Annotated in this window: 224 protein-coding genes, 19 pseudogenes and 1 riboswitch (2 of these 244 only partly in view); of the genes and pseudogenes, 151 read left to right on the plus strand and 92 right to left on the minus strand. The window is 61.3% G+C overall.

Annotation, left to right across the window (positions count from 1 at the left end; all coding sequences use genetic code 11):
* Both M0639_RS31270 and M0639_RS31275 read left to right on the plus strand, forming a co-directional pair.
* A protein-coding gene (locus M0639_RS31270; protein WP_064075106.1) for a BPTD_3080 family restriction endonuclease crosses the window boundary here: on the plus strand, window positions 1-2,497 show its 3' portion. Its footprint begins 617 nt before the window's first position; 2,497 of the gene's 3,114 nt are visible here — the last part of the coding sequence; its start codon lies off the left edge, out of view; its stop codon occupies window positions 2,495-2,497.
* 16 nt (window positions 2,498-2,513) lie between these two features.
* The gene (locus M0639_RS31275; RefSeq protein WP_064075107.1) at window positions 2,514-5,249 is read left to right on the plus strand and encodes a site-specific DNA-methyltransferase; all 2,736 of its coding nucleotides are present in this window, start codon (window positions 2,514-2,516) and stop codon (window positions 5,247-5,249) included.
* A gap of 305 nt (window positions 5,250-5,554) precedes the next feature.
* Here the strand turns inward: M0639_RS31275 and M0639_RS31280 are convergent, their stop codons facing one another.
* Window positions 5,555-5,839: a hypothetical protein gene (locus M0639_RS31280; RefSeq protein ID WP_064075108.1), complete on the minus strand. Its 285-nt coding sequence runs from the start codon at window positions 5,837-5,839 to the stop codon at window positions 5,555-5,557.
* 520 nt (window positions 5,840-6,359) lie between these two features.
* Between M0639_RS31280 and M0639_RS31285 the strand changes: the two genes are divergently transcribed.
* Both M0639_RS31285 and M0639_RS31290 read left to right on the plus strand, forming a co-directional pair.
* Complete coding sequence (locus tag M0639_RS31285; protein ID WP_054802206.1) at window positions 6,360-6,599, plus strand: transposase; 240 nt, start codon at window positions 6,360-6,362, stop codon at window positions 6,597-6,599.
* Window positions 6,568-7,823 (plus strand): IS3 family transposase gene (locus tag M0639_RS31290; protein WP_156525072.1). Its coding sequence is split into 2 segments (ribosomal slippage): window positions 6,568-6,841 and window positions 6,841-7,823, totalling 1,257 coding nucleotides; the frame shifts between segments, so codons are not numbered across the junction. The genes M0639_RS31285 and M0639_RS31290 overlap by 32 nt, the downstream gene beginning before the upstream one ends.
* Window positions 7,824-7,861: 38 nt before the next feature.
* On the opposite strand, the gene M0639_RS31295 is transcribed toward M0639_RS31290, so the two are convergent.
* Window positions 7,862-8,089, minus strand: coding sequence for a hypothetical protein (locus tag M0639_RS31295; RefSeq protein WP_197486204.1), 228 nt, complete (start codon window positions 8,087-8,089; stop codon window positions 7,862-7,864).
* 486 nt (window positions 8,090-8,575) lie between these two features.
* Here M0639_RS31295 and M0639_RS31300 point away from each other — a divergent pair, with 486 nt between their 5' ends.
* Window positions 8,576-8,809 (plus strand): hypothetical protein, encoded by a 234-nt coding sequence (locus M0639_RS31300; RefSeq protein WP_064075111.1) that lies wholly within the window; start codon window positions 8,576-8,578, stop codon window positions 8,807-8,809.
* Window positions 8,810-9,042: 233 nt separating this feature from the next.
* Here M0639_RS31300 and istB (M0639_RS31305) read toward each other — a convergent pair whose 3' ends face one another.
* The 4 genes from istB (M0639_RS31305) to M0639_RS31320 all read right to left on the minus strand — a co-directional run bounded on the left by istB (M0639_RS31305) (window position 9,043) and on the right by M0639_RS31320 (window position 12,893).
* Window positions 9,043-9,837 carry an IS21-like element helper ATPase IstB gene (gene istB / locus M0639_RS31305; protein ID WP_183591811.1) on the minus strand — a complete coding sequence of 265 codons (795 nt, stop codon included), beginning with the start codon at window positions 9,835-9,837 and terminating at the stop codon, window positions 9,043-9,045.
* Window positions 9,834-11,378: an IS21 family transposase gene (gene istA / locus M0639_RS31310; RefSeq protein ID WP_064075337.1), complete on the minus strand. Its 1,545-nt coding sequence runs from the start codon at window positions 11,376-11,378 to the stop codon at window positions 9,834-9,836. The genes istB (M0639_RS31305) and istA (M0639_RS31310) overlap by 4 nt, the downstream gene beginning before the upstream one ends.
* Window positions 11,379-11,989: 611 nt before the next feature.
* Window positions 11,990-12,298 carry a hypothetical protein gene (locus M0639_RS31315; RefSeq protein WP_064075812.1) on the minus strand — a complete coding sequence of 103 codons (309 nt, stop codon included), beginning with the start codon at window positions 12,296-12,298 and terminating at the stop codon, window positions 11,990-11,992.
* A complete protein-coding gene (locus M0639_RS31320; protein WP_156525129.1) occupies window positions 12,270-12,893 on the minus strand; it encodes an SMI1/KNR4 family protein in 624 nt (207 codons plus the stop codon). Before M0639_RS31320 ends, M0639_RS31315 begins: the two co-directional genes overlap by 29 nt.
* A 708-nt stretch (window positions 12,894-13,601) precedes the next feature.
* On the opposite strand from M0639_RS31320, the gene M0639_RS31325 reads away from it, so the two are divergent.
* The gene (locus M0639_RS31325) at window positions 13,602-14,198 is read left to right on the plus strand and encodes a recombinase family protein (RefSeq protein ID WP_064075814.1); all 597 of its coding nucleotides are present in this window, start codon (window positions 13,602-13,604) and stop codon (window positions 14,196-14,198) included.
* A gap of 376 nt (window positions 14,199-14,574) precedes the next feature.
* On the opposite strand, the gene M0639_RS35010 is transcribed toward M0639_RS31325, so the two are convergent.
* The 3 genes from M0639_RS35010 to M0639_RS31335 form a co-directional block, all read right to left on the minus strand.
* A complete protein-coding gene (locus tag M0639_RS35010) occupies window positions 14,575-14,706 on the minus strand; it encodes a hypothetical protein (RefSeq protein WP_256066028.1) in 132 nt (43 codons plus the stop codon).
* A 179-nt stretch (window positions 14,707-14,885) separates the two neighbouring features.
* Window positions 14,886-15,515 carry a hypothetical protein gene (locus M0639_RS31330; RefSeq protein ID WP_231915226.1) on the minus strand — a complete coding sequence of 210 codons (630 nt, stop codon included), beginning with the start codon at window positions 15,513-15,515 and terminating at the stop codon, window positions 14,886-14,888.
* 699 nt (window positions 15,516-16,214) lie between these two features.
* Window positions 16,215-16,676 (minus strand): hypothetical protein, encoded by a 462-nt coding sequence (locus M0639_RS31335; RefSeq protein ID WP_064075815.1) that lies wholly within the window; start codon window positions 16,674-16,676, stop codon window positions 16,215-16,217.
* Window positions 16,677-17,177: 501 nt separating this feature from the next.
* On the opposite strand from M0639_RS31335, the gene M0639_RS31340 reads away from it, so the two are divergent.
* A complete protein-coding gene (locus M0639_RS31340; RefSeq protein ID WP_064075816.1) occupies window positions 17,178-17,423 on the plus strand; it encodes a hypothetical protein in 246 nt (81 codons plus the stop codon).
* Window positions 17,424-18,240: 817 nt separating this feature from the next.
* Here the strand turns inward: M0639_RS31340 and M0639_RS31345 are convergent.
* The gene (locus M0639_RS31345) at window positions 18,241-20,097 is read right to left on the minus strand and encodes a cutinase family protein (RefSeq protein ID WP_064075817.1); all 1,857 of its coding nucleotides are present in this window, start codon (window positions 20,095-20,097) and stop codon (window positions 18,241-18,243) included.
* A gap of 912 nt (window positions 20,098-21,009) precedes the next feature.
* On the opposite strand from M0639_RS31345, the gene M0639_RS31350 reads away from it, so the two are divergent.
* The 9 genes from M0639_RS31350 to M0639_RS31390 all read left to right on the plus strand — a co-directional run bounded on the left by M0639_RS31350 (window position 21,010) and on the right by M0639_RS31390 (window position 30,829).
* Window positions 21,010-21,372 carry a hypothetical protein gene (locus tag M0639_RS31350; RefSeq protein ID WP_141695856.1) on the plus strand — a complete coding sequence of 121 codons (363 nt, stop codon included), beginning with the start codon at window positions 21,010-21,012 and terminating at the stop codon, window positions 21,370-21,372.
* 301 nt (window positions 21,373-21,673) lie between these two features.
* Complete coding sequence (locus tag M0639_RS31355; RefSeq protein WP_064075818.1) at window positions 21,674-22,333, plus strand: hypothetical protein; 660 nt, start codon at window positions 21,674-21,676, stop codon at window positions 22,331-22,333.
* Window positions 22,334-22,633: 300 nt separating this feature from the next.
* Entirely contained in the window at window positions 22,634-23,236 is a 603-nt protein-coding gene (locus M0639_RS31360) for a helix-turn-helix transcriptional regulator (protein ID WP_231915227.1), read from the plus strand.
* The gene (locus M0639_RS31365) at window positions 23,233-24,435 is read left to right on the plus strand and encodes a sensor histidine kinase (RefSeq protein ID WP_064075820.1); all 1,203 of its coding nucleotides are present in this window, start codon (window positions 23,233-23,235) and stop codon (window positions 24,433-24,435) included. The genes M0639_RS31360 and M0639_RS31365 overlap by 4 nt, the downstream gene beginning before the upstream one ends.
* Window positions 24,432-25,583 carry a hypothetical protein gene (locus tag M0639_RS31370; RefSeq protein ID WP_064075822.1) on the plus strand — a complete coding sequence of 384 codons (1,152 nt, stop codon included), beginning with the start codon at window positions 24,432-24,434 and terminating at the stop codon, window positions 25,581-25,583. Before M0639_RS31365 ends, M0639_RS31370 begins: the two co-directional genes overlap by 4 nt.
* Window positions 25,584-25,897: 314 nt before the next feature.
* A complete protein-coding gene (locus M0639_RS31375; RefSeq protein WP_042927240.1) occupies window positions 25,898-27,202 on the plus strand; it encodes an IS256-like element ISRer3 family transposase in 1,305 nt (434 codons plus the stop codon).
* 824 nt (window positions 27,203-28,026) lie between these two features.
* A complete protein-coding gene (locus tag M0639_RS31380; RefSeq protein ID WP_064075475.1) occupies window positions 28,027-28,347 on the plus strand; it encodes a hypothetical protein in 321 nt (106 codons plus the stop codon).
* A gap of 289 nt (window positions 28,348-28,636) precedes the next feature.
* Entirely contained in the window at window positions 28,637-29,521 is an 885-nt protein-coding gene (locus M0639_RS31385; RefSeq protein WP_156525094.1) for a hypothetical protein, read from the plus strand.
* A gap of 216 nt (window positions 29,522-29,737) precedes the next feature.
* The gene (locus tag M0639_RS31390) at window positions 29,738-30,829 is read left to right on the plus strand and encodes a hypothetical protein (RefSeq protein ID WP_064075473.1); all 1,092 of its coding nucleotides are present in this window, start codon (window positions 29,738-29,740) and stop codon (window positions 30,827-30,829) included.
* A gap of 298 nt (window positions 30,830-31,127) precedes the next feature.
* On the opposite strand, the gene M0639_RS31395 is transcribed toward M0639_RS31390, so the two are convergent.
* From M0639_RS31395 to M0639_RS31415, 7 genes are all read right to left on the minus strand, one after another.
* A complete protein-coding gene (locus M0639_RS31395; protein ID WP_156525093.1) occupies window positions 31,128-31,502 on the minus strand; it encodes a hypothetical protein in 375 nt (124 codons plus the stop codon).
* Between the two features lie 55 nt (window positions 31,503-31,557).
* Window positions 31,558-32,229: a TetR/AcrR family transcriptional regulator gene (locus tag M0639_RS31400; RefSeq protein ID WP_064075471.1), complete on the minus strand. Its 672-nt coding sequence runs from the start codon at window positions 32,227-32,229 to the stop codon at window positions 31,558-31,560.
* Complete coding sequence (locus M0639_RS31405; RefSeq protein ID WP_231915202.1) at window positions 32,144-32,875, minus strand: TetR/AcrR family transcriptional regulator; 732 nt, start codon at window positions 32,873-32,875, stop codon at window positions 32,144-32,146. The genes M0639_RS31400 and M0639_RS31405 overlap by 86 nt, the downstream gene beginning before the upstream one ends.
* Window positions 32,876-32,955: 80 nt before the next feature.
* A complete protein-coding gene (locus M0639_RS35260) occupies window positions 32,956-33,153 on the minus strand; it encodes a hypothetical protein (protein ID WP_428481021.1) in 198 nt (65 codons plus the stop codon).
* An 11-nt stretch (window positions 33,154-33,164) separates the two neighbouring features.
* Complete coding sequence (locus tag M0639_RS35265; protein ID WP_428481022.1) at window positions 33,165-33,818, minus strand: hypothetical protein; 654 nt, start codon at window positions 33,816-33,818, stop codon at window positions 33,165-33,167.
* Between the two features lie 66 nt (window positions 33,819-33,884).
* Window positions 33,885-34,055 (minus strand): hypothetical protein, encoded by a 171-nt coding sequence (locus tag M0639_RS35270; protein ID WP_428481023.1) that lies wholly within the window; start codon window positions 34,053-34,055, stop codon window positions 33,885-33,887.
* Window positions 34,056-34,496: 441 nt separating this feature from the next.
* Window positions 34,497-35,444, minus strand: coding sequence for a LysR family transcriptional regulator (locus tag M0639_RS31415; RefSeq protein ID WP_064075469.1), 948 nt, complete (start codon window positions 35,442-35,444; stop codon window positions 34,497-34,499).
* A 125-nt stretch (window positions 35,445-35,569) separates the two neighbouring features.
* On the opposite strand from M0639_RS31415, the gene M0639_RS31420 reads away from it, so the two are divergent.
* The 10 genes and pseudogenes from M0639_RS31420 to M0639_RS31470 all read left to right on the plus strand — a co-directional run bounded on the left by M0639_RS31420 (window position 35,570) and on the right by M0639_RS31470 (window position 46,322).
* Window positions 35,570-36,562, plus strand: a complete 993-nt coding sequence (locus tag M0639_RS31420; RefSeq protein ID WP_064075468.1) for a putative oxygenase MesX — start codon at window positions 35,570-35,572, stop codon at window positions 36,560-36,562.
* Between the two features lie 20 nt (window positions 36,563-36,582).
* Window positions 36,583-37,620: a methionine synthase gene (locus tag M0639_RS31425; RefSeq protein ID WP_064075476.1), complete on the plus strand. Its 1,038-nt coding sequence runs from the start codon at window positions 36,583-36,585 to the stop codon at window positions 37,618-37,620.
* A 1,097-nt stretch (window positions 37,621-38,717) separates the two neighbouring features.
* Window positions 38,718-39,121, plus strand: a pseudogene (locus M0639_RS31430) (IS6 family transposase); the annotation flags it as partial.
* A 292-nt stretch (window positions 39,122-39,413) separates the two neighbouring features.
* Window positions 39,414-40,052 (plus strand): hypothetical protein, encoded by a 639-nt coding sequence (locus tag M0639_RS31435; protein WP_064075466.1) that lies wholly within the window; start codon window positions 39,414-39,416, stop codon window positions 40,050-40,052.
* A 303-nt stretch (window positions 40,053-40,355) separates the two neighbouring features.
* A complete protein-coding gene (locus tag M0639_RS31440; RefSeq protein ID WP_030537927.1) occupies window positions 40,356-40,589 on the plus strand; it encodes a hypothetical protein in 234 nt (77 codons plus the stop codon).
* Window positions 40,590-41,234: 645 nt separating this feature from the next.
* Window positions 41,235-41,669, plus strand: coding sequence for an ATP-binding protein (locus tag M0639_RS31445; RefSeq protein WP_156525092.1), 435 nt, complete (start codon window positions 41,235-41,237; stop codon window positions 41,667-41,669).
* Between the two features lie 229 nt (window positions 41,670-41,898).
* Window positions 41,899-42,144, plus strand: a complete 246-nt coding sequence (locus M0639_RS31450) for a hypothetical protein (RefSeq protein WP_021343300.1) — start codon at window positions 41,899-41,901, stop codon at window positions 42,142-42,144.
* A gap of 727 nt (window positions 42,145-42,871) precedes the next feature.
* Window positions 42,872-43,312: a hypothetical protein gene (locus M0639_RS31455; RefSeq protein WP_064075465.1), complete on the plus strand. Its 441-nt coding sequence runs from the start codon at window positions 42,872-42,874 to the stop codon at window positions 43,310-43,312.
* A 1,090-nt stretch (window positions 43,313-44,402) separates the two neighbouring features.
* A complete protein-coding gene (locus M0639_RS31465; RefSeq protein WP_156525091.1) occupies window positions 44,403-44,906 on the plus strand; it encodes a hypothetical protein in 504 nt (167 codons plus the stop codon).
* Between the two features lie 1,020 nt (window positions 44,907-45,926).
* Window positions 45,927-46,322, plus strand: a complete 396-nt coding sequence (locus tag M0639_RS31470; protein ID WP_064075464.1) for a helix-turn-helix domain-containing protein — start codon at window positions 45,927-45,929, stop codon at window positions 46,320-46,322.
* A gap of 197 nt (window positions 46,323-46,519) precedes the next feature.
* Here M0639_RS31470 and M0639_RS31475 read toward each other — a convergent pair whose 3' ends face one another.
* The 5 genes from M0639_RS31475 to M0639_RS31495 form a co-directional block, all read right to left on the minus strand.
* On the minus strand, window positions 46,520-46,876 hold the full coding sequence (locus M0639_RS31475) for a type II toxin-antitoxin system PemK/MazF family toxin (protein WP_007728191.1): 357 nt from the start codon (window positions 46,874-46,876) through the stop codon (window positions 46,520-46,522).
* On the minus strand, window positions 46,873-47,085 hold the full coding sequence (locus tag M0639_RS31480) for a ribbon-helix-helix domain-containing protein (RefSeq protein ID WP_054801468.1): 213 nt from the start codon (window positions 47,083-47,085) through the stop codon (window positions 46,873-46,875). Before M0639_RS31480 ends, M0639_RS31475 begins: the two co-directional genes overlap by 4 nt.
* Window positions 47,086-47,491: 406 nt before the next feature.
* Window positions 47,492-47,740: a hypothetical protein gene (locus M0639_RS31485; protein ID WP_064075463.1), complete on the minus strand. Its 249-nt coding sequence runs from the start codon at window positions 47,738-47,740 to the stop codon at window positions 47,492-47,494.
* 452 nt (window positions 47,741-48,192) lie between these two features.
* Window positions 48,193-48,597, minus strand: coding sequence for a VOC family protein (locus tag M0639_RS31490; RefSeq protein ID WP_021343310.1), 405 nt, complete (start codon window positions 48,595-48,597; stop codon window positions 48,193-48,195).
* 41 nt (window positions 48,598-48,638) lie between these two features.
* Window positions 48,639-49,235: an ATP-dependent DNA ligase gene (locus M0639_RS31495; protein ID WP_082893307.1), complete on the minus strand. Its 597-nt coding sequence runs from the start codon at window positions 49,233-49,235 to the stop codon at window positions 48,639-48,641.
* 306 nt (window positions 49,236-49,541) lie between these two features.
* Between M0639_RS31495 and M0639_RS31500 the strand changes: the two genes are divergently transcribed.
* The 6 genes and pseudogenes from M0639_RS31500 to M0639_RS31525 all read left to right on the plus strand — a co-directional run bounded on the left by M0639_RS31500 (window position 49,542) and on the right by M0639_RS31525 (window position 53,421).
* Window positions 49,542-49,787 carry a hypothetical protein gene (locus M0639_RS31500; protein WP_248671243.1) on the plus strand — a complete coding sequence of 82 codons (246 nt, stop codon included), beginning with the start codon at window positions 49,542-49,544 and terminating at the stop codon, window positions 49,785-49,787.
* 13 nt (window positions 49,788-49,800) lie between these two features.
* The gene (locus tag M0639_RS31505) at window positions 49,801-50,181 is read left to right on the plus strand and encodes a hypothetical protein (protein WP_248671244.1); all 381 of its coding nucleotides are present in this window, start codon (window positions 49,801-49,803) and stop codon (window positions 50,179-50,181) included.
* A gap of 48 nt (window positions 50,182-50,229) precedes the next feature.
* Window positions 50,230-50,577: pseudogene (locus M0639_RS31510) on the plus strand (SRPBCC family protein); the annotation flags it as partial.
* A gap of 28 nt (window positions 50,578-50,605) precedes the next feature.
* Window positions 50,606-50,788, plus strand: a complete 183-nt coding sequence (locus M0639_RS31515; protein ID WP_156525090.1) for a hypothetical protein — start codon at window positions 50,606-50,608, stop codon at window positions 50,786-50,788.
* 654 nt (window positions 50,789-51,442) lie between these two features.
* Window positions 51,443-52,390 (plus strand): phospholipase D family protein, encoded by a 948-nt coding sequence (locus M0639_RS31520; protein ID WP_064075461.1) that lies wholly within the window; start codon window positions 51,443-51,445, stop codon window positions 52,388-52,390.
* A gap of 773 nt (window positions 52,391-53,163) precedes the next feature.
* Window positions 53,164-53,421, plus strand: a complete 258-nt coding sequence (locus M0639_RS31525) for a hypothetical protein (protein ID WP_007733695.1) — start codon at window positions 53,164-53,166, stop codon at window positions 53,419-53,421.
* A gap of 1,043 nt (window positions 53,422-54,464) precedes the next feature.
* On the opposite strand, the gene M0639_RS35015 is transcribed toward M0639_RS31525, so the two are convergent.
* Window positions 54,465-54,599 (minus strand): hypothetical protein, encoded by a 135-nt coding sequence (locus M0639_RS35015; RefSeq protein WP_256670376.1) that lies wholly within the window; start codon window positions 54,597-54,599, stop codon window positions 54,465-54,467.
* 2,177 nt (window positions 54,600-56,776) lie between these two features.
* Between M0639_RS35015 and istA (M0639_RS31530) the strand changes: the two genes are divergently transcribed.
* The 10 genes from istA (M0639_RS31530) (at window position 56,777) to M0639_RS31575 (ending at window position 67,429) form a co-directional block, all read left to right on the plus strand.
* Window positions 56,777-58,321 carry an IS21 family transposase gene (gene istA / locus M0639_RS31530; protein WP_064075337.1) on the plus strand — a complete coding sequence of 515 codons (1,545 nt, stop codon included), beginning with the start codon at window positions 56,777-56,779 and terminating at the stop codon, window positions 58,319-58,321.
* On the plus strand, window positions 58,318-59,112 hold the full coding sequence (gene istB / locus M0639_RS31535) for an IS21-like element helper ATPase IstB (protein WP_183591811.1): 795 nt from the start codon (window positions 58,318-58,320) through the stop codon (window positions 59,110-59,112). The genes istA (M0639_RS31530) and istB (M0639_RS31535) overlap by 4 nt, the downstream gene beginning before the upstream one ends.
* A 1,246-nt stretch (window positions 59,113-60,358) precedes the next feature.
* Entirely contained in the window at window positions 60,359-61,141 is a 783-nt protein-coding gene (locus M0639_RS31540) for a ParA family protein (protein ID WP_007733691.1), read from the plus strand.
* Window positions 61,142-61,299: 158 nt separating this feature from the next.
* Window positions 61,300-61,452 carry a hypothetical protein gene (locus M0639_RS31545; RefSeq protein ID WP_007733689.1) on the plus strand — a complete coding sequence of 51 codons (153 nt, stop codon included), beginning with the start codon at window positions 61,300-61,302 and terminating at the stop codon, window positions 61,450-61,452.
* Between the two features lie 623 nt (window positions 61,453-62,075).
* Entirely contained in the window at window positions 62,076-63,050 is a 975-nt protein-coding gene (locus tag M0639_RS31550) for a DUF2637 domain-containing protein (RefSeq protein ID WP_064073729.1), read from the plus strand.
* Between the two features lie 109 nt (window positions 63,051-63,159).
* Window positions 63,160-63,786 carry a TetR/AcrR family transcriptional regulator gene (locus M0639_RS31555; RefSeq protein ID WP_248671245.1) on the plus strand — a complete coding sequence of 209 codons (627 nt, stop codon included), beginning with the start codon at window positions 63,160-63,162 and terminating at the stop codon, window positions 63,784-63,786.
* A 431-nt stretch (window positions 63,787-64,217) separates the two neighbouring features.
* On the plus strand, window positions 64,218-64,454 hold the full coding sequence (locus M0639_RS31560; RefSeq protein ID WP_064073730.1) for a YlcI/YnfO family protein: 237 nt from the start codon (window positions 64,218-64,220) through the stop codon (window positions 64,452-64,454).
* On the plus strand, window positions 64,454-64,753 hold the full coding sequence (locus tag M0639_RS31565; RefSeq protein ID WP_007733685.1) for a type II toxin-antitoxin system PemK/MazF family toxin: 300 nt from the start codon (window positions 64,454-64,456) through the stop codon (window positions 64,751-64,753). Before M0639_RS31560 ends, M0639_RS31565 begins: the two co-directional genes overlap by 1 nt.
* 28 nt (window positions 64,754-64,781) lie before the next feature.
* A complete protein-coding gene (locus tag M0639_RS31570; RefSeq protein ID WP_064073731.1) occupies window positions 64,782-66,632 on the plus strand; it encodes a hypothetical protein in 1,851 nt (616 codons plus the stop codon).
* A complete protein-coding gene (locus tag M0639_RS31575; RefSeq protein WP_064073732.1) occupies window positions 66,632-67,429 on the plus strand; it encodes a hypothetical protein in 798 nt (265 codons plus the stop codon). The genes M0639_RS31570 and M0639_RS31575 overlap by 1 nt, the downstream gene beginning before the upstream one ends.
* A gap of 133 nt (window positions 67,430-67,562) precedes the next feature.
* On the opposite strand, the pseudogene M0639_RS31580 reads toward M0639_RS31575, so the two are convergent.
* Window positions 67,563-68,676 (minus strand): annotated as a pseudogene (locus M0639_RS31580) (PDDEXK nuclease domain-containing protein).
* 220 nt (window positions 68,677-68,896) lie between these two features.
* Between M0639_RS31580 and M0639_RS31585 the strand changes: the two are divergent.
* From M0639_RS31585 to M0639_RS31620, 8 genes are all read left to right on the plus strand, one after another.
* A complete protein-coding gene (locus M0639_RS31585; protein WP_064073733.1) occupies window positions 68,897-70,888 on the plus strand; it encodes a cutinase family protein in 1,992 nt (663 codons plus the stop codon).
* A 295-nt stretch (window positions 70,889-71,183) separates the two neighbouring features.
* Window positions 71,184-71,705: a 2Fe-2S iron-sulfur cluster-binding protein gene (locus M0639_RS31590; RefSeq protein ID WP_197486145.1), complete on the plus strand. Its 522-nt coding sequence runs from the start codon at window positions 71,184-71,186 to the stop codon at window positions 71,703-71,705.
* Window positions 71,702-72,694: an FAD binding domain-containing protein gene (locus tag M0639_RS31595; protein WP_082893107.1), complete on the plus strand. Its 993-nt coding sequence runs from the start codon at window positions 71,702-71,704 to the stop codon at window positions 72,692-72,694. Before M0639_RS31590 ends, M0639_RS31595 begins: the two co-directional genes overlap by 4 nt.
* Window positions 72,694-74,814, plus strand: a complete 2,121-nt coding sequence (locus M0639_RS31600) for a xanthine dehydrogenase family protein molybdopterin-binding subunit (RefSeq protein WP_064073735.1) — start codon at window positions 72,694-72,696, stop codon at window positions 74,812-74,814. Before M0639_RS31595 ends, M0639_RS31600 begins: the two co-directional genes overlap by 1 nt.
* A gap of 78 nt (window positions 74,815-74,892) precedes the next feature.
* Entirely contained in the window at window positions 74,893-75,906 is a 1,014-nt protein-coding gene (locus M0639_RS31605) for an FUSC family protein (protein WP_064073736.1), read from the plus strand.
* A 51-nt stretch (window positions 75,907-75,957) separates the two neighbouring features.
* Window positions 75,958-77,466, plus strand: a complete 1,509-nt coding sequence (locus M0639_RS31610) for a YhjD/YihY/BrkB family envelope integrity protein (RefSeq protein ID WP_064073737.1) — start codon at window positions 75,958-75,960, stop codon at window positions 77,464-77,466.
* On the plus strand, window positions 77,463-77,708 hold the full coding sequence (locus M0639_RS31615; protein WP_054801532.1) for a hypothetical protein: 246 nt from the start codon (window positions 77,463-77,465) through the stop codon (window positions 77,706-77,708). Before M0639_RS31610 ends, M0639_RS31615 begins: the two co-directional genes overlap by 4 nt.
* A 174-nt stretch (window positions 77,709-77,882) precedes the next feature.
* Entirely contained in the window at window positions 77,883-78,176 is a 294-nt protein-coding gene (locus tag M0639_RS31620) for a low affinity iron permease family protein (RefSeq protein ID WP_345894830.1), read from the plus strand.
* A 508-nt stretch (window positions 78,177-78,684) separates the two neighbouring features.
* On the opposite strand, the gene M0639_RS31625 is transcribed toward M0639_RS31620, so the two are convergent.
* On the minus strand, window positions 78,685-79,215 hold the full coding sequence (locus M0639_RS31625; protein WP_064073739.1) for a CinA family protein: 531 nt from the start codon (window positions 79,213-79,215) through the stop codon (window positions 78,685-78,687).
* Window positions 79,216-79,275: 60 nt separating this feature from the next.
* Entirely contained in the window at window positions 79,276-80,373 is a 1,098-nt protein-coding gene (locus M0639_RS31630) for a HemK2/MTQ2 family protein methyltransferase (protein ID WP_064233719.1), read from the minus strand.
* Between the two features lie 384 nt (window positions 80,374-80,757).
* Between M0639_RS31630 and nadE the strand changes: the two genes are divergently transcribed.
* The 8 genes from nadE (at window position 80,758) to M0639_RS31670 (ending at window position 88,204) form a co-directional block, all read left to right on the plus strand.
* Entirely contained in the window at window positions 80,758-81,582 is an 825-nt protein-coding gene (gene nadE, locus M0639_RS31635; protein WP_064073742.1) for an ammonia-dependent NAD(+) synthetase, read from the plus strand.
* Between the two features lie 718 nt (window positions 81,583-82,300).
* A complete protein-coding gene (locus tag M0639_RS31640; protein ID WP_064073743.1) occupies window positions 82,301-82,621 on the plus strand; it encodes a hypothetical protein in 321 nt (106 codons plus the stop codon).
* Window positions 82,622-83,097: 476 nt separating this feature from the next.
* A complete protein-coding gene (locus M0639_RS31645) occupies window positions 83,098-84,150 on the plus strand; it encodes a glycosyltransferase family protein (protein ID WP_064073744.1) in 1,053 nt (350 codons plus the stop codon).
* Window positions 84,147-85,280: a glycosyltransferase family 4 protein gene (locus tag M0639_RS31650; RefSeq protein ID WP_064073745.1), complete on the plus strand. Its 1,134-nt coding sequence runs from the start codon at window positions 84,147-84,149 to the stop codon at window positions 85,278-85,280. Before M0639_RS31645 ends, M0639_RS31650 begins: the two co-directional genes overlap by 4 nt.
* Window positions 85,277-86,284 carry a glycosyltransferase gene (locus M0639_RS31655; protein ID WP_064073746.1) on the plus strand — a complete coding sequence of 336 codons (1,008 nt, stop codon included), beginning with the start codon at window positions 85,277-85,279 and terminating at the stop codon, window positions 86,282-86,284. The genes M0639_RS31650 and M0639_RS31655 overlap by 4 nt, the downstream gene beginning before the upstream one ends.
* A gap of 13 nt (window positions 86,285-86,297) precedes the next feature.
* Window positions 86,298-87,152 carry a glycosyltransferase family 2 protein gene (locus M0639_RS31660; RefSeq protein ID WP_231914988.1) on the plus strand — a complete coding sequence of 285 codons (855 nt, stop codon included), beginning with the start codon at window positions 86,298-86,300 and terminating at the stop codon, window positions 87,150-87,152.
* A 53-nt stretch (window positions 87,153-87,205) separates the two neighbouring features.
* Window positions 87,206-87,394, plus strand: a complete 189-nt coding sequence (locus tag M0639_RS31665; RefSeq protein ID WP_064073748.1) for a hypothetical protein — start codon at window positions 87,206-87,208, stop codon at window positions 87,392-87,394.
* A gap of 306 nt (window positions 87,395-87,700) precedes the next feature.
* Entirely contained in the window at window positions 87,701-88,204 is a 504-nt protein-coding gene (locus M0639_RS31670; RefSeq protein WP_231914989.1) for a TspO/MBR family protein, read from the plus strand.
* Between the two features lie 450 nt (window positions 88,205-88,654).
* On the opposite strand, the gene M0639_RS31675 is transcribed toward M0639_RS31670, so the two are convergent.
* The 3 genes from M0639_RS31675 to M0639_RS31685 form a co-directional block, all read right to left on the minus strand.
* Entirely contained in the window at window positions 88,655-90,133 is a 1,479-nt protein-coding gene (locus tag M0639_RS31675; protein WP_064073751.1) for an FAD-dependent oxidoreductase, read from the minus strand.
* Window positions 90,134-90,203: 70 nt separating this feature from the next.
* Window positions 90,204-90,677 (minus strand): DUF4383 domain-containing protein, encoded by a 474-nt coding sequence (locus M0639_RS31680; protein WP_064073752.1) that lies wholly within the window; start codon window positions 90,675-90,677, stop codon window positions 90,204-90,206.
* A gap of 103 nt (window positions 90,678-90,780) precedes the next feature.
* The gene (locus M0639_RS31685; protein ID WP_331712713.1) at window positions 90,781-91,590 is read right to left on the minus strand and encodes a CinA family protein; all 810 of its coding nucleotides are present in this window, start codon (window positions 91,588-91,590) and stop codon (window positions 90,781-90,783) included.
* Between the two features lie 311 nt (window positions 91,591-91,901).
* Between M0639_RS31685 and M0639_RS31690 the strand changes: the two genes are divergently transcribed.
* The 3 genes from M0639_RS31690 (at window position 91,902) to M0639_RS31700 (ending at window position 93,034) form a co-directional block, all read left to right on the plus strand.
* Window positions 91,902-92,414: a GAF domain-containing protein gene (locus M0639_RS31690; RefSeq protein WP_064233723.1), complete on the plus strand. Its 513-nt coding sequence runs from the start codon at window positions 91,902-91,904 to the stop codon at window positions 92,412-92,414.
* Window positions 92,415-92,476: 62 nt separating this feature from the next.
* Window positions 92,477-92,668 carry an ANTAR domain-containing protein gene (locus M0639_RS31695; RefSeq protein WP_064073755.1) on the plus strand — a complete coding sequence of 64 codons (192 nt, stop codon included), beginning with the start codon at window positions 92,477-92,479 and terminating at the stop codon, window positions 92,666-92,668.
* Between the two features lie 39 nt (window positions 92,669-92,707).
* Entirely contained in the window at window positions 92,708-93,034 is a 327-nt protein-coding gene (locus M0639_RS31700; RefSeq protein WP_054802362.1) for a hypothetical protein, read from the plus strand.
* A 101-nt stretch (window positions 93,035-93,135) separates the two neighbouring features.
* On the opposite strand, the gene M0639_RS31705 is transcribed toward M0639_RS31700, so the two are convergent.
* Entirely contained in the window at window positions 93,136-93,957 is an 822-nt protein-coding gene (locus M0639_RS31705; protein WP_082893109.1) for a SigB/SigF/SigG family RNA polymerase sigma factor, read from the minus strand.
* The gene (locus M0639_RS31710) at window positions 93,954-94,382 is read right to left on the minus strand and encodes an ATP-binding protein (RefSeq protein WP_152688384.1); all 429 of its coding nucleotides are present in this window, start codon (window positions 94,380-94,382) and stop codon (window positions 93,954-93,956) included. Before M0639_RS31710 ends, M0639_RS31705 begins: the two co-directional genes overlap by 4 nt.
* A 583-nt stretch (window positions 94,383-94,965) precedes the next feature.
* Between M0639_RS31710 and M0639_RS31715 the strand changes: the two genes are divergently transcribed.
* The 8 genes from M0639_RS31715 to M0639_RS31755 all read left to right on the plus strand — a co-directional run bounded on the left by M0639_RS31715 (window position 94,966) and on the right by M0639_RS31755 (window position 99,147).
* Window positions 94,966-95,244, plus strand: coding sequence for a hypothetical protein (locus M0639_RS31715; RefSeq protein ID WP_231914991.1), 279 nt, complete (start codon window positions 94,966-94,968; stop codon window positions 95,242-95,244).
* A gap of 60 nt (window positions 95,245-95,304) precedes the next feature.
* Complete coding sequence (locus M0639_RS31720) at window positions 95,305-95,496, plus strand: hypothetical protein (protein WP_231914992.1); 192 nt, start codon at window positions 95,305-95,307, stop codon at window positions 95,494-95,496.
* Window positions 95,497-95,861: 365 nt separating this feature from the next.
* Window positions 95,862-96,050: a hypothetical protein gene (locus tag M0639_RS31725; protein WP_064073748.1), complete on the plus strand. Its 189-nt coding sequence runs from the start codon at window positions 95,862-95,864 to the stop codon at window positions 96,048-96,050.
* A gap of 46 nt (window positions 96,051-96,096) precedes the next feature.
* Window positions 96,097-96,684: a type 1 glutamine amidotransferase domain-containing protein gene (locus M0639_RS31730; RefSeq protein ID WP_064073756.1), complete on the plus strand. Its 588-nt coding sequence runs from the start codon at window positions 96,097-96,099 to the stop codon at window positions 96,682-96,684.
* 14 nt (window positions 96,685-96,698) lie between these two features.
* Window positions 96,699-96,926 carry a DUF6480 family protein gene (locus M0639_RS31735; RefSeq protein ID WP_064073757.1) on the plus strand — a complete coding sequence of 76 codons (228 nt, stop codon included), beginning with the start codon at window positions 96,699-96,701 and terminating at the stop codon, window positions 96,924-96,926.
* Between the two features lie 550 nt (window positions 96,927-97,476).
* On the plus strand, window positions 97,477-97,617 hold the full coding sequence (locus M0639_RS31745; protein ID WP_231914995.1) for a DUF6131 family protein: 141 nt from the start codon (window positions 97,477-97,479) through the stop codon (window positions 97,615-97,617).
* A gap of 189 nt (window positions 97,618-97,806) precedes the next feature.
* A complete protein-coding gene (locus M0639_RS31750) occupies window positions 97,807-98,436 on the plus strand; it encodes a hypothetical protein (protein WP_064073758.1) in 630 nt (209 codons plus the stop codon).
* A 336-nt stretch (window positions 98,437-98,772) separates the two neighbouring features.
* Window positions 98,773-99,147 (plus strand): hypothetical protein, encoded by a 375-nt coding sequence (locus M0639_RS31755; RefSeq protein ID WP_054802388.1) that lies wholly within the window; start codon window positions 98,773-98,775, stop codon window positions 99,145-99,147.
* Here the strand turns inward: M0639_RS31755 and M0639_RS31760 are convergent.
* On the minus strand, window positions 99,126-99,425 hold the full coding sequence (locus tag M0639_RS31760) for a MerR family transcriptional regulator (protein WP_064073791.1): 300 nt from the start codon (window positions 99,423-99,425) through the stop codon (window positions 99,126-99,128). The two genes, M0639_RS31755 and M0639_RS31760, sit on opposite strands and share 22 nt — an antisense overlap.
* 782 nt (window positions 99,426-100,207) lie before the next feature.
* Between M0639_RS31760 and M0639_RS31765 the strand changes: the two genes are divergently transcribed.
* Window positions 100,208-100,999 (plus strand): SigB/SigF/SigG family RNA polymerase sigma factor, encoded by a 792-nt coding sequence (locus M0639_RS31765; RefSeq protein ID WP_054802395.1) that lies wholly within the window; start codon window positions 100,208-100,210, stop codon window positions 100,997-100,999.
* A gap of 139 nt (window positions 101,000-101,138) precedes the next feature.
* On the opposite strand, the gene M0639_RS31770 is transcribed toward M0639_RS31765, so the two are convergent.
* Window positions 101,139-101,570: an ATP-binding protein gene (locus M0639_RS31770; RefSeq protein ID WP_064073759.1), complete on the minus strand. Its 432-nt coding sequence runs from the start codon at window positions 101,568-101,570 to the stop codon at window positions 101,139-101,141.
* Window positions 101,571-101,704: 134 nt separating this feature from the next.
* A complete protein-coding gene (locus M0639_RS35275; protein WP_353505273.1) occupies window positions 101,705-101,887 on the minus strand; it encodes an ANTAR domain-containing protein in 183 nt (60 codons plus the stop codon).
* Between M0639_RS35275 and M0639_RS31775 the strand changes: the two genes are divergently transcribed.
* From M0639_RS31775 to M0639_RS35280, 3 genes and pseudogenes are all read left to right on the plus strand, one after another.
* Window positions 101,835-102,146 (plus strand): hypothetical protein, encoded by a 312-nt coding sequence (locus tag M0639_RS31775; RefSeq protein WP_231914993.1) that lies wholly within the window; start codon window positions 101,835-101,837, stop codon window positions 102,144-102,146. The two genes, M0639_RS35275 and M0639_RS31775, sit on opposite strands and share 53 nt — an antisense overlap.
* 654 nt (window positions 102,147-102,800) lie before the next feature.
* The gene (locus M0639_RS31780; RefSeq protein WP_064073792.1) at window positions 102,801-103,235 is read left to right on the plus strand and encodes a low affinity iron permease family protein; all 435 of its coding nucleotides are present in this window, start codon (window positions 102,801-102,803) and stop codon (window positions 103,233-103,235) included.
* A 3-nt stretch (window positions 103,236-103,238) separates the two neighbouring features.
* Window positions 103,239-103,736: pseudogene (locus tag M0639_RS35280) on the plus strand (LysE family translocator); the annotation flags it as partial.
* A gap of 165 nt (window positions 103,737-103,901) precedes the next feature.
* Here M0639_RS35280 and M0639_RS31785 read toward each other — a convergent pair.
* Genes M0639_RS31785 through M0639_RS31795 form a run of 3 tightly spaced genes read right to left on the minus strand, consistent with a single transcriptional unit; the run spans window position 103,902 to window position 105,992 of the window.
* Window positions 103,902-104,633, minus strand: coding sequence for an IS6 family transposase (locus M0639_RS31785; RefSeq protein ID WP_156525000.1), 732 nt, complete (start codon window positions 104,631-104,633; stop codon window positions 103,902-103,904).
* A gap of 7 nt (window positions 104,634-104,640) precedes the next feature.
* Complete coding sequence (locus tag M0639_RS31790; RefSeq protein WP_064073760.1) at window positions 104,641-104,895, minus strand: hypothetical protein; 255 nt, start codon at window positions 104,893-104,895, stop codon at window positions 104,641-104,643.
* Window positions 104,892-105,992, minus strand: a complete 1,101-nt coding sequence (locus M0639_RS31795; protein ID WP_156525001.1) for a hypothetical protein — start codon at window positions 105,990-105,992, stop codon at window positions 104,892-104,894. The genes M0639_RS31790 and M0639_RS31795 overlap by 4 nt, the downstream gene beginning before the upstream one ends.
* Before the next feature lie 331 nt (window positions 105,993-106,323).
* On the opposite strand from M0639_RS31795, the gene M0639_RS31800 reads away from it, so the two are divergent.
* Window positions 106,324-107,442, plus strand: coding sequence for a hypothetical protein (locus M0639_RS31800; RefSeq protein WP_156525002.1), 1,119 nt, complete (start codon window positions 106,324-106,326; stop codon window positions 107,440-107,442).
* A 289-nt stretch (window positions 107,443-107,731) separates the two neighbouring features.
* Here the strand turns inward: M0639_RS31800 and M0639_RS35020 are convergent.
* Window positions 107,732-108,040: pseudogene (locus M0639_RS35020) on the minus strand (recombinase family protein); the annotation flags it as partial.
* Window positions 108,041-108,676: 636 nt separating this feature from the next.
* Window positions 108,677-108,880, minus strand: coding sequence for a hypothetical protein (locus M0639_RS31810; protein WP_231915127.1), 204 nt, complete (start codon window positions 108,878-108,880; stop codon window positions 108,677-108,679).
* 1,155 nt (window positions 108,881-110,035) lie between these two features.
* On the opposite strand from M0639_RS31810, the gene M0639_RS31815 reads away from it, so the two are divergent.
* Window positions 110,036-110,962, plus strand: a complete 927-nt coding sequence (locus M0639_RS31815; protein ID WP_082654909.1) for a phytanoyl-CoA dioxygenase family protein — start codon at window positions 110,036-110,038, stop codon at window positions 110,960-110,962.
* A gap of 153 nt (window positions 110,963-111,115) precedes the next feature.
* Here the strand turns inward: M0639_RS31815 and M0639_RS31820 are convergent, their stop codons facing one another.
* The 5 genes from M0639_RS31820 to ehuB all read right to left on the minus strand — a co-directional run bounded on the left by M0639_RS31820 (window position 111,116) and on the right by ehuB (window position 115,054).
* Window positions 111,116-111,607, minus strand: a complete 492-nt coding sequence (locus M0639_RS31820) for a hypothetical protein (protein WP_141695798.1) — start codon at window positions 111,605-111,607, stop codon at window positions 111,116-111,118.
* A gap of 447 nt (window positions 111,608-112,054) precedes the next feature.
* The gene (ehuA, locus tag M0639_RS31825; RefSeq protein ID WP_064073765.1) at window positions 112,055-112,843 is read right to left on the minus strand and encodes an ectoine/hydroxyectoine ABC transporter ATP-binding protein EhuA; all 789 of its coding nucleotides are present in this window, start codon (window positions 112,841-112,843) and stop codon (window positions 112,055-112,057) included.
* Complete coding sequence (gene ehuD / locus M0639_RS31830) at window positions 112,833-113,477, minus strand: ectoine/hydroxyectoine ABC transporter permease subunit EhuD (RefSeq protein WP_064073766.1); 645 nt, start codon at window positions 113,475-113,477, stop codon at window positions 112,833-112,835. Before ehuD ends, ehuA begins: the two co-directional genes overlap by 11 nt.
* Window positions 113,474-114,205, minus strand: a complete 732-nt coding sequence (gene ehuC, locus M0639_RS31835) for an ectoine/hydroxyectoine ABC transporter permease subunit EhuC (protein ID WP_064073767.1) — start codon at window positions 114,203-114,205, stop codon at window positions 113,474-113,476. The genes ehuD and ehuC overlap by 4 nt, the downstream gene beginning before the upstream one ends.
* A gap of 18 nt (window positions 114,206-114,223) precedes the next feature.
* Window positions 114,224-115,054, minus strand: coding sequence for an ectoine/hydroxyectoine ABC transporter substrate-binding protein EhuB (gene ehuB / locus M0639_RS31840; protein WP_428481025.1), 831 nt, complete (start codon window positions 115,052-115,054; stop codon window positions 114,224-114,226).
* 494 nt (window positions 115,055-115,548) lie between these two features.
* Between ehuB and M0639_RS31845 the strand changes: the two genes are divergently transcribed.
* Window positions 115,549-116,001 carry a hypothetical protein gene (locus M0639_RS31845; RefSeq protein ID WP_064073769.1) on the plus strand — a complete coding sequence of 151 codons (453 nt, stop codon included), beginning with the start codon at window positions 115,549-115,551 and terminating at the stop codon, window positions 115,999-116,001.
* Window positions 115,976-116,365: an integration host factor, actinobacterial type gene (gene mihF / locus M0639_RS31850; RefSeq protein WP_064073770.1), complete on the plus strand. Its 390-nt coding sequence runs from the start codon at window positions 115,976-115,978 to the stop codon at window positions 116,363-116,365. Before M0639_RS31845 ends, mihF begins: the two co-directional genes overlap by 26 nt.
* A 37-nt stretch (window positions 116,366-116,402) precedes the next feature.
* Here mihF and nhaA read toward each other — a convergent pair whose 3' ends face one another.
* The gene (gene nhaA, locus M0639_RS31855; RefSeq protein ID WP_064073771.1) at window positions 116,403-117,725 is read right to left on the minus strand and encodes a Na+/H+ antiporter NhaA; all 1,323 of its coding nucleotides are present in this window, start codon (window positions 117,723-117,725) and stop codon (window positions 116,403-116,405) included.
* 61 nt (window positions 117,726-117,786) lie between these two features.
* Window positions 117,787-119,664, minus strand: coding sequence for a BCCT family transporter (locus M0639_RS31860; RefSeq protein ID WP_197486146.1), 1,878 nt, complete (start codon window positions 119,662-119,664; stop codon window positions 117,787-117,789).
* 626 nt (window positions 119,665-120,290) lie between these two features.
* Between M0639_RS31860 and lpqV the strand changes: the two genes are divergently transcribed.
* From lpqV to M0639_RS31875, 4 genes are all read left to right on the plus strand, one after another.
* A complete protein-coding gene (lpqV, locus tag M0639_RS31865) occupies window positions 120,291-120,788 on the plus strand; it encodes a lipoprotein LpqV (protein ID WP_064073772.1) in 498 nt (165 codons plus the stop codon).
* A 515-nt stretch (window positions 120,789-121,303) separates the two neighbouring features.
* Window positions 121,304-121,429, plus strand: a complete 126-nt coding sequence (locus tag M0639_RS35025) for a hypothetical protein (RefSeq protein ID WP_269454952.1) — start codon at window positions 121,304-121,306, stop codon at window positions 121,427-121,429.
* A gap of 774 nt (window positions 121,430-122,203) precedes the next feature.
* Window positions 122,204-123,130: an ABC transporter ATP-binding protein gene (locus M0639_RS31870; RefSeq protein ID WP_064073773.1), complete on the plus strand. Its 927-nt coding sequence runs from the start codon at window positions 122,204-122,206 to the stop codon at window positions 123,128-123,130.
* Window positions 123,120-123,908 carry an ABC transporter permease subunit gene (locus M0639_RS31875; RefSeq protein ID WP_064073774.1) on the plus strand — a complete coding sequence of 263 codons (789 nt, stop codon included), beginning with the start codon at window positions 123,120-123,122 and terminating at the stop codon, window positions 123,906-123,908. Before M0639_RS31870 ends, M0639_RS31875 begins: the two co-directional genes overlap by 11 nt.
* A 400-nt stretch (window positions 123,909-124,308) precedes the next feature.
* Here M0639_RS31875 and M0639_RS35125 read toward each other — a convergent pair whose 3' ends face one another.
* Together M0639_RS35125 and M0639_RS31885 are read right to left on the minus strand one after the other, a co-directional pair.
* Entirely contained in the window at window positions 124,309-124,449 is a 141-nt protein-coding gene (locus M0639_RS35125) for an LGFP repeat-containing protein (RefSeq protein ID WP_345894831.1), read from the minus strand.
* Between the two features lie 53 nt (window positions 124,450-124,502).
* A pseudogene (locus tag M0639_RS31885) lies at window positions 124,503-124,904 on the minus strand (LGFP repeat-containing protein); the annotation flags it as partial.
* 188 nt (window positions 124,905-125,092) lie between these two features.
* On the opposite strand from M0639_RS31885, the gene M0639_RS31890 reads away from it, so the two are divergent.
* On the plus strand, window positions 125,093-125,476 hold the full coding sequence (locus M0639_RS31890) for a LapA family protein (RefSeq protein ID WP_231915126.1): 384 nt from the start codon (window positions 125,093-125,095) through the stop codon (window positions 125,474-125,476).
* 94 nt (window positions 125,477-125,570) lie between these two features.
* Here the strand turns inward: M0639_RS31890 and M0639_RS31895 are convergent, their stop codons facing one another.
* The 4 genes and pseudogenes from M0639_RS31895 to M0639_RS31910 all read right to left on the minus strand — a co-directional run.
* Window positions 125,571-126,851, minus strand: coding sequence for an IS256 family transposase (locus M0639_RS31895; RefSeq protein ID WP_064073797.1), 1,281 nt, complete (start codon window positions 126,849-126,851; stop codon window positions 125,571-125,573).
* Between the two features lie 123 nt (window positions 126,852-126,974).
* Entirely contained in the window at window positions 126,975-127,286 is a 312-nt protein-coding gene (locus M0639_RS31900; RefSeq protein WP_064073775.1) for a hypothetical protein, read from the minus strand.
* Window positions 127,287-127,400: 114 nt separating this feature from the next.
* A complete protein-coding gene (locus tag M0639_RS31905; protein ID WP_064073776.1) occupies window positions 127,401-127,907 on the minus strand; it encodes an alpha/beta fold hydrolase in 507 nt (168 codons plus the stop codon).
* Window positions 127,908-128,126: 219 nt separating this feature from the next.
* A pseudogene (locus tag M0639_RS31910) lies at window positions 128,127-128,673 on the minus strand (UPF0182 family protein); the annotation flags it as partial.
* A gap of 215 nt (window positions 128,674-128,888) precedes the next feature.
* Here M0639_RS31910 and M0639_RS31915 point away from each other — a divergent pair.
* Both M0639_RS31915 and M0639_RS31920 read left to right on the plus strand, forming a co-directional pair.
* A complete protein-coding gene (locus tag M0639_RS31915; protein WP_152687986.1) occupies window positions 128,889-129,083 on the plus strand; it encodes a hypothetical protein in 195 nt (64 codons plus the stop codon).
* A gap of 217 nt (window positions 129,084-129,300) precedes the next feature.
* A complete protein-coding gene (locus M0639_RS31920) occupies window positions 129,301-129,714 on the plus strand; it encodes a VOC family protein (RefSeq protein ID WP_064073779.1) in 414 nt (137 codons plus the stop codon).
* A 38-nt stretch (window positions 129,715-129,752) separates the two neighbouring features.
* Here the strand turns inward: M0639_RS31920 and M0639_RS31925 are convergent, their stop codons facing one another.
* The 9 genes from M0639_RS31925 to fdxA form a co-directional block, all read right to left on the minus strand.
* Window positions 129,753-129,950: a hypothetical protein gene (locus M0639_RS31925; protein WP_082893113.1), complete on the minus strand. Its 198-nt coding sequence runs from the start codon at window positions 129,948-129,950 to the stop codon at window positions 129,753-129,755.
* Between the two features lie 11 nt (window positions 129,951-129,961).
* Window positions 129,962-131,155: a globin domain-containing protein gene (locus M0639_RS31930; protein ID WP_064073780.1), complete on the minus strand. Its 1,194-nt coding sequence runs from the start codon at window positions 131,153-131,155 to the stop codon at window positions 129,962-129,964.
* Window positions 131,156-131,187: 32 nt separating this feature from the next.
* Complete coding sequence (locus M0639_RS31935; protein WP_064073781.1) at window positions 131,188-131,637, minus strand: RrF2 family transcriptional regulator; 450 nt, start codon at window positions 131,635-131,637, stop codon at window positions 131,188-131,190.
* 174 nt (window positions 131,638-131,811) lie between these two features.
* Window positions 131,812-132,048: a hypothetical protein gene (locus tag M0639_RS31940; RefSeq protein WP_054801252.1), complete on the minus strand. Its 237-nt coding sequence runs from the start codon at window positions 132,046-132,048 to the stop codon at window positions 131,812-131,814.
* A gap of 875 nt (window positions 132,049-132,923) precedes the next feature.
* Entirely contained in the window at window positions 132,924-134,714 is a 1,791-nt protein-coding gene (locus M0639_RS31945; RefSeq protein ID WP_082893114.1) for a molybdopterin-dependent oxidoreductase, read from the minus strand.
* A gap of 120 nt (window positions 134,715-134,834) precedes the next feature.
* Window positions 134,835-135,245 (minus strand): DUF952 domain-containing protein, encoded by a 411-nt coding sequence (locus M0639_RS31950; RefSeq protein ID WP_064073782.1) that lies wholly within the window; start codon window positions 135,243-135,245, stop codon window positions 134,835-134,837.
* A 30-nt stretch (window positions 135,246-135,275) separates the two neighbouring features.
* Window positions 135,276-135,722 (minus strand): hypothetical protein, encoded by a 447-nt coding sequence (locus M0639_RS31955; RefSeq protein WP_054801243.1) that lies wholly within the window; start codon window positions 135,720-135,722, stop codon window positions 135,276-135,278.
* Window positions 135,719-137,464, minus strand: a complete 1,746-nt coding sequence (ctaD, locus tag M0639_RS31960; RefSeq protein WP_064073783.1) for an aa3-type cytochrome oxidase subunit I — start codon at window positions 137,462-137,464, stop codon at window positions 135,719-135,721. Before ctaD ends, M0639_RS31955 begins: the two co-directional genes overlap by 4 nt.
* Before the next feature lie 9 nt (window positions 137,465-137,473).
* Window positions 137,474-137,848, minus strand: a complete 375-nt coding sequence (gene fdxA / locus M0639_RS31965) for a ferredoxin (RefSeq protein ID WP_064073784.1) — start codon at window positions 137,846-137,848, stop codon at window positions 137,474-137,476.
* A gap of 60 nt (window positions 137,849-137,908) precedes the next feature.
* On the opposite strand from fdxA, the gene M0639_RS31970 reads away from it, so the two are divergent.
* The 5 genes and pseudogenes from M0639_RS31970 (at window position 137,909) to M0639_RS31990 (ending at window position 140,773) form a co-directional block, all read left to right on the plus strand.
* Entirely contained in the window at window positions 137,909-138,604 is a 696-nt protein-coding gene (locus tag M0639_RS31970) for a helix-turn-helix transcriptional regulator (protein WP_064073785.1), read from the plus strand.
* Between the two features lie 177 nt (window positions 138,605-138,781).
* A complete protein-coding gene (locus M0639_RS31975; protein WP_064073799.1) occupies window positions 138,782-139,471 on the plus strand; it encodes a hypothetical protein in 690 nt (229 codons plus the stop codon).
* Between the two features lie 113 nt (window positions 139,472-139,584).
* A pseudogene (locus M0639_RS31980) lies at window positions 139,585-139,925 on the plus strand (cupin domain-containing protein).
* 334 nt (window positions 139,926-140,259) lie between these two features.
* A pseudogene (locus M0639_RS31985) lies at window positions 140,260-140,463 on the plus strand (vitamin B12 dependent-methionine synthase activation domain-containing protein); the annotation flags it as partial.
* Window positions 140,456-140,773, plus strand: coding sequence for an MGMT family protein (locus M0639_RS31990; RefSeq protein ID WP_064073787.1), 318 nt, complete (start codon window positions 140,456-140,458; stop codon window positions 140,771-140,773). The pseudogene M0639_RS31985 and the gene M0639_RS31990, both read left to right, overlap by 8 nt.
* A 398-nt stretch (window positions 140,774-141,171) precedes the next feature.
* Here M0639_RS31990 and M0639_RS31995 read toward each other — a convergent pair.
* From M0639_RS31995 to M0639_RS32020, 6 genes and pseudogenes are all read right to left on the minus strand, one after another.
* Window positions 141,172-141,758: pseudogene (locus tag M0639_RS31995) on the minus strand (uracil-DNA glycosylase family protein).
* Window positions 141,759-141,897: 139 nt separating this feature from the next.
* Window positions 141,898-142,560: a carbonic anhydrase gene (locus M0639_RS32000; protein ID WP_064073788.1), complete on the minus strand. Its 663-nt coding sequence runs from the start codon at window positions 142,558-142,560 to the stop codon at window positions 141,898-141,900.
* A 349-nt stretch (window positions 142,561-142,909) separates the two neighbouring features.
* Window positions 142,910-143,449 (minus strand): DUF488 domain-containing protein, encoded by a 540-nt coding sequence (locus M0639_RS32005; protein WP_054801246.1) that lies wholly within the window; start codon window positions 143,447-143,449, stop codon window positions 142,910-142,912.
* A gap of 404 nt (window positions 143,450-143,853) precedes the next feature.
* A complete protein-coding gene (locus M0639_RS32010) occupies window positions 143,854-143,991 on the minus strand; it encodes a hypothetical protein (protein ID WP_248671247.1) in 138 nt (45 codons plus the stop codon).
* A gap of 949 nt (window positions 143,992-144,940) precedes the next feature.
* Complete coding sequence (locus tag M0639_RS32015; RefSeq protein ID WP_021344386.1) at window positions 144,941-145,276, minus strand: hypothetical protein; 336 nt, start codon at window positions 145,274-145,276, stop codon at window positions 144,941-144,943.
* Window positions 145,277-145,635: 359 nt separating this feature from the next.
* Window positions 145,636-145,881 (minus strand): hypothetical protein, encoded by a 246-nt coding sequence (locus tag M0639_RS32020; protein WP_021344385.1) that lies wholly within the window; start codon window positions 145,879-145,881, stop codon window positions 145,636-145,638.
* A gap of 320 nt (window positions 145,882-146,201) precedes the next feature.
* Between M0639_RS32020 and M0639_RS32025 the strand changes: the two genes are divergently transcribed.
* The 5 genes from M0639_RS32025 (at window position 146,202) to M0639_RS35290 (ending at window position 149,727) form a co-directional block, all read left to right on the plus strand.
* Window positions 146,202-146,696 (plus strand): LysR family transcriptional regulator, encoded by a 495-nt coding sequence (locus tag M0639_RS32025; RefSeq protein ID WP_021344384.1) that lies wholly within the window; start codon window positions 146,202-146,204, stop codon window positions 146,694-146,696.
* A 13-nt stretch (window positions 146,697-146,709) separates the two neighbouring features.
* A complete protein-coding gene (locus M0639_RS35285) occupies window positions 146,710-146,922 on the plus strand; it encodes a LysR family transcriptional regulator substrate-binding protein (RefSeq protein ID WP_064073789.1) in 213 nt (70 codons plus the stop codon).
* Between the two features lie 115 nt (window positions 146,923-147,037).
* Window positions 147,038-148,579, plus strand: coding sequence for an IS21-like element IS1415 family transposase (gene istA, locus M0639_RS32030; RefSeq protein WP_030538069.1), 1,542 nt, complete (start codon window positions 147,038-147,040; stop codon window positions 148,577-148,579).
* On the plus strand, window positions 148,579-149,370 hold the full coding sequence (istB, locus tag M0639_RS32035; protein WP_003944771.1) for an IS21-like element IS1415 family helper ATPase IstB: 792 nt from the start codon (window positions 148,579-148,581) through the stop codon (window positions 149,368-149,370). The genes istA (M0639_RS32030) and istB (M0639_RS32035) overlap by 1 nt, the downstream gene beginning before the upstream one ends.
* Window positions 149,371-149,541: 171 nt before the next feature.
* Entirely contained in the window at window positions 149,542-149,727 is a 186-nt protein-coding gene (locus M0639_RS35290; RefSeq protein WP_248671252.1) for a hypothetical protein, read from the plus strand.
* A 467-nt stretch (window positions 149,728-150,194) separates the two neighbouring features.
* Here the strand turns inward: M0639_RS35290 and M0639_RS32045 are convergent, their stop codons facing one another.
* The 3 genes from M0639_RS32045 to M0639_RS32055 form a co-directional block, all read right to left on the minus strand.
* On the minus strand, window positions 150,195-151,127 hold the full coding sequence (locus M0639_RS32045) for a DoxX family protein (protein WP_003944048.1): 933 nt from the start codon (window positions 151,125-151,127) through the stop codon (window positions 150,195-150,197).
* Between the two features lie 248 nt (window positions 151,128-151,375).
* Complete coding sequence (locus M0639_RS32050) at window positions 151,376-151,531, minus strand: DUF6131 family protein (protein ID WP_087503832.1); 156 nt, start codon at window positions 151,529-151,531, stop codon at window positions 151,376-151,378.
* 819 nt (window positions 151,532-152,350) lie between these two features.
* A complete protein-coding gene (locus M0639_RS32055) occupies window positions 152,351-152,548 on the minus strand; it encodes a hypothetical protein (RefSeq protein WP_156525054.1) in 198 nt (65 codons plus the stop codon).
* A gap of 197 nt (window positions 152,549-152,745) precedes the next feature.
* On the opposite strand from M0639_RS32055, the gene M0639_RS32060 reads away from it, so the two are divergent.
* From M0639_RS32060 to M0639_RS32075, 4 genes are all read left to right on the plus strand, one after another.
* Window positions 152,746-153,648 carry an IclR family transcriptional regulator gene (locus tag M0639_RS32060; protein ID WP_064074831.1) on the plus strand — a complete coding sequence of 301 codons (903 nt, stop codon included), beginning with the start codon at window positions 152,746-152,748 and terminating at the stop codon, window positions 153,646-153,648.
* A 126-nt stretch (window positions 153,649-153,774) separates the two neighbouring features.
* On the plus strand, window positions 153,775-154,029 hold the full coding sequence (locus tag M0639_RS32065) for a hypothetical protein (protein WP_064074832.1): 255 nt from the start codon (window positions 153,775-153,777) through the stop codon (window positions 154,027-154,029).
* Window positions 154,030-154,416: 387 nt separating this feature from the next.
* Complete coding sequence (locus M0639_RS32070; RefSeq protein ID WP_054801491.1) at window positions 154,417-154,818, plus strand: transcriptional regulator; 402 nt, start codon at window positions 154,417-154,419, stop codon at window positions 154,816-154,818.
* 1,483 nt (window positions 154,819-156,301) lie between these two features.
* Window positions 156,302-157,282: a GGDEF domain-containing protein gene (locus M0639_RS32075; protein WP_064074833.1), complete on the plus strand. Its 981-nt coding sequence runs from the start codon at window positions 156,302-156,304 to the stop codon at window positions 157,280-157,282.
* On the opposite strand, the gene M0639_RS32080 is transcribed toward M0639_RS32075, so the two are convergent.
* Window positions 157,279-158,037, minus strand: coding sequence for a hypothetical protein (locus M0639_RS32080; RefSeq protein ID WP_064074834.1), 759 nt, complete (start codon window positions 158,035-158,037; stop codon window positions 157,279-157,281). The genes M0639_RS32075 and M0639_RS32080 overlap by 4 nt on opposite strands.
* Window positions 158,038-158,311: 274 nt before the next feature.
* On the opposite strand from M0639_RS32080, the gene M0639_RS32085 reads away from it, so the two are divergent.
* The 6 genes from M0639_RS32085 (at window position 158,312) to M0639_RS32110 (ending at window position 163,471) form a co-directional block, all read left to right on the plus strand.
* Window positions 158,312-160,450, plus strand: coding sequence for an Rv1355c family protein (locus M0639_RS32085; protein WP_064074877.1), 2,139 nt, complete (start codon window positions 158,312-158,314; stop codon window positions 160,448-160,450).
* A 1,262-nt stretch (window positions 160,451-161,712) separates the two neighbouring features.
* Window positions 161,713-161,889, plus strand: coding sequence for a hypothetical protein (locus M0639_RS32090; RefSeq protein ID WP_156525055.1), 177 nt, complete (start codon window positions 161,713-161,715; stop codon window positions 161,887-161,889).
* A 253-nt stretch (window positions 161,890-162,142) separates the two neighbouring features.
* A complete protein-coding gene (locus tag M0639_RS32095; protein ID WP_064074835.1) occupies window positions 162,143-162,427 on the plus strand; it encodes a hypothetical protein in 285 nt (94 codons plus the stop codon).
* Between the two features lie 197 nt (window positions 162,428-162,624).
* A complete protein-coding gene (locus M0639_RS32100; protein ID WP_156525056.1) occupies window positions 162,625-162,783 on the plus strand; it encodes a hypothetical protein in 159 nt (52 codons plus the stop codon).
* Between the two features lie 173 nt (window positions 162,784-162,956).
* Window positions 162,957-163,199 carry a WhiB family transcriptional regulator gene (locus tag M0639_RS32105; protein ID WP_231915184.1) on the plus strand — a complete coding sequence of 81 codons (243 nt, stop codon included), beginning with the start codon at window positions 162,957-162,959 and terminating at the stop codon, window positions 163,197-163,199.
* Window positions 163,196-163,471, plus strand: coding sequence for a hypothetical protein (locus tag M0639_RS32110; protein WP_064074837.1), 276 nt, complete (start codon window positions 163,196-163,198; stop codon window positions 163,469-163,471). Before M0639_RS32105 ends, M0639_RS32110 begins: the two co-directional genes overlap by 4 nt.
* Window positions 163,472-164,481: 1,010 nt before the next feature.
* On the opposite strand, the gene M0639_RS35130 is transcribed toward M0639_RS32110, so the two are convergent.
* A complete protein-coding gene (locus M0639_RS35130; RefSeq protein ID WP_331712742.1) occupies window positions 164,482-164,559 on the minus strand; it encodes a hypothetical protein in 78 nt (25 codons plus the stop codon).
* A 572-nt stretch (window positions 164,560-165,131) separates the two neighbouring features.
* On the opposite strand from M0639_RS35130, the gene M0639_RS32120 reads away from it, so the two are divergent.
* From M0639_RS32120 to M0639_RS32170, 12 genes and pseudogenes are all read left to right on the plus strand, one after another.
* Window positions 165,132-166,508, plus strand: a complete 1,377-nt coding sequence (locus M0639_RS32120) for an MBL fold metallo-hydrolase (RefSeq protein ID WP_064074838.1) — start codon at window positions 165,132-165,134, stop codon at window positions 166,506-166,508.
* A gap of 288 nt (window positions 166,509-166,796) precedes the next feature.
* Window positions 166,797-168,950 carry an MMPL family transporter gene (locus tag M0639_RS32125; protein ID WP_082893234.1) on the plus strand — a complete coding sequence of 718 codons (2,154 nt, stop codon included), beginning with the start codon at window positions 166,797-166,799 and terminating at the stop codon, window positions 168,948-168,950.
* A 114-nt stretch (window positions 168,951-169,064) separates the two neighbouring features.
* The gene (locus M0639_RS32130) at window positions 169,065-169,334 is read left to right on the plus strand and encodes a metal-sensitive transcriptional regulator (RefSeq protein ID WP_064074840.1); all 270 of its coding nucleotides are present in this window, start codon (window positions 169,065-169,067) and stop codon (window positions 169,332-169,334) included.
* 43 nt (window positions 169,335-169,377) lie between these two features.
* On the plus strand, window positions 169,378-169,605 hold the full coding sequence (locus M0639_RS32135) for a YgaP family membrane protein (protein WP_064074841.1): 228 nt from the start codon (window positions 169,378-169,380) through the stop codon (window positions 169,603-169,605).
* Between the two features lie 40 nt (window positions 169,606-169,645).
* Window positions 169,646-170,053: a DUF302 domain-containing protein gene (locus tag M0639_RS32140; protein WP_064074842.1), complete on the plus strand. Its 408-nt coding sequence runs from the start codon at window positions 169,646-169,648 to the stop codon at window positions 170,051-170,053.
* A gap of 52 nt (window positions 170,054-170,105) precedes the next feature.
* Window positions 170,106-170,885: a sulfite exporter TauE/SafE family protein gene (locus M0639_RS32145; protein ID WP_064074843.1), complete on the plus strand. Its 780-nt coding sequence runs from the start codon at window positions 170,106-170,108 to the stop codon at window positions 170,883-170,885.
* Between the two features lie 203 nt (window positions 170,886-171,088).
* On the plus strand, window positions 171,089-171,688 hold the full coding sequence (locus M0639_RS32150) for a hypothetical protein (protein WP_231915185.1): 600 nt from the start codon (window positions 171,089-171,091) through the stop codon (window positions 171,686-171,688).
* A gap of 435 nt (window positions 171,689-172,123) precedes the next feature.
* On the plus strand, window positions 172,124-172,252 hold the full coding sequence (locus M0639_RS35035) for a hypothetical protein (protein WP_269454960.1): 129 nt from the start codon (window positions 172,124-172,126) through the stop codon (window positions 172,250-172,252).
* A 31-nt stretch (window positions 172,253-172,283) separates the two neighbouring features.
* Window positions 172,284-173,009 (plus strand): haloacid dehalogenase-like hydrolase, encoded by a 726-nt coding sequence (locus tag M0639_RS32155; RefSeq protein WP_231915176.1) that lies wholly within the window; start codon window positions 172,284-172,286, stop codon window positions 173,007-173,009.
* Between the two features lie 26 nt (window positions 173,010-173,035).
* A complete protein-coding gene (locus M0639_RS32160; RefSeq protein ID WP_064074878.1) occupies window positions 173,036-173,680 on the plus strand; it encodes a hypothetical protein in 645 nt (214 codons plus the stop codon).
* A 48-nt stretch (window positions 173,681-173,728) separates the two neighbouring features.
* Window positions 173,729-175,258, plus strand: a complete 1,530-nt coding sequence (locus M0639_RS32165; protein ID WP_064074844.1) for a DUF1254 domain-containing protein — start codon at window positions 173,729-173,731, stop codon at window positions 175,256-175,258.
* A 106-nt stretch (window positions 175,259-175,364) separates the two neighbouring features.
* Window positions 175,365-175,557, plus strand: a pseudogene (locus M0639_RS32170) (IS6 family transposase); the annotation flags it as partial.
* Between the two features lie 312 nt (window positions 175,558-175,869).
* On the opposite strand, the gene M0639_RS32175 reads toward M0639_RS32170, so the two are convergent.
* The 3 genes and pseudogenes from M0639_RS32175 to M0639_RS32185 all read right to left on the minus strand — a co-directional run.
* The gene (locus M0639_RS32175) at window positions 175,870-177,240 is read right to left on the minus strand and encodes an MBL fold metallo-hydrolase (protein ID WP_064074879.1); all 1,371 of its coding nucleotides are present in this window, start codon (window positions 177,238-177,240) and stop codon (window positions 175,870-175,872) included.
* A gap of 417 nt (window positions 177,241-177,657) precedes the next feature.
* Window positions 177,658-178,005 (minus strand): PAS domain-containing protein, encoded by a 348-nt coding sequence (locus M0639_RS32180; RefSeq protein WP_231915177.1) that lies wholly within the window; start codon window positions 178,003-178,005, stop codon window positions 177,658-177,660.
* A gap of 1,306 nt (window positions 178,006-179,311) precedes the next feature.
* A pseudogene (locus M0639_RS32185) lies at window positions 179,312-179,596 on the minus strand (IS30 family transposase); the annotation flags it as partial.
* 83 nt (window positions 179,597-179,679) lie between these two features.
* On the opposite strand from M0639_RS32185, the gene M0639_RS32190 reads away from it, so the two are divergent.
* Window positions 179,680-181,029: an IS30 family transposase gene (locus M0639_RS32190; RefSeq protein ID WP_248671248.1), complete on the plus strand. Its 1,350-nt coding sequence runs from the start codon at window positions 179,680-179,682 to the stop codon at window positions 181,027-181,029.
* A 36-nt stretch (window positions 181,030-181,065) separates the two neighbouring features.
* Here M0639_RS32190 and M0639_RS32195 read toward each other — a convergent pair whose 3' ends face one another.
* Window positions 181,066-182,040 (minus strand): LysR family transcriptional regulator, encoded by a 975-nt coding sequence (locus M0639_RS32195; RefSeq protein ID WP_042926698.1) that lies wholly within the window; start codon window positions 182,038-182,040, stop codon window positions 181,066-181,068.
* A 197-nt stretch (window positions 182,041-182,237) separates the two neighbouring features.
* Between M0639_RS32195 and M0639_RS32200 the strand changes: the two genes are divergently transcribed.
* The 3 genes from M0639_RS32200 (at window position 182,238) to M0639_RS32210 (ending at window position 185,101) form a co-directional block, all read left to right on the plus strand.
* Window positions 182,238-182,642, plus strand: coding sequence for a hypothetical protein (locus M0639_RS32200; protein WP_003941837.1), 405 nt, complete (start codon window positions 182,238-182,240; stop codon window positions 182,640-182,642).
* A gap of 57 nt (window positions 182,643-182,699) precedes the next feature.
* Entirely contained in the window at window positions 182,700-183,566 is an 867-nt protein-coding gene (locus M0639_RS32205) for an alpha/beta fold hydrolase (protein WP_058228533.1), read from the plus strand.
* An 86-nt stretch (window positions 183,567-183,652) separates the two neighbouring features.
* A complete protein-coding gene (locus M0639_RS32210; RefSeq protein ID WP_064074848.1) occupies window positions 183,653-185,101 on the plus strand; it encodes an aldehyde dehydrogenase family protein in 1,449 nt (482 codons plus the stop codon).
* A 104-nt stretch (window positions 185,102-185,205) separates the two neighbouring features.
* On the opposite strand, the gene M0639_RS32215 is transcribed toward M0639_RS32210, so the two are convergent.
* Window positions 185,206-186,531: an ISL3-like element ISPfr2 family transposase gene (locus tag M0639_RS32215; RefSeq protein WP_064074849.1), complete on the minus strand. Its 1,326-nt coding sequence runs from the start codon at window positions 186,529-186,531 to the stop codon at window positions 185,206-185,208.
* Window positions 186,532-187,163: 632 nt separating this feature from the next.
* A complete protein-coding gene (locus tag M0639_RS32220; RefSeq protein WP_003941073.1) occupies window positions 187,164-187,475 on the minus strand; it encodes a putative quinol monooxygenase in 312 nt (103 codons plus the stop codon).
* A 108-nt stretch (window positions 187,476-187,583) separates the two neighbouring features.
* Here M0639_RS32220 and M0639_RS32225 point away from each other — a divergent pair, with 108 nt between their 5' ends.
* Together M0639_RS32225 and M0639_RS32230 are read left to right on the plus strand one after the other, a co-directional pair.
* On the plus strand, window positions 187,584-188,525 hold the full coding sequence (locus M0639_RS32225; protein ID WP_058228536.1) for a GlxA family transcriptional regulator: 942 nt from the start codon (window positions 187,584-187,586) through the stop codon (window positions 188,523-188,525).
* Window positions 188,526-188,912: 387 nt separating this feature from the next.
* A pseudogene (locus M0639_RS32230) lies at window positions 188,913-189,311 on the plus strand (transposase); the annotation flags it as partial.
* 72 nt (window positions 189,312-189,383) lie between these two features.
* Here M0639_RS32230 and M0639_RS32235 read toward each other — a convergent pair.
* The 3 genes and pseudogenes from M0639_RS32235 to M0639_RS32245 all read right to left on the minus strand — a co-directional run.
* Window positions 189,384-189,527: pseudogene (locus M0639_RS32235) on the minus strand (SRPBCC family protein); the annotation flags it as partial.
* Between the two features lie 184 nt (window positions 189,528-189,711).
* Window positions 189,712-190,686, minus strand: a complete 975-nt coding sequence (locus tag M0639_RS32240) for a helix-turn-helix domain-containing protein (RefSeq protein ID WP_003943380.1) — start codon at window positions 190,684-190,686, stop codon at window positions 189,712-189,714.
* Between the two features lie 209 nt (window positions 190,687-190,895).
* Window positions 190,896-192,089 carry an alcohol dehydrogenase catalytic domain-containing protein gene (locus M0639_RS32245; protein ID WP_003943355.1) on the minus strand — a complete coding sequence of 398 codons (1,194 nt, stop codon included), beginning with the start codon at window positions 192,087-192,089 and terminating at the stop codon, window positions 190,896-190,898.
* A gap of 202 nt (window positions 192,090-192,291) precedes the next feature.
* Here M0639_RS32245 and M0639_RS32250 point away from each other — a divergent pair, with 202 nt between their 5' ends.
* From M0639_RS32250 to M0639_RS32265, 4 genes and pseudogenes are all read left to right on the plus strand, one after another.
* Window positions 192,292-194,973: an excinuclease ABC subunit UvrA gene (locus M0639_RS32250; RefSeq protein WP_064074880.1), complete on the plus strand. Its 2,682-nt coding sequence runs from the start codon at window positions 192,292-192,294 to the stop codon at window positions 194,971-194,973.
* A 51-nt stretch (window positions 194,974-195,024) separates the two neighbouring features.
* Window positions 195,025-196,005, plus strand: a pseudogene (locus M0639_RS32255) (Na+/H+ antiporter NhaA); the annotation flags it as partial.
* A gap of 33 nt (window positions 196,006-196,038) precedes the next feature.
* Complete coding sequence (locus M0639_RS32260) at window positions 196,039-196,758, plus strand: IS6 family transposase (protein WP_064074851.1); 720 nt, start codon at window positions 196,039-196,041, stop codon at window positions 196,756-196,758.
* 84 nt (window positions 196,759-196,842) lie between these two features.
* Window positions 196,843-196,968, plus strand: a pseudogene (locus tag M0639_RS32265) (VOC family protein); the annotation flags it as partial.
* Window positions 196,969-197,045: 77 nt separating this feature from the next.
* Here the strand turns inward: M0639_RS32265 and M0639_RS32270 are convergent.
* Together M0639_RS32270 and M0639_RS32275 are read right to left on the minus strand one after the other, a co-directional pair.
* Window positions 197,046-198,194: an acyl-CoA dehydrogenase family protein gene (locus M0639_RS32270; RefSeq protein ID WP_064074852.1), complete on the minus strand. Its 1,149-nt coding sequence runs from the start codon at window positions 198,192-198,194 to the stop codon at window positions 197,046-197,048.
* A 3-nt stretch (window positions 198,195-198,197) separates the two neighbouring features.
* Window positions 198,198-199,349, minus strand: a complete 1,152-nt coding sequence (locus tag M0639_RS32275; RefSeq protein WP_064074853.1) for an acetyl-CoA C-acetyltransferase — start codon at window positions 199,347-199,349, stop codon at window positions 198,198-198,200.
* 187 nt (window positions 199,350-199,536) lie between these two features.
* Between M0639_RS32275 and M0639_RS32280 the strand changes: the two genes are divergently transcribed.
* Genes M0639_RS32280 through M0639_RS32290 form a run of 3 tightly spaced genes read left to right on the plus strand, consistent with a single transcriptional unit; the run spans window position 199,537 to window position 202,564 of the window.
* A complete protein-coding gene (locus tag M0639_RS32280; RefSeq protein WP_054801134.1) occupies window positions 199,537-199,989 on the plus strand; it encodes a MaoC family dehydratase in 453 nt (150 codons plus the stop codon).
* A gap of 28 nt (window positions 199,990-200,017) precedes the next feature.
* On the plus strand, window positions 200,018-201,658 hold the full coding sequence (locus M0639_RS32285; RefSeq protein WP_058228033.1) for a class I adenylate-forming enzyme family protein: 1,641 nt from the start codon (window positions 200,018-200,020) through the stop codon (window positions 201,656-201,658).
* A gap of 42 nt (window positions 201,659-201,700) precedes the next feature.
* Window positions 201,701-202,564, plus strand: a complete 864-nt coding sequence (locus M0639_RS32290; RefSeq protein WP_058228034.1) for an SDR family oxidoreductase — start codon at window positions 201,701-201,703, stop codon at window positions 202,562-202,564.
* Between the two features lie 69 nt (window positions 202,565-202,633).
* Here M0639_RS32290 and M0639_RS32295 read toward each other — a convergent pair whose 3' ends face one another.
* The 4 genes from M0639_RS32295 to M0639_RS32310 are packed head-to-tail and all read right to left on the minus strand — an operon-like array spanning window position 202,634 to window position 206,305.
* Window positions 202,634-203,662 carry an MBL fold metallo-hydrolase gene (locus M0639_RS32295; protein ID WP_058228035.1) on the minus strand — a complete coding sequence of 343 codons (1,029 nt, stop codon included), beginning with the start codon at window positions 203,660-203,662 and terminating at the stop codon, window positions 202,634-202,636.
* Window positions 203,659-204,816, minus strand: coding sequence for a CaiB/BaiF CoA transferase family protein (locus tag M0639_RS32300; RefSeq protein WP_058228036.1), 1,158 nt, complete (start codon window positions 204,814-204,816; stop codon window positions 203,659-203,661). Before M0639_RS32300 ends, M0639_RS32295 begins: the two co-directional genes overlap by 4 nt.
* Before the next feature lie 59 nt (window positions 204,817-204,875).
* Window positions 204,876-205,511 (minus strand): TetR/AcrR family transcriptional regulator, encoded by a 636-nt coding sequence (locus tag M0639_RS32305; RefSeq protein WP_058228037.1) that lies wholly within the window; start codon window positions 205,509-205,511, stop codon window positions 204,876-204,878.
* A complete protein-coding gene (locus tag M0639_RS32310) occupies window positions 205,508-206,305 on the minus strand; it encodes an SDR family NAD(P)-dependent oxidoreductase (protein ID WP_064074854.1) in 798 nt (265 codons plus the stop codon). Before M0639_RS32310 ends, M0639_RS32305 begins: the two co-directional genes overlap by 4 nt.
* Window positions 206,306-206,466: 161 nt before the next feature.
* Here M0639_RS32310 and fabG point away from each other — a divergent pair, with 161 nt between their 5' ends.
* The 13 genes from fabG to M0639_RS32375 all read left to right on the plus strand — a co-directional run bounded on the left by fabG (window position 206,467) and on the right by M0639_RS32375 (window position 219,533).
* A complete protein-coding gene (gene fabG, locus M0639_RS32315; RefSeq protein ID WP_058228093.1) occupies window positions 206,467-207,207 on the plus strand; it encodes a 3-oxoacyl-ACP reductase FabG in 741 nt (246 codons plus the stop codon).
* A complete protein-coding gene (locus tag M0639_RS32320; RefSeq protein WP_257233028.1) occupies window positions 207,204-208,004 on the plus strand; it encodes an enoyl-CoA hydratase/isomerase family protein in 801 nt (266 codons plus the stop codon). Before fabG ends, M0639_RS32320 begins: the two co-directional genes overlap by 4 nt.
* Entirely contained in the window at window positions 208,001-208,810 is an 810-nt protein-coding gene (locus M0639_RS32325; RefSeq protein ID WP_058228039.1) for an enoyl-CoA hydratase/isomerase family protein, read from the plus strand. Before M0639_RS32320 ends, M0639_RS32325 begins: the two co-directional genes overlap by 4 nt.
* Before the next feature lies 1 nt (window position 208,811).
* Complete coding sequence (locus M0639_RS32330) at window positions 208,812-209,591, plus strand: enoyl-CoA hydratase/isomerase family protein (RefSeq protein ID WP_064074855.1); 780 nt, start codon at window positions 208,812-208,814, stop codon at window positions 209,589-209,591.
* A 75-nt stretch (window positions 209,592-209,666) separates the two neighbouring features.
* On the plus strand, window positions 209,667-211,370 hold the full coding sequence (locus M0639_RS32335; RefSeq protein ID WP_058228041.1) for a class I adenylate-forming enzyme family protein: 1,704 nt from the start codon (window positions 209,667-209,669) through the stop codon (window positions 211,368-211,370).
* A gap of 50 nt (window positions 211,371-211,420) precedes the next feature.
* Window positions 211,421-212,737 (plus strand): aromatic ring-hydroxylating oxygenase subunit alpha, encoded by a 1,317-nt coding sequence (locus tag M0639_RS32340; RefSeq protein WP_058228095.1) that lies wholly within the window; start codon window positions 211,421-211,423, stop codon window positions 212,735-212,737.
* Window positions 212,734-213,261: an aromatic-ring-hydroxylating dioxygenase subunit beta gene (locus M0639_RS32345; RefSeq protein WP_058228042.1), complete on the plus strand. Its 528-nt coding sequence runs from the start codon at window positions 212,734-212,736 to the stop codon at window positions 213,259-213,261. The genes M0639_RS32340 and M0639_RS32345 overlap by 4 nt, the downstream gene beginning before the upstream one ends.
* A gap of 9 nt (window positions 213,262-213,270) precedes the next feature.
* Window positions 213,271-213,501, plus strand: a complete 231-nt coding sequence (locus M0639_RS32350; protein WP_082654939.1) for a hypothetical protein — start codon at window positions 213,271-213,273, stop codon at window positions 213,499-213,501.
* A 48-nt stretch (window positions 213,502-213,549) separates the two neighbouring features.
* On the plus strand, window positions 213,550-214,932 hold the full coding sequence (locus M0639_RS32355; RefSeq protein ID WP_058228043.1) for an OB-fold domain-containing protein: 1,383 nt from the start codon (window positions 213,550-213,552) through the stop codon (window positions 214,930-214,932).
* A complete protein-coding gene (locus M0639_RS32360; RefSeq protein ID WP_058228044.1) occupies window positions 214,929-216,122 on the plus strand; it encodes an acetyl-CoA acetyltransferase in 1,194 nt (397 codons plus the stop codon). Before M0639_RS32355 ends, M0639_RS32360 begins: the two co-directional genes overlap by 4 nt.
* 49 nt (window positions 216,123-216,171) lie before the next feature.
* Window positions 216,172-216,972: an enoyl-CoA hydratase-related protein gene (locus tag M0639_RS32365; protein ID WP_082654928.1), complete on the plus strand. Its 801-nt coding sequence runs from the start codon at window positions 216,172-216,174 to the stop codon at window positions 216,970-216,972.
* Between the two features lie 5 nt (window positions 216,973-216,977).
* Entirely contained in the window at window positions 216,978-218,147 is a 1,170-nt protein-coding gene (locus M0639_RS32370) for an acyl-CoA dehydrogenase family protein (RefSeq protein ID WP_058228096.1), read from the plus strand.
* Window positions 218,148-218,216: 69 nt separating this feature from the next.
* On the plus strand, window positions 218,217-219,533 hold the full coding sequence (locus tag M0639_RS32375) for a phytoene desaturase family protein (RefSeq protein WP_064074856.1): 1,317 nt from the start codon (window positions 218,217-218,219) through the stop codon (window positions 219,531-219,533).
* A gap of 53 nt (window positions 219,534-219,586) precedes the next feature.
* On the opposite strand, the gene M0639_RS32380 is transcribed toward M0639_RS32375, so the two are convergent.
* Window positions 219,587-220,372 carry a TetR/AcrR family transcriptional regulator gene (locus M0639_RS32380; RefSeq protein ID WP_074447138.1) on the minus strand — a complete coding sequence of 262 codons (786 nt, stop codon included), beginning with the start codon at window positions 220,370-220,372 and terminating at the stop codon, window positions 219,587-219,589.
* Window positions 220,373-220,533: 161 nt separating this feature from the next.
* Here M0639_RS32380 and M0639_RS32385 point away from each other — a divergent pair, with 161 nt between their 5' ends.
* Together M0639_RS32385 and M0639_RS32390 are read left to right on the plus strand one after the other, a co-directional pair.
* Window positions 220,534-220,725 carry a ferredoxin gene (locus M0639_RS32385; protein ID WP_058228098.1) on the plus strand — a complete coding sequence of 64 codons (192 nt, stop codon included), beginning with the start codon at window positions 220,534-220,536 and terminating at the stop codon, window positions 220,723-220,725.
* Between the two features lie 68 nt (window positions 220,726-220,793).
* Window positions 220,794-222,032 carry an NAD(P)/FAD-dependent oxidoreductase gene (locus M0639_RS32390; protein WP_058228047.1) on the plus strand — a complete coding sequence of 413 codons (1,239 nt, stop codon included), beginning with the start codon at window positions 220,794-220,796 and terminating at the stop codon, window positions 222,030-222,032.
* A gap of 123 nt (window positions 222,033-222,155) precedes the next feature.
* Here M0639_RS32390 and M0639_RS32395 read toward each other — a convergent pair whose 3' ends face one another.
* Window positions 222,156-223,718 (minus strand): acyl-CoA carboxylase subunit beta, encoded by a 1,563-nt coding sequence (locus tag M0639_RS32395; RefSeq protein ID WP_058228048.1) that lies wholly within the window; start codon window positions 223,716-223,718, stop codon window positions 222,156-222,158.
* A 320-nt stretch (window positions 223,719-224,038) separates the two neighbouring features.
* Window positions 224,039-224,153, plus strand: a riboswitch (SAM riboswitch).
* A 51-nt stretch (window positions 224,154-224,204) separates the two neighbouring features.
* Here M0639_RS32395 and M0639_RS32400 point away from each other — a divergent pair.
* Window positions 224,205-224,423, plus strand: a pseudogene (locus M0639_RS32400) (aminotransferase class V-fold PLP-dependent enzyme); the annotation flags it as partial.
* Complete coding sequence (locus tag M0639_RS32405) at window positions 224,332-224,757, plus strand: hypothetical protein (RefSeq protein ID WP_064074857.1); 426 nt, start codon at window positions 224,332-224,334, stop codon at window positions 224,755-224,757. The pseudogene M0639_RS32400 and the gene M0639_RS32405, both read left to right, overlap by 92 nt.
* A gap of 166 nt (window positions 224,758-224,923) precedes the next feature.
* Here the strand turns inward: M0639_RS32405 and M0639_RS32410 are convergent, their stop codons facing one another.
* On the minus strand, window positions 224,924-225,217 hold the full coding sequence (locus M0639_RS32410; RefSeq protein ID WP_156667375.1) for a hypothetical protein: 294 nt from the start codon (window positions 225,215-225,217) through the stop codon (window positions 224,924-224,926).
* A 603-nt stretch (window positions 225,218-225,820) separates the two neighbouring features.
* Here M0639_RS32410 and M0639_RS32415 point away from each other — a divergent pair.
* Together M0639_RS32415 and M0639_RS32420 are read left to right on the plus strand one after the other, a co-directional pair.
* Window positions 225,821-226,270, plus strand: coding sequence for a GIY-YIG nuclease family protein (locus M0639_RS32415; RefSeq protein ID WP_231915179.1), 450 nt, complete (start codon window positions 225,821-225,823; stop codon window positions 226,268-226,270).
* Between the two features lie 29 nt (window positions 226,271-226,299).
* Window positions 226,300-227,035: pseudogene (locus M0639_RS32420) on the plus strand (IS6 family transposase).
* 80 nt (window positions 227,036-227,115) lie between these two features.
* Here the strand turns inward: M0639_RS32420 and M0639_RS32425 are convergent.
* Both M0639_RS32425 and M0639_RS32430 read right to left on the minus strand, forming a co-directional pair.
* Window positions 227,116-227,235, minus strand: a pseudogene (locus tag M0639_RS32425) (aldehyde dehydrogenase family protein); the annotation flags it as partial.
* A 74-nt stretch (window positions 227,236-227,309) separates the two neighbouring features.
* Window positions 227,310-228,578 (minus strand): acyl-CoA dehydrogenase family protein, encoded by a 1,269-nt coding sequence (locus M0639_RS32430; RefSeq protein WP_058228051.1) that lies wholly within the window; start codon window positions 228,576-228,578, stop codon window positions 227,310-227,312.
* A 185-nt stretch (window positions 228,579-228,763) separates the two neighbouring features.
* On the opposite strand from M0639_RS32430, the gene M0639_RS32435 reads away from it, so the two are divergent.
* The 3 genes in view from M0639_RS32435 to M0639_RS32445 are tightly spaced (at most 31 nt apart) and all read left to right on the plus strand, a layout consistent with a single transcriptional unit that may run on beyond the window.
* Window positions 228,764-229,288 carry an aromatic-ring-hydroxylating dioxygenase subunit beta gene (locus tag M0639_RS32435; protein WP_054801153.1) on the plus strand — a complete coding sequence of 175 codons (525 nt, stop codon included), beginning with the start codon at window positions 228,764-228,766 and terminating at the stop codon, window positions 229,286-229,288.
* A complete protein-coding gene (locus M0639_RS32440) occupies window positions 229,285-230,088 on the plus strand; it encodes an SDR family NAD(P)-dependent oxidoreductase (protein ID WP_058228052.1) in 804 nt (267 codons plus the stop codon). The genes M0639_RS32435 and M0639_RS32440 overlap by 4 nt, the downstream gene beginning before the upstream one ends.
* A gap of 31 nt (window positions 230,089-230,119) precedes the next feature.
* Window positions 230,120-230,686 carry the 5' portion of a quinone oxidoreductase family protein gene (locus M0639_RS32445; RefSeq protein ID WP_064074859.1) on the plus strand. It continues 354 nt past the right edge of the window, so 567 of the gene's 921 nt are visible here — the first part of the coding sequence; its start codon is at window positions 230,120-230,122; its stop codon lies beyond the right edge, outside the window.

The raw sequence follows: 230,686 nt of genomic DNA on the forward strand, positions 1-230,686 counted from the left end.
GGCGCCAGGCGTTACGATCCGTGATCGGTTGCAGGTACTGCAACCCTCAGTTCCGGACAATTACTACGACGAACGCGATCTTGTCCCGCCTGACCTGCAGCATGCCCTCGGACAAGCTGAAATCAAGATCATCAATTACCATCAATTACAGCTTCGTTTAGTCAATGAAGCCAAGGGGATTGCCAAAAACACTCGAACACTGCTCAACGTCGGTAAGTCCGTCGACCCGTTCACCGAAACCCCAGAGCAGATGGTCTCGCGTGTGCTGCGTGGCTTCACAGGTAAAGGAAAGCTTTCTGAAATCGTCGTGTTCAACGACGAGGCACACCATTGCTACGTAGATCGCGCCACCGATGAGGCCGCGGCCGAGGTGAAAAAACTTTCCACGATCGAGAAGACTGAGGTGAAGGAAGCCACCGAAGCGGCTCGAATGTGGTTTCGCGGCTTGCACTCGATTGCTAAAAAAGTTGGCATCAAGACGGTCTATGACCTGTCCGCCACACCGTTTTACCTAACCGGATCCGGGTGGCCGGAAGGATTCATCTTCCCATGGGTTGCGTCTGACTTTTCCTTGATGGATGCCATCGAATCGGGTCTTGTCAAGGTGCCGCGCACCCCCGTCAACGACGACGCTGCCAGCGCTACTGTGGCGTATCTGAACCTGTGGGACAACATCGATCCGAAGCTACCCGCCAGGAATACTGACAAGGCAATTAACCCGGATACTTGGATGCCGCCACCGGTGGTCCAAGGTGCGCTCGAGTCGCTGTACGCGGACTATGAGAAGGCATACGCGCTCTGGGAAGAACAACTCCGCGACCTCGGTGAACCGCCCCCAGTCTTCATCGTAGTGTGCTCGAACACCTTGGTCTCGAAGCTGGTTTACCAGTGGGTCGCCGGCGTAATTTCCCTTGCCGACGACGAGGACGGCCGCGACCATTACAAGTCGGGCAACCTGCCGCTGTTCGCGAATGGGATTGGTGATCGACCCCATGCACGGCCGCTTTCACTGCTTATCGACTCGAAAGCCATCGAGTCCGGCGAATCATTCACCAGCGATTTCGCACAGACCGCGGCCGCAGAGATCGAGGCCTTCAAAGCTGACTATCGCATCCGCTACCCAGGTGCAGATGCCGACTCGATCACCAATGAGGATCTGCTACGCGAAGTGCTTAACACCGTCGGCAAGCGCGGCAAGCTCGGTGCCGACGTTCGCTGCGTGGTTTCGGTATCGATGCTTACCGAGGGATGGGACGCCAACAACGTCACCCATATCCTCGGTATCCGTGCGTTCCGCTCCCAACTTCTGTGTGAGCAAGTGGTGGGCCGAGGCTTGCGCCGTCGTTCCTATGCACTCAACGACCAAGGGATGTTCGATCCCGAGTACGCCAACGTTTACGGAATCCCGTTCGCATTCATTCCCTCTGATGGCACCGTCGTAGACACACCACCGTCCCCTCCCGCTGTCGAGGTTTACACAAAAGTTGAGCGGGAAAGCATGAAGATCGTGTTTCCGCATGTACAGGGCTACCGGATCGAACAGCCGGACCTGCCGCCGACAATCGACATCACGACCGCCCGCAACTACCTGCTGTCTGCATCTAATGTTCCTACCTGGACCGAAACCTCCGGGCTGGTAGGAGAATCGGTCGTCATCGAAGGAAGGAACATGCGCGGCATCCGTGAACAAACGGTCGCATACAAACTTGCTGAAACTCTGATCGCCCGTCAACTGACGGCAGACGACAACTCCCGCCGACCATGGTTGTTCGGTGACATATCCAAGCTCTGCCGAACTTGGCTACGCGAGTGCGTCACCATCGAAGCTGGCCGCCACATCGGTGAAATCATGCAAACCACCGAACGTCTCGTCGAGGCCTCCGAGTACATCTACCAAGCACTCACCGAACAAGACGAAGAGAAGCGCATCACCTGGCTTCGCCCCGTACTGCGGGAGTTTCGGCCAATCGGTTCCACCGACAACGTGTACTTTCAGACCCGTAAACCCGTGATCGACACTGAGCGATCACCGATCTCCCACGTGGTCCTAGACCCAGCACGCGCAGGCGGTGTCAACCAGTGGGAGAAAACCATTGCCGAGACACTTGAGGACATGGCTGAGCTGGTGGCGTCATACGTGAAAAACGACCACCTTGGGTTCACAATCCCTTACGTCCATAAAGGCAAGGCAGCCGAGTACCACCCGGACTTTCTCGTGAAGCTGGTCGAACGCGACGGCGACCCGCACACTCGAACCCTCATCGTCGAAGTTTCCGGAGGTCAGAAGCCCGCCGGCCCGACGTTGGCCAAGGCGGAAACGGCACGTAACACCTGGATCCCCGCGGTTAACAATCACGGTGGACTCGGCAGATGGGGCTATGTCGAGATTCGATCCATGAGCGGCGCGCGTCATGCGCTTACCGAAGCGATCCGACACCTCAACAACGATCTTCCGATCCCCGCAGACCTGTCAACACCCGACCAGCTAACCCTCTGAAACGGAGCCCCCGAGAATGAACGCACGCAAGGCTTCCGTACCCAAAGGCCCAACACCGGTCGAACGGATTGAACATGGCGACAAGCGCACCAATCTGCCCACGGCAGACGCTCACGCATTCGTGACACCCGAGATCGAAGCACCGAGGGTAGTGCTTTATCCCCGTGACACATCACTGGATCCTCAACTGGTGTGGAAGGGCAAAGACGCCCAAGATGCCCAAGACCTCAAAGTCGACGCCCCGCCGATCTTCATCCAGGAGAAGATCGACCCCCGAGTGCTGATCGAAAATCTCCGTAAAACTGCCAAGGCTGACGAACTCGAACCCGAGATAGCCATGTTCGATGTATTCGATGGACTCGACGAATACGACTCCGTCGACTTTTACCGCCACTCGGCCAACTGGTCAAACCGGATGATCTTGGGCGATTCACTGCAGGTCATGGGATCACTTGCTGAACGAGAGAGCCTTCGCGGACAAGTTCAAATGGTCTATCTCGATCCTCCTTATGGAATCAAGTTCGGATCCAACTTCCAAACTGCTGCGAGTGATCGCACTGTCAAAGATGGCAAGATCGAGCACATTACTCGCGATGTCGAGATGATCAAGGCGTTTCGCGACACCTGGGAATATGGCATCAATTCATACCTCGCCTACCTGCGAGACAGACTGGTCGCCGCACACGATCTCCTCGCAGCCTCCGGATCAATATTTGTGCAGATCAGCGAGGAGAACCTGCACCTTGTCCGCAGCCTGCTTGATGAGGTTTTCGGAGCCGAGAACTACTATTCGACGATCGTCGTTCAGAAGACAACAGGTGCAGGAAGTCCTGGAGAACTAAAAAGCATTCCGAGCGTCGTCGACTATGTGCTCTGGTATGCAAAGAGCAAAGATCGAGTCAAGTATCGCGCGCTATGGAAAGAGAAAAAAGCAGGGCAAGAAGGGGGAAGCCTCTACACCAGCGTGAGATTGGCGGACGGGACAACTCGGCCACTCTTGAAAGAGGAAAAGCGCGGCCAACCAGTACCAGATGGCGCACGTATCTTCGGCGTAGACAACCTGACGTCGACTTCTGGAGTCGATAAGACTCGTTACCCCGTGACCGTGAACGGCCGAACGTACCGTCCCCATCCCGGGGTCTGGAAGACCAGTGAAGAAGGTATGCAGCGACTACTTCTCGCTGAGCGCGTACATGCGGGCAGCGGAAAGAACCTGGGCTACATTCGCTACCTTGACGACTTTCCCGCCTATCCGCTGGTCAATGTCTGGACCGATACCGTTGGCCAGAACCAGTTCGGTGGCGACAAGGTCTACGTCGTCCAGACCGCGAACAAAGTGATCGAACGCTGTATTCTTATGAGCACTGATCCTGGTGACTTGGTTCTGGACCCTACCTGCGGGTCGGGGACCACAGCCACGGTTGCTGAGCAGTATGGACGCCGCTGGATAACAATTGACACCTCACGAGTAGCAATTGCACTTGCACGTCAACGGCTGATGGCGTCAAAGTATCCGTACTACATTCTCGCGGACTCGGACGCGGGTCGCCGCAAAGAGTGGGAGCTATCCGCGCACCCGGCATCAAGCGGTCTTGCAACCAACGATATCCGTCACGGATTCGTATACGCACGGGTTCCTCATGTGATGCTTCGTTCTATAGCCAATAACCCTGACGTTGTAGAGGGGATGGCTAGAGACGAGATCGATAAGGCGATATCGCGACACGCTGACCAGGAGTTGCTGTATGACCGACCTTATGAAGATCCTCGTCGAGTTCGCGTGGCGGGACGATTCACGGTCGAGTCGTTATCACCGCATCGGGCTGCTTCCTTCAACGGAGGAGAGGATACGAGCGGGGAACAGCGTGCCAGCCTGAATCAGCAGTACGAACTCGGTGATGACGTTTCCAATAATGAATCATTCGAACAGATGATTCTCTCGAATCTGTCCGCGTCAGGGATCCAAAATGGCCGAAAGTCAGAGCGTATGGAGCTTGAGGCTCTAGAACCTTACGCAGGACAGTTCGTACAGGCAGTAGCAGCGCAGAGCACCGAGTCTGGTGAGGCACCTCTGCGGGTCGGGTTGGCGATAGGTCCGCAGTATGGGACGGTTTCACCGCGGTTCGTGAAAGATGCTGCCCGCGAGGCGATCACAGCCGGCGATATCGATGTCCTCGCAGTACTCGCATTTGCATTCGATCCAGCTGCAAGCGGCGTCAAGACAGTAGACGGTGGTGGCGACCTGGAGAAGACTGACGACTTCGCGGAAGTAGCAGCCTCACGGAACCTGGGCCGGTTACCTGTCCTGTTCGTGCGAATGAATGCCGACCTGCTCATGGGTGACGAACTCAAAAAAACCGGCGCCGGGAACTTGTTCATGGTGTTCGGTGAGCCGGACATCGAACTGAACGTCGATGGTGACACCGTGGTAGTAGACCTGCTCGGCGTCGATGTCTACGACCCAAACACAGGGAAAGTTCGCACCCATGATACTTCGCAGATTGCCTTGTGGATGATCGACAGCGACTACAACTCGGAGTCATTTTTCGTCCGGCATTGCTACTTCACCGGCGGGAGCAAGCCCTATGAACAGCTGCAACGGTCACTTAAAGCTGATATTGACGCGGAGGCGTGGGATTCACTGTACTCCACGACGTCACGACCGTTCCCGAAGCCCAGTACTGGACGAATCGCAGTGAAAGTGATCAACGACTATGGCGACGAAGTCATGAAGATCTTCGAAGTCGAGTAGTACACCTAGAGAAAGTGACGGGCAGCTCCACTTTCGGTGGAGTTTCCTTATCTCTATCAGTCACCTTCGTCAGTCGCATTTCGATCTTGATCGGGTATGTCAGTTTCAGAAGACTGCTGCATTAAGTCAGAATTACTGTGCACGAACATGCACTACTGTTTCGACGAGTCGATACTAATGCCAGGCTGTTGCCTTCTCCATCGCGCGGCTTGTTCGAGGGTCCTTAATGAATGCCCGCCAATCGTGGATGGTGCGGGGCCTCCACGTTGCCAGCTCCGGGATCGGTGGATAATAGTCACGCCCGTTCAGACCGAATGGGACGGACATCCTATGAACCCAGCTTTGCTGGCATAAGTATATTTTATAGCAACCAACTGGACATTTCGGTTATAGACTGAAATATTGACCTCCAGCGAATCATCAATTTTTCCCGACGCTGCAACCAAGTCAAAGTTTACCAATAATTCGATGAAGTAACCGTCATTTTCGTAGACAGCAAATAAATCTTCTAATTCGATACCCAACCTATCTTCTAGTGCGTCCATTCGTTCAATGCGATCTGTTAGTTCAATGCTGATATCTTTTGCCATTGCAATCTCTCCATTCAGCGTTGGTCGGGCGCAATTTTGCTATTGATGCGGACTGGAGACTTCTCCCTCACGGAAACTGCTACAGGGGTGGGCCCACGACATACATGCGGATGGCTAACCATGCAGGCAACCGCTCAAGCGGGGCCCAGGACGATCTCTGCAGTCGATCGGCTCCGATTTTCCGCTTCTCCGAACGACGTTTCATAAACGCTCTTGGTCTCAACAGGTCAACGCATCATGCAGCGTAGCGGGCGGCCCCGAGGATTCTGCTGTTCATGGGAGCGGCATAAGCGATCGGAGCCCTACATCACCAATTGACGCTCGTGGAAAGTTCACCGATCCGAGCGATCACGCTACCGGTATGAGGGTCGAGTCAGACGGCTGTTCCGTCGATCTGCCGCGGCACCAGCAGATAGCGACCTTGTGAGGGCCACTGGACGAATGGCATGACCCCAGTCAAGTGACCCGCAAGTTATGAGAATCCTTCCGCCCTGATCAAGGGCATGGAAGGCTGCAACTCATGGCTGGACGTAAACGGCACACTCCCGAACAGATCATCCGCAAACTGCGCCAAGGCGACGAACTCGCCGCCACAGGCGCCGACGTCGAGGAAATCGCCCGACAACTCGACGTCTCCGTGCCGACGCTCTACAACTGGCGCAAGCAGTACGGCGGTATGAACCGTGCCGGGTTTGATGCCGCATCCGTTTTTGTGAAGGATGCAGATCATGCCCAAGCGTTACCCGCCCGAGCAACGTGAGCGAGCCGTCAGGATGGTCCTCGATCACCTCGACGAATATCGGTCCGTCTACTCCGCATGTCAGGTGATAGGCCCGAAACTCGGTATCGGCGCCGAATCGCTGCGGAACTGGACCAAGCAAGCCCAGATTGATGCCAACCAAGTTCCCGGTGCTACGTCTGCGGAACAGCAACGCATCAAAGATCTCGAGCGTGAGAACCGAGAACTCAAGGAAGCCAACGAAATTCTGAAGTCGGCATCGATTTTCTTCGCGAGGGAACTCGACCCTCGCCGCCGCTGATAGTCCAGTTCATCGACGATATGCGTGCACAAAATTTCAGGGTCGAGTCGATTTGCCGAGTGCTCACCGCACAAGGATTCCAGGTCGCCCCACGCACGTATCGCAACTGGAAAACCGCAACACCATCTGCACGGACGATCACCGACGCCCACCTCATCGAGGAACTGCGGGCCACGATCGGCACTGCCGAAGGGCTCTACGGCCGACGAAAGATGACTGCTCACCTGCGCCGCAAAGGCCACCATGTCGCGGCCTGCACCATCGACCGCTTGATGCGCGACGAAGGACTGAACGGGGTGGTCAGAGGCCGGCAGCACCGAACTACAATTCCGGGCGGCAAGGACAGTCGGCGGGCACCCGATCTGCTCGATCGCGACTTCACCGCTGACGCTCCGAACCGCACATGGGTTACCGACTTCACCTATTGCCGAACCTGGGCTGGATTCGTCTACGTCGCATTCGTGATCGACTGCTTCTCCCGGGCAATTGTCGGCTGGCATGCCTCCACAGTGAAGGACACGGCGATGGTCACCACGGCGTTGAAGATGGCGTTGTGGCGACGCGATCACGGTGGAAATCGGGTCGGTGACGGACTGATCCATCACAGCGATGCCGGCAGTCAATACACATCAATTTCGTTCGCAGAAACGCTTGCGCTGGAAGGAATTGCAGCTTCAATTGGAAGCGTCGGCGACGCCTACGACAACGCCCTTGCGGAGTCGACAATCGGACTGTTCAAGACAGAAGCAGTTTCCAAGAGCCGTCCGTTTCTGCAAGGGGCGATCAAGACGATCGACGACATCGAATTCGCGACGATGGAATGGGTGGATTGGTTCAATGCCCGCCGCCTGCACAGCACCTTGGACTACGTCACTCCCGACGAGTTCGAGGCCACCTATTACTCTCAACTATCGATTCTCCAGCCGGAGATGTCGCCAGCATAGGAGCGGCAAGAAACCCGGCACGGTTCAGCCAGCTGTATTCACACGCGTTGATTCTCTGATAGCGAGCGGCTCACCAAATGGGGCCCTTCCACGAAGTCGTAGCCAGCCAACTCGGTCTGAACTATATCTGCGACCCACGCCGCTGCTTGAGCGAACGAAGCGTCCATCGACTGGCCATCGCCCAAACTGAAACCGCTGATGCCACGCGTTCCATTCCAGCCGATCATGACTGCATATTCGTCGCCGATGGAGAGTTCCCACACCAACAATTGAGGTTGGACGTCACGTCCGTAGCGAAAACAACGCAGGTCACGGGCAGAACACTGCTGCCTCATGGGTGAACTTTTGGGCTACGCTGTGACTCTCGGGATTGTTTGGCACATTCTTCCCTGAATTATTTGGCACGGCGGTAGCCGCCAGACACTCTCACCTTGGGATCCTCGGTCGAGTAGGAGGCGGGAGGTATCTCGGCCTTCTCACTGTGTCGGGATCCGCCAACCCGGCATCCTCAGAGCCTCCGAACAACTCCTCGACGCGGCGACTGTTGAGAAAACCACTGATCAACTGCCACAGTTCATCCGCGAACGCCGGGGCTTCTGGACCGACCAAGCGCAGCAAGAACACGAACGCATCATCATCATCGAGCGCGGCCACGATGCCGTGCTCGGCGATCGCCCCCGCATCATCGGGGTACACCCCACTCAGGAACTCCAGCCTTCGGCACCAGCATCACTGTCCAGTGGGATGTCAACATGCTGTCCACATTCGTTCTCGCACGCGAAGGCGTCGTCGAGCGTCGGTTCGAGCTCGGCCGAATTGCGGATCCGTCCGATCAGACAAGTCTTGAAGGCTATCTCGACGAGGAACTGGGACTTGACTGGGAACAATGGATGTCTGCCGGTGTGTGCCTCCAGGCCCGAATTGCAGGGGTGACGTCACTGTCCGAAATGCCGATCGAACCCATGATCACCGAAACCTGCACATAACCCCCACCACACCAGTCGGAAGAAGCTCGAAAGTGACCATCGAACGACACCAATCAGTCATCGACACCGACTATCACCAGTTCATGATCGAAGCAGGCCCGCTGCGATGTCAAGGGACAGTAGGAACTGCCCAGGGGCGGTCGTGAGACCTGCCCGCTGACGGTCACGAGAACTGCCCGGTGGTGGCCATGGGATCTGCCCAGTGGGCTTGCGGCCACCACCGACCAGAGCACTCAGCTCAAGGGACTCACCCCTCGGCCGGCGAGTGCCTGGGTAAGTCGCACGGAGTCTCCGCTGGTCTGGCACACGTGGGCGTGGTGCAGTAGCCGGTCGACGGTGGCGGTCGCCAGCGTCTTGGGCATCAGCTCGTCGAACCCGGACGGGTGCAGGTTCGAGCTGATCGCGACCGACCGCTTCTCGTAGGCGGCGTCGACGAGCCGGTAGAGCCCCTCGGCGGCATCCTGGGCGACCGGCAACAGGCCGATGTCGTCGACGACAACGAGATCGGCGCGCAGCACACGGGCGATGGCCTTGGACACCGTGTCGTCGGCACGATGGCGGCGCAGCAGGACCCCGAGGTCTTCCAGGGTGAACCAGGCGACCTTCAACCCGGCCTCGACGGCTTGGTGACCGAGTGCCTCCAGTAGGAACGTCTTCCCGGTCCCCGACGGCCCGCACACGACGAGGTTTTCCCGACGGTGGACCCATTCCAGGGTGCGGAGTGCCTGCTGGGTCGGTGCCGGGATCGAGGATGCCTCGGGCTGCCACGCATCGAACGTCTTCCCGGTCGGGAACCCCGCAGCCGCCCTGCGGGTGGCCAGTGCGGAGCGTTCCCTTCCGGCGACCTCCTCGGCGAACAGAGCCTTGAGCACCTCGGCGGGCTCCCAGCGTTGGGCCTTCGCGGTCGCGACGACCTCCGGTGCGTGGCGACGGATGTGGGGCAGCCGAAGCCGCCGCAAGAGGTCCTCCAACTCGGCCGGCAACGGCGGCGCGGACGCCATCGATGGTGTGGTGGTCTTGGTCGTCATCGGGTCACCTCGTTCCCCTCGCGGCTGTCGTGCTGGCTGTCGTGCTGGCCGAGACGTGCCCATCCGGCGGTGCCCTGGGTCAGCGACCGTTCTTCGCCGGCACGGTGCTCGCCAACAGCGGGTTGCCGGGCGTGGTGGTCGAGGATCGAGGACAGATCGGCCTCGGCGAACCGGCCGTGGACGGCGGCGTGGCCGAGTGCCCAGTCGACCTCGACGGGGTCGAACAGCTTGGCCAGGCTGAGGGCTTCGGCCATCTTGACCCTCATCCGCGGCGTGCCCGCCGCAGCGGCCTCGACCAGCCACAGGCGGGCGCCCTCGCCCAGGTCGAGGAACTCGGCTTCCGCTGGGTTCTTCGCTCGCGGCTGCCGGTTCAACGGACCTTCCGGCTGCGGTGGGAAGTGCTCGTCGTTGATCCTCGGCGTGCCCGGCGTCGCGCGCGCGTGGCGGGCGACCTCGGCGGGTCCGTCCTCGCCGACGTGAACGATGACGACCTCCTCGCCGTCGCCGAGTCCTTGGGCACGAACCCACACCGTGGCGCCGAGCAGGGTGTGTGGCACCGAGTACTGGCCGGACTCGAACATCACCATCGGCGTGTTGCCCGGCACTACCCGGGTGGTGCCGAACGCGACTGTGTGCGGCTGTGTCGGGACCGGGTGTAGCCGTGTCCGCTCTTCGGCCAACATCTCGACCGGTGGCCGCTTCGTGGTCCGGTGAGCCCGGGTGTTGACCTTCTGACAGAACGCCTCACACGCCTCCTCGAGCTCGCTAAACGACGCGTACTCCTCACGCAGGTTGGTGTCCTTGGGCACCAGGTCGGCCTTGCTGATCTTCACCGACGACTCGGTGCCGCCCTTGGACGCCGGATCCGCCGGCACACAGGTGTGGACCACGACCGAGTAGTGCTCGGCGAAGGTGACGAGCTGTCCGTTGCGGACCGGGATCCCGGCGATGTGCTCGGTCGTGACGGTCTTCTCGTTGTCGGTCAGCACGTAGGTCGGCACCCCACCCAACCGGCGGAAGGTCTGGTCCAGCGCGGCGAACACGGACGGCATGGTCTTATCGCGCAGCGCGATCACGACCCGGAACCGCGACCACGCCAGCCACGCCACGAACAGAACCGTCTTGACGCCGTCGACGACAGGTCCGTCGCCGTAGTCGTACTGCAGCCACATCCCCGGCTCGGTGACCCAGGGCCGGTGGACCCGCACATGTCCTGACCGGTATGACTTCTTCACCGATGCGACCGCACGACGGGTGGTGCGCTCCGAACCCTTGTAGCCCATCGCGAGCAGCTTCTCGTGCGCTCTGTCGGCACGGACCTTGCCCTTGGACCGCTCGACCCACTCCTCGACCTTGGGCAGGTACTCATCGATCAACTGCGGCCGAGTCACGGCCTTGTCCAGCTCACCCCCGGCAGCACGGCGGTCCACGTAGTGCTTGACCGTGTGGTGCGAGCATCCGGCCAGCTCGCCGGCATCACGCAACGACCCTGTCAGGTCGTAGGCATCCAGGATTTCCATGATCTCCTCGGCAGACTTCAAGTTGTCCCTCCTCAGGGCGACGGGCGCTTCAGCACCGCCGATCGCACCTGAGGAGGGGCCTCAACCGTCGGAGCCGGTGAGGCAGACGACGTCGTGTCGGGCAGATCCCATGACCGCCACCGGGCAGGTTTCATGTCCGCCAGCGGGCAGTTTCGTGGCCGTCTCCGGGCAGAATTTCATGGCCGCCGACACTGCGAGAGCTGATCCACCGAAACCAGGGCGATTCAGAGGTTACGAAGATGTATCCGCTTGGGAAATCGATCTACGGAATCGAAGGGCTGTCAGGGCAGATGAATCTGTACCTGCAGTGGGATGGGTGAATCTGTACCTGCAGTGGGATGGGAAATACAAGGCCTACGCAATCCAAGGAGGGCCGCCGTGACCATCTCGGATTGACGACTGAGGACCATGAGGAACGCTCGGCCAGGGGTCTCTGGCTGGGCGTTCTTTATGAAGGTTCTACCCCTGCAAGCAATCAACGCTGAGCGCCGTTCTGCGGGTTAAGGTGTGTGTTTTGACCATCGCCACGCCGGACGATCTCGGATACAAATCCTCATAACGACGGGTACGGCCTTTGCGGACGCACTCGGGCAAAACGAGTGCTTCTGCTGCTAGTCCAGATCCCAGTCGAGATAGCCTTCGGACACTACCGGGTGGAAGGACCAGAAAGTGCTACCGTTCTCGAGGGCGGAGGCTATGTCGCCGACGAACGTGGCGAGGTTTTCCCACTGCGGTGATGAGTCGATTCCATCCTCCCCGTAGTAGAGTCCTACCGATCCGTGGGCGGCTCCAGGTCGAAGATCGACGACAAAGAGTGAGTCGGTATTGCCAGCGATCGGAATTAATCCCTTCACGAATCGCCGTTGGAAGGTGCCGGCCTCGCCTGCATCCTCATCGGGCTGATCGGACCTCGCCTGCATCCTCATCGGGCTGATCGGACCATGCCTGAAGCATCGCTTCTCGATACGTTTGCATTTCGTCGAGAGATAAGAACGGTCCGAGTGGGGTGATCATCATCCCTCTGGTCCCGTTGTGGACTGTGTAGAAATCGACGAGTTGTTCCGGCCACGTCAACGAGGTCGCGGCGGCGTACCGCACGCACAATTCTGCGGTCGAAGGAGCGAATTCAGTGTCCCAACCGGGCGTCGACGCGTCACACCAGGCACTTATCCGAGCCCACGACTCTCCCACCGACGTCGGCAGTACCACCTCGGATGGCACCGACTTCTTCCGCGAGGCCCGCGACTCTTCCATGGTGCGGCGGTAGTTTTCATCGCGGTAGCGCTGGGCTTCCATCGCAGCGTTGATGAGTTCGATCAGTTCCTCGTCTGGGAGGAGCACTGAAGTTGCCGCAGTCGACAGCTTGTAGGGGACAAACCGATCCGCTGCAATACCCAAACTGCAGTGTCGCGCACGTACGTCTGGCCGTTCCCTGTAGACCCCTCGAGCAGTGGCAATCATGTCTTTGAAGGCGGAACTTTCGTCGGGCGCAGACCCTTTGTACACCTCAGTCATGTTGTGCTCATTGTCGAACGTCGCTATCCAGGAAAACATGTGCTCCACATTTCCGAAGGGGTGAGCGCGACCGAACCAACCGGTTTCGCGCTCGTGCCTTCTTATTTGGAAGACGGGAATTGAACAGAGTCATTTAGACAGAGTCATGCGTGTTCTCGCCGCGCGAGATTCCAATCCGCCACTGAAACGAGTGCTCCGCCTGCGGCCCCGAAAATGGGTCCACCAATGATCAGCCCCACTATGAATCGGTAAACCGAGACCTTGTCGATCCGTATCGATCGGAAGTCATTTGCTGGTAACTGGCCGTATAGATCGTGAACGGTTGGGAGTAGTACCACCGCAACACCGCAGCACCTATGAGTCCACACGTTAGGCCGAAACCGGCAAAGACCAGCACTGTCACGGCCACCGACCGGGGTGGCGCTTTCACAACTTCTCTTCCAGAGTCACATACGCACGCTACCCAACCAGAATCTCAACCATCACCTCCTCATCCAAATCCGCTGAGCGCCCTCCTGCGGGTTTGGGCGTGCGTTTTGACCATCGTCATACCGGACGATCTCGAACACGCTCCTACGTGCGATTCACCTGGGGAAATTTCTGCGCGTTCCGTCCATTTTGCTGTCCGTTGAAATAATCCGATATGGCATAGTTTCTAACGGACGATTCGTCCACTGGACGTCGTGAACGGCAAAAATCGGGAGTGGAATGAAGATCGGCTACGCGCGTGTGAGTACGGCGGCTCAGGATTCGTCGATTCAGGTCGAGCTTCTTGCCAAGGAAGGTGTCGGCCGAGACCGGGTCTACGTCGATCACGGAATCAGTGGCCGGCAGACACAGCGACCCGGACTCGACAATGCGATCAACGCCGCCCGCGACGGCGACGTCTTCTGCGTGACCAAACTCGACCGGCTCTCCCGATCAGCGAAGGACCTTCACGAGACTGTGGGGCGACTGGCGGACAAGGGTGTGGCGTTGTCGATCGACGGGAAGATCTACGACCCCACCGACCCGATGGGCAAGATGTTCATCGGCGTCCTCGGACTGATGGCCGAATTCGAATCAGACCTGATCAGAAGTCGGACCAGAGACGCCGTGGCCGCGGCTGCCGCGGCCGGCAAGATGAAAGGTCGTCAGCACAAGCTCACCCCAGAAGAGCGTGCGTACCTGCTGCAAACGTACGAGACGGGACAGTTCAGGATCGAAACACTGTGTAGGAATACAGGTTTGAAGCGTTCTGCGCTGTACGCAAACATCGAGTTGGCACGCACCGAACGGGATGCAGAAAGACTTCCGGCACTCTGATCTCGCCAGTCAGTCGATCCAGCATTTCCACGGCCGCGACCTGTTTATCGAGCGCTCTGTGCCAAATAATTCCGAGAATCACGGAGCTACGCGAGGGTCTCGACCACCGACAGAGCGCCGATCCGCAGAGCATGCGCTTCAGCCTCGGCCGAGGTTTGTACCGGAAAGCTGGAATATCTTCCGGCCGTGGATATTCACGCAATCCGATTGCCGGCACCCGATCGGCAATGACCGCTTCTGCGCCTCTGAGATCCATCTGCTCGACAACTGCTCCCTGCGCGCTGGACCGTCGAGTTCGGATCCAGCGCGGCGGGAGCAGTTCCTGCCGAGCCCACACTTCAGCGGCATTTCGTTCGTGTCAGCCCGAAACTGATGCTCAGCTGAGCGAGTTCAGGGCGGTGATGAAAGAGACGGCGGTGATGCCGAGCTTGAGCAGTTCGCTGACCTTGCCGAGATTGAGATCCTCGAGCGATTCGGTGCTCAGCGATGCGGTGTCGAAAGATCCCATGAAAACTCCTCAGAAATTATTGATTGAACGGTAGTGACAAACAGCGGAACAAGAAGAAGGGCGGACCCCGGATACACCGGGCTCCCCCCCTTCTTCGACTTGGGGCTACCCGTTCGCCGGGCGGTGGCCGTTCGTGACCGCTACCGCACCCACCGGATGTCATGCCCCCGGCCGTTTCCCTAGCTGCCGAAGATGTTGCCCAGGTTGCCGAGTGAGCCGGTGCCGGTCTCAGTCTCGGCATCCTTCTTCGCGAAGTTGGTGGTGCAACCGTTGAACGTCACCGCATCCACGAGAGTGGAGGTTGCGGCCGAGCCGCGACCGATACTGATGCCGTAGTGATCGACGACAGCGTTCGGCTGCGCTTCGGCGATGGCGTCTAGGCTTACACGGGCGAAGTCCTTTGCGCCGTCAATGTTCTGGGTGCTCCACCACTGCCCGTCCTGCAGTTCGGTGTGCACGGCGCCCTCGGTGGTGTCCGGTGCGGTCACGCCCGGAACCCACACGAGGGTGGTGAAGCCGGTGTCGGTGAACTTTCCGCCGGTGGTGCCGCTCAGCCGCAGCTGGAACGATGCCTTCGCCGTCTCCGCGCGCTCAGCGAATCTGATGTCGGTGTCGAGGATGTCGGCGAGCTTCACACCGCCGGCCGAGTGATACGACACGGAGCGGTCTTCGACGCCGTCGACCTCAAGCTCGAGGGAGCCGTCCTCGTCGAGCACGTTCTCGGCCGAGTACGAGGCAGTCTGATTCTTCTCGTCGTCGAACGGGATACCCCAACCGTTGGCGTTGGTTCGGTGGAGGTCGCATCGCACGTGAAGCCGGGAGCCGTCTCGTCCGAGCCGAGCGAACCAGTGGGCAGCGCGCCGGCGAAAGCGGGGGCGATCAGGGCTGCAGAGCTGACGAGTGCGGCGACAATTCCGGCGCGGCGAGCAGTGGTGGCATACGAGTTGAACCTCTCGATAAGGAATGCAAGTAAAGATCAGCAAAAACTAGCACAGACTGTCCGGTTTGTGAATATTAAACTATCACGTGACCGTAATTCACAGACAACTGGAAACCGTTGCTTGGTAACGTGTTTCACTTTTCGGACAGCTGTTCGAATTCTCACATGGGATACTGCGTCCATTGACGTTGATCAGTCAGGTTCTGCGTTCATCGAAGCCGGCGCGGCGCGATGGCCCCGACTCCAACCTTTCCCCGCGTGCAGGAATCGTCGTTCGAGAGACGATCCGAACGAAAAGGAGCTCCACCGGCAAGGGAGTGAGACTTCGCCAGTGGAGCCCTGGCGCACTGAAAACCGTGACAGAAGCCAGCGCACCGAACAGGGCCGTCGACGCTCACCGAGAGACCGGCAAGCCCTGGCGCCACCCTCTCGGGGTTGGGTCGAGAACACGCGGCGCCATCAACCCTACGACCAGAAACAGGCTACGACCTTCCGAACACACACTGCCCGCTGACAATCGCTGTCCGTTTCCGCACGCCGCAGTTCCGTTTCACACAGCAAGTTGGGGTCAGGACGACCCGAAGAGATTTCCGAGGGAACCGCCCGGTCCTCCCTCTCCCCCCGTCGTCCCGGTAATGGTGAACGTGTCCGCCTGCACCATCGAGTTCACCCATTCGGAGTTTTCGTTCTCCGTCGTCGTGCATCCGGCGTAGAAGACATACGTGCCCGCGGCAAGGTCATCGACGGTGTACGTCTTGGTGTCACCGGGCAACACGGGATCAGGGTGGGTGTCCCAGTTCGAGGTGCCGATATCGAAACCGGCGGGGAAAACAGTTGTTGGTGCAAGGTCGGCGGTCAGCACAGTCAGGCCGCAGTGCGAATTGATCGTGTTGGTGTTGGTGACAGTAGCGCTGAACGTGTCACCGGCGATGCTTGTCTGGACGGTCGGGGTCTGAGGGATGACCACGTCGGCCGACGCGACTGCAGCTCCGGCAACTGTCGTCGCGGCGATCGCTGCAGTTGTTGTCATGAACCTTCGAAGATGCATAGTTTGTCCCTTTTCTCTGCAGATCGGTGACGGCCGGACCGGCGTCAGTGGGGGCTGCCGAGGCCACGCTGGTGGGGTCGTCTGATGGGTCGTCCACTCGACTGCTCGACCGTAGTACGCACGTCAGAGCTTGCCGAGACCCCAAAAATGGGGGCGAACGATACGGGTGTGCAATGAAAGTTCGTCTGTTCGAACTCGACACCGGTAACTGCATGGTTGTCCACGCGCGATGCTCGTATCTGCCCAACCACGCTCGCCTGAAAATCTCGACCCAGGGTTCTGGAAGCGCTGCCACCGCCCAACCAATAGCTTGGGGATAACTGATCCTCTGCGATGCGATGCTAAAGTCCGATTGATCAAAGATTGCACTGTCTTCACAAGGTCGGGACCGAATGGAGTGTGACGTCCCATGCCTGAAATAGAACTTGTCTCCGACACGTCGTGGAGTCGGCGCGAGTGCAGCCATGTCGAGGCGAGGCAGCAGTGTTGAGTAGATTTCGGCGTGACGCCGCCATCCTCGCCGCGTACCTCGCGCAATTCGAAAACACCGAATCGAACTGCGCGGACCCTCACACCGCCGCGACGGCACTCACGCCCGAGGAACGACGACAACGTCGACGCGACTACACCGACAGCCTCGCCTGGGCGGCCGCGACACAGGTCAACGATGAAGACATCGCGGCCCTCACCCGGATGCGGCAGCGCTACGGTTTCCCCACGCGATCATGACTGTCGGCAGCCCCCACACGCCCGCCGAGACTCGTCGCCGAGAAATAACGAAAGGAACCCGATCGATGAGCGAAGGCTACTTCCGAACCCAGTGCCGCGGATGCGACCTCCGCGTCTACGAAGGACCCTGGATCCCACCGCGAGAGCGTCACCTCCTGCACGAGCAGCACCGCGCACTCTGCACCAGTGCGCCGCCCACAGCCCCGACTACGACGACTCCTACGTCGGTGACCACCGTGCCCACCCCGTTGTTCCTCCTTCGCGGCGAGCATCGAGAACCCTCACCGCAAACATCCCGGTCGCCCGCGAAAAATACTCTACTACAACAAGTCCGATAGCGTGCGGAGGACCATCTCGAATCGGGACCAGGACATACCAATCGCGCCTGTCGGTCGTGAGTCTCCACGTCGGCTTACACGCGTGCCCGAATTCTGTCAGCAGGCTTCCCACAGGAGGCAAACAGCCGCTCACCGCGCACAGATCGCATCACTCAGCGGAACTCTCTGGCGCCGCCGACGAACCCGGCCTGCCCCTTGAGAATCGGGGAATTATTGTGCAGTAGCGGGTTTCGCAGTTATGTTTCCGGTGGGTGCCCGTCGACCGGCTGGTCACTCGACGGGAGGCGGGACGCCTGTCTCCCGCGCTCCCCCATGCACCCCCGTGTTTCGTCAGGCGGCAGACGCAAGCGATGAAACAACTCTCGCGTCCGAGTTCTTCGCCACCACCATTCTGGGGCGGGATGCGCCAGACCGAGACGACTGTTGTCCCGGGACCTTTGCGGCACCGGAACAACGATCGCTGACACGGAGGTTGTTCGTCAGCTCCCGAAGATGCTGCCAGAGCTGCCGACGCTTCCCGTCCCGGAGCCGCTGGGAACGTGCACCGTCGAGCCGTCGACGACATACCCTAAGGGTCCATCGGTGACCTGTGTCTCGGTGACGAGGATCGGCAGTCGGTACACGCTGCCGTCGTCGCCGCGCAGTTCCAGATGATGCTCACCGGCAGGAACATTCGGGACGACGAAATCGATAATCGCCACGCCGTCGTTCACCTCGAATGTACCGACCTCGACTGGGTCGGAGAACAACGTTCCGACGAACTTGCCCGCTTCTCCGATCTTCCCTGGGATCGCGATGAAACCGGCCCACAGATGCGTACCGGACTGCACGACAACCTGATCGGCACTGAGCCCGCCGTGTGAACGTGCCACCGCGGTGTGTCCCAAGGAGTTGAACAGTATTTGACCACTGCAGTCGGTGCCGTACTGCCAGGCGTTGCTCACTGCCGGGCATTGCATCGACAATGCCGAATACAGGGTGTGGGTCATGGTCTCGGATAAAAATTTCGACGCGATCGCTTCGTGGACCGCCAACGAGCTGGTATCGCACACCACATCACCGATCATGCAGATCGAGGACACAAGTCCGGCGTGGGCATCCTTGAAGGTCAGCGCATCAGGATCAGCGATCGACGCCGAGACCGAGGCGCCGGAGCCGTTCGTCGAGCCCAGCTTGTTCCATCCCCCGACGTTTTCGGCGCGGTTGGGTTGATGCGAGGGATCGCCGATGACGACGATTTTCTTCACCTGTGTGAACAGCGACGTCTCGCCGCTGCGGTGGGCGTTGCCCATGGCCTTGTTGATCACGTCGGCACCCTGGGAATAGCCGGCGAGTACCACGGACGCCTGATGGCAGTGCGAGGCGATCAGGCGCAGTTCCTTGGCGAGGTTGTCGGCACCGACCGCGACGGATCGTTGGTACCGGTCGAGGTAGGAGAGGTCGAGGAGATTGACCGGAATCGCGGGATAGCGGATCGCGCGGGCCTGCATCGATGCGATCTCCGGGGTGCCGGCTGCGCCCTGATGGTGCAGTTCGTCGAAGACGGCTTTGACGGGTTCTCCCATCCCCGTGGTGCGGGCGTTGGGGCCGGAATCTTTGGCGTAGACAGGATCGAAGGTCGCGGACTCGTACTCTTCGAGTGTTGTGTCCGGCCCTTGACCGTCCTCACCCTTCTCGCTGGATCCGCGGACGCCGACGAAGTACATGTCATCGCACTCGGCGGGGTTGGTCGTTTCCACTGCCGCGGAGATGGCTGCGGCGAGCTCGTCGGTATTGGTGGCGGTGAAGTACTGCCCGCCGGTGGCATTGGCGATGCAGCTCAGCTCGCTCTCGGCATTGGTCGGGGCGTTGAACCCGACGGCATGGACGCGGAAGTCGACACCGAGATCGTTCTTGATCTCTTGGGCAACGGCACAGGGGTTTCCGCAGCTGCTCTGTCCGTCGCTGATCAACACGATGGTGCGGTCCCCGCTGGCCGGCAGGTCGCGCGCTGCTGCCCTCAGGGCGTCCGGTGTGGGGGTACCGCCGTCGGCGGAGAGTTGCGTTGTCGCGGCATTGAGTTGGTCTTTGTTGTCGGTGGCGACAGGAACCAACAACCGGCCACCGTCGCCGCAGCTGCCGCTGAAACTACGCAGCCCGGCCGCCTGGCCGGGAGCGAGCGCGTCGATTCCTGCGCGCAGCGCCTCTTTCGCTTGCGTCAGTGGGGATCCCGACATCGATCCCGAGGTGTCGACGACGAACAACACACTCGATTGCTGCGATGCCGATTCTTGTGCCTGGGCGATCGGCGCCGAGATCGTGGCCACGGCTACCAGCAGGCTCAGCAGTGCAAGCACCGCATTCCGTCGATGCCCACTGGCGGATCCAGTGCGGCCGGTAGGCCGCTGCTGTAATCGTGTCCTCATGTGTTCTCGTCATCCCTTCACTGCCGTCGGTGCACCTGTGCACTGAGGCGCGGTGCCTGTGCGCTGCTTCCGTGCACGAGCGAGACGTGTCGAATGTTTCGGTAGGATCGGGTGTAGCGATGTGCCGGTTCCGGAGTGTTTTCGTCCCTCGCTAGCGTCACCTGATCAGATGTATCTCAGTCGACAGCCCACCCTCGCGCATGCCCCCAATTCTGTGGTCTCCCCAAACACGCCCCGGTGCGATACCTTCCGGCGTGCACGACGATGCGGACGCCTCCCGAATGGGCGCCCCCGGAAGCTGTCACCCGCTCGTATCACCGAATGTGTGTGCGCCGTAGTCGTTGTCAGCACCCGTCGACCACACGCTCATCGCTGGAGCCGCGAAGGGTCAGCGGCCGAGCGACGAGGCACCTGCTGCCCGATCTCGTGCATGGGAGCAACTGGGTTCGTCCTATACCGGATGAAAGTCTCGAGGCGCGCCGAGTCGCGCGCCCGACTGCTCGATGGCAGGCGTCTTCGTGTCGTGGTTGTCGGAGACGGAAACGGGGTAACTACTGGCACACACTGTGACGAACTTATGTTTGCGCGATGTGCACTCGAGGCCAGTCCGAACAGTGCCTGCGCTGGGACTGACGAAACCACCCGGCGTGCACGTGCACCCACCGTCTCATCTCTCGGGAGGACCGCATGAAATATCATCGCCGGGTAGGAATTTCCCCTCTGCCGTCGTCGGCGTCATGCGACGTTCCTCTCTCACGCGCACGGTCGACCCGACGAGTCGCTCTCTGCCGAAGAGTAGAGATCGTCGTTCTGGCGATCCTTGTAACTGCGGTCGTCACAAGCATGTCCCGCGCTTCGGCGGCACCCGTCGACACTGTGCTGCCCATCCCGGTCGCCGGCCTCGCCACCGGCCCGACCGGGCTCGGCGGGCCTCTGGTCGGGCAACATGTCACGGCCACCACCGACACCGAACGCCCCGGAATCACCGAATTCCGTGGCACCGAAGGCATCTGCGCGTGCATGGTCCACTGGCGCAACCTCACCACCGGCGTTGCAGGCACCTCGAACAACTTTTGGTTCGGTTTACCCGCTACCGGAGCCACCGCAATCACCGGTTCGGGTGTCCTGGTTGCCACCGTCACCACCAGCGGCGCCGGAAGCCCGATCACCGTTCTCCCCGGCGCCGGACTGTGGATCGTTCCCTGACCGACTACTGCGCTCTCAATCCCCATTCTTTGAAAGAGCGCCGAGCACGTGTCACGATTGCACGGCCGCCGTGCCAGCATCCGCTCGGCCTGTCACCGTCGGAGGCAGGTACGCGAACCTTACGGTCGTTTACATTCGGTGACAATGTCGGTCAGAGGCGCATGCACGTACTGTGCCCCCAATTCTGCTGTCTCGCAGCCGACTTCTACCCGGTCTACGGTCGAACGATGACGTGCGAACGCTGAGCCGCCCCAGGTTTTCGGCATCGCTGTACTGTCCACAACGGGGTGAGGACCATCGCATGAACGCCACCGGCATCAGACCGTATCTCGTCGTCCGGGCCATCGGAGCTGTTCCGATTCTGATTGTCGGCGTCAAAGGGATCACCGGTTTCTACAACGACGACATCGCGTGGATGCTCTTGCTGACCGCCCTCGGCCTCACGGTGTGGTTTGTCTCGGATCGGATGCGCAAGAAGAACACCACCTGGGACAGCCTGCGCGCAGTCCCCGTCCGATATACCGGTGGATCCGAAAGCCCTGCCGCCGAGTCTGTCTCGGGGTACGGCCGATTCGCGCTCGATCATGCATTGCTGTTCTCGGCGCCCGTCCGCAGCGTAGTGATCCGGGAACATCTCCTTCACACACTGCAGCCTGGTCCTGGGCCCTCGGCCCAACACTTCGGCCTGTACCTGATCGAGAACACCGACCCGCGGATCAGTGTGCGGTTCGGCTCGGTCGCAGCGCCCGACTTGTTCACTGCGGTCATCTCCCTTCAAGACAATGCCTCAAGTGCAAGCGGGCGCCTCGACTTCGTCTCCGCGCACTCGCAGAACGGCGTCCTGGTCGCCGGCGAAACGATCGAGCGCCTCCGCCGCGACATCGCCGACGCCGTTCGATCGCTCGCACCGAACGCCTACCTCGCGGACACGCCCGTCGCCGGCGCGATCATCAGGATGTGACCGACAAGAAGGAGACATCATCACCCGCACCCACTGTCGTGCCTGAATCCATTCCCGTCTCGACCTGCCCATCCGCGATCTTGGCGGACCAGATGCCTGACATATCAGCGAATGGTCCCGCGCTGTGCACTGCGCCTGAGAACACCCGCAAACCGACTTCCCGTTCCGAACTCCCTGCTATGTTCTGTCGATCCTATTCACACGCGCAGCGGAGTCCACCACGTGACCGATACCCCCTCCTACTCCCCCACCGACACGGCCCACCGCATCGGTGTCGTCGAGGACCATGAGGCGGTCGTCATGGGCCTCGAGGCGATGCTCGCCCCGTACCCGTCCCTGTCCGTGTGCGCCTCAGCACCCACCGTCTCCGCACTACTCGCCCAGGAGGTCGCGTTGGATCTGGCGATCCTCGACCTACGCCTCGCAGACGGATCGTCCCCTAAAACCAACGTCGACGAGCTCCGCGCCGCGGGTCTGGAAACCCTGATCTTCACCGGCGCCGAAAATCCGTACCTCGTGCGTTTGGCAGCCAAGGCCGGGGTCCTCGGTGTGGTGCGCAAATCCGAGACCTCCGATGTCGTCGTGGCCGCCATCATCGCCGCCGCAGCGGGCGAACCTGTCGTGACCACGGAGTGGGCCGCTGCCGTCGATGGTGACCCCCATTTGGCCGAGGTCGATCTCAGCCCGCGCCAGCGTGATGTGCTCGCCCTCTACGCCTCCGGGGAAAAGGCCGACCGTGTGGCTCGCCTGACCGGATTGACCACCCACACCGTCAACGACTACCTCGGCCGTATCCGCGCCAAATACGCCGACGCCGGGCGCCCCGCGAACACCAAAACCGACCTCTACAAACGCGCCGTCGAAGACGGGTGGCTTCCGGTCCCCGAACGCGGACTGCGATGACCAGCCCGGCCGTGCTGTCCCCCGCGACGGGGGTCGGCCAGGAGAACACCGATCGCATCCTGCGCATGTTCGCCCGCTTCACCAGCGTCGGCTACCTCGCCTACCTCGCACTGCTGTACCCCTCGATCATTACGACGACGCCGCACATGCATCGATGGTGGACACCTCTCGCTGTGCTGACCGTATTCGGATCCGGCATGCTGCCCGGCCTGCTCTCCTTCCGCCGCAGCACCGCAGCGATGCGCTCGGCGGCCGCCGTGGCCGCACTGGTCTTCCTCGCGGCCGCGTTCACCTGGCCCCTGGCATGGACCGGGGCCCAACTGCCAGGCGATGACGGCGAATGGCTGGCAGCCTTCCCCGGCCTGGCCAGCCTCGCCGGCGTCATCGCCTGGCCGACGAGCGTTGCCTTTATCCATCTCGTGATCGGCTGTACCACAGTGCAAATGATCAACCTCGCCGCCCGAGTCAACGCATCAGCGTCGATGCTCGTACCGGACATCACGTTCGCGATCATGTTCTGCACCCTGTTCGTCGGCGGCGCCGCGATGGCACTACGCACCGGCCGATTGCTCGACACCACGACCGAGTCCACCCGCGCCGCCGCCGCAAGCGCTGCCGCCCAACGGGCCCGCGCCGTCGAACGCGAACGCTTCGACGCCCTCATCCACGACGGAGTGATCGCCACCCTCCTGACCGCCTCCCGGCCTGTGCACCGACACAATGTCCGTGCCCTCGCCTCAACGACCTTGCGTGAACTCGACGAACTGCACACCGTCAGCGATCCCGATCAGTCCATCGGCCTCGACGAGACCCTCGCCCAACTACGCACCGCTACAGTCGATATCGACCCCAACGCCTCGTTCGTCGTAACCGGCACCGAGACTGCAGAAACCTTGCGGATTCCCGTGAGCATCGTCCGGTCCATGAGCGGTGCGCTCTCCGAAGCACTGCGCAACAGTCACCTCCACGCCGGACCACGGGCCACCCGAACAGTCACCGCCGCCTTACAGGCTGACAGCATCGCCATCACCATCGCCGACGACGGCGTCGGATTCGACCACGCCTCGATCCCCCCACACCGCCTGGGCATCGCCGTCAGCATCCTCGGACGAATGCGACCCATCGCCGGTGGATCAGCGCGGGTGGACTCGCGGCCCGGACGCGGCACCACCGTGCACATCGAATGGACGGAGCCATGACCGACGACCGCACCGCATCGAGCGCGAACCATCACACCTCGGACACCCGCGATGTCCGCGAACTCCTCGGGCTGCGCACCACTGCAGCCGCTGTAGTCGTCGGCGCGTTCATCGCGACGTTCCTTCTCCTCGCGCTCACCACAGCCCCCACAGCAAAGTCGTTGTGGGCCGAAACATCAGCTTGGATTGTGGTCAGTGCCGCCGCGGTCACCCTCATCCGGACCGCCGGTGATCCTCTGCCGTATCGGACAACTCTTGCGCTGATGCTGGCGGGACCGATCAGCCTCAATCTGGTGTTCGCGGTCGTACCGATCCCGATCGACGGTCTATTACAACTCTGGCCTCTCTCCGCCGCGACCGCGATCTACACCTATATGTGTGTCCGCGGACGGACTTGGTGGGCATGGCTCGGGATGACCGCCACCTTGGCGAGTTGCGCCTGGTGGGCGCAACGAACCGGACAAAGCGCCGGCTACGGCATCGGAATCTCCGCCATCAACCTCGCCCCACTGTTGATGGCGACGTTCTTCGCCTGGACCATCCGTCCCGCCGCCCGCGACATCTTCGCACTGCGCGAACAAACCATCATCCGCGTCGCCGCCGAAGCCGCCGACACCGCAATCCTCGACGAACGCGACCAACAACTGCGACGACTCGACAACTTGGCCCGCCCCCTCCTCCAACACCTCGCCACAGACGAGGACATCACCGACGAGCAACAACTGGCGTGCACCCTCCTCGAAGCGCACCTACGCGACACCCTCCGAGCCCCCATTCTCGACACCGCCGCCATCGCCGCCGCAGCCAGGGCAGCACGTGCACGGGGAGTCGACGTCATCCTGCTCGACGACCACGGCATGGACCAGACCGCAGACCCCGTCCGCGAACAGATCATCACTGCAGTCCTCACAGCCCTCACCGAAGCCACCGACGGCACACTCACCGTCAGAGTGTCTCCCCCACAACGCGATACCCTGCTGACCATCCTGCACCGACGCAGCGACGACACCACCCGCAGCGAATACGGGCAGGACGGACTCGCCCTCCTTGCCCCCGACACGCTCATCGATCTGGCCACCGCGTCGCTCCTTCCGAATCGGACAGAGGGGACCACTCGCGGAGGCGACGACGCGCTGGACGAGCCGTGATCGGATTCGGACTACCGCTGGTTGAGTCTGTCGAGGAGCTCGTTGAAGGAAGCCTCGAAGGTCGACAAACTGCTCTTGCAGTAGTTCGCGGAACCCGTTGACGTCGAACTCATCCCACACCCGGCGTTCTCAAAAGCCTGTGCTGATCGCTGACAGTGAGAGCCTGGCCCTGAACCGAACCGAGCAATGATCAGAACCTGTGGATGGTTCTCGGCGAGGCGGCGTGAGTGGGCGCACCTTCCCGGGAATGATCTGAAATTCCATCAGCTCTGATCAGGACCGGCGTTGGCGCGCTGGTTCGGGAAGGTACGCCCATGCTCACGGTAGTTCAGGATCAGCAATCCTCCAACGACGACAGCGGTGTTGGTCGGTCGTTGCTTGACGAGATCGTTCGCGACGGTGCCCGGCAGATGCTCGCGGCGGCGTTGGCCGCCGAAGTCGCCGCATACATCGAGCAGTTCGCCGAGCATCTCGATGAGCACGGCCGGCGGCTGGTGGTCCGCAACGGCTATCACCACGAGCGTGACGTGCTCACCGCGGCGGGGGCGGTGACGGTGACCGCACCGCGGGTCAACGACCGCCGTGTCGACGCCGAGACCGGTGAACGGCAACGGTTTTCCTCGGCGATCCTGCCGGCGTGGTCACGCAAGTCCCCGCAGATGACCGAGGTGTTGCCGCTGCTGTACCTGCACGGGCTGTCCAGCGGCGACTTCGGTGCGGCGTTGGAGCAGTTCCTCGGCACTGGTGCCGGGCTGTCGGCCTCGACGATCACCCGGCTGACCGCGCAATGGCAGGACGAGGCGAAGGCCTTCGCCGACCGGGATCTCTCGGGCACCGATTTCGTGTACCTATGGGTCGACGGCATCCATCTCAAGGTCCGCCTGGAGCAGGAGAAGCTGTGCTTGCTCGTGATGATCGGCGTCCGCGCCGACGGCCGCAAGGAGCTCGTCGCGCTCACCGATGGGTTCCGGGAGTCCACAGAGTCGTGGGCTGATCTGCTGCGCTCATGCCGACGCCGCGGGATGACCGCCCCGGTGCTGGCCGTCGGTGATGGGGCGCTGGGGTTCTGGAAGGCACTGCGGGAGGTGTTTCCGGATACCCGTGAACAGCGCTGCTGGTTTCACAAGCAGGCCAATGTGCTTGCTGCGCTGCCCAAGTCGGCTCATCCAGGTGCGACCGCGGCGATGCGGGAAATCTACAACGCCGAGGACATCGACAAGGCCCAGGTCGCGATCAAGGCCTTCGAGGTAGATTACGGCGCGAAGTACCCCAAGGCGGTCGCCAAGATCGTCGACGACGCCGACGTGCTCCTGGAGTTCTACCGGTACCCGGCCGAGCACTGGATCCACTTGCGCACTACGAATCCGATCGAATCGACGTTTGCGACCGTGCGGTTGCGAACCAAGGTCACCAAGGGCCCTGGGTCACGCGCAGCGGGGATTGCCATGGCCTACAAGCTGATCGACGCCGCACAAGCCCGCTGGCGGGCGGTCAACGCCCCCCATCTGGTCGCGCTGGTCCGTGCCGGCGCGGTGTTCCACAAAGGCAAGCTGCTCGAACGACCCATCGACATCTCACCCGCTGAGCCCGACGAATCAAGCGAAACGGAGGTCGCCTGAAACACCCTCATCCACAGGTCTTGACAATATCTCAACCGAACCTGCAGCGATACCGACTTGAGTAATCCTATGCGCAAAATCGGCTTTATCCTCCACTACAGCCAAGCAGTTACTGCCGTGTGCCTTCGTGCACCTGATGTCGGCAAGTTCTTCGCCGTCTTTGCAGAACTGGCTGCAAAAGACGCTCGAAGCGCGTGGCGCTGGACTCAGTAGAGTTTCCGTTCCCACATCCGGTGAGCAACACCACGCCAAACATCAGAGCACCAACAGCAAGGGCACCGACCGAGCTACTCCGTGTCATGAACATCTCCTCTACTTAAATTCATTATCCATCCTGGACCAGTCCGCAGTGGTGCGGTAAGGGGATGACTCCATTAACTGCCTCGTCGCCCGCAGAGAAAACGTGGCACCCCCTGATTGACAAATACGGGGTTTAATCCTGACTGTAGCGCGGAATCTGCATCAGTGAAGTAACAGCCAATAACCTAGCGCACCACCGTACTCACTTTGAGGCATACCCGTGGTGGCGTTGCCCAAGGCATCGGATAAGGCACCCATTCCTTCTGGCATTCGAGGGAAAGTTCCCGGAGGAATCGGGTGGACAATCGACCTCGCCATCGGGCTCACTCAGCACTCAACTGCTCGATTTTGCGTTCTCTTACGTAAAGGTAAAAAGTATCTGGTCCTTGATTTACTTATTCACGACGGCGTGTGCCCCCACTTTTGCCGTCTCGGCGATCCCTCCAAGTTCAACTACTGTCAAAACTCTCTCACCCGCTCAACCTCACGAACTCCAAACCTGAACATGCCTTTCGGAGGAACCTATGGCGTTCGAACTTCGCCCCTATCATGTTGCGCGAGCCCTGACAGTACTGTTTGCCATCCCTGCATTCTGGACCTTCTCGGTCGAAGGAGTGACGACAACCACGGAGTACGACCTAGCGACAGGAAAAGCCTCGTCCAGCAACGACTTCGGGTCGCAACTGGGCGGTAGTATCGTATGGATTATCCTCGCAGTCGCATCCGGTATAGCGGCCTGGCACCTGGCAAAGAACCGCGTAGCATGGCCCGAATCCATCAAAGCGCAATTGCGGCAGTTCAAACTCGTCCCGCCCGCAGCAAACCCGAACAGCACTCACCCTTGATCGACAATCTTGGCCTGGTTCATCGTGAGGTCACCAATTAGAGTTCGCCACACACGCTGCGTCGATCGTGGAGATGCGTGCATCGACTAATCAGTGCGTGTATCGACTAACCAGAAGGGTTCATCAACGCATGGTCTCGAGGTTCCAGATCGCGGCGGTTGTGGGTATCGCTGGGGCTTTGACATTGTCCGGTTGCGGTGGCTTCGACGATTCATTGTCGGGATCCACTAATAGGAACCCAGCTGATTGGGCACTGACTTTCGGTGGGGCTGGACCAGTGGTGGCCGGAATGAGCGAAGCGGACCTTCTTGCCCAGGGAATTGCCCCCGCCGGGGAACCAGTGGACGGGTGCATGCGCTACTCGATCGGCAACTACGGCGCAACCGTTGAAATATTCACTATCGACGGCAAAATAGTCGGCGCTAATAGCACCTCGACATCAAGCGGGATCACATCCGCGTCGAGCGAACAGGACATCAGAACTGCCTATCCTGAAGCTACTTTCACTTCGACGCCAAATTTCAGGTCACCGCAAAACACCGATCTGCTAGTTAGCGATCCGAACCATCCTGACCGATATTTGGCCTTCTCCATCGGAGCAGACGGATTCAATCATTACGAGATTTGGAGTGGTACGAAAGAATTCGTCACCGAACCATTTCTCATGTGCACAAACGCAGGAAATTCAGTCGCCGCAGCCACCTCGTCAGCAGTTTCTACCACGAGCTCCCCTACCTCAGCAGGAGCGATAACTTTTGGCGGCTACGGCAACATTGTCACCGGCACCGTGGAATCAGAACTGGCCAGCCACGGTATCGACGAAACTAACATGAGGACTGTCGGTGGCGATTGCACCGTCTACTACGACGGGACCACCGCTGCAATCAACGTGAAAAATGACGTAGTTGTCGGCGCGGTGGGCTCACGGGCAATTTACGGAGTGGGAACAGGCAGCACCCCCGCGCAGGTACGCAACGCCTTCAGCGGCGATGTGATCGAGCAAGTGAATGACCTCGGCCCAGTCCTCGTGGTCAGCCAGCCCAGTAAGCCGACCATGTATTTAGGTTTCCAGTTCGAGAACGCGAAAATTGGTGCTCTCAGCGACTCCGACACCGTCACTCAGGTTCGTGGTGGCACCAAGAAATTCGTGGCAACCCCGCTCGGCGGATGCTAGCTAAACCACCAACCGGCGGCACCGACGCTGAACCGTGCAGAATCGCAGAAGAGACTTGCATCATCTGCTCTCGCGCCGGAGTAATGCCGGCGCTCATCTATCGGTAAGGATGTGCAGAGCATGCGCCCCGATACCAGGCCGTCGGTGTAGCAAAAGCCTAGAACCACGCGACTACAGGTCAGATCGTCGAGCTGACCAGACTCATCAGGGAGATGCATGCGGCACAAGGCAGCACAGCTACTCGGCTTGCGACGCGCAACGATTACAGCGATCGTCGGTATGACCCTCGTGGCAACCGCCTGTTCAACATCCGGCCAGGCCGTCAGTGCCCAGCCCGAGACGGCAAGCGCGTCCTCCCAGCCGGCGCAACAACCGAACCGTCAACCAACTACCGACGCGCTCGCCACCCCCGGAAGCACCTGCGGCACAGTCACTTTCCCGGCTGGCACCCCCGGCACCGTAGTCGTAGAGACTGGTGCGATCACCTGTACCGATGCTGTGGCGCTCATCAACCGCTACTACAACGATCCGGTGATCACCCGCCAGGGCAACACCATGTCGGCGATGTTCGATGGCTGGACGTGCGTGAGCCCGACCGCTGTCGCCTCCCAGTTGGCCGGCTATGGATCGAAGTGCGAGAACGGTGACCTCACACTTGTTGTCGTTACGGGCGATGGAGCGGCCAATGCCACTGCAACAGCGACGTCACCGTGCACTGCTGACGCCATCGAGACCGACCTCAGTCGCGATATTGGTGGCCAAATCCGTTGCCACGGACAGTGGGCGTACGTGGTCTGGAACCGTCTGGGCGACTCCTCCTCTTTGGTCCGTGTGGTCGCCGGCAAGTGGGTTGTCTACACATCGTTCCCGACCACAATGTGCCCCACCCAAGCGCGGGCAGATGGCGTCCCCGAAGCCGAACTGAGCAGCTTCACCCACTGCGCCGACGACTCCGGCGGCCATACCGACGGCGGGTCAGGAGATCTCGGGCTGTCGACGCCTATCACCCAACCCACGTGCGATGGTCTCGGGATCGTGGTCGTCTACAGCGCAACCAAGCCCGGAAACTATGCCACCGAAGTGGGAAATGCCCTCGCCGCGCACCCCGGCGCGAAGTACCTGCGCACCGACCACTCCTGCCCATCCCTCCGTCAGGAGAGCAACGAGGGAAACCCGATCTACGCGGTTTACAAACCCGCTGGCTATACACAGGCCGAGGTATGCGCCGGCGTCCACCGGGAAAACGACGACGCCTACGGCAAATGGTTGGACATGAAGACCGACCCCAACATCATCATCGCCTGCTGATACAGATTCATGTTCATACGAAAGACCGCTATCGAGCGGTGCCGAGCAGCCTGAGACCAGTGGCAGATATCGAGCGTATCTGACCAGTCGATACGCTCGATACCTGTTCGCGTTCAGCATCATTCAAGGTGGTGTGATCTTCCAACTTTTTGACGGTCGCCGCCGCTTAGGGCTAGGTCAAACGCCGCGCGGTCGTCTTCGATAGACGTCGATACCGCCAATCGGCCCGGACTCCGCCACCACCCGAGAATCCTGATCGGCGGAATTCTCACAACCGCCAGGTCCCACATCATCTGGTCTACCCAGTTTGCCCCAGGGTGAAGCCGGTTGCTCCGGCGAGTTCGACGATCGCGGTGTGATGTCGAGTAGGACGGAAGAGCCTGCGCTTCGATGCAGGCGTCGCAGCGAAGACATATTTCTTGTCCTCATCGACGACACAGGAGAGAGTCGTCGTGATGCGCACCGCGTGCCCTTCGAGCGCTGCGCACAGGGCGACTGCTTCGCTGTGGAGTTCGGCGAGTAGGTCTTCGGTGATGCGGGCCGCGTCGACTCGCTTCTGGAAGACGAGATCGCCGCAGGCTTGGTGGTGGGTGATGAAGGTGCCGACCCGGACCAATGCTTGCGCAGCGGATTCGGGTTCAGGTGCACCGTAACCTGACCGCGTCGTGCCCATGATTGACAGTCCCCCGGCTTCCATTGTGGTTTTCGCATTCTGACATGAGGTGCGATCAACCGAGTGCGCCGCGGAGGTGCGCTGCGACAATGTCCTCGATGCGGGTGGTGAGGTCGACGTTTTCGTGCAGGACCGCTGATGCGTTGACGGCTCCGATGGTGCCGGCGCACAGGTTCCATGCGAGTCGGTGTGTGGTGGGCGTGTCGGTGAGTTCGCCGGTGGTGATGGCGGTGTCGATGATGTCGCTGATGGCGTCGACCCAGTGTGCGAAGCCGGCTGCCTTGTCGATGGTGGGTTCGAGGGTGAGTTTCATGCCGGCCCGCACATTGGTGTCCTCGGCGATCTGACGAGCGAGGGACGTGAAGATCGCTGCCAGCTTCTCCCCCAGGCTAGTGCGCGGGCCAGCCGCCAGTGCTTCGCTGACGGTTTCGTCGAGCGTGCGGTTCCAGTCCGAGATGACGTGCTGCGCGATCGCTTCTTTGGATGGGAGGTGGTAGTACATTGCGCCTTTGGCGAATTTTCCGGTAGCGCTGAGGGTGTTGATGCTGGTGTGGCCGTATCCGTCGGTGTCGAAATGCCGGGCTGCGACGACGATGATCGCTTCGCGTGTTCGCACTGCACGGTCCTGCATTGCCGAGTTCTTACTGCCGGGGACGCGACCGATCCGGTGAGTTGTCGTGGTGGCAGCATTTTCCGGGACGTTCGCCGATTCGATGGGGCTGTTCACAGAGATGCTCCTTCGACCATGCGAACGGGTCCGTTCCACACCACATCAGCAGTAGATCGTCGATCCGCCTGCTGATGGTGTGGTTCTCGTCGAGGCTGGCGGCCACCTGCACAGCGCCGACGAAACCGGCGCAGAGAGTATCGGCAAACCGCGACACGGCGGAGTCGAGGGCGCCGGAACGACTCGCGTCGACGACGATCGGTTCAATCGCAGCGGTCCACGCTTCGTAGGTGGCGCGGGCGCCGCCGAGCGACTTGTCGACGGACAGGATGAGGCCGGCGCGGATGATCGCCTCGTTTTGGGTGCGGCGGGCGAGTTCGCGGTAGATCATCAGTACTTGCCGGTCGGCGGGTTGACCGGTTGCGATCGCTTTCCCGACTGTCGCGGTGACTGCGTCGGACCAGCGGCCAAGCATCTCCCTCGCGATGGATTCCTTCTTCGAGAAGTGGAAGTACATCGCGCCCTTGGTGACCGGGGCGAGTGTGACGATGTCGTCGATGGTGGTGCCCGCGTATCCCGTTTTGCTGAACAGGGTTGCGGACGCCTCGAGGATCGCTTCGCGGGTGATTTTCGCTCGTGGCTGCATCGGTGGTCGGCCGGTTTTTCCGTGGTCGATGCCTTCGGAGAGCTCGTTATGATCGTTCATTGGTCACAGGTGCTTTCTGTGGTCATCGGCCCCGGCGGTGTTACAGCATTGTCGGGGCCACCTTTGTTGGTGAGACTTGTTCAGACGGTGGTGAGTTCGCGGTCAGCGATGTTCTCGGCGGACCGAAGGTCGGGCAATGGCGGGCTCGTGAATCCTGCTTCGCGGGCTGCGGTATCGAACTTCTCGTACCGTCGCCATGCGGTCGATGTCGCGACAGGCGGTTTCGTTTCCAGAGCGATGGTCTCCCACGTGAGGTTCGGGTTTGTGAGCTTGCGCACTGCTGTATCTTTCACATTCTTCGCGAGATTCGACCGGGATTCGACCGGGCGCTCAAGGACATGAGGTCGTCTATGTCGGCATCGGTGTCGGCCTGTGCTTCTTCGGCATCGCGGCGGGCTGGGGACTCCGCAGCGGTGTCTTGGGAGTCGAGGATCTCGTCCAGGTCGTTCATCGTTTCATCCACGAAAAAAGGTTCCGCATAGTCCGCAATAGCGTCGTCAATGCAGGCCTTCGCATCCGCCGTTGTGGCGTCTACGTCTAGATCCGACTCCCGATGGTCCGCAATATTGTGGGCGAACTTCTCGCAGGGCTGAGGGACGCGGATTGGTCCCCGGCCTACGGTGAGGTCAGACGCAGTACTCTGTGAATCCTCACTTTCGGTGGCATTTTCGACGATCGCACGGTAAGTGGCGTAGGCCGTTCCGACTGCCTTCACCAGGATTGTGATTCCGTGGGTGAATGCCAAGACCAGGGCCGGCGGAATGATCGCTATGGCCGCCGCAATGGCCGGCGCAAGTGGAATGAGCCCAAGGTCTCCCCCACCATCGATTGACTCCTGTACGGCGATTGCTGCGCGATAGGCGTGGTAGGCGTTTCCGAGGATGCTGATCGCGACGACGCTGACTGCGAGGGCGATGTAGAAGCCTCTGTCGCGTTCGTTCATGTTGAGCGTGCTGATGATGACGATGGTGGCGCCGAGGATGGCGCTGTCGACGATCGCAGGGAAGATTCAGGTCAGGTGTTCGGGGATCAGTGCTTGCCGTGCGAGGTCGCGTTGCACGGCGAAGGAAAGTACGAATGCGCCGGTGGTGGTACCGAGCGCAATGACGATCGCGAGTGCCAGTGCGGCGAGCAATGCGCCTAGCTGAATGCGAGCTGCCCGAAGGCTAAAGTCGGTCATGACTGGGTTCTTTCCTTCCAGGGGCAATCGGTGGTCGTTCCACGGAAGCACCCTTCGGCCCGCCAGTGGGGGAGCAGAACGGGCTCGCTCACAGCCCACAAGTCATCGGGAATCTCATCGGCGCGCAACACATATTCAGCATCGAGCATCAATCTTTCGCGCTCCTAATTAACGACAAACTAGCCGATGGAAGAGTCTGCGAACACCGCTGCAACGAACCCCTGTGCGTTCTCGTGGAGTCGGAGCACCTCAGCCCCCCCAGACCGCGTACCTGCGATACGCGGTCGCCTGTGGGACCCCCCCGGGATATTTCCGCAGGGGTGTAGACGCAGGCCGCCAGCCGTTGAAGCGAGACTTCACACCGTTGCCGTCGACCATCACGTGGTCCGTTCCCTCCATCCGCACCTTGTCGCCGACCGTGAGCCGCACTCGCGGCCCGATTCACGGAGAGTCGAGCAGCTCGATTCCGTAGTCGGCGACGACGGCACGCACCTCGACGAGGTAGCGCTGTGCCTGCGCCGTGAGCGGGACCCCGGAATGGCTGATCCAGCCGATCTCGATGCTCTCGTCCACGGCGAGTGGGATGGCGACGATCTCGGGGTCGAGATCGTCACTGATGATGCCGGTCGAGATCGTGTAACCGTCGAGTCCGATCATGAGATTGAAGATTGTCGCGCGGTCGGAGACCCGGATTTCCCGCTTGCTCGACAGGGTGGAGAGGATCTCTTCGGCGAAATAGAACGAGTTGTTCGCGCCCTGGTCGAAGGTGAGCCGTGGCAGGTCGGCCAGATCATCGAGAGCGACGCGATCTCGGGAGGCCAACGGGTTCTGCCTGGAGATGAAGATGTGCGGCACCGCGGCGAAAAGCGGGCGGAACACCAGACCGGAATCTCGCAGAAGCTTGTCGATGACCTTCCGGTTGAAGTCATTGCGGTACAGGATGCCCACTTCACTGCGGAGCATCCGGATGTCCTCGATGATGTCCCAGGTCCGGGTCTCACGAAGCGAGAACTCGTACTGTGCCGCGTCAACGGAGTCCACCATCCGGATGAACGCCTCGACCACGAATGAGTAGTGCTGAGCCGAGACTCCGAGCAGCCGACGGGACGGTGGCTGACCGAGGTAGCGCTGCTCCAGCAGCGACATCTGCTCGACGACCTGCCTGGCATAGCCGAGAAACTCCGCGCCCTCCTCGGTCAACGTCGCCCCACGGGCCGATCGAGTGAGGAGGGTGCGTCCCACTCGGGATTCCAGGTCTTTCATCGCGGCAGACATGGTCGGCTGGGCGACGTAGAGAAGGTCCGCGGCGCCGGTGATCGACCCCTCCGCCGCGACCTCGATGAAGTAATGCAGTTGCTGCAGTGTGATGCCTCTGGACTCTCGCGCCATAGCTAAATGCTATAGAGGACCATAGGAAACATTTGTTACCCGATAACTGAACTGGAACTGCAGGATAGTGGCAGAGACTTTCCGCAAGGCCGAGCCCGGCCGATCAAGACCCGAATTGGACGTTCATGTCGAACGAATTCACGTTCAGCATCACCACCGCCCGCTTCGACGAGGACTACTCGCCGTCGGAGCATTCTCGGACCACCACGAACTTCGCCAACCTGGCCCGAGGCGAACACCGTCAGCAGAACCTCCGCCGAACCCTGGCGATGATCAATGACCGGTTCAATGGTCTCGCACGCCGGGACAACCCGGGCCTGGACCGCTACGCCGTCGAGCTCGAGATCGTCTCCGCGGAGCTGCAGTTCAGCTCGGACGGCGCGGATCACCGGCTCCCCCTGATCGAGGTACTGGATATTCAGATCGTCGATCGCCTCACCGGCGCACGATTCCCGGGGATCGTCGGGAACAACTTCTCCTCCTACGTCCGCGACTTCGACTTCAGTGTTCGACTGCCGGCAGTCAACGAGGGCGCCTCTGAGTTCACTGTGCCCGGCGACTTCGGTGACCTGCACGGCAAACTGTTCCAACATTTCCTCGACTCCGAGGCCTACAGGGAACGCTTCGCGGTCGATCCCGTGATCTGCATCAGCGTGTCCACAAGCCGGACCTACCACCGGACCCGGAATCACCATCCGACCCTCGGTGTCGAGTACCAGCAGGACGACTACTCGTTGACCGACGAGTACTTCGGGAAGATGGGGCTGCAGGTCAGGTACTTCCTGCCGCCCGACGGTGTCGCCCCGCTCGCGTTCTACTTCCGCGGCGATCTGCTCAACGACTACACCGACCTTCAGCTCATCGGCACGATCAGTGTAATGGAGACCTTCCAGAGGATCTATCGGCCGGAAATCTACAACGCGAACTCGCCCGCCGCTGAGATCTACCGACCGACCCTGGATCAGCAGGACTACTCGCCTACCCCGATCGTCTACGACCGCATCGAACGCGATCAGCTGGCAACCAAGCAGGGCAAGTACACGGAAGACCACTTTGTGAAGCCCCACCGCGAGTTACTCGAACAGTGGGCCGCCCGCTTCCCCGTTCTCGTCGGATGACCACCGGAGGAAAGTCGACCATGAACCAGATCTTGCCCACGTCCATCGTCGGCAGCCTGCCCAAGCCCTCGTGGCTCGCCCGGCCTGAAACCCTCTGGGCGCCATGGAAGTTGCAGGGCGATGAGTTGGTCGAAGGCAAGCAAGATGCACTGCGTATCGCCGCCAAGGAACAGAGCGATCGCGGCATCGACATCGTCAGCGACGGAGAGCAGACCCGTCAGCACTTCGTGACGACATTCATCGAGCATCTCGACGGGGTCAACTTCGAGCAGCGCGAGACGGTTCGGATCCGCAATCGTTACGACGCGAATGTGCCTACCGTGGTCGGCGCAGTGAGCCGCTCCAAGCCGGTCTTCGTCGACGACGCGAGATTCCTCCGGCAGCAGACCGATCAGCCGATCAAGTGGGCACTCCCCGGCCCCATGACGATGATCGACACGCTTTACGACGGCCACTACCAGAGCCGCGAGAAGCTGGCGTGGGAGTTCGCGACGATCCTCAACCAGGAGGCACGAGACCTGGAGGCTGCGGGGGTCGACATCATCCAGTTCGACGAGCCAGCGTTCAACGTCTACTTCGACGAGATGAAGGACTGGGGCGTGGCGACGCTGGAAAGAGCAACAGAGGGATTACGCACCGAGACTGCAGTACACATCTGTTACGGCTACGGGATCAAGGCGAACACCGACTGGAAGGCCACCCTCGGCTCGGAGTGGCGACAGTACGAGGAGTCGTTCCCCCTCCTGCAGCAGTCCAGCATCGGCATCATCTCGCTGGAATGCCACAACTCCCACGTCCCGATCGACCTCGTCGAACTCGTCCGGGGCAAGAAGGTCATGCTCGGTGCCATCGACGTGGCGAACGAGAAGATCGAGACTCCGGAGGAAGTCGCCGCCACCATTCGGAACACTCTCAGGTTCGTCGACGCGGACAAGCTTCTGCCGAGCACGAATTGCGGCATGGCGCCCTTCTCCCGAGGCATTGCACTGGCGAAGTTGAGCGCGCTCAGCGCGGGTACGCGCATCGTTCTTGAGGAGCTATCGACCGCGAAGTCCTAACCTGTTGGGCCTCATCTCACCGGTTAAGAGCGGGCTGCTCAATGTTTGATGCGTGATACGGGGTATGTGTTGCGCGTCGACGAGATTCCCGATGACTTGGGGGCTGTGATCAAGCCCGTACTGGCGGGCCGAAGGGGGCGAGTTCTGGGCCGGTCCACCGCAGAGTGGTCAGAAACCAGTGACCGGGGGTGACGAGGTGTGGTTATGCCAGCCGCCGAAAGGGCCAGCAGCCTTGTTCGGTTGGGGAGCTGTGGTGACACGGTGGGCAAGTACCGATCGCAGCTATCGTCTCCTGGGGTAAAGGTAGTGATGACGACAGAATCGGCGGATTACAGGCCTCCGATCGATATGCCGCTGCACGTCAGCATCAGGTGGTCGTAGGTTCATCTCGAACGGGAAAGCTACGCGTCCGGTTGCGGGCTCAGTATCGGCCCGTCTGATTATGCAACGGCCGGTCGGGTACGCCTCGGGCGTACCGAACGCCACTGTTTGGGCTTTCACGCAAGTCAAACGCATCATGAAAATTAACGAGCACCACCGTGTGAGTCTCGGAATTATGTGGCACGTTCTTCCTGAATTATTTGGCACGATGGTAGCCGTCAGGCACTCTCACCTTGGATCCTCGGTCGAGTAGGAGGTGGGCGGTATCTCGGACCTCTCTGTGTTGAGATCCGCCAACCCGGCATTCTCCGAGCTACCGAACAACTCCTCGACGCGGCGACTGTTCAGAAAACCACTGATCAACTGCCACAGTTCATCCGCGAACGCCGGGCATCTGGTCCGACCAAGCGAAGCAAGAGCACGAACGCATCATCATCGTCATCATCGAGCGCGGCCACGATCCCGCGCTCGGCGATCACCCTCGAATCATCGGGGTACACCCCGCTCAGGAACTCCAGCCCATGCAGATAACCGTCGGGTTACCTGTTCGGGCGCATCCCCTCATTCTTCCACCACGATCACTCCTGCAAGATCGGCGGCGTCAAGTATTCCAGCGCTGCTGAGCAGGCCCGTCTGATCACATCTGTGCCCGGTGGGAGTGGGCCCGAGGCATTGTCACGTTGACGAGCTATCGAGGGCCAGCTGGCACGATTTCGATCGTGACCACCACCGCCGCGCCGTCGTACAAGCGTCACCACCGCTACCCCGGCGAGATCATCGACCATTGTGTGTGGCTGTATTTTCGGTTCACGATTTTCGGTTCACGCTGAGCTTTTGCGACGTGGAGGAACTCATGCTCGAACGTGGTGTCGTGGTCTCCTACGAGACGATCCGGCGATGGTGTGACAAGTTCGGGCAGGCCTACGCGAATCGGCTGCGTCGCCGCCGTGCTCGCCCCGGCGACAAGTGGTTCCTCGACGAAGTTTTCGTCCGGATCAACGGAGTTCAGCACTACCTGTGGCGTGCCGTCGACCAAGACGGCACAGTCCTGGACGTGCTAGTTCAGTCCCGTCGAAATACCAAGGCGGCCAAACAGTTCTTCCGAAACCTGCTCAAGGGCTGCTGTCGGCCGGTGAGTACCGGCAGGTGTTGGCTGATCAGTTCGCCGTATGACGCGAGGCTACCGGTAGCGCCGTCGCCGCCTGAAAAGGCGCCTGCGACAGGGCCGTTGCATCACCACGCATCCGAACACACTCTGTCACCGAACATTCACGTTAATGTGACAATCCCCCAGGACGGACCCTACTGTTCGACTGATCTCTCGGCGTCTTCGAGCGTCCCCTGTGTTCGCTCGATGACGGTCGATCTAAGCTCACCTCGACAACACAACTTTCACCTTCACGGGAGCAGTGATGAGACCGCGATCCATCTGGCTCGCCGCACGATCGGCCGAACTTCGGGCCGCTCTGCTCGACCTCGGGCTCACCGTCACCGACGACCAAGCACAGACAATTCTCGCCGACAAAATCTCCGAACACATGACACTGACGGGTGTCAGTCGCCGTACCGCGCAGAATGCCTTCACGGATGAGCGTCTCCTTGCATTCGCCCAATCACTGGCGGTCTCGCTCTCCGACGAAGCCCCCGGCGCCGACCTCATCGCTTTCGAACGCAGTATTTCCATGCCGCTTGCCGCCGTCGGACTCACCACCGCAGCACTGGCCGAAGCGTTGAAAGTTGCCCATATCAACCTCGACGACATCGAAGCCGTCACCGGGCTGTCACTGCTCTCGACCCTCGGCATGATTACCGCCGACGCTCGCACCTCCCTCGTTCCCACCCCACGTCCACTGCTCCTGCGCATCGCCCGGTACCTCGATGCGGCCGCGGCATCCATCCTGCGCGGCGCGAACCTCCCCGACGGACTCGACGAAGCCAACCGCTCCTACTTCGCCGACATCCTCGCCCGGGACGCCGACGGAATCCGCACCCTCGCCAACAGCGACGGCGACGACACCCCGCCACTGTGGCGCACTCTCGACTCACGCTGAGCACCGAGAAGTAGACGGAGCTGCTGCTACGCCCCTCACCGAATCTGCCACTCCGTCGAACGCCGTCGATGCCGCTCCTCCGAAGAGCCCAGCGTCCTTAGCCAACCCTGCGCCGAGGTCGCCGCCGACCGCAGGGCAAGAGCACTCCTCACCCCCGGGGTAACAGCCGATCAGCATTGACGCAGTAACATTCCTGCTCGTGGTGCGCTGCTTTCCGCCTCGGTTCCAGCGCACTACCCACCCCACGACAGGCAGTCACTTCATCTCTTGTGCCTGCATGATTGACATGTGCAGGAGCTACCCGTGACCTTCCCCGCCAAGCGTCTGACCGCCGCACTCGAACAACTACCCATCAGTGATGACGCCGCCATGTGCCAGCTTCTACGCACCACCTTGCTCGATCACGCCCAACATGGTCGCGACATCACGGAACCCACCCTGCTCGGACTGCTCGCCGTCACCAGCGCCCTGGAACAACGGCTCACCCGACTCGAAGCAACGATCCAACCCGCACCACGCAGGAACCCGCACCCCTGAACAAGCCGATCCCGACGGCGCGGCATTAGCCTCCACCGACGGCACCCGCCAGAGCGGTGAAGCGATGAGCGAAGCACTGACCTAGCTGAAAGACAACCGTAATCCGGTTCGCAGTTCGTCGGCTCCGCGGCTGATGCGGATGTCCGGCAAAATTCATCGAGAGTGCGGCGCCCCACACACAGGCATCATGCCGGCTCCGGCCAGCGCGATCGTCTCGGTCATGATGTCGCGCCGAACCTTCAGTCGTTCTCTGAAACTGATCACCGCCTCGGCCACCGAGGGCCTCTCACGCGCTGGAGCTGCACCGGTGTCCGGGCGATGCACTGCACGGTGTGATTGTGCCGGTGCATCCTCTTGCAATCAGTCAGCTCGGCTCGTCCATCGTCCAACCTGAAATTCTCATGGAATCCGAAGTGACCGCAGTTCTGAGCTGACGGAAAAACGTGCGGACACGAAATCGCTGTCACCTCGACGCGCAGAGGGTCGCCTCGGCAGTCGGCGACGTGTGCCCTTCTTGCTGAGCTGTGCCCATGTTTGGGGCCTACACATTCCGGTTAACTGGACGGGGGATCAAATTCCTCGTTCGAGGGTGCGATCGCGGACATCGCAGGGGTTCGCACCTTTTCTTCGTGTAACAGGAGCCCCATGCCCATGTGCTTCGAGCAGGCGACCGTCTCACCGACCGCCTCGTCCCTGTCGCTGTCCGTTCCGGCCTCTCCCGACCACCTGTGGATGCTCCGGTCGATGGTGCGCACAGTCGTGTCTCGTCATCCTCTTTCGCGGGATGCACTCGATGATCTCGTCCTCGCCGTGGACGAAGCCGCTGCCATTCTCGTCAATCACGCCCGCAGCGCGAGCGCTGTGGTGTGCGTCGTCGACAGTGGTCCCGGCTCACTGCGGGTGTACCTGACCGCCACCACCCACGCTCCGGTCGACGCCCTTAGTTCTTCGTTCGGATGGTTCGTGCTCGCCGCCCTCGTCGACAACGCGACACTCGACCAAAAACCCGCAAGACCATCCGCGGCGAACGAACTGTCCGTCACCATCAGCGTGGAAAAAGCCTTCCCATCAGGCGGGTGAGTCCCGCCGATCACCCGGATCGAGACGCACCGGACCCGACACGTTCCCGGGGCCGTTCCGGCATGCGATCCATTACATTTTTTCATTCACTGTAACGATCGTCGATGTGGTGTCGATAGCTCTAGTATTGCTGTGGGGGGTAGTGGAGTCGACGAGTTGCTCGAGTACATGCGTGTGAGGTCACCTCGGCTTCGTAGTCGCATCCGCTCCGAAGCCGAGGTGAAAACTCATGCCTGCAAGTCGTCGTCGCCGTGCTGCCGCTCTCGCGGCGTACCTGGCGCAATTCGCCGGCATCGCCAGGGCCGAGGAGAGACCGAATGATTCTTTGTATGCAGGGCTTTCAACCGACGAACTTCTCCAACGCCATCAGGACTACCTGCAAGCGTTGATCTGGGCGCAGGCGACTGCCTTCTCCGACGACGACGACGAGGCCCTCGCTGCGATGAGCCGGCGATACACCTTTCACTCCGCCTAGGGTCGACCTCGCCGTTCCGTCGAATTACCCGGGACGTATTCGAAAGATTCGCGCGCCGTCCCTTCCCTGATGATCCGCATGACGTTCGATACGCTCCGGTTGAGCAGCCCCACTGCGCGAAACGGGGACGCTGCAGCCACCTGAAGCGTGCGGCAGTTGCCAGGGAGGCCCGGCGGAACGACGGCGACGTCGATACGGAGGCAGGGCCCCTTCTACGCGAGAGGAGTGCAGAATCTCGAAGATCAACGCACCGAATCCGGCCACAGGATACTTCTCTACGCGGTGCCGATACTGCGGAGATCTCGTCTACGAAGGTGACTGGATCACGCCCCGGGAGCGTCACGAGGTCCAACAGCATCACCGCGAGCTGTGCTTGGCGCCGCTGCCCGATGCCAACGAAGATGCAAGCCGCAGGGGCACCCTGTCTACCGTCGTGCTGACGCTCGTGCGAGCACCGCAACCGTCGCCTCATGCTGCAACCGGGTGAGGACCGAAAAGGGGTCTCACCGAGAAGACCCTGCCAAGAAAATCAGTTCAGAGAACAGCACAGCTGGTTTCGAGCACCGGGACTGCGAGAACCGGAATGGACCTCTCAAGGATCGGTCATTGCTCCGGAGAACCCGTGGTCCGTCGACCTCCTCGAGTCCACCATCGACGCCCACTCACACGAGGGCATCCACGTGCAGAAAGAGAGCTCGGGTATCCGTGCGCGGGTTTCTCTGATGAGATGACCAGCATGAAGAAGTTGCTGGTCGTTGCCGCGATAGCCGTTGGAATCACCGCGTGCGCAGACAAGGACGAGACTCCACCGGAGTTGCAAGAATCTGCTGTGCCCACTGTCGGCGCATCTTCTTCCACCCCCGCTCCTACAGACGAATTCGGGGAGATGATGAACGAGGGCGCGCAAGCGCAAATCCAGCAACGCCCCGAGGAAGCTGCCCAACTCGCTGCCGATTTCGCCTCCATCACCGGGGAGCAGGTCACTGTCGTGGCGGCGCAGCAGATGTCGAACATCGTGTGTCTGGACATGGAGAACGCCCAAGGGCCGGGAGCACTGGGGGCCGTCTCCGCCGCGATGGCGACCGAGACCGGGGTCAGTGCGGAGATGATGACTCGTGTCGCTGAAAGAGCAGTGGCATACCGGTGCCCGGAGTTGGCGACCAAGTAGAGCCGCCCCTGATCCGGCACTGTTTGAGAGCGGCACCGATCGGGAACCAGTTCTCACGGTCGCAGGACGGTCGCCTCGGCCGGCTTCGGGCGTGTTCGAACCGCACGGTTCGCCGCAGAAGTCCACCGGCCCGCCGAGGGAGCCGACACTCTCCTCGGCGGGCCACTGACCACCACATCTATTCTCTACGGTGATCCACGACTCGTCGATACAGACGGTTCAGGCAATGCCGCCAGAAAACGGTGGTGCCCGCCAGCTCACAAGTGAGCGCTACGCCGGCGGGCTCTGCACGCCGTGAGAGACCAACCTTACGACGCACAGTCTGTAGCACTGACGCTGCTTCTCTTACGGAGCGACTCCAGCATCGGTGCCAAGGTTCGATGCGCGCCGATCATCAGCCAGCGAGCTCCCCACCCGGAAGCAGAACAGGTGACCGCCGCGCACAGATCGAATCACTCAACGGACATCCCTGGCGCTGCCGGCGCGCCTGACATGACCCTGAAATCAGGAAATCCTTGTGCAGTAGTGGGTTTCGCAGTTATGTTTCCTGCGGGCGCCCGTCGACCGGCTGGTCACTCGACGGGAGGCGGGACGCCCGTCTCCCGCGACTGCAAACGCGTCCTGTTCCTCTCGGCGTTCGTCGTGCTGCACGATTCTGCCAGTCGCACCTACTACGACCGAAAACGAGTCGAAGGAAAGAAGCACACCGCCGCCCATCTGCCTCGCCGGAAGTCGCTGCGATGTTCTCTACGCCATGCTCAAGAACCATGAACCCTATCGATCACTCGCCGTGACTGCCGCTTGACGAAGACAACATGGCCCCCGGCAACTCATCGTCCGACGCTCCGAACCGTCGAACGCCCGTCGGTTTCCCAGCTGCACTGCACCAACTCCAGTGCCACGAGCGCCGTCAGGTTGGTCACTTGATCGTGCAAAGCGGCGCGAGTCCAACGGCGCTGGGAACGCCCATCGCCCGCGCGCATCCCCCGCCCGGAAGCGTGTGCCTGATGTTTCGAAGCTGCGCGTTTCCAGGTAAGTCAATCGGCAGGATCATGGCGCTCTCGTCGTCATCGGCGCAATCGTGGCAGCCGTGATCGTTCTGCGCCCGTCACCGGGCAACTCGAACGTGGACAATCCAGCAGCCGCTGGCAGCACATCCTCAACGACCACGACTGCCGGACCGGTCACCGACGCCGGCACCGTCAAAGCGGCCCTCCCCACAGCTTTGAGCAGTGCCTCCGAAAACTGTCGCCAATCCACCTTCACCACCGACGGTGCCCTCGTGATCAGCTGCGATATCAAAAAATCCAATCAACTCGCCGAAAGCTTCTCCGAATACGGCAATCGCTTCACAGCCAGCCTCGACCTGAAACAAGCAAAAAAGACACTTCTCGGATACGGCGAATACGACTACGGGAACTACACCCTGGTCGAAAACGACTCCCGCACAGCAGGAGTCAACATCAGTGACGGCGCCACCGGACAAGTATCGGGAAGTTACGTCAACATGGAAACAGGCCTCACAATCGACGTCTACAGCATGACCGACAGCGCTGCTGTCACTAGCTTCTTCAAAAAGACAGGGCTCCTCTGATTGTCCAGTCCACCAAAAGCCGAGCCACGCAGGACGAATGTTTGACCACCACGACCCCGCGATTCCCATCCCGAAAGACTCTTCCCACCCGCGCCTCACCTAGCACGATCACGCTCGCCCGGCCTGCCGGCTGGCACTCCACCACGTCGTGAACAGACCAAGCCATCACCACGGACGAAGAAACAACCGGCGCTCGAAGTAAAGAGACCGAAGACATGAGATGCCCGCCAGCTTTCGTCTCGACTGTGCCCGCCGCACATCACGAAGCGCTTTGGCAGATGATCCATTGGCGGTCATACCAAGTTCCTCACTCTCCGACGAAGGCCGGGTCTGTACCGTCGCCACGCACCCGACATATTCGGAACGTGTGACAATCGGGACGAGGTAGAAGCCCGCCGCCCCCGGCGAGTGGACAGCCGGAGGGCAGGCCCTGCGCGGACGAACTGACCACTCAGAATCACCGCAGCAACAAGATGCTAACCAAATTCGAACCCGAAATGCCAGTTTTCCTGCAGTGCTCAATGTTTGGGATCTTCGTCCACTATTCCGACGACAGACGTGATAGGTCAGGAGTGCACACTGAATGAGGGGTGCATCCGCGAATCCGTCGATGACTCAGAGGTCCGAGAGAAGCGATTACAGGACAGGCGGGCAGTATGGCGGTGGTGCACCCGATACCGGACACGCGGTGTACGTGCCGAACCAAGGACGATGAAACCCGAATCCGAAATGACCGTCGCTCAAGGTGCCAACCACACCAACGAAAACCCTGGTGATTCAGCCGATACCGAGTCAGAGGCCAGCGCCGTACCCGTGGACGCGATGACCGCTGAGTGTCCATCGCGGCATCGGCGTAGGAGCAGCATCCTGAGTCGGTGTCGGAACGACTCGACTAGCCACCGAGCTTTTCGCACCATCACGACAGAAGTACTGTCGTCAAAACTCACGCCCCCCCGGGAGAATTCAGTAAGCAGCGCCACACCGATATCGAGTCCACGAATCCATGAAAAAATTCAGGCCATGCGGACAGGATTCGGAGTGTGGATTCGTGATCAGATCGATGCTCGGGGCTACGAGAGCACCGAGGAGGCTGCCCGGGCGCTAGGGGTGTATCCGTCGTTGCTGCGTCATTGGGCAACGATCGTGCGATCGCCGTCCCCGCAAGTTCTTCGGCAGGTCGCAGTGTTGTTCGATGCGCCCATACAAGACGTGCTGATCGCCGCCGGCTACATGACCATGCCCGAAGAAGAGAACCGCCCTCTCTCCCCGACCAGGATGTCGCTGCAACAAATGTCGAACAAGCAAATCCTCGACGAGATATGCCGCCGCACAGTAGGAGACACCGGAGGACCCCCTATTCCAGTGCGAGTGAACGGAGTACTTCACACCCCAGACGGATGGACCAGCACACCTTAGGCGTTCCGCCCCTCGGTTCGTTCGCTGTATCGAGACCAATTGCTAGCAAGCCGAGTCGTCCTGCCGCTCGTCGGACGCACTCTCACTGCCGCGCTGGCAAGGGAAGCAAGCAGCGAGTGGGCAGAGCAGACCACGTAGGGTCTTCGGCAACCGCACCCCGACGATCGAGGCGATCACCCGGTCCCAACAGCACCAAGTTACTGCAGATCGAGGTGCAGCCGCAGCGCGTCCTCGAGTGCGGCGAAAGTCTCCATCCCGACCTTGCCGACAGGTTCAGGATCCAGACGCCGAACCGATACCGAACGCACTTGCTCCGCTTGTGCTTTCGACGCTCGCGCCAAACCTGACTCGTCGGACTCGACAATCACCTGAAACGGAAACACGTGCACAGTATTGGTAGTCAACGGAACCACGGTGATCACGCCCCTGCCGAGATTTTCTGCAGTAGCGTTGGCCCGGTCGTTGCTCACCACCACCGCCGGTCGTCGTTTCGCCGCTTCACTGCCCTGCGCGGGATCCAGATCCACCCAGTGAATATGCGCGCGGCGAATCATTCGGTGTCTGCCGTGACAGCGTCCCACACTTCATCTACGTCATCTTCAGCAAAAGCTGCGGCGTAGTCACGTTCGAGTCCGGACGTCGAGAGTAGGCGGAGTGCGGCTCGAATTCCTGCCGACCGGCCACGAAGTCCGTGACCACGCACATACTCGTCAAGTAGGTGCGCATCCTCGTCAGGGATACTTATGGTGAATTTCGTGGTCATACTTTAAGCGTACCAAAGTATGATCTGATGGCAACTGGTATCAGCAACACAGCTCAGCCAGTAAGACAAACCCGGTTCGAAGGAAGCAGCAGATTGGCTCAAAGGCGTCCGTACCGAACTCTTCCGTCGTATGTACGACGAACCGATTCATCCTGCAAACCTGTGACTCGAGAGTGATCCCGTTCTCCATGCCGACGCCGAGATATACCAGGCCAACATCGTCCGATTGCTCGCCCGCGGGGCGCACCGGGAACCTGCATACGATTTCCGCCGCACCGACCACAGGACACTTCGACCTGCGCTTCCGTGGTGTTTGCTAGGCGACCGCCAAACAGCCTCGGGCAGCAGGGTCTGACGCTGCTCTCGCCGAATGGACTCGCAAAGCGTTCCGGGCTTCCGATGCGCCCTATTCTGCCGGCGTCAGGTCGTCGTCGCTCGCGAAGACCAGGCACCCGTCATCGAGTGCGATCGCCCACCGCTGCACCGGAGCCCAGTCCCGCCCCACCGAACCGCGGTCGATGACCATGTCCTCGTAGTCCTCGATCACCACACCCGTGCATGCCACGGTGCCACCGGCATCGGAGTCTGACACCGTGATTCGCACACGGGAACCTACTGCAGTCACATCTTTGCTTTTGCCGTTTTTGTCGGTCATCTTCCTAATACTGACAGAGCAACTTCGCGGCAACCGCGTTCGGGGCTCAGCGACGCGGTATCCGGTATCGCGGTCGGAGCCGGTACCGCAGTGATGTTCCGCTTCGTGCTGCGGACAATCATCACCAGGAAATAAGCTACTACGCTGGTCAGCGGCGCGGAATAACTCTGCGGCAGTCTTCGTTGTAGAGGCTGTCGGTGCTGACGTTCTTTGCCCCGGGTACCACCGAAAGAAATGCCGCTTCGAGCGGCCACTTGCCGAGAGGCTCAAGACGGGCACCGACCCGGTGAAGCCGCTGGACACCTTTCGGTGTCGGCCGCTTCGTCAACTCCGTCGGGAGACCGAGGATTCGTCGCAGGCTGTGTGCATCACTTGCTTGCTGCGAAATACGCGACCGCGACTGAGACTGCATCGGATCGTGTTGCCACGACGGTAAGCCATTCTCGGCGTGCTCAATTCGGATAGACGGCAATCTCAATGAGATTGCCATCCAGATCCCGACAATAGTGCGACACCATCTCTCCGAGGGCACCTAGCTTGGTCACGGGCCCGTCGAGCACCTCCACCCCACAGCTCTCCAGGTGCGCGCTGACAGCATCCGGCGAAGCCGACGTGACGAAGCACAAATCCTCGGAACCCGCCGCCTCGACGGCACCTGTGGTCCAGCCCGGGTCTTGCTCCACCGTTCCGAGAGGCCTCAAATTGATCTTCTGATTTCCGAACTTCACCGCAGTGCGCGCCGTGGGGCCGAATCGCTCGATCGTCATTCCGAGTACTGTCGCGTACCACCAGGCTGTGGCATCGACGTCACGACAGTTGATCACGATATGGTCAAACCGCTCGACCGAGAATCCCATGGTTGTGCACCTCATTCGTCACCGTAAACAACTCGACGAAGTCACCCTACAGCGACGTCCATACCTGCGTTCTTGTACATAATGCCCCGCTTCAAGCGGCCATTTGCCGAGAGTCTGGAAGAAAAGCCGGTTCCGTCGTTTCCGATGTAGATGAGCGATCTGGAGTCATCGTGGGCGCCGAGGATCAGTGATCCGATGCCGCCGGCGGCGTTGCCGGATCCGGGGACGAATCCGCAGATGATTCCTTCGGTGTTGGCGCGGAGTGGTGTTTTCAGCCAGCTCGGGGACCGTTTTCCGGGTTGGTAGGTCGAGGTGACGCTTTTGGCGACGATGCCTTCGAGGTGGTGTTTGCGGGCGACCTGGAGCATGGTCGGTTCGTCGACGTTGAGCCAGTGGGGTGGGAGTTTGATGCGCGGGTGTTCGAGGCTGAGGTTGGCGAGCGCTTCGCGGCGTTCGAGGTAGGGAAGGTCGGCTGTCGATGTTCCGTCGATGTCGAGGACGCCGAAGACGTAGTAGGTGGTCAGGGCGTCGTTGCGAAGTTGGGTGGTGGGTTTGAGTACGTGCATCCGGCGTTGCAATCGGGAGAAGGACGGGACACCGTCGGGTCCGAGTGCGACGATCTCGCCGTCGATCTTAATCTCAACAGGGTCAGCTCATCACTACTGGTGAGATGATGCATGACCGTGGATGGGCAGTAAGCCACTGAGGTTCTCGGTGAAGCACTAGAAGGTGATCTGGGATTTTCACTGCTGCGGCGAAACACTACGAGAGATCGGGCGGGTCCTCGACCAAACGATCATGTGTTCTGTGAATCTTCCTGCTCAGGCAGCGACCGGTGCCGAGGGGACGGTTACGCGAACAGTACGCCACAGCCACACCCGCATGTAGTTCTCTTAGCGCGGGTGTGGCTGTGGCGCAACTACATTCCGAGTCAGGGAGTGACGGTGATGCCGGGCGCGGAGTTGAACTTGAGCGCCCCGGTCATCTTCGCTGTTCCGGCCCCTGCTGCCGGGCATGATGCGCTTCCCCCGTTGGAGGTGAAGTTCACCGTTCCGGTGTTGTTGGCGGTGACGGTATGTGTTGTTCCTGTAGGGCACGGGGCCGGCAGTGCTGGCGGTGACGTCGATGACGCAGCCACCAGCGACTACATGAGCTCCACCGTTGGGGATTTTGATACTTCCCATCGGTGATCCACTGTCTGCGTTGACGTTCAGAGCCCAGGAACCCGACGTGGTCATCGTTGCCGGCACACCTTCGAGGTCACATCCGGACAGTCCCACGCTCGCGATGTTGATGCTGATGCCGCCCGTTCCGGAGTTTACGTTACCGGGCGCTGCAGGGGTGATTCCGGTTCCGCTGACGCTGGTGCAGTACAACTCGAGACCGCCAGTTGTCACGAAACTGAGCCCACTGCTGGTGGCCGTCACCGGAGTGGCTGTGGCGGGGCTGATCGTGGTGGACGCTGCTGCAATCCTGGATGCAGCGATGGTCAATGCGGCTGCTGCCCGACGAGCGCAGAGGCCTTGCCGAGCATTGTGCGTGATGACAGGTGATGCGCCGTTCTGTCGAATACCTTTGGGGTGAACCGTCAGTCGAAAGAAGTTCAGGCGGGTGTGATCTCTACCCGAACTCGTGACCGCGACCGGCGACGAATTCGTCGTCCACATGGATCGCGAAGCTCTGGGCGACCTACCCATGGGACAGTACGACGTCACAGTGACGATCAAAACCTTTGTTCCCCAACGCGAAATAGCATGGACCATCCTCGGAACTGTCCGACCTCCGATCGGGCACGTCTACGGATATCGGATCGAGCCGGCCGACGACGGCCACAGTTCCCTCGTGACCTCGTACTACGACTGGTCTGATATCGGTCCCACCTGGCGGCAAGCAGGAATCTTTCCCGTCATCGCCGAAGGATCTCTCAAAGCCACGCTCGGTATCCTTGCACGCACCGTAGCCAGTGGTTATCCGCGCTGACCCCGCCCGAAAGCCCAGCGTCGGGGCCGTGATGCTCCTCTTCCGCGAGCGCTCAGCCACCACCGTGACAATCGCAGCACTGATCGCCGGTGCCGTCGCAACCTCATGGATCTATCTCAACGGAATCTTGTTCCCCACAACGACTCCAGTGAGTGCAATGTCCTACGTTGCGCTCACAACCATCACGCCGGCCCTACCGCCTGTTATCTGATGGGGCGCCGAAGCCACGCTGACGCATCCGCGCCGCCACCTCACCTGAACTCGCGACAAGAGGCTGCCAAAGAGTGGTAGACGAACCTCCACTGCAACCCAACACGCCCGACTTCCCCGTCACGAGGCACGGGTCCATCAGTTCATGAAGACCACGTCGCCCGACCTACACTAGAATGCCGAGAAGTTTTCTGCGCATTCACTTTTCGAGCACTGATCCGGTTCGCCATCGATACTACATCAGCCACCCGATATTCACACGGCGAGCGCCTACGATCTCAGGCCTACCCCCCCAGGCATGGGCCCGCACGATCCACCACGCCCGCCCTCACCCCTGCGGGATCGCGTACCGCGGTAAATTTGCCGGTGCACTGTGCGGGGCGCTGCTCGAACAAGCAGCAGACCCTTCCCACCCGTCCGGCGCCATCACTGCCACCGTCCCGTATCGAAATCGCATGCCGAATCGACAGCGCTGTAGCCGCACTGGGGTTTAACGCCGTCTGATCCGGCAGGGTTGATCGCTACAACATTCTTCGACCTCCACGACAGATCACAGATATCCGGCAGTTTCTTTTGCTCCGGAGACGACGCAGGACAACGGCAGCTTCACGCAGGCGCCAGAAATCGGGCCCGATTCGCGCTACCGTTCTAGGCTATGGGGACCAGCTTCCACGGACCGAACCCGTGGCCACACATCACGCGCGCAATCCGCACGCGAGGCCCACGCTTTGCCGCTGTTCCGTATCTCGGACACCTTGCGCCCGAACTACTTCCACTTCGCAGTGGAGACCTTCTGATCGTCAATGCTTCTACCGCGGCGATCCGCGTCCACGCCACTTCACCTGCCGTTCTTGCGCACTACCTCAGCAAGGGCGTTCGCGTCCTGTCGTCGTCAACACTGCACGCCAAGGTCATCGTGACGAACCAACGAGCTGTAATCGGCTCGCCGAATGCTTCCGAAAATTCCACATTCACCCATGAAGCGGTCGTCATTTCCGATGACCCCCAAGTGGTTGCCGACAGTCGCGCGTTCATCAACAATATCGACGAAACCACTGCTGTAGACCAAATATTCATCGACAACGCCGCGCGCGAATGGGCGATCGGGCGTGCCGTACCCATACCCGGCATCACTGGCCGAATGCAGAACCTTGACAACGACTTTCCTCTTACTCCGACCAACCGAGTATTTATCAGGCAAGTCAGCGATCACGAAACCCGTCCCTCCGTGCGCATCGCACCTGTGAAACAGACTTCAACGAAGCATCTTTCGGTCAATCCGAGCGTGAGATATCGACTCGAAACACTCAGACTCGGAAAACCAAGCAGCATGGCACGTGGGGACGTCGTCATCCGCGTCTCCACGGACAACGAATTGTTATTACCACCCGCTGTCGTGATATCCAACCAGGATCGAATACCGGATTCTCCCAGTCAATCTCAGCTCTTTCTCCGCGTTCGCAACGACCTGCTACCGCTTCCTGTGGCAGACACCGAGAGGTATCTCGTCGATGTCGGGCACCCCAGCGCACAACTGCGGTCCAACCACTACGTTCGCTCGCTCAGTCTTCGGGCCGAACTGTTGGCGTTGTGGAACCTTTGAGTCCTGAGAAACGAATGTTGACGGAATGCGAAGCATTCCTTCGAGTGCGCGAACAGCGCACCGTCAATACGTCGATCCGAGCAATGTACTCACGGAAGTCGAACGACGCACGACTCTAATGTTCGAATCCAGTGATCGAAATCCTCTGCGCAACTGCGACAAAGAGCATTCCACGTGACAATATACGCGGATCGACCTCCCCCAACCGAAGTCCCTCACGATTCCAGGCGAACACGAAGGCACAAACCCTCCCCGCTGGAAACCTACGTTCGGCAGCTGACAGGTTAAGGTGCCTTTCCGGATCTTTCAGGTGCTCCTCTCGACACGTGACCCGAGCCATCGAGCTCGCAGACGCACCATCGACTTTCCACAGACCCCCGTCTCCCTCCATCTCCACGACACACGGCAGCAGCCTGCGGAAGCGCCGTCCAACACGCGGGTTACATAACCCCTCCCCCGCGTTCAGTCGCACATGAACCTCCCCGGCGTCTGACAGCACGAGAGCCAAGCATCTCCATCCGCTCCCGAAGAATCCAACCCGATTCCGACGCTAGACCCATCATCGAACCGCCGACCGCCAACGCACCCAAACTCCACCTTCAGCGAAGCGTCAGAGGCGGTCCGTCAAGCCCCTCCCTGGTCGGGCCGGCGGCGGGCTGTGAGGCGGGCCGCCGCAAAATCCCTCAGAACTCCATGGCAACATCAACCACACGCGACACACCGAACAAGCGCGCCTACCCGTATCAGTTACAGATTGGTTCTAGTCTTTCCTCATGGCACAGCACAACAAGGGACCTCGCGGACACATCGCGACTCGTGCTCCCCTCAAGCAGCACAAGGTGTACGAGGATCGGGCCGCCGAACTCGGAATCCCTGCTGGGGATTACTCCGTGCTCATATTGGCCATCACCCACGGACTGGACATCCCGGACTACATCATCGACAAACTGCATCCGGACCAGCTGAGACTTCTCGAGGTCGAGGCAGCTGGATCACTGCGTCGCATCGAGCAACTTGCGGTCGGCGCATGAACTATCCCTAGACAGCGAACAACCCCCAGGGCTTGGCGGCATCGGGGGCTGTCCGTTTATGCGGTTGTGAGAGCTTCCCAGCTCCCTGACCACCACTAACCCAGTGAAGGAAGAGGCGGTGACCACCACTACCTCGAAAGGAAGAGGCGGTGCTTACTCGATGATATCGCAGAAACGCAATTCCGCCATACTCGCGGACGCGTTCACGGTGTCATTTTTGGCACGTCCAGATCACAGTTCAGCTTTCATGGCGACCGGATCACACTTCTGCGTCCCGAATGTCCCATCCGAGCAAGCCAGCACCGTACCCATGGCGGTACCGATGTGCGGCCGCCGGATCGAACAGACCTCCCGAACAACCGCGGCCGTAACGCGCGTACAGCGGATCCGCAGACAGGGAGGCCGCCCCTAGCCGACAACGAACGAAGTGCCCCGATACCTAACTAAACAGCGCAGACCTCTTGAAAAGCACAAAGGCCCCCGAAGGGGGTGATTGGGAGCGGACCGCATCGCGGCGAAATAAGGACTGGCAGGTCCTTGACGTCGACTGAGAACTGGCAGGTTCTCCGACATCTGTTCTCGAACATTCTCGAGAGGTGAGCTTCGAAAGTTAGCGCTTTCTCTGCTCGTACTGCATCCCCTGGAAGGGACTTACCTATGGCAGGTACGTCTCAGGGTAGCGCATACCCTGAATACAGCCCAACTCATTCCATATCACCAACCTTCGGCGTGTCGCGCATCGGCACCCAATCCACGGTCCCTCAATCGACAGAAGTCGACGAATGGCAAGCGGCAGTCGACGATGCTCTCTCACGTATCGCGCGCCTCGACTCTGCTACACGGCAACTCAACGAGTCCACTGACCAGCGAGGACGGTCTTGGTCCCTACCTGTCGAACCAACGGAACAAGCACGCGTTCCAGTGTGGACATCACGCAGGGAATGGCTCCGCCAATTCCGGCATCACACCACCAGCCCGGTCGGCAAGGCGCTGTGCGCGCGCCACCTGATCAAGCCCGACAAGGCTTACGCAGTGGCACAAGCTCACGCACATTTCGCCGAATCCCACACCGGCCGCGGGGTCTCCGCAGCGAAATCGACGATCGCTGCCCGCGCCAAAGTCAGCGAATCCTCTGTCAACCGCGCCAGGCGAGTGCTCATCGCTCTGGGAATGGGCATCGAACACGTCCGGGGACGGAACCTCAAAACCCTGGAATTTCTGGCTGCTGAAGCACATCACGGGGGTCAACAGCACCGCGCAGCATCGACATGGTCACTGTCATCCCCTCGAACAATCGTGGCAACGACACCTCAGCGCAAACTCTCCAAGACGCGACCGTCTCGCGCCTCTGAAAGAGCAACCCGCCACAGAGCTCGCAACTCTCTGAGGCCCGACGTCAATCGCGTCGATCAGCCCCACAGCAGCCGACCAGGGCCGATAGGAACTGACACCCTATCTAGTGTTGGTTTTTTATCTTTCGAAGTTCTTCCGTTAGGAAGAACTCACCAACGCGCGCACGCGCGAGCCCAGCTCACAACGAAAAAACGAAACACTTCTCGGATCACACCCCGGCCTCTGGCACTTCAGAGGACTGCAGCCGAACTCGTCATCCATGCGCCGGCTCTCAGTCCGCCCGGACATATCGGGGCAATCTGTGATCTTCTCCGCGATGTCAAGATCGATACGACGCGATGGACAGGACGTGACATTGCACAGACCCTTTCCCGAGACACAGCAGATCGGGGGTGGATCTGGCCAACAAGATCAAGTCTGATCTCACCGTTGGCATATCTCAGACGCAGGCTCGATGGGATCGACTGGACCGGAGAATCACCCAGTGAACAGCGTAAATCGGCCGACCTGGCGCGAAAGAGGGAACAAGAATTACTTGAAAGCTCACATGTTCAGCGTACGAAAATGGCAGCGAACCCGGAGCACCGCGCCAAGATCCTAGCCAGCATTCGGGCACACCTGACATGCAAGCAGCAGCATTGAGGCTTTACTGGCCCAAATCCGGCCAAGCAATACGCGTCCGAAAAACACGCTTCACGATGATCGACAAGCGTTGCCGAGAAGTGTGGCGGTCCGTGGCACGGCACTCTGATCGCCACGGGGTCTAAATACTCATGGCGAGGTTGATCGAGACACAAAGATCCAGAAGGTCAACATTTTGATCTAATACGCGTAGCTCACAGCCATTTTCGGAGAACTGACCCTGCCCGAACCAGACAATGGCGGGCTGACGGTCCACTTCTTTGCGCTTGAAGAACGCGGCGTTGGTACGGGTTCAACATTCGAGAAGAGGTTCAACCGACTGCCGTTTCCTCAAATGCAGACGCGCGCGTAGGTATTCGAATCGTCTATCGGTCATATCTCTCCGAGACATGTACCTGACTGAGCATCTTTATTTGCGCAGGTAAACGGCTTTTTGTGCAGAAGGGCATGGTGCGATCACTGCGTGTGACGCATGCTTTGCGAGGCATCCTGGTCGCGCATGCCATACATGCAATGCGTGCGTTGCAAGGCATGCATTGCATGTATGGCAGCGCTGTTGCGTGAAACGGTGGGCCATCTTGCGTCGTTCTTGGCCGTCGACACGGCAGCGTCGGCATCGTGCACGGGATACTTGTAGAGGGGAAGCTGTCTCCACCCCCTCCCCCACTCGGTTGAGAAGTGCGTGTGTTTCGGCGTTGCGATTCATGCGTCGCTGTATTCGAAATGTGCCCACCCATCAGAAAGTTCTGCTCGCAAAGCGGCGAAATCAAGCCTGACGAAACGGATTTTCCCTACCCCGTCGCCCATCCTAATTTCGTCACTGTGACGTAAAGTTAACGTCTGCTCGGACTCGCTTCGGTCATTCGACCTCGGCCGAACTACGACTGATCCGGATCTCGACACGTCCCTTCCCCTTACACCTCAGGGTTCACACCGCGACCTACCTTTCGCGCAGAAATTTCGTTTCACCGCGGGCCCCGTTGTGTCCTGAGATGATTGCGCAATGTTTTTTCGTGAGTTAGATGACCACGCCGACTTGCAGTGAATCGGCTGTATCTCTCAATAGAATTGGGCCCCTCCCCCTCGATCAGTGCGGTTGTTCGGCCCATGCATGTCTCACTGCACGATCCGTGCGGTTCATGTGAGTGCTTCTGGCCTCGATGTTCGGATGTCGGCGGCCATGAAATTCTGCCCGGAGACGGCCACGAAACTGCCCGCTGGCGGACATGAAACCTGCCCGGTGGCGGTCATGGGATCTGCCCGACACGACGTCGTCTGCCTCACCGGCTCCGACGGTTGAGGCCCCTCCTCAGGTGCGATCGGCGGTGCTGAAGCGCCCGTCGCCCTGAGGAGGGACAACTTGAAGTCTGCCGAGGAGATCATGGAAATCCTGGATGCCTACGACCTGACAGGGTCGTTGCGTGATGCCGGCGAGCTGGCCGGATGCTCGCACCACACGGTCAAGCACTACGTGGACCGCCGTGCTGCCGGGGGTGAGCTGGACAAGGCCGTGACTCGGCCGCAGTTGATCGATGAGTACCTGCCCAAGGTCGAGGAGTGGGTCGAGCGGTCCAAGGGCAAGGTCCGTGCCGACAGAGCGCACGAGAAGCTGCTCGCGATGGGCTACAAGGGTTCGGAGCGCACCACCCGTCGTGCGGTCGCATCGGTGAAGAAGTCATACCGGTCAGGACATGTGCGGGTCCACCGGCCCTGGGTCACCGAGCCGGGGATGTGGCTGCAGTACGACTACGGCGACGGACCTGTCGTCGACGGCGTCAAGACGGTTCTGTTCGTGGCGTGGCTGGCGTGGTCGCGGTTCCGGGTCGTGATCGCGCTGCGCGATAAGACCATGCCGTCCGTGTTCGCCGCGCTGGACCAGACCTTCCGCCGGTTGGGTGGGGTGCCGACCTACGTGCTGACCGACAACGAGAAGACCGTCACGACCGAGCACATCGCCGGGATCCCGGTCCGCAACGGACAGCTCGTCACCTTCGCCGAGCACTACTCGGTCGTGGTCCACACCTGTGTGCCGGCGGATCCGGCGTCCAAGGGCGGCACCGAGTCGTCGGTGAAGATCAGCAAGGCCGACCTGGTGCCCAAGGACACCAACCTGCGTGAGGAGTACGCGTCGTTTAGCGAGCTCGAGGAGGCGTGTGAGGCGTTCTGTCAGAAGGTCAACACCCGGGCTCACCGGACCACGAAGCGGCCACCGGTCGAGATGTTGGCCGAAGAGCGGACACGGCTACACCCGGTCCCGACACAGCCGCACACAGTCGCGTTCGGCACCACCCGGGTAGTGCCGGGCAACACGCCGATGGTGATGTTCGAGTCCGGCCAGTACTCGGTGCCACACACCCTGCTCGGCGCCACGGTGTGGGTTCGTGCCCAAGGACTCGGCGACGGCGAGGAGGTCGTCATCGTTCACGTCGGCGAGGACGGACCCGCCGAGGTCGCCCGCCACGCGCGCGCGACGCCGGGCACGCCGAGGATCAACGACGAGCACTTCCCACCGCAGCCGGAAGGTCCGTTGAACCGGCAGCCGCGAGCGAAGAACCCAGCGGAAGCCGAGTTCCTCGACCTGGGCGAGGGCGCCCGCCTGTGGCTGGTCGAGGCCGCTGCGGCGGGCACGCCGCGGATGAGGGTCAAGATGGCCGAAGCCCTCAGCCTGGCCAAGCTGTTCGACCCCGTCGAGGTCGACTGGGCACTCGGCCACGCCGCCGTCCACGGCCGGTTCGCCGAGGCCGATCTGTCCTCGATCCTCGACCACCACGCCCGGCAACCCGCTGTTGGCGAGCACCGTGCCGGCGAAGAACGGTCGCTGACCCAGGGCACCGCCGGATGGGCACGTCTCGGCCAGCACGACAGCCAGCACGACAGCCGCGAGGGGAACGAGGTGACCCGATGACGACCAAGACCACCACACCATCGATGGCGTCCGCGCCGCCGTTGCCGGCCGAGTTGGAGGACCTCTTGCGGCGGCTTCGGCTGCCCCACATCCGTCGCCACGCACCGGAGGTCGTCGCGACCGCGAAGGCCCAACGCTGGGAGCCCGCCGAGGTGCTCAAGGCTCTGTTCGCCGAGGAGGTCGCCGGAAGGGAACGCTCCGCACTGGCCACCCGCAGGGCGGCTGCGGGGTTCCCGACCGGGAAGACGTTCGATGCGTGGCAGCCCGAGGCATCCTCGATCCCGGCACCGACCCAGCAGGCACTCCGCACCCTGGAATGGGTCCACCGTCGGGAAAACCTCGTCGTGTGCGGGCCGTCGGGGACCGGGAAGACGTTCCTACTGGAGGCACTCGGTCACCAAGCCGTCGAGGCCGGGTTGAAGGTCGCCTGGTTCACCCTGGAAGACCTCGGGGTCCTGCTGCGCCGCCATCGTGCCGACGACACGGTGTCCAAGGCCATCGCCCGTGTGCTGCGCGCCGATCTCGTTGTCGTCGACGACATCGGCCTGTTGCCGGTCGCCCAGGATGCCGCCGAGGGGCTCTACCGGCTCGTCGACGCCGCCTACGAGAAGCGGTCGGTCGCGATCAGCTCGAACCTGCACCCGTCCGGGTTCGACGAGCTGATGCCCAAGACGCTGGCGACCGCCACCGTCGACCGGCTACTGCACCACGCCCACGTGTGCCAGACCAGCGGAGACTCCGTGCGACTTACCCAGGCACTCGCCGGCCGAGGGGTGAGTCCCTTGAGCTGAGTGCTCTGGTCGGTGGTGGCCGCAAGCCCACTGGGCAGATCCCATGGCCACCACCGGGCAGTTCTCGTGACCGTCAGCGGGCAGGTCTCACGACCGCCCCTGGGCAGTTCCTACTGTCCCTTGACATTCGGACCCTGATGGAATGAAATATGTTCTGGCCTTCAGCGGGGTACAGGCTTCCATTGACATGCCCGCGGCGCGGACATCAGAAAGTTCCTGAATTGGCAGGCTGTCTTACCTGCCTCGCGAGTTTGGCCCGTTCCTTCCATCCTTGCAAGGGCGATGCATTGGCGGATGGCTGGGCAAGAACGCTCGCGACGGTTGAGCAATTTGTTCTGCGCGCACATCGGAGATTGCCGATTCCGATATATTCGCCTTTAGTTAGTTGGCTGCCCAATAGCGTCCCCTCGACTTCCGCGAAAATCTGACGGAGACGGACTGTCGCACATTTCGATTCGGTGTCTGGAACGTCGCGCTATCTGGTAATCGTGGCAGCCAAGTTGCTCTCTGTCGCCGAGTTTTCGCAACAATGTGTGTCGCGCGCGGGTGATGTTTCGATACGTTCGATGCCAGTGAGTGCATTGACCTGCTATTTTGCGTGTTCACGCAATGCATGCACTGCGAGCGTTGCATGCAGAAGTGAAAGACGTCCAATGCACGCAAGGCGTGTTCGGCTAGCGCTGCATGGCATGCGTGCCTACTTCACATAACGCGTGGTGCATGCGTTGCGTGCGCTGCGTGGATAGCATGCAAAGCACCGCGTGCGTGCGGAGTTAGCATCGCGAGCGCTGCGTGCAAAGCGTGCCGTGCGTTGCATGTAATGGATGCTTGGAGTGCGAGGGATGCATCGTATGCAAAGCGCGCAACACATGCTAGAAACGCATGGATAGCGTAGCGAGCACGACATGCACGGGTTGCAACGAACGCGTGGTGGGCATGGCGCGCAATGAACGCAAGGAGTGCAATTGATGCAACTGGTGCATGACACGCACAGGGTGCGTGGCTTGTATGTCACGCATGGCATGCGTGTTATGCTACGTGCGCACGTAATGCACGATGTGCGTGTTTCGCGAGCGGTGCAGACTTAGCATGCAATGCTTGGATTGCTCGTAACGCACAGTCTGCATGCATCCCACGTGCAGCGTGGATTGCGCACACAGCAAGCAATGCACATATTGCATGCAGCGCGTGGTTTACACGCAATGCACGCCTAGCAAGTGTCACCGCCCTCGATGAAAGGTCCGCAATGCAGCCACGCAAAATCGCACTCGGCAACCAGAAGGGTGGCGTAGGCAAGACGGCCTCCACTCTCGGGCTTGCCAGCGCCATCACCGCGGTCGGCGGAAAAGTACTTGTCGTCGACATGGACCAACAGGGCAATACGACCGGCGGCCTCGGCGTCACTCTCGAAGAGGGCATGATGACGGCCTACCACCTCATGAACCAGACCAGGGAAGGCATTGCAGCCGAGGCGATCATTGCCACCCCATGGGATGGCGTCGACCTCATTCCCGCAGACGAAGAGCTCGGCAAAATCGAGTCGGATGGGTCGAATGACCTGGTGTTTCGCCTAGACGTTGCGTTCGAAGGGCTCGACCTTTCTCCTTATGACGCTGTGCTTTTCGACTGCCCTCCCAATATGGGCAAGGTGCTGTTCGCGGTTCTTATTGCAGCAGATGGCGTTGTCGCGATCACTGAACCCACAATCGACAGTGTCGGTGGCGTTCAGAAGCTCGAAGAGACAATCGACACCGTTCGCAAACGGGCGAACCCGAAGCTGGAATTCGACAAGATCGTGATCAGTCGTAAACGATCCACCGGCGAACATGAGTTCAGAGAGAGTGAGCTACGGGAGACCTACGGCTCACTCGTCGCCAAGACATCGATCCCGGAACTCGCGGCCCGCCAGGACGCGCACTCGAATCGCACTCCGATTCACCAGTTCAAGGGTGGGAAAGCATTGACGCTGCAACTTGCCTACAGTGACTTGCTCGCTGAGTTGCCCATCGTGATCGGAGCCCCGGCATGAGCGTGAAGCGGGAACCTGCAATTCGTAAGACACATCCGGCTGAACTCATCCCGGAACGTCCGCCCAGGGGAGACGCGACCCCTGCGGCACCTGCAGCTACGCCACCATCGCCTTCAGCGGATCTCAGTGCCCGCAAAGATGAGGAGGAGAAGTTGTCGATGACCCACAACACGCGCATCAAACCTTCGACCAAGGATCGCCTCCGGCGTGGCGTCGACAAATTGCGGTACGAGACTGGCGATCGCGAAATCAGCGAGGCATCGATGACCGAGGCCGCGCTGGACGAATACTTGAAGGCCAGGGGACTATAAGAGGATCGCGTGCATGGCGTGCACTGCGTGCACGCATGATGAGTTGTCTTAATTCCTGATTGTGGAGTTCGGCCCTTGGGCGGGAACATCTTGTGCTTCGGCTGGAAGACCTAATTAGAGGTGCCTGGCACGACAACCGAGTAGGCATATGTGGGGAACATTCCAAGGACCTCGATATTGAGAACGGCTGTCGGGGGCGGGCGGGAGAAGAACCGCCGGGGCGGGAAGTCCTTGCTGTGCGCGCGCTATGCCATGTCCCTCTCGTCTGCTGACGGTCCGTTCTGTAGAACTTAGAAGCCTTGGCAGCGCAAAGCCTGCAGCAAATTGCGTGAACAATCCGCTGCAGTCACGCAAAATTGCAGACCACCCCACGTCCCTCTGAGATCAACAGGCACGCAGCTGGAACGACATCGCCGACGTGCTTTGAGTGCGACGCAAAAAGCATCAGTCGACTCTCGGATACGACCGCCAGAAATCGCTGTCAACCGTCACCGCACGCAACGCCGACGAAACGCAAGGAGTTCCCACCAGAGAAAGTTTTCCGAAACCAGGAGGAGTCCCGCCGGCGGCAACCAGCGGGACTCCAGACCGAGAACACCCCTTGTAGGAAGGAAAACCCGATCATGGGTGATTTTAGTCTGCGCGCAGCGCGGATCCAGCTTGGAGCACTGATCGCCGCACTTCTCATCGCGATTTTCATCGCAACCGGGATCACCGCAGGCGCATTTGTCCTCTCCTTCGCAGTCCAACGGGACCTCGCGCGCCAAGGAACCATCCCCGAAAACCTCGCATGGATCTTTCCCGTCATCGTTGACAGTGCAATCTTCGGATCCACCGTCGCCATCGTCATTCTGAGCAAACTGAAGATGCATCGACGCGACAAGTACTTCTACGTTGCTGTTGCTGTTGCGGTGGTCGCGATCAGCATCCTCGGGAACGCCTACCATGCGTTCCACTCCGCAACAGTTGCGCAACAGGCCGTCGCGGCAGGTCAGAGTATCGGCTACACACCTCTCGACCCGGCCGTTGCTGCCATGATCGCGGTCATTCCGCCGGTGCTCGTACTCGCCTTCACGCACGGTCTGGGAATCCTGATCAAAGCAACGGGTATTGCATATTCCGACTACAAGATCGAGATCGACAATGCTGCCGCAGGTGTGGGTACGGTTGCTACGGAAAGCGTCCTCATGCGCAACGAAACAGCCGTAGGAGCCCAGCATTCTTTAGGCGTCGCAGAAACGCATGACGCGCAGGAAAGCGCTCCGCACCCGAGCCCCTCCGAACAAACGAGGTCCTCAGTGGACCCGGAACCGTCGAACGCAAAGGCGGCGGAGCACGCCGAACTCGAATGGTTCATTGCCACATCGGACCTGCCCGACGCTGTCAAGGACACCGCACGACGCAAGCTTGCAGACCCGACTCTCACCTGGGAGCTGATCGCCCAGACGTCCAACCCTCCCGTTGCAACATCGACCTCGTGGCGCCGATACGAAAAGTTCGATACAGCGGCCCGAGCGGCTGGCTTCGACAACCCGCCGCTCATCGACATGCGAGCCTCCGATGTTCACTTCGCCGACCAACTCGTCACTACAACGTGAGCAGCGCCGCAACCCGCCAACGCCAAGGTTCCAGAGCGCCAGGAATTGCATCATCATGGAGGGGTTGACCACAGCAGAGTCCCCACAGACTGCAGGTAAGGAACCCGCATTGACCGACCCAGACGACCGACACCACGTGATCGTTCCGCCCGAACCGCGCCAGCGACCCCGACAACAGCGAGCGCACGAGACGAAGGCCAAGATCCTCAAGGCAGCTGCACGCTCATTCTCGATCGATGGGTACGCCGCTACCTCCATGAACGACATCGTTGCGGAGGCTGCCTCCACGAAAGGAGCCGTGTACTTCCACTTCGACTCCAAGGAAACGATCGCGCGAGAACTCATCAACGACTGGTTGACCGCGCTCGGCGGAATCCGACAATCAACCGACGAATCAGCAAGACCAGCGATCGAGAAGTTGGCTGCATTCTTCAACGGTTCAGCGGCGCTTATAACCGACGATGCTCTGGCCCGAGCCGGCCTCAGGCTCACCACAGAAGCAGGTCTCGATACTGCCCCACCCGCGTTCCGTGAGTGGGTGGAACTCGTCAGCCGACTCGTCGATACTGCGATCGCAGACGGACAGCTTCCCGCCTCTGCCGCCGAGCGCCTGGCCGCGAATCTGTGCGCGGGATTTATCGGCGCAGTTCAAGTCATACAGGTACTTGGCGACTCTGGAGATTTCACTTCACGCATCGACGACTTAGTGAACGCGTATTTGATTTCAGATGCGTAGTCCGCGCGCTGGCGAGGTCGTGAGCAGGGGAGAGGAACCGGACTCAATCCTCGCGGTGACGTCGCCAACCGTGTGCACGGTGTACTGCTCATTCCTCGACGGTAGCGAGGCAGTCGCGTCGTCGAGAGGAGTGACAAAGTGCCTGACATCGAGAGCCGAATCCCCGAAGTGCTTTGTCCCATGGCGAATATTTCAGCGATCCGAGCAGTACCGACGTGGAGACGTAACCATCGATGGGACCGTCACTGAGACTGAAGAACACCAGATAGAGATCGACCGATGAAGACAGCGGAAACCGTGTGCGTGGCAAGATGTGCCGCGTCGGGGCGCTGAGTACTTCATCGGCCCTTGCCTCCCGTTGAAATGATCGGTTCCAGAACTCGCAAGCGATGGTGGTACCAAAACGAATCCCACTTCGGTACCATCAGCATATGAGCACGCAGATCGCGGTACGACTACCGGACGAGATCGTGGAATTTCTCGACGACGAAGTCAGGGAACATCGCGCCACCTCGCGAGCCTCACTAGTGTTGCGCGCTCTCGAACGGGAGCGTCGCCGTCAGATAGCCGCACGAGACGCGGAGATCCTCTCGGCCGCAACATCCGAACATGATTTGAGCCCCCTCGCTCACCACGCCGTGAATCGACAGCCAACAGGCTCGACCTGATGCGACCAATTCACGAAGCCAAGCTCGACACAGTTCGGCCGGTCCTCGTACTCACCCGAGAGATGGTCCGTCCACACCTCGGGACCGTCACGGTAGCGCCCATCACCGGCGAGATCCGAGGACTGTCCACTGAGGTGTCCGTCAGCGTCGCTAACGGACTATCCGCCGACGCGGTGGTCAGTTGCGACCACATCACCACCATTCCAGTCAGTGCACTCGGCAACATCATCGGTTATCTTCTTCCAGCGCAAGAGGAATCACTGTCCATAGCCGTGCGCGCCGCCTTCGATCTCGAATGATGACGACAGTGAACGGAAAGGATGAAACATGGCGCTGAAGAAAGGGGAGCAGTTCACGCTATTCGAGCTCGAGCCACCAGAATCCGCTACTCGTTCGGACGAAGTTCCCGAACCCGATCAGCCTTCTCTGTTCGACGTTGACGACACCGCTTGTCTCGAAACGGATTCCGGGGTTGCGGAGCACCCCTGGACCGACGACATCGTCGCCCCTCCGGATGAGCGCTCCAACGAAATGGAAACGGAACCCACCCAGGCGTCAGAACTCGACGCAACCGAACCGGCCGCCCTTCCTCCCGCCAGCGAGGCGGCAGACGGTCACGCCGTCATTGTCACGGCAGCTGGGACCTACGCACCATCTGGCCACACGCTCACCGGCCCAGTCGATTCCATCGAAAAACTCGACAAACTCATCAGATGGGCAACGCTCACCCCGCTGGGCGCGCCGGCACAGATCTGGATAGTCGGAATCGAAGCCTGCGAAATGCTCGGATGGATCATCGACCCAGGCAGCGAAGACGACGTCGACGACATGGAAATCCTCCGCACCCGCGCTGCCGAAGAACTCACCGCGATCCTCCATGCCACGCTGACCCCAATGCTGACCGCAGGATGGGAACTCCGCGGGGAACCCGGCCACGTCGTTCACCTCTCCCGCACCACCGGGAACTTCACATCCATGGTCGACATTTTCATCGAACCCTACGTGTGGACCTACTGGAACAAAGACTTCGGATGGGGCAATCGCGTGGGGGACATGGGGATCCTCGGATCACCCACCGCCGGAACCTACCTCCCTGACGACGACCTCCCCGCTGCGCAGGAACTGGGACGCCGACTCGCCTGGTGCGCACAACACCTCGGCGTGCTACCCGGCCCCACCCCAGCACGCACCGGCGCCGCCATCGTCGACAAGATCAAACGCGACCGCACCCGCAGCGGTAAAGGAATCGTCGTCACTGTCGGTGGACCGGTCCCACCGCTGGACGGCGAACCCCGCGGAGATCTCGAACCTGCAGTCGGATGGACCCGCATCCCGGACCTCGAAGAACTTTCCGACGCAAAACAACTGGTATCGATAGACCAACGAGCTGCGTACCTCGCTTCCGCTGGCATGCTCGAATTCGGCTACGGAAAACCTCGACATCTTCGCGGCGAGAACGCGCTCGACGCTGCGCGGCAATCGAAAACCCCGTTCGGGCTCTGGCGTGTAACCCTCCCGCCGGGTGACATGCTGGCGCTCCCACCCGCTCTACCGTTGCCTCACCCACACATGCTCGCCGACCAACCTGTGCAGACCTGGATCACCACCGTCAGCCTCGATGCACTTCAAACGTCCATCGCCGATGGCGGAATCGGCGCAGAACTCGACGACCTCGACATCGCAGAAGCATGGGTCTACCCCGAACAGGGTCGAGCCCTCGACAAGTGGGCGAAAATCTTGAGAGAAGCCCGCAAAGTTGCCGTCGACACAGGCGACACAGCAATGAAACGGTTCATCGGCGCCTGCTACAAGGGCTACATCGGCCGAATGGTCAACCCCGACATGTGGACCGCCAAACAAATGCAACACCACCACCAACCGCTCTGGCGAGCAGCGATCATCGCACACTGCCGCTGGCGAGGCCGCCGCGTCGCGATGCGCATCGCACGCGAAACCGGGCGTTGGCCACTGCGCACCGTCACCGACTCCTGGGTCTACCCCCTGCCCCCGGGCATCGACATCGCAGACGAGAGTGACGCACTCGGGAAAATGACTCTGGAAAAGAGCGCCCCGCTCACCGAAAACATAACCGTCATGCTGACCGACGCACGCGACACCCACGAGATCAACCTCGCACTCAAAGCTGCGTTCACCGACGAAGATGAAGGAAACATATAGTGGCCCTGCATCTTCCGAAACCGCGATCAACCAAACCCGCACAGAAGACCGTCGGCTTAGACGGACTCAACGTATCCGTCTCGACAGCAGCGACCAGCGGTATCGAAAAATCTAAATCGGTCAAAAGTGGGGGATTGGCCGGACTCACCAGCAAAGTCTCCGTACGCCAGCTCCGTACCGAAATCGGCAAAGAAGGCCTACGGCAAGCAGCTGTCGACGCCGGAAGAAAGCCACCCTCTGACCGAACACTGCGCCGCTGGGCGCAGCAAGGACGAATCCCACACCCCGACGTCACCGAACGTGCACAACGGCGAGCCGCCATCGAACGCCTCGGCGGAATCGACGCTGTCGCAAAGAAAATCGGCCGTTCACGATCAGCGGTCTCTCGCTACCGTTCCGGCGAAACCAACGAACTGCGCGCCGATGCGAAAAAGAAGCTCAAGAACGTCAAAGCTCGCGACATCATGGACCGCGCCGGCGTCCTGCGACCCGACGGACAACCCAAAAAAGCCACCATCCGAGTCCGCGGGGGAGTGTCGGTCCGCAACGGCTCCGAAGAGGGCTACGACTACCGAGTGCGTACCCTCGACTTCGCGAACTCCGACAGCCCCTTCAGTCTCGACGAAACACGAGAACTCGCCATGGCCTTGGCCAACGACGATCATGCCCGGGTGGTTGCCATCCTCGAACGTCACGCCACGATGGACTACCCCGAGAACAAGGGATTCGACCAGTACGGCGACACTTTCGGATTCCACTTCGATTCCATCGAATCCGTCCACATCGACTGGACATAGAACTGTCTGCCCTGCCCCTCGACGCACCGGGCAGGACCAGGCATCGCATTCGCAGACCCTCGTGCGAAACACCGGTAGCGATCTCTTGGCACCACTGGATACGTCGGCCAGGTTCGGAATCGAATCGCGCCCCTCATCCGGAGTTGTCCGGTTTGGCAGGCAGATGGGAGTCGAGTTCGGAGACAGTGGCTTCCACAGCTGCCGCGATCTCGTCGTCGGCAGGAACGAGAGCGCGAACCTGGGAGGGGAGAGTCTCATAGGTGTAGTCGGCTACGGCGAGGGGTGCAGTTGTCCCGGCAAGCGAATACCGGACGACGTTGTCGTTGCAGCCCGCGCAGAGCAAGATCCCCACAGTCGGGGCGTGGATGTCCTTGTCGCGGAGGTTGTCGTCGATCCACGAAACATAGAACCCGAGCTTCCCGACATACTCCGGCTCAAACCTGCCTACCTTCAACTCGACGACAACGAACCTCGCTTGCACCCAGTTGAAGAACAACAAGTCCATATAGAAATCCTGATCACCGACCTCGAAATGGTACTGGCGCCCGACAAAAGCGAACCCGTGTCCCAGTTCGAGGAGAACTGCTCCAGTCGACGTATCAGTGCGGACTCCAGTTTCCGCTCCGCGACACGTTCGGTGATATCGAGAAAATCGAAGACGTACGGGTCACACACCAACTGTTGAGCGAGATCGGAATCCTCGGACGGACGATGGTCCTGAAAATTCGACGGTGCCGCACCGATCCTGCGCCGTAAACCGCTGTTGATCTGATTTTGCAGCACATTGCGCGACCACCCGTGTTCAGCAGCGGCCGATGCATACCAGTCGCGGTCGGATCGGCTATCGAGTTTGTCGAGCAATACCGTCACATGACCCCACGGCAATTTGCCAACAGGTTGTTGGCCAATTGCATCGCGGCCCCAGATGCTCGCCATCTGCCGCATGTACTTCAGACTGGTCCGCGACAACCCACGCATGTCGGGAAACGCTGATCAAAGATCGACGGCGAGCCTGTCGATCACCTTTGAACCCCAGCCCTCGGCTTCCTGACGCTGCACGATTGCGTTCCCTATGCCCCAATAGAGGCTGAGCAGTTCGGTGTTGACGATTCGGGTGGCGCAGATACGGGCTAGTCGAACCTGCGACTCGCCATGACCGAGAAGCTGGGACGGTCCGTTGGCAGCAGTTCAGCCGGCACATCACCTGTCGATCTCCACCCAGCGCTCCCGGAACGCTCACCGGACATGCCCCCAATTGACACCTCAGCTCGCAGGAGCGGCGACTCGGGCGAGAGGATGCGCACTAGACACGGGATCACCGACCCTCGCGCAGCTGAGTTCTTCACAGGGCGCGTTGATCGGAGTCGGTCCGTCCAGCACCATGACGGCCCTCACCTGAAATCGGGCGCTTCAAGCCAGTCCGCGCGCGGACAGGTAGATCGTGTCCCCTGGTAGAGAAAGGTTCTCATGCAGTCCCTAGGTTCGACCATCCACCGTCCGGTCTGCATGCTGATGACGGCACCAGTCGTCGCAGCCTCCATCGCTTTGATGTCGCCGGGCATCGCGTCCGCCCAACCGAACGGATGCTCGAAGACTTTCAACCTGTTCATTCCCGGGACCTGGGAAACCGCAGAAGACGCCGATCCCTCGATCCCGGTCGGTATGCTCAAACCGATCGCCCATAGCATCACGGACAAGCACGGTAGCGCGGCGCAGATCTACACTCTGCCATACATGGCCCGAGCATTCGACAACGGAAAAACCTACGCAGACAGCAAATCTGATGGTTTGACGAGGGCGAAGGACGTGATCTCCGAGATCGCAGCGAAATGTTCCGACACCAAATTCACGATCACCGGCTATTCCCAGGGTGCGGACATCGCAGGTGATCTTGCCTCTGAAATCGGCAACGGCTCCGGCCCCATCAAGGCAGAGCACGTACTCGCGGTCGGGCTTCTCGCCGATCCCGGTTCCGGAACGAACGGTGAAGCAGTCATCGGCCCGAAGCCGTCAGGGACGGGGATCGCCGATCCGCGGCCGCAGGGCATGGGGAAGCTGTCGGGCCGGGTCGCGTCGATCTGCGATCCGAAAGACCTCTACTGCTCGATCCAAAAAGGTTCGAGTCCGCTGCTCGGATCGCTGGGTTCAGTGCTCACCAGAGCACCGAGTGCTGGAGTTGACGGCCAGGTAGACGGCAATTCACACCTGGCCACCGCTCTGGCGTCGGATTTCTCCCAAGCCGACCTTCCCGGCCTCGCCACAGCCACTGGCAATCTGACCAGTGAACTGTCGACGACGGACGGCACAGTCGACCTCGAGAAGGTCGCCTCCAGCGCGACAACTCTGGCGAACACCATCAGCCCACTCGCCGACCTACTGGGCTCCGGTGCCGCCAATCCTGCGGCGAACGGGCAACTCGCTGCAGCTCCCGCCAGGACAGCCGAAAACAATGCCAGCCAGGTTCTGGACAAGGCCGGCGAATCCGATCTCAGCGGTGCGCTCTCGACAGTGACCACGATCGCCAACACCGCGAGCACGCTCGCCAGCAAGGGCTCCACGACGTTGCCTGCCTCATCTCCGGACCTGACCTCCCTCTCGGCCGCCGCCGGCACCCTCGACCGCCAGATCGCGCCGCTCCTGGCGACACCGAGTGACGTCCTCGGATCTGCCTCCGGAGTCCTCTCCTTACTCAAACCCACCGTCGTCGTCAACCAAATGCTCAACGTCGCCACCGGCCTCACCTCCCTGGATATGCCTGCGATCCTGACAAACCTCAACCTTCTCCCGCAGAAGGTCGCCGCGCTCGACGCCCACGGTGCCCACAAGGTCGCAGGGGATCTGAACAACCAGTTCTCCCCATTGGTGAAGATGGCCGCGGGTATCGATCTGAAATGGGTCTCACAGATTCTGTCGGCAATCCCGGATCCGTCCGGCTACTCAAAGGTCGCGGCGCTCGTCGCGTCGATCCTGGGAGGAGTCGACATCAACAACCTGGCAAACCTCGTCGGCCGGGTGCAGGAAATCGCTTGGGCCGCAGTCGAGAAGCTGCTCCCACCGCCAGGACAGCTCTCCGACCCGCTCGGGGCCGGAGCCGCCATGACCGGACTCGTCCCAGTCGGACTCGAACTCGCCACGGTCGCGGTCAACATGCTCGCCGGCAAAGCTACGAAGACTGATCCGACATTGCTCGGCAAGCAGGCCTCGACGGCCGCGACCACCGATTCCGCTCAGACACAGAATCTGGAACTCTCAGCACTGGCTAATTCGTTGACCGCCATGGCCAGTGCACAAGGCGCCAACGACCTTGCATCCTTAATAGGGGAGGGGCTCGACGCAGCGTCCTTCTTCGCCTCCGGGACACACCAGAACTACAACTCTCTCGTCGTCGACAACGCTGGCCGCAACGCGATCCAGTGGATCTCGGACTGGCTCAATCTGCAGATCGGACGCGGAGCATGAGCCGGTAACCCGCCCTCACTCCGACATTTCGAAGAAAAGAATCTAACGATCGGCCCCTCCTGGAGGGGCGGGGCGGGCCCGCGTGGTCAGTCCCCACCGCCGATCGAACCCACCTCCCCAATCTGACGAAGTAGCACATGTCCCAGATGGGGGAGACCGCGATACTGCCGAAGCGGGTGAGGTCGCTGTAGCGGCGGTGTGTACGAGTGCGATCTAGTCGCGATCTTGCAAACGCCGCCTCGTTAGATCGTGGCGCTACCCGTTTGAGTAATCCGGAGCTGGGTAGGTGCTCGTCATGGAGTCTTCGCGAATCGATGCCGAGATCACGTTGATGGTAGACGGCAGCAGCCGCACCCTGACGGTCGATACTCGAACCACTCTGCTCGACGCGCTGCGGGATCGCCTCGGCGTGACGTCCCCGAAGAAGGGTTGTGACCACGGGCAGTGCGGATCGTGCACGGTCCTCCTCGACGGGCGGCGTGCCGTTACGTGTTTGACGTTCGCCGTGGCACAGGACGGCGCACAGATCACCACGGCAAACGGTTTGGCGGGCCACGACGGTCTGCATGCCGTACAACAAGCCTTTCTCGACCAGGATGCGCTCCAGTGCGGGTACTGCACCCCGGGGCAGGTGTGCTCGGCAGTGGGGATGCTCGACGAGGTGAAGGCCGGGCACCCCAGTCATGTCACGGAGGACCTCGATGCTGACCCGGATCTGGACGACGCCGAGATTCGAGAACGCATGAGCGGGAATCTCTGTCGCTGTGCTGCGTACGGCAACGTCGTCGCAGCGATTCGACAGGTAGTGCAGTCGTGATGCCGTTCGAGTACCGACGCGCCGAGGACGTCGACGGCGCGTTGACCCTGGTGACTGAAAACCCCGGCGCCGCCTTTCTCGGAGGCGGTACGAATCTGGTCGACCGTATGAAACTCGGCGTGACCAACCCGCGCATGGTGATCGATGTAAGTCGGCTGCCCCTCGCCGGAGTGGAGATGCTTCCGGATGGAGGAGTCCGCATCGGCGCGACAGTTCGAAACAGCGATCTCGCAGCCCACCCCGTCATCCGCCGCCGATACGCGGTGCTTGCTCGCGCTCTCCTGGCCGGAGCTTCAGGGCAGCTTCGCAATGCCGCGACAACAGCCGGCAATCTGATGCAAGCTACCCGCTGCGTCTACTTCCAGGACGTGACAACTCCGTGCAACAAGCGGGAACCCGGATCTGGTTGCTCCGCCGTCGGCGGCTACGTGCGCTACCACGCAATCCTGGGGGCTTCCGACAAATGCATCGCCGTGCACCCGTCCGACATGGCGGTCGCGCTGGCTGCGTTGGACGCCGTGGTCGTCGTAAGGGACCGCCGTGGCGAGCACAACGTTCCTGTCAACGAATTCTACCGTCTCCCTGGAGATTCACCGGAACATGACACAGTTCTGAAACCCGACCAGTTGATCGTTGCAGTGGAGCTGCCCGCGCCTGCACCGGCGGCGCTGTCGACGTACGTCAAGACACGCGATCGCGCCTCCTTCGCTTTCGCTCTGGTTTCGGTTGCCGCTGAGATCGAACTCGAAAACGGTATTGTCGCGGGCGCCCGAATCGCCATCGGAGGCGTGGCGCACCGCCCCTGGCGCGCGTACAAGGCGGAAGAGGTCTTGCTGGGATCCCCGCCTACAGAGGAAGTGTTCGTGCAAGCCGCAGATGCCGAGTTGGCGAACGCGAACCCACAGTCAGGCAATGCTTTCAAGATTCCCCTGACACGCGGCGTCATGGTTTCGGTGCTGAGGTCACTCACCACCGGAGGGCCGACGTGATGAGGATGATCGAACCGGGCTACCTGGGAAATCCGATGGAGCGTCTCGACGGGTCCGCGAAGGTCACGGGGACGGCGCTCTACGCGTTCGAACATCCCGTGGAGAATCCCACCTACCTGCACGCCGTCCAGGCGACGGTTGCGCTTGGCCGCGTCGTCAGCATGAAAACGGAACTGGCAGAGGCACTTCAGGGTGTCGTCGCCGTGATCACCGTTTTCGATACCCCACGCTTGGCGGACACCGAAGACCGAGAGCTGTCCGTACTCCAGGACCCAGCCGTCCACTTTCGCGGACAATTCATCGGTGCTGTGATTGCCGAAACACCCGAGACAGCCCGTCATGCAGCCGGGTTGGTACAAGTCGAGTACGACGAACTCCCTCATGATTCCGAGCTACGAGCCGATCGCGACGACCTCTACGCCCCGGAGGACGTCAACGGATTCGCGGCCGACACGACCGACGGCGATGTCGAGTCGGCATTCGTGGCTGCGGATGTGACGATAGATCAGACCTACACCACTCCACTCGAACACAACAATCCGATGGAACCGCACGCCTGCATTGCAATCTGGGAGGACGACGCCAAGGGTGGGCGGGCGTGCGTCACCCTGTACGACTCTACTCAGGGCGTTCATGTCGTTCGTGAGACCCTGGCGCCCATGTTCGGGCTCGAACTCGAGCAGATGCGAGTCGTGGCGCCACATGTCGGCGGAGGGTTCGGTTCGAAGGGATCACCTCACGCGCACAACGTATTAGCGATTCTTGCTGCCCGTAGGACGGCTGGGCGACCTGTCAAGTTCGCGCTCACGCGGCAGCAGATGTTCGCGATCGTCGGATACCGCACATCCACCATTCAGCACCTGCGCCTCGGTGCGAACACCCACGGTCTTCTGACGGCGATGTCCCACGACGTAATCGAGCAAACGTCGAAGATCAAGGAATACGCGGAACAGACTGCTGTTGCCACCCGGATCATGTACGCCACACCTAATCGCTCTACCTCGCACCGGGTTGCAGCCCTCGATGTTGCAGTCCCGTTCTGGATGCGTGCCCCGGGCGAGACGCCGGGTATGTATGCGGTCGAGGTAGCGATGGACGAGCTTGCCGTAGCTTGTGGCCTCGACCCGATCGAACTTCGTGTTCGGAACGAACCCGAAGTGGATCCGGAGAGCGGAAAACCTTGGTCAGGGCGGAATTTGATCGACTGTATGTACGCAGGCGCGGAGAGATTCGGGTGGAAAGATCGGAGTCGGCGTGATGGACGACGTCCGGTGCGTGGTGGTCTCAGTCCGGACGGCAACTGGATGGTGGGTACCGGCATGGCAGCGGCAACCTATCCGGCAATGACGAACCCCGGTTCGAAAGCGCGCATCGTCTTCGGAGCCGATCGAATTTACACTGTTCAGATCGGGGCGGCCGACATCGGCACGGGAACCTGGACCGCTCTGACTCAGATCGCCGCCGATGCTCTCGAATGCCACATAGAGGAAGTTCGGCTCCAAATCGGCGACACCACATTCCCTTTCGCCACAGTTGCCGGTGGCTCCGCCGGTATCTCGTCGTGGGGCTCTACTATCGTCGCGGCTGCCCGTCAGTTCCGCGCGGAACACAGCGCCACTCCCCTTGCTGGCGTGGAGACGACAACTGAGACGCCGGAGAATCCGGACGAGGACGTTTACTCCATGCATTCATTCGGTGCTCATTTCGTGGAAGCGCGCGTACATCGCGAGACCGGCGAGATCAGGATCCCCCGGATGCTCGGTGCATTCTCGATCGGACGTGCAATCAATGCAAAAACGCTTCGCTCACAGCTCATTGGAGGAATGACGATGGGATTGTCGATGGCTTTGCACGAGGAAAGCTTCCGGGACAACAGGTTCGGCCACGTGATGACTCACGACTTGGCGAGCTACCACATCAGCACAAACGCGGATGTGCAAGACATCGAGGCCTTCTGGCTCGACGAGACTGACGCACACGTCAACCCGATGGGATCGCGGGGCGCCGGCGAGATCGGGATCGTCGGGGCAGCAGCCGCTGTTGTCAATGCTATCTACGATGCTACCGGTGTGCGGGTACGCGATTTGCCGGTAACAGCGGACAAGGTCCTGTTCAGATGAATTTTCGGACGACCGTAGAAGGTTAAGGAGCAAGCAATTCTCGAGCATCCCCTCATTCAGCGATGTGAAAGCATAGGCTTGATCACAGCTCTGAAAGGCGCAGTCGCCGTAGTCATCGCGTGGGTGATCGCGAACAGCGTCTTTCATAGCCCTGAAGCATTTCTCGCTCCGTACGCTGCACTCTTCATCATCGGGAACACCGTGCGGAACTCGATGCGGGTGGCCGCCCGCCAGGTCAGTGTGGTCGTCCTCGGAGTTGTTGTGGCCGCCGTCGCGGCGGTGACCCTTCCGACCGTCGCTGCATTGGCCATCGCAACGGGTGCAGGAATACTCGTCGGCCGCATTCCGCGGTTGTCGCCTGACGGGATTTGGGTCGCCGTCACCGCCGTATTGGTCCTTCTGTACGGAACAGCAACCAACCCGTACTTGGTGATGCACCGCATTGGTGACGTAGTGCTCGGAGTATTCGTGGGCATCGCGGTCAATGCCGTGTTGGTGCCGCCGGACTATCTCTCCGACGCCAGAGACCTCTTGGTGGCACGTACGCATGAGGTCGCGGACATTCTCCGACAGATGGCCGCGGACGTGAAAGCCAGTGCTGGAACACAGGGTTCATGGCGTCAACGCGCTCTGTCGGTGAACAAATCCGTTGCCGCGGAGACCGCGGTGATGGACGGTGAAGCCAGCCTGGTCGGAAACTTTCGCAAACGTGGGTGGTTGCGTATAGGAGGATCCGAGTTGTTTCGCCCGGCCGCCGAAGCACTCGATCGAGCAGCGCTACATCTCATGGGCCTGATCCTTGCCGTCGAGGACAGCGATTTCAACGAGAACGGGAGTTTGCAAAGTGCCGTCTCGGAGTTGCTCGAAGCGATGGCCATAGCCTTTGCCGATGCGGGAAGAGGTCCGGTGCACGACCCTACCGACCATCGTTCCGTCACGACCTTGCCCCTTGCCCGTGAAAGATTGACCGCACTCGAAAAGCTCGTGCAGCAGGGAACAGTCACAACGTCCGTCGCACCTTCGATAGTTCTCTCCAGCCGTGGGTTACTTGCGGCGCTCGCTGTCCTCGATCGAGAGGAGTACGGAAGCTAGGGGAGTCTCGACCGAGTTTCGACACCCGGCTCACTGGGTAGCAACTCGGGCATGGTGACACACACGGTTGATGCGGACGACGCGCGTAAGCCTTCCGATCCGACCGACCTGACGGCGCAGTCGTGGAAGTTCGTAGCACGACGTTCTGCCCGAGAGTTCACTCGCGATCAGTGCACCGATCTGGCGGCGGCTTTGACGTACTACGCTGTGCTGTCACTGTTCCCGGCGCTTCTGGCGCTGGTGTCCCTGCTGGGAGTTGTCGGCCAGGGGCGTGCCAGTGTGGACACGGTGATGGAACTGGTAGCCGCTGTCGGACCGGGCTCGGCCGTGGACACGATGCGTGGCACCGTCGAACAACTGGTGGCGGCCCCTACCGCCGGTTTCGCATTGATCATCGGTCTCGCGGGTGCGTTGTGGTCGGCCTCCGGCTATGTCGGCGCATTCGGGCGAGCGATGAATCGTATGTACGAGGTGGAGGAAGGCAGGCCGGTCTGGAAACTTCGTCCTCTGCAACTGGTCGTCACCCTCGCAGGACTTCTGTTGGTTGCCGCGGTGATCTTGATGCTGGTCGTCAGCGGACCTGTCGCCAAGGCGCTGGGTGATCAGCTCGGCATCGGAGACGGCGCGGTGACGACGTGGAATATTGCGAAGTGGCCCGTCATTCTGATCTGTGTCGCGCTGGCGGTGGCGGTGCTGTATTACGTGACTCCCAATGTGCAACAGCCGAAATTTCGTTGGATCAGCGTCGGAGCAGCACTCGCTATTGCAGTGTGGATCGTGGCTTCAGTCGGATTCGCTTTCTATGTAAGTCATTTCGGTAGTTACAACAAGACGTACGGATCGTTGGCCGGGGCGGTCATCTTCCTCCTCTGGTTGTGGATCACCAATCTTGCGTTGTTGTTCGGAGCAGAAGTTGACGCGGAACTCGAACGCGGCCGGCAGTTACAGGCCGGAATCGAAGCCGAAGAATTCCTGCGGCTGCCTCCTCGGGACACCAGCGTTTCGGAAAAGAACGCTCGTCTGCACGCACACGATATCGCCGCCGGTCGCGAACTTCGCGAAACGCACGGCGGCGAAGACAACGAAGGGACGTCGACCATGACCGAGCGATCCGATAGCCGGGCAACCGTTCCGAGCACCGCGCCGCCGAAAACTGTCGACACAGAGGGCGTAGACCCGCACGCACTGTCGACCGTACAACTCGTCGAGCGCCTCACCGAGCAGGTGTCCGACCTCGTACGGGCCGAGATGTCGCACGCAGTAGCCGAAGTCAAGACGAAGAGCACCCGGTTCGGTGTAGGGGTCGGTATCTCCGGCGCCGGCGCACTGCTGCTGCTGTACGGCTTCGCGGTACTTCTGGCGGCAGCAGTACTCGGATTGGCCACAACCCTCGAACCTTGGCTTGCAGCTCTGATCATCGCGGCAATCGTGATCGCCATCGGAGCAATAACCGCACTCGTGGGAGCCAAACGAGCGAAGTCCGCGGCGCCACCACTTCCGGAAGAGACCGTCGAAAGCGTCAAAGCTGACATCGCTACTGCCAAGAAGGGCGTGAAATGAGCACTACCGCAGACGGACCCGACGAGAATGTTCGAGCCCAACGTGAGGCTCTAGCCGCAACCGTAGGCGTACTCGCCGAAAAGGCCGACGTACCGGCCCGCGTCAAGGGTGAGATGTCGCGTGACGTGGAACGGGTAAGGCAGCGGCCTGCAGCCGTCGCGGCGGCGCTCGGTCTCTTAGTGGTGTTCGTACTTGTGCTCCGCCGCCGCAAGCAGCGTTCCCGCCTCACCACGCACAACTAGCGAGCGCCGTCGACGTTTGCGGCTACGGTCAGCCCAATGTCCCGGAATCGAGCGAGGCCCCAACGATGAAGCCGCCTGCAGTTCTCCTCTCCGAAGTTTCGACGAACTATCTCCGTCTTCGATAGGTTCGCGATCTACGCCGGTGCACGGACCTCGCAGGGATGGTTCTTCGTAGTGTGCACGGTGATAGTGGTGCTCTGGGCGCCGTCGTTCTTCCTCCTCGGCACCATCGACACCTGGCAACTGATTATCAACACTGTCACCACCATCGTGACGTTCCTGTTGGTGGCGTTGTTGCAGAACACACAGAAGCGATCCGACGACGTCGTGCAGCACAAGTTGAACGCCATCGCCGACGGACTGGCCGATCTGATGAAACAACTCGCTCAGCAGCACCCCGAACTCGACAAAGCTTTGCGCGAACTGCGACTTGCTGTCGGATTGGAAGACCACGAGAGCGCTTCCTGAACGGCAGAGGCACCTAGCACTTACAAAACGAGTCCTGCGATCTCGACTCTCGACCTACTGGCCTGGCACACTGGGATCGGGTATCGGCTATGTGGTTCGGCGATACCGCTGAGTTTGCTGCCCGAGGTCCAACATCGAGAAGGGTTGGCCGTGTATCCAAGAAGCCAATGGTCCTAACGCTTTTCAAGTGCTGTCCACTCCCAACATCCAATCTCAGTTGGGCGATCCCTTACCGCAGCTATGGCGCCCGCGCGACTGCGTCAGCTACGAATTCGCCGCCGTGGTGCTCGGCACCTGGTCAGGCTGTATATATGTCGCCAGGCTGCACATGACGAGCATCCTTGCCACTTTCGCTCACCACGCATACTTCGGGTCTGCCGAGTATCTCGGATGCGACTCCGAGATACTCGGCTACCGCGGCCAGGGCCCAGCTCGGGTGATCGGGGCGAGATGTCATCGTCCAAGGCCTTTCAGAGACTAGGCTCCTCCGCAGTCGACGTCCGCTGGCTCACGACGGGACTCCGCCGGAGGTAGACGCGGCGTCCGTGGAGGCGTGCCGCACAAGAAGTTTGATCGCATGCTCTATCGTGGCGGCCAGGATGTCCTCCGGTTCGCCTGAGAATACTTGCTTTTCGGTGTGCGCTCTTCCGTGGTCGACGATCCCGAACCAGACGGTTCCCGGAGTCACGTCTTCTTGGGTTTGCGGCCCGGCTTCCCCGGTGACGGCGAGCGCCAGTGTGGTTCCGAACAGGGTGGCTGTGCTGTGCGCCATGGCTCGCGCGGATTCTTCGCTCACCACAGGGCCGTTCGGAACGTGGAGGACCGACCGCTTCACCTCCCGGTTGTACGCGACGATCCCACCAGTGAACCATGAACCCGCATCCGGCGCCTTACCCAGGTGTGCGGCAATATTTCCCGCCGTCAGGGACTCTGCCGTCGACACCGTCAAACCTCGCGCCATTGCGACACTTGCCAGGCGCTTGCATAGTTCGTCGAAGTCGGTTTCGGTCGGCAAATCGGGCCGAGGGTCGTTACTCATGTCCTGTCCTCTCCAACAGATGTCGAGCACTCGTATTGTGTCGCTTCACGTTCAAACCGGTCAACGGATCTGCGCTGCCCTGTTCTGAAGACGATTCGATTCCACACTGATTTTTGCCTCCCGTAAAATGTTCTTCGGCAGATGGTTTCGTAGATACGCAGCGACCTCATGGCCTACGTGTTCGATCTGTAGCATTACCTCCGTCACACCGGTGTACGAATCAGTCCGAATGAGGACACAACCCTTGGGCGCCAGTGTGAGCACGGACTCTATGTCGGTGGCGGTCCGGGTGGTCACAGTGTGGGTAATTCGGAATCCCACGCCGGTCAGCATCCTGCGAAGATGCTCCGTTACATCGCCGTCGTCGCCCTGGGAGGCCCCACGTTCTGTTTCCTCAAGCACCAATGAGCGCGGATTCGATACTGCCTCTTCCTTTTTGCACGGATTTCCACCTGTCATCCCCGTGTGCGACCCCACGCCGTCGCTGCGCTTTCCGTGGACCATCGGGAGCGGCTTGCTGGCGCGCACGACCACCAATTCCTCGATTTCCTGCCCATGCTCAATTAACCCACGGCGCTCAAGCATCGCGCGGCGCGAGCGCAGGACCGGGCCGAACGGGATTGATCTCCCAGCAACGACTTCTGCAGTCATCCCCCGTTCTTCGAGCATGGCTCCGGTCTTTCCGATGTCGCACATCGCGGACTGCAACAACAGCAAAGACCCTCCTGGCACAAGGAAGTCAGAGGCCGATGCGATGATTCGGTCGAGTAGAACCCGGCCGCCGGTACCGGCGTTCCAGGCTCTCTCAAGTCCTGAAGCCGGCAGTTCGTCGATTTCGGATGGGACGTACGGCGGGTTCGAAACCACGAGGTCGAACATTTCTCCGGTCAGCACCTCGGTAAGGTTTCCACGACGTGCCTCGACACTCACTTTGTTGAGGAGGCGGTTGAGCCTGACGTTCATAATTGACCGGCGTGAAATGTCTACCGCGAGAACGCGACCAGCTCCAGCCTTGGCAGCGGCTATTGACAACGCGCCGGTTCCGGCGCAGAGGTCGAGAACGCGAGTGGACCCCGTCACCCGCTGACACTTCAGTGCCTCGATCAACAGCGACGTATCGTCCTGCGGTCGGTACACACCTGGCAAACTAACGATCATCGTCGACTCCTGAGTTCAGGGGGTTCGATCCCGACAGGTTTTCTACCCGAATGTTCACGAAACCATGCGGGAGAGCGCATCGTTTCGGACTGGACTGCTCCAGAATCACGTTGCCCAACAGTTCGGTCTCCGACGACGACTGCGATTCGGACAACGAGTCACCCGTGGTAGCGGCGAACGCCAACTTCGGCAGTAGTCGAGGAATGAGCGTCCAAAGGGTATGCCGACGGCGGTCGGCTTTTCGCACCCGTTTCCCGATTCGCTGCAACACCGGCACTCGCAGCGGCTTTGGCAATCAACAGTGTCGACCTGGTCGTACCCAACTTTGCGGGCCAGAAGAGCGACGGGCCTGCGCGCGCCTGCTCACATCGCTAGAGTCCATTCATGGCCACACTGCGTGAAAGCATCATCGAAGAACTCGGCGCAAAGCCGACAATCGACGCCGCAGCGGAGGTTCGCTCGCGAGTCCAGTTCCTGAAGGACTACGTGCGCTCGACCCCCGCCAAAGGATTCGTTCTGGGAATCAGCGGCGGTCAGGACAGCACGCTCGCCGGCGCCCTCGCCCAACGTGCGGTCACCGAACTCCGCGAAGAAGGCCACGAGGCCGAGTTCGTCGCTGTTCGACTCCCCTATGGCGCGCAGGCCGACGAGTCCGATGCTCAGATCGCACTCGGCTTCATCAAGCCGGACCGCTCTCTCACGGTCAACGTCAAGCCAGGTGCCGACGCCACAGCCCGTGAAGCCTCCGAGGCGTTGGGGAACGGTGAACTGCGCGACTTCGTCCGCGGCAACATCAAGGCGCGCGAACGAATGGTCATTCAGTATGCGATTGCCGGTCAGCTCGGCTACCTGGTAATCGGTACCGACCAAGCGGCGGAGGCGATCACCGGCTTCTTCACGAAATTCGGTGACGGCGGCGTCGACATCACGCCGCTCACCGGCCTGAGCAAACGTCAGGGCGCTGCACTCCTGCAGGAACTGGGCGCACCCGAGAGCACGTGGCGCAAGGTGCCGACCGCCGACCTCGAGGACGACCGACCCGCGCTGCCCGACGAAGTTGCCCTCGGCGTCACGTACTCACAGATAGACGACTACCTCGAAGGAAAGGACGTTTCCTCCGAGGTAGCCGAAAAGCTCGAGAAGATGTTCACCAGCACTCGTCACAAGCGCACGGTGCCGGTCACACCACTCGATACCTGGTGGCACTGAACACAACATGTTGTCGGAGATACAGTTCGACTACGCAACTGGCTGATCGGCGGATTGAATCGCGGTGATCCAGCGTTACTTCGTAATCGTTCGGGCGCGACGGCTAGACGTACCGACGGGTATTCTGCGGCCATCGAGCAAGTGAAACTACGAGGACACATCTTGCGGCACCATAAGTTTCGACGAGCAAACCGCGCCAGCGAAGTTCGGAGAACGCGAGTGGAGCGGTCAAGGTAGAACAGAGGTACTTGGCTCGATGCTGCAGTCAACGCGCACTCTGATGCGCTCCTGCGACAACGCCTGACGGAGGACCGAGGCGTGCTGATCGAGAAACGCAGTGAGGGCCCCATCAACCGGTGCCGATGCCCAGATTGGCTCGTCCGCCGGGAAATGGTTCCTCGGTGACATCCGATCACCGTCAGGTCGCACGGAGCGTCTACCGTCTGGAGCGCTCCTAAGGTGCCGGGCCGATGCCTCCAAGCAATAACCCGAGGCCATTCAACAAACGGGAGCGCCCGGATGCGGAACCGGAAGGACGATTCCCGCTACGGCAGCGTTGAGCTGCATGGGCGCTAGCACCTCTTCTGCTCGACAACGCCAACGGTACGGATCCCGGGCGTGGTGGCCTGTCTTGTTGTGGAGTTCACTGTTTCATCCGTGCACGGCCGGGGTAGATGCCTTGCGAACGAACAACGAGGACTGTGACACGTTGTCATGAATGCTGGACGGAGTGTGTGTTGTGACTGAGCCGAAAGAAGTCGAACCTGTCCCTGTGGACAATGAACGCACGAATCGATCCCACGTCGGGGAGGCGATCACAGACGGACGCAACTATCCCGGATACCTGTTAGTCGGCCTCGGATTAGCAACTCTCGGATTAACCTTGGTGGCAGCAGGTTACGGATTTCGCGGGTGGGCGGTCATCGCCGGAAGTGTATGCGTGATCTCCTTCATCGTCGGGGCCCTGGCAATCTTGATGGAACATCGGCGGGTCAAGCGATTGGAAAACCGCGAACTTCTGGACCAAAAGGGCCATTGAGCGTTCTTCCCGGACGATGGTCGAGATAGGCGAACCAGAATTCACCGGCGCGGTCCGGATCAATTGGCACCGTATGCATTGGACATTGGCACCGTATGCAGTGGCCCCTGAGCGGGTCCTCGAGTTCGCGCGTCCTCGACGTGAATAATCGCGCTTCGTTTCGACTGATCGACCGGAGCGCGCGTTCTAAGTGCTCGTCGAACAACCCAGTCGCGCAATGTTCGAAACATGCTCCCGTTCAATGGAACCCGAAAGATACATCTACGCTATGGTAATGAGGTATCGCGGTTGAGGAACCAGCCGCCGAAGCGAGAAACAAGCCTTTTTCTCGTCTCTTCGGCGCGAACGCGCCCCGATCCGATGCAAGGAGTGAGATGAACGGGGGAGCCCATCCCGGTGATCGGTTGTCGACCGACATTAATGTCTCTACAAGAGTCGACGCGGTTCGAGCTGCAGACTTGGTCCGAACTGCTGACGTGATTCGGGTTGCGTCTGTACCTGCATCGCACGTGTACGTCCGGCACTTGGCGCAACCCATGGGAAAAGACGGCGTCGTTCGTCTTGACGATCCGGTCCCCGCGGATGGCCGTAAGGTTCCTGGCGGCTGGTGGCCTCCGGTGATGCTCGATCCGGGATGGATCCGCGAGCATCATCACCTTTTTGATCTTTTTCATGTCCACTTCGGTTTCGACGCGATCGCACCGCAGGTAATGGAGGACATCGTCCACGAGTTACGCAGTCACGATATTCCTCTGGTCTACACGGTGCATGACCTGCGAAATCCCCACCATCCCGATCCCGAGTCGCACCGGGAGATACTAGACGTGTTGGTACCGGCGGCGGACTCTCTGATCACCTTGACACCGGGGGCGGCTGCATCGGTCGCGAACGATTGGGGGCGGGAATGCGCTGTGCTGCCTCATCCTCATGTGATCGAATTGGACAACTTCGGTCTTGCGCGACCTCCGGGAACACAATTCACCGTGGGAGTGCACGTGAAAAGCCTGCGTCCCAACATGGATCCGTTTCCGGTGTTGAACACTCTGTCTTCGACGATTGCGACGTTGCCGGGTGCGCGATTGGTTGTGAACGTCCATGATGAGATCTTCGATCCCGACAATCATTGGTATGCGCCGCAGGCCGCGAAGAAGCTCTTGGAATACGATGATCGACCGGGTGTAGAGGTGGTGGTACATCCGTATTTCACCGACGACGAGTTGTGGAGATATCTGATGTCTCTGTCGGTTTCGGTCTTGCCGTATCGGTTCGGTACGCATTCTGGATGGCTGGAGGCATGTTACGACCTCGGGACATCCGTCATCGCTCCCAGCTGTGGGTTCTACGCACAACAGCAGGACTGCAAAATCTACGGGTTCGACGAGCGTCATTTCGACCCGGAGTCGCTGGATCGATGTGTTCGTGAACTGTATTCAGCAGAGCCCGTGCGTCTTTCCGCTGGAATGCGTAGCAGGCAGCGCCGATTCCTTGCCTCTGCTCACCGCGAAATCTACGAGAAGGTTCTCGCATGAGCGCGTTACGCATAGCTCTGATCGCATCGAGTCGCTATCCCGTCAATCAACCGTTCGCCGGCGGTCTCGAAGCTCACGTATGGCATCTGGCCGCAGCTCTGCGAAAAGCCGGCCACGATGTCACCCTTTTCGCCGGACATGGGTCAGATCCGCAGCTCGCTTGTGAGCTGATCGACGCCCGCCCAGCCCCCATCAGTACGGCTGCCAGAACTGACATCTCCATGCCGGCAGAGTATTTCATGCAAGAACACCATGCCTATCTCGACCTCATGCTCCGCCTCGCTCGTGACTATGCGGAGAGTTTCGACATCATCCACAATCACAGCCTGCACTACCTACCCGTGGCGATGGCGTCCACGCTGAGTGCTCCTGTGCTCACCACTTTGCACACGCCGCCGACCCCGTGGCTGGAATCAGCCATCGCGGCAGGTGGGTCTCCCGGTCGGTTTGCTGCGGTGAGCCGTTTCACCGCCGATTCATGGAAACAGGCAGCCGGCGACGTCGACGTCGTGCACAACGGCGTCGATACCGATCAATGGCGTCAGGGGCCCGGTGGGCATCGACTGATCTGGTTCGGACGCATCGTTCCGGAAAAGGGCGCCCACCATGCGATTGCAGCCGCCAGAGAATCCGGTATGCCGTTGGTGCTTGCCGGGCCGATCAGTGACCATACGTATTTCAGAGAGCGAATCGAACCACAACTCGGCGACTCAGTTCGATATCTCGGCCATCTGGTGACTGACGATCTCGTTGCCGCGGTAGGGATGTCTGCTGTTGCACTCGTGACCCCGCATTGGGACGAGCCCTACGGGTTGGTCGTGGCCGAGGCGCTTGCCTGCGGGACCCCGGTCGTGGCTTACAGGCGGGGTGGCATACCGGAAATCCTCACGCCCGATTGTGGTCGGCTGGTCCCAGCTGACGACGTGGCCGCGCTCTCCGTCGCGATCGGAGAGGCGAAACAGCTGGCTCGGCCGCACGCGCGGGCGCGCGCTGTGAACCACTGTTCGGAGCGAAGAATGGTAGACCGATATGTCGCACTGTACAACGAAATATACTCTGCACCAACCATATCCGGTACGTCCACGGCGGAAACTGTGCCCACGGCCACAACCCGGCGAGTAGGCCGATGATCGGTTACTACATCCACCATCACGGGCGAGGTCACCTCACCCGTGCCGCGTCGATCGCGAGGAAACTGAATCTCGACGTCACCGCGCTCACCAGTGCCGATTCGGTTGCAGTGGAAGCCTTCGACGATCATGTTCAGTTGCAACTCGACTACGGCGACGCACATGAGCTCGACCCCACGGCCAACGATGCTCTTCATTGGGCACCGATTCACGAAACCGGGCTTCGCGCTCGGATGGCACGAGTCGCCGAGTGGGTAGCGACTGCGCGTCCCGACGTCGTTGTCGTGGATGTATCCGTCGAAATCGCGACGTTCATTCGGTTGATGGGTGTCCCGGTCATCGTCGTGGCGATGCCAGGAGACAGGACCGATTTCACCCATCAGCTAGCGTATCGACTTGCAGATCACATCATCGCCGCCTGGCCGCAAGAGATATACAACCCGAGCTGGCTCCGCCCCCATGAGCACAAGACGACTTATGCGGGAGGTATCAGCCGGTTCGAAGGCCGGGAGAGCGCATCTCGTACCGTCGACAATTCCTCGTCTCCGCGAGTTCTGGTGTTGAGCGGCGCCGGTGGGTCAGCGGTCTCGAACGCTGACGTTCAAGCTGCTGCGGCACAGCATCATTCCTTCCACTGGAAAGGACTCGGATTGCCGGGAGGGACGTGGGTCGCAGATCCCTGGCCGGAGATCTGCTCGAGCGACGTCGTAGTCTCGCACGCAGGCCAGAACGCGGTGGCCGACATCGCGATCGCCGGTAAGCCCGCCATAGTGATCGCACAGGAACGTCCGTTCGGAGAACAGGTCGCGACCGCCGGAGCCCTGTCCCTGCACAATCTCGCGGTGACGCTGAAAGAATGGCCGGCACTCGAATCCTGGCCCGATTTGATCACCCAGGCACAGGCTCTCGATCGCGAAGGCTGGTCAAAGTGGCGGACTTCGGGTGCCGCTGCCCGTGCAGCGCGAGTCATCGAGTCAGTCGCGAGACGGCACAAGGCCCGCTGACGTGAGGACAGCGGTGATTACGATTGTGCATGGGCGTCACGCGCACTTGCGGATGCACCTGCGTGGTCTCGCTGCGAGTGCGAAGCTGCCGTACTCGCACGTCGTCGTCGCGATGGGCGACGAGACGGTGAAAACCGTCGTCGCGCAGGAGGGAAGCTCTGCCCACGTTGTGGAAATCGACGTTCCAGAAGGGGACCCTCTCCCGCTCGCCCTTGCCCGAAACATCGGAGCAGCAAAAGCTCGATGCCGCGGCGCCGAGCTGCTCGTGTTCCTCGACGTCGATTGCATTCCAGCACCGACTCTTCTCGCTCGATATCACGAGACTGCATGTGCAGAGAACTCTACTGCCTCTCTTTTCTGCGGACCCGTCACCTATTTGACGCAGCCGTTGTCTTCCCCGATTACGCCGGATGAGATGGCACTGCTCCACAATCCACATCCAGCAAGGCCGGCGCCCCCCGACAGGACGGTTCTCCGCGGGGACGACTTCGACCTCTTCTGGTCGTTGTCCTTCGCGGTCACTGAACTGACATGGCAAACCTTGGAAGGCTTCTGCGAGGATTACGTCGGGTATGGCGGGGAGGACACCGATTTTGCCTGGTCCGCCCGCGAAAAAGGCGTGAAACTGATTTGGGTCGGAGGAGCGGACGCCTACCATCAATTCCATCCCGTGTCGGATCCACCCGTCGAGCACCTTGAGAGCATTCTGGCGAATGCGTGGGTGTTTCATCAGAGGTGGGGACAGTGGCCGATGCAAGGATGGATCGACGCATTCCAAGAGATGGGTCTTGTGGAGTACCGACCACACATTCAACGCTGGGTGCAGATTCGGAACTCGAGCTCCGTGAACTGCGGTGGTAGAGCTTGATTCGTCTTCGCGGTCGATGATTGAAGAAACGTCGGCCGGGGAAGGTGAGAGGAATGGCTACTTACAGAGTGATCAATCCTGCGGGCGACGTCACCGCGACGCGCGACATCGAGAGCGCTGACGATGCGCATGCTTGGTTTGTGGATGCTCGCGCCGACAACTCGGAACTGGGATGGCGTATGGAAGTTCACCATGATGGCGAATGGTCGTTCTTCGACGACACCGAGGGCACATCCAGCTGAGCAGTCGCTCGACGGGTGTGACGAAGATGAGGAAGGACGTTCAAGCATGAGTCAATTACTCGCAGGACAGAAGGTGGCATTCCTCGTGGCGACGGAGGGAGTCGAACAGATCGAGTCGGCGGAGTCCGGAGTATTCGCCGAGGCATAAGTGTGAGCTGGCTGCAGTCGGGCGCAAAGCTCAGGCGCGCCCGAACGAGCCGTTTCGGCTGGAAGTCGCGAGTCCCGGCAGTGCATTCGGAGACACGCGAACACGCGCTGATTGTGCCACCAGGTGAAACACCCGCCCAAAATATGAGGAGTTGCCCGATGCCCGAAAGCCGCTCTTTCCTTCGGAAATGGCTCCCGCGCACTGGAACGATGACAACGGCGGCCGCCGTTGCCGGTTCAGTTGCATCGAGATGGCCAGATCGAAGCCCATGGTTCGAGAAGCTGCGCAAGCCATCATTTCAGCCGCCGCCTATTACCTTCCCTGTCGTATGGACCGTTCTGTACGCCGACATCGCAGTAAGCACCGCCCTGACTCTTGAGCGCCTGACCGAGAACGGGGACGAGACCGCTGCTCGCGACTACACCCGAGCCCTGACGACCAACCTCCTCGTGAACGCCGGCTGGAGTTGGGTGTTCTTTCGTTCGCATCGACTCCGTACAGCACCCGTCGTCGCAGCCATCCTGACTGTAAGCAGCGCAGACTTGACGGGACGGACACTTCCGGTCAGACGAACGGCGGGAGTGGCATTGGCGCCGTACCCGGTCTGGTGTGCATTTGCGACGGTTTTGTCCACAGCTCTTTGGCTCGAGAACCGGGGCTGAATTGCGGCCATGAACGAGTCGCAGGATCCGCCGATTGCGATCAGCTGGCATCGGGTAGTTGTGCGGCATGGAGATATTGGTGATTCTTGTCTTGGTCGGTGCAGTCGCGTTCGTAGTCGCGCGCAAACATTTCACAGGAAAGCGCGAGCCGTGACGGGTGCCCTCCTATCCCGTTTCGACCACGATGCGGAAGCAAGGGTGACGAGATGGGCCCCTCGGGTCACGATGCCGGACGGATCTACTCTCGACGAGTATTTTGGATCGGATAATGAGGCCATCCTGGAGGGCACGAAAGCCAATCATGGTGTGAATAGGGGAACAAAGTCGAGCGTTATGCTGGCGACGGAACGCTCGATCCGACGAAATTGCCGAATGGCGGGTATCGCGGAACCGTCCGAAAGCACCACACCGTTAGAGCTCGAGGCCATGGAACGAGCTGAGATGTCCACGTCATGAGAGATCTTCGGTTGCAGGGCCTTCCAGAAGCTCACCGCTCGCAGTGAAGCGTGATCCGTGCAGTGGACAATCCCAAGATCGTTCGGCGTCGTTCCAACTCACTATGCCGCCAAGATGCGGGCACACCGCGGAAACCTCCTGCATCACGCCGCCGACAGTGCTTCGGGCGACAGGCGTAAGCCCTTCCCATACGACCTGGCCATGACTGCTGGACTCTGGGTCCTTATGCGCGAGTCGCTCAAACAAAGGCTTTATCCAGCCGCTCGTCAGGTGAACGGCCACTCCAGCATTGACCCGAACAGCATGGGGCACTCCGGACACTTGATTCCAATCCCATGGGGTATAGATTGCTGACCACTGTGCTCGGGTGCCGAGGACACTCGCAACCAGTGTCAGCGCGGCAGCGACCGAGTTGGTGATCCCCCATTTCGCGTAACCAGTGGCAATGAGGATCGAGGGGTCGCCCGGCAAAAGCTCTCCGACATAAGGGAGTTCGTTCACAGGCCGGTAGTCCTGTGCGGACCAGGAATGCGTCAGCTCGGCGCCGGGGAAGGTCTTGCCAGTCCAATCGATCAACTCTTGCAGACACTGTGATGGCGATGCTGCGCGCCCGACTGGGTGGCCGTTACCACCGACGAGTAGCAAGTTGCTGTCGTTGCGCGGAGCGTAACGAATCGACCGTTCCGGTTTGTCGACAGATATGTACATTCCTCGTGGAATATCGCCGGGAACTGTGAAGGCAGCAGCGTAGCTGCGTTGTGGTTCCAAGCGGGCAAAGAATGCACCTCGATCGAGTATTGGTGTTCCCGTGGCGATCACGACTCGAGCAGCGGTCACTACACCGCGGTTGGTATGCACCGAACGTCGATGACGATTACCGTGCACGGTCCGGACCCGGGTCCCTTCGTGCACTGTTCCACCGCACTGGACGAAATCCTGGACCAGCGCGTCGAGTGCCTGGACTGCGTCGAATTGTGCTTGATCATCCAAGCGGAGCGCGCCAACCACCGGGAACGGCAAATCGACCACGTCGGTCCAGTGGGCATCGAGTCCCGCCGCACGTGCTGCATCCAATTCTTCCCGCAAGGAGACGGTACCGCCAGTGCTGGTGGTATACGTGAAAGCCGATTCACGTTGTACTGCAACAGAATTGTCGGCGCAGTATCGCAGCAGCCACTGTCGTCCCTCCCTATTGGCCTCGACGTACGAGCGCACTGCCGACGGTGAGTGCTTCTTTGCAATGCTCGACAGTCGAGTGCCTTGGAGCAAACTGATCTTGCCAGTCGTATTGCCGGTTGTGACAGCTCCGACGGTCCTGGATTCGAGTAACGCCACCGCACGACCGGCCCGGGCGAACAACAATGCCGTAACCACACCTGTCATACCTGCCCCGACGACAATGGTGTCGTACTCACGCTCGGAGAATTCGGATGAGTATTCGGGGCGCGCCCCTTCGAGCCACAGGGAGGTCATGACCTACGGTTGCCTAGGGTGGTCGTATGAGAAACGTGGCTGCCGGCATCTCGCCGTAGTTGCGGGGACGTCACCGAATTGGGCTGTCCGTGTGGCTTTCCCGCTGCGCGAGAGGGGGAATCAAGAATCCGACTGCCACCATGCCTACTCCGAGCCCGAAGTGCAACCAGTTGTCGGCATCGTTGACCGGAACGAAGTTGGCGGAACTGTCTTGATCGATCAGCATGCCGTAGATCCACAGCACCAGGTAGATGATTCCGCCCCCGATTAGATACGCCTGCGCGCTGCGAGCCATACGTGCCATTGCCAGACCTGCCACACCGAAGAGTAGATGAACCACGTTGTGCAAAACGGAGACTTCGAAGATCCCGAGGAGCTTCGCACCGGAATGATGACCCGCGCCGGTCAGCATGTCGTAATTGGTTGTCACACCGGGAATGAAGCCGAGGATTCCGACTAGGAAAAACACCGCACCGACGGCTGCCGCGGCTATCTGCACTGCGGAATAGGTGCGACAGGTGCGACGATAATTTCGCTGTGCCATGATGGTTCTCTCGTTCTTTCGGTCCCGCAGTCGCTTCCGGGCTACCGGTATGACGCGCGCTCCGCGGGCCCGGGGTTCGGTCTCTGCGTGGGGCGATTCCCAATCAACAGAGGGGATAAACGACTTTCGGACAGAGGTGAGGTCGAGGGAGACCACTTTGTATCGGCGTTGTTGTCTCCTGAACTGAGGTGACAGGTGCATCACCCACTGAAATCCGTGCTCGACTGGCTTCGCAGCGGATACCCGGCGATTGACAATTCCGAAACCACACGGTCCCCGGCGGCACGTCCTCATGCAGATGTGGACCGGCCTCGCCGGTGACGGCAAGCGCCAGCGTTGCTCCATCAAAGTAGCCGTGCCGTGCCATGATGCGCGCGGCCTCTTCGCTCACGATTGGGCCGTCGAGTACGTGAAGTACGGACCGCTTGACTTCGCTGCTGTAACCACGCTCGCGGCGAGCAGGTTCCGTCGGAACCGTTTGTGGACACGTAAAAGTTGTCTCGCGCCTTGGTGGAGTGCACCGGTGTCGACGGGGCGGTCGTGGCGTTGTTCGTGTCCGAAACGACACGGGATCTGATCTGCACCACCGGAACCCTTGCTGAGGAACTGACGAAATGCAGTTCACACTCGGTGAAGGGCAGTGTGGGCGCAGTGCTTTCACCGCCCTGAATTGCATGACGATATCGTCAGCGGCGAGGCGCTCGGGCGGTGGCCGATGTTCTCGACGCAAGCGGCAGCGTGGGGAGCTGCGAGCGTCTATGCCTACCCTGTCGATGCCGGCGGGGAACCGTTCGGGGTGTTCGAGATATACGGGCGGGCTCCGGTTGCGATGGCACAGCACGAGTACTTGACGTGCCGACCGTATGCAGCCTCGATCGGGCGGGTGGTGATTTCCGAACTCGGTCCCGTGCATGCCCCAGTATGGCGATGGACGACACGGTGTCGGCGCGGCATGTTGGCAGCGCAATGGGGGCTCCCGGTGGATGAGGCACTCATTCGGTAGCGCGCTGAAGCGTTCTCGCAGCAACGTCGAATAGCCGAGATCGCACGAGAGATGATCGCGGCGCCCACCTCGGCACCGACGTGTGACACCGGGCAGTCCCCGCCTGCATAGTGATGGGAAATGCACTCGCGGTATCCCTCCGGGTAAGGTCAGGGTATCGGTGAAGCCAGCGCCGCCACCTTCGAGTGTGCGCAGGTTGGTGCCTGCGAGACAGGACCACCATGGATTGCGACGATATTTCCGCTCCGCTGGATACGTTGTCCCCGTTCGTCGGCACGAGGGCCGCGCAACAGTACGATCCCGACGAAATCGCCACTGCGGTGGAACATTTCGGGGCGCTTCTGCGGACCCCGATGAAGTTGTCCGCGCTGCTGCAGTCGGTGTGCTCGCAGGTCGTGGCGACGATCCCTACTGCGGACACGGCTGGGGTGACGATGAGTAATAGGCCGGAGACGGTGGCATGCACCGACGAGCGTGCGCTCGATGTCGACGTCGATCAGTACCGGGCGAGCGAGGGCCCGTGCCTGGAATCGGCACGCACACGGCCAGTGGTTCGGGTCCGATTCGATGATGCCGCGCAGCGGTGGCCCGAATTCGCGAGCAATGTCGCCGGAACGAGCAATGTCGCCGGAATAGGAGTGGCAAGTTATTTCTCTGCACCGCTGATGACCGACGGCCACTTGGTGGGTGCGTTGAACCTCTACAGCTCAGCGAGGTCGACGAGATTTTTTTGAAGGTTTTCGTCGTCGCGGTCGATGGGCCGATCTGGTAGGCGCGCCGTGCAGAGCAGTGGCGAGTGGAACTCGAAGGACTTCGGGAGGCGATGAAGACACAGGGGATCATCGAGTGGGCGAAGGGCATGTGGATGGCCGCGCACGGGGGCGACGAGGATCGCGCGTTCGAGGTGCTGGTGGAACAGTCCCAGCGCCGGAAAATCCGGCTCTCAGCACTCGCAACGGAGTTAGTGGAAACATTTCCCAAGCGGTGAACGCGGGGCGTGTATCTCGGCAGGGCAGAGGAGGATGCGGTGGACTGGTTCGTATCGGTGTGGGACGAGGGCATGGGCGTTCATGTGTACCGCGGCGGTGAAGGTTTTGATCGAGCGTCGGTGATCGACCAGGTGCTCGCTGCGGGTCGGGTGATCGTGCGCCGTCAGGATGATTCGGTGATCGGTACGGTCGGCAAGGTGGTCATCGACGGCATCCCGGTGGATGCAATTCCTTTCGGGGACAACGGTATCGGTGACGATGAACTTCGCTGGCTGATCGGTGCCCAGTTCGACCGCGTCCGAGCAGGAATCGACGCAGCCCACACGGCCTCCCGTCCACGGCAATCGGACCCTCCTCGTATCTGAGGGGTCCGCCGGGCCAGAGTGGGGTGCATTGTCCGGCGGACCGACCACAACTTCCCCGTCGGAGGGGCAGTCCAAACATCCGCATCGTCATTGCGGATGTGTCAGCGCGTCAGTGTGGGGATTTGAAAGGTAAGGCCTGACTGCAGGTTCAGCTGAGTTTTCCGAGTTTCGGCACGTAATGTTTTCAGCGACTGGGTCAGCAATCGGGAGACGTGCATTTGCGAGATGCCGACTTTCTCCGCGATCTCCGCTTGAGTAAGTCCGCCGAAGAATCGGTACAGCAGGATAATCCCTTCTCGTTCGGGGAGAGCGAGTAGCGCAGGACGGAGAGTTTCATGGTTGTCGATGCCGTCAAGTGCGGCGTCAAAGTCGCCGAGTGTGTCCCCGATGGACCGTCCGTCGCCGACTGTTGTCGCTTCGAGGGAGGCTGCTTGATAGGAGTCGCCGGCGGCGGCGATCTGTCCGACCCCGGAGGGTTCGACGCCGATCTCGTGAGCGAGCTCGGAGGTGGTGGGTTCGCGTCCGAAGCTTTGGGTGAGGGAAGTGTGCGCTTTGTTGAGTGCGAGGTAGTTCTCCTGCAGCGAGCGAGGAACCCGGACTCCCCAGCCTTTGTCCCGGAAGTATCTGCGCACTTCGCCCATCATCGTGGGGACGGCAAAGGACAGGAAGTCGCGGCCCTTGCCGAGGTCGAAGCGGTCGACGGCGTTCACCAGGCCGAGACGTGCGACCTGGACGAGGTCTTCGTGGGACTGCCCGCGTCCGCGGTACCGGGCAGCGATGTTGTCGGCAATCGGCAGACTTGACTCGATGATCTGTGTCCGGAGCCGTTCCCGTTCGGGATCGCCGTCCGCCAGCGCTGTCATCTCAGCGAACAGATCGGTGAGGTGCGTGTAAGCATTGTTCTCTTTCGGGGCAGCGCTCATGAGCTCGCCGGGAGAGCTTTCTCCAAGGTGATCGTCACAGATCGGTCGCCGGTAGGGGCCGCTGCTGGTGTTTGTTCAAACATGACGTCATCGACCAACGTCCGCAGAACGATCCAACCGAACGACGAAGTGCTGGCGTCGACCGGAGACGATGTCGTTGCAGCGAGGATCACTCGGAGCCGGCTCGGGCAGGTGACGGCGTCAAATGTGCACACCAGTGTGCTGGAGCGGCGAGCATGACTGACGAGGGTGGTGGCGGCCTCGTCGACTGCGATGACGAGGTCGGCCAGTGCGTCCATCGAAAGGCCGTGATGGTCGGCCGCAGCCCGCACCATGGCTCGAAGTAGACGGAGTTGATCAGGGAAAGCTGGAACCGAGAGGGACGCCGTAGACGCGGCACGCCCTGCCTGCTCAGGCGATGTCATCGGCGTTGCTCCCGTCGGGGTCGTGAGCATCGTATTCCCAGGTGGCGAGTGGGCACTGCACAGAATGCCCGGAGTGGCACCAGGTTATCGCACTACTGTCGGCGCGAGCGGGAGCAATATCCAAAGACCCACATGGTGCCACTTCAGGGCATGGGTCCGTTGAGTAAATGTAGGTGATCGAAGGGTGCGCGCAGGGTGGTATAGCCGTCGAATCGCCTGCTACCGTGCGCGGCCTAATCGGTGAGGTCGCCGCGTTCGTCGTGAGTGACAGACCAGGATGTCGAAGGCTCGGTCGTCGGTGACGTCGACGTAGAAGCCGGAACTGCCGATGGTTTACGCCGGTCACCGAGTTTCCGTAGAGGCCAGGACGGGCGGGGAGACCGGATGTCCGGACGTGTGCGAGACCGTATCTCCTGTCTGCAAATTTCTCTGCAGGATCTTGAACTGATCTTACCTCGGTGGTATACCAAATCTACGGTGTACGCGATAGATACTGAGTGGATGCGGCGCCGACTCGAACATTCGGTCACTGCCTACATGGCAGCCGATGTACGTGTAGAAATTGAAACACATTGCCTACGAGATGGTTTCGTATCGAAACGGTGGTGGCGTGATGGAGCGATACAAGATAACGCTCGCGGACGGATCGAGCGGTGACGAGTTCTTCGAGTCGGACAACCAGGCGATTCTCGCTGCAACCGCCGCCAACGGCGGAACCAGTCAAGGGCTCCATGTTCAGCGCTACGACGATCGTGGTCGATTGCTGCCCACGAAACTGCCTCCGGGCGGACATTGCGGAACCCGATGCTCTCGCGCTCACCTTCAGAAAGACGCAGGAACCGCGTGGACCCGTCGCAGGTGACGTCACGTTTCCTCAGTGCGTGAGATGGGTAACAAATCGGGGGTCGGTGAAGGAGGACTCGTGGTGGATGTCGTGGTGTGGACGGAATCCGAAGAGCGCGAAAGGTGGTGGCGCGAGATCGTGGGAATCGCGCCTTCCGGAGACCGTTGTGTGGCAAGAGATGTCGGAGAGTTGCCGCGTGCCAAGGTTTCCGCGGCCTCGGCAAGGCGTGAATCGCTGCCCATAGAGGTTCGCGGCGTGACCGCAGCCTGACTGCCGGCCCGACAGAAGGGTGGAAACACGGTGCTGAATGTTGTTCTGTTGCTTGTGATGCTGAGTATCGGCATGGGTGTGGTGATGTGTCTCGACTTCCGATGGCTTCGCCCCTCCGTGCGAGATGATCGCCGACGGTTTGCCCATCGGGGGCATTCGGGGATCACCAAGTCGTAGATCCAGTCGTAGATCCATATATGTCGACCCAGGTCTCCATCAGCGGTATCCCCGATCCCTCGGGTGCGAACCGGACAGTCGGAGTGAAGACGCGTTCGGCCGGCACCTGACGTAATTGATGCGGTGCAGCGTTGATTCGTCGTCACGGTCGATGATTGAAGAAACGTCGGCTGGGGAAGGTGAGAGGAATGGCTACTTACAGAGTGATCAATCCTGCGGGCGACGTCACCGCGACGCGCGACATCGAGAGCGCTGACGATGCGCATGCTTGGTTTGTGGATGCCCGCGCGGACAACTCGGAACTGGGATGGCGTATGGAAGTTCACCATGATGGCGAATGGTCGTTCTTCGACGACACCGAGGGCACATCCAGCTGAGCAGTCGCTCGACGGGTGTGACGAAGATGAGGAAGGACGTTCAAGCATGAGTCAATTACTCGCAGGACAGAAGGTGGCATTCCTCGTGGCGACGGAGGGAGTCGAACAGATCGAGTTGACAGATCCCTGGGATGCATTGGTTGCCGAACACGCTCAGCCGTCGATTGTTTCGACAGAATCCGGCACCATCCAGGCGTTCAACCATCTCGACAAAGCTGACGTCTTCGACGTGGACGCGGCGGTCGAGTCGGCGAAGTCGTCCGAATACGACGCTCTCGTCCTGCCGGGGGGCGTGGCCAACCCTGATTTTCTCCGCATGAATCCAGAGGCGGTGGCGTTCGCCCGGAGTTTCTTCGATGCTGGGAAGCCTGTCGCAGTGATCTGCCACGGACCGTGGACGCTGGTCGAAGCCGGCGTGGTGGCCGGTCGTACGCTGACGTCGTGGCCTAGTTTGCGTACCGATATCACGAACGCCGGCGGCACGTGGGTTGACGAGGAAGTGGTCGTCTGTACTTCTGGCCCGAATACGTTGATATCGAGCCGCAAGCCCGATGATTTGCCGGCGTTCTGTGCGAAACTTACCGACGCGCTCCGGCAGCCTGAGGCATCGACGAGGACTTCCGAGGGAAGTTGACCGGGAGGTAGATCGTGACTTCTACACCGCCCGAACCAGATCCGGAGAATACCCCTGACCTGGAACCCGGAGGCGGGGTCAAGCCGGGGAGCACCCCACCCGACGCTCCACAGACGTCGGGATTGTCCGAACCCGAACCCTCGACCGTTAAACGCTTTCCAGTAACCGGGATCGCAGCGATCGTCGCGGTCGCGTTGGTTGTCATCGTTTTCCTCATCGCCGCGGTGGCCATACTCGCATGATCTGCGTCTCGGACCGCGATGGGCTAGCCCGCAGATTTCCGTTCCCGCAGAGAGAACGGGGAATCTGCGGGCTGTTCGCGACTACAAGCCCTTGCCCGTGAACCTATGCCGCATGCACAGGGACCGAATGTCCATGCCGACCTCACACCAACGGTGAGGTTCAGTGATTTCGGAGAGCATCGATCAGTTCGCTCTTCTCGAGATTCGAATCACACTGAAGGTCAAGTTCTTTGGCTCGATGCGTCAATTCTTCGACCGTCCATGCTTCGTACGGCGAAGACTTACCCCCCGATGCACCAACTCTTCGTCCACCTTTTGCTCGAATCACCTTCTTCGTAGTCTTGGTAGAGGTCTTGATCTTTGAGTGGGTGTTATGAGACGTGGCAAACCATTGGCGTCCTACCACGATCAAACGGCAAACTAGGACGCCTTGTGCCATCACACGAAAACAGTCGAGTGAGGAGTGGCCGTACCTGCGCGCAGTCCAGCCACCTTGTTTGAGGGCCGTGACCAGCGGGTACGTCGACCTCAAAGGTGATCGGATCTTGGAATTGTTTTGTTGATCGTCGGTTTCTTGACTGGAATCTCGATTCTGTGGACGATCGGCATCATTCTCGTGGTCGTCGGGGTCATTCTGTTCGCGCCTGGCGCTGCAGGACATGCCGTAGGCGGTCGGCGGCACTACTACTGACGCCTGGGCCCCGGGCACCAGGGCCGGCCGCGACACCCGATTTGTCTCACCGCTAGGCACACGGCCGAAACGAGGGAGTACTTCGCGTATGGCCGCCGCGACACACAAGTGATCCGCAGTTAACGGTCTCGGCTATCGCGCATCCCACGTCCGTCGCGCATCTCACATGTCACGGCTGAGGAGTGGAACATGTTTGATCGGAAAATATCTCGAGAAAATCGCGAGGACGCTCGCCTCGAGGATGGCGAAGGTCGGGAACCCGTGACCGGAACGGTTCACGATGTGAGACCGCCCGGTCGGATGTGGGTGCCGCGCAGCCGGGGCGCTGTCAGCGGCATCTTGCTGATTGCGCTCGGACTCTGGGGAGCGCTCATTCCCTTTGTGGGACCGTACTTCTCGTTCTCCTTCTTGCCGGATCAAGCATGGACGTGGACCTCGGGTCGGGGCTGGCTCGAAGTGCTCCCCGGGGTGGTCACCGTCATCGGCGGGGTTTTGCTGTTGTTCAGTGCCAATCGCGCTGTCGCCAGCCTCGGGGCGTGGTTGGCGGTCGTCGGGGGCGCATGGTTCATCGTTGGCCCGACACTGGCGCCGGTGCTGCATCTCGGGGAGGAGGGGACGCCGTCGGCGACCGAACCCGCGATGAGGGCTGTGCAGCAGTTGGCTTTCTTCGAGAGCCTCGGCGCGGTGATCTTGTTCCTAGGAGCCGCGGCGGTGGGACGGTTGTCAATGCGCAGTCATCGTGATGTTGTACGCGCACAACGTCAAGTGGAGAACGGAGATGGGTCTACAGGAGCGGGGACGACGCTACGCACCCCCTGAGTTCGGGCAGGCCCTTCCTGTTCTCGGCTGTCGCTGCAACCGAACAATGCTTTCTGCCATGGTTCCTTGTGGTCGCAGGTTGATTTCGTCTCGATGACTTCGAGCGAAAAATTACTCGTATATCGTTCAGGCACCGCGGCCGGTTTCCTTTGATGCCAATATCGACACGCAACCGAAGGACGCCATGTGACGACTGCCGATCGTCACCGACTGAGACGAATCCAGTGGCGTGAGCAGCTCAGGGTTAGGATGCATTTCAGTTCCGGTCGTTGCCGGGGCAACTGACCGTTTACGCCGTGCCCGGTGCATGGCGCTGTCGAGCACGGGTAGGACGACATGCCTCTCACGAAGAAGCTATCCGAGATGTACGACGACGCGTTGACTGCACTGGCCGCGGCGTCCCAACGGCCTGCCAACGTCGTGAATGTGGACGGCCACTACGCTATTCGCGTCGACCTCGAGTACAACCGCTACGTCCTGGCCACGAACGCCGCGCGAGGACTATGGGACGAACCTGACGCCAGCGAATCCTGGTTGGTGCGCATCTTTCAAACCGGCGACGACGGCATGGACACGCTGCTCGGCGAGGCGAAGAAGCCGTGGCTCATCGACGCATTCGATTCCGCGGTCGAACAGCTCGAATCTGACGGAAACATCATCGTTGCCGATGCGGAATTCGGCAGCATTCGTCACACCAGCGAACTGGGCTGAACAGTCTCGGGAGTGACTTCCGGTGGTGTGTCCCCGGCCGTCTCGCTCAGCTGAGCGATCCGCGCAGCAAGGATCGCGTTCTCGGTTTCAAGTGAGAGAATGACACCGATTCCGGTCAAGTTGATTCCGTCGCCGATCAACGCGGTAATACGGCGCAGTTTGTCGACGTCCGCCGCGCTGTAACGCCGCGTTCCCCCACTGGTGCGTGCGGGAGTCAACAGTCCGCGACGTTCGTAGAGTCTCAATGTCTGTGGGCCGACTCCGGACAGTTCCGACATCACGGAAATTCCGTAGACCCCTCGGTGGGCGTGCGCTGCATCCTTCAATGCCCCAGCACTCTCCTTCAACCCAGCCGAATATATCTCGACTTTAACATATCGGTGCGCCGCCCCCTGCTATCCCGTACCTAAAACCTGATCTCTACCGCTGCAGATTTCATCTGACTTGCGAACCCCATTCGCAGAGGAAAGGAGCCTCCTAGATCCCGTACATGCTGGTTTCGCGCATACATGGGCACGTACGGGCCCGGACGTCGCATTGCGGTCGGTCGATCACTGTTTCCCCTGTTGCCATTTATCTGCATCGGCTGATATAGATTTACCACAGTCAGTTAGTTAGATGCATGCTGGAGCACTTGCACCTCGGGAGCGCGAATGACCACTGCCATGGCCACCGCCCACGACGGCGACGGCATCACCTGCCCGGCGCTGGGAATCGCTGAGCTGAAAGTGCGCTTTCGGTGCGATGATCCGCGTTTTTCGCACGTCGCGGCGGGAGGCGATCGATGGCGTCGTGGTGACTGTCGTTGCCGCGATCTTGGGCGAGGTAGTCGGTTCAGCGCTCGGAGGGCCGTTCTCCGGGCCTGTGTTCGCTCGGGCCGCGGCAATGGTTTTCTGGAGCGTTCTGCCGATCAACACCCGAAAATGAAGGAGACGACGATGTCGGCGACACGATCTGTACGCCGTTCCGGCAACATGACGGTGTCTTCACCTCATCGAGGGGCCGCTGTCCCTCGGCACTCTGCCGGGGCGATGACAAGGGGAAAGGGGTTGGCATTCTCATGAGCACCCACACGCGAGACGCCGACTACACGTACCTTGCGGCCCTTTTCGAACAGATGGCTTCCATAGCGAATGACGACGAGCACCGCGAGCGTCTACGTGCGCAGATCATCGAGTCGTGTCTACCACTGACCCGGAACATCGCCTTGCGATACCGCGGTCGCGGACAAGCCCACGAGGACCTCGTACAGGCCGCCAGCGTCGGTCTGGTCAGTGCGGTGAACCGCTTCGATCTCGCCAAGGGCAAAGACTTCCTAGCCTTCGCGATTCCGACGATGGTGGGTGAAGTGCGCAAACATTTCCGGGACCGCGGCTGGGACGTCCGTGTTCCGCGCTCGTTGCAGGAAAACTATCTCGCGCTCAACAAGGCCCGCTCTTCCCTCACCCAAGCCCTCGGACGCGAACCCACCGTGCCGGAACTGGCAAAAGAACTCGAAGTGGAACCTGCCGAGATCGCGGAGATCGTCGCCGCCGGCGATTCCTATCACGCGGCGTCCCTCGATGCCGCAACCGTCAACGACGGACGGACGATCGCAGACACCTTGGGAGACTTCGACTCTGCCCTCGAAGGCATTGACAACCAACAAACGCTCCGACCGGCACTACTCGCACTTCCTGAACGAGAACGCACAATCGTGCTTTACCGATTCTTCGGCGAACTGACCCAAGCGGAAATTGCCGAGAAGGTTGGTCTCTCGCAAATGCATGTCTCCCGACTGCTCGCGCAATCGCTCAAAGCGCTCCGACGGACGCAGTCCCTCGCAGCGCTCGAGACCGCCGTCGCAGCGTGAGCTGGATGCCAAGAAAAGTGGACTCGTGTTGACCCCGGTACAAGGCAACTCGTGATCGGACGCGTCGTCGGTTACGGCGACGAGACACGCCAACTGTCCGGTGGCCGGCGCTTACTCGTTGCCTCCTCCGCGCGCGGGATCAAGAATTTACCTGCAAGACCTTGGTCAGTGTGATTGTCACATCCCACTTCTCCTCGGGTGCGGTCGGCGGGAGCTCCTCGAGGACCACTTCGTCGGCCAGGGTCTCGAGGACGCGCCACCCGAAGGACGAAGTGCTCGTGGTGATCTGACCCGTTGTTGCCGCAGAGAGAATCACCTGCACAGCGGCGGTATCGTCGCCGCCGAACGTGCACGTCAGGGCGCTGGAGGGGAGGGCGTGGCCGATGAGGATGGTCGCTGCTTCGTCGGCGGCGAGTACGAGATCGGACAACCCGTCCAACGAGAGCGCATAGTGCGCGGCCACGGTTCGCACCAGCGATCGCAGCACCAGCAGTTGATCCGGTGATGCAGAGACGGACAGTGAAGGTGAAACGGCGACCGGGGAAACGATCGCCCGCGCGAAGGACGTCACGTGAGATTTGCTCCTGTACTTGATCGGATACAGCCAACCCCATTAGTGGGATCTTGGTAGCCGCATTCGAGAAAGATGATCAGCACTCAGCTACCCAACGCAAGTGCCGCCAAACATCGAGCTTAACGCCGTTGTCAGAGACCCAACAGGACGTGGTCGCAGTGTGTTTCGTGCGGCGTCGGGCATGTGGAAGTCCGTTGCCAGCCCCGGGAGAAGCCTTTCCTCGACATCAGAACTTTCACGCTCGTTTCCTGCGAATACCAGGTGAGGACGTCGAATGCCCGGTCCGCCGAGATCGCGCAGACGAGCATCAGCATGCCGTTGGCCTGCTCGATGGCTACGCGGGAGACCGCGATTTCGGGCGACCAGCTCGTCCACCGATTCCTTGACCGTGTCACCGATAATTTCGGTGGCATCGACGTAGAACCCGGAACTGCCGATGATCTCGCCGGACTCGTCGATCGTTCGCCGACTACCACCACCCAGCGCGTCGTTCCCCTGGTGTCGACCATGCGGTGCCGGCTACCGAACGAGCCGACCGAAGTGCGGATCACCTCCAACGTCTCGGCGACATGAGGCCGGTCGCCGGAAAGGTTATGGGAGAGACGCAATTCCGAGGTCGGGGCAATGGCGCCGGGTTCGCCGCCATGCATTCGACGACTTCCACTGATCGCCGGCGCGGCAAGAGAGGAATCCTCCCAATCGTTGCAGTGCACCGGATTTCGTCGTCGGCCCCACACCCATGTCGTCCGGCGCAGCATGTCCCTTTCGTTCTTCACCCAACTCTGGGCTTTATACAGCAGCTATATCGGACATAGCCGAAAGCGTCACTTCAGATCCCGGCCGGTGCTCAATGCCCTCGACGACGATGATCTCGACGACGAAGCGAACCTGCAGCAAGATGCGCCCGCGGTGCCATGTTTGCCCTCCGAACTGCCTGGGCATCACCACCGAGCGCAGGCGCAGCGCGGATGCTGCGCGTCGGAGCTGGTGGGCTCACCGTCGCGCATGGACCGGCACCCGGTCGCATGTCTGGGCTGCCATGGACAATCGTGCCGGTCCGACCCGCCGCCAGCAACTCCTGAACTACGTTCTGTAGCGCAAGATTTGACGATGCCAGGGCCACCCCAGGCTGATGGACCGGATGAGCGGCGATGTAGACATAGAGGACGAGCGCCCCGGGACGATGGTGAGCGGTGCTCGAAGATGTTCCGGCGAGAGGACAATCAGATGAACAGTGGGAACGAGAAGGCAACGAGCGAGAACTCGCCGGCGAAAGCGGAGGTGATATTTCCATCCGAGGTATCGACGAAACTCTCCGTCTTCGACCGATTCGCCACCTACGTCAGTGCACGCACCTCGCAGGCATGGTTTTTCGTGGTGATCGTGGTGCTCTGGGCTCCCTCATTCTTCCTGTTGGGCACTATCGACACCTGGCAACTGATCATCAATACCGTCACCACCATCGTCACATTCCTCCTCGTGGCGTTGCTCCAAAACACACAGAAACGCTCCGACGACGCCGTTCAGCACAAACTCAATGCCATCGCAGACGGCCTCGCCGACCTAATGAAGCAGCTCTCGAAAGAGCACCCCGAACTCGACAAAGACCTCAAAGAATTACGACTAGCGGTCGGGCTCGAAGATCACGAAAGTGCGTCCTGAGCCATGTTGTCCACCGGCCAGCTTCTAGCTTTTATTCCTGCGGCGCTCGTGGTCGCGGCATCGCCCGGGGCGAACAACCTTCTCGCGCTCCGTAACGGTCTCCGATCCGGTGTCCGCGCGGCGACAGCAGCATTGGTTGGCCGCTTCGTGGCCTTCGCGATCATGCTCACTCTGGTCGTGGCCGGCTTGGGTACCGTGCTCGCGCAATCACAACACCTGTTCGAGGTACTCAAGTGGCTCGGCGTCGCCTACCTTCTGGCACTCGGTATCTGGGTGATCTGGCAGACCCGGCCCAGTCGATGGACATGGATCGAGGCCAGCCCTGTGTCATCGGTGAGTGGTCGCTCTCGGTTGGTGATTCAGGAGTTCACCACAGCAGCAGCCAATCCGAAGGCACTGCTTCTGTTCACCGCGTTCTTGCCGCAGTTCACGACCGAATCGGCCGCTCCGGTTGCATACCAACTCGCGGTCCTGGGAAGCCTCTACATCGTCGTCGAGGCTTGCGCCGCTCTCGGGTGGGCGAGCGTCGGCCGATGGATACAGCAGCGAGGGTTGTCGTCGTCGACCGTTCGTCGTGTGGAGGGCTCTGTCAACTTAACTGAACGCAACTGGGAATCAACAGCATTCGTTCACGCTTGGGCGGGTTCTGTTGGTGGGACACCGAGTTCAGGCGGCGGGTACGCCAGTCACGTCGTTCCAGGTGGCGAATCGGTCGGTCATTTCGGAACGGTAATCGCTCGCGGCGAGTTTGTGCCGACCGGGTCGGAAGTGCGGCGAGATCGCGCTGAACACCGCCAGGAACCGTTGCGCCGTACCGGGCGAGCGGAAGAACTTCATTGCCCGTTCGCGCTGCCTGGTGGGTTGGTGCGAGTTCTCGGCCCGGTTGTTGAGGTACTTCGAGCGCCGGTGTTCGACCGATGGCATCAACTCCCGATGCGCCACAACGTAACTGGCGAGCTTGTCGGTCACCAGCACCCTCGGCACCCGGCCCTGCTTGCGCATCAGCTTGCCGAAGAAGCGTTTCGCTGCCTTCGCGTTGCGTCGTGACTGGACCAGGACGTCGAGGACGTTCCCGTCCTGATCGACCGCCCGCCACAGGTAGTGCCGGATACCACCGATCTTGACGAACACCTCATCCAGAAACCATCTATCGCCAGGTTCGGGAGCGCGTCGACGCAGGCCACGCGCGTATTCGGGTCCGAACTTCGCGCACCACGTGCGGATCGTCTCGTGCGAGACGACGATGCCGCGGGCGAGCATCAACTCCTCGACGTCGCGCAAGCTCAAGGCGAACCTGTAGTACAGCCACACGCAATGCGCGATGATGTCCGCGGAATAGCGGTGCCGTTTGTACGGCGACCGCGTCGAATCCACCCGCGTTTCGTCTCCACGACTCATGCGACCATCATCCCTGACTCACGGCCCAGTTAAGTTGACAGAGCCCCTCGGTCAGTGCCGCGTCAAGGTCGACGTCGGTCCAATCGCGTCGTCCGCGAAGTTCGTCGTTGAATGTCGTGAGTTCGTCATAGGTTTGGCGCCGGGGACCTGGTGTGAGTGGTGCTGACGGTTCCTGATCGTCGAGGGTTGCCCGGATGAGGTTTTCGATGTCGGTGAGTCGACGTGACTGGGTGTCGAGATTGCGCTCGATGTCCTCGCTCACGCGATGATCTTTTCGGGTAGACGCTCGCGGACCAACTCCAGGGTCGTCTGCGCCTGTTTGGTCTCGATCAGTTCGGCTTCGAGGTCTTTCACTCGTGCGCGTAGTTCGGTGTTTTCGGCGGTGGTGGCTGCTTTTTCCTGTTTGAGTGTGTTGATCGTCTCGACCAGCAGCCCGATGCGGTCGGTGACGTCGTTGAGTCGCTCCTGCAGGCTTTCGACGACGCGCCGCATCTTCTCGTCCCGGTCCGGGGCATCGGCGAGGACCATGCGGGCAACCAGGTCGAGTTTGACGGCTTCGCCTGCGATCGCTTGCGAACCTAACGGGGTGTAGCGCACTCCGGCGGCGGCGACACCGGCGCCGGCGAGCCCGCCGACACCGGTGAGCAGTAGTGTCCCGCCTGCGACGCCGAAGCCGCCGGCGGCGAGGGATCCGCCGCCGAGCATCGCCAACCCTGCTGAGACCGCAGCGGCGCCGGTCAGTCCCATCGTGCCGCCGATGGCTGCACCGATCGGTGCAGCCGCCCACCCGGCAGTGAGAGCGCCGGCTCCGACTCCGATGACGGAGACGGCGGCGACCCTGCCCCATTTGATCGACTTGCGGCGCAGCGCTTTCATCAAACTTTCGAACTCTTCGGTCATCGTCTCGAGATCGGTTGTGCGTAGAGCGGTGAGATCGTCGGCTGCAGTGCGGAGTTCGGCTTTTCGTACTCCGGGTCCCCATGTCGTTGCGTCGGTCCAGGGGCTGAAGGTGATGAGTTCGGCGAGGATCACCACCGACGCGGATCGAGGGTGTACTTTCTGCGCGAGCGTGGGTGCCAGTGAGGTGAGTCCGTGGAGTTGGTCGAGAAAATGCTTGTGCGCGTAGGCAGTTAACTCCTCTGCCAGTGCTGGTGGTAGCGCGCCGGAGGTGAGCACCTCGTTGATTGCGGCGGCGACGAAACGCTGCAGTCGATCCTGCTTTGTGCTGCGGGCGCTGGGTTTGCGTGCGTCTTCCCAATCGCGGCGCAGCATCCGCGCTTGTAGCGCCCGCAAGGTGAGCATGTGCTCTGGGGTCAATCGAAGTTCGCGAGCAATCTGATCTGCGGAGACATCGGTCAAGGGTTTTTCCTCTGCGCGAATGGAGACAACGGGGAAGACACTACCGAAGAAGCCCGACAATCAATCAAAACTTCATTCGTGCATCTGAGCGAGCTTCAGTAAATGAAGACCGTACAGTGTGGGCGCATACCGATGGACATGTCATCGGCAGGCTCACTGGGCAAACGCACCTTTTACCGGATTTCGACCCGAACACTCTGAAACCAATATTTGCCTTCGCGGAGCTGTAGTAAGCCGACAATGGCATCATTCCCCGAATAGGAACACTGAGTCGTAAAGAAATAACATGACGCTCGAGGAATCAGTAGGCGTTGCAGATAGAACGGAATTCATGAGCGCGGAGCAGAGTCCCGGCGGGCAGCGACCACAACAGGAATGGTTGTGGAATGAGCAGAGGCGGGGGTGGGACAGGAATCCAGCCTACGTTGCGCAGCACGCTCCGTCCCCCACATCCGCGGGAAAGGTCAACTGGCGAGGGCTCCTGTGGCTGGCCGCCGCGGTCGTGGTGGCGGCATACCTCCTCAACGCGTGGTCGACGGCCCGAAACGAAGATCGACACAGTCAGGAGGGTTCGACCGCTCCGGCCGACACCGTTAGCGAAAATTCTTTTTCCCCAATAACTTCCGCGGGCAGTGACGGTTCGGTGCGCGCGGCGCTCGAGCGTGCCGGCGTGACACCAGGGATGGTGACAGCTCTCGGGATCGTCGGTGACGAAGCCGGGTACGGAATCAGCAAGTCGGTTCCGATGAATCAGGAACAGCGCGAGGATTTCGCTTACGCGATCGTGCTGCTCTGCCGAGATATCGGTGCCGGCGAAACGTCGTGGGAAAACTCCGTCAACGAGGACGTATTCAGTGGCGCAGAATTATCGGATGCTCAGCGTCTCAACGACTATGCGCGCACCGAGTTCTGTCCCCATGTCCGTGACGAGGCGCCGGCGCCTGCTGCCGGAAAACCTTCAGCGGCTACCGACGCTCCACCTGTTGTGTTGACTGCCGCCGTCGCTGCGGAGGGTCGGACGGTGAACGTGTCCGGTGCCGTCCCGTTACCAGACGGGGCTCGCCTGGCGATAACACTCTCTCGAATCGAATACTTCGGATTTGGCGATGAGAAGCACTACGGACAGTCCGCATCGGGCAGCGCGGTAGTGACCGATGGGCGATTCTCTGCCACTCTCGTGGATGACCAAGGAAAGGCCCGAGCATTCGCCGAGGCGTACAACGCCGGTGAACCTGCGCAACGACAGATCCGGGTCTCCGATCTGGTGCAAGTCCAAGTTGTGTTCGATCCGCGTGAGAATCAATCGTCTGCGGTGATTTCTGCGGTGGGCGGCGACGACGCGCAGATCCTGGAAAGCAGCCCTCAAGGCGCGGAATTCGGAACGCGCACCGATGATCCGTACTGGAGGTTGGAACTCGAATCCGAACTTCTATTGCCGTTCGAGCCCTGAGCATCTTCGAACACGGGTGCGCCTGTCAGCGAGCGCAACGAGCTACATGTCGATTCGGGTGGCGGCGAGAGTTGCCCCTCCCGGTTGGCAACGTGTCGCGTCTGGTCCGTGACGGTGCGGTCAGTCGCAGTTTTCTAGCCCAACTTCTCGTATTGAGCGGGTTCGTGAAACCTTACGGACGGGTTCGATCTGCCACGCAGACAATATCCGTCAGGGGATTCAGAGACGAAAGCTGCGTCCCCATGCCCCCGTGGTCGCTGTTTTCAACCCTGTTTCTGCACAAGAAGATTCATGTTTCCTTGTCGAAGATTCGGTGATGTCGGAACCAGCGTGCCTGCGCGAGTTTCGTCGACGTCTTCTTCGGTGGCCGGCCGCCGGTACGGCCACGCGTCCTGGCGGCGGCGAGACCCACTCGAGTCCGTTCCCGGATGAGGTTGCGTTCGAATTCCGCGAGAGCACCGAAGATGGAGAAGAAGGGTTTGCCACCGGAGGTGGTGGTGTCGATCGCTTCGGTCAACGATTTGAAGCCGACGGTGCGGGCGGCGAGATCTTCGACGGTCTGCAGCAGGTGGGGGAGCGAACGACCCAACCGGTCCAGATGTCACGACACCATCGAACGCCGCCGCATCCTTGAGATTCGTGGCAGTGCTCATTCGTCGATCAAGCACCACTCGCGGTATACCCGCAACGGCTCTGTCAACTTATCTGAACGTAAATCGGGATCAGCAGCATTCGGCGATGCTGAGACGGATTCTGGTGGTCTGTCACGCTCAGCGCACCACCTGCTCTGGCGCCCCGTTTCGCGCGAATCTCAGTCCAGAGACGAGCCCTGACTGTGTCGAGTGTGTGTACTTTCGTCAGCTATTTGCTGAACCAGTGTGCGTCGGTGCTCAGAGAAGCGGCGCACGGCGTCGGCATCACCCGCCAGTTGTGCTCGTTCCAGCAGATGCTGACAGTTGTGTAGCTGTTCGGTGAGGGTCATCGTTGGCGTTATTCCAATCCGGGGTCGGGTGTATCCACGTCCCTCGACTGTCTCATCTTCTTCGCTGACCTGGAATTTCGTGGACCGATCCAGTGAGGACATCGAACGAGGTCGCTCTGGAGGTACTAGGACTTTGGATCAAAGATCCGGCTGTGCGGTTTGTCTTCGGAATGTACTGGTGCTCAGCAGTTTCGCCTGGATTCTGAAATCGGCTGCATCTGCTGCGCTATTCGTACCCGACAGGTAGGTGAACTACCGTCCTTCGGTTCTGCGGCCGATTTCTTCGAGCATTTGCCCGATGGTGAAGTGTCGCACTGATGCTGGAACTGCGTCCACGAGCCCTGACTCCTCCTCGGTCATGTAGTCGGCGGCTACGAGGACCTCTTGGATGTGGACGTCGAAGGCGTCGGCCGCACGGCGCACGACGCCGTGTGAGGGCCGTCGAACAATCGACATCCACTGACGTAACACCGATGGATATATACCGAGGGCATGGGCGGCTTCCTTGACGCTCCCATATCCGCGGAGATCAATTTGTGCTTGCACCCATGAACCGAAGTGACTCATAGGGGACATCGTTTCAGGCGGTCGGCGCCGACCCGGACCCGGTGATCGGATTCCAGATCGCAGTGCCGAGGTCAGGCCCGGTCGGTCAGTGGTGAGAGAGCTGGTGTGGGTGAGATGGTAAGGCCAGGGGCCGGCCTTTGCTGCCTTGTGGATTTCCAGCCGCGTGGGCCGTCTGCGAAGTCTCCTGACCGCCGGACGTTCAGGTGGCGGCGCTCGGCCGTGTCGACGTCATGGTCGCGGAGCCCATGTGGCGGTCACAATCTTCGACCAGAGGCGGGGGCGAGTAGCCGTTCGACTACGAGGAATGCGACCGCAGCAGATTTTGTATCGGAACTGTGGGCGAGCACCCATCGGCCAGTTTCCCTGACGACGGCAATAAGTATCTGTTGTTGAAGGTCGATGGGTGTCGCTGTCGATCTGCTTCAACTCTCGTCCACGTTCGAGGGCTCGCTCGACGCTGGCCGGGTGCAGGTTCGGCTTCGAATGGGGTGATGCATCGCGTTCTCCTGGATTGTTCGGGCAGCACTGACCTACCTGCTGACCAGACACCCGACTCACCCCCCATTTACCCTAGACAATCCAACTCGATCGGATCCTCCGGGCGTAGCCGAGACCCGAGCCGGCTCGACGGATGCTTTGAAATAGCAGAGAAAGTCGTTGGAGTCCAAGCGATTTGAGAACTACCGCGGGTAGGTGTTATAAACGATTCTCGTCCACGTTCGAGGGCTCGCTCGACGCTGGCCGGGTGCAGGTTCGGCTTCGAATGGGGTGATGCATCGCGTTCTCCTGGATTGTTCGGGCAGCACTGACCTACCTGCTGACCAGACACCCGACTCACCCCCCATTTACCCTAGACAATCCAACTCGATCGGATCCTCCGGGCGTAGCCGAGACCCGAGCCGGCTCGACGGATGCTTTGAAATAGCAGAGAAAGTCGTTGGAGTCCAAGCGATTTGAGAACTACCGCGGGTAGGTGTTATAAACGATGAGGCAGTACGCGAATCGCTTGTCCGGCCGGTGTCTGCGCCGTGGGCATCACCTACAGTGTCGGTGTCCGCCGATGCCGGAGACGGGATTCGAGCAGCGCGAGGATGGGAGTTCGTACTGATGGCTGTTGCCGCCGACCGGTACCACACGCGGGTGATGGCGTCGCCGAGTGCGTATCAACGCCCCGACCCTGTTCTCTGGGATCCGAAGATGCGTACTCGGTACGCAGACTTCGAGGCCAACGGGTTCACACATCGCGACCGAGTGCTCGACGACCGCCAGGTGCGGGGATGTCTGAGCGAGGTCGTGCGACTCGGTGAAGAACCGGAGTTGCGCGGGGACGAGCGGATCGTTCGCGAAAAGGGTTCATCAGCAGTGCGGTCCATCTTCGACATCGCGAATCTGAGCTTGGTGGTCTCCGACGCGATCGAGGAGTCCGGGGCCGCCTGCATCGCAGCAGAGATTCTGGGATCGCAGGTGTACGTTCACCAGAGTCGCCTGAACTACAAGCCAGGTTTCCGAGGTGGCGCTTTTTACTGGCATGCCGATTTCGAAACCTGGCATGCCGAAGACGGGATGCCCTCCCCGCGCGCGGTCAGCGCCTCGATCGCCTTGACCGACAACCACCATTTCAACGGCCCCTTGATGGTCATGCCCGGCTCGCACCGCACCTTCCTGCAATGCGCCGGCGCCACCCCGCCACGGTATTTCGAAGAATCCTTGGTCGACGAGATCCCCCGAGTCGGTGTCCCGAACGAGCAGATGATCTCCGAGCAGTACGATCAGCACGGCATCGAGGTCGTCACCGGACCTGCCGGTTCGATGACACTGTTCGACAGCAATCTGCTCCACGCGTCCGCGGGCAATATTTCGCCCGTACCTCGTGCGAACATCTTCGTGGTCTTCAACAGCGTCGACAATGCGCTCGCGCCGCCTTACTGCGGTGCTGCACCGAGACCGGAGTTTCTCGCCGCCCGCAGGTAGTCGATACTGCCCGGGCGATGTCAACTCACGTCGGTCGCATCACGGTGTGCGAGGTCCGAACATGGGCCGGGGCGCTCGACCAACAGGTGAGGTCGGTTCCTGCTGGTGGGGGTGTGGATCAGATACCTGTAGCGGATGATCTCGTGGTGGCTCTCACTCAATGCAACCCAGCGGGCGTCGTCTGAGAGGGGGTAGACCTGCCAGCGAGAGCCGACCGAAAACTGGCCGATCGAGCTCGGCGCTACGGCATCCGCAATCGATGCGACCGAGCGGTCGTTGTCCAGGGCGACGTCGATGTGAAACACCTCGACTCCGGCTCCTTGCCTGGCCGCCGGGCGGACGTGTCACCACCGCATGCAACGGTGTGTTCACCAGTGTCGGTACTGGGTGTAAGCGCACGAACAGGTACCGCGAGCATGCACCCAGCAGTACTGCGGCGAGGCCGCCCACGATGATCGTTGCCGGCCAGCGCAGCCATGGCTGCGCGCCGGTCGTGTCATGATCGGGTTCGCCGACGTCGAGCGCGAGTACAACAGCCAGGGAGGCCATGACCACTGCGGCGATCACGAGAAAGCTTGCGATCGAAGAGGTTTCGACGCGGTACGTGCGTGCTCGTTGAGTTGGCGTTGCGAGAGCGAGCTGCATGACGTTCTCCTCCTCGGTAGCATCTCGTGGACCTGTGCACTTTTTCCCTTTGGAGCAATTCACTTCGCAACATGGCACCTGAAGGTCGATCCGTGAGGAATACGGCGTCGATGGTGTGAGACGCTCCACGGGTGGTCATTGGCGTTGAGATTCTCGCGTGTGCGGGTGTCAGCGATACGGTGAAACAGACATCAACGGAAATACTGCACGGGTGGATCCTGTTCTGCCTCTGACCGATTGATCTCCGTTCGAAGGGATACGCACATGGTCGATACGTCGTCAATGTCGAATCGTGCGATGAGCGAGTGGATCAACGCGCATCCCGCCGAAACGACAACGGCGATCGTCCTGGTCGTGGTGGCGTTGGTGGTTCTTGCGGTCTGGACGATATCGAGATGACCCGCCCACGGCCGGAGCTGTGGATTGCGGTGACGGCATACCGGGCGATCAATGCTTGAGGACCGCTTTGAGGAACGTGCGCGTGCGGTCCTGGGTGGGGGAGTCGAAAATCTGTTCCGGTGGGCCCTCCTCGACGATCTTTCCGGCGTCGAAGACCAGTACTCGATCGGCGACATCGCGCGCGAACCCCATTTCGTGGGTGACGATGAGCATGGTGATGTCCGTGGTGGCAGCGATTGTTCGTAGTACGTCGAGGACGTCGGCGACCAATTCCGGATCGAGAGCCGAGGTGACTTCGTCAAGCAAGAGGATTTCGGGGTCCATGGCTAATGCTCGGGCTATGGCCACGCGTTGTTGTTGACCTCCCGACAGTGTGTTCGGGTGGGCGTGTTCTTTGTCGGCGAGCCCGACGAGGGCGAGGAGTTCACGGGCGCGGGCATCTGCTTCGGCCTTGCTTCGGCGCAGAACGTGTATTTGTGCTTCGGTGATATTTTCCAGGACAGTCATGTTCGGAAACAAGTTGAACTGTTGGAACACCATCCCGATTTTGGACCGAGCGGCGCGTAGGTGTCGTTCACCGGCGGGCACCAACTTGCCGTTTTTGATTTCGTGGGAGAACGGTTGGCCGTTGACACGTACGAGTCCGGAATCGATCTTCTCGAGTGTCATCAGGATCCGCAGTATGGTGGTCTTCCCCGATCCACTCGGCCCGATCAATGCGACGCGTTCCCCGCGCTCGATCGCGATGTCGAGGTGATCGAGCACGGTGTGCGTGCCGAATCGTTTGACCACGTGCTCGAACGAAATCGCCGAGCGGGTGTTCTCGTCAGTAGGCAAGACGTTTCTCCACTTGTCGGATGAGCACGGACGTGGGGTAGCTGGCGAGGAGGAAGATCATTCCTGCCATCGTGATCGGCTCCAGATATTGAAAGGTTCTTGCTCCGTATTGCTGTGCAGCGGTGACCAATTCGACCACCGTGATGGCGAAGAGGAACGGTGTGTCCTTGAACATGGAAATCGCGTAGTTTCCCAGCGCCGGTAGGGTGGCGCGTACCGCCTGCGGAAGAACCACAGCTCGCCACGTTCTCGTCGTCGGAAGAGACAGGGCTCGCGCAGCCTCCCATTGTCCGGCGGGAACCGCTTCGATTCCTGCGCGGTACACCTCGGCCATATACGTCGAATAGTGGACACCCAGAACCGCGATACCGATCTGCAGCGCGGAAAATTGCGGAAGCAAGTAGTACACGAACAGGAGTTGGACGACGAGCGGGGTCAGCCGGATGAACTCGGTGATCCAGCGCAGGGGAACTCGCACGTACGCAGGGCAGGTGCGGCGAGTGACCGCAATCACCAAACCGAGAACCGATGCGATTGCCATTCCGAGCACTGTCGCCAGCAAAGTGATCGTGAAGCCGTCGATCAGGAGCGGGAGTGCGTCAGCGGCGCGTTGCCAACTCCATTCGACGCTCATCGCCCCACTCCTACGAGTTCATCGCCTCGGTCGGGCTTGATGCTGAGTACTTCTCGCAGCGACGGCCCGAGACCGAGTCGGCGTTTGGCACGGATCTCGACCACGTTCATCACCAACGTCAACGCATACGCAAGAACGAAGTAGATGATCAGTCCCACGCCGAACGCGAAGATCGTGTCGCCGGTCCCGCGGCGCAGCTGCTCGATCTGATAAGTCAGGTCCTGAAGCAGGATGAAACTGGCCAGGGCGCTTCCTTTGAGGAGCTGTATCAGCAGGTTCGTCAGCGGAGGGACCATCTGTACCCAAGCCTGAGGGAAGAGGACCTTGCGTACCTGCAGCCACGGTGAGAAACCCAGGGCGATGCATGCTTCCTTCTGCGCGATCGGTACAGCCGCCATCGCTCCCCGAACCACCTCGGCGCCGTACGCGCCGTAGTTCAGACCGAGCGCCAGAACTCCGCACAACATCGGTTCGAGTTGATACCCGAACAACGGAAGTACGTAGAAAAGCCAGAACAGTTGTACGAGCAGGGAAGTGCCGCGGAAGAACTCGATCACCACCCGCGCCGGATACCTGATCCACCGACTGTGCGCACCTACGGCGTAGCCGAGGACGAGTGCGAGCCCGAAGGCCAAGGCTGCGCCGCCGAGAGTCAGTTCGGTGGTGACGACGACACCGCCGATGATACGAGGCCACGCCTCGACGAGAGCATCGAGATTCGTACTCACCGGGAACTACCGTCTATCTCAGGCGGTACCCGAGCACAGTTTGTCGGTGGTCAGTTCCGGGTCCGGGAGTTCCTTTTCCGTGAAACCGAAGGGACCGACGATCTCGAGATATTTCTGCGGGTCCGAGGTAATTTTCGCCAGTTCCGCGTTGTAGGCCTCGCGAAGTTCGGTGTCATCGGTACGGAAGACGGTCGCACCTGCCCCGACCTGCGGCTTTCCGTTGATCGTAGCGACGAAGGAATCGGTGACGTCGACGGCGGCGCCGGGGTTGTTGTTTTTCATCCAGTTCAACGAGATGGCGGTCAACGCGAACACGTCCGCACGGCCGGAGGTAACGGCGTCCATCCCGTCTTGCGGCGATGCCACCTGGACGGCGGGAATAGCCAACGTGTCGGCGTAGTCGGACTCGATCGCCCCCGTCATGGTGGCCAGTTTCGCACCGGATGCGGCGACCGATTCCATGTCCGTGAGGTTCTTCGGGTTGCCGGTGGGAACCATCAGCGCCGTCGTGTAGTTGAATTCGGGGTCGCCGAACGCGGCCTGCTCGCACCGTTTGGGAAGGATGGACATGCCGGCGCTCACGGCGTCGAAGCGGTTCGCCTGCAGTCCCGGGATCAAAGAGCCGAAGTCGGCGTTGACTCCTTCGACCGTGTCGATGCCCAACCGGGAGAATATTTCGCGGTGCAACGCCACGGTTGCGCCGGTGAGCTGGCCGTTCTCCTCGAAGCTGTACGGGGCTTCACCCGCAAAACCGACCGTGATCGCGCCTTTGTCCTGCAAGGACTGCAGATGATCGGCACTGTCGGTGTTATCGGTCGAAGTGCACCCCGTGACGGCAGTCAAAATCATCGCACCACTGGCCAGTGCGAGCGACGATCGTCGCACAGATGTGCCGCGAAAGTGCATACGTGTCATGAATCGAGCCTTCCCGTTGTGCCGAGGTCCGTTGCGCCCAGGTCGGTGTTTCTCGTGACGCCGTTGCCGCCGATCGAGCATTGTGCACTGCTGCTCGACGGAGACAGGCGATCTTCGGTTCGAACCTAACACGGGCCGTGCATCGGGCCCCACGGCCGCCGTAGTTCACATCCATTCCGTCCAAATGCTGTTCCCGGCAACGATGTTGACCGCGAAGGGACATGCGATGGGTGACAATGTCACAGTCGGATATCGATTTGAGCTGTACGAAAATCGGGCATACCTGCGCAAACGTCGGACGCGTGCGCCTCAGAGCGCGTTTCCTCGGTTCACACCGACCGTCAAACGTGGTTGCATGATCGCCAGTCCGAGGGGCGCAGCGCCAACCTTCTGCGCTCCCGAAGCACCTGCATGAGCGCAAGGAAACGATGAGAGCGAACGCGATCGACATGTCCACACCGCACAGGCCAACCGAACCCGACCCCGTGATCGACTGGGTGTGGGAGGACGGGCAGTTGCACGGTCGTACCGCTGACGGACTCATTAGCGTGAGTGCGAATCTTCAACGTGCTCAATGGACCTGGGGTGCTTACACCCTCTTCGCCGAACAGCTCGACGAACAGGTGTGGTTGACCTTCGACAAGGTCGTCGACGAAGTGGGGCGTCTCGGTGTTCCTCATACGAGCGCAGTGGAGGTCTTTTCGCCCTGGATGGGTCGGGCGGCGACACCGCTGCGGGCACTGAATTCGGCATTGACCAAGGAGAAGCTGTCGGCACTGCCTACTGAAGCCCAGGTTCCCTCTGTTGCCTATTCAGTTGTCGCGCAAGCTGTTCGAATTTTCGAGAACCCGCGAGATGGGGTTCCGGCGGTACGAGAATAGCCGCACACCGAGGATAACTGTGAGACCGCCACCGCTGACCGATCGACAACGCCGCCTCGGGGTCGTCAACGCCCAACACGCCCGCCGTACGCGTGCACGAATGCTTCAACAACTCAAATGCAGCGAAATCGATGTACGCGATATTCTCGATGCCGCAGGTCGTGACGAGATCATCGCCCGCATCAAAGTCGTGGACCTGATGAAATCGCTGCCCGGCGTGGGACCTGTTGGCGCACAGCATATGCTGGAGGGTATTGGAATTGACAGTGCACGCCGCCTCGGAGGTCTTCGCGCGCGGCAGCGGCAGCAACTGATCGATGCTACCGCTTACCCGATCCAGTGGCGCAAGAAATTTCGGTCATGAACCGGTGATTCCCCCGATGCCGTTGTGGTAGCCGAATTCAATCGGTCGACTGATATACGTCGGGGATACCGTCACCGTCGTCGTCGCGCGCCTCGTTCTCGGCGATGATCCGGTATGCGCGGTTACGCAGACGAAGCACGATCGACGCCAACAGAGCAGCCAGAACGGAGCCGGCGAGAACACCGATCTTGACATGGTCATCGCGCACAGAGCCGGCACCGAAGGCGAGATCGCCGATCAACAACGAGACCGTGAAGCCGATGCCCGCCAGAATCGCCACCCCGAAGACGTCGATCCAGGACAAACCTTCATCGAGTACGGCCCGGGTGAACCTGGAGAGAAGGTAGGTCGTGCCGAACACTCCGACCGTTTTGCCGACCACTAATCCTGCAATAATGCCCAGCGCAACGGAATCGGTCAGAGCACTGGTCAGTCCGGATATTCCGCCGACTGTGACTCCGGCCGCGAAGAACGCGAACACCGGTACCGCGAAACCCGCCGAGACAGGTCTGATGCGGCGTTCGAAGTGTTCCGCCAAGCCCGGTCCCGCATCCGGGCCCCCGGCAGCCCTGCTGCGAACGACTGGGACTGCGAACCCGAGGAGCACTCCGGCCACGGTGGCATGGATACCGGATTCGTGTACCAGTACCCAGGTCGCGGCGGCGAGCGGTAGGAGAACCCACCACGACCGCACCTTCTTCTGCACTGCCACGGTGAACAAAGTCAGCGGAATCAGGGCTGCCCCCAACATCGCGACATCGAGATCGTCGGTGTAGAAGATCGCGATGACAGTGATGGCGAGAAGATCGTCCACCACAGCCAAGGTCAACAGAAATGTTCTCAGGGACGAGGGAAGGTGCGTGCTCACCACTGCCAACACCGCGACGGCGAACGCGATGTCGGTTGCTGTCGGGATGGCCCACCCGGACAGCGCCCCGTCCCCGGTCCGAAGGTTGACCAGGACGAAGATGAGTGCCGGCATGAGCATGCCGCCGACCGCGGCCGCTATCGGAAGCGCTGCGCGGGCAGGATCACGCAGATCGCCGGCGACGAACTCACGTTTGAGTTCGAGCCCGACCACGAAGAAGAAGATCGCCAATAGTCCATCTGCTGCCCAGGTCTCCAACGGCAGATTCAACCCCAATACGCTGGGGCCGATCCGGAATTCGGAGAGTGCGTCGTAGGCGTTCGACCACGGCGAATTCGCCCAGACGAGCGCCACGACCGTGGCCGCCAGCAACAGAGCGCCTCCGACGGTTTCTCCGCGCAACAGGGCAGCGATACGCGCCGTTTCGGTCCAGGAGCCACGTGCGAAGAGCGCCCGCTTGCCGGCAGGAGGGCGGGGCGGCTGTTGCGTCATGGGTGCAGCCTGCTTTCGGTGGGCACTGGCGAGAGCACTCTCTCGTTTCCCAGCTGGAGAGTTAGACGGTCTCGTCGCGGCCGTTTGCCTGGGCGTGTCCTTCTGCTGATTGCGCGAATTCGGGGGTATCGAAGATTTCGCCGCCGAGCGGATCGTCGAGTACTCCGTTGCCGGAGTATGCGATCGCACCGGTCGCCGGGTTCACGTCGATGGAGTGCGAGGACACCTCGTGTACTGCGAGCACGAGATGCTCGTCGGTGTCCTGCTTCGGAAGATCCCGGGTCGAGGGAGCAAGGCCGGCGAAGGTGGCCGAGATGCCGCTGTGGTGGCGTTTTCCGCGGGCTTTCTCTGTCGGCAGCGGTTCCTCGCCGGTGGTGGCGCCCGAACCGTGTGAGGAGACGCGCAGGTATCGCGGGGTGGTGGCCACGTCGTAGCGGAATGCTTTGAGCATGGATACGCATGCGAGTACCAACACGATGGAGAAGGGCACCGCGGTCGCTATCGACGCGGTTTGCAGCGCTGTCAACGAGCCACTTCCGCCGACGAGGAGTAGCACCGCTGCGGCCACTCCCTCGAGCACCGACCAGTAGACCCGTGTGATCTTCGGTGTCTCCAAATCGCCGCCGGTGGAGAGGATGTCGATGACCAGAGAGCCGGAGTCGGAGGAGGTGACGAAGAAGAACACCACCACTGCGATGGCGAGGACACTGGTCACCGTGGACAAGGGAAGACCGTCGAGAAGATGGAACAAGGTCGTGTTGGTGTCGACTGCCCCGTCCGCTGTGAGCATGTCGCCGTCGTTGCGCTGACGCAGGATGCCGGAGTCCCCGAAGATCGTGAACCACAGAGATCCGATGACAGTGGGGGCGAGCAGTACGCCGAAAACGAATTCGCGGATGGTGCGCCCGCGCGAGATGCGCGCGATGAACATGCCGACGAACGGTGCCCAGCTCATCCACCAGCCCCAGTAGAAGATCGTCCACGCTCCAGCCCAACCGTCTTCGGCGAACGGAGACGTGCGCAGCATCAGCTCAGGCAAAGCCTGGACATATCCACCGAGGTTCTGCACCCAGGACTGCATCAGAAACAGGGTCGGGCCGAGTACGAGGACGAAGATCGCGAGACTCGCGGCGAGAACCATGTTGATGTTCGAGAGCCACTTGAGGCCCTTGGAGACTCCGGAGACAACGGAGAACGTGGCCAGGCCGGTGACACAGGTGATCAGGACGACTGTCAGCACGTTTCCGGTCTCCACCCAGCCGAGGTAGTCCAGGCCGGCCGAAATCTGTTGTACGCCGAAACCGAGCGAGGTCGCGACACCGAACAACGTGCCGATGATCGCGATCGCGTCGATCGTATGCCCGATACCGCCTTCGATGCGAGCGCGTCCGAGGAGCGGTTCGAGCAGCCAACGGATCGAGAGCGGGCGACCCTTTCGGTAGGTCATGTACGCCAGACCCAGACCCACGACGACGTAGATGGCCCATGCGTGCAGACCCCAGTGGAACAGGGTCAGTTCCATCGCTTGATTGGCCGCGGCGTCCGTGGATCCAGCGACCCCGCCCGCGACCGGCGGGTTCACGTAATGCGAAAGCGGTTCTGCCACTCCGTAGAACACCAGGCCGATACCCATACCGGCGCTGAAGAGCATCGCGAACCACGAGAGCATCCCGAACTCGGGCTGCTCGTCGTCACGTCCCAACCGGATGTTGCCGACACGGCTGACGCCGCAGTACAGCGCGAAAATCACGAAACCGGTGGCGGTGAGGATGTACCACCATCCGACGCCGTCGCTGATCGCTGAATTCAGGGATCCGAACGCATCTTCCGCGGTACCTGCATAGACCACCGAAAACACGATCATGGCCACGATGACGATTGACGCGGGAACGAAAACCGGTTTTCGGATTCCCTGCCACGCTTCTTTCAGTGCGCTCACGTGTCCTCCTCAGGAAGCCACCACATCGGACGATCACGGCACGAACACAACACCCGCAGGAGCCGTGTATCGCGCTCACCCGACATGGCGACGGATGTCGACTAGTAGGCGTGCTCGAGCTTGTCCGACCGTAGAGGCTGGTACGGCGATTGCTCAAATCGCAGCCGATGGATCCGGTGAGGAAGTGCCTTCGTTGCGATACGAGAATGGGATGCTAGGACAGGTACTTCTCATTTCTTCATAGTGGTCTCGCCAGACTTCGACAGACGAGATGCCCACAGCCGGGATATGTTGCCGGACACTCTCCTGCCGGGATAGAGTTTCGGCTCTGATGAGGCAGCGGCAGAGAACGCATGAATGATCACGACACTGCGCCTATCCTGGTGCCGCTAGCGGCAGCAATGTCATGCGTTGTCCTTGTGGCGATGTTGTTTCTCATCCTGTAGCGGAGACACGAGTCCACTCGTCGGGTCGCTTGCGCGTTGCTGCCCGATCCTCGGATTTCACTCGTCCGCTATCTTCACCCCTTGGCCGAAGCGCATTCGATCGTATCGGCGCGAAAGCATGTGGGAACGCCGCTACCTGCACGCCCTTTCCCGAGGGCAAGACATGACGGGGAACCGACCGTGAACAGAAAATCGGACCGAACACTTCCTCCAGCACACCGCGGCACTCTCGTCCGGCGACGCATCGTCCGACTGTTCAGCGCGCTTCTGATTCCAGCAGCGTTGACGATGTCGTGCTCGACGAGCGGCGATCCGAACAACGAGGTTGCTGGCGCGGAGACCGGCCAGATGACAAGAAGTCGGCCTACCGTGGTGGCATCGATGCAACCTGCTGCGCCGCACTCGCGAATCGCTCATCCATCTCCCGGTACAGAAACCTACGAAGTCACCCCCGAAGGACTGACAACCGCAGTCAACGTCCCGCTCGAGATCTCGGCGGCAGAACTCGCCCAGAGTTGCACCGACGTCCGACCCACGGTGATGACATTCGGCGGCGATGTCGACGCGGTGCTGGCAATGATCCAAGCAACCGCCGTCAGATCGTGGAAGAACGCCACCCCTCCCGAACAAGCAGCAATCATCGCAGCGCTGCGTGCCGCAGCGAGTGGTGAATGCTGAGCATCCAAGGAGCAGGCGGTCTGCGCCGAATGTCTTGCTGCCCGGGGAATTGGCTGACCGGGCTGTACCCGTCCGCCGGGCGAGACGGCGGCCCGGCCAGTGCTTGCACCGACACGTCTGGCTGCTGGTGACGACCGATCGGGACCGGGTGGCGGGCCTGGGGCAGTCCGTACCTGCTCTAGATCCCTGGTCGAAACGAAGCCCGCCTCCGTGAATCTTCTTCGCCGATTTTCGATTCAGCAGAAGGGCCCATGCGTCATGGGCTGTGTGCTCGGCGTCGACGATGTTCGAGGAAAACCCCGACCAGATACTTCTCGGCCGGAGTTTCGATTTCCGATATCCGGCTACTCGTACGGTGCGGCAAGACAGTCATACGAGTTCGGGGCTGCCGCGCACGGCCTGCCTACCGGCTGTCACTCGCCGGGGGTGGGTCGCCCTAGTAGTGACAGTGTTTGCGCAGGCTTACGAATTTTCTCGCTCGCGCCGCCCAGGGTTGCGCCGCTACGCTGACGTGCATGGACCGTTGGCCGAAGTACATCGTGCCCGCAGCCATTCTGGGCTCTGTCATCGCCGTCATCGCCTGGACTGCGACGTTGACGCATCCGTCCGGCGCGCCGCTAGGGCACGGAAAAGTTCGCTGAACACCGAAAGTGCTTGACCAGGAACGATAAACGTCAATCCCGCGCTCTGGAGCCGCCGCGCCTTTTGATTGCCTTTACCCGGCGGTGGTGGCGGGTTAGGCTGCCCACGGTCCGCAGTGAGTACACCCCCCGCAGTTGCGTGCTTGCAGCGGACCACCTGGATTGCATGCCCGGTGCCTGTTCAGCTCGGGTGTGTATCGGTCCGTCGGAGTCTCGTCACCTGTAGGAGCCGGCGGGCCGTCTGAACTGCGCGTCCGTCTCCCCGGACTGCGGCGCGCACCAGCCCACCCGGCGTCCCCGACGGCACGCCGGGTGGGCACTCCCAAACGCATGTCGCCATCCGTGGCGGCCGGCGACATGCACGGCCCGCCGGATGACGTACCTCGCGGCGAACCCGGCGGGCCACCTCAGGGTTGGTGATATCAGAAACCGCCGATGAGAACAGCTGCCGTCCTCTATGAGGTCGATGTACTGCCCGTGGACACGTGTGCTGTTCCCTTCCACTCGGGACCAGCAAACTGACGCCAGAACCCGGCCGTGGCAGGTAGGTGCACGCGCGAATGGGATTTTCACTCACTGGTGGTGACGACAGGAGTATCTCCGAATCAGCTCTTCTGCTGGTCAGGTTTCGCCGATCGCACTCGCTTCTCGGCGCGACGCAAGATGGCGCGGGGTCAACGCATCAAGAACTTCAGCCTTCGCCGCGTCGTCGAATGCTGCACACGAGGGTGATGTTTCGTTCGAGTGGCGGGTTCGGAGCAGTATCATTCGAGAGTGACCGCGAGCGGGGCACCGATTGTCCGCGTCGAGCACCTCACCCGGAAGTTCGGTGTTCGCCGAGGAATCGTCGATGTCGATTTCGGCATCGAGACCGGGGAGGTGTTCGGGTTCCTGGGCCCGAACGGTGCAGGTAAGTCCACGACCATTCGGATCCTCCTCGGCTTGTATCGACCGACGTCGGGGCTGGCGCGGGTGTTCGGGCTCGATCCGACACGCGAAGCCGCACAGATCCTGCACCGGATCGGTTATCTACCGGGCGAAGTGACGTTGCATCCCCGTCTCACCGGAGGCGAGCACCTCGACAGATTCGCACACATCCGAGGAATGGCTGATCTGGGGTACCGGGACCAGTTGGTGGATCGGTTCGGTGCCGAGCTCGACCGGCCGACCCACACCTTGTCGAAAGGAAACAGACAGAAGATCGGGCTTGTGATGGCGTTCATGCACCGACCCGAGCTGTTGGTCTTGGACGAGCCGACATCCGGGCTCGATCCACTCATGCAGGACGAATTCGCGGACCTGGTGCACGAGACCACGAAGGAAGGGCGGACCATCTTGTTCTCCTCACACGACCTCGACGAGGTGCAGCGGCTCGTCGAGCGAGTGTGCATCCTGAGAGAAGGGCGTGTGGTGATTACCGCCAGCGTCGAGAGCCTGCGTCGAAGTTCGCCGCGATCGATCGAACTGCGCTTCGACCACGATGCCCGCCCGGAGGTGTTCGCCCGGCTCGACGGCGTTGAGGTGCGCGCCTACGAGGGCGGCCGGATCACAGTGACGGTCACCGGCCCGGTGGCGCCGCTGCTGCGAACGGCAGCCGATCAGGGTGCGGTGGACATCGCCGCGGGGCATGCGGACCTCGACGAACTTTTCTTGAGCTACTACCGCAGGACCCCCGATTCTGGGATGCCGGATGTCCACTGACGTCGTCCGGCTCGATCTACTGCTCCGGCGACGATCCATCGTCGGCTATTCGCTCGGAATGGCTGTCTACGCCCTCGTCATCGTCGCGCTGTACCCGGCCTTTCAGCACGAAACCGGACTCGATCAGTTCACCTCGGAAAACTCCACCGTTGCAGCACTGTTCGGTATCAGTGGACCGCTGACGTCGGCATCGGGATGGTTGAATGCGAATCTGTACGCCAACTTCTTGCCCCTGATCATTCTGCTGCTCAACATAGGTTATGGAGCGTCGTGCATCGCCGGTCAGAATGAAGACGGGACCCTCGGACTGGTCGTGACCCTGCCGCTGAGCCGCACCCGAATCGCGCTGCAGAAGGTCGCGGCAATGTGGCTGGTCGCGGTGCCGGTGTCGCTGGTGATCGCGTTCTGTGTGTTCGCCGGACGCGGATTCGACGTACGGATCGGCACAGGTGCGCTGATCGGTGTCACGGTGTCCCTGCTGTTGCTGGGTATCGATTTCGGGGCGCTGGCGATGCTGATCGGCGTGTCGACAGGAAGTCGTCCGATAGCGTTGGGCGTGGCATCGATGATCGCTGCAGCTGCGTATCTGATCAATTCGCTTGCGCCCGTTGTGGTCTGGCTTCGTCCGGCCAGACTGGTCTCTCCGTTCTTCTACGCGGTCGGGGACAATCAACTCGTCGAAGGTGTGTCCGTTTCTGCGTTCGTCGTCCTCACCGCGATCGCGGTGGTGTTGTCGTGGAGCGCGATTGCGGCGTTCGGCCACCTCGATGTCAATTGATGCACCCCGTCGACTTCCGTTCGAGCTGTGAGCAACCTGCCAAGCGTGCCGCGGGAGAAGGACAAGCGCTGCCAATGCGTCACCTTCAAGAGCGGGGAGATCAATGCCTGGGAGCAACAGCGCCAGTGGTGGGCACGCTGAACGTGCATGGAGGCCAACTGAGGTCTGATCGAGATTGAGAAGTTTTTCCGCGCAGCGTTGTTCATGGCGAATTGCGGCATTTTTGCTCGGAAGAAGTGTCCGTTTGTGATTTGTCTTCAGCCTGTGTGCGAGCCACGCGTCCGCCCGCGGTGGTCATGCCGTTGTGCGCGGACCCGCACCGTGGTTGTGGAACGGAGACGGTCGCGTCTGAGCTTGGGCCAACACCAACAAGCGGTATGGGCCTCATGCAGCCGGTTTTCTACGAGGTGAGAATCTGACCGGTGCCGCTCACCCAGCGAATCCATCCACCTTGAAAGTTGGTTTGCCGACCGTCCGGCACCTCGAACTCGTCGGATGTCGGTAGCCCGAAGCGTCCACTCTCGAATCCTTGACGCCCCACGCGTCGAAGATCGCCCCGTAGACGGGATGGGTACCGGCTTCCGAGAAGTAGATGTTGCCGTGCTCGTACCTGTTGAACCGTGCCGAATTGTCGGGTGTGCTCAGCTCACCGCTGATGGGCCAACCGACTCCCGACGTCGGACCTCCGACCGCGGCGTACTTTTCCCCGATCTGCCCGTAGACCTCCCAGGCACCGGTGGACTCCGTCCAGTAGATGGCTCCATCGGCGAATTGCTGGATTTGTCCACCATTGCGTTCCTCTTCGCCGTTGACGCAGCGACCGAGCGGACCGTCTTCCCCGCCGATCGAGATGTATCGGGCGCCGATCGCCCCATGTGGGAGACAACAGTTCGCCCCGTCGTCGGAGAACCATGAGCAGGCTCCCACCCAGATCAGAAGCGCCAGCACCGCCGTCGCTCGGATTCCGCGAATGAACACCATGGCGCATCGCCCCATTTATCGACTGTTCTTCGAGCATCCCACACAGGAAGACGAGGGCACCAGGTTGATGTGTAGACGAAGTTTGCTTCAATTGTTCAGCGATTTCGCCCGTGCACCGTCGCGCAGCCAGATATATCCTCGAAGGTAGGCGAACAGCGAGTTCACCCTCTGCTCCGGTAGGTCTGGAGATCAAGGAGAGCGCTATGAGCACACAAGATCCCCACATCGCGTCGGCATCCGCCACGCCCTTCCACAAACCGAAGCGGGAAAAGGTACCTCACTCGTCGACGTCTCCGGCAGAGGCGGACATCGAGCACACCAATGCCGGTCGAATGTGGATAGCAGTTGCCATGGGCGCCATCGTCGTCATCATTTTGTTGATCTTCATCCTGCAGAACACCAAGCAGGTCGCCATCTCGTTCTTCGCCTGGGACTTCGAACTGCCGCTCGGGGTGGCTCTGCTTTTCGCCGCTATCGGCGGGGTACTGGTGATGGCCTCCGTAGGCGGTGCGCGGATCTGGCAACTGCGCCGCGCCTACAGGAAGACCGAACCCGCTCCGGAACCCACGACGGACCCGAAGGACTGACACTTCGGCCCTACCCGCCAAGCGCACATATAATTGACCCGGCCATTCGGCGCTGACGGGTCTATCTCGTTAAGGGTGTTTCGGCCGGTATCCATTAGTAAGTTTCCGATCCCGGCCAACGATCGGCGAACGTGATCGCAAACGCATTCAGAGCAGGCTTCCACCGTGTAATCCATCGTGCCTGCCCTTTGCCTGTCGGGTCGAGCGAACGCGTCACCAAATAGAGGCACTTGAGCGCAGCAGCCTCGGTGGGGAAATGCCCACGAGCCTTGACAGCCCTCCGATACCGGGCATTCAAGGACTCAATAGCGTTGGTAGAGCACAGCACTCGCCGTATCTCGGTGTCGTAATCGAGGAACGGGATGAACTCCTGCCAGGCGTTGTTCCACAATCGAATGATCGCCGGATACGTCTTGCCCCAACGGTCTGCGAGATCGTCGAACGCTGCACTCGCGGCGGCCTCGGTCGGGGCAGTGTAGATCGGCTTGAGATCGTGTTTGAGCGCATCCCAATGCTGCCGCGACGACAACCGAAACGTATTGCGGATCAAATGGATCACACACGTTTGGACCGTGGTCGCCGGCCACACATTCTCGACGACCTCCGGTAGACCTTTTAATCCGTCGCAGACCAGGAAGAACACATCCCGAGTACCCCGATTACGGATATCCGTCAGCACGGACATCCAAAATTTGGCGCCCTCACCGCCGGTCCCGGCCCACAAACCGAGTACGTCCCGGTGCCCGTCGAGGCTGACACCGATCGCCGCGTAGATCGGGCGGTTCGCGACCTGCCCATCCCGAACTTTGACCACGATCGCATCGATGAAGATCGCTGCGTACACCTCGTCGAGCGGACGGGCAGCCCAGTCCTGCATTTCCTCGAGCACTTTGTCGGTGATCCGTGAGATGGTCTCTTTCGAGACCGAAGCGCCGTAGATTTCAGCGAAGTGAGCACTGATCTCACCGGTCGTTAATCCTTTGGCGTACAACGACAACACGATCTCATCGACCCCGTTCAATCGACGTTGTCGCTTTTTGACGATCTGCGGCTCGAACGTCCCTTCCCGATCACGAGGGACCTCGATCGGAACATGACCGGTCGCCTCGGTCAACACAGTCTTCGACCGAGTCCCGTTGCGAATATTCGTCGACTCCCGCTCCGGCGGGGCTTGGTTCTTGTCGTGCCCGAGGTGCTCGGTCATCTCCTCGTTCAATGCAGTTTCCAGAACGGTTTTGGTGAACTGCTTGAGCAAACCGTCCGGACCGGTCAGCGACAGACCCTGCTCCTTCGCCAACCTGACCAGCTCCGCAGCCGCCGCAGCTTCCGCGGAGGGCTCGGCCCTCTTCTTCGTCACATCTTCCAGTGTCGTCATCTCGGCACCTCCTCGCCAAGCATTCACTCAGCGTCTCGGGCCAAAACACCGATTACGAAACAGTCCCGCCGCCCCCGGACAGATCGTTCAAAGGCAGTTCGACCTGCCGGGTAAGGGCGAATATCACTCTCCGGGGGCAGACCGCGGGGCGGGGAGTTCGTGCTTTCGTAAGATCTGCGAGAGGCAGAGCGGATCTTCGACCGGGGCCAGGTGTCCGGTCTTCGGGAGAAGGATCACCGAGGCGGTGTGGTCCTTCACCACGTGGTACACGGCCTGGCGGCGAGAGACGGGGTCGTCAGCGCCGGCCGCGACGGTCATCGGGGCATGCCGGGTCCAGATGGTGAATCTGTCCTTGCTCAGCAGTGGTCGCGATCGGGTGGGGTGGCAGTAGGCGCCGACGTTGCAGAACCAGGTCACCAGCTCGGGGGAGGGCATGAACTGTGGTCCGGTGACGTGTTCGAGATAGTGCTGCGCTGCGTCGATGTCGGTGCTTCTGCGCCACAGGAACCGTCGCAGGGCGCCCCAGGAATACCAGCGGGAGCGACAGAGTCACTCCGGGTTGATCAGGACTGTTCCGACGACACGAGGGTGGGGTGTGGAGGAAAGGACGATGGCGCCGCCCAAGGCATGACCTATCAGCACGATGGATTTCTCGCCGAGCGTGTCGGTGACCTCGTCGAGCCAGCGGCCGTAGTGATCGAGGTCGGCGGATTGTGGGCGGCGGGCGGCGCTCATCCCTGGTTCGCCGGGTAGGTCGACGACGAATACTCTTCGGGTGCGGGCGATCTCAGCGAGCGCGGGTTCGAGCAGTGCGGCGCTCAATCCGGCGCCGGGGATGATCACAGCTGCCGGTAGCGGTGATGGAGAGCCGACTGCGAGCACAAGGGTATCGCTCAATGACGTACGCAGTCGCTGCAGTGTCCAGGGCAGTGTCCAGGTCTGCAGGATCTGGCGCGCGGAGGTGTGCAGTTGCAGTTCGTCGCCGGGGCAGCGGAACCCGGATTCGAGGGGCACGTCATGCGAAACGATCGAGGTATGAGGTGTGGGGTGGTTCATGGCTCTCCTGGTTGAACGGGACAGCATCGAGCTGCCGCCGACCAGACTTCCCGGCACACCGTGCGCCACAGTAACCGACGATCATCAAAAGTCAGGCATCCGACACCATGCGGACACGCCGCTGTGCGGTGATGCATCAGTTCTGTCTCCGGCTGTTCCTCCGGCTGTTTCTGGTTGTCGTGTGAGATTGCCTCCTGACCCGAGTGGGCGGGTGCGCATTCAGCGTCCGCTTGCTTGGAGGTATGCGTCGATGGCTTGTTGCAGTCGGTCGAGGGCGTCCCCGTAGGTGCCGAAGCCGCTTTGTTGTGCGGTGCGCAGGTCGGCGAGGGCGCGGTTGAGTTCGGTCACTGCGGTGGTGAGATCGGATCCAGGCTCGGCTGGCGTCGGTGGTACCGCAGCGGGGGGGAGAGGCGGCGGAAGGATCAACCGGGGGTGGTGCGGCGGCGTCTCCGCCGGGGGCTGTGGCGATTGTTCCGGTGCCGGGCCCGAAGACTTGGTCGAGAGCTTCTGCGAGGGTGGGGGCGTATCCGACTCTGACGCCGCCTGTTCCGGGCTCTCGGTAGCTGACGAGGACACGGGAGAGTTGGGGGAAGGTCGAGCCGTCGGCTTGGGTGCTCAATCGTTCGGTGAACAGGGGTTCGACGTACAGGAAGCCGCCGCCGGCGATCGGCAACGTCAGGAGGTTGCCGTAGTGGATGCGATTCGAGCGTTCGAGCAGGGTCCGCTCGGAAGCGACTCGGGTGTCGGAGATCATCGAGTTCTGTGTTTACACCCGAAACATCGCGGCCGGCGGAGACACCCAAACGCGAACACGGTCACGAGCGAGACTGATAACTGTCATCCGCCGAAAGTGGACTTGTCAATGAACTGGTAGAAACCGCCATCACACATCCTCTGGCTACAAAGACAGGTTCACCGTTCTTGTTTCCCAGCCGAACCGTGCCCGGAACGGCTCGCCACGCCCGCCCAGTGGGGATCGCGATGACCGACCTTGATATCCCGGTCAGGATCAGCCGCAACTCCGCTCTCCGTACTCTCACCGAAGATCTACCCGCACCGGTCGTCGCCGACCTGCTCGGGTTGCATATCCATTCCGTCAGTCGGTGGACCGACTACGCTCGCCGCGACTGGGCCCACCACCTCGATGCCCGAACCAACGGACCGAATCGAAGGTAACCGTCGACTTATCGGAGTTTGATCCGGCAGGTTGGATTGGACGCCCTATTGGAGCTCGGTGAGGAAATGCTGCGCCTCGGAGCGGGAGTTGGCGAACGATCATCAACGTCAGCAGCGAATTCTGGTGCATGCGGACTTTGAGTCACAGAAAAAGCCAATGCACCGAGTGCACCGGTACTGTGAAGACCTCTGGCTTGTTCGGGAGTAGGAGAGAAAAATGTGTGCTGCCGCGAAAGTTGCCTCGTCGGTGATGCAAGTAGCCAACCTGGATCGGTCGGTGAGTTACTACTGCGACGTGTTTTCCTGCCGTGTCGCCTTGCGTGAACGCGATGCGACGCTCCTTCTGACGCCGGATGACTTTCAGATCTACATGTATGTGCAAAAGGGCGCATCCCGGCGAAACATGAGCAATATCGGCGTCCACTACGTCATGTGGTCCGCCGATACAGAAGAGGAACTTACGCGGATCAGTGAGCGTCTACGCACATATGATGCCTCCACCTTCACCCAGGTTGTCGGTGGAGTGACCTTCGTCGACGGCTGCGATCCGGACGGTATCCGTGTCATCATCGCTTACCCGGGCCCAGAGGAACTACCCCGAGAGCTGATCGCACAACGATTCCACGGATAACTTGCCCAACGCACCCCAGGTAGCGGTGCGTTGGCAAGTCAGTCCTCGCTGCTCACACGGTCACCGATCCACGCGAGGAGATGGGGATCGGATGACGTCAGACGCTCTACTTCCTCGCCCCCGTCGCAGCGTCGTAGTGAGATCATGATCGATGTCGGGGTGCGCCGTAGAACCCGCCACGTCGCTCCCGAGTCGGACCATCGCGAAAGAGTTTCCACAGGTTGCTCTTCCGTCATGTCGGCTCCGCTCAGGTATTGGCCCAGCTGTCCGGTCCGAAGACCTCGTAGTGGATATTCTGCGCCGGAACATCCCGTTGGAGCAACGATGCGCGCATCGCCAACATGAACGGCATCGGCCCACAGAGGAACGCCTGGGTATCCGGTTCGACAGTGATATCGCGCAGATCGGCCCGTCCTTCGTGAACAGATCCGAACGGTACGTGCGTGCCGAGATCCTCGTACCAGCGGTGCAAGGTTGCGGCGGGAATCTTCTCGACGAGTGTGCTGAGTTCTGCTCGGTGAGCATGATCGGCGATGGATCGATCAGCATGAATGATGGAGACGGAACGCTGTGCACCGGTGTCCGCAAGATGATTGAGCATCCCGATCATTGGTGTACAACCGATTCCGGCCGACGCGAGTAGGAGAGGTGAGTCGTCGTCCGGCATCATCAGATCGCCGAACGGTGTGGTGACCAACAGTTCGGAACCTTCGAACACGTTGTTGTAGAGGAAGTTCGACACTTCGCCGTCGGGCGTGCCCGAAATTCTCTTCACGCTGATTCGCCAGTCGGCGCTGCTCGGCACGGAACAGAGGCTGTATTGACGTATCTGGCGAGCGCCGTCGGGCAGCGTAACTCCGACCGAAAGGTACTGTCCGGGAGCGAAGGTGGGGAGAACGCTGCCGTCGAGCGAGGCGAGAGTCAGCGAGACAGTGCTGGCGGATTGAAGGACGCGCTCGCTGACTCTGACCGTGCGCCAGACGTCGCCGATCTCGACGCCGGCGAGTTGGTAGAGGCCTCGTTCCATCGTGATGAGGGTTTCCGCCATCAGCCAGTAAACCTCGTCCCATGCTGCTGCGACATCGGGAGTGACTGCATCGCCGATTATTTCGACGATCGCGGCAAAGAGGTGTTCGTGCACGATTGCGTACTGGTCGGGCGTGATTCCCAGCGACGCATGCTTGTGGGCGATACGCGAAAGTATGAGATCGACCTTGGCGCTGTCGGGTTCGAGCTGAAGCGTCGCGAATGCCGCGATAGCGCCCGCGAGAGCCTTCTGCTGTTCGCCCTGCTTCTGATTGCCGCGATTGAACAAATCGCGTTCGAGTTCGGGATGTGCGTCGAACATCGTGCGGTAGAAGAGGGTTGTGATATCGCCGATGGCGGCGCCGACCACGGGAAGGGTGGCGCGAATGACCTCGGTTGACTGTGGGGAAAGCATGAGCTGCTCCGTTCGGTCGAAATTGACGTTGATCAGCTTGCTTCGTCGCTCCGAGTGGTGAGGCGAAGCAGAACAGTTTTTGACGGCTGCCGGATGACGTCTTCGATCGTGACCGCGTCGAGTGAAACGAAAAACGCTTCCTGAGCGTCACGCAAAGCGCTCCGAAGGAGGCAACCCCCGCGCAGTGGGCACGGCTTGTCGCCTTCGCAGTCGACGACCTCACCCGCCCCTTCGAGGCGTCTGGCCAGCCAGCCGATGGTGGCGGTGCGGCCGAGTTCGGTGATGGAGAGCCCACCACCGCGGCCGCGCCTGGTTGTCACGATGCCCAACTCGCCGAGCCGTGTAACCACCTTGGTGGCATGGGAATACGACACGTTGAGCTGCTCCGCAATTACCCGGGTACTGGGGGAGGCATCCGCGTCGAGTACGGCCAACCGCATGACGACGCGCAATCCCAGATCGGTGAACTGCGTCAGTTGCATGACCTGAACCTACATAATTCGTATCTCAGATGACTATTTATGTGAGGGGGATCTTAAATGAAGCCTTAACGCACCACGTCGACATAGTCGAGAACGCTGTGAAGCGGCACCGATCGCGCAAAATTGGTTTGTCGACGAAAGGCCGAACCGGGCACATCGTCCCGTAGCGCACGCTCAGAGGGCGGAGGTAAAACCGTACCGTCGACGCATTTCCTTGATAGCGACGACGTCGTTTGCGCTGAACCTCGTTGCAGCTGACCATTGCAGCGCTTGCGCGTAGTCCTCTCGCCACTGGTCGATTTCACGTGCGGTGAGGCGAGTGACCGTCGGCTTCAGTCCCTCGGCTGCGGGTTCGAATTGGGCCAGAAACACGGCGAGCAATGCGGCTTCGCGTCGACATCTGTTCGTCATGGTGCCACCGCTTTGATGCTGATACCGGCAACGCGGAACGGTGCTGCAATGATCCCGCAAGCGTCGATCGGATCTCGGTGAGCTCGATCGATGCGTCGAACGCAACGACGAACAAATGATGTACAGGGACTTTCGTTCCGGAAATGCACTGTGCTACATAGTCTCATTGCAGATGGAGCTCCATTCAGCCCCGACCTCATGAAGAACGAACAACTTTCAAGTAACTCACCGTAACAGTACGATTCGGATTATCGCTAACCTCAAGCTACCGACGGTTCGCTCACCGTACATCGCACCCGAACGGCAACTGTCAACGGGGGTAACGACGGTGGACTGGATCTGGAATCGGTCCGCCGCCGAAGTCCGTCGTATATTTTTGCGTCGAGCGACTCGCCAACGGTCACGCCCGAGATCGCACGCGTAGGCTTCGGCTCCATGGTGTGCGGTTCCGTCTGCCACGATTTTTCTGCCGAAGATTTTGTGGCACTTGTATTACCGGGCTTCTCCTCGGAAGGTCGCGGAGGAGTTAGATAGCAACGTTTTTTCAGAGTCGACGGAATTGAGGCCGATCCCGGATCCGATGGAAATTCCACTACCAGAGGAGAATTGAAGGCGCGGTAAGCTCGAATATTCACCTCGCCGAGGTGCTCGGTGGTGACAACAGCGATGAACCGGTCCGGTCGAACATCGGTCCGAGTGGATCCTCGTACTCTCCGAAGCGCGCGCATTTCCGCCCGCGTCGTCAGCGAGCGCTGTGCGGCTGACTTTTCGCTTGTCGCATTGTTCCTTTTCCGGGGTCGTGTTTGCGTTGTCCGTTGATCGACCTTTGCGGTCGACGAATATCTCACATCACAGCAGTCGTCTGCAGGACAGGTTTACAAGGATTGCCGGTACCCGAAGAATTCATGATCCTCGTTGTACCCGCCGAAGCCGCCACCGACGTCGGAATAGTCCGCGACGAACTCCACGCCCTTGAGCCATTTGACCTGCTTGAAACCGAGTTGTGTCTCATTGCGGAGTCGCAGCGGTGCACCATGGCCGAACGGCAAGGGGGCTCCATTCATGTCGTAGGCAAGCATCGTCAGGTGGTATCCCATCTGTTCGATCGGGTGCGCGTCATAGTAGATACCCCCGTCCGGTCCGTCACCGAGTGAATAGAACACCACCCACTTCGCGCCCGGTTTCGGTTGCACAAGGTCGATGATCGTCTGCATCGACACCCCGCCCCACCTGGCGATGCCCGACCATCCCTGGATGCAGAAATGCTGGGTGATCTGCTCCTGTAGTGGTAGTGCGCGGAGGTCAGCCAGGTCCAATTCCACCGGGTGCTCGACCAGTCCGTTGACCCGCAACCGGTAGTCGACGAAGTTGCCGGCCAAAAGAGCTTGGTACTCCTCGGATTCGGGGTACTGCCCGTTGTGCCAGAAGTACGGGGAGATGTCCTTCTCGGTGTATTCGCCCGGCTTGGAGTCGACGTGCTCGAACAAGCGCTGCGCTGGTCCGATGAGCGCGAAACCCACTCGCTGAACCACCCGTGGATGACGCAGCGTGAACGGGGTTGCCGCAACCCAGCCGAGAGCAACGATCACCATCGAAGCCGCGAAGATCGTGAAGCCGATCCAGCTGTTGTCATCCCTCGACGCGTACATGTGGTTGGCGTTGCGCAGCAGTCCGGTGGTGAAGACCATCGCCACGTGGATCACGATGAACGCCAGGAACCAGATCAGCACGAGAAAGTGCAGCGAGCGGGCAGTTTGAATGCTCAATATCTTGCTGACCCGCCTGAAACGGGTGGACAACGCCGGCGACATACCCAGCCCGGTGATCATCGCGACCGGAGCGGCGACGAAGACCGTGACGAAGTAGGCGAGTAGTTGCAGTCCGTTGTATGCCATCCAGTGATCTTCGGTCGGCCAGTCGAGCGAAAGGTATTGCAGAAGTACAGATATGGTGTTGGGGAAGACGTCCCAGCTAGTCGGAATCACGTGCCGCCATTGCCCGGTCGCGAGCAGCAACACGTAGAAGATCAGACCGTTGAGCAGCCACAGCGTGTTGGTGCCGAGATGCCACCACCGGGCCAGGCCGATCGAGTGCCGGATCCCCGGTAAGCCCACGTACGCGGGCAGGCTGATCGAGTCCTTCTTCGCTGTCCAAAAGGGATCGGCAGGAACAGGTTTCTGGATACGGAACCATTCCCGGCCAGGTGTGCTGTGGCGAGTCCAGTACAGCCGAGGGTGGTCGGTGAGGATCTGTGCTCCCGACCGGATGATGAAGACCATCAGAAACAGATTGAGAAAGTGTTGCGCACCCAACCATGCGGGGAGGGCCGATGTTTCGCCTGGGCCGGGCTCACTCGCACCGGGATGCTGCTCGATGAACACCTGCACGGACGACATGCTGCGCAGGTGTTGCGCCGCTGCGACTGCCCCGATCAGGACGACGAATCCGAGAGGGAGCAGCCAGAGCAGGTTGAACCATCTGCTGTGGCCGATGCGCATGCGAGGTGCGATGTCGGTGGCGTATGGTACCGAACCCGCCCACGTGACGGGGTCGACGACGTCCGCACCTGGGGTCAATTGTGTGCGGAAGCTGTGCGCCACAGCAGGAGTCCGCGCAGCATCGGGAGCCGCACTCGGCGGTGTAGGTGAATCGGTGGAGTCGACCATCGGTCACATCCAAACGCTGTCAGCGACACCGGCGAGATACCGGTGACCAAAAAATTGTTCGATGACCTGACCCTACGCACCACTATTAGCCGCAAAGTCGGCTTACCTGGTTTTTGTCGACTACCGCGTCGCATCTCGGAGCGTATATGCGGACACGTCGGGAACCACCCATTTCTCGTCGACTTCCTCGATCGGGAGAACATCGAGGACGATGTCCGGATCCAGCGGTAGTGCTCCCAAGATCCCTGGAACCCGCGTGCCTGTACCAGGAGGCGATGGGTTGCGCTCGTCCCACCTGATCGAGACCCCCGCAGCAAGGAGGGCATCCTGATCGACAACCACCACTACCAGTGGGAGTCGGAGGTCTTCGTACACTGTCGAGAGAACATAGTCGAGATCCGCAGCAGTGGCAGCATGGATGAAGCCGACTTGATCAAGAGTCGTTGCGCGGGTTGATCCTTCATATTCTCCGAATCGCCTGGCGCCCTCCCAGTCGTCAGCAAGGGCTATGTGAAAAATACATTCGCTCATCGGAAACCTTTCATCGAAGTGGTCCGGGTGTCAGTGAAGACATGCGGACAACACCCGGAACAGAGACATGATCACGCTGACCAACAACACCACCTTCACCAACTCGAATGCGATGTACACCAGATGCATCGTCGAACGCGGTAGGTCTTCTCCGGCAAGAACCCGGTCGGACCGTCTACCCAGCCACGGCCGGATCACCACAACCTGAACAACGAGCATCATCGCGACCAGCACGAAGAACGTCAACGCGGGTGTGTCAGGTTTCGCGACGATGCAGGATGCCGCCAACATCAGTGCCAGAACCAACTCCACGGCGTTCAGTGCGGTGAAGACCTTCCGGCCGATCCCGAGCCCGATGGCCAGGCTCACTCCTGGAGCGCGAAACTTGATCGGTGCTTCCAGGAAGGAAATCGCAGCGACCATCCCGAGCCAGAACACCGGCACAATCACTTGCGCGTAGCGTGCCGCTTCGGTCATAGGCCATCGGCCTCACCGGACGGGACGGAGATCGCTTCGTTCACTGCGGAGGTGACAGTCTTCCTTCTGCCTGCATGTTCTTCCGTCCTCATTCGTTCGACCATGTGCGGGTAATGCAGTTCGAATGCGGGACGCTCGGAGCGGATCCGCGGAAGTTCGGTGAAGTTGTGCCGCGGCGGCGGGCAACTTGTGGCCCATTCGAGTGAATTGCCGTACCCCCACGGGTCGTCGACCGTCACGACTTCCCCGTACCGGTACGAGGTGAACACGTTCCACGCGAACGGCAACAATGACGCCCCGAGAACGAACGAACCGATCGTGGAGATCGAGTTCAGCGTGGTGAATCCGTCCGAGGGCAGGTAATCGGCGTATCGGCGCGGCATACCTTCGGCGCCGAGCCAATGTTGCACCAGAAAGGTTGTGTGAAACCCGACGAAGGTCGTCCAGAAATGCCACCGACCGAGTCGTTCGTTCATGTAACGTCCCGCTATCTTCGGGAACCAGAAATAGATCCCGGCGTACGTGGCGAAGACGATCGTCCCGAAGAGAACGTAGTGGAAGTGCGCTACGAGAAAGTACGAATCGGTGACATGGAAGTCGAGCGGCGGGCTCGCCAATATCACCCCGGAGAGACCACCGAAGAGGAAAGTCACCAGAAACCCGATCGAGAACAGCATCGGCGTTTCGAACGTCAATTGTCCTTTCCACATCGTTCCGATCCAGTTGAAGAATTTGACCCCAGTCGGTACGGCGATGAGGAAACTCATCATCGAAAAGAACGGCAGCAGAACGGCTCCCGTGGCAAACATGTGATGTGCCCACACTGCCGCCGACAGTGCAGATATGGCGATCGTCGCGTAGACAAGTCCGGCGTAGCCGAAGATCGGCTTGCGAGAGAAGACCGGAAAGATCTCCGAGACGATACCGAAGAACGGTATCGCCACGATGTACACCTCGGGATGTCCGAAGAACCAGAACAGATGCTGCCACAGGATCGCACCACCGGTGGCGGGATCGAAGAGATGCCCGCCCAAGTGTCGGTCCACGAGCAGTCCCATCAGTGCCGCCGTGAGAATAGGAAAAGCCAACAACACCAGGATCATGGTGATGAAAACATTCCACGTGAAGATCGGCATCCGAAACATCGTCATCCCGGGGGCACGCAGACAGATCACGGTGGTGATCATGTTGACCCCACCCAAGATGGTCCCGACGCCGGCCAGCGCGAGTCCCATGATCCACAGATCCCCGCCGACACCTGGCGAATGCAGGGCGCTGGTCAACGGGGAATACCCCGTCCATCCGAAGTCAGCGGCCCCGCCGGGGGTGAGGAATCCGGAAACCGTGACGAGCGCACCGAACAGGTACAGCCAGTAACTGAGCGCGTTCAGTCGCGGGAACGCCACATCCGGTGCGCCGATCTGCAAGGGAAGTACGTAGTTCGCGAAGCCGAAGACGATCGGAGTGGCATAGAGCAGCAACATGATCGTGCCGTGCATGGTGAAGAGCTGGTTGTACTGCTCGTTCGAGAGAAACTGAAGACCGGGGACGGCAAGTTCGGTCCGGATCAGCAGGGCCATCAATCCGCCCAACATGAAAAAGGCGAACGAGGTGACCAGATACATCACGCCCAGCTGTTTGGGATCAGTCGTAGCAGCAGCGGAATAGAGGAACGTGCCCTTGAACCCCCGGCGTTTCGGGTAAGGCCGCGAAGGAAGGAGCTCTGTCACAACGGGAGTCATTGGCGTTCCTCACTGCGCGGGAGATGGCGGTCCGATATCCGGACGATTCGAGTACGGGTACCCGCCTACCAATTCCGTATCGACACCTACGCGACCGAGATTCATGGATCCTCCCGGTGATCCCACCATCTCGGACGCACCGGGCAGTGGCCGATGGAAGAAGCGGGCGTTGTCATCGATGAAATCTTCCCAACGGGCGGGGACGTCGGATTCGTACGAGATGGCCTCGACCGGGCAGACCGGTTCGCACGCGCCGCAGTCGATGCATTCGTCGGGGTGGAAGTAGAGCGACCGCGCTCCTTCGTAGATGCAGTCCACCGGGCATTCCTCGACGCACCCCCGGTCCAACACGTCGATACATGGTGCTGCGATCACGTATGTCATGAGCGACCTCCGGGGGCACTGCCTATTTTTAAGGAAATCTTTCCTCTAAAGTCTTACAGTATGGCGATACGAAAGGGAACCGGTTCTGCGCGCGCCGGCACCCATGCAGTGCTGGCGTCTGGGCGGCGAGTTCAACTGTTGGACGCCTTGCGGGCTGCCGCGGAATCGATGACCGCCACCGAACTGGCGGATCTGTGCGGCCTGCATGTGAGCACAGTTCGGTTCCACCTCAATGCGTTGATCGAAGTCGGTCTGATCGCGAAGGAGACCGAGCGCAACGTCATCCGAGGGCGTCCGCGCCAGCTTTACCGGGCACAGAATCCACTCGGGTCAGGATTCGGCATCACCTCCGGATACGAAAAGTTGGCCCACGTTTTGGCGGCGCACTTCGCACGCCACACCGACGGTGATCCGGAACAGCTCGCCGAGGCTGCGGGTCGGCAGTGGGCGCTGGACGATCTCGGCGAAACCTCCGGAAACGGTCGATCCGCAGAAGATGCGGCGGTCGTCGTCACCACCTTGTTCGCGGAGATGGGGTTCGATCCGGAACTCGAATCCTCGACTTCCCGAACGCGTATCCGATTGCACGCCTGTCCGTTCGAAAGCGTCGCCCGACAGAACCCCTCCGTTGTCTGCTCCTTACATCTCGGTCTGATACGCGGCGTTCTGACACGACTCGGCGCACGTCAGATCAAGAGCACACTCACCCCCTGGGACACCGCGCATACGTGCCTCGCGCAACTGGAGCGGCAATGATGCCCAGGTACATGCAGCCGGTGTCTATCAATATCGAACTCGCACAGTCACATTCCCCTCCCTCATGCATTGCTGGACCACTGACGTGCTCGCGCGATCGAAGATGTTCCCCGTTTCGGCGGACCGCATCGAGAAATGAACAGCCGGAAACTTCCTCACCACAACGGATTACATTCCATGAACATCTATCGCATGATCTGGTGGATTACCGCGGTCATCCTGGCCGCTTCAGGGGGGATCGCCGCAGCCGTCACCGTCCAAACCGACGTTCTGGTATCGGCGGTGATTGCCGCAGTGCTGATCGGAGGGGGTTCACCCTGGCTGCGACCGATCACACGTCGTACTACCCCACCACCGCGAAATCTCCTTCCGATTGCGCTACGAGACGGCGCTACGTGGGCGGCAGGAGTGGTCACTGTCATCGGATTGATCACCCTCGCCGGCGCTCCCGCCCTACCGCTGATACTGCTGATGGCCATCACCTCTGCTCCGGTATGCCGCTATCTTCGCGACAGAGTCGAGTTCACACAGTCACCGCCGCGCTCGCCGAGGAGTCCCCTCATCCACCCACGCCCCGTCGAAGTGCCGCTTCATCCGCTGCCCGACTGCAGTCAACTGTCGAACGAAGCCCTGTGCCGATGTTGGCGAATGAGCTTTCCCGCCCTGAAGAGCGATCCCTCGACATCGCCCTCGGCCACGGACGCCCTGCACCTCGCGCGTACCCGCGAGGCTTATCTCGACGAAATCGAACGTCGAGATCGAAGGGGATTCGCCCGATGGTTAGACAGCGGCGCCCGCGCCGGCAGTGACCCCTCCAAGTTCCTCACCGCACGAGATCACCCCCCACCCCCGCCGCAGCGGCCCTGATTCAACGCCCTCCGAAATGCCCATGAACCAACCGAGGAACCTCCTCATGGCCGGACCAGTCGAGAACGAGTGAAATCCCTGGCCACCGTATAAACGCAAAGAAGGCGAACATCGTGGAAAAGATGTCATTGACAGCGCTCGCTCGCCAACTCGCCAACTCGCCGACAAGGCGGGAAGGTCGAAGAGTGGCCGTAGCGCTCGTACCGTGTACGGCGGCCATGAACACGTCCTGCGTCAAACCGTCATCGCGCTGGCAGAGGGGCAAAAACTCGACGAGCACGAGAACCCCGGGGAAGCGACCGTCTATGTCCTCACCGGCCGGATACGCCTGTGCGCAGCCGAAAACGCGTGGGAAGGATCATCCGGCGATCTGTTGATCGTCCCGAATGCTCGACATTCTCTCGAAGCACTGGAGTCCTCGTCCGTACTACTGACGGTCGCTAAAACAATCTAAAGTATCGGCCAGGTCTTCACGGCCACTGATACGACCGTCATTTCTTACTCTGCTTCGTCATCGACCATGTTCCGGTCGCGAGCTGTGCCCCGCATCACCCCCGTGCACGGTTCGCGGTACTTCTATGTGTCGATGGCAATCGTCCTGTTAGGTAAATGCATTGAACCGTTTCGAGACCAAAGATCCGATCGCCACTGATTCCTCGGAGTCCGCTGTCGGCGGCATGTCTGCCCCATTTAACTCTGCCCTGCTTGATGCGCTGAAATAGCGCGTTGTCATCGGCGACGGAGCGATGGGCACCATGTTGCAGGCCGCGGACCTCACTCTGGACGACTTCCTCGGCCTCGAGTACCGTGGCGTTCGTTGCTCGTTAGGATACGGCGCGTGCCCGGACCTCGAGGATCGTGCCAAGTTGGTGGTGTTGCTCGAACCCGAGCGAATCGGCGTCGAACTGTCCGAGGAACTGCAGCTACATCCCGAGCAGTCCACTGACTTTTTCGTCCTGCACCACCCGGAAGCAAAGTATTTCAATGCCTGAGTCGTCGACGGGAACACCAGACGAGGGACCCCCTTCGTTCGCGCGCCGCGTCCTCGACACAATCGACCGTATCCCCGCAGGTCGCGTAATGACCTACGGGCTGATCGCTGCCCACCTCGACGCACATCCTCGTCAAGTCGGCCGGGTCATGACCCACTGGGCAGACGAAACACATTGGCACCGCGTCGTCTACGCCGATGGCACTCCCGCCTCCTGTCACGGAAACAAAGCTGCCGTCCTACTGCGCAGCGAGGGGACGCCCATGCGCGACGGACGAGTCGACCTCGTACACGCGCTGTGGAATGAATGATCCACCTGAATTGATGGCGGGAACCGTCCTGCAGTCACATTTGACGAAATGTCATGTGCCGGTACGGGCCAGTCATCTTCACCCTGGTATTTGCTCCCGCGGCCATGTCTTAAGTCTGGTATGTCGGATGAGGAGTCTGGTATGTCGGATGAGGCACGGCCACCCCGCTGCGTGGCCTGGGCATGCTCTCAGATGGAATGGCAGTTCGCGACGCATCCAGGGGCGGCGTGTAAGGCGTTAGAGTGTGTAGCGCCGACGCGGCGTGTGAACGGGGAGAGCGCAGCGGCCGCGAGCCCCGTCCGGTACCGGTTCGATGAGGTGGACGGTCAACTGACAACGTCGAACACGTAGAGGTTCACGCTTCGCGCTGAACCTCTACGTGGAGGCAAAGAGATATTTCACAGCGCGAGCGAGCGAACTGCAGTCTGGACGATCGGCAACACGTCCTCCTCGAACCACAGGTTCTTGGCAAGCCACGGCTGGTTGCGCGGAGAAGGATGCGGAAGGGGGAGGTGCCCCAACGGCAAGTAATCCTTCGCTGCTTTGACGGTCTCGGTCAGCGTCGGCTTGCGCCGACCCCGTAGATAATGTGCCTGTGCATACTGACCGACCAACACCGTGAGTCGGACGTCGAGCAAATTATTGCTCAGTGTCCCATGCCAGTGGGATACGCACTCGGATTTCGGTGGTTTATCGTCCGACCTGGCTTTGCCTGGATAGCAAAAGCCCATCGACATGACGGCTACCTTGCCCGGGTGTAGAACTGTGGGGGCGTCAGACCGAGCCAAGTGCGCAGGCGGTCACCTGAAGGATCATCCCAGGGAACACCCGTCGTATGAACTTTGCGGCCCGGAGACTGGCCGATGACACGCAACCGAGCCGATGGGCCTGCTTGCAGTACGGGACGCGGTCCGCACGGCAGGTGGTCCGCGCAGAGCGGACACCCTCGGATGTCCCTGAGCAACTCAGCCAATGGTTCCGGCATGTTTCCCATCTCCGGAGTCGAGGCAAACATAGAAATGAGGTCGTTATCGGATGGGTTCGAAGTCGTCGTCTTACCGGAAAATCACCGAAATCCGGGTGGAAGGCTCGAAGCCGCGCAGGTAGGCCGGCTGACAGGTTCCTCAGTGAGCGGGCAGCGGGGCGTCGAGTCTCCCAGTAATTGGCGCGGTTTCTCCGATGTCTCCCACCGCGCCTCGAAGACGCATGTGCCCGTCGGACAACGTGTAGGTGACGCCGACGATCGCGCAGGCACCTCTGTCCACTTTCTCCGCGATGATGCGCGACCTCTGCATGATCAACGACCCTGTTTCCACCACATGACGACCTTCGAGTTCGTCGACCGTGGACAAGCCCTCGCGACGGCCCATCAGGATCGAGGGGGCGACGCGCTCGATCACACTACGAATGAAACCGTCGGGCACCGCGTTCTTGTCCAAGGCATCGAGAGTGGCTTTCACTGCGCCGCAACTGTCGTGGCCGAGGACGACGATGAGCGGCACGTCGAGCACCTCTATGGCGTATTCGATGGAACCGAGCACCGAATCGTCGAGCACGTGACCTGCGGTGCGGACGACGAACATGTCGCCGAGACCCTGGTCGAAGATGATCTCGGCGGCTACGCGCGAATCACCGCAACCGAACAGCACCGCTGTGGGGTGCTGCCCATCGACGAGTTTCGCGCGGTCGACGATTCCCTGGCTGGGGTGGATGGACGCGCCGTTGACGAATCGCTCGTTACCCTCGCGAAGAGACTTCCAAGCGGAAATGGGACTTGAACGTGGCATTCATCCATTGTGCACACGGCGTCTTCCGCATTGCTGACAGGGGTGTTGACCCACCTGTGGTCGGGTGGTCACGGCTCCGACGAAGCGTCGGCGAGCTTTGAAACCGGCTGTGCGGCAACGTAGTACCGTTCCAACCTCTCAGCGGTCTACAACGAACCTCCTGCGAACAAGGATCGCTGTGAAGCGAGGGACCGCGTGGTAGTGACTGCGCAAGGATTGTCGGATCGCGCGCGTGATCACCACGAACAAGGCGGTTGAGCAGTCGGGTTTCTGGGTCTGCGGAAACTCCTCGACTCACTTCGTCTCCACAAGACGCGTGTCACTACCGCGCCGGCTCAGCGCAGTGCGCTTAAGGCGACGTTTCCGGCGAGGCCGGGTAACTCACACGCGTCCCGTCAACGTGCGCGAACGAGGTGAGCGTATGCGGCGGTGCCGACTTCTTGGTCATGATGTCGAGCACGACGACACCGCGCACCACGAGCGCATCGCCGATCATCGAACGATGGCATCGCCACGGCACAGCTTCCGCGCACATGATCGCTGCATCGCTGTTGTGCCCTCGCTCCACGAGCAGGTCGATCGCATCGGCAAACTCTTCTGTCTGCATGTAGTCCGCGTACCCCTGGAACGACGCGTTCCGCCAGGCACCGTTGATGCTGTCCTTGCGTACATGACGCAAACCGCCCAATGCCGTCATACGGCGGTACGTGATCCTGCGCGCACGCACGCTCGCCGCCAAAGCAGCCTCACCGAACTGCGGATTGTGCCGGGACTTGGCGATGGTACGCACGTCGATCAACTTCCTGATCCCGTACGTCTCCAAGAGATCGACGAACTCGTCGATCGGGTGCGTCGAGTGCCCGACAGTGTAAATCGTGATATCTGACATGACGCCACGCTACGTCGCCTTCACCCCCCAGACGTCGTACCGAACCGAAGACCATGCGGTCGGCGGAGGGCAACGCCTGCCCGGCGACCGGCCACCTTCGGTGTCCCCCGAAATGAACTCCGCTTCGCTCCGTCTGGAAAGCCTTCTCTTTGTTTGCCTTCTGGTCTTCCGACTTTGACCGGCGGTGACCTGCGCGCATCACACTCGCATGCTCGCAGAAAAACTCTTTCGCTCACCCATTTGCACCCGGCCCCTCATGCCGGGGACATAGACCTCCGTAACCATATGACTTTTGACGTGCCTTCAGGGGTTATGCGAAAGTTCCGGCCGGACCGATCCCAATCATGTGAAGAGAGCGTGGAGTCTCACTACAACGCTGACTCCACGCTCTCGTGCTTGATACCTCAGAAGTAGTACGACTTGTTGGCGACGACATACGCCGTGTTCTGAACTACTTTGAAAGTGTTGCCGCTCTTGTTCCACCAGTATGCACACCACACGTTGGCCACAATTCGCGAATTCTGACCACTATTTGCACGCACGGGGGCCCAATTCTGATCTCTGTAGACATTCGTCGTTCCAGGGAAAGCTGACACTTGGACTGCCCGCACCCATCCGCCTGGCCCACAATGCTGATTTCCGTAATTTGGGTAGATTGTGACGAGCGGTCCGGCATTGGCGGGTGGGTTTACTGCAAGGCCTGTTCCTGCTGCAATTCCCACCGCCACCAGAATTGATCCGATCCGCTGGCGAGTCTGACAACTTTGTTTCATACGCTCCTCCGGTGATAGGTGAAAGAAGCGTAATTCACAAATTTGCACTTGTATGTACATCGAACAGTCTAATCACGCAAATATATGGTTCGTCGACCCATTGCGGCTGCTTCGGCAATGCCCGCACTATTGATCGGGCTAGCGGGCCACTTGCCGTGTTCTGGCCTGCGCTTCCTGAAAAGGCTGCATTGCGAGTCGAGGACCGCAGTAGAGAATAGACCTGGTGGTGAGTGGCCCGCCGAGAAGAGTGCCGGCTCCCTCGGCGGGCCGGGTGGGCTTCTGCGGCGAACTGCACGGTTCGAACACGCCAGAAGCCAGCCGAGACGACCGTAAGTCGACCGCCCTGCGACCAGAAAAACTGGTTCCCGATTCGCGTGAGCCGGACTACGGGTTGTGAAGTCACCCAGTCGCATTCGTCGGGCGTGAAGCCGAAGCGTCGTTACAGTTCAGATTCGAGATCGGCCGCATTTTTTGACACTGAAGCGATTTGTGCCAGTTCCACCTGGTGGTCGATTCGCCCATAGTGAAGAAGTGAGCCGGCCAACCGTTGTCTGGCCATCTGAAGGTCGGCTTCTGACCATGGCATCGAGACGCCACTTCAGTATCTATCGTCAGTAACCGTCATTCTTCCAATCGGTCCCGCGAACCGCAGATGGTTCTGGGTCTGGCCGTCACGGTGGTCTCGACTCAAGCTGTCATAAACATCAGAGAAACCCGCTCACTGAAACCCGAGCACTCCTCCTGCGCCCGGAATCGAGGAACTCGACGAAACAGGGGGATCCTTCGCCGCAACGCCGATCACCAAGGCGTTGCCTATCTGGTTCGCACCGATTTCGGCGCCCAGGTTTCTTCTGCGCTCGTTCGCGGAGCAGGTCTTCTCGTCAGGGGCCTTCGATGGCGCCCCTAGGCGAGACTCACCCGATTGCAGCACGAGGGACGGTTGCGGCGCCCGCACGATCGTCAGCACGGTGCCCGACGGTCCATGGCCGCTGCTCACATCCTCGTCGGCGCCCCGTAGCCGCGCCGAGCACAGCTCTAGGTGGTGCCGTTGCATCTCGTGACGCTCCCGGGGTGCGATCCAGTCTCCTCGATAGACGAGTTCTCCGCAGTGTCGGCACCGCGTGCAGAAGTGCCCTGTGGCCGGTGTGGGCGCGTTGATCTCCGAGATTCTGTTCCCCTCTCGTGTGGAAGGTGCACTGCCTCCCCGCGTAGGAGCCGGGGCGACGTCGCCGACATTACGCCGGGCTCCCCCGACAGCCACCGCAGGCTGCTGGTGGCTGCAGCGGACCCCTTTTGCACCGTTGATTTTCTGAACGAGGCGTATTGAACGTAGTTTGGATCTTCAGGAAAGGGTCGGTGCGCGAATTGTTCAGATACTCGCCCGCAATCAGCCCAGCGCGGTCTGGCCCAAACCTACGAAGAATGAAATGTGTATCGCCGGCTCATCGCATCGAGGGCGCGGATGTCTTCGTCGGAGAAGGTAGCGGCTTGCGCCCAGATTAACGCTTGCAGGTAGTCCTGATGGTGCTGGAGAAGTTCATCGTGGGAAAGCCCTGCATACATGCAATCATTCAGTCTCTCTTTCGCGCCGGCGACACTGGCAAATTGCGCCAGGTACGCCGCGAGAGCCGCGGCACGGCGGCGACGACTTGCAGGCATGAGTTTTCACCTCGGCTTCGGAGCGGACACGGCTACGAAGACTGCGGCAACCTCACGCGCATGTAACCATGCAACTCGTCGTGCCCACTACCTTCCTAGCAATATTTAAGCTATCGGCGCGACATGGACTTCCGTTACATTGGATACATATATGTAAGGACCACCACCAGTTTCGGATCCATCCGGCCCTGTGCAGATCGCGCTGCGCGAGAAGGGAAATATCTGCGTGGTTCGCGGCTTTTCATGGGCCTATCTTGATTTGGCACACACTATGCTGTCCAACAACTTACTTCGGTTAGATTGAGAAGTAATATCGCTGAATGGATTCTCGAAAGCTCGCCCACTTCGTGGCGGTCGCCGAACTCGGACACTTCACCCGCGCGGCCGAGATCCTCCATGTGTCACAGTCAGGGCTCAGTGCCTCGATTCGAGCACTGGAGAACGACCTCGGATGTGTGCTGTTCGAACGCACCACCCGTAGCGTCCTTTTGACAGCCGCCGGGCGTGTCCTGCATGAACACGCATCCAGTATTTTGCGAGAGATCACCGATGCACAGAATTCCTTGAAAGCTTTGTCCGACTGTGTCGCAGGGAGTTTCACCCTCGGTCTCGTGCAAACACTGACAGTGGTGGACGTGCCCGCGGTCCTCGCACAGTTCCATCGACGATATCCGCGTGTGGAGGTCACCCTCACCGAAGCGCCTTCGTCGGACCTACTCACAGGTGTGGGAAACGGTCAGCTCGATCTTGCGTACGTGGCATTGGGTTCCAAGGCGCTGCCCCCGGAGTTCGTTTGCGTTGAGAAGTTACGCTGAACGACCCGTTCTCGTGGCGGGTGACGACCACCCTCTGGCGTCGAGGAGTGCGGTCGAAATCATGGAATTGCACGAGTATTCGTTTGTCGACTTCAAGGCAGGCCTGGGATTGGAAACTGTTGTCTCGGAACTTTTTTTCGCCGCCGGGATCAATCGTAATGTCGCCTTTCGTACCAGCGAGATGGATCTCGCCCTCGCTCTCGTCAGTTGTCGACGGCCATCGTAAGCTCCCCACTGGCGGCCATTTATGGCGCATTTTGTGGCCATGGTTTCTCCCCGCGTACGGCCAGATAGTTCCCCACCTGCTGTGAGTCAGATTCGGTCCCGGCAACGCTGGGTGGATGAAATCGAGCAGGGAGATCATGGAAATTTTGGAGGCGTACGACCTCACGGGTAGTTATCGGGCGGCGGCGGAGCTGGCTGGGTGTGATCACCACACGGTGGCCCGGTATGTGCAGATGCGCGCTGCGGGGCAGCCGCCGGACCGCCGGCGGCATCGAGCGCGGGCGATCGACGACTTTCTGCCGAAGATCGAGGAGTTGGTGGTCCGCTCGCAGGGCAAGGTCCGCGCGGATGTCATCCACGAACGGATCGTCGCGCTGGGGTTCACCGGCGGTGAGCGGACCACGCGCCGGACGGTCGCGGAGGCGAAGGCCCAGTTTCGGGCTGGTCGGCGGCGAGTGTATCGGCCGTGGGTAACCGAACCTGGGCTGTGGTTACAGTACGACTTCGGTGACGGGCCAACGATTTCCGGCCGGAAGACGACGTTGTTCTGCGCATGGTTGGCGTGGTCGCGATTTCGGGTGGTGATCCCGATCTGGGACAAGACATTGCCGACGGTGGCGGCGTGTTTGGATGCGACATTCCGCCGCTTGGGCGGGGTTCCGGTCTATGTCCTCACCGACAACGAGAAGACCGCGACGATCGATCACGTGGCCGGGATCGCGGTCCGCAATCCGGAGATCGTGGAGGTGGCACGGCATTACGGCACGACGCTGCGGACGTGTTTACCTGCTGATCCGGAGTCGAAGGGAGGAAGTGAGGCGACGGTGCGGATCGCCAAAGCCGACCTGTTGCCGAAGGAGGTGAACCTGCGCGAGCAGTATCACTCTTTCGGTGAGCTCGAGTCGGCTTGCCGGCAGTTCTGCACCGACGTCAACACCCGCGTCCACAGCTCTACTCGGCGGCGGCCGGTCGAGCGGCTGGCCGAAGAGTTGCAGCGGCTGCATCCGCTGCCGAAATCTCCGTTCACCGCGGTGTTCGGCACTACCCGGCGGGTGAACTGGGAGTCGACGATCTCGGTGGAAGGGGTGCGGTATTCGGTGCCGCACACGTTGATCGACACTCGGGTCTGGGCCCGCTTCCATGGTGAGGAGCTGATCGTGACCGCCGTCGACAATGATGGCGGTGCAGTCGAAGTCGCGCGGCACCGCCGCGGCCAACCCGGTTCACCGGTCCTCGACAACGACCACTACCCACCCCGCCCAGACCGCGACGCCGCCGACCGGGTGCCCAAGCCTCGTACCGCCGCCGAGCTCGCCTTCCTACAGTTGGGCCAGGGTGCCAACAGCTGGCTGGTCGAGGCTGCCGCCGCGGGAGCGCGCCGCATCAGGGCGAAGATGGCCGAGGCCGTGGACCTTTCGAAGCTGCACTCCCCGGACGCAGTCGACAGAGCGTTGGGGACGGCGGCGATGACCGGCCGGTTCGCCGATCGGGACCTGATCTCGATCCTCGACTACCAAGTCACCCACGAACACGCTGATCCGGTCCGTCGCAGCGAGAACCACACTCTGCAACCGGGCACCGCCGCCTGGTCCACCTTCGGCCAGACACCAGCGCCGGCCAGCCCAGCCACTACTGACGATGAAAGCGATGACGCCTGATGAGCACCCCTTTGCGCACTGTTACCAGCGCTAACGGCGACCCGTTGGCCGAGGCGATCGACCTGACTAAACGCCTGAAACTGCCCCATATCCGCAGGTCCTTGAGCGATATCATCCCGACCGCGAAAGCCCAACGCTGGGACCCCGCCGAAGTCGTGCGGGTTCTCCTCGCTGAGGAAGCCGCCGGCCGGGACCGGGCGAACCTGCACACTCGCCGCAAACGCGCGGGTTTCCCTACCGGCAAGACCTTCGGCGACTGGGACGAAACGAAATCGTCGATTCCCCGCGCCACCCAGGACGCGCTCCGCACCCTGGAGTGGGTCGGGCGGCGTGAATGTTTCTGCGTCTGTGGGCCTTCGGGAACTGGCAAGTCTCACTTCACCGAGGCACTCGGGCAGGCCGCAGTCGAAGCTGGGCTGGCGGTGTCTTGGTTCACCATCGAAGACCTCGGTGCCCTGGTCCGCCGGCACCGTGCCGACGACTCCATCGCCCGAGCCCTGACGAGGATCATCCGCTCCGACCTGATCATCGTCGACGACATCGGTCTGCTCCCGGTCTCTGAAGACGCCGCCGAAGGATTCTATCGCCTCGTCGACGCTGCCTACGAACGCCGAGCGATTGCCGTCTCGAGCAACCTGCACCCCTCCGGCTTCGACGAGATCATGCCCAAAACATTGGCCACCGCCACCGTTGACCGGCTCCTGCACCATGCGCACGTCGTCGTCACCGACGGCGACTCCTTCCGCCTCACCGAAGCCACCACCGGCAAGGGGGTGAAGCCCTTCAGCTAACCCAAATCAGAAAGCGGGTGGGGAAAAACAACTGGCCGCCACCGGGGAGAACCCGTGGCCACCAGCGGGGAGAACTACTGGCCGCCTACGGGGAGAACTTCGTGGCCATTGACAGTCAGTCACGGACTCGGAGTGGCGATAGTTCCCGAGCCCGTCGCACACCGAAGTGGCATGCACCAGCTTTCCTTGCTGCCCGGCAAACCCAGCAGAGAACTCGCGTTGATCAGTAGGACCGCATGCCCCACCAACCCTGCAGCACGCGCATTTCTCCAACTCACAGCCGACCCCATCTGCCCCACCGAAGGAATGCCGCCAGCCGCCAGGGACGGCGCATCGCAGCTTGAAACCTTTATCTAAGCCCGACCATCGTCGGCGGTGCCCTAAAGGCAACAGCGCTGAAGTAGCAGTCCGGATCGAGTGTCAGGAGCCTGCCGGTGACGTTTGTCAGCGATGCCCCGTTTCCCTGGATCCACGACAGCACTCCCACTACTTGCGTTCCAGCTAACTATGCGTCGAGCCGGCGCAGCCGTGAGTCGTTGTTCAGTGTGGATTCCGTGATCATCCGTCAATTTCGCGAGCCAGGTCCCCATATGACCTGCCTCTACCTTCGTGTTCGTTGGCGCACCCCCGAGTCGCGCTCTCAAACAAAGCCTCGCGCGAGCGCAGCCAGTGGGTGCCCCCGCTGTGTCATCCGCTCGGAGCACTTATCTCTGGGAGTGCATGTCCATCGTGTTTTCGTCGGCTACGAAATCTAGCCAGAAAACGCTAGCCAACAAACTCGTAGTAACGTCACTGAACGATTGTGACCGTGTTTTTCGGTGCACTCAGTGCGTCAATTCGTCCTTCTTGGCGCGAGCCTTTTCGAGCGCCTTCTCGGCGCGCTTTCGGGCACGCTTACCCAGCACCTCGGTCTGCTCCGACGCCGTTTCGGCCCACTCGTTGCTCTTTTCGAGCGCGAGTTCGGCGAACTCCGAGCTGCGCTTGCTCGCCAGCTCTGCCAGTTCGGCGCTGCGCTCACGTGCGGTCTCGGCCAGTTCGGAGCCGCGCTTCTGCGCGACTTCGAGGATGTCCGGGCCGCGTTCTTTGGCGACCTCTCCGAATTCAGCGGCACGCTTGCTCGCGATCTCCGCGAACTCGGAGCTGCGCTCCTTCGCAAGTTCGAGCCAATCCGTACCGTGTGCCTTCGCGGTTTCGGCAAGTTCGGAACCGCGTTCGGACGCCACCGACAGAGCATGCTCGACGCGATCGCTCGTGTGATCGGTCTGCGATGCGACCAACGGAAGTGCTGCGGCGATAGACGCCTGGGCTTTCTTCGCGGCGCGACGGCCGCGCCAGCCGAGCGACGGCTTGCCCTCGGTGTCGACGGAGGCGATCATCAGTCCGCCGAGCAAACTGACGTTCTTGATGAAGTTTGTGCGCTGCATCGCTCGCAGTGACGGATCGGTTTCGTTCCAGAAGTCGTGACCGGCAAGCGTGGTCGGTACCAGGCTCCCCGCGAGCACCAACGACGCGAGCCGCGGCGCCTTGCCGGTGGCCAGCAGGGCACCGCCGCCGATCTGGACGGCGGCGTTGATCTTGACGAGTGTTTCCGGATCAGCAGGCACCTTCTGCGTCACTGCTCCTGGCAGCGTCTCGACGGATTTGTCGATCAGCGGTGACGCTTTGGCTGCTCGCTGAGCAGGGTTGCGCAAAGCATCGATTCCCCCGGCGATGAAGATCGTGGAAAGCAGTGGACGAGCAATTCGACGTACCAGCATGTTTCAAGCCTTCCAGAGTGAATGCGACATTCGGAGATAAACACTCTCCGCGGGGCCTCCCGGCAGGTTGCCCAGCTGCACTGAACTCTGTCGACAGGCACCCTCAAACGTGGAGGTGGGATGTGCCCAGTACCTCTCTTACAGGAGGAGGCGATCCCGGTAGTGGTGCATCATCATGGGTCGAGCAAATTAGGTGCCCGCGCAAGCCAGATGTCCCAGGCGAGGGTTAGGCCGAGATATATAGGGTGTTAATACCAAACTTTTCGACCGCCCACAGCGCGACCCATAGTGCCCAGAAGTGTCAGGATTGCGCCGACCACCACCAAGATGATGCCGACTGTCGTCAAAATACTGATTGCGGTGAAGTAACCGATCAGGGCCAGAATGATGCCGAGGACAATCACAGTGATTCCTATTCTCTCGGTAGGTTCTCGCTCTGCGCACCGGCCAGCCACCAGATCCGGCGGTGCGAGAAGCTCAATAGATCACAGAATCTATACCATCAGACATAGATTATAGGCAAAATTGAAACCAGATGTAGTGAGGTGGCGTTAAGCGCCGACCTGGCCCGGCCAGGAGGCCGGTCGGTGCCTGGCGAACATTGAGGAAGGACGTAGTCAAGGGCCCACCGACACTGAGCACGAGCAGAGTCTCGGTGGGCGGGCACGCGCCCGCCGTGTCGGCGACGAGCGCGAAGTTCGGGCGGTCCACCGACATCAGGTGTGAACATCGGTCGGTGGACCGTGCGTGTCAGAACCGGCGACAACTCCGACACGCAGATCGAAGACCCGCCGGGACGGAGTGGGGGACTCAACCGGCGGGTCAACATCCTCCATGCCCTGGTGCCTTGTTCTCCAAACATGAACAGCCCGCCGTATTTGTCGAGCAGGCACAACGAGGCCCAGCAGAAACCGATCAAGGCGACGGGCAGCACTCCCTGATGCTGGCCTTGTCGTCCAGAGTCGCCTGCTGCACCAGATGAGCGTCATTCTGCCGTGCGTCAGTACAAGTACATTGCCGCGTTCCTGACAAGTAACGGAGAAGGGTAGTGTTCGGCCCTCGTTCCAGGCTGGCGCGGGTGGGTGGGGGACCGAGAATGTTCATCTCGATCACGCCGGCGGTGCGAAGCCTCACGCCCGTAACTCGATGCCATTCTGCAGCGGTTGCGACGCGGATAGACGTTGGTGATCACTCCCCGCGAAGTGGCGAGATCGTGGTATCGGTCAACGGCTGATGTTGATACCGACCGGCTGTTCGATAACGCCCCTGCATCCGCTGCGGCAATCAACGAAACTTTCCCGGCGGTCGGTCAGTTTAGGCGGTGAACCGGCGTAGAACTCGAGCACGGTAATAAACAGTGGACATCTACATTGAAGGCAGTCGCGTCCGAGTTCGGTGCCGACGACGGGCACAGTGCTCACGAAATCGACCATAGGCCAATTCTTCGAACGCGCATTCCTACTGGCAGGCAACGCATCCCGCGCACCGATGACACCGGTAAGTCTGTGACGCGATGTATGTGTCTGCTGCGCTTACCGTCGCATTCTGCAAGCGAGCCACCGACTGGGTGGGGACACAGGAGATAGAATGAATTCTAGTAAATTTCGGAAGGGGCTCCATGGGCATCGCTGACCAGAATGGCACAACGCCAAGCGTCTCGACAGAGATGAAGTCGGGCAAGGACCTGCCGCCCTCGATGATCGAGCGACTGACGTTGATTCTCGACGCCTTTGACGGCCGAGGAGCTCGGATCACGCTCGAACAGGTTGCATGCCGTACTCGATTACCTCGCTCCACTGTCCACCGCATTCTCGATCAACTCATCACCTTCGGATGGGTCGAGCACGCCTCCTTCGGATACTGCCTCGGTCGCCGCGCTCTCCGGGGCGGTGACGGCGAGGGGCGAAGCTCGCTTCGTGAAGCGGCCGCACCGTTTCTGCACGAATTGCACCAGCAGACCGGTATGGTCGTGCATCTGACCGTCCTCGACGGCCCCGACGTCGTCTATCTCGACAAAGTCGGCGGACGTTTCGCCGCTGCAATCCCGTCGCGTGTGGGCGGGCATGCCCCCGCCCACTGCACCGCCGGCGGAAAAGCGATCCTGGCGTGGATCGCCCCCGAACGCGTCGACGCTCTTTTCGGCTCAGTCCTTTCTCGCAGTACGGAAAACACCATCACAGACATCAATGTTTTGCACCAGGAACTGAGTCGCATCCGCCAGCGCCGCGGTGTGGCCTTCGAGCGAGAAGAGTCAGCTCATGGTGTGGCCTGCGTCGCTGCTGCGGTTCGCGGATACGAAGAACCCGTCGGCAGCATCGCCCTGTGCGGCAACAACAAATCTGTTCAGCTCGAACGCCTCGCCCCCTTGGTCGTCCACGCGGTCCGTGAAATTTCTCGATCGTTGTACCCCGAATCGGACCATTCCGGTCGACCACGAAAGGCGCCTTCCGTTCCTGCGGATACATTCTCTGCGGAGATGATGGATCGCCTCCTGGCGGCATCACCGGAAGACTGGATCTAACGTATCTCGACCGATCGAGTCCGCGGTGCCAGTACCTGGACGGTATTCCCGAGAACTCGCTGACGCATCCTTAACTCCTCGACCACGCTGGATGCTTTCGCTTGTTTGCATTCTCCAGGGATCGCCGTGGATATCAACCATGTCATTTTGAACACTTTGGGCTGCAAGCAGATACATTTTTCGTTGAATGCGCCATTGTGTGAGAATGCGGATTCCGTTGGCGTCCTGGGCGAGGATGTGGGCGAAGTGGCGGTTGGATTTTTCGAGTCCGTCGGAGAGGTTCGCGCCACCCAAGAATGCTGCGGCGGCGTCGAGATGCCGCGCAATGCGCAGGAGCAGGCCGAGGGGCGGGAACGAGGAAGACGTGGGCGTCTGCGGTGATAATGTCGAGGGTCGACAGCAGCGACAGACCGGCTACAGTTTCGTTGTCGTCCTGGTTGATGTGGGCGACTTTCAATGCTTCGGCCAGGGCTGCCGCTGGAAATTTCTGTGCCGAGCCTGCGACAATGTGTCAGTTTTGTCGGCACGCAGCGAACTATTGGCGGTAATGGGGTTGTGCTGCAATGTGTCCCTATTTTCACCATTGCTTAACAGGGGCGCACGGGAGACGGAAGCAGAAAACGGCAGGGTTAACCGCGATAGCGGCGAGGGAACCGCTGCATGCGCGCGAAGGATACGAGCTGCTGAGTCCGAGCGCTCCTCTTACCGGCGGCGACATGTGACCATCGTTCTGAAATCGATACTGTAGGTTTGCGACGTGAGGATCGTATGTTCGCTGATCGGTTGAATATGTTGTTCGAGAATTCGCCGCGATTCGGTCGTCCGGTCACGCAAGCTATGGTGGCGGACGGTCTCGCCGCGAGTGGCTCTCGCCTCTCCCGCCCTTATCTGTCTCAGTTACGTCGAAGTATGCGGACGAACCCTTCTCCGGATGTGGTCGCTGTGCTTGCAAATTTCTTCGGCGTCGATGACAAGTATTTTTATCTGCCGGTCGACAGTGAGGGGGCGGAACCGTCGGTTGTCATCGACTGTCTCGAACAGGGGTCGTTGCGGCAACTCTTGGCTGCAGTGGCCGGCCTTTCCGAGTCGTCCACAGGGCTGGTCGTCGACATGGCGGAACATTTGCGCCGCGCAGAGAAACTTCCAGAGATCACTGCGGGCGCTGATTGACCGAAACGTACTGCTATAGACGGGTTGCCCGACGCTGAAGGGTGGACGGTCTGAAGTGGGTAGGGACGAGTATCTGCTCCTGACTGGGGAACATGTTTTCGGAGACCGCAGAGGCCGCTCTCCAGGATGCGTTCGGCTATGCCGCGCTCGATCGTCGGAGAAGACACGGCGTGTTTGCAGTGCGATCGCTCACTGCCCGCAGTAGGGTCGGACGCCGCCAGATTCTCGACCCAACCCCGAGAGTGTGGCGCCGGGGGCGGGTCACAGCATTTCTCTGCCTACCGCCCCTACTTGAGGCCCGTTCCCCTTTGCCGGCTCGGGGCGTCCGGCTCGCCGGCAAGCTTCACTCCCTTATCGGCGAGCTCGAGTAGCACCTTGAGGCGGCTGAGCTAGTTCGCTCAGTATGTGACAGAGGTGAACGAGCAGCCGGTACGGAGGCTCTCGTCAGAACCTCGGTTCCGGCTTGCCTGCCGGGCAGGCAAAAACCTCGCCTTGCAGGCGATGTAGAGCCCCAAGGAAATGGGCTGGCAGTGAGGCTACGAGTGACCAGAGCGACGAATACGCCCATCGGATCGACATTCCAGTTGGCGTTCGCCCGTTAGGGGGTAGACGTTCGCGCGAGCCTTCACCAGTTGACATCGGGATGGGGAAGTCGCGGAGTTCGGTGACGAGGGCGTCGAGGCGTAGACCTCAGCGAGGTAGGTGAGAGCGCTACCTAGGGTTATCCAGAACTTTCCTACTCAGTGTGTAGAAGGCATCCCGAGGGTCCGCCCAGCTTTCGGTCCCTGACCTAGCGAGTGCGCAGCCGGGAATATCCCGATCTACGGAGGTGCGGGGCGCAGCGATGAAACCGGCGGCGAGAAGGAGGAGGGGGTGGTTAGTTGAGTGGCCGAATGTGGGAGAGGGCAGCTGGGTTCCGTTTACAGGTTCTAGGTGTTGGTGCCAGCAATCGAAAGCTAAAAACCTATTCTTCTTTGCCTGGCGTCGCTGTCGACGTGGCGGGACCGAGACGTCGGCAGCGAATGTAATCCAGGGGCGCCGAGATGGAGCGATTCTGCGAAGGCGCCTCGTCCGATAATGGATCGGACACTCACCGAAGTGGTCGAGCGCGAATGGTCCGCGTCTAGTGAGACCGAGGTAACGAAGTATGTGCTGAATAGGGAAATTCGAAGTGTAACGGAAATGTGAGACGAAACGATAAGCTTTTTCCTGCTGATTTGCCCGAAATCGCTCCGATTAGCGCCAGCGCTGGAAATTGTCTACCCGGCAGTACGGAACATACTTTACGGTTTTTTCCGCTATCGTGGGCGGAGTGAGGCCAGACGGGCTGTATGCGAGATATGCGAGTTTTCGTGAGAGAACGGATGCTCGGTCATTGGCTGTGCTCTTGAGCACGGGCGGGGCCGTCCCACTGCCGGCGATCGCATTGTTGTCGCCTGCTTTCATTCGACCGGGGACAGGCCCGTGTTTTGCCGCTATCTGGGTGAGTACGTTGGGAATCTTTCTTCTGACACTGACCGTAGGTCGTTTGTCGGACCGAATGTTTTCCATCGTGGGTTTGATCGGGATGGTCGGCATCGCTGCATCCGCTTATCTGGTCACAGATCCGCTGGCAGCCCGGGGAATCGTCACTCTGCTCTCAGCGATACCGGCTATCGCGGCGATGGCGTCGAGTAGACGGGTCATCGTCGGGCACACGATCGTCGCGATAGCACTCGCCTGTGCGGTAGCGGTCACCGTGGCTCACGGGTTTGCTGCTGCTCTGGTCAGCTGCACTGTATCTGTGACGGTAATTTGGTTGCCGGTGTTCATGATCGGAGCCTTGCGTCGCTCGCTCGTGTTCACTCAAGCGCGGTACCGGGAGCTGGCCCACACCGATCCGTTGACGAGTCTGCCCAATCGTCGAGGGTTTCTCGATCGTATCGAGCGGTATCACCGCAGCTATCCCGCCAGCACGGGGCAGATGGGTTTTCTGATGATCGATGTCGATCATTTCAAGCAGATCAATGATCTGTTCGGTCACAGCGCGGGGGACCAGACGCTTCGCAGCGTTGTTGCGGCCATCGCGCGAGCGGTGGGCTCGGGAGTGCTGGTCGCCAGGTCCGGCGGCGAAGAATTTGTCGCTTTCTTCGCCGCCTCGGACTTGAATGGAGTCGAGGCTCTCGCCGAACGGATCCGAGCGTCGGTAGCCGAGTCGTGCGACGTGACGGTTAGTATCGGGGCGATTTACTGTGAACTCGACGATCACCCTGCTTCGCCGGAGATGTCGTTGGGGGAGTTGACGGATGTCTTGACCCACCGTGTGGATGCCCTCATGTACGCCGCCAAGGCAGGGGGACGCAATACGGTTCGGTGTCAACAGCTTCCGAGGATGAGGGTGAACTTGGTGCATGGGCAACCCAGCGATGTCAGCCGGCCCGCGTTGTTCGAGATCGGGACATCAGCGGTCGACCCCGTTCACTAGCGAAGCCCCTGCGCCGCTGCGAGATACGTGTCGACTGCTCGTTGATTGTGTTTCACCGTGCTCGGGCTCAGTGTTTGGTGCTCGGCCCGCATGAGTGGCCACAGGGCAGGATCTGCGTCCGCGCGCAATGATCGACGATCCCACCACATCATGCGCGTGCGATAACGCCCGTCGGGATACGCGGCCGCCGGTATCTGTGTATCGACCCGGCCCCCGGATGATTCCCACCTACTTAGTACGTGGTCAGCGGCCGTTGCCATCACGAAGCGAGATTGCAGACGCTCCATCGTCGGCAGTGCCACTCTCGCCAGCGCAGCAGACAATTTCCCGGCATGCGGGGACTTCGGAGACACCCACGCCGACTTCATCTCCACCACCCCGTCGGGGATTCGGGTAGCGATCGCCTCACGTACAGCGTCGAGACCCCTGTTGCCCGCCCATTCGACCACAGCATGTGATTGAGAAGCGCAGACGTAGGGTCCCTGCGCGCGTACCCCGCCCACGACCGCCCCGTCGTCGACGAGGGCGTAGAACAAGGAAGTCGAAATGCCGTCTCTCACCGCCGGTACATCCAAGGCCGCTTGTGCTCCGTACCTCTCGTAGGCTTCCCACGCGCCGCACAAATATTCTTCCCAGAGATTTTCATCCGCTGCAGGATTGGAGAGAACCAACCGGACACCATCGGTGTCGGGCACCTCGACAGCTGCGTAATTCGCATCGAAGCTGCCGAGCGTGTATTCGGTGATCGCCGTCATCACATTCCCCTTCTAGAAAATCCGGATCGGCCAGCTGCAGCCGGAACTTCGCGAGTACCGCCCAGTCGGGCACTCGCCCGCTGATTGTCCGCCGACGCCTCGGCTAGGGCTTCCCGACACACACATCTGCCCCACCGCGCACCCTGGTGAGCAACGCCTCACACACGAAGTGCTTGGATATAGGTGACGGACGAGTGATCAAGGCCCGCCGCACAACTGAGAAGCGGAAGGGATCGTGATGCAGGACTTCACCGGCACAGACCAGGTCTCGGCAATGAACGAGACAACGCAACGGCGTGCGGAAATCTTCGACGAAGCCGACGCGGCGCAGATGCGCCGTGTGACCGAACTGCGCACGTCCGGAGCCATGATTCTCGATACGCTTGCCGACCAGCAGCATTCGCTGCTCACTCTCAACGAAGAGTCGGATGCCGACGACGTCGCGGAATCCTCTCGCTGGATTCACTACCCGTGGCGCCGCACCCTGGTGCATCTTCTCGGACCCGGCGGGTTCTGCCGTCTGCGTCTGGATCGCAACCGCAACAAGATCACCAACGAGGAACAACTCATTCTCTCGCGGCTTCGGGTCGGGATCGTCGGGCTCAGCGTCGGCAGTGCTATCGCGCATGCCCTCGCTCTCGAAGGCGTCGTCGGCTATATGCGTCTGGCGGACTTCGACGACCTCGACCTGTCTAACCTCAACCGTCTCTCGGCCACGGTCTTCGACCTCGGAGTCAACAAGGCAACACTCGCTCAACAACGAATCGCCGAACTGGACCCGTATCTCCCTGTCGATGCCTGGACAGAAGGCGTCGACGAAGCCACCATCGACGACTTCCTCGAAGGACTGGACCTGGTAATCGAGGAGTGCGATTCCTTCGACGTGAAGGTACTCGTTCGCGACCGGGCCCGGCAGCGTGGCATTCCTGTCATCATGGAAACCAGCGACCGCGGTCTCCTCGACGTCGAACGATTCGACCTCGAACCCGCCAGGCCACTCTTTCACGGCCTTGTCGGGCATCTCGACGCTGCCACCGTATCCGGGCTGAGCGTAAGGGAAAAAATTCCCTTCGGCCTACGAATCCTGGAAGGGCGTGAGATTTCAGTCCGCATGGCCGCCTCGATCCTGGAAGTGGGCGCCACCTTGGCCACCTGGCCTCAACTGGGCGGAGATGTTTTGCTCGGTGGGGCCTCGGTGGTCGCCGCGATCCGCCGGTTCGGTCTCGGGGAGGCCCTCCCGTCAGGGAGAGTGCGCATCGATATCGGTGAGCACCTCGACCAACTGAGCGACCCGCGCATTCCCCAAGACTCGATCACCTCAGGAACGGGGGGCGGGTCGTGCCCGATAGATCTACGGGCACAGTACGACTCACTCTCAGATACGCAAGCCGTCGCCTTTGCCGCTACACGCGCGCCGTCCGGGGGTAACGCACAACCCTGGATCATTCACACGGACGACACTGCCCTCACCCTCCGTATCGACACAACCCGCTCGTCGAGTGTGGACATCGAGTACCGCGGAAGTTTCGTCGCTCTCGGCGCCGCATTGCACAACGCCCGGGTCGCCGCTGCGCACCGACATATCCTCGGCGACACCGTGATCACCGGCGACGGCCCGGTGACCTCCGCGCGAATCACGTTCACTGTTGGCACCGACATCTCGCTCACCCACCAACTCCCCGGAATGCTCGATCGACGCACACATCGCGGTATGCCCGATACCGACCCGAACCGGTGCGATCTGACGGACGTCGCACATCTAGCGGCGAGTCTGTCCTCCACGACGGCAGGAGTACATCTGATCCAGGACCGGGATACGATCGCACGGTTGGCCGAGAACATCAGTGCCACAGACCGCATCCGATTCCTCACCAACGCTCTGCACCGAGAGATGATCTCCGAGCTACGCTGGCCGCACTCACATGACCTCACCCGTGGTATCGAGGTCTCCAGTCTGGGCACCCCCACGGCAGAACTCGCGGCCCTTGAGCTCCTCCGGCGCCCAGACGTCATGGAACAGTTGAACAACTGGGATGCCGGGCAAGCGCTCCGCGCAGAGACCCGCACGCGCCTGAACTCTAGTGACGCCGTCGCCGTCATCACTCAGCAGGGTACTTCCTCAGCGGAGTACATCCGCAGCGGAGCACTTGCCGAAGAGTTCTGGATAAGGGTTCAATCGCTCGGTTACTCCGTACACCCCCTCACACCCGTGTCTCTCTACGCCACCAACGCAGACCACCTTCGTACCCTCGCGCCGACCCGCGCCCACGATCTCGCCGCACTGGCGGACGAGCTGACAAAACTCACGGCACTCCACACGGGCGAACATGCAACCCTCATCGTGCGCATCTTCCGCACAGCGATCCCGGCCCCGACGAGCCGCCGACAAGCCGCGCGGGAAACGTACTCGTAGGCCGCATCAAGACAGAGAAGCGCGCGACCACCGATGGCTGCATTGGGGCGGACCGTGTGCCCAAATCCGATTAAAGAAAATGGGGCACAACCCGGGTGGCCCAATCGGATTTCTGAGGGGACTCGCGCGGTCCTTTCGGGTAAGGCTGTCAGCCAACACGCGCTCTCGGGTTGCCAGGGATCTGGCTCGTTGAAAAACTCTCGGCCGGGCCGGCGTCTCCGCGCCTGCCAAGGTCTCGATCGCGACAATGCCGTCGAGCGACTCACCCAGACCGCAGACACACTGCGTGCAGCCCTCAAATGTGTTGATCACGAATATCAGGTGCGGGTGCAGTAGACAGTGACCGGATTTCGTTGCCTCGACACCTTTTGGAGAGACCACTGCGCGTGTCGCAGCGAGGTTACAGGCAGGCAAGCTTGTTGGCTGTGACCAGTGTGGGCACTTTGGCCGCAACTTGATCGGCACTCAAGCAGCCGAGGTCATTCGGTGCTGACACCCGACGTCGACTGGCTTTGGTGTCGATCAACGCTTGCAGGCCGGCGCGGATCAATTCGACGAACACCGAGGAGGGTTGAGGACATCGAGCTGAGCGATCAGGGCAGAATCGTCGCGGGTCATCGCGTGGATCCTTTGGCAGTTACTGGTCAGGTAACCCGTTCATCATTGCTCGATGGTCCATGGCGTTCTCGCGCTAGGCGCTCGAGCTGCGGCTGCGTCGCCTCATCGAATGTACGCCACGCTGTGGGACTTGCCCTTCCCTCGTGAACTGTGGCTCTGAAACTGTCACCAGCCTATTCGATGACGCCGATAGATCCTCTTGGCGTCGCAGATCGCGACTTTGTCCCATCACTGATCGAGTCAGCCTCTCGAACCACTCACAGCCCACCAGAACATTGTTGTGGCCTGTGAGTCGAACGGCGTCAAAATGAGCTGAAGCGCGTCAGAAGTGCGTGCAATCCGGCCGAATTCGGTCGCGAACGCCTACAGCTGGAGACATAGACCTCGCGATCCTCTTGTATGACGTGAGCCAATTCCGACAGGGGGTCCCATGAGGTTCCTCCATTTTTTCGCCTCGACACGCGAGGCGAAACTGACCGTCGTAGCGCGAGCCGCGCGAGACGACATCTATACACCGTCGACATACGCGGAACTGGTAACTGCGCGCCCAACCACATATCCGATCGGCAGGGTTGTGCTGCAATTTCGGACCACACCCACCCACGGCCACACTTCGCGGCGCGGACGACACGACCATTGCATTGATGGAACGCGTGCGTCGTGAACGCGACGTGATCGTGACGGAACTGGTGCTCGAAGTCGGAGCGATGTCACTTCCCGATCTAGAGTCGGCAGTTGATCGGGAGGAGGAGTTGTCGAGGGGTTCGCCGATGCGCTCGATGATGTATGCGCTGCCAATCGATACCCTCGACCGGCGGTGACACTGATGACGGATTTTGCTGTCTTGCGGATGATGTATCGCGGTGACTGACCACTCGGGGCAGAAGCCCCGTCGTGCAGCAGAGGCGACCTACACACGCGGATGATGTGACCGGCGAGGGTTACCGAGCCGCGGTTGGCACCTCGGCTGTATGGATATCGCGAAGATCTGGGGAGGATTCTTCCCTCGGCCGGTTCGGTGAACGATTCTGAGTGAACTTGGTTCTTTCGTGGTCTCGGAAAGGAAGCTCCGCCGTGGGTTCCATTGTCCTCACCCTTGTCCTCTCTTTCCTCGTGCTCGCTTTGCTTATGCGTTACGCCAATGCCGGACAGTCGGCCCGCCTCGGCGTTCCGAAGGTCCGTCTGGTCCCGGGAGGCGGCGGCCGGTGGGTGCTCGACCGCGGGTGCTGCGGTGACGGCATGGCATGTGATGGCGATCTGTCGCGCATTCAGCGTCCGATTACCTACCAGGGGGTGGGTGCCCGAATCGGATCGACCTGCGGTTTGCAGTCAGGTCGGTCAGGCCGATACCAACTGTGACGACGGATCGAATTCGGTCATTGTTGGCCGGGGCTGGACGTAGCTGTGATGTCGAATGCGGCAACGCTGTCCGCAGTGGACGCTCTATCTCCGGCCGGCCATACATCCTGGCCGGAGTATGGGGAGAAGGTGCTGCGTTGCAGCCTGTTTCGTGTTGATTGCCTCTGATTGCACCCAATGCCGACGAGGATCCCGCTATGAATCATCTCGTTGATCACCTGCACCTGGCTGGTCTTTTCCGTCGAGGACGCCTGACCGAAGAGGAAGCGATCAACCTCGGCAGCTACTACCACCTTCACCCGTTGCCGCGGCCGGCGGTCTTCACGGCGTCACTTGGCGGCCATGCCACATTCTGATATTGGCATGAACCCGTAGGAAGTCGCCTGATTGCCTGTCAGTGGCGTTGTAAGAGAGAAGTTTTGAGATACGTCTCCTGGCTTCGGATCTGGTTTCAGCGATCCGGGGTCCTGGGGTGAGAGAGGAATTCGCAGTGATATCCGCAGTGCACTCGGCGCAGTCCGGGAAAGAGATTGCCGCTGACCCAAGTTGTTGGCAGAAGTACGCCGCGTGCGGTGGGGTCGAAGCGGCGGTGTTCTTTTCGCCGGAAGGCGAGCGTGGCGATGCCCGATCCCGCCGGGAACTGCTGGCGCGGCGGATATGTCAGACCTGTCCTGTGCTCGGTCAGTGCCGCGAGTACGCCCTCGGTGCGGGTGAGTTGTATGGAACGTGGGGTGGCATGAGCGAAGCTGACCGAAGGCGGCATGCCCAATGACAAATCGCGACGGGCACCGGGCGGCAGATCATGAAGTCCGAGGACGTGATCAGATGCGGGGTGAGCCGGTGCCGCTGTCGGTTTACCGAATGGCGCGCGGCGATCTCTTCAATGAGTACCGTTCGTTGCATCGCCGGTGTGATCGCCTGACTCCGAGTGAGAAAGCACGGTTCTATTTCGTGAACGAGGAAATGAAGGCACGGGGGCTCGGGCATGGCATTCCAACTCCTGATGCCCGCGAGTGTTTCGATGTTTGGGACGGGGAGATCTGAGATCTGTGCTTCGCGAACTGTGGGACCCGCTTTGATGACCGTCTGTGTATGTCTTTCCGTGGTAATCGGGCGGTCCGGGGTCGAGTGGGTGTGACCGCAGGTACTGACGTACTGGACTCCGGCGGGAGCATGCCCACTGGAACGATCATCGATCAGAGGATCAGAGGATCAGAGGACGTGCGCGATACTTCGAACTTGCTCCCGCCGCCGGCGCGTTCCGAATCGGGCGCTGCGGGCTCAGCGTTTGCGGAATCGGTTTACGGCGGCGCCGCGCCGAGGAGCGTGCCCACACGCTCTGCTGAATCGCGAGAGTTATCCAGCCGGTCACTGTCATGCCCGGCGATGTTCACCACCAATTGGAGAGTGCTGCCAAAGTTTTCGTGACCGACTCCGAATGCCAATCCCAAGGCGACGTTTCCGGCGGCGGGCAACTGTGGTCACCGAGTAAACACCCCGGGCAGTCTGCCCATCTTCGTGGAGTTGATTGACAAGACCCGGCTGCCAGCGCGACCAGTGCCACGATGAACGCCCACTTGTCCGGAGAGGAGGTGAAATCGGGAGGTGTTGTCAAGTTGTTTGGAGTGCAGTAGTTTTCGGACGCAGTAGCCCTCACATGTAGTGGTCGGTCAGGCGGCGAGGGTCTGCTCGGTGAGCCGATCCCACACCTCGAATCGGATGGCCAGTTCGGCCCGGGTAGTCGGTCGCGGTCATGCGGCGACGGGGCGGGTGAAAGTGCGGAGATCCGACTGACTGAGGACAGAAACCGCTGGGCCGAGCCGAACGGTGGGGAACCCTTTCATTGTCAGTTCTCGCTGCGGTGGTTATTGGGATTCTTCGCACCTGTTGTTCGAATACTTGTTCTGCGGCGCTCAGTTTTCGCCATCGCCTGCGGTCCGCAACCCGGTAGGAGCCGAGTCTGTCAGTGATCAGCACTCGCGGTGGGTGGCACTGATGTTTGAGGAGTATGCGAAAGAACCTGCTCGCAGCCCTCCCGTCTCGCTTCGATTGGATCAGGTGTCGATGACGTTTCCGTCCTGGTCCAATCCCCGCCACACATGCTTTTGCACGCCATTGATCTTCAAGAACACCTCGTCGAGATGTCACTTGTCGGCTGGTCGGGGCGTTTCCGCGGCAGCCGGCGGGCGTACCCGGCCCCGAACCGGACGCAACAGGTGCAGATCGTTTCGTTCGAGACACCGACCCCCGCTCGGCCATCCGCAACTTGATGTCGCGGAACGAGAGGGTGTATCGGTGGTAGAGCCACACCATTGCAGCAATGATCTCCCACGGGAACCAGAACCCCCTGTACGTCGACGACATCACCGGATCGCCCCAGACCAGGCGATCTCAGCAACTTGACAGTGCCCTTCGAAGTGCTGGACATCCGCACCTCGCGATGGGGTGATGTTTCATGAAAGCCGTTCTCGCTCAGGTGGTGCTGTCACCGACGAACCATTCGGCGCTTCAGATGATGCTGGGATTGCATAGCAAGGTATTGCTCTCGCCCGTCCCGTTCCTGTTTTCGCGGCGATTGTTTCGATCGATCCGTCCAGGCGTCCACCCCTTCACCCGGATACCCCCTGGGGTAACTTGACATACCCCTGGGGGTATCTGGCACACTGTGTTTATCCGACTCGGCACCGCAAGAAAGGTTGTTTCCATGCTCCTCGAGCAGTACTACATCGAGTGCCTCTCGCATGCGTCGTACCTGATCGGTGACGAGAGCACCGGCCGTGCCATCGTGGTCGACCCGCGCCGCGACATCACCGAATACCTCGAGGACGCAGCCCGCTACGGTCTGACCATCGAGGGTGTCGTCAACACGCACTTTCATGCGGACTTCGTCTCCGGCCACCTCGAATTGCTCGAGGCGACCGGTGCGTGGATCGGCTTCGGTGAAACCGCGGACACCGACTTCCCGATCCGCCGACTGCGCCATGGCGAACACCTGACGCTGGGGGAGACGGACATCGAGATCCTGTCCACTCCCGGTCACACCTGGGAGTCGATCAGTCTGCTGGTGCGGGAAAATTCACATGCCGCGCCTTCCGCTGTGCTGACCGGGGATTCGCTGTTCATCGGCGATGTCGGTCGCCCCGACCTTGCAAACCTCGGCGACGGCACCAACACCGACCTGGCTCGGGCGATGTACCGCACAGTCCACGAGACGCTTCTGACCTTGTCCGATGAGGTGACCGTGATGCCGGCCCACGGCGCGGGATCCTCCTGCGGCAAGAACCTCTCCTCCGAGTTGACCTCCACCATCGGCGAGCAGCGCCGCACGAACCCGTCAGTGCAGCCGATGAGCGAAGATACGTTCGTTGCTCTGATCACCGACGGTCAGCCTGCGGTGCCGCGGTACTTTTCTACCGATGTGACCCTGAACAGGTCGAATCGCGCTCTCCTCGAACAAAATCGGCGCATACCCGAGCTGACATCGGAGGAGCTCCGGACGGAAATGGCCATCGGAACTCGCATTCTCGACGCCCGCACTCCGGACGACTTCGCCGGCGGGCATCTGCGAGGCTCGATCAATGTCGGATTCGACGGCAGGTTCGCTGAAACCGGTGGCATGGTCGCCGATATCGGCGAGCGCATCGTACTCATCACCTATCCGGGTGAGGAACAAGATGCGGCGATGCGTTTGGCGCGCATCGGATCCGACAACGCAGCCGGGTACCTCACTGTCGGCGTCGACGGGATCTTTCCGAACTCGCTCACCGACCTTGTCCGTACCGCTCCGCGTACTGCTGTGGTCGAACTGGAGGGGCTCCTGGATTCGGATGCAGTGACCTTGATCGACATCCGAAATCCCGGCGAGCGCGACTTCGGGGTCATCGACGGTGCGCAATCGATTCCGCTCGCCCAGCTCCGCTCCCAGATCGCGGACCTGCCACGAAGCCGGCCCATCGTTGTGCACTGCGCCGGCGGTTGGCGCTCGTCCGTCGCTGCATCACTGTTGCGGGCCAACGGCATCGAGAACGTCAGCGACCTGGTCGGCGGATACACGGCTTGGGTCGAGCGGTCGTCCGAATAGTGCCTGATCGCTGAAACTCTCGTGCCCCATAGGCGGTACGGCTCTGACAAGGAGAAACCAGATGTGTTACCCCACGGCATGTTCTTCCTGCTCCAAGACCACCTGGGCAGGGTGCGGCCAGCATTCCGAGCAGGTCATGGCAGGTGTCCCGAAAGCGCGGCGCTGCACCTGCACTCCTGCTCCTGATCCGGGTTCCGGGTTCTTCCGGTCCATTTTCGGCCGCTGACCGGTGCGCCGGACACTGCTGCGCACGTCACTCCCATTCACCCCATCTTCAGGAGTCAATCAATGACCGGCAAATCTACTGTCGAGGAACGCGTTACGTCGGCGTCTCGATCCTCCGGCGGAGTGCTCGGGCGTATGGGCGCGGCCATGGCAGGCAATGCGAAATGGGTGATCGGTGTCTGGCTGATCGTCCTCGTCGCCCTCGGTGCGGCCGCACCATCGGTGTTCAGTTCCCTCGCGGGCGCCGGGTGGCAAGCCAACGGGTCCGAATCGGTCCAGGTTCGCGAACTGGCACAGGAACACTTCGGCGGTAACTCCTCGGCCGCGGTCCAGGTCGTGGTCCATTCCGACGACCACACCGTCGACAGTCCCGAAGTGCAGCGCACCCTCACCGCGGTCGCGGATGTCTTCGCCGGGGACACCCGTTTCGGTGCGATCATCGCACCGCAACCGGGAATGTCCATCAGCCCAGACGGGCACACCGGAATTCTCATCGCGGGCGCGAACGCGTCCACCGACGAGATGGTCAAGGCCGTCGACGATCTCAAGGGGCAGTTGACCGCTCTGTCCGGTGACGGCATCGAGGTCTACCCGACCGGTGCTTCGGTACTGTGGAGTGATTTCAACAAAGCGAACCACGACGCGATGATTCAGGCCGAACTGTTCTCCTGGCCGGTCACCCTCGCGATCATGGTGCTCGCGTTCGGGTCCCTCGTCGCCGCAGGGCTCCCGTTGCTGTTGACCCTGGCCGGCCTCGTCGCCTCCGCAGGTGGCCTGGTCCTGCTCAACCAAGTCACTCCGATCTCGGTGTGGGCGATGAACTTCGCGATGATGTTCGCTCTCGCCCTCGGTATCGACTATGCCCTGTTCATCGTCGCCCGCTTCCGCGACGCGATCGCGCATGCCACCTCCAAGCAGGCAGCTGTGGCGGAAACCATGGACACCGCGGGCAAAGCCGTTGTCCTGTCCGGAATCACAGTGCTGGTCAGTTTGTCTGCCGTCCTTCTCGTTCCGGCCCCCGCGGTGCGGACGATGGCGATCGGCATCATGATCGCCGTCTTCTTCGTCCTTCTCGCCTCGATGACTCTGTTGCCAGCAGTGCTCGGGAAACTCGGCACCAAGGTCAATGGTGGATCCCTGCCCTACGCCAAGCGGCAAGAACACCGCTCGCCGAAGTTCGCCGCATGGGGTGAACTGCTGCACAAGCACCCGTGGCCGTTCGCTATCGGTTCTGTCCTGGTACTGATCGCGCTGTCGATCCCGGTGCTCGGTCTCAAGGTAGCGATGCCTTCCATCGAAGTCGTCCCCGCCGACGCCCCGGTCCGCCAAGGATACGAACTCGTCCAGGCCCAGATGGGTGAGGGTGCACCGGGCATGTTGCAGATCATCGCTCCCGCCGCCGAAGCCTCGCAGACGGCGCAGACCGCTTCCTCGGTCGACGGCATCGCCATGGTCACTCCGCCGCAGCCCGCCCCAGACGGCAGTGACTATGTGATGCTGCAGGCCATGCCGACCGTCGACCCATCGGATGCACAGATAGGCACTATCCTCGACACCTTGCGTGCAGACCTCCCCTCGGGTGCACTCGTGGGCGGCGCACCGGCGGAGAACCTCGATCTGCAGCAAGCGCTGAACGACTACTTCCCACTCATCGTCGGTATCATCCTGGTACTCGGGTTCGTGTTGCTTCTGGTGGCGCTGCAGGCGCCGTTGATCGCCGTCCTGGGCACCGTGGTCAGCCTGCTCTCCACCGCAGCCGCATTCGGGGTCGCGAAGTTGATCTTCCAGGACGGGCACGGTGCATCCCTGCTCGGCTTCACTCCGCAAGGCTTCCTCGACGGCTGGGGGCCGGTGTTCTTCTTCGCAATGATCTTCGCGATCGCCATGGACTACACCGTGTTCCTCCTCGCCACGGCAAAAGAACACTACGAACGATCCGGGGACCCGAAGGTCGCCCACATCGCAGGTCTGGCTCATTCCGGACGAGTGATCTTCGCCGCCGCCGCGGTGATGGTGGCAGTGTTCTTCACCTTCGCGCTCGCTGACCCGCTACCGCCGAAGGAAATGGGCATCATTCTCGGTGTTGCTGTCCTACTCGACGCAGTCCTGATCCGGCTCATCCTGTTGCCGGTGCTCCTGCGGTTGACCGGACACGCCGCATGGTGGTCCCCGGCGTGGTTGCGAAAGGTATTGCCCAACATAAGTTTTTCGCACTGACAGGGTCCGGGGGTGGTTCGGCAGCTGTGACGCACAGATCTCCCGAACCACCCACCTGGGCATACCCATAGGGGTATATTTGAGGTTGCTGATTCACCCTCGGAAGGAAATCCCATGGTCGGCGACGACGACAGCATCGCATTGGTACTCAACCGGCTCCGCCGTGCTCACGGTCAACTCGCCGGGGTGATCTCGATGATCGAGCAGGGCCGCGACTGCAAGGACGTGGTCACCCAACTCGCGGCGGTGTCGAGTGCATTGGATCGCGCAGGCTTCAAGATTGTCGCTACCGGTCTGCGTGAATGTATGACCGGTGATACCGCGAACGGCAAGGAACCGATGACCGAAGCCGAACTCGAAAAGCTCTTCCTCGCGCTCGCCTGAGTCCGAGGCGACGATCGAGGACAATGAACGGAAGGAACAGATCATGACAGCCCTCCCTCGGCACCACGGCTGGACCATCGAACGGATCGTTCCCCTGCTGGGCGGGGTGGTCGTCCTGCTCAGTGTGGCGCTGACCCTCATCTTCTCCATCTGGTGGCCGCTTCTCACCGCGTTCGTCGCCGCGAATCTCCTGCTCTACAGCGCAGTAGGGTGGTGCCCGATGAGCCTGATACTTCAACGCCTCGGCATCCCATGTCTCGGCACCCGCTGACCGATCCCAGACCCCCAATCCCGGAAAAAGGACGTAGATCATGCAACTCGCTCTCACGACCACCCTGAACACCACCTTCGACGACGCTGTCGAACGCACCCGCAAGGCCCTGGCCGATCAGGGCTTCGGGATACTCACCGAGATCGACATGAAAGCGACCCTCAAAGCCAAACTTGACGAAGACATCGAGGATTACCTCATCCTCGGCGCCTGCAACCCGCCGTTGGCGCATCGCGCCGTCGACGTCATGCGTCAGATCGGACTACTGCTGCCGTGCAACGTCGTCGTGCGCGCCGACCGCACGGCAACGAACAGCGTCATTGTTGATGCGATGAACCCCGCCCTCATGGCCGAAGTCACCGGTGAGCCGGCACTGCAGGCAGTCGCCGACCAAGCGAGCACCAGACTGCAAGCTGCGCTCGATTCACTTACCACGCAACCACACTGACTCGTGACCACGCGGAAGACAGCCGGCTACCAATAAACGGAAACGGATTCCGATGACCCTCGCAATCGCACTCGCGGCCGGCGCTGTCATCGGCATCCTTCTCGGACTCCTCGGCGGCGGCGGATCCATCCTCTCCGTACCGGTCCTGGTATTCGCGCTCGGCCTCGACATCGACCGGGCGGTCCCGATCTCACTGATCGTGGTCGGCGTCGCCTCGGCGGTCGGCGCCGTTCCCAAAGTCCGCGCACATCTTCTGCAGTGGCGGCTGGCGGCGGTGTTCGCCGCCGCCGGCATCCCCGCCACCTTCCTCGGCAGCGCCTTAGGGCGACTGCTACCGCAGGCCGCCGTCATGGTCGGGTTCGCCGTCGTCATGATCGTAGCCGGTGCACGTATGCTCGCCGACCGCGGAAATACCGGGACCGCCTGCAGTGTAGGGGATTCCGGCATCAACTGGCGCCGCTGCGCACCTCGCGCAATCCCCGCCGGATTCGTCGTCGGCGTTCTGACGGGACTGTTCGGCGTCGGCGGCGGATTCCTCATCATCCCCGCGCTGGTGCTTATGTTGGGTATCGACATGCAGATCGCGATCGGAACATCACTTCTGATCATCGTCGCGAACTCGACCGCCAGCTTGATCTCGCACCTGGGTGGCGGTGTCACCATCGACCCGGCCATCACGATCAGCTTCGCCGGAGCTGCGATCGTCGCGTCCCTAATCGCCGGGCGGTTCGGCAACCGCATCGACACCGACAAACTCCAGCACTGGTTCGCCTACTTGGTCTTCGTCGTCGCCGCCTACATTCTGCTAGACACTCTCGTTCTAGGTCGCTGACGCCGTGACGCACGAGGAGCCGCGTTTGTGTGGGCTTCGCTGTTGCATATACGCAGCGGGCGCGCAGGCTGCCAATTGTCGTATCAGATCGGCATCGAGTATTCCGACCTCGGCGGGCCCACCTCCGCGGTCGGGTGGCCGGTCGGCGGTGAGCTGATCCCCCGAACGGGGCTGGACGGTTCAACCGATTCCAGGAGGGCAACATCTATTTGGCGGCCACCGGCACCCACCCGGTGTACGGGGCGATCTTCGCCGTTTCGAGAACGGCCGCTTCGGGTTCCCCGCCTCCGAAGAGGTCGCCGTCCCAAGCCGCCGGCAGACCAACTTCGAAGGCGGCTGGATCCGGTGGGTCGACGACGGCGATCAGACCCTCACCTCTTGATCGAGCCGGGGTGCCGATCGCGATGACCTTCTGTGCGCACCCGACTGCACCCCGCGCGTCACCGAGAGTGGCTACCGGGGCCCTTCCCGGTCAGCGCAGGATCATTTACGCCGCCACGACCGCGAGAACGATCGTGACCAGCAACAACAGCAGCATAGTCTCGAGCGTGTGCGTGTGCGTCCAGCCGGCCATGCTCGTAAGTGTGGTCCGCCCTCGCGCACTCCGGGCGGGTTCGCCCCTGCGCTCATCCGCGCCGGGCCTTGAGCCCGTTTCTAGGGGTGAATCCTGGTGCGCGGTCCGCACGAGCTGCCAGTGTCGCCGTTCCTCTGGCACGAGTCCGGTACAGATTTCTGGTCCTTTGCCCGCTGGAAAGAGATCCTCGTCGGGGTCGCGGTTGCCGTCCTCGGTCTCGTGGGGTTGACGGCACCGCTGCGGGTGCTGATCGCGTCCACTCTCGGCGGGCTGGCCGGCTGGAGGGCTGATCGTCTCGCTGCTACTAGGCTACGGCCTCGGCACCGGGGCCACTCCGTCCGCCATCAATGACATCCTCGCCGGTCTCACCCTGATCGCGGTCACCGCCCTCGGCCACGTCGACGCCCGTACCGCCCTCACCACCGACACCGACACCGACACCGACGAGTGACCCGTACGGCTACCACCGCCACCCGGTGGTCACGGGCGCGATACCCGCACGGGTGCGCCCGCGATTCTCCTCCGGAACCTCCCCACGATAGGGCAGCATGGCAAGCACGGGGACGTGCCCGCGGGTCGGACGGTGTGACGGTAATGAAACGCATCCTGAACGTGCTGATCGTCGTGGCCCTCATCCGCTCTGACCACATATGAGGAGAGTCGTATGACTGGCACATTGAAGAGCTGGAACGAGGGCGAGACCAAGCGGGCGATCGAGGCTTTCGTGGCCACGGCGACCACGCCCGGCGACGGCTACATCGAACTCGCCGACCGGATCGCGGTTCGACAATGACGGGACCCTCTGGATCGAGCAGCCGCTCCCCGTGCAGCTCGACTTCATCTTCCGCTCTCTGGCACGGGCAGCGTCCGGTGACCCCGAGCTCGCTGCCAAGGAGCCGTACAAAGCGATCCTCAGCCATGACAACGCGTTCTTCGCCGCCGTCGGCCAGCAGCAGCCGGATGCGATCCTGGCGCTCGAACAGGCTCTGGCACACACTTGGCTCGGCACGACACCCTCTGAGTTCGAGTCCGAGGTGCTGGCCTACCTGCGGGCGAAGCAGTCTGAGAAGTTCTCTCGGCCCTACACCGAGCTCGTGTATCAGCCCATGCTCGATCTGTTCGACCTGCTCGCAGCGAACGACTTCCGCGTGTTCGTCTGCTCGGGAGGCGGCCGCGAGTTCATGCGGGCCTTCTCGGAGTCAGCGCTGGGCATCCCCCGCGAACACGTCATCGGCACCTCGCCCGTGTACGAGTACAAGGACGGAGAGATCCGCCGCGGTGGCGAGGTCCTGGGCGGCCTGGCACTCGGACCCGGAAAACCGGAGCACATCTTCGCCTATGGGGGCCGCATGCCCGCACTCGCCGGCGGCAACGCCGACGTCGACATCGAGATGCTCGAGTCCGCGAAGTTCTCGCTGCTGATCGTCCACGACGATGACGAACGAGAATTCGCGTACGTAGAGGGCGCCGAACGCTCGCAGGCCTCCGCGAAGACCAACGGCTGGACCAGCGTGAGCATCAAAGATGACTGGAGCGTGGTCTTCCTGTGACCAGCCGAAACGAAACGGAGACGCCGATGACCGAACTCACCGCGATCGACATCCTGATCCTTCCGGATGACACGATGATCACCCACGCGAAAGAGTGGAACGCGCGTGTCCGCAAGAAGCTGGCAAGCGGCTTCGCGTTGGACTCCTCGCACACTCCGCACATCACCCTTCTGCAGCGCTACGTCCATACCGCCCACCTCGAGGACGTGTACCGCGTCGTCGGTGAGGCGCTCACCGCCGCTCCGGTCGCGACCTTGGAGTTCACGGGCGTGAAGCTCGCACACATGGAGATGGCGGCGACACCGGGAGTGGGGCTCGCTGGTCTGCTTGTGCAGGCCAGCCCGGCCGTCATCGACCTGCAGTCCGCGCTGATCACCGCGCTCGAGCTGTACACGGGCTCTGACGGGACAGCGGCGGCATACGTGACCTCCGAGGCCGAACCGGATATCAACGCCGACACCCTGCACTACGTGGAGTCCTACGTGCCCGTCCACAGCGGTGAGCACTACATGGCGCACGTCACGGTGGGGCAAGCCCCGCTCGAGGATCTGACGACGTTCGAAGCGGACCCCTTCCCTCCGTTCGTCTTCCACCCCGCTGGTGTCGCGATCTTTCACCTCGGCGACAACGGCACCGCCCGCACCGAGCTTCACAGTTGGTCGCTCAGCTGAGAGCGATCCGACACCCACCGCGATTCTTACTGAGAAAAAGGAAGATTCATGACAGGCAGCAGTACCGTTCACGGCAAGGGGCAAGGCCTGATCAACGTGGCACCCACAAGCGCGTCGGCCGACATTCCCAACGGATACAACACGTCGATCCCGAGCAAGATCATGACGCCGGACCGGGTCCAGACTCGGATCGGGACGCTGGAGTTCACTGACGGTTTCCCGAGCGACGAGACCGCCGCGAAGGTGTTCGAGCACCTGGACTTCGTGCGTGCTGTGGAGGTGTTTTTGCAATGCGTTCCCGCGGCGTCGATGGAGGGACTTCGTGCGGGCTTGGCCGGCATCGGCTGTGACGCCGCGCACAAAATGGTGATCGCTGATCGCCTGCTGGATTCCAACCCGCTGTTCCTCACCGGTAACACCGACACCGTCTACGCGCTCGCGATGCTCGACCTGGATCGTGATGGTCCGACGGTCATCCAGATCCCACCCGGGTGCGGGCCCGGCACCGTCAACGACGCATGGTTCCGCTTCGTGACAGACATGGGCGCACCGGGACCTGACCGTGGTAGCGGGGGTGACTACCTGCTGATCCCTCCTGGCTACGACCGTGAGATTCCCGACGGGTATCACGTGGCCCACTCGGCGAGCCACACCAACCTGCTCGCGCTGCGCGGGTTCGTCGTCGACGGCAAGACCGATGCGGCGAAAGCGATGTTCGAGAACGGCGTCAAGATCTACCCGCTGTCCGGAGCGGAAGATCGCCCTCAGATGGAGTTCAGCTCCTTCTCCGGCAAGGTGTTCAACACCATCCACGCCAACGATCGGGAGTTCTACGACGAGATGGCGCAGGTGATCAGGCGCGAACCGATCGAGATGATCGACCCGGAGACGCGGGGCCTGCTCGCTTCGATCGGCATCCACAAGGACCGTCCGTTCGAGCCTGATGAGCGGATGCGCGCCACACTCGCCGATGCCGCCGCGGTCGGCAACGCCACTGCCCGCGCGATCTGCTTCCAGACCAGGGATCCGCGCGCCCACTATTACGAGGATCGCACCTGGAAGACGGGTTTCGTGGGTGGCGACTATCAGTGGCTCGACGGTGACGGGCGCGGCGGGCGCAACATGGACGCCAGGACGTTGTTCTTTTACCAGGCGACCTTGAACACACCGGCCATGGCGCTGGAAATGGTAGGTGCCGGCTCACAATACGCGCTCTCCGAACGCGACTCCTCCGGTGCGTTCCTGCAGGGCGGCAACAACTATCGCCTCACGCTCCCCCCGAATGTTCCCGCCAAGGACTTCTGGTCGATTATCGCCTACGATCCCCAGACCCGCTCGGAGCTGCAAACCGGTCAGCCACTGCCGAGTCGCAGCAGTGAGAATGACCGCGACGAGCTCGTCTACAACGACGACGGCTCGATCGATCTGACCTTCGGCCCGGAACCGCCGAATGAACGCCGTGGCAACTGGATTCAGACAGTGCCCTCCAAGAGCTGGTACGCGATCCTACGGCTCTACGGGCCGCTGAAACCCTGGTTCGACAGGAACTGGGTCCCCAACGACATCAAGCGGATCTGATCACCACCCGGCAGCCGCCGCCGGGGCGCCACTCGATGGCCTCTGTCACTGTGCGCATAGGGCACTGTCATATTGTTGAACGCGGCAAACTGGGAGAATCGGTGGGGTGAGCACCGCAAGGCTGTCGTACAAAGGTCACCGCTACCCAGTCGAGATCATCAACCACCGTGCGTGGTTGTGCTTCCGGTCCCCGCTCAGCTTCCGTGACGGTCGAGGAAATCATGCGCGAACGCGGTGTCGTGGTCAGGTATGAGTCGATCCGACGGTGGTGTGCCAAGTTCGGGCAGGCGTACGCCAACGGGCGATTTTTATGCGTGGGCTCGGCTCAGTTCTCCGCACTTGTCAAACAAGATGCTTTGGGCGACCTCAAGATGTAGGTACACAACGATCGGCCTGGTCAGCGACTCGCATAGTGCTGTCACTTCGGTCAGCACCGCTTTCGACTGCCCCAGACGACGAATCTGTTTTGTAACGGTGTCTCGACCGCTGAGCGCAGGTTGTTCTCTGGGGTGCTCGGCAGGAATTATCTGTCGGAAGGACGTCGTAGTCAGGGAATCTGGCCGATAGCGCACTCAGCTTGTGCGACTAAGGATTCGGATGGGTGCTCGTCGTCAGGTGTGCGCTGTTTGGAGCCCAAGTTCCACAGCCTGGCCGTAATTTTCGTCGATCAGCACGACAGTGCGGTGCTCGCGGTCGAGCAGCGAGGCTGCGATAGAGGCTCGGTACCCGGAGGCGCAGTGCACCCACACTTCGGCTGCGTCGGGAACGTCGGCGAGGCGGTGCGGTAGCTCGTGGAGCGGGATGTTGACGGCGCCGGGGATGTGGCCATCTGCGTACTCGGACTCTTGGCGCGTGTCGAGCACGGTCACCTTACCTTCCGCGGAGGCGGCCGCGAGTCCGGCGAAATCGGACACGTCGTAGGCCCGCGCTTGTCCGTCACCGACGAGCGAATGAATTTCCCCGACAGCGGATCCGGAGGGACTGTCGATACCGATACGAGCCAACTCGCGGGTGGCGTCAGCGATCTGGTCGGCTGTTTCACCGATCAGTGTCAGCGGCACACCCCACTCATAGAGCCACCCGAGGTAGGTGACGAACGTAGCGGACAGCTCGAAGCCAAGGGATCCATCGAGGTGACCGGCTGCGAAGGCGGTGCGCGCTCGCAGATCGACAACCCACTGGCCTGTGTCGATACGCCGGCGTAGTTCCTCGGGCTCGACAGGCTCGGGCGTGGACAGGTCGATCGGGGCCGGCCCCTCGGCGTTGATGACGCCCATGTGGGCGTAGTACGCGGGATAGGTGGAGAGTCCCGCGATCAACTCCTCCACATAGGTTTGTTCGTCGTGGGTGAGCGCAGGGTTCGACTGCTGTTGTTCACCTATGGTCGAGGAAACTCCGCTGGTGGGGGTTGCGGAGCAGAAGCTACCAAACCCGTGGGTGGGATAGACCTTGACCGCGGCGGGGAGTTCGTCGGCGATACGGCGAACCGAATGGAACTGTGCGTGGGTGAGTTCGTCGGTGTGCTCGGAGCCGAGCAGGTCGGTTCGGCCGGTAGATCCGTAGAGCATCGAGCCGCCGGTGAAGATCGCGATGGGCTCGCCGCGGTGGCGCAGGATGTAGCTGACGTGGTAGTGAGTATGGCCGGGGGTGTGCATGACCTGGAACGCGACCGCTCCCATGTCAATGACATCGCCGTCGACGACGGCTCGGCGCTCGTATTCGACCGGGTCGCCGTCCGGTACCACGTACTGGGCGCCGGTGGCGCGCGCGAGTTCGAGCCCCCCGGTGACGTAGTCGTTGTGAATGTGAGTTTCCAGTACCTGGGTGATCGCGGCGTGCTTCTCCTGGACAAGAGCGAGGACACGGTCGATATCGCGTTGTGGATCGATCACCACTGCGACCCCGTCATGGCTGATTAGGTAGCTGCGATCGCCGAGGCTCGAAGTTTCGATGATGGCGACGTCGGGTTCGGTCGTGCTCATGATGGCTCCTCCAGTGCTGTCGGGCGGCCAAGGTAGTGATGTGGCGGGGGATGTTTCAGGCCAGTGCGAGAATGAGTTTTCCAGTTCTGCCGCGGTCATGGGTTCTTTGTTCTCAGCAGTTTCGCCGGTCATGCATTCGCGCGAGCCGGTGGCCACGATCTTGAATCGTGCTTTGTCGAGGGCCCTCGAGACGGCTGGTTGTTCCGGCTGCATTTGTCAGGGGCGTAGCAGGATGTGGTCGAAGCGGGTTCGCACGGTGGAGGGACGGTGAAGTCGGTGGCTAAGCGTGCGAGGAGTGTTTCGGCGATGTCGCGGACTTTGATGTTGGTTTGTTGGGAGTGCCAGACGAGGACGTCGAAGGCTCGGTCGGTGGGGGATGGCGTAGATGGCCATGAGCATGCTTTCGGCTTATTCGATTTATTCGATCGCGCCGCGAGAGGCAGCGACGACGTCGTCGACGGTGTCGGAGACGGCCGCGTCGAGGGTGTTGGTGATGTCGATGTAGAAACCGGTACTGCCGACGATGGTTCCGTGGTCGTCGGTGATGCGGTCACCGACCACGACGACGGATCGGATGGTGCCGGCGGTGTCGATGATTCGGTGTCGGCTGCCGAACGCTCCGCCGGTGGTGCGGATCGCGTGCAGGGTGTGGGCGATGTGCGCTCGGTCGTCGGGATGTTTTTGGGAGAGAATTGGTTTGGTGGTGGGTGTGATGGCGGCGGGTTCGTAGCCGTGCACGCGGGCGACGGCTCCGACCATTCCCATCGGACGCCGTGGCGGTGGTAGCGGAACCCGCCGACTCGGTGCGGGGCACCGACTTTCGCTATCGGGCCTAATGATCCTTCGTCCGCCACCGACATTCGCATGCCCTTTCGATCCTGCATGTTTCTCATCCTCGCCTGTTCGAGGACGTTATATCGGATCCGACGGTTGAGGGCGACGCGTGGTCCCAGTTAGGAAGAGGTATTGGGCGAGGGCCGCGGAATGATGATTATCGTCTGTTCATCGGGTGTGCCCGACCATACCGAGTTGGGGAGGGTGGGGAAGCCGTGTGAGCGTTGATGTCTGTCGGGTGAAGTTTCTGCGGGAGTTGGGGCAGCTGTGTGTGCGTTTCCCGACGACCGGGTGTTGGTCGGTTCATACGAGGCGATCGTCGGTGGTGGCGACGATGTCGTGTTTGGATTGTTGATCCGTTTGGTGGGCCCGTCGGCTCCGGTGTGTGCGGATGCGTTGTGGGAGTGCGTGAGCGGGTTTCTTCGTGACCTGCGGCAGGTGGAGTTGTTCAGCGAACCGATCCAGTGGAGGGGGCCTGCGCGGGGGCGTTATTCGCGGTATACACAGCCTCCGGTGCGTCCGAACATCCGGCTGTAGATGACTCGACGTGAACTTCTACGAGTGTTGTTGCGGGCGCGGTCCTTTGTCCCGCGCGCACAAAAAGGAACGCTGCTCCAGTTGGAAGGGAACTCGTGGATGCAGCGTGCCGGTGGACCTGGGTTCGGGGTCGCAGGGCTGCCCCTCGTCATGCCGGGAGCGATCAGGGCGGCTGTTAAGTGGGGCCTGTGTCGGCTGCGTTCAGCTCTCGGGTAGACCAAACACTACGGACTGTTTTACGGTGTAGTTGCAGGGCTCAGTAGTGGAGCCCGGTGCGGCATGTGGGTCCCCGCGCTGTGTGTGCTCACACGGGACGTCTCACCTGGTGGAGTCCCGCCCGGCCATCGGCTCGTGGGGGCTCTACTTCAAAATGTACGCCGGGTTGAAGTGTCCGCAGGTTACGCAGACACCGGCCGGCGACGCATACTCCGCGCGTGTGGCCCTCCGGGTAATTAGCGGGTGGGTGGGAAGCCGTAGGTGATCCGCATGCGTGTCAGTGCTGCGATGTCGGACTCGGTCAGGTGTGCGCGGTGGACCATTGGGTGGCGAGGTCGTAGTGGCGTCGGCGCTGGGCTCGTTCGTCCTCGGTGAGATCTGCTGTGTGGGCTTCGTTCGACGGGTTGGGTCGGTGGTGAATCGCGCGAGGTATGCAGCCAGTGCGGCGGCGTTGCGTCGGTATCGGCTCGTCATGCGGGCGTATTCAACTGGTCGAAGCAACACGTTGCTGTTGAATTGATCGTAGGTGTTCGTCCCAGGCTTCAGCGGGGGTTCGCCATTGGAGTCGTTTCCGTGGTCGCGTGTTGAGAGCGTGTGCGACTGCCGCGAGATCGTCTGGGCTCCATCGCAAGAGATCAGTTCCCTTCGGAAAGTATTGGCGCAGTAGTCCATTCGCGTTCTCGTTGGTACCTCGTTGCCATGGGCTGTGTGGGTCGGCGAAGTAGACCTTCAGCCCGGTGTCGATGGTGAACTGGGCGTGTGCGGACATTCGGTGGACGCAACATTCGAGGTCAGGAGGGTGTTGTGGGTCGTCCATCGGATTGGGTGCGGGAAGTAACGGGCAGGGCTCCGATGAGGTCACCGGGAGCGCCGGGCCATCCTCGGTCGAAGGAACGGCAGTTTTGGGACCAGATCGCCACAGGCAAGCTTCCTCGTGAGGCAGCTGACGCTGTCGGCGTGGGACAGCCTGTGGGCCAGCGGTGGTTCCGGCACGCTGGCGGGATGACGCCGTATTCGTGGCCCGCGCCGGCAGGCAGGTACCTCTCTTTGGCAGAGCGTGAGGAAATCGCGATCCTGCACGCCACAGGCCATGGGGTGCGCGCGATAGCGGGTGCCATCGGGAGGAGCCCGTCGACGATCTCGCGGGAGCTGCGGCGTAACGCTGCCACGCGTGGCGGCAAGCTCGAGTACCGCGCCAGCGTTGCGCACTGGAAAGCCGAGTTGTTTGCTCGTCGCCCGAAGACCGCCAAGCTCGCGGCCAACGATCGGTTACGGCACTACGTCGAGGACCGACTCTCAGGCCAGATCACCAAGCCGGGCGGCGATGCGGTCGCCGGACCGTTCGAACGGCAATGGAAGGGCTTGAACAAGCCGCATCGTCAGGACCGCCGATGGGTGAAAGCGTGGAGCCCTGAGCAGATTTCGCACCGGCTACCGATCGATTTCCCGGATGATGAGTCCATGCGGATCAGCCACGAAGCCATCTACCAGTCCCTATTCATCGAGGGTCGCGGTGCGCTGCGCCGCGAACTCATCTTGTGCCTGCGCACCGGCCGCGCTCTTCGGATGCCACGCGCGAGAGCGAAACGCGTTGCCTGGGCCCATGTGACACCGGACGTACTCATCAGCGAGCGTCCCGAAGAAGCCGACGACCGTGCGATCCCCGGGCACCACGAAGGTGATCTCATCATCGGCACGGACAGGTCCGCGATCGGCACCGTCGTCGAGCGCACAACCGGATACACCACCCTCGTGCACCTGCCTCGGGAACAAGGGTGGCGACAGCAACCGATCACCAAGAACGGGCCGGCACTGTCGGGATACGGAGCGGTGTCGATGAACAGAGCGTTGGCACAGGCACTGGCGTCGATGCCCACCGAACTCAAACGCTCGCTGACCTGGGACCGAGGAAAGGAAATGTCCGCACACGCCCAGTTCACCATCGACACCGGGCTGAAGGTCTACTTCGCCGACCCACACAGCCCATGGCAACGAGGTACCAACGAGAACGCGAATGGACTACTGCGCCAATACTTTCCGAAGGGAACTGATCTCTTGCGATGGAGCCCAGACGATCTCGCGGCAGTCGCACACGCTCTCAACACGCGACCACGGAAACGACTCCAATGGCGAACCCCCGCTGAAGCCTGGGACGAACACCTACGATCAATTCAACAGCAACGTGTTGCTTCGACCAGTTGAATACGCCAGCCTGATCCTCAAGTGCGCGGCGAGACGTTACGAAGTGAGCTTGGCCGGAAAACGGTCGAGCAAGGAGGTCACACCTTCGACCGCGGGCATCCATGAATTCGGCACAGGGCGGGCTGTAGCAACGCTGCGAGCAGCCTCTACGAAGTCGCGAGTCAATAGAGAATCGACGTCTGATCGCCAACCGATAGATAACGGCGTTGGTGGTATGCCGGTGACAGGAACGAACGCTAGTCCTGGCCGAGAATAGAACCGCTGCGTCGATGCTTGCGAGAACGCGACGCCCTTCTTCGACAAGATCGCTTCGAAACACTCGTCGACCGTTGAAACCTCGGCTCCGAGCCGAACGTCATGCCCATCGCGAGAGCTCAGTGCGAGCCAGAAGTCACGCCACTCGTCGGTACTGCGACGAGCAACGAATGGCTGACCTGTGAGATCCTCGACACTGATCGAATCATGTTGCGCAAGAGGGGAGTCCGAGCTAACGACCAGCACTCGCGGTTCGATGAAAAGGGTGTCGAGCGCGAGCCAGTCCGCAACGACGACGGGCGGCCTGATGAACGCTACGTCCACCGTGCCGTCGCCTAGTCCGACGTAGGGGTCGGAGAAGTCGAACGATTGCATTTCCACCTCGACATCCGGGTGCATCGAGCGAAATGCCGACAGGATGTCCGGGGTCAGCTCAGCGGCAGCATTCGCCTGGAATCCGATCACGAGATTGCTGCGCGCACTGCGGCCGACTTGCCGGGTGAGCGACGCAATGCGCTCGGCATCCGAGAGTAGCTGACGGCTTCCTTCCAAGAGCCTCACCCCTGCCGGCGTCAGGGCCACATGACGGCTGTCACGAATGAACAGCGCTGTCCCCAGAGAGTGCTCAAGCTTTCGAATCTGAACACTCAGAGATGGTTGGGCGATATGGAGCCGTGCAGCCGCACGGCCGAAGTGCAGTTCCTCCGCCACCGCCACGAAGTACGACAGCGGCCTCAACTCCAGGGGTAAGCGCACATCGCCGATGCTATTCGGCCAGGTAGATGCACACCAATAGTTGTTTCCTATCGATCGGAAGGGTCATTGGTATTGGACGTACCCGTCGATTGTCGGTGTGATGGGTGTCATGTTCGCGACGGTGAAGCACTAGCAATCACCCTTCGATCATCCCCGTTCCAGAAATAATCCGGCACACAAGTCGACGAAGGAAAACAATGACTGCCACCATCACTCAGACCCCCCAGCAGTGGGCCGATGCGTTCGAGCAGGCCTCGGATCAGGATCCCGAAATCCAGGCGCACGGCAAGTACTTCACTTGTTCGTACCTCTTGGACATGGGCACACATACCTTCGTCGTCGAGATGACGACCGGCAAAGTACACGCCATCACGGTCGATCCCGGCCCCCTCGACCGCCCGTACCAGTTCGCCATCCGGGCCAGTGCCAAGACCTGGCAGGGGTTCGGCGTGCCCGTACCCGCGCCGATGTACCACGGGATCTGGGCTGCCTCATTCCAACGGGACATGAAGCTCGAAGGCGACGTGCTGGTTCTCATGCAGAACTTGCGGTGCGTGACACGCCAGATCGAACTGCTCCGCACTGTCGGTGTGCCGGTCTGATTCACCAGCGCCACCCAAACCAGTTCAAAATCTCCCCCCAACGAAGGAACCCTCGAGATGAGCAAGATTTCCCCGGTGACGGGACACTACGTCGACGTCGACGTCGACGGCCTGCTGTACAAGGTCTTCTACCTGGAGAACGGCACCGGTCAGCCCTTGGTGTGCCAGCACACCGCCGGGGCTCACAACCATCAGTGGCGCGGGCTGCTGGAAGACGAAGAGATCACCGCGAATTATCGCGTCATCGCCTACGACCTACCTCGACATGGAAAGTCCGATCCGCCGGAGAACACCGAGTGGTGGACCGAGGAATACAAACTCTCGGCTGACCACTACGCCAATTTCATCGTTGCACTCGTTGATGCGCTCGAACTCGAGAATCCGATCTTCATGGGATCCTCGTTCGGCGGCAACATCGCCCTGCAGCTTGCGCTGCGCAATCCGGATCGCTTCGCCGGCGTCATCCCTGTCGAAGGTGCCGACTACTCGCCTGGCTTCTACCTCGACTGGTGGCAGCACCCGCACGCGAACGCAGCGCAGGTGTGCGCCAGCGGCACGTGGGATCTCATGGCTCCCCAGTCACCGGAGGCAGATCGCTGGAAGACCTGGTTCTATTACACCCAGGGATCCGAAGCGTTCAAGGGCGACCTGCACTTCTACTCGGTCGATCACGATCTGCGCGACAAGCTCGCTCAGATCGACGGCGATCGCTGCCCCGTCGTGATGTTGACCGGCGACTACGACTACCTGACCACGCCGGAAGACAGCGCCCGAACGGCCGCGCAAATCAAGAACGCGCAGTTCATCGAGATGAAAGACATCGGTCACTTCCCGATGAGCGAGAACCACGCAGTCTTCCGCACCTACCTCATCCAAGCGCTCGAGATTCTCCAGAAGAACGCAGCCACCGCTGCATCCGTCTGACCTGTCCAGTACATCAACGCGCTCGCCGGCCACCGCAACAAGGGGGTCGGCGAGCAGTTGTTTGTACACTTCGAAGAGGAATACCGATGAGCATTAAACACTTTCCATTCCTGATCGCCGGCGAGGCGACGACGACCGATAGCCGTATCGAGATCCGCAATCCATTCGACGGTCGGATTGTCGCAACTGTGTCCGAGGCGGATCCGGTGCACATCGAGTCCGCGATCGCAGCTGCCTCGGCGGTGGCCACCGAATTCGCGAGTACACCCGTGCATATCCGCGCAGACGCTCTTATACACATATCAACGCGTCTGAACGACCGCCACGAGGAGATTGCCCAGCTCATCTCAGCCGAATCCGGCAAGCCAATCAAGTGGGCGCGTGTCGAGGTTACCCGCGCCGCTACCACCTTCCGGTGGGCAGCCGAGGAGGCCAGGCGCTGGAGTGGACACATGCAACGACTCGATACCGATGCAGGCTCGGACGGTCGTTTGGCTCTGGTTCACCGGGTCCCGCGCGGCCCCATCCTCGGGATCGCCCCGTTCAACTTTCCGCTCAACTTGGTCGCCCACAAAGTTGCGCCGGCGCTCGCCGTCGGTGCGCCGATCATCGTCAAGCCTGCGCCAGCGACACCGCTGTCGAGTCTGGTGCTCGGTGAGCTGCTGGCGGAAACGTCACTGCCAGAAGGCGCGTGGTCCGTGTTGACCGTCTCGAACGAAAAGGCTTCGGAGATGGTCCAGGATCCGCGTCTGCCGGTGGTCTCATTCACCGGTTCGGTTCCTGTGGGGTGGGCCATCCGCGATCGGGTGCCGCGAAAACACGTCACGCTCGAATTGGGAGGAAACGCCGCCGTCGTGGTGTGTGAAGACTGGTCCGATGAAGCCGGACAGGACTTCGCGGCCGAACGAATTGCGCGGTTCTCGATGTACCAAGCTGGTCAGTCCTGCATCGCGGTGCAGCGAGTATTCTTGCACGACAAGCACTACGAGAGCATGCGGCAACGGATACTGTCCTGGATCGGCATGTTGTCCACCGGTGCACCCGACGACGACGCTACCGATGTCGGTCCACTGATCGACGAGCGTGCTGCCGTGCGTGTGGAGCAGTGGATCGACGAGGCGGTGGCAGGCGGTGCGACCGTTCTCACCGGTGGCGGACGAGTGGGGGCCGTTGTCGAGCCCACCGTGATCGAGGACGCGCCCCGCGGCGCGCGGGTACTCGACGACGAAGTCTTCGGACCTGTCGTGGCGCTCTGCAAGGTCTCCTCGGACGAGGATGCGTTCGAGAAGGTCAATGAGTCTCGGTTCGGTTTGCAGGCAGGGGTTTTCACCTCAAACCTGCAGACCGCTTTTCGCGCCTCACGTGTTCTGAACGTCGGTGGAGTCATCGTCGGTGATGTCCCGAGCTACCGCGCCGATCAGATGCCGTACGGGGGCGTGAAGGACTCTGGGACAGGCAAAGAGGGAGTCCTTTCGGCAATGGAAGATCTCACTGAGGAGAAGGTGCTCGTTCTGACCGGCATCGACGTTCTGTAGAGCGGTGGTTGCCGTTGATCCACGCACGTGGTTCGTTCGTCCACGACATCAGCCGACGGCGTCTTCGCATGAACGCCTCAGATCATTTCTGCCGGTTTGGAGGCTCATCCCAATCGGGGGTGTAGGAGTTGGGGTCTGAAGCCGCCGGTCTCGAGCAGGCTTCGGGCGATGTAGTTGGTCAGGTTGCGGAACCCGAGTGCGGAGCCGCGCAGGTGTTCGAGCCGTCCGTTGAGCGCCTCGGTCGGCCCGTTGCTGGTGCCGGGTCGTTCGAAGTAGGCGAGCACGTCAGCGGCTCGCTTCTTCAGGGTCCGGCCCAGGGTGGTGAGCTCGGTGAGCACCTTGGGGACGCCGGCGCTGAGGTCGGTGATCAGCTTCTCCATGAGCTCGCGGCCACGTTGCCGGTCCTCGTGGCGATAGGCGGCGATCATGCGCTGGTAGACACCCCAGGTCGCCTCGACCTCGACGTGAGCGTCATCAACGAACAGCGCGCGTAGCCTGTCGCTCTGCTTGTCGGTGAGCAGGTCCGCGCCGGTGTGCAGCGTGCGCCGCGACTTGTAGAGCGGGTCGTCCCTGAACCCACGGTGCCCGTGGATCGCGAGTTGGACCCGGCGCCGGCACCTGTCGAGGGCGTCACCGGCCAGGCGCACGACGTGGAAGGGATCCATCACCGTGACCGCGTCCGGGATCTCCTCTGCAGCGGCGGTCTTGAACCCGGTGAAGCCGTCCATCGCGACCACCTCGACCGCGTCACGGAAGGCGTCGTCGCGGTCGGCGAGCCAGGTCTTGAACGCCGCCTTCGACCGGCCCTCGACCATGTCCAGCAGCCTTGCTGGGCCGGCGCCATCGCGGACCGGGGTGAGGTCGATGATCACGGTGACGTACTTGTCGCCACGCCTGGTGTGGCGCCAGACGTGCTCATCGACGCCAATGACCTTCACGCCCTCAAACCGCGTGGGGTCGTTGATCAGCAGCCGCTTGCCTTCAGCCAGGACCGCGTTGTTGGCGGTGTCCCACGCGACCCCGAGTCCCTCGGCGACACGGGCGACGGTGAGGTGTGCGACCACGATCCCTTCCAGCGCCCACCGCAGCCCGGTGCGCGAGAGCTTCGCGCGTGGCTCCGCCGCGGCGCTGGTGTCTTGGCGCCACACGTGTCCGCAGTCGGCACAGCGGTAGCGGCGCACTACAACTTCCAGCACGGTCGGTCGCCAGCCCAGCGGCTCGTGGGCCAACCGCCGGATCACGGTGTCACGAGCAGCGCCTTCGCTGCCGCACCGTCGGCACCACTGATCTGGTTCCACCACGCGGCACGCGAGGACCGCACGATCCGGTTCAAGTCGTTGTCCGGTCACGCTCAGACCGAGGCCGTCGAGTCGAGCGAAGGCGGTCAGGTCAGGGCGGCCGAAGCCGGCCAGCGGGGTAGCGTCGGACACGTCGAGGTCTTTCGGATGGATGGCGTAGGAACCTCCGTCGTCGGGAGACCTCGACGTCTATCTGCGGACCGACGCGCCCGGCCGACCTACACCGTCATCTGAGAAGACCCCTGAAACGTCTTCGACGACGACGGGACCGGCGAGGAGGAGGGCGCGGTGAGCTAAAGGAATGGAGCTTGCTCGGCTTCGACGCCGCCGCAAGCTCCGGTGAAACGGTCGGTACTGGTCGGTCGTCGTCGGTCACCACCGGATGACGGCGTCCCCCACGCTCGGCGTTTGCGCAGTTCAGCGGCTCGTTCGCCCAGTGGGCGCATCAAGCGATAGACGCAAAGCCGACGTGATTAGGTCGTCGGTTCGATTCCGACAGGCGGCTCCGGCGAACAGCCCCTGACCTGCGGAAACGCAGGGCAGGGGCTGTTCGGTTCTGGTGGTCGCGCGATGCGCTGGCCTCACGGCTCTGCCCGACACCGACGTCGCTCTCCTCTGCGACGGACCCCTCGCCGGCTGAGCGCTCGCGGCCGGCATCCTGTCCGTGTGCCGATAGGCCTCGTACCGCTCGGCAACGCAGCGTGGCGTTGCGTCGCGACCTGGCGACGGCTCGGCGGGGCGCGATCGTCTCGTGCGTTGGCGGACTACGGGAGCTTGGACGCGAGGACGTCGGCCGCCAGGATCTCGGGTGCTGCGCCGAGGAGGTGCTGGTTGGCCATCAGGGCTGCGACGATGGCGCCGTTGGCGTGGGCGTCGCGAGCGGCCTCGTCGGGGAATGCATCGAAGATCCAGAAGGTGTCGGCGTGGGTCCTGACCGCGAACCAGACAATCGTTCCTACTTCTTCGTTGGCGAGCGCGACAGCGCCGGCGAGCAGATCGGCGAGCGCGTCGTGCTGTCCATCGGCCGCGACGATCTTGGCGACGAAGGCATACGGAAGTGATGCGGGTGTGGACATGAGGGGTTCTCCTAGGTGTCGAGGTTTCTTGGTGAAGCGAGTTCAGCGTATGACGAGCAAGGGCATGTGAGAAGTGGCGTATACGGCAGTATTGCTATTGTTCGCGCCATGCGTATCGGACTGATCGCGATCGACGGCTGCTTCGGTTCGGCTGTCGCGTCGGTCATCGACATCGTGCGGGTGGCCGACGGAGCCCGCGGTGATGTCGACCCGCGGATCGACCCGATCGAACTCGCCATCCTCGGACCGAAACGGAGAGTGACCACGACGGCATCGATGACCCTGTCGGTGGACCACCCGCTGTCGGAGTCCGCAGAGTTCGACGTGGTCGTCGTCCCTGCGCTTGGAACCCTCACGGCCGTCGCTACCAACGACGCCCTCCAGAGCCGAGATGCTCGTTCGGTCATCGCCTCGCTCGGGCGCCTCGACGACGCGACCACCCGGATCGCCGCGGCGTGCACCGGCGTGTTCGCTGTCGCCGAGACCGGACGGCTGCATCATCGGCGGGCGACGACCAGCTGGTTCCTGGGGCCGGAGTTCCTGAAGCGCTATCCGACCGTCGCCCTCGATCTCGACACCATGGTCGTGGTCGACGGGAACCTCGTCACCGCCGGCGCCGCGTTCGCCCACATCGACCTCGCGCTCTCACTCGTGCGATCGATCAGCCCCGACCTGGCCCAACATGTCGCCAAGCTCCTCATCATCGACGAGCGTCCGTCGCAGGCGGCCTTCGTCGCCTACGAACATCTCCGGCACGAGGACCCGATCGTCGTCGAGTTCGAACGCTTCGTGCGCGCCCGCCTGGACGAACCGTTCAACGTCGCCTTCGTCGCGCAGTCGCTCGGCACCAGCCGGCGCACCCTCGAACGACGAGTCCGTGCGGCGCTCAACCTCACTCCGCTCGGCTTCGTCCAACGGCTTCGCATCGAACGAGCTCGGCACCTCTCAGCAACCACGGACCTCACCTCCGCCGAGATCGCGCTACGGGTCGGCTACGCGAACGCCGAGACTCTGCGCTCCCTCCTGCGTAGGGAGCGACGCCGTTCCTGACCTATCGCCATGCCTGTAGCCGGTGTCCTAGTGCTCGACTGGAACCACCTCTCAGCACGTCGCGTCGACGCTCCTGCGTCGCCCCTGGACGACCCACTCGACACGCCCGCAGCACAGGCCATGTGACGTGTCCCGGCTTCCCGGACGGTCGGGGTTGGGTGCTGTGATGTCGCTGCGTTCTCGTAGAGGGGGTCAGCAGACTCGATCAGGGTCGATTGGGATGAGACGCGAAGGCGGTCAGGTCAGGGCGGCCGAAGCCGGCCGGCGGGGTAGCGTCGGTCACGTCGAGGTCTTTCGGATGGATGGCGTAGGAACCTCCATCGTCGGGAGACCTCGACGTCTACCTGCGGACCGACGCGCCCGGCCGACCTACACCCTCATCTGGGAAGAGCCCTCAAACCCGTCTACACGGCTCCGTCGGAGCAGGCCGCGCTCGACCGATTCGCAGAGTTCAGTGACAAATGGGAGAAACGCTATCCCGCGATCATCAGGCTCTGGACTAACGCCTGGGCTGAGTTCGTGCCGTTCCTACAATTCGACAACGCCATCCGGCAGGTCATTTACACGACCAACGCCGTCGAGAGTGTCAACGCTCGAATCCGCAGGGCTGTCAAGGCCCGTGGACACTTTCCGACCGAGGCCGCGGCCTTGAAATGCGTGTATCTGGCCATCATGAGCCTCGATCCCAAAGGCACCGCCCGCCAACGCTGGTCCAACCGATGGAAGGCAGCACTGAATGCCTTCGAGATAACGTTCGACGGACGGCTGTCTGCCGGACGAAAGTAGTTAGAAACCAATCAATTACACCGTTTTCTGGACAGACCCGCGAGAAGTGCGACAGCCCACCAGGACTGCGAGGCCTGCGTCCGATTTCCACGCGATGCGTTCGTCCGGGTGCTGTTCGGTGATGGTGGCGTCGAATTCTCGTGTTTGTCCGGCTATTTCGAGGATCCACTGTGTGTGCACATCGTCGGTTTGTCGAATTTCCCGTACTCCGGACATGAAGTGCAGGTCGGGACGGTCCGTGTTCAGATGATGAGGTTCGAAGCGTTTCGTTTTCAGACTCGCAATTGGGGTCAGGTTTCTGGCCACATGTCGTATGCGGGCCATGATTCGCCCGAGCCGGTCGTTGTTGACCCGTCCGGCGGCCTCGTTGAGCTGTAGAGCGGATATGTGCAGTGCGTTGTCAATCGAGGCGTTCTCGGTGTTCGTTGGGTGTCATGCCGGTGGTGTCGCGGAACGCTCGGTAGAAGGTGCGGGGGTCGGAGAATCCTGTTTGTCGAGCGATGAGGGAGACGGGCCGGGAAGGGTATTTTCGTAGTAGGTGCTGGGCGGACTGGATGCGCGCTGCGCGGAGATATCCCATGACTGTGTGGTCGGTTCCCTGGAACAGGCGGTAGAGGCTGCGGCGGGAGAGTCGCATCGCGGTGGCGATGCGTTCGGCGTCGAGGTCGGGGTCTGCAAGGTGGGCATGGATGTAGGCCAGAACCTGATCTCGTCGTAGGAAGGCGGGTATTTCGGCGGCAGAGCGAACCGGTGTGACGAGACTCAGTAGTGATGTGGCCAGTGAGGAGGCGTGAGTCTCGAGCTGTGCGGCGCCGTGGGGATCGCTGTCTTGGTGTTGGGCCAGTTGGGTGAAAAAGGCTGCGACGGCGGACATCGCTCCTGCACAGCTCATGGTCGTGGCCAGGATGTCTGTGGTCCGGTCGATGCCGGCGAGCGCGAAGGCTCGATCGGCGGGCACCTTGACGATGACCTGTTCGTAGGGTGCATCGGCGCGGAAAGCGAAGGGCAGGGAACTGTCGTAGATGACCATTGATCCTGGCGGGACTACTGCAGTGTGTCCGGCCTGTTCGATGACGCAACTTCCGCGCGTCTGGAATGTGGCGAACAGATACTCGTCCTGTTCCCGCCCTTGGGCGATTCGGCTGCGATTGCGGTGTGTCTGCTCGGCGGTGGCTCGTTTCGTGGACAGAGTGAAGTTCGTGTATCGGCCGAGACGGACATCGCCGTAGAAGTCGGGGTCGGCGGGGTCGGTGCTGACGTCGACGTAGGCATGGCGCCGGGCCTCTCGCCAGTAGTCGATGACACCGTCGTCCGGCGCCCGCGAGGTCGACAACGTTTCGAAGTGTGGCAATGAGGGCTCGTCTGCATCAGCCATGGCCGGATCACCTGCCTTACGGATACCACTGAGTTTACTGAGCCGCGCGGGAAAGTCCTGCGGGTCGGGAGAGAGCGAGCCGGCCCTGTGTCCGCCAGTCGGGGGGCGATCACAGGGCCGGAAATCTACGCGTGCTGCAAAACGCTCAGGCCGTGAGCATTCCGTGCTGTATTATGCTCAGACCGTGAGCTTTCCGTGCTGGATCGTGCTCAGGCTGGAATCATTCCGTGTGGGTCGATGATGAACTTGCTCGATGACCCCTGATCGAAGGTCTCGTAGGCGGCGGGTGCTTCGTCGAGGCCGATGACCTTGGTGTTGAGCATTGCGCTCAGATACGGCATGCGGTCCCACAGGATCGACATCATCAACTCGCGGTTGTAATGCATGATCGGTGCCTGCCCCGCGGACAGGCGCGGTGACTTGATCCAGGCCTTGCCGAATTCGAGCGGGAAGATGCCTTCCTGTTCGGCCTTTGTCGGTGCCAGAGGGTCGGGGCCGTAGACGCCGATGACGCCGGTGGCGCCGCCGGCACGGGTGGCTTCGAGGACGTCGTTGATGGCACCTGCCGGCTGAGGCTGATTGGACTCCGAGCCGATGCCGTGTGCTTCGGAGCCGACATAGTCGACGCCACAATCGACTTCGCGCTCACCGAGGATGGCCTCGATCTGGTCGGGCAAGGGGATGTCCTGGCTCAGGTCGATGGTCTCGCAGCCGTTGTTCTTGACCAGGTCGAGTCGGTCCTGATAGTAGTCGCCGACGATGATGCAGGATGCGCCGAGAAGGCGTGCTGCTGCTGCGCCGCAGCGTCCGACCGGCCCGGCGCCGGCGATGTACACCGTTGAACCTGGTTTGGCCCCTGCCTCGATGAGTCCGTGAAAGGCGGTGGGAAGGATGTCCGAGAGCAGGGCAAGATCGAGGATCTTGTCCATGGCCTGGTCCTTGTCCGGGAAACGGAGGAGTTGGAAGTCCGCGTACGGGACGAACAGGTATTCGGCTTGTCCGCCCACCCAGTCGCCGAGATTGAAACCGTATGCGCCGCAGGAGACTGCAGGATTGACGGTTTCACAGACATCTGTGCGGCGAGCTTTACAGTTGCGGCATCGTCCACAGGCGACGTTGAAGGGGACCGAGACGAGATCGCCTTCTTTGAGGAACTCCACGTCGGAGCCGACCTCGATGATCTCTCCGGTCATCTCGTGGCCCATGACCATACCCTGGGGGACGGGGAAGGACCCTCGGTAAATGTGCAGGTCGCTGCCGCAAATGTTGGTAGCGACGATTTTCAGGATGACGCCGTGGGGCGCTTTTCGTCCGTTCGGCATCTCCAGCTTGGGGAAGTCGAGTTTCTCGACCTTCATGGTGCCGGGGCTCTCGAACACCACTGCGCGGTTGCTGTCTGCCATGCTGTCGCTCCTAACCTGGGGGATCCCTGCACGCTGCGATTCGGGACCCGGTTGTGGTGGCGTGGCCACCGGGGGACCTTTCGAACGTATGCGCACGTGGCGATACGTGTCAGTGACCTTGCGTGTCAACTGAGTGACGATGTGTGCCAGGAGTGCTGTGGGGTCTGCCGCAAGGCTCCCTTCCTTCGTTATGGTCACCGGCATGACAAACCGTTCCGAACATCTCGCCGAGGCCGATGATCGCTGGAGGCAGGGTGTCGTGGTGCGGGGAGCTCGGCAGAACAATCTCGCCGACGTCGATCTCGATGTTCCTCGAGACCGTCTGGTGGTGTTCACCGGTGTGTCCGGCTCGGGGAAATCCTCGCTGGCGTTCGGGACACTGTTCGCGGAATCGCAGCGGCGCTATCTGGAGTCGGTGGCACCGTATGCCCGTCGGCTGATCGACCAGGTCGGTGTACCCGATGTCGACGTCGTCGAGGGACTGCCACCGGCGGTTGCACTGCAGCAGCACCGAGGCATCGGTAATGCTCGATCGAATGTCGCCAGCGTGACGACATTGGGCAGTCTCGTGCGGATGCTCTATTCCCGTGCCGGGTCTTACCCAGATGACCAACCGATGCTCTACGCGGAGGACTTCTCGCCGAACACCGTGCAGGGCGCATGTCCGACCTGCCATGGCATCGGGCGCGTCTACGAGGTCGATGTCGACAAGATGGTCCCCGATCCCACACTCAGCATCCGGGAGCGCGCGATCGCTTCGTGGCCGCCGGGCTGGCCGGGTGGCAACCTTCGCGACATCCTGGTGTCACTGGGATACGACGTCGACTCTCCGTGGAAGAAGCTGCCGAAGAAACATCGCGACTGGATCCTGTTCACCGAGGACCGCCCCACCGTTCCTGTGTACTCGGGATTTACCCCGGCACAGACTCGGCGAGCGATCAAAGCCGGAACCGAACCCAGTTACGAGGGCAATTTCGTCGGCGCCCGGCGGTTCGTGCTCGATACCTTCGCGAACACCAAGAGCTCGATCGTCAAGAAGCGGGTCTCTGAGTTCGTCACCAGCGAGGTATGCCCGATGTGCCAGGGCAAGCGGGTCAAGGCGGAGGCGCTCTCGGTCACCTTCGAGGGCCTGGATATCGCCGAGTTCGCGTCCTTGCCCCTGGCACGACTGGCAGAGATCGCGCGCACTGTTGTGTCCAGCGACTGGCTACCCGAGGCGGCAGGAGAAGCTCTCGACGAAACCCGACGAGCCGAGGCCACGCGACGACGTGTCGCATCGGGAGGATCGGCGCACACCGCCGCTCCCGACGTGCGACGCACCCCGAACGTGTCAGCGGAAAAACAGGTGGCGGCGCGGCGCCTGCTCGACGACCTCCTCGAAAGAATCCAACCCATCATCGACCTCGGGCTGGGATATCTGTCACTGGACCGGACGACGCCCACACTCTCCGGCGGAGAGCTGCAACGACTGCGCCTGGCGACGCAGCTGTCCTCGAAGCTGTTCGGCGTCGCCTACATCCTCGACGAACCTTCGGCGGGACTGCACCCCGGCGACTTGACGGCGCTGCTGAGAATTCTGCACGGACTTCGTGAGCGAGGAAACAGCGTCCTCGTCGTCGAGCACTCCCTACCCGTCATCCGAGAAGCGGACTGGCTGGTCGATATCGGTCCCGGTGCCGGCGAGAACGGTGGACGCGTGCTCTACAGCGGAACACCCGCCGGGCTGGCCGACGTACCGGACTCGGTCACCGCACGCTATCTCTTCGACACGTCGGAGCAGGTGCGCCGCCAGCGGCGTACCCCCCGCGGGTGGCTTCGCGTCGAAGGCGTCGAGCGCAACAGTCTCCGCGACCTCACCGTGTCTTTCCCTCTCGGGGTCTTGACCGCGGTCACCGGAGTCTCCGGTTCGGGGAAATCGAGCCTCGTCAGCCAGGCTCTACCAGCGTTGATCAACGCTGAACTGGGCCGGCCCGCCGCGCCCGATGCCAACGTCGAACCGCGCGACGACACCGATCTGCTGCTCACCGGAGATCAGGGCGCGGTCCGCGGCCGCATCGAGGGCACCCTGGGAGGGCTCCGTCGGGTGGTCGCCATCGATCAGCGCCCTATCGGGCGCACACCCCGATCCAATGTTGCAACCTACACCGGCATGTTCGACCACATCCGCAAGCTGTTCGCCGCAACACCTGCCGCCAAGAAACGGAACTACAAACCGGGGCGGTTCTCCTTCAATGTCGCCGGTGGCCGCTGTCCGACCTGCGAAGGCGAAGGCTTCGTGATGATCGAGCTGCTTTTCCTGCCCAGCGTCTACAGCCCGTGCCCGGACTGCAACGGCACTCGTTACACGCAGAGCACACTCGAAATCACCTGGCGGGACCGCAACATCGCCGACGTTCTCGCGATGAGCATCGACGAAGCCCACGCCTTCTTCACCAGTGAGAACGACGTTCTTCGCTCGCTCACCGTCCTACGCGAGGTCGGGTTGGGTTACCTGCGACTCGGACAACCCGCCACCGAGCTGTCCGGCGGCGAAGCTCAGCGTGTCAAGCTGGCATCCGAACTCCAGCGTGCTCAACGCGGCGACACGCTCTACATCCTCGACGAGCCCACTGCTGGGCTCCACCCGTCCGACAGCGACAGACTGCTCGCTCACGCGCAGGGGCTCGTCGACGCCGACAACACCGTCGTCATGGTCGAACTCGACATGCGCGTCGTCGCCCAGGCCGACCACGTCATCGACCTCGGACCGGGAGCGGGCGCCGACGGCGGACGTATCGTCGCCACCGGTTCCCCCGAGCAGGTAGCTGCCACTGCCGACAGTGCGACTGCCCCCTATCTACGAGCGGCGCTGGAAAACACAGGCGCCGGCACCACACAACACTGACCTGACCGCGCACCACCGCCTGGACTGAACGGCGATAAGGATCAACTAGCGATGGCACGACAGGCACCGAAACCCCAAGGCCTGCGTAATCAACTCTCCAACTCTCTCCGGCGTGAGTCCGGCTCCGCGGTGCTGCTGCTGCTGCTGGTGGTAACCGTGACCGCCCTGCTGTGGGCAAATTCGCCGGCTTCGGGCGCGTACTTCGACCTCTGGCATCAAGGCGCCGGATTCGAACTCGGCCCGGTGGCGTTGCACATGAGCCTTCACCATTGGATCAACGACGGGTTGATGGTCGTCTTCTTCTTTCTGATCGGGCTCGAGGTACGCCAAGAGTTCGCCCACGGGTCATTACGTGATCGAACCCGCACCCGTATCGCCGTGATCGCCGGAGTCGCGGGGGTGTGTCTACCCGCCGTCATCTACGCCGTGATCGTCGGCAGCGGAGACAGCCTGCAGGGTTGGGGGGTGGTCGTCGGCACCGATACCGCCTTCATGCTCGGGGCCTTGGCGCTCCTCGGGCCCGCACGATCAGGCCAACTGCGAGTGTTTCTCCTTACCGTCACGGTGGTCGACGACTTCCTCGCGGTGTCCATCATCGGATTCGTATACAGCGAAAACATTCGCCTGATTCCACTGCTCGTTTCCCTGGCATGCCTGACAGCATTGTGGCTACTCGGGCGGGCGCGACAGTGGCGAGCCGCGCCATACATTCTCGTGATGATCGTGCTGTGGTTCAGCACGATCGAGTCGGGTGTTCATCCCTCGCTTGCCGGAATGGTCGCCGGCCTTCTGATTCCCGCGTACCCGACACAGCGGCACAAGGTGGAGGCGGCTCGAGAACTGTTTCGTGACTTCTGGCAGTCTCCGAGCGCCGCGTCAGGTCGTGCAGTGTCACGTGGACTGGCCAAAGGCACAGCCGTCAACGAGCGGATACACGAATACCTCCGGGTACCCACCGCGCTGATCGTGGTACCGATCTTCGCTCTCGCCAACGCCGGCGTCGACCTGCGTGGCGGACTGCTCGTCGAGGCACTGTCACGTTGTTGAAGTCGGCGAACTTGGAGAATGGGTGGAGTGAGCACCCCGATGCCGTCGTACAAAGGCCCCCGCTACCCGGTCGAAATAATCAACCATTGCGTGTGGTTGTACTTCCGGTTCCCGCTCAGCTTCCGTGAAGTCGAGGAACTCATGCTCGAACGCGGTGTCCCGGTCTCCTACGAGACGATCCGCCGGTGGTGCGCCAAGTTCGGGCAGGCATACGCCAACCAGCTGCGCCGACGCCGGGCACAGCCCGGCGACAAGTGGCACCTCGACGAGGTCTTCATCCGCATCAACGGCACCCTGCATTACCTGTGGCGGGCGGTCGACCAGGACGGCAACGTGCTCGACGTGCTGGTCCAGCCACGCCGAAACGCTTTGGCAGCCAAGAAGTTCTTCCGCCGACTGCTCAAAGGACTGGGATATGTGCCGCGGGTCCTGGTCACCGACAAACTGGCCAGCTACACCGTCGCGCACCGCGAGCTGCTGGCCTCGGTCGACCATCGCCGCTCGAAGTTTCTGAACAACCGGGCCGAGAACTCGCACCAACCGACCCGGCAGCGCGAGCGGGCGATGAAACGGTTCACATCACCCGGGCACGCGCAACGCTTCCTCTCCGCTTTCTCGGGTATTTCGCCGCATTTCCGGCCCCGCCGGCACCGACTGCCCGCGGCCGAGTGGCGCACCGAGATGGCCGACCGATTCGCGGTCTGGCAGGAGATCACCGCGACCGATGTTGCCGCCTGAACGGCGAACAATCCGAAAGAACTCCAGGGTAGAAGCTCCAAAACTGACTGCGCGCTGCATCTTTCAATCAACGTGACAGTGCCCGACGAAGCGCGCAAACTCGGCTTCGAGATCGTGCACCCGATAACTACCGAACCGTGGGGCGTTCGACGGTTCTTCGTTCGAGCACCGGACGGCAACGTCATCAACATCGTGAGCCATCGGGACTGATGCTGACGGAAAAAATATTGCCGTGCAGCCTGGATTGACTGCACGGCAACAGTATTACGACGTACCCTGATTGGTTGTCATCGAACTATGTCGCGTCCGATGATCTCCTTCATTATCTCGGTGGTTCCGCCGTAGATGGTCTGGATTCTGGTGTCGACGTACGCCTTGCCCACGGCGTATTCCGTCATGTATCCGTACCCGCCGTGGAGTTGCAGGCATCGGTCGATCACACGCTTCTGCAGTTCGCTGATGTACCACTTGCCCTTTGCCGCGTCGACAGGAGTCAGTTTACCGGCGTTGTACGCGAGCACGCTTTGGTCGACGTATGACGTGGCGATATCAATTTCGGTCGCCATCTCGGCAAGTTCGAAACGTGTGTTCTGAAAATCGGCGATAGCCTGCCCGAACGCTCGACGTTCCTTGCAGTAGTTCACGGTGATGTCGAAGATCGCGCGTGTAGTCGCCATTGCCTTCGCTGTGACGCCGAGACGCTCGCGGGGGAGGTGGCTCATCAAGTACTGCAGCCCTCGGCCTTCTTCGCCGAGAAGGTGCGTCGCCGGAACTCGCGCGTTCTCGAAGAACAGTTCAGCAGTATCTTGTGAAGGTAGCCCGATCTTGTCGAGCTGCCGTCCGCGCACAAATCCGGGAGTGTCGCGTTCGACGACAAACAGACTGAAGCCGCGTGAACCCGCATTCGGATCAGTACGTGCAGCGACTACGACGATGTCGGCCATGATTCCGCTCGAGATGAACGTCTTCTGCCCGTTGATGATCCAGTCGTCACCATCGCGAACGGCGCTCGTTCGAATTCCCTGTAGATCACTTCCCGTGCCGGGTTCGGTCATGGCAAGCGCGCCGATCGTCTCACCCGCCGCGAAGCCTGGCAACCAACGCTGCTTCTGCTCGTCGTTGGTGAGGTCGAGCAGATAGTGCAACACCAGATCGTCCTGCAGGCTGATGGTCAGACCGAAGGACAACGCGTTGATCTTCGCGACCTCTTCGCAGACGATCATCCGGTAGCGGTAGTCGCTCTCGTTCGATCCGCCGTACTCCTCGGGGATCTGCAATCCGTACACCCCGGCACTTGCAGCGCGGGTGAAGACCGTCTGGTCGATCCAGCGTTCTGTGTCCCACCTGTCCTTGTGTGGTTCTACTTCTCGCACAAGGAATTCGCGAACAGTCTCACGGTAGAGCTCGTGATCCTTTTCGTAGAGTACGCGTTCCATGGCTCAGAGCCTTTCGATGATGGTGACGTTTGCTTGTCCGCCGCCCTCACACATGGTCTGCAGGCCGTACCGTCCGCCGGTTCGCTCGAGTTCGTGTAGCAGCGACGTCATCAGACGTGAACCCGTGCAGCCGATGGGATGGCCGAGTGCGATGGCACCGCCGTTGATGTTCACCTTGGCCGGATCGGCGCCGATGTCTGCGAGCCAGGCCAACACAACAGGCGCGAAGGCTTCGTTGATCTCCACGGCGTCGATGTCGTCGATCGAGAGTCCGGCCTTCTTCAGCGCGTGCTGGGTGGCGGGAATCGGGGCTGCGAGCATCATCACGGGATCCGCACCGCGGACGGAGATGTGATGAATGCGCGCGCGGGGAGTGAAGCCGTAGCGCTCGACCGCGGCCTCGGAGGCGACAAGAAGTGCGGCGGATCCGTCCGAGATCTGGCTGGCGACAGCGGCAGTCAGTTTTCCACCCTCGGTGAGGGTCTTCAGACCGGACATCTTCTCGAGGCTGGTGTCGGCTCGCGGGCCCTCGTCGGTGGAGATGCCCTCGAACTCGGTGATCTCACGCTCGAATCGGCCTTCGGCGATGGCCTTCAGGGCCCGCTGATGGCTTTCGTACGCGAACTTCTCGTTGTCCTCCCGGCTCAGGTTCCACTGGTCCGCGATCATTTCGGCCCCGCGGAACTGCGAGATCTCCTCGTTGCCGTACCGCGCTGCCCAACCCTTCGAACCCGTCCACGGATCGGTGGACCCGAAGGGCTCGCCGGCGCCGAACGCGCTGAGGATGGGAAACTGGCTCATCTTCTGGACGCCACCGGCGACGATGAGGTCTGCCGTGCCGCTCATGACGCCCTGGGCGGCGAAATGTACGGCCTGCTGCGCCGAACCGCACTGACGGTCGATCGTGACACCGGGAACGTTCTCCGGAAGTCCGGCCGCGAGTGCCGCGGTGCGGGCGATGTCGCCGGCCTGGGATCCGATGTTGTCAAGGCAACCGAGGATGACGTCATCGATGTCGGCGGGATCGAAATCGTGACGACCGACAACCGTCTTGATGACGTGCGCGGCCATGTCTGCCGGGTGAGACTGCGCGAATCCGCCGCCGCGCTTGCCGACCGCAGTACGGACGGCGTCGACGATATAGGCCTCGGCCATGTGAGTTCCTCCTGATGGAAGTCATTGTGATTGAGTGGATTTGGATATCCGGAACCGTCGGGACCGCAGTGGTCCAGTCCGGTCTCCGGGCGAGCGCCCGGTCGGTCCGATCGAAAGCCGGATATTGACTACCTCACACTAACTAATTTATGTTCAATTCAAAAGTACACCAACTGAGGGAGTCTGGATGAAGGTATTCAACGGGATCGAAGACGTGATCGCGGCGGAAGGATCCGACCTGGGAACCACCGACTGGATGGAGATCGAGCAGCAGCGCGTCAATCAGTTCGCAGACGCGACCGGAGATCACCAGTGGATCCACGTAGACACCGAACGCGCGAAGGACGGCCCGTTCGGCGCAACGATCGCCCACGGATTCCTCACTCTGTCGATGTTGCCGGTATTGCAGCAACAGCTCTACCGAGTCGACGGCATCACGATGGCCGTCAACTACGGGCTGAACAAGGTCCGATTTGCGGCACCAGTGCTGGTTGGAGCGAAGGTCCGCGCCTCCGTCGCCATCACCAAAGTGACACCTCTCGACGGTGCGATCCAGGCGGAGTTCACCACCACGATCGAGGTCGAGGGAAGTGCCAAGCCAGCGTGCATCGTCGAATCTATTGCCCGGTACGTAGCCTGACCATGATCACCTACGGAGGAAAATTCTCGTGACTTCAGGACTCGAAGACCGGCTTCTGACCGAGTCGTACTGGCCCATCGACGACAGCGTTCCGCTGTCTGAGCACACGTTGGGATCGCTCTTGCAGGAACGGGCCCAGCAGTTTCCGGACACCGTGGCCGTGATCGCCAACGCGCACGGCACCGGTCAAGAGCGTCGGCTCACCTACCAGGAGCTGTACGACGAGGCGCAGCGGGTAGCTGCTGCAATCCTCGAGCTGGTCGAGCCCGGCGACTATGTCGCGTTGTGGGCGCCCAATATCGTCGAGTGGCCGATCATTCTTTTCGGGGCGGCGATCGCCGGCGTCACACTCGTGGCACTCAACCCGGTTCTCCGTCGTGACGAACTGATGTATGCGCTGGGGCACAGCCGAGCAACACTGTTGATTCACGCGGATGTGAGCCGTGCGTACGACATGGCCTCCGTTGCAGCAGAAGCGAAGTCGCAGTGTTCTGGTCTGCGTCACGTAGTCAGTCTTTCCGAGATCGACCGGTGGCGGGCCGCGGCGCCACTGGCCGAGGGCGCAGCGGGTCCGAATGCGTCCGACTCCTCCGCGCCCGTGATGCTGCAGTACACCTCAGGAACCACCGGTCTACCCAAGGGCGTCTTGCTGCGGCATCGCTCGCTGGTCAATTGCGCTCGATTCACGCTCGAAGCCATCGAGCCTCCGACACCACTCATCGGTGTCAACCCTCTTCCGATGTTCCATACGGCCTCTTGCGTGATCGGCACGGTCGGGACGATCTGGATGGGCGGCACCATGGTGCTGATCGAACAGTTCACACCCGACGGCGTACTCGAGGCCATCCGGTCCGAGAACGCGAACCTGTTTTTCTACGTGCCCACTGTGCTCGGTGCGGTATTGGAAGCGGCGCGCAAGGATGACAAACCCGCGCCCAGTCTCGTTCGAGTCCTCGGCGGCGGTGCCAACGTGCCCGGCCCCATGATCGAAGCTACGGAGAAGCTCTTCGGGGCCACCACACATAACCTGTTCGGGCAGACGGAACTCTCGCCGGTCATCTCCCTCACCCGTACGACGGACTCACGCGAGGACCAGATCAATTCGAGCGGTCATCCGCTCCCTCAGGTTGCGGTGAAGATCGTCGACCCGTTCGACGGCTCGGTGGTACCGATCGGCGAATCCGGCGAGGTGTGCGCTCGGGGATATCAGCAGATGGTCGAATATATCCACAATCCCGAGGCCACTGCTGCCGCGGTTGACGCCGAGGGATGGTTGCACACCGGCGACCTCGGAAAGCTTGATCAGCGTGGCACTTTGACAATCACCGGCCGACTCAAGGATCTCATCATTCGGGGTGGCGAGAACGTTTCCCCCGCGGAGATCGAGTCGTTCCTGACGGCACACGAGGATGTCCTCGACGTGACGGTGATCGGCGTTCAGGACGAGAAGTGGGGCGAGGCGATCGCGGCCGTCGTCGTTCCGCGCGGCGAGGCCGGTGAGGGCATGCGGCAAAGGCTGATCGACTACGCCGCACAGGGTTTGTCTCCGTACAAGGTGCCCCGCGATTGGTATCTGGCGGCAGAGCTACCCACCACTGCCTCAGGCAAGATCCAAAAGTTCAAGCTCCGTGCGGCGATCGTCGACGGCACATGCACGCCGTTGGCCTGACCCGGTCGCGGATAACACATTCATCGAGTTCAAGGGGTAGATATGCCAGGAGTAAATGACCGGGTCATCGTGGTGACCGGAGCCGGTGGCGGTCTCGGACGCGAGTACGCGTTGCTGCTCGCCCGAGAAGGCGCCCGCGTTGTGGTCAACGACCTCGGCGGCGCCCGCGACGGTTCGGGTTCCGGATCGACGATGGCCGACGACGTGGTGGCGGAGATCCGCAAGGCCGGCGGTCTCGCGGTAGCCAACTACGACAGCGTGGCTACCGAGGAGGGCGCGCAGTCCCTGATTCAGACGGCACTCGACGAATTCGGTGCGGTGCACGGCGTGGTCAACAACGCCGGCATCCTCCGCGACGGTGCGTTCCACAAGATGACGAGCGACAACTGGGACGCAGTGATGAAGGTGCATCTCTACGGCGGATACAACGTCTCGCGGGCGGCGTGGCCACACTTCCGCGAGCAGAAGTTCGGCCGCATCGTCGTCGCAACCTCTACTAGTGGTCTTTTCGGCAACTTCGGTCAATCCAACTACGGTGCAGCAAAACTCGGACTCGTCGGCCTGATCAACACGCTGGCAATCGAGGGCGCCAAGTACGGGGTCAATGCCAATGCGGTTGCGCCGCTGGCGGCAACCCGGATGACAGAGGACATCGCACCGCCGGAGTTTCTCGAGAAGCTGCCGCCGGCACACGTCGCTCCGGTCGTCGGCTACCTCCTCACCGAGGAATCCACAGATACCGGTTCGGTGTTCGTGGTCGGTGGCGGCCAGGTTCAGCGCGTGGCGCAGTTCCAGAACAAGGGCGTGACCTTCGCCGAGCCTCCCACCGTCGACCAGCTTGCAGAGCGTTGGGCGGAGATCTCCGACATGGCCGGTGCAGTTCGGGGTGTGAACCCGCTCGGATAACGCTCGGTTGCTCCTGGGTGGGGTGTCGAACAGTTACTGTTCGACACCCCACCCAAGTGTTTGGGGGAGTCAGAGAGTGAAGTGGTGGACGCCTTCGACGTCAGTGCGTGTCAGGCGTCCCCGCACCGCGAGCACGTCCAGGTGTGCGCCGATCTCCAGGATCGCCAGCATGCGATGGACGTCGCCCAGGTCGGCAAGCGCATGCTCATGCCGCGTCCAGGTCAGTGCATCGGCGACGTCGGCTGCGGTGTGACGGCCCGAGATTACCTGTGACAGAACGGCACCGAACCGTGCGTCGTGATGCGCGAGCAGGGCATCGACTCGTTCGTGGACGAATGGAGTGACCTGTCCGTGGGCCGGGAGCATGGAAGTGTTTGGCAGAGACTTCACCAGTGTCAGAGACTCGAGGAACGAGGCGAGCGGCAGTTCCTCCGGAGCGCGCTCGAATCCGATGGATGGCGTGATCCGCGGGAGGATGTGATCGCCGGTGATCATGACGTTCCGCTCGGGATCGATCACGATCATGTGGCCGCGAGTGTGTCCGGGCGTGTGATGAACGTGGAGCGTCCGGTCGCCGACCGAAAGTTGTTGTCCGTCTTTCAACCACTCATCAGGCTCCCCGAAAGGGACGTCTCTCTCGTGTTCTTCGAATTCGAGTGCCTTGATCGAATCAGCCAGTTCGGGGGCACCACAGGTTCTCAGTAACTCCACCTGTCGCGGGTGCATCCCGGCGATGGTGTCGAACGCATCGATGGTGTGCTGTTCCTGCTCGCCCACGAGCACTGGTGTTCCGTAGGAATCGCGAAGCGCGATGGCCTGGGTGTAGTGATCCCAATGTGTGTGCGTCACAACGATCTGCTCGACGTCTGCCAGTGCGAATCCGAGATTCGAAAGAGCCTCGCTCAGGGCGCGTTCCGTAGCCGGCGAGGCCCATCCCGGGTCTACGAGGGTGATCGACGACCCCGACGTGACGGCGTAACAGTTGACAGTCGTGAGGTCTGCCATGGGAAGAGCGAGCGGAATTCGGTAGATCCCCTCGGCTACTCGGTGTACGCCGGGGGTGCTCGAGCTGACGGACTGCTCGGGGAGTGCGGTCATGGGGCTGTCACCTCGAGCGCTTCGATGGCAACTCCGCGGGCGATGAGATCGTCAATATGGGTTGCGCCCCAACGGGTAAGAACTTCTCGGGAGTGCTCACCGGGCATGGGAGGCGGCCAGTTCACCGTCGACTGCTCCTTGGAGAATCGCGGCGCCGGTGCGGACTGCAGCACGCCGCCGACCTCGACGAGGGAACCGCGGGCGCGAACGTGAGAATTTTCGGCAGCGCCCGTCAGAGTCGCGATGGGTGCCACGCAGGCGTCAGTGTTCGCGAAGTGATCCGTCCACTCTGATTGCGTGCGGGTTTTGAACGTAGCAGCGATACTTCTGCGAAGCCCCGGCCAGCGGCTCTGGTCGTGCTGCCGGTGCGCCGGCTCGTCCAGCCCGAGGCCGGAGAGAAGTTCGGCATAGAACTTGGGCTCGAGGGCGCCCACGGCCATATGACGGCCGTCAGCAGTCTCGTAGATCGAGTAGTAGGGAGTGCCGCCGTCGAGCATGTTGCTCTGGCGGCGGTCCGCCCAGGCTCCGGCAGCGATCATCATGTGCGTCGAGGACAGTAGGTGGCTGACGCCGTCGACGATTGCGGCGTCCACCACTTGGCCGGTGCCGGTCGCCTTGGCGTCGATGAGTGCTGCGAGCACGCCGATCACGAGATAGGCACCGCCACCGCCGAAGTCGCCGAGAAGGTTCAGCGGGATTTGTGGGGCTCCGTCCGCGGGGCCGATGGCGTGCAATGCGCCGGTGAGTGCGATGTAGTCGATGTCGTGGCCGGCTGATTGGGCGAGCGGGCCGTCTTGGCCCCAGCCGGTGATCCGGCCGTAGACGAGCTTGGGGTTGCGGGCCAGGCAGGCTTCGGGACCGACCCCCAGCTTTTCGGCTACGCCGGGTCGGTATCCCTCGATCAGCACGTCCGCGTGCTCCACCATGCGGAGAAGTACGTCTACCGCTTCGGGCTTCTTGAGATCCAGTAGCAGTGACTGCTTCCCGCGGTTCATGATGTCGACGTGTTCCGAACCGGCGAAAAACCCGCTACCGCCGGGGCGGTCCACCCGCACAACCTCGGCGCCGAGATCCGCCAGGAACATTCCGGCAAAAGGTCCTGGACCGATCCCCGCAAGTTCGAGGACCCGGCATCCTGCGAGTGGTTTTGTCATAGCGGTTTTCCCTTCATCGGGCCGAATCTGAGGAAGTTCCTTGTAGTTTCGGCATTCTTCTAAGTGGCGACGGGGCTCAGTCCGTGCCGGACCAGGCTCTGTGTGGTTGCCACGAGGTCGGCCAGGGAACCGTCCGATCCTCGCCACCACTCAGGGGCCCAATTGAGCGCGCCGATCACCAACTTGCGGGCAGTTCTGAGATCGAGATCTGCCCTGATCTGCCCCGCCACGGCGGCTGCATCCATCAGTTCGCGCCACAAGGTGGAGTAGGCATGCGAATCTTCGCGCAGTCGCTCGCGGATGCCGTCGGGCAGCTGGCCGGTGTTGCGGGTGACTGCTGTCGCGAAGTCGGATAGTTCGAGCTCGACTTCGAGGTGCGCCGCAACTGCGGCGCAGATTCGGTCCATCGGGCTAGTCTGTGCGGGTAGGGAGTCGAGGGCGGCGGCGACGTGCTCACGCAGACGGGTCTGGCCGACCGACATGACTTCGGAAATCAAATCGTGCCGGGACGCAAAATAGTAGTAGACGGCAGGTGCGCGCAGGTCTGCCATCTCGGCGATGTCGGTGAGGCGAGTCTCGGAAATGCCCCTGCGCGAGAGTACTTTTGCGGCCGCGAACAGAAGGCGCTCCTGTGTCGCTTCGGACTTGCTGCCGGAGGTGGACGGCTTGTTCGCCCTCGTTTCGCGAACGTTCACGGCATTGAATACCCGCCGCTGACAGACAAGACCTGGCCGGTGATCTGGCGGGCAGCACCTGCGGAGCAGAAGAAGACGACGGCGTCAGCGACGTCGTGGGCGGTGGTGAGTCGGCGAAGGGGGATGCCTTTTTCGAGGTTTTCGATCTGGCCGGCGTTGAACACCGTGTCTGCGCCGCCCGCCCACAGACTGCTTGCGCCCACGGCGTCCGGGCTCTCGGGGAGTACCAGTCCCGGGCACACGACATTGGAGCGAATGCCGTGGCGTCCATGCTCTTTCGCTACGGTGCGAGCCATGGAAATCAGTCCGGCTTTGGTCGCTCCGTAGATGCCTTGCCGGATTTCGCCGAAGGCCGCGTCGGAGGAAATGAAGACGATGGAGCCGGCTTGGGCCTCTCGCATGGGGCCGAGTGCGGCCTGGGTGCAGGCGATCGCGGTGTAGAGGTTGATCTCGATGGTCTTCTGCCAGCGCGCTCGGTCGGTGTCCTTGGCAAAAAATTCGGCCTCGCTGAATCCGGCGTTGTTCACCAATGCGTCTATGCCGCCCCACTTTTCCAGGAGTGCGCCCACCGATCGTTCCGCGCCGCCTTCCTTGGTGAGGTCTTCGGCAAGCACGATGGCTTCGGCGGCGCCGAGTTCGAGGGCCTCGATGCGCACCTTCTCGGCCTGATCTCCGTCGATGTCACAGATTGCTACTCGGGCGCCCTCGCGGGCGAAGCCGTGCACGATACCGCGGCCCACGTTCGATCCGCCTCCGGTGACCAGCACCCGTGCATTCTTCAGACCTAGGTCCATCTGCTTGTCTCGCTTCCGTGTCTTGGCGCTCCGGCATTGACTCCGGCAGCTTAACTAATTTATGTTAAATTCAAAAGTATTGATCCAGGAGGTTGCATGAGGATTCTTCGCAGGGTCTGCCACGTCGTGTTCGGTGCCGAGTCGGACCAGGGGTGCGCATCGTGAGGGCAGGATTGGTAGAGGGAAAGAGTGCGGCCATTACGGGCGCTGCTCAGGGAATTGGACTGGAAATCGCACGCCTCCTACATGAAGAGGGCGCAAAGGTGATGATCCTCGACGTCAATGAGGATCAGGCTGCGTCGGCTGCCGCGTCGTTGGGTGAGGGCGCCGTGGGCCGGGGTTGCGACGTCACCGACGAGGACTCCGTGCGTGATGCAGTGGAAGCGACTGTCGCAGAGTTCGGTTGCCTGGACATATTCGTCAACAACGCCGGCATCACCCGAGACTCGTCGCTGGGCAAGATGACGCTGGCCGACTTCGAAGCGGTCCTCAACGTGCATCTCAAGGGCAGTTGGCTCGGTGTGCGAGCAGCATCGGCCGTGATGCGCGAAGCCGGTAGCGGATCCATCATCAACATGTCGTCTCTGTCGGGGAAGTCCGGCAACTTCGGCCAGTCCAACTACAGCTCCGCAAAAGCCGGCATTGTCGGTCTGACGAAGTCTGCCGCGAAGGAACTGGCGCACAAAGGTGTTCGAGTCAATGCCGTGCAGCCGGGCCTGATTCGCACCCCGATGACCGAGGCCATGCCGCCCGATATCTTCGCTGCTCGTGAGGCGGATATTCCCATGAAGCGGGCCGGCGAACCCCGTGAGGTGGCGGGGGCAGTGCTGTTCCTGGCGTCGGAGCATTCGAGTTACATGACCGGTGCCGTGCTCGAAGTCGGCGGCGGGCGGCTGATGTGACTGCCGCGGATGTGAAGCGTACCGAGTCCGTCGTCGAGGCCGTTGTGGACGGGGCCATCGGCCGCATCACGCTCAACAGGCCCGAGGCGATGAACGCGATCACCGTCGCACTCGGTGAGCAGTTGGAGACGGCGCTTCGGACGTTGGCGCCGCAGGTACGCGTGATAGTTCTGCGCGGCGCCAGCGGCAACTTCTCTGTGGGCGGGGATTTCCACGAGCTGCAGCAATTGCGCGAGCAAGGCCGTGATGCGATGTCAGAGCTGTTCGGTAACTTCGGCCGGGCGTGCTCGGCGATCGCCGAGCTGGATGTGCCCGTGATCGCGGCAGTCGAGGGTTACGCCATGGCCGGCGGTTTCGAATTGATGCAGTCCGCTGATATTGCGCTGGTACACGCGAAAGCCAAACTGGCCGATACTCATTCCAATCACGGCATGGTGCCGGGTGGTGGTAGCACGCAGCGACTTCCCCGCCTGGTTGGCCGGCAACGGGCGCTCGCACACATTCTCACCGGCGACAGGCTCTCCGCGGATCAGGCAGTGGCCTGGGGGCTCGCTTATCGCGCTCTGCCGGCGGACACGTTCGATGCGGATGTGGACGCGTTTGCCGAAGCTCTGGCGGCCAAGGACCCCGTTGCACTAGGGCGCAGCAAGCGACTCGTCTACGCGGGGCTTCGTTTGCCGCTGGCGGACGGACTGTCTCTGGAGCATCGCACCGTTCTCGATCATCTCAGTGAGGATTCGAGCGGCACAGGCATTGACGAATTCACCAACAAGGATCAACGAAGGAGCACGCCATGACTGAAAATTTGATCCCCGATGGGCCTGTGCTGCTGGACCTCGAGTCCAATGGTGTTGCCAGGCTGCGTCTTAACCGACCTGAAGCATCCAACGGAATGGACGTCGGATTCCTCCAGGCCCTGCATGCTGCGGTGCTGCGGTGTCATGGCGAGCCGCGGGTGAGGGTTGTCGTCATCACCGGGGAAGGCAAGCACTTCTGTGCCGGCGGTGACGTCCGCACCTTCGCCTCCAAGGGCGAGGCGCTGCCGGATTACCTCCGCGAGGCCACAGCGTGGCTGCAAATCGCGACCTCGGCTCTGATGCAACTTCAGGTCCCGGTCATCGCCTCGGTGCATGGTTTCGCTGCAGGTGGCGGCGGGTTGGGCCTGGTGTGCGCTGCAGATTTCGTGATCGCCGAGGAAACTGCCAAGTTCATGTCCGGCGCCGTCCGCGTGGGTATGGCTCCCGATGGTGGTGTGTCGGTGACCCTCACTCAGCTCGTGGGTCTGCGCAAGGCCGCCGAAATCCTGTTGACCAACCCGACTCTCGACGCGCAGACCGCGCTGGAGATCGGTCTCATCACATCCGTCGTTCCCGCTGGAGAGCTCGCGAAGCGCACCGACGAGTACGCCGCACAATTCACCGAGCTCGCCCCACTTGCGGTCGGAGCGACCAAGCGACTGCTCTGGGGAGGCGTGGGCGCCACCGTAGCCGACCGGCTTGCAGAAGAGGCGCGCACGGTTTCCGAACTGTCGGGGACTGCAGACTCCCGCGAGGGACTCGCCGCGGTTCTCGAGCGTCGCGCGCCGAAATTCGTGGGCCGCTGAGATGGAGCCGGAATCGACGGTCCTCGTCGAAGATCGTGGCACCACTCGTCTGATCACCCTCAATCGCCCGGACAAACGAAACGCCATCGACCTGATATTGCGGGTGGAGCTGGCCGTGGCTCTGGAAGCAGCAATGTCCGTGGAGTCCGTTCGGGTAGTCGTGCTGACCGGCGCCGGCAAAGCCTTCTGTTCAGGTGGGGACATCTCCACCATGGACCGCCAGATCGCGGAGAAGACCGTCATTCGCGCTCAGGCTGCCCAGCGTGTGATCCGGGCGATCTGGGGCGGTTCCAAGCCTGTCATCGCGGCCGTCGAAGGCTTTGCGTTCGGTGCGGGCGTCTCGCTCGCGATGGCCTGCGACCGAGTGGTTGTCAGTGAAGATGCGGTCCTGAGCACGGCGTTCACCGGCGTCGGACTGGCGGGGGACATGGGAATCTTCTACTCGTTGCCGTCTCGGGTGGGGACTGCGGTGGCGCGGCAGTTGATGATGCTGCCGAAACGACTGTCTGCCGTGGAGGGCCTGGGCCTGGGCATGGTCGACGAGACGGTGCCGGCAGGCACCGCACTCGAGCGCGCGTTGTCCGATGCCGAACTGATTGCTGCCGCGCCTCCGCTGGCGCTGCGGGAAATGAAATGGATCTGGAGCCGCGGAGCTGTGGCGCCGATGGATCTACTCGACCTCGAGGTCGAAGCTCAGGCCAGGCTCTTCGACACCGAGGACTTCGCCGAAGGAGTCGAAGCATTCACGGCGAAGCGCCCGGCTGTGTTCCGGGGCCGATAGAGACGAATGCCTGAACTTGCCATTCCCCTAAGTCGCATTTAATCGAATTACGATTTAAAAAAGGAGGAAATAGTCGTGGTGAACTCGATCGCGGAACGGCGCGACGCGCTGGAGCGTCAGTTCCCCGAGTGGACACAGCGTTCGCTGGGGGACTGGCTGGATCACAGGGCAGAACTCTTCGGTGACCGACCCTTGGTCATTACCGATGAAAAGACCACTACCTACGGTGAGATTGCGAGTTGGTCGCGTCGTCTGGCAGACGGCCTTGTGACTCTCGGCGTCCAGCCCGGCGATCACGTCGGGATCGTGATGGCCAACTACACCGAATTCGTTCCGGTGAAGTTCGCGGTGGCCCAGGCCGGTGCAGTGGCGATTCCGCTCAACTTTCTCTACAAGGCAGAAGAGTTGGCCTACGTCCTGGAGCAGTCCCACTGCACAGTGCTGATCACTATGACAGGACACGCCGGTCTGGACTACCCGGAGATGCTCGATTCCGTTGCACCAGGCTGGGACACCACGGAAGGGCAGACGGCTCTGCCGTTGTTGCGACATGTCGTACAGGTCAGTGTCGACGGTCAGGCCAGGGCCGGCGTGCGCACACTTCAAGACCTGGAGGAGCTTGGTCGGGAAAACGCGGGCGCCAGCGCAGGCATTGTCGTCGACCCGGGTTCGGTAGGAGACATTCTCTACACCTCGGGAACCACCGGCTCGCCCAAGGGCGTGCAGGTAACCCATGACGCGGTCCAGCGCACCGGTTACGCGTCGGCACTGACTCGGGCCTTCGACGACGGTTGGCGCGTGCTCTTCTCGCTGCCGTGCTACCACATGTTCGGCTACATCGAGGGCCTGCTGGCCGCGATGACGGTGGGCGGCGCCGTTATTCTGCAACCCACGTTCGATCCCGCTGCCTACCTTGCCGGCATCGAACGGCATCAGGTCAACGATATTTTGTGTGTGCCGACTATGACAGTGGGCATTCTGGAACGCCCGGACATCGCAGACTACGATCTCTCCAGCCTGCGCGCATTGCTTTCGGGTGCGGCTCCCGGTCCGGTGTGGTTGTGGGAGAAGGCTGCTGGTCTTCTCGGCATCACCGAGATCGTTACCGGCTACGGTATGACCGAGTGCGGCGGAGCCATGACTCTGAATGATCCGGACGATAATTTCGAACTGACGGCTACCACGGTCGGCAAGCCCAAATTGGCCGGCGTCGCGGGAATCCCTGAGCGGTCAGGCGACTTGTGTGAGTACCGCACTGCCGACCCCGTGACGGGTGAGTTTCTTCCGAACGGCGAAGAAGGTGAACTGATTTCGAGGGGTCCCACCGCGATGCTCGGATTCTGGGACAAGCCCGAGGAGACCGCTAAAGGCCTACGTGACGGTTGGGTCTACACCGGAGACTTGGGAATCGTCCGCAAGGACGGCTACGTGCAGGTCACCGGCCGCTCCAAGGAGCTCTACAAGAGCGGCGGAGAACTGGTGATGCCCAAGGAAATCGAAGAACTGCTCACAGCCCACCCGGAAGTAAGTCAGGTGTACGCAATCGGTGTACCTGACGACAGATGGGGCGAAGTCGGCTGTGCCTGCGTAGTGCGCGCACCGAAATCGACGATCACCGAGGATGAGGTTCTGGCGCTGTGCCGGGAGCACCTGGCTCGCTTCAAGGTACCCAAGCACGTCTGGTTCCTCGACGCTTCGGAGCTGCCCACCACTACCACCGGGAAGATCCAGAAATTTCGCCTCGCCACCGAGGCAGCCAAACATATTCGTCAACAGTAATATTGAAGGATCGGAGCAGAACAGTGACTCTTGCAACGGACCGCGACCCCGTGGTCGACAGAGCGCCTCGAGTCGACTACTCGGCCCTCATCGAGCCCGAGCGAATCCACGGATCGCTCTACACCAACGACGATGTCTTCGCCGACGAACTCGAGCGAATCTGGTACAAGACTTGGGTTTTTGTCGGTCATACCTCTGAGGTGCCCGAACCCAACGACTACGTCCGCAAGAAGCTAGGCCTACAAGACATCATCATGACCCGGGACAAGTCCGGTGACGTACACCTGCTGCTCAACCGTTGCGCCCACCGCGCCAACCTCGTGTGCGACGACGCCGCCGGGAATTCGAGTTCGTTCCGGTGCCCGTACCACGGGTGGACGTACCGCAATACCGGTGAGCTGCTTGGCTACCCGTACAACAAGGGGTACGGCGGAAAGAACAAGCTCGAACTCGGCATGGGCCGAGTGCCCCGCGTCGCCGTCTATCAAGGCTTCGTGTTCGGCAGTTTCGCCGAGGCCGGACCCACTCTCCTCGAGCACCTCGGCGATGCTGCGGGCGAACTCGACCGACTGGCACGGCTTTCGCCGGAGGGGGAGGTGGAGTTGACCGCGGGTTGGCTCAAGCACAAGACCCGTGCCAATTGGAAACTGCTGGCCGAGAACGAGACTGACGGATACCATCCCCAGTTTGTCCACGGCTCCATTTTCTCGGTGACGGGCAGCCCCATCGGTGCGCTCTACAGTGACAACTCCACAGCAGTTACCAGGGCATTCGGCAACGGGCACAGTGAGAACGATCTCCGACCGGAGTTTCGCACCTTCGCCGAGCCGATGCGCTGGTTCGGCACCACCGAGGATCGGGTTCCCGATTATGTGGCAGCGATGCGCGCCAAGCACGGCGCCGGCGCCGAAGAGATCATGATCGAGGGTGCTCCCCATGTCATGATTTTTCCCAACCTGTTCATCGCCGAGATTCAGGTATTCAACATTCAGCCGCTCTCCGCGCACGAGTGCGTGCAGTACTCGACCGCAGTGCAGCTCAAGGGTGCTCCGGAACTTAACACCCGGATGGTGTCGCAGTCGATCGGTTCGGTGGGCCCGGCCGGCATGTTGCTTGCCGACGACACCGAGATGTACGAGCGAAATCAAGTGGGTGTGACTATGCGCGAACCGCATTGGGTGGACATCCGCCGTGGCGTTGACCGCGAACAGACCGACGAGCGTGGTTATCAGATCGGAACCGCCACCGACGAGACCGCGATGCGCGCCTTCTGGCGTCACTACAAGCAGATCATGCAGGCGCCGGCGGATGTAGTCGCTGATGCTGATGCCGATGTTGTTGCCGTTGTCGGGGAGGAAACAAAGTGAGCGTCGCATTCGAAGATCGCAGCCAAGGGACGCCGGATCTCACCGACATCCGTCAGGTGGAAGCATTCCTCTACCGGGAAGCGCGCTATGCCGACGAGCACGACTTCGATTCCTGGGAAGCGCTGTGGACCGACGATGCCCTGTACTGGGTGCCCATCGACGGTACCGACAAGGACCCGAAGACCCACATGTCGGTGATCTACGACAATCGGAATCGTATTTCCACCCGATTGAAGCAATTGCGCACGGGTAAGCGCTATGCGCAATCACCGCCGTCCAACATGCGCCGTGTGGTCTCCAACGTCGAGTTGCTCGGTACGGAGCAGGCCGCGTCCGGTGTCGAGAACACCGTCGTGGGTGCCAATTTCATGTTGTTCTCGGCTAAGGAGCGGGGGACCGACACCTTCGCGGGCCGGGTCACCTACCGACTACGCGTGATTGACGGCGCGATTCGGCTGGCGGGCAAGACCGTGGTCTTGGTGGACAACGAGTATGCACTGCCCAATATGGGCTTCTTGATCTAGGAGATGGTCATGTCCGGCAAAGCGGTCGTGTACAGCGAGTTCGCCCAGGTTTCGGTGGAGATCGACGAGAATGCCAAGAGCCCCCGGTTGCGTCTTGAGGATCTCCGCACGGGACAGACACGCTATCTCGACGCCCTTGTTCTCGAGGCGCTCGTGTGGCTGAGCGACGAGGCGATGGAACGCCTGCTCGACCCCTCTGCCGACCGTTGGCGGGAGGACCGTGATCTCGATGAGCTGTGATCTCGGGCGGCGCCGTTTCGCCACGATTCTTGAAAGGTTCTGTAGTTCATGACAACTCAACGCCTTGGTATCACGTCATACGGCACGTACCTTCCGCGACACCGGGTGTCCCTGGCCGAGATCGCGAGCGCCGGTGGCGCGAGTGGGGGACGGGGTGAACGTGTTGCCGCGTCGTTCGACGAGGACAGCACCACGATGGCTGTCGAGGCCGCACGTGCGGCGCTCGCGGGCGGGACGGACCAGGATCCGCGTTCGCTGTATCTGGCCACTACCTCGCCGGCGTATGCAGACAAGACCAATGCCGTTGCGGTGCATGCGGCATTGGGTCTGGATCGCGATGTTTTTGCTGCTGATATCGCCGGCAGCGCGCGCGGCACGGTGGCAGCCTTGCTCACGGCTGGAGAGTCGGGCGGCTTGGCAGTGTTGTCCGATGTGATCACCGGGCGGCCGGGTTCGGCCGATGAACGGAGCGGTGGTGACGGGGCGGCGGCTTTCGTCTTCGGTTCCGCTGAGACAGCACTTGCCACAGTGCTCGCTCGGGCCAGCCTCAGTGAAGAGTTCCTGGACCGTTGGCGTGTTCCCGGCGCTGCAGCCGGCAGCCAATGGGAGGAGCGGTTCGGGCTGGAGCGGTACCTCCCGCTGATCGCTGAAGTCGCGAAAGAGGCACTGGCAAAAGCAGATATCGGCCAGGTCGATCACGTCGTGGTGGTCTCGCCCAACAGCGGTGTCACCAAACGAGCAGCGAAACTGCTGCCCGCGGTGATCGGAACTACCGGATCTCCGATCGGGTACGCCGGTGCCGCGGGCCTCGGGCTCGCTCTTGCCGACGTACTGGACCGCGCCGAGCCCGGGCAGTCGATCCTGCTGATCTCGGCGGCCGACGGAGCCGATGCTCTTGTTCTGCGAACTACCGACCGGATCCTCCAGGCTCGCCAGAGTGTCAGCGTGGCAAACCAACTGGACTCTGGCCGTGCGCTCCCGTATTTCACCTATCTCAATTGGCGTGGACTCCTTGATCGTGAGCCGCCGCGCCGTCCTGAACCCGATTGGGCGGCTGCTCCGCCCTCCGCGCGGGCCCTGGGCTGGAAATTCAACTTCGCTGGAACACGTTGTTCTGCTTGCAGTTTCCTGCACCTTCCGCCCGCTCGGGTCTGCAAGGGTTGCGGGGCGGTCGACAAGATGATCGCAGAGTCGCTGGCGCCGCGTGAGGGCAGCGTGGCCACGTACACCGTAGACCGACTGGCGTTCTCGCCGTCTCCGCCGGTCGTGGATGCCGTGGTGAACTTCGACGGCGGTGGCCGTTACACCCTCGAGGTTGCAGATTCCGACGCGGAGACACTGAGGGTCGGCGCCCGAGTAGGCCTGACGTTCCGCCGTTTGGGCACCACAAGCGGAGTGCACAACTACTTCTGGAAGGCCAAGGCGCTATGAGTAGCAATGGAATTGCCGATAAGGTGGCCATCGTCGCTATGGGTTGTACTTCCTTCGGTGAGCATTGGGACCGCAGCGCGGACGATCTGCTCGTCGATGCCATGGCCGATTGCTTCGATGGCAATGATCGCATCTCACTGGCGGACGTCGATGCGTTCTGGCTCGGAACCCTCGGCAGTGGTCAGAGTGGGCTCACGCTGAGCAAGCCGTTGGCCCTGGACTACAAGCCCGTCACTCGCGTCGAGAACTACTGTGCCAGCGGTTCGGAATCATTCCGGAATGCCTGCTATGCAGTGGCTTCCGGTGCGTACGACAAGGTGATGGCCGTTGGTGTGGAGAAGCTCAAAGACTCCGGCTTCTCGGGTTTGCTACGCGGGGATCCTCCCGGGGACGGCACTGCTGCTGAGTTGTCGATGACAGCGCCCGCGGCGTTCTCGCTGCTGGACCCGGCGTACTGCGCACGCTACGGCGTCGACCCCGAGCAAATGCGTTCGGCAATGACGCACATAGCGTGGAAGAACCACGTGAACGGTGCGCTGAATCCCAAGGCGCAGTTCAGATCCGAAGTTTCCCGCGAGCGGATCGAGAGCGCCCCGCTGGTCGCGGGAAGGCTCGGTGTTTTCGACTGCTCCGGCGTGTCCGACGGTGCCGCCTGCGCATTGATCGTCCGCGCGGAGGACGCACACCTCTACACCGACACCCCGATGTATGTGAGGGGACTTTCGCTCGTTGCGGGTCCCGCGTTGGGTGCGACCGACCCAGGCTACGACTTCACGACTTTCCCCGAGGTTGTCCGCAGTGCCCAGGACGCGTACGCACAGGCGGGGATCATCGACCCGCGCACACAGATTTCCCTGGCTGAGGTGCACGACTGCTTCACGCCCACTGAACTTGTCCTGATGGAGGATCTCGGTTTCGCAGACCGTGGACAGGGTTGGAAGGACGTGCTGGCCGGTGAATTCGATCGGACCGGCCGACTTCCCGTGAACCCGGACGGCGGGTTGAAATCGTTCGGTCATCCAGTGGGGGCCAGTGGACTTCGGATGCTGTATGAATGCTGGCTGCAGTTTCGCGGGCTTGCAGGAGCGCGGCAACTGGACGATCCACGGACTGCGTTGACCCACAACTTGGGTGGCCGCCCGGGTAGTTGCGTTTCCTTCGTCTCTGTTGTCGGGCGTGAACGGGGTTGACATCGTTACATTTTCTAATCGATAGTAGATTCAATAAGGCGGAAGCTGTATGAGCTTGCAGGAGCAGCGGGCGGTGGAGATGGCTGTAGTGGACGGACTGGCCACCGTCACTCTCAATCGTCCCGATGCCAAGAATGCGATGAACCAGGACGTCGCGGACGATCTCTATGACATCGCGCAGCGTATCGCCCATGACAGCACCGTGCGCGCTGTATTGATCACCGGAAACGGGAAAGTCTTCTCCGTGGGCGGTGACATCACCGTCTTTGCCTCAACCCCCTCGGAGGAGGTGCCCGAAGTTCTCGGACGGATGGCCGGGCGCTATCACGACGCGCTGCGGCAATTCTCCCGGCTGCAGGTACCAGTGGTCGCCGCGGTGCATGGCGCCGTCGCGGGCGGGGCGCTCGGCCTCATCTACGTCTCGGACATCGTGCTCGCTGCCGAGGGAACGAAGTTCGCCACAGGGTTCGGCCAGATCGGACTCGCCGGTGACGGTGGCAATTCTTGGTTCCTGCCACGGCTTGTGGGCGCCCGACGCGCAGCGGAACTCTATTTCGAGGACCGTGTGCTGAACGCGCACGAGGCTGAGGACTGGGGTCTGATCACCCGGGTGGTGCCGGCTTCCGAACTTGGAGAACAGGGCGCTGCCGTGGCACGGAAACTGGCCACCGGTCCTACCGTCGCCTACGGCGCCATGCGGGCGTTGTTCCAGCAGTCGTCCACCACCACGCTGTCGCAGCAACTGGCAGACGAGGCGGCCGCGGTGGGCCTCATCGGTTCGTCCCGAGACGCGCAGCGAGCTTTCACGAGTTTCATTGCCAGACAACACCCCACCTTCGAAGGGAAGTGACCGCCGTGACCGGATTGGTCGTAGATACCGATGAGCATCGCCTGATTCGCGAGAGCGTCGCGAAGATCGCCGAGAAGTTCGGCCCCGAATACTATTTGGAGCGTTCCCGTTCCGGTGGCAACGTCGACGAGCTCTGGAATGAGCTGGGCGAGGCGGGCCTCGTCGGTGTCCACCTACCCGAGGAATACGGCGGCGGCGGGGCCGGTCTGTCCGAGTTCGTCATCGTGCTCGAAGAACTTGCCGCACACGGGATGCCACTGTTGATCGGCGTCATCTCGCCCGCCATCTGCGGTTGCATCATCGCCGAGCACGGCTCCGAGGAAATGAAGGACGAGTGGCTGCCCGGACTGGCCTCCGGCAAGCGACGAATGGCTTTCGCGCTCACCGAACCGGAGGCGGGCTCCAACAGTCACAATGTGACCACCACGGCCCGTCGCAGTGGCGAGGGCTGGAGCATTACCGGCGGCAAGTACTTCATCTCCGCGATCGAGGAAGCCGAGGCTCTTCTCGTGGTGACGCGAGATGCGAGCATCGAGCAGGCTCCGGGCTCGAAGCGCAGTCCGCTGTCTCTCTTCGTGGTCCCCAAGAACACTCCCGGTCTGGTGTTCCAGCCGCTCGAAACGGCGCTGGTCAATCCGGACCGTCAGTTCACCGTCTTCTTCGACGACGTCAAGGTCGGCCCGGAAGCGCTGATCGGCGCGCAAGGACGGGGTCTGAGGCAGGTGTTCGCCGGACTGAATCCCGAGCGCATCCTGGCGTCCTCGCTGAGCAACGGTATCGGCCGATACGCCATCGCGAAGGCCACCGTATACGCCAAGGACCGCAAGGTGTGGGATGTCGCGATCGGATCGCACCAGGGCGTCTCACATCCGTTGGCGGAAGCACATGTCGCCGTGCAGATGGCGCGTCTCGCCACGCAGCGCAGTGCCGCACTTCACGACGCCGGACTCGATGCTGCCGAAGCTGCGAACATGGCGAAGTTCGTCGCGGCGGATGCGTCGCTCAAAGCTCTCGATCAGGCCATCCAGGTGCACGGAGGCAACGGGATGAGCAAGGAATACGGCCTGGCGGAGTTGTGGTTCATCACGAGGATGCTGCGCACCGCGCCGGTCAGTCGGGAGATGGTGCTCAACTACATCGCTCAGACCACCCTCGGGTTACCGGCTTCGTACTGACCGATTTCGCGTGCCGCTACTTCTCGGCCCGCGCCGTTCTTACCGAGAATTTCACTGAGGAGCATCGCTATGAGTAGTCCCGAGAACAACTTCGACGCCCTGGTAGTCGGCGCCGGCGCCGGCGGTCTGTTCGCTGCGGCCCGGCTACAACATCTGGGCTACCGCACTCTGCTGGTGGAGCGTCTGGATCAGGTTGGTGGCCGCGCCTCCACACACGACATTGACGGCTTCAAGGTCAACAACGGTGCCATAGTCATCGAGACCGGCGGCATCACCGAGGAGACCTTCGCCGAACTCGGTGCAGAATTCGACGTGCGTTCGCCGAAGCCCCCGATTCTCTATCGTCTGGGTGGTAAGGATGTGGATGTCAGTGGCGGCGGTTGGGGCTTCCTTCTCGGCAAGCTCACCCGTCAGGGTGCCAAGCTGGTCAAGGGAATCGGCGCGGCCCGCAACGATTCCGGTCTGCCGGAGGACGAGTTGTCCACTGACGAGTGGGTGTGCAAGTACACCAAGAACGAGGGCGTGCGCGGCATCTTCCGCAACATGTGCGGTTCGGTGTTCGCGGTGAGTTCGGAGGAACTCCCGGCCCGGGTTTTCCTTACGTACTTCACTCGCAAGAGTGCGTTCAAGACCTTCGGTTTCGCTCCCGAGGGCACCATCGGAATCTGGCGTTCGCTGGCAAGCGCCTTCGAACGTGACGGCGGACAGCTCTGGCTGAACGCTGAAGTCGAGAGCATCATCACCGCCGACGGTCAGGTGACCGGAGCTGTGATCGAGCGCGACGGTCAGTCCGTGGAGGTTTCCTGCAGGTTTGCAGTCAGCGACACCGGCCCCGCGGCCACGGTGAGTCTCGTCGGCAGCGAGAATCTGCCGGCGGATTACCTCGAGACCGTGAAGCGTGGTGACCGGCCCTGCTCGATGATCGCGGTCAACTTCGCCAGCCAGGACAGACTGATCGACGTACCCGGCATGCTGAGCTTCGCGAACACCAAGCGTCTTTGCTATGTCGCGAACTTCACCGATGTGTGCCCCGAGATGGCTCCGGAAGGGTGGAACCTCTACGTCGGTGCAGCAGTCCCGAAACCTGCGGTGGGTGACTTCGACGAGGAAGCGGAAACCAAGATTCTCCTCGACGAGCTGCAGGCGGAGATCAAGGGTTTCGACAAGGCTCGAATCCTCTCCGTCGTCACCACCCGCGACGGGTGGCCGCCGCAGCGCGCGGTGTCGGGCTTCGATCTGCCAAACACCACTCCGATCGCCAACTTGTGGAACGTCGGCGACGGGGTGAAGGAATACGCCAACGGCGGCACCACTGCTTGCGCTGAGACCGCCAAGATTGTTGTCGACGCGGTCCGGGAGCGATTCGCTGTGGAAGCGACTGCGTAGCGGAAGTGAGGATCTGAGAGCGGCGGCCACCGGAAGATTCAGTGGCCACCGCTTCAGCCCTTTGCCGCGACCTTCTTGGCGCTTGCCGTCTTGGTGCCGGACCTGCGACCGACTGCCTTCGCAGTGTTGGACTTCGCGGCCACGCGCTTAGTGCTCGACTTCTCGGGGGCGGGTGCCGAGGATGTGTCGGCTACCGTTCCGGCAAGTGCGGCAGGACTCGCAATACCGTGCAGCACGATGGACTGCGCGGTCCGGACGAGGCTGGTCAGTGAGCCGCCTCGTTTCGGATTCCACCACTCTGCCGCCCAGTTCAGCGCCCCCATTACCAGCATGCGGGTAGCCCGAACGTCGAGATCCTCGCGTAGTTCCCCGGCGTCCTTGGCCGCCTGGTACAGCGCCTGCCACTCGTTGCCGTATTTGTTGCGTACGCTCTCGTGCCGCTCACGAAGGTGCTCCGGCATTTGTCCACCGTTGCGGATGGCGGCTGTGGTGTAGTCCGAGATGGAAAGTTCATAGCGCAGATGCGCCTCGACGGCTGCCGCGATGCGGTCGATAGGACGCGTATTGGGGTCGAGCGCCTCGAGTACCTCGCTCACATGGGCGCGGATATTGGAGATGCCGACGAACATGACCTCTTCGATCAGCTCTTCGCGGGATTTGAAGTAGTAGTAGATGGCGGGCGCCTGAAGTTCGGCGTGAGCGGCTACATCTACCAGCCGGGTACCGGCGAAGCCCTTCCGGCTAAGCACGTATGCAGCGGAATCGAGGATGCGTTCACGCGTGAGGGCGCTCTTCGTCCGGTCCTCGGCCGCTGATCCGGCCGTATCGTTTTTAAGCACGGATCGATTATATCGGCACACCGGCCACCCCAGTTACCTCCTGAACATGGCCCACCGATGCGCACTGGAAAGTGGACCTGCCGGAAGAGATACTTTAATCTATATTAAAGTAAATAATGATCCCTGTAGGAACTGCGCAATCGCGTCGAAAGGACACCGTCATGAAGGTTGAAGTTGACAGGAAGAAGTGCACCGGACTGGGCATCTGTGAGTCCTTGGCGCCGGCTTTCTTCGAAGTAGACGACTCCGGCGACCTGCTCCTGCTCAAGGACGACATCGGGCCCGATGAACTCGCCGAGATCGAAGAGGCCGTAGCGGGCTGCCCCACTGAGGCGCTGCGGATCATCCGCTAGGGGAAGCGCCGCGGGTTCTCCGGAGGAGGGGAACTCCCACAAAACGACATCAAGTAGAGGACGAGGATATGAGCGAGCGGCATCTGGTAGTGGTCGGCGCGTCTCTGGCCGGACTGCGTGCGGTCGAAGCAGCCAGGAAGACCGGCTTCACCGGACCGATCACACTGATCGGTGGAGAGAAGCACCTGCCCTACGACCGTCCACCGCTGTCGAAGGCCTATCTCGAAGCAGGATCGGAACCCGAGTCCACCCAATTCCGTGACAGTCGCACATTCTCGGATGAACTCGATGTGACACTGCTACTGGGACGACGCGCGACCTCCCTCGATACCGCACGGAAAGTCGTCGTAGTCGACGACCGTGAGGGGCGAAGCGAGGTGCATTACGACGCTCTTGTCATCGCCACCGGGGCCGATGCGCGCCTCTTGCCCGGTACCGAGGGGCTTGCGGGCGTTCATTCCCTGCGCACCATCGATGACGCGATTGCGGTGCGTGCGGCACTCGACGCGAATGCTCGGACGGTAGTGATCGGTGCCGGATTCATCGGCTCCGAAGTGGCTGCCGCAGCGCGTAAGCGAGGCGTGGACGTCACGGTCGTAGAGGCGCTGGCCACTCCGTTGGTGCGGGCCGTCGGCGAGAGGCTGGGTGGTGCAATCGCATCCCTGCACGAGCGCAACGGCACACCACTCCTGTGTGGGGTGGGTGTGAGCGCAGTGGAGGGCGCCGGACGCGTTGAACGCGTGGTCCTTTCGGACGGCACCGTTCTGCCCGCGGATCTGGTGGTCGTGGGCATCGGTGCTGTGCCGGCCACCGGCTGGCTGGAGGATTCTGGCCTGACTCTCGACAACGGAATCGTGTGCGATGAGAACCTCTACACCGGTGTGGAGGGAGTGTATGCGGCCGGCGATGTAGCACGTTGGCATAACACGCTTTTCGATCGTTCACAGCGTCTGGAACACTGGACCAGTGCTGCCGAGCAGGGAGCCGTCGCTGCCCGCAACGCGCTCGATCCTGATGCCGTGAAGGCTTACACCACCGTTCCCTACTTTTGGTCCGACTGGTACGGCAGCCGGATTCAATTCGTAGGGGTTCCGCAGGCCGACGAGATTGTGGTGGTCGACGGTGAACTCGACAGTGACCGCTGGGTCGCGCTCTATCGCGAGGGTGATCGTCTGGTCGGCGCCCTTACCCTCAACGGTCAGGCTGTGATCATGAAGTACCGAGGCCTGCTGATGAAGGGTGCCACCTGGGCCGACGCCCTTGCCTTCGCCGAGAAGCGAAAGCTGGCAGCTGTAGTCAAGGCGTAATCGCAGCGATACTGAATCCAGAATGCTTGGCTGACAGGATTTTTCGGAGAAATCAGGCCACCATCGCTCGGGCTGTGAGCGATGGTGGCCTAGTCGTACGTGTACTTCCGAAGTGGAGACGGACTAGATCGGGGAAATTGTCCGGCGTTTGCCCGGCACCCGAGATTCTCGTCGCGGAGCAACCCGGGACAGTGCTTCGGCTAGAAGTCGACGGGTATCCGAAGGGGCAACCACGTCGTCAATTCCGAATCCGTCAGCGGCTTCGAAAGCTCCGATATTGGAACTGAACTTGGCAATCAGCGACTTACGATGGGCCGTAGGATCATCCGCAGCTTCCCACTCGCGGCGGTAGGCGATGTCAACTGCGCCTTCCACCGGCATTGCGCAGATCTCGGCAGTAGGCCACGCAAGGGCGAGATCGGCTCCGTAGCTCCGTCCGCCGCCCATCGCGATGTACGCGGCTCCGTACCCTTTGCGCAGAACGATACTGAACCGAGGGACGGTTGCCTGCCCCATCTCGAAGACCAATCGCCCACTGCGCCGGGACAACTGGCTGGATTCGGCAGCAGTACCGATAAGGAACCCCGGCAGATCGATCAGGATGACCAGCGGCAAGCCGAACGCATCGCAGACTGCAATAAAATGTGCGGCTTTTTCACAGGCAGGGCTGTCGAGCGCCCCACCCAGATGAAGCGGCTGGTTCGCGATGACTCCTACTGGACGTCCGTCGATGCGCGCGAAGCTGGTCACTACGTTGGCCGCAACGACCTCGCGCAGTTCGAATACCGAATCCTCGTCGGCTATTCCGCGGATTACGTCCCTGACATCGTAGGATTGGCGACTGCTGAGCGGCACGACCTCGTCGAGATCGACGGCGGCCGGTTTCCGAATGCCGGGCACTCGTGGCGGAAATTCCTCTGAACTCGACGGCAAGAACCCGAGGAACGCCCGAATCGCGTCGATGGCTTCTGGCTCGTCGTCGACCGCGATATCCGCAACACCGTTGCATGCCTGAACATCGGCGCCGCCGATCTGCTCATTGGTCAGATTCTCACCCGTGGCAGCAGCGACAAACGGCGAGGAGGACATCCCCAGGGTCGACATATCCCTGACCATCACAACAAAATCGCTGAGTGCAGCGAGGTTTGTTGCGACACCGAAACCCGGGCCCATCATCGCCGAGACGACAGGAACCAGTCCCGACAAATCGACGAGCTGTTGAAGTAGAGGTGACCCGGGTGCGGCGTGGCGTGAATCCAGACCCTCCTGCATGCGGTGCCCGCCCCCGTCGCTCAGCAAGATCAGCGGGATCCGGTCTAGCAGAGCGCGTTCGGCGCATCGAGCGACCTTCTGCATTCCGGTGACGCCGTTGCTGCCGCCCAGCACGGTAAAGTCGAAGACCGCCAGCGCTACTGGCCGACCATCCACGTAGGCCACTCCCGTGACGACGCCGTCGCCGGGTGCAATCAGGGGGTCGCTTCCGGGCTGAGCAGGCCCGGGCCCGGCCAGTCCGCCGAATTCGAAGAAGCCATCCTCGTCGGCCAATAGTGCGATGCGCTCGCGGGCGGTCAGTTTGCCGCGCTGATGTTGACGGCTGACCTCTGCCGGCCTCGACGCGTCAAAACCCGACGCGTGCCGATCGATGACCTGCTGCGCAAGTGGATTTGGTGTCGAATCCTTGCTCACCGCACTACCTTTCAATGAATTTGGTGCCCAACGAAGCTGGTTCTCTCTGATTCATCGCCATCGTCCCGAAAACCGAGATCACTCCGTCGGCGTTAATTGAATGTAAGTTAAAATAAAGACTGCGTCAATCTGCTTGCCGGGCGTGCGTCCGACAAGCAGATGAACGCAGATCTGCTACTGCGGAGCAGTTCGAAGGCCATCCTCGGAAAGCGTCGTGCCGAGCATGTTCGGCCGGCTCGATCTCAGGCTCTATGCAGCCGAGACAGATGGATTACGCGTCAGGTTGACAAGGTTGGAAGTTCCTGCCATTCTCCTTTGCAGGTCACGAGTACCAGTGTTCAGCCCCGGCTTGCTGGTCGGCAACCCTCCTCCGCGGTGGGGTGCTCCGGGTGACGACCCGGCTGTATCCGAAAACGGATGCGGCAAGCGCGGGCTTCCGGGAACAACACCCGAAAAATGAGTCCTTGAACGTGAGGATTGTCTTCGATGACTGCTGTTTTGAGTGCCGAGTTCTGTGCCACCGCCCCCATTGCCAAGGTTTCGGGTTCTGACCTGCAGGTTCCCCTCGTGCAGGGCGGCGAGTGTTCGTACGCAAACTTCGACTACGCAGCCAGTGCGCCAGGCATTGGCCCAGGTCACGGACTGCATCGCAGAATTGCTCCCACTTACGCCAGCGTCCACCGCGGCGCCGGAAACGTCCGAAGGCCAGATCGTCGGATTCACGATCCGGCATGACTACACGACACTGGCGGACGTCCCGGTCTCCCGGTCTCAGCTCCGGCGGGGCACAGCCCGCATCGCACCAGTAGTAGCAGAGACGTTGCACCGTCTCACCGCCCCAGAGCGAACCGAATCCGCTCGGTTGCAACAGTCGATCGAACTGCTACGAGTGGAAGAGGACGCTGCTCGCAACGCTGCGACCTCGCTCCTGTTCCCTGACGAGCAGACGCTCGTCGCAGCCGAAGCCCGACTAGCTGCGATCGGCGCGGAGATCGCCGGCGTCCTCGACAGCGACCACCAGCACAGTCAGGCGGCCTGACCGACACGGGGCAGGTGCGGATCCTTCGCCTTGCCGCACCTGCCCCGAATCCGCACCAGAGAACCGGCCCTCACACCTGATCTGTGAGGGCCGGTTCGCTGGTGTCGGCGGCAGCAAAGAGCCGGACAGGTCCACAGACAACTTCCCCCACAGCGCGGCCGGACAGTCATGACCACAAATACCGCTGGCGACCTACGAGAGTTTTCTCGTAGGTCGCCAGCGGTATTTGCCTCTCAGGCGGCGTACACAACACGTCCAGACTCTCGGCCAACAAGCCTCCGTCCAGAACCCACCGGACGAACAGAGGCTCGCTCGAATCGAAGTTGGCGTACTCCACTTCGCCGGTCACCCCCAACTCCGCGACAACAGAGAGCGCCGCTTTGGCCGCCACGGCGTCCCAGGGATAACCAGCATCGCGCAGCGCACCTCCACCGCCGAACCGGATGTGCAACGTCGACACCGTGCAGTCTACCCGAAAGCGTTCGCACTGCTCTACCAGTGCGCTCGTACGGAACAATCCAGCCAACATGCCAGCGAGCCGCGCATCAGGACTGACGTCAGAGAACTCACCCCGTGTCTCCGCACCACATGACACCAGCGAAGCAATCGTTGCCGCCACTGTTGCATCCAACCCACCATCGTCGTCACTTCGATCAGCGACGACGAATGCTCCACGGAAGCAACGACTTTGTCCTTCACCCATTATGTCCCTCGATTCTGTCTGCGAAATCCGATACGCCAATGGCCACCAGGGACGACTGCGGGTGCGGCACGCCGACCTCATGCTCCGCTCGAACCGAGAGCCCGGACAGGACAGACACCCAACCGATCCGATTTCCAACACGCGCTGGCCCACCGAGATCCCGTAGCTCTCAACCCGGTCACCGCACTGACGCGCACCCACCACCGCTCTCGCGCTTTGGGTCCAGTTCACGGACAGCGTCCGCCCGGTGCGCGATGCCTTCATCGCTTTGCATGCACCGTGCCGACGAGGCTGACAGCTCGCGCCACACGACCCTGCCCTCATCGGCGACAGTTCCTGTTTGTCGCGCTGAGTGTCTGCGTGGCGAGGCAGACTGCTCGCTATGCAAACCCCGCATCCACGGCGCCGCACGATGCAGCCGATACCATCACCGCGCTCAGTAGCTCCAGTCGCGCGCTCGAGGACCTATCCATGCTGCCCGCGGCACCGGGCCTTTACGCGTGGTGGGCGGCGCCGGAGGTGTTCTCTCAGCTCCCGGGGCCCACACACCCGACCAACGCTGGGATACGGCTGCTCTACATCGGTCTCGCCACGAACCTGCGCCGGCGGATTATCAGTAATCATCTGCGCCGCAGCGGATCATCCACCCTCCGCCGCACCCTCGCCGGGTTGCTCCTCGATACCGAGCACTACCGGACCCGACGCACTGATCGCGTCGTCCTCGTCGACGAGGACGAGATTCGACTGACTGCCTGGATGCACACCCATCTACGATTGACCTGGTTCCAGCACCCGGCATCGTCAACTTAACTGGGCCTCCAGTCAGGGACGATCATTGGATGAGCTTTGGAAGCGAGACACTGGCGGATGCGACGCGGTCACTGTACAAACGGCACCGCTATCCTGCGGAGATCATCGCGCACTGCGTGTGGTTGTACTACCGGTTCACCTTGAGCTTGCGCGACGTTGAGGAGTTGATGCTCGCCCGCGGCATCGTGGTTTCGCACGAGACGATCCGTACATGGTGCGCGAAGTTTGGGCCCGAATACGCGCGTGGCCTGCGCCGACGCGCTCCCGAACCTGGCGACACATGGTTTTTGGACGAGGTGTTCATCAAGATCGGCGGTATCCGGAAGTGCCTGTGGCGGGCGGTCGATCAGGAAGAGAACGTCCTCTTTCGTCCTGGTCCAGTCACGACGCAACGCGAAGGCAGCGAAACGCTTCTTCGGCAAGCTGATGCGCAAGCAGGCCCCGGCGCCGAGGGTGCTGGTGACCGACACGCTCGCCAGTTACGTTGTGGCGCATCGTGAATTTATGCCATCGGTCGAACACCGGCGCTCGAAGTACCTCAACAACCGGGCCGAGAACTCGCACCAACCGACCAGGCAGTGCGAACGGGCAATGAAGGTCTTCCGCTCGCCCGTTGCGGCACAACGGTTCCTGGCGGTGGTCAGTGCGATCTCGCCGCACCTCCGGCCTGGCCGACACAAGCTCACTGCGAGCGATTACCGCTTCGAAATGACCGGCCGATTCGCTACCTGGAACGACGTCACCGGCGCACCTTACGCCGCCTGAACCGGTTTCACTCCAAGAGAATTCGCCCCCCAGTATGACCGAATGCTGTTGATCCCCAGTTGCGTTCAGCTAAGTTGACAAAGCCCGATCAGGGCCGATTTTCCACCCAGTTCGTGCACCACGGGCTTGAGTGACCGCGCCGCCAGGGCCATGATGTCGCTTCCAGTGCGATCGGATCCGGTGAAACTGATCATGTCGACAAGCCGGCCTCGGCGGCAGCTGACGTTTGACGGCACGATGGTGGGCATCGGTCTGACGCCTGGTGTCACGACAACTAGGAAGCGTCGTACAGTTCGTGGGCGCGTCGCGTCATCTCGACCTTGTGGTAGCTGGGGAACATGCCCTCGGCCGGCTTGATGTCGCGCAGGACTTCCTTGGCGACGACGACCTTGTGGACCTCCGTAGGGCCGTCGGCGAGGCCGACATGGAACGAGTGGATGACCCACTCGGCGAACGGCATCTCATGGGTCAGGCCCAGCGATCCGTGGAGGTGCAGGGCACGGGAAGAGATGTCGTGGAGGAGCTTGGGCATCGTCGCCTTGACGGCCGAGACGTTTTTGCGGATTGCCTTCCAATCGTTGCCCTGGTCGGCCAGCCACGCGGTCTCGAGGATTAGCAGGCGGAACTGACGCAACTCGACCCAGCTGTCGGCGATCTTCTCCTGCACGAGCTGTTTCTGCGAGAGTTGCTCGCCCTTGGTCTCGCGCGAAACGACTCGCTCGCATATCATCTCGAAGGCGCGTGTGGCCTGGGCGAGGGTGCGCATTGCGTGGTGCATGCGGCCACCGCCGAGACGGACCTGAGCCACGACGAATGCGTCGCCCGGTCCTCCGAGCATGTTCTCCGCCGGGACGCGGACATTGTTGAAGCGCAGGTGGGCATGCGATTCGTCGGGCTCCCCGTAGACACCGTAGTTCTTGATGTTCTCGATGCCGGGAAGGTCGCGCGGGACAATGAACATCGACATGCGGCGGTACGGGTTCTCGGCGTCCGGGTCCGTCACCACCATGAGGATGAAGAACGCCGCGTGGTCGGCCTCGGAGGCGAACCACTTCTCGCCGTTGATGACCCACTCGTCGCCGTCGGGCTCGGCATGGGCCGTGAAGATCAGGGGGTCGGCGCCGCCCTGCGGTTCGGTCATCGAGAAGCACGACACGATCTCGTTCGCCAGCAGCGGGTGGAGGAAGGTCTCCTTCTGCTCGTCGGTGCCGTAGTGCGCGAGGATCTCGGCATTTCCGGAGTCCGGCGCCTGGCAGCCGAAAACGATCGGGCCGAAGCGCGACATGCCGAACTTCTCGTTCATCAGTGCGAGTTTGAGTTGGCCGTAGCCCTTTCCGCCCAGTTCGGGGCCCAGGTGGCAGGCCCACAGTCCACGCTCCTTGACCTCGGCCTGTAGCGGCCGGACGAGGCGGATGAACTCAGGGTCGTGGATGTTCCACTGGCTGCCCAGTAGGTAGTCAAGCGGCTGGACCCGCTCGCGCACAAAGGTGTCGATCCAGTCGAGTTCGGGCTGAAACTCAGGATCGTTCTCAAAGCTCCACATGCTGGGTGTCCGTTCCGTCGAGGTGATGTCGGCACGACAGTAGGTCAATTGAATTAAAAACACAATCAACTGATTCACTGTGGTTTGAAGTGGATACGTCGAGGTTCCGGACCATGGAACGTGCTCTGGTCCACACTCGATCGGCCCGAAAGACTGGCGATCAGTGAGACAACAGGAGGTTGACGATGAGTAATGTCCAGGTGGACCCGGTTCCCGTACTGTCCGTGTCGGACGCGCAGCTTCGACAGATCGAGCGGTACCTCTTCGACGAGGCGCAGTTGCTCGACGAGTGGCGGCTGCACGAGTGGCTCGAGCTCTTCACCTCAGATGCCCACTACCTCATTCCTTCCACAGATCGTCCCGACGGCGACCCGAGCCGCGACTTGTTCCTCGTGCAGGACGATCGGTTCCTGCTGGAGCAGCGTGTCAACTCGCTGCTGACCCGAGCTGCTCACGCGGAATACCCTCACTCACGGACGACCCGGATGATCTCCAACATCCGGGCAACGCACGGGGAATCCGGCCGCATTCACGTCCGCGCCAACTTCGCCGTCTACCGCGTCCGCAACGGGGTCATCGACACGTACGTCGGCCAATACCGTCACATTCTCGAGCCTGATGCCGAGCAGGTCCTCAAGTACGTTGAGCGCAAGTCCGTCCTGACAATGGACGCGCTCCGTCCACACGGCAAGGTCAGTATCATCCTGTGAGCCGTCTCGAAGGTAAGGTCGCGATCGTCACGGGCGCCAGTGCCAATATCGGGGGATCGCTGGCAGCAGGGCTCGCAGCAGCGGGGGCCAAACTCGTCTGTACAGACATGTCGGCCGAAGTTGCGGCAGCGACTGTCGCACGTATCGAGGACGCGGGTGGTGAGGCACTTGCCGTCACCGGTGACGTCACCGATCCCGATCACGTATCGGACGTCGTCGCTCAGACGCTGGAGCGCTGGGGACGTATCGACGTGCTCGTCAACAACGCCGTCTGGTTCAACCAAAAGGGGCTCTTCACAATGCCTCTCGATGAGTACCGCCGCCAGATCGACATCATCTTGGGTGGTGCCTTCCTGTTCACCCGGGCGGTCGGCCAGGCGATGATCGACCAGCAGGTCGCGGGCAGCATCATCAACGTCCTCTCGACCGCGGCGTGGCAGGGACAGCCCGGCAACATCGGCTACAGCACAGGCAAAAGCGGACTTATCAACTTCACTCGCTCGGCCGCGATGGAGCTCGCCGAGCACGGGATCCGGGTCAACGGCTTCACCCCGACAGCGACGCAGCCGGAGGACCCGGAACTGGTGGCTCGGATGGCCGCAATGACGAGCCAGCCCAGCGCTTACCCGATGGACTTCACGGCTCAATTCCCGATGAAGCGGTTGCCGACGCCGAGCGACTACGCACCGACGGTCGTGTTCCTTGCATCGGACGACTCCCGGATGATCACCGGCAGCAACATCACGGTCGACGGCGGTGCCACCGCCAAATACTGGCCGTGGAGGCCCCAGCAGGACTGAACAACCCACTAGGGCCGAACAGGAGGACACCGTGCGTGCTGCAATCATCACAGAACTCGGAGCTGAGCCAGTCCTCGGCGAGCGACCCGACCCGGTCGCTGGCGAGGGCGGCGTTCTCGTGCACGTTTCAACCGCAGCCCTCAATCCGGCGGACTTGGTTTATGCCTCGGGTATTCGGCTGAAGCCGTCGACGCCGTTCGTCCCCGGGATCGAAGCGGTCGGTAGAACACCCGACGGAAAGCGGGTCTACTTTTATCCCGCACAGCACCCCCACGGCACGTTCGCGGAGCAGGCCGTGGCGCACCTGGGGCAGGTCCAGCCGCTCGCCGACGACATCACCGACGAACAGGCTCTGTGTCTCGGCGTCGCCGGCACGACCGCCTGGCTCGCGCTGACATACAAGGCCGGCATCCAGCCCGGTGAGTCGGTACTGGTGCTCGGAGCGACCGGCAGCGTCGGCCAGATCGCCGTACAGGCGGCCAAGGCTCTCGGAGCGCGCCGAGTCGTTGCCGCGGGTCGTGACCGCGAAACCCTGGACACCCTGCTCGATCATGGAGCGGACACCGTGGTGACGCTCGACGAGGGCTATGAGAGCAGG

Origin of the sequence: Rhodococcus qingshengii JCM 15477, assembly GCF_023221595.1 — a bacterium.
GTDB lineage: Bacteria > Actinomycetota > Actinomycetes > Mycobacteriales > Mycobacteriaceae > Rhodococcus_F > Rhodococcus_F qingshengii.

Coding starts and splice junctions, on each gene's coding strand:
- M0639_RS31275 (WP_064075107.1), top strand. CDS start 2,514: ATGAACGCACGCAAGGCTTCCGTACCCAAAGGCCCAACACCGGTCGAA.
- M0639_RS31280 (WP_064075108.1), bottom strand. CDS start 5,839: ATGGCAAAAGATATCAGCATTGAACTAACAGATCGCATTGAACGAATG.
- M0639_RS31285 (WP_054802206.1), top strand. CDS start 6,360: ATGGCTGGACGTAAACGGCACACTCCCGAACAGATCATCCGCAAACTG.
- M0639_RS31300 (WP_064075111.1), top strand. CDS start 8,576: ATGCTGTCCACATTCGTTCTCGCACGCGAAGGCGTCGTCGAGCGTCGG.
- istB (WP_183591811.1), bottom strand. CDS start 9,837: ATGACGACCAAGACCACCACACCATCGATGGCGTCCGCGCCGCCGTTG.
- M0639_RS31315 (WP_064075812.1), bottom strand. CDS start 12,298: ATGCAGGCGAGGTCCGATCAGCCCGATGAGGATGCAGGCGAGGCCGGC.
- M0639_RS31320 (WP_156525129.1), bottom strand. CDS start 12,893: ATGACTGAGGTGTACAAAGGGTCTGCGCCCGACGAAAGTTCCGCCTTC.
- M0639_RS31325 (WP_064075814.1), top strand. CDS start 13,602: ATGAAGATCGGCTACGCGCGTGTGAGTACGGCGGCTCAGGATTCGTCG.
- M0639_RS35010 (WP_256066028.1), bottom strand. CDS start 14,706: ATGGGATCTTTCGACACCGCATCGCTGAGCACCGAATCGCTCGAGGAT.
- M0639_RS31335 (WP_064075815.1), bottom strand. CDS start 16,676: ATGACAACAACTGCAGCGATCGCCGCGACGACAGTTGCCGGAGCTGCA.
- M0639_RS31350 (WP_141695856.1), top strand. CDS start 21,010: ATGTCCCGCGCTTCGGCGGCACCCGTCGACACTGTGCTGCCCATCCCG.
- M0639_RS31355 (WP_064075818.1), top strand. CDS start 21,674: ATGAACGCCACCGGCATCAGACCGTATCTCGTCGTCCGGGCCATCGGA.
- M0639_RS31360 (WP_231915227.1), top strand. CDS start 22,634: ATGGGCCTCGAGGCGATGCTCGCCCCGTACCCGTCCCTGTCCGTGTGC.
- M0639_RS31365 (WP_064075820.1), top strand. CDS start 23,233: ATGACCAGCCCGGCCGTGCTGTCCCCCGCGACGGGGGTCGGCCAGGAG.
- M0639_RS31370 (WP_064075822.1), top strand. CDS start 24,432: ATGACCGACGACCGCACCGCATCGAGCGCGAACCATCACACCTCGGAC.
- M0639_RS31375 (WP_042927240.1), top strand. CDS start 25,898: ATGCTCACGGTAGTTCAGGATCAGCAATCCTCCAACGACGACAGCGGT.
- M0639_RS31380 (WP_064075475.1), top strand. CDS start 28,027: ATGGCGTTCGAACTTCGCCCCTATCATGTTGCGCGAGCCCTGACAGTA.
- M0639_RS31385 (WP_156525094.1), top strand. CDS start 28,637: ATGAGCGAAGCGGACCTTCTTGCCCAGGGAATTGCCCCCGCCGGGGAA.
- M0639_RS31390 (WP_064075473.1), top strand. CDS start 29,738: ATGCGGCACAAGGCAGCACAGCTACTCGGCTTGCGACGCGCAACGATT.
- M0639_RS31395 (WP_156525093.1), bottom strand. CDS start 31,502: ATGGGCACGACGCGGTCAGGTTACGGTGCACCTGAACCCGAATCCGCT.
- M0639_RS31405 (WP_231915202.1), bottom strand. CDS start 32,875: ATGAACGATCATAACGAGCTCTCCGAAGGCATCGACCACGGAAAAACC.
- M0639_RS35265 (WP_428481022.1), bottom strand. CDS start 33,818: ATGAACGAACGCGACAGAGGCTTCTACATCGCCCTCGCAGTCAGCGTC.
- M0639_RS35270 (WP_428481023.1), bottom strand. CDS start 34,055: ATGACCGACTTTAGCCTTCGGGCAGCTCGCATTCAGCTAGGCGCATTG.
- M0639_RS31415 (WP_064075469.1), bottom strand. CDS start 35,444: ATGGCGCGAGAGTCCAGAGGCATCACACTGCAGCAACTGCATTACTTC.
- M0639_RS31420 (WP_064075468.1), top strand. CDS start 35,570: ATGTCGAACGAATTCACGTTCAGCATCACCACCGCCCGCTTCGACGAG.
- M0639_RS31425 (WP_064075476.1), top strand. CDS start 36,583: ATGAACCAGATCTTGCCCACGTCCATCGTCGGCAGCCTGCCCAAGCCC.
- M0639_RS31435 (WP_064075466.1), top strand. CDS start 39,414: ATGAGACCGCGATCCATCTGGCTCGCCGCACGATCGGCCGAACTTCGG.
- M0639_RS31445 (WP_156525092.1), top strand. CDS start 41,235: ATGCCCATGTGCTTCGAGCAGGCGACCGTCTCACCGACCGCCTCGTCC.
- M0639_RS31450 (WP_021343300.1), top strand. CDS start 41,899: ATGCCTGCAAGTCGTCGTCGCCGTGCTGCCGCTCTCGCGGCGTACCTG.
- M0639_RS31455 (WP_064075465.1), top strand. CDS start 42,872: ATGACCAGCATGAAGAAGTTGCTGGTCGTTGCCGCGATAGCCGTTGGA.
- M0639_RS31470 (WP_064075464.1), top strand. CDS start 45,927: ATGCGGACAGGATTCGGAGTGTGGATTCGTGATCAGATCGATGCTCGG.
- M0639_RS31475 (WP_007728191.1), bottom strand. CDS start 46,876: ATGATTCGCCGCGCGCATATTCACTGGGTGGATCTGGATCCCGCGCAG.
- M0639_RS31480 (WP_054801468.1), bottom strand. CDS start 47,085: ATGACCACGAAATTCACCATAAGTATCCCTGACGAGGATGCGCACCTA.
- M0639_RS31485 (WP_064075463.1), bottom strand. CDS start 47,740: ATGACCGACAAAAACGGCAAAAGCAAAGATGTGACTGCAGTAGGTTCC.
- M0639_RS31490 (WP_021343310.1), bottom strand. CDS start 48,597: ATGGGATTCTCGGTCGAGCGGTTTGACCATATCGTGATCAACTGTCGT.
- M0639_RS31520 (WP_064075461.1), top strand. CDS start 51,443: ATGGGGACCAGCTTCCACGGACCGAACCCGTGGCCACACATCACGCGC.
- M0639_RS31525 (WP_007733695.1), top strand. CDS start 53,164: ATGGCACAGCACAACAAGGGACCTCGCGGACACATCGCGACTCGTGCT.
- M0639_RS35015 (WP_256670376.1), bottom strand. CDS start 54,599: ATGCCCATTCCCAGAGCGATGAGCACTCGCCTGGCGCGGTTGACAGAG.
- istB (WP_183591811.1), top strand. CDS start 58,318: ATGACGACCAAGACCACCACACCATCGATGGCGTCCGCGCCGCCGTTG.
- M0639_RS31540 (WP_007733691.1), top strand. CDS start 60,359: ATGCAGCCACGCAAAATCGCACTCGGCAACCAGAAGGGTGGCGTAGGC.
- M0639_RS31545 (WP_007733689.1), top strand. CDS start 61,300: ATGACCCACAACACGCGCATCAAACCTTCGACCAAGGATCGCCTCCGG.
- M0639_RS31550 (WP_064073729.1), top strand. CDS start 62,076: ATGGGTGATTTTAGTCTGCGCGCAGCGCGGATCCAGCTTGGAGCACTG.
- M0639_RS31560 (WP_064073730.1), top strand. CDS start 64,218: ATGAGCACGCAGATCGCGGTACGACTACCGGACGAGATCGTGGAATTT.
- M0639_RS31565 (WP_007733685.1), top strand. CDS start 64,454: ATGCGACCAATTCACGAAGCCAAGCTCGACACAGTTCGGCCGGTCCTC.
- M0639_RS31570 (WP_064073731.1), top strand. CDS start 64,782: ATGGCGCTGAAGAAAGGGGAGCAGTTCACGCTATTCGAGCTCGAGCCA.
- M0639_RS31585 (WP_064073733.1), top strand. CDS start 68,897: ATGCAGTCCCTAGGTTCGACCATCCACCGTCCGGTCTGCATGCTGATG.
- M0639_RS31590 (WP_197486145.1), top strand. CDS start 71,184: ATGGAGTCTTCGCGAATCGATGCCGAGATCACGTTGATGGTAGACGGC.
- M0639_RS31600 (WP_064073735.1), top strand. CDS start 72,694: ATGAGGATGATCGAACCGGGCTACCTGGGAAATCCGATGGAGCGTCTC.
- M0639_RS31610 (WP_064073737.1), top strand. CDS start 75,958: ATGGTGACACACACGGTTGATGCGGACGACGCGCGTAAGCCTTCCGAT.
- M0639_RS31615 (WP_054801532.1), top strand. CDS start 77,463: ATGAGCACTACCGCAGACGGACCCGACGAGAATGTTCGAGCCCAACGT.
- M0639_RS31625 (WP_064073739.1), bottom strand. CDS start 79,215: ATGAGTAACGACCCTCGGCCCGATTTGCCGACCGAAACCGACTTCGAC.
- M0639_RS31630 (WP_064233719.1), bottom strand. CDS start 80,373: ATGATCGTTAGTTTGCCAGGTGTGTACCGACCGCAGGACGATACGTCG.
- nadE (WP_064073742.1), top strand. CDS start 80,758: ATGGCCACACTGCGTGAAAGCATCATCGAAGAACTCGGCGCAAAGCCG.
- M0639_RS31640 (WP_064073743.1), top strand. CDS start 82,301: ATGCTGGACGGAGTGTGTGTTGTGACTGAGCCGAAAGAAGTCGAACCT.
- M0639_RS31650 (WP_064073745.1), top strand. CDS start 84,147: ATGAGCGCGTTACGCATAGCTCTGATCGCATCGAGTCGCTATCCCGTC.
- M0639_RS31655 (WP_064073746.1), top strand. CDS start 85,277: ATGATCGGTTACTACATCCACCATCACGGGCGAGGTCACCTCACCCGT.
- M0639_RS31665 (WP_064073748.1), top strand. CDS start 87,206: ATGGCTACTTACAGAGTGATCAATCCTGCGGGCGACGTCACCGCGACG.
- M0639_RS31670 (WP_231914989.1), top strand. CDS start 87,701: ATGCCCGAAAGCCGCTCTTTCCTTCGGAAATGGCTCCCGCGCACTGGA.
- M0639_RS31675 (WP_064073751.1), bottom strand. CDS start 90,133: ATGACCTCCCTGTGGCTCGAAGGGGCGCGCCCCGAATACTCATCCGAA.
- M0639_RS31680 (WP_064073752.1), bottom strand. CDS start 90,677: ATGGCACAGCGAAATTATCGTCGCACCTGTCGCACCTATTCCGCAGTG.
- M0639_RS31685 (WP_331712713.1), bottom strand. CDS start 91,590: ATGCACGGGACCGAGTTCGGAAATCACCACCCGCCCGATCGAGGCTGC.
- M0639_RS31690 (WP_064233723.1), top strand. CDS start 91,902: ATGGATTGCGACGATATTTCCGCTCCGCTGGATACGTTGTCCCCGTTC.
- M0639_RS31705 (WP_082893109.1), bottom strand. CDS start 93,957: ATGAGCGCTGCCCCGAAAGAGAACAATGCTTACACGCACCTCACCGAT.
- M0639_RS31710 (WP_152688384.1), bottom strand. CDS start 94,382: ATGACATCGCCTGAGCAGGCAGGGCGTGCCGCGTCTACGGCGTCCCTC.
- M0639_RS31715 (WP_231914991.1), top strand. CDS start 94,966: ATGGTTTCGTATCGAAACGGTGGTGGCGTGATGGAGCGATACAAGATA.
- M0639_RS31725 (WP_064073748.1), top strand. CDS start 95,862: ATGGCTACTTACAGAGTGATCAATCCTGCGGGCGACGTCACCGCGACG.
- M0639_RS31730 (WP_064073756.1), top strand. CDS start 96,097: ATGAGTCAATTACTCGCAGGACAGAAGGTGGCATTCCTCGTGGCGACG.
- M0639_RS31750 (WP_064073758.1), top strand. CDS start 97,807: ATGTTTGATCGGAAAATATCTCGAGAAAATCGCGAGGACGCTCGCCTC.
- M0639_RS31755 (WP_054802388.1), top strand. CDS start 98,773: ATGCCTCTCACGAAGAAGCTATCCGAGATGTACGACGACGCGTTGACT.
- M0639_RS31760 (WP_064073791.1), bottom strand. CDS start 99,425: ATGTCGGAACTGTCCGGAGTCGGCCCACAGACATTGAGACTCTACGAA.
- M0639_RS31765 (WP_054802395.1), top strand. CDS start 100,208: ATGAGCACCCACACGCGAGACGCCGACTACACGTACCTTGCGGCCCTT.
- M0639_RS35275 (WP_353505273.1), bottom strand. CDS start 101,887: ATGCTGATGCTCGTCTGCGCGATCTCGGCGGACCGGGCATTCGACGTC.
- M0639_RS31780 (WP_064073792.1), top strand. CDS start 102,801: ATGAACAGTGGGAACGAGAAGGCAACGAGCGAGAACTCGCCGGCGAAA.
- M0639_RS31785 (WP_156525000.1), bottom strand. CDS start 104,633: ATGAGTCGTGGAGACGAAACGCGGGTGGATTCGACGCGGTCGCCGTAC.
- M0639_RS31800 (WP_156525002.1), top strand. CDS start 106,324: ATGAGCGCGGAGCAGAGTCCCGGCGGGCAGCGACCACAACAGGAATGG.
- M0639_RS31810 (WP_231915127.1), bottom strand. CDS start 108,880: ATGTCGATTGTTCGACGGCCCTCACACGGCGTCGTGCGCCGTGCGGCC.
- M0639_RS31820 (WP_141695798.1), bottom strand. CDS start 111,607: ATGCAGCTCGCTCTCGCAACGCCAACTCAACGAGCACGCACGTACCGC.
- ehuD (WP_064073766.1), bottom strand. CDS start 113,477: ATGAGCGTCGAATGGAGTTGGCAACGCGCCGCTGACGCACTCCCGCTC.
- ehuB (WP_428481025.1), bottom strand. CDS start 115,054: ATGATTTTGACTGCCGTCACGGGGTGCACTTCGACCGATAACACCGAC.
- M0639_RS31845 (WP_064073769.1), top strand. CDS start 115,549: ATGAGAGCGAACGCGATCGACATGTCCACACCGCACAGGCCAACCGAA.
- mihF (WP_064073770.1), top strand. CDS start 115,976: ATGGGGTTCCGGCGGTACGAGAATAGCCGCACACCGAGGATAACTGTG.
- nhaA (WP_064073771.1), bottom strand. CDS start 117,725: ATGACGCAACAGCCGCCCCGCCCTCCTGCCGGCAAGCGGGCGCTCTTC.
- M0639_RS35025 (WP_269454952.1), top strand. CDS start 121,304: ATGGACCGTTGGCCGAAGTACATCGTGCCCGCAGCCATTCTGGGCTCT.
- M0639_RS31875 (WP_064073774.1), top strand. CDS start 123,120: ATGTCCACTGACGTCGTCCGGCTCGATCTACTGCTCCGGCGACGATCC.
- M0639_RS31890 (WP_231915126.1), top strand. CDS start 125,093: ATGAGCACACAAGATCCCCACATCGCGTCGGCATCCGCCACGCCCTTC.
- M0639_RS31895 (WP_064073797.1), bottom strand. CDS start 126,851: ATGACGACACTGGAAGATGTGACGAAGAAGAGGGCCGAGCCCTCCGCG.
- M0639_RS31900 (WP_064073775.1), bottom strand. CDS start 127,286: ATGCCCTCCCCCGAGCTGGTGACCTGGTTCTGCAACGTCGGCGCCTAC.
- M0639_RS31905 (WP_064073776.1), bottom strand. CDS start 127,907: ATGAACCACCCCACACCTCATACCTCGATCGTTTCGCATGACGTGCCC.
- M0639_RS31915 (WP_152687986.1), top strand. CDS start 128,889: ATGACCGACCTTGATATCCCGGTCAGGATCAGCCGCAACTCCGCTCTC.
- M0639_RS31920 (WP_064073779.1), top strand. CDS start 129,301: ATGTGTGCTGCCGCGAAAGTTGCCTCGTCGGTGATGCAAGTAGCCAAC.
- M0639_RS31925 (WP_082893113.1), bottom strand. CDS start 129,950: ATGACGGAAGAGCAACCTGTGGAAACTCTTTCGCGATGGTCCGACTCG.
- M0639_RS31930 (WP_064073780.1), bottom strand. CDS start 131,155: ATGCTTTCCCCACAGTCAACCGAGGTCATTCGCGCCACCCTTCCCGTG.
- M0639_RS31935 (WP_064073781.1), bottom strand. CDS start 131,637: ATGCAACTGACGCAGTTCACCGATCTGGGATTGCGCGTCGTCATGCGG.
- M0639_RS31940 (WP_054801252.1), bottom strand. CDS start 132,048: ATGACGAACAGATGTCGACGCGAAGCCGCATTGCTCGCCGTGTTTCTG.
- M0639_RS31945 (WP_082893114.1), bottom strand. CDS start 134,714: ATGGTCGACTCCACCGATTCACCTACACCGCCGAGTGCGGCTCCCGAT.
- M0639_RS31950 (WP_064073782.1), bottom strand. CDS start 135,245: ATGAGCGAATGTATTTTTCACATAGCCCTTGCTGACGACTGGGAGGGC.
- M0639_RS31955 (WP_054801243.1), bottom strand. CDS start 135,722: ATGACCGAAGCGGCACGCTACGCGCAAGTGATTGTGCCGGTGTTCTGG.
- ctaD (WP_064073783.1), bottom strand. CDS start 137,464: ATGACTCCCGTTGTGACAGAGCTCCTTCCTTCGCGGCCTTACCCGAAA.
- fdxA (WP_064073784.1), bottom strand. CDS start 137,848: ATGACATACGTGATCGCAGCACCATGTATCGACGTGTTGGACCGGGGG.
- M0639_RS31970 (WP_064073785.1), top strand. CDS start 137,909: ATGGCGATACGAAAGGGAACCGGTTCTGCGCGCGCCGGCACCCATGCA.
- M0639_RS31975 (WP_064073799.1), top strand. CDS start 138,782: ATGAACATCTATCGCATGATCTGGTGGATTACCGCGGTCATCCTGGCC.
- M0639_RS31990 (WP_064073787.1), top strand. CDS start 140,456: ATGCCTGAGTCGTCGACGGGAACACCAGACGAGGGACCCCCTTCGTTC.
- M0639_RS32000 (WP_064073788.1), bottom strand. CDS start 142,560: ATGCCACGTTCAAGTCCCATTTCCGCTTGGAAGTCTCTTCGCGAGGGT.
- M0639_RS32005 (WP_054801246.1), bottom strand. CDS start 143,449: ATGTCAGATATCACGATTTACACTGTCGGGCACTCGACGCACCCGATC.
- M0639_RS32015 (WP_021344386.1), bottom strand. CDS start 145,276: ATGCAACGGCACCACCTAGAGCTGTGCTCGGCGCGGCTACGGGGCGCC.
- M0639_RS32020 (WP_021344385.1), bottom strand. CDS start 145,881: ATGCCTGCAAGTCGTCGCCGCCGTGCCGCGGCTCTCGCGGCGTACCTG.
- M0639_RS32025 (WP_021344384.1), top strand. CDS start 146,202: ATGGATTCTCGAAAGCTCGCCCACTTCGTGGCGGTCGCCGAACTCGGA.
- istA (WP_030538069.1), top strand. CDS start 147,038: ATGAAATCGAGCAGGGAGATCATGGAAATTTTGGAGGCGTACGACCTC.
- istB (WP_003944771.1), top strand. CDS start 148,579: ATGAGCACCCCTTTGCGCACTGTTACCAGCGCTAACGGCGACCCGTTG.
- M0639_RS35290 (WP_248671252.1), top strand. CDS start 149,542: ATGCACCAGCTTTCCTTGCTGCCCGGCAAACCCAGCAGAGAACTCGCG.
- M0639_RS32045 (WP_003944048.1), bottom strand. CDS start 151,127: ATGCTGGTACGTCGAATTGCTCGTCCACTGCTTTCCACGATCTTCATC.
- M0639_RS32060 (WP_064074831.1), top strand. CDS start 152,746: ATGGGCATCGCTGACCAGAATGGCACAACGCCAAGCGTCTCGACAGAG.
- M0639_RS32070 (WP_054801491.1), top strand. CDS start 154,417: ATGTTCGCTGATCGGTTGAATATGTTGTTCGAGAATTCGCCGCGATTC.
- M0639_RS32080 (WP_064074834.1), bottom strand. CDS start 158,037: ATGACGGCGATCACCGAATACACGCTCGGCAGCTTCGATGCGAATTAC.
- M0639_RS32085 (WP_064074877.1), top strand. CDS start 158,312: ATGAACGAGACAACGCAACGGCGTGCGGAAATCTTCGACGAAGCCGAC.
- M0639_RS32090 (WP_156525055.1), top strand. CDS start 161,713: ATGGAACGCGTGCGTCGTGAACGCGACGTGATCGTGACGGAACTGGTG.
- M0639_RS32100 (WP_156525056.1), top strand. CDS start 162,625: ATGAATCATCTCGTTGATCACCTGCACCTGGCTGGTCTTTTCCGTCGA.
- M0639_RS32110 (WP_064074837.1), top strand. CDS start 163,196: ATGACAAATCGCGACGGGCACCGGGCGGCAGATCATGAAGTCCGAGGA.
- M0639_RS32120 (WP_064074838.1), top strand. CDS start 165,132: ATGCTCCTCGAGCAGTACTACATCGAGTGCCTCTCGCATGCGTCGTAC.
- M0639_RS32125 (WP_082893234.1), top strand. CDS start 166,797: ATGACCGGCAAATCTACTGTCGAGGAACGCGTTACGTCGGCGTCTCGA.
- M0639_RS32130 (WP_064074840.1), top strand. CDS start 169,065: ATGGTCGGCGACGACGACAGCATCGCATTGGTACTCAACCGGCTCCGC.
- M0639_RS32135 (WP_064074841.1), top strand. CDS start 169,378: ATGACAGCCCTCCCTCGGCACCACGGCTGGACCATCGAACGGATCGTT.
- M0639_RS32140 (WP_064074842.1), top strand. CDS start 169,646: ATGCAACTCGCTCTCACGACCACCCTGAACACCACCTTCGACGACGCT.
- M0639_RS32145 (WP_064074843.1), top strand. CDS start 170,106: ATGACCCTCGCAATCGCACTCGCGGCCGGCGCTGTCATCGGCATCCTT.
- M0639_RS35035 (WP_269454960.1), top strand. CDS start 172,124: ATGACTGGCACATTGAAGAGCTGGAACGAGGGCGAGACCAAGCGGGCG.
- M0639_RS32160 (WP_064074878.1), top strand. CDS start 173,036: ATGACCGAACTCACCGCGATCGACATCCTGATCCTTCCGGATGACACG.
- M0639_RS32165 (WP_064074844.1), top strand. CDS start 173,729: ATGACAGGCAGCAGTACCGTTCACGGCAAGGGGCAAGGCCTGATCAAC.
- M0639_RS32175 (WP_064074879.1), bottom strand. CDS start 177,240: ATGAGCACGACCGAACCCGACGTCGCCATCATCGAAACTTCGAGCCTC.
- M0639_RS32180 (WP_231915177.1), bottom strand. CDS start 178,005: ATGGGAATGGTCGGAGCCGTCGCCCGCGTGCACGGCTACGAACCCGCC.
- M0639_RS32190 (WP_248671248.1), top strand. CDS start 179,680: ATGAGGTCACCGGGAGCGCCGGGCCATCCTCGGTCGAAGGAACGGCAG.
- M0639_RS32200 (WP_003941837.1), top strand. CDS start 182,238: ATGACTGCCACCATCACTCAGACCCCCCAGCAGTGGGCCGATGCGTTC.
- M0639_RS32205 (WP_058228533.1), top strand. CDS start 182,700: ATGAGCAAGATTTCCCCGGTGACGGGACACTACGTCGACGTCGACGTC.
- M0639_RS32210 (WP_064074848.1), top strand. CDS start 183,653: ATGAGCATTAAACACTTTCCATTCCTGATCGCCGGCGAGGCGACGACG.
- M0639_RS32220 (WP_003941073.1), bottom strand. CDS start 187,475: ATGTCCACACCCGCATCACTTCCGTATGCCTTCGTCGCCAAGATCGTC.
- M0639_RS32225 (WP_058228536.1), top strand. CDS start 187,584: ATGCGTATCGGACTGATCGCGATCGACGGCTGCTTCGGTTCGGCTGTC.
- M0639_RS32240 (WP_003943380.1), bottom strand. CDS start 190,686: ATGGCTGATGCAGACGAGCCCTCATTGCCACACTTCGAAACGTTGTCG.
- M0639_RS32245 (WP_003943355.1), bottom strand. CDS start 192,089: ATGGCAGACAGCAACCGCGCAGTGGTGTTCGAGAGCCCCGGCACCATG.
- M0639_RS32250 (WP_064074880.1), top strand. CDS start 192,292: ATGACAAACCGTTCCGAACATCTCGCCGAGGCCGATGATCGCTGGAGG.
- M0639_RS32260 (WP_064074851.1), top strand. CDS start 196,039: ATGGGTGGAGTGAGCACCCCGATGCCGTCGTACAAAGGCCCCCGCTAC.
- M0639_RS32270 (WP_064074852.1), bottom strand. CDS start 198,194: ATGGAACGCGTACTCTACGAAAAGGATCACGAGCTCTACCGTGAGACT.
- M0639_RS32275 (WP_064074853.1), bottom strand. CDS start 199,349: ATGGCCGAGGCCTATATCGTCGACGCCGTCCGTACTGCGGTCGGCAAG.
- M0639_RS32280 (WP_054801134.1), top strand. CDS start 199,537: ATGAAGGTATTCAACGGGATCGAAGACGTGATCGCGGCGGAAGGATCC.
- M0639_RS32290 (WP_058228034.1), top strand. CDS start 201,701: ATGCCAGGAGTAAATGACCGGGTCATCGTGGTGACCGGAGCCGGTGGC.
- M0639_RS32295 (WP_058228035.1), bottom strand. CDS start 203,662: ATGACCGCACTCCCCGAGCAGTCCGTCAGCTCGAGCACCCCCGGCGTA.
- M0639_RS32300 (WP_058228036.1), bottom strand. CDS start 204,816: ATGACAAAACCACTCGCAGGATGCCGGGTCCTCGAACTTGCGGGGATC.
- M0639_RS32310 (WP_064074854.1), bottom strand. CDS start 206,305: ATGGACCTAGGTCTGAAGAATGCACGGGTGCTGGTCACCGGAGGCGGA.
- M0639_RS32325 (WP_058228039.1), top strand. CDS start 208,001: ATGACTGAAAATTTGATCCCCGATGGGCCTGTGCTGCTGGACCTCGAG.
- M0639_RS32330 (WP_064074855.1), top strand. CDS start 208,812: ATGGAGCCGGAATCGACGGTCCTCGTCGAAGATCGTGGCACCACTCGT.
- M0639_RS32350 (WP_082654939.1), top strand. CDS start 213,271: ATGTCCGGCAAAGCGGTCGTGTACAGCGAGTTCGCCCAGGTTTCGGTG.
- M0639_RS32355 (WP_058228043.1), top strand. CDS start 213,550: ATGACAACTCAACGCCTTGGTATCACGTCATACGGCACGTACCTTCCG.
- M0639_RS32360 (WP_058228044.1), top strand. CDS start 214,929: ATGAGTAGCAATGGAATTGCCGATAAGGTGGCCATCGTCGCTATGGGT.
- M0639_RS32365 (WP_082654928.1), top strand. CDS start 216,172: ATGAGCTTGCAGGAGCAGCGGGCGGTGGAGATGGCTGTAGTGGACGGA.
- M0639_RS32375 (WP_064074856.1), top strand. CDS start 218,217: ATGAGTAGTCCCGAGAACAACTTCGACGCCCTGGTAGTCGGCGCCGGC.
- M0639_RS32385 (WP_058228098.1), top strand. CDS start 220,534: ATGAAGGTTGAAGTTGACAGGAAGAAGTGCACCGGACTGGGCATCTGT.
- M0639_RS32390 (WP_058228047.1), top strand. CDS start 220,794: ATGAGCGAGCGGCATCTGGTAGTGGTCGGCGCGTCTCTGGCCGGACTG.
- M0639_RS32430 (WP_058228051.1), bottom strand. CDS start 228,578: ATGTGGAGCTTTGAGAACGATCCTGAGTTTCAGCCCGAACTCGACTGG.
- M0639_RS32435 (WP_054801153.1), top strand. CDS start 228,764: ATGAGTAATGTCCAGGTGGACCCGGTTCCCGTACTGTCCGTGTCGGAC.